Origin of the sequence: Natronosalvus rutilus, from assembly GCF_024204665.1 — an archaeon.
In the GTDB taxonomy this organism is placed as follows: Archaea; Halobacteriota; Halobacteria; order Halobacteriales; family Natrialbaceae; genus Natronosalvus; species Natronosalvus rutilus.
This window is the reverse complement of the sequence record NZ_CP100355.1, coordinates 501,701-729,103: the sequence shown is the minus strand read 5'-3', so window position 1 is coordinate 729,103 and position 227,403 is coordinate 501,701. Positions and strand designations below refer to the sequence as shown.

Sequence of the window (227,403 nt, the reverse complement as noted above, 5' to 3'; positions counted from 1 at the left end):
GGTTGCCCGGTATTTCCCTCTTCTGGGAGTGAGAAGGCGTAGCACACCCTTCCGAGAGCAATCGGGCGAACGACCACGGGAAACCGCCTCAAGCGGCCGGTCGAAGCGTTCAACGCGCTCGAGCCCCACCCACCAGCATGAACGGACTCGAGACCCCGCTCCCCGCGAACGCGACGTTGCTCCTGATTGACGTCCAGCGAGGCTTCGACGACCCCGTCTGGGGCGAGCGCAACAATCCCGATGCCGAGGCGCGAATCGCTGACCTCCTGGCGGCCTGGCGCGAGACCGGGCGGCCGGTCGTCCACGCGAAACACTGCTCGACCGAGGCGGGCTCACCGCTGCGACCGGATCGGCCGGGAAACGCGTTCAAGACTATCGGGGAACCCGAGGGGGGAGAGCCCGTTCTCGAGAAGCGAGTCAACGGCGCGTTCGTCGACACGGACCTCGAGGAACGCCTGCGTGAACGGGACGTGGAGACGGTCGTCCTCTGTGGCTTCACCACCGACCACTGCGTGTCGACGACGACCCGAATGGCCGAGAACCGCGGATTCGATCCGATCGTCGTCGCAGACGCCACGGCGACGTTCGATCGCGAGAGCCACGACGGCACGACCTACGACGCCGAGACGAGTCACCGACTCGCGCTCGCCCACCTCAATCGAGAGTTCGCGACGATCGCGGAGACGGGGGCGGTGGTGGACGCGACTCGAGCGTGATCAGGGCGGTACACTCACGATATGCCTTCCATAGTCTTAAATATATATTTTATAGTTATAGGACCGCCGCGGCCGCCACCACCATCTTTCAAGCCCGCACGCGCCGTAGTGCCGCTATGCGACTGTTCGTCAGCGTCGACCTCCCGGAATCGCTCGCCGACGCCGTCGCCGCAGTCCAGGAACCGCTCGCTGACGCCGCCGGAATCCGAATGACCGACCCGACGCAGGCACACGTCACGCTCGTCTTCCTCGGCGACGTCGATCCCGACCGCGTACCCGATCTCGAGCGAGAACTCGAGGCCGCCGTCGACGACGCCAGAGTCGACCCGTTCGAGGCTCGCTTCGCCGGTCTAGGCGTTTTCCCGAGTCTCGAGTACATCCGCGTGATCTGGCTCGGCGTCGAGGACGGGCACGAGGAACTGACGCGCCTCCAAGCGGCGGTCGAGGATCGGATGACAGCGATGGGGTTCGAAGCCGACGACCACGAGTTCACGCCTCACGTCACCGTCGCGCGAATGGACCACGCCGGCGGCAAAGAGCGCGTCCAGTCGGTCGTCCGCGAGCGCTCGCCGACCGTCGGTACGACCACGGTCGAGGAGATTCGACTCACCGAGAGCCGGCTCACCGACGACGGGCCCGTCTACGAGACGCGCGAGCGCTTCCCGCTCGAGTAACCAGTTCGCCGCGATTTCCGCTCGAATAGCCAGTTCGCCGCGGCTTTCGCTCGAGCCGGATTCGACATTCTGTGTGCCATCAGCGAACCACCTGTTCTCTCCGCTCACTATCCGTCGTTCGTGACAGTCCGACGCCCGCGTCAGTATCGCTCGAGCGACCGTCATCAGAAATAGACTTTTTTGTGATACGTACGCGAATATCTCGGTACGAGTAGAGTCATCGAACAACCAGTAGAGATTCTGTAACTCGAGTTATCGACGAAATACAGCGAGAAGAGTAATACCACGTTCTGTTGTAACAGAACAGGTATGATCGAGGGGACAGAGACGGTCGACGTCGGTCGCGGCCTGACTGTCGTGAACGCAAATACATCCGTGAGCGCGACCGCCACCGCAGTGGTCAGAGCGGGCACCGGTCGACCGACACCATGACCGAAGCCGACGGATCCCGCGATTCCGGAGATGATGGGTCGGCAGTCGGTACGACAGCCGGAACGGCGGACGACGCGACGAGTGACGCCACGGACAACGCGTTCGTCGACGGCATCACGACCCGACGAGAGGTGCTGGCCGCCCTCGGCGGCGCGGCCGTCTTCTCTTCGACCACCGAGACGACGACCACGTCGGTCACCGAAGGTCCGGTCCACCTCCGCGTCTACCCGGGCGCCCTCCCGACGACCGGCTGGGCCCGCTACGGCTGGCAGGGCGTCTCGAGCGGCTGGCCGCCGCCGTACGAGGACGCCCTCGAGGCCATCAGGGACGCGTTCGACCAGGTGACGGCGTACGCCGCGGACCAGGGACGGCTCCAGGACGTCGAGGTGATCGTCGAACGTGGCGGCCAGGTCGACCTCTCGCTCGCGTCCGGGTCCTCCCCGCGTGACGCCGTCGCGCCGACCCAGCAGGGCGTCCTCGATGCCTTCAGCGAGGTGCTCGAGCAGCGAGGGGCCGTCACGGGGCGGTGTAGCCACCTCCTGTGCTGGTGGGGTCCGGTTCACTACGCAATCGGGTACGGCGGCACCCGGCAGCCGAATCGCCACGTCGATGCAGTCGAGGACGAGGATGCACAGGTCATCGCCAACCTTGGCGCTACGGAGACGTGGGACTCACGCGACGTGACGAAGAACATCGCCATCCACGAAGCCTTTCATACCTTTCTCACCGGCGACGTCGTCGAGACGGTGATCGACAGCCGGTGTGAACACGACCTCGGGACCGCCGTCCGCGTCGACGAGGACACCCTCGAGGTGTCGCCGATGGCGACCGCCTACGCCGGCCCGGACGAGGTCGGCGGCGGGACGCGATTCCACGGCACGGCCTGTTACGATCACGACTCGTTCTACCGCCACGACGGCTACGACGGGGTCGAGAATTGGCGGTACACGACGAGCGTCAGCGAGGCGACACTCGAGGCCGTCACGACCTACGTCGAGCGCTACCTGCTCGAGGAAGGGTGACTTTAGGCGTGTCGCCCGGGTGCGCCTCGACGTACCGTCACACGCGACCGTCCACCGACGCAACACCTTTGAGCGGACGGACCCTACGAACGTTCGAATGGAGCGCGACCTGACCCGCCGACAGTTGCTGGCCGGCCTCGCCGGCGGCGGCGCCGTCCTCGGCGGCGGCCGAGCGGTCGACAACGTCCTCCTGGGGTACGATCGATTCACGGGAACGAACCTCGTTCGGCAGGACCTCGACCCCCTCGTGTCCGCGGAACTCCGTCCGTCGGGGACCGACGTCGCGACCGTCGACGGCTACCGGATCGAACACCGCGACGGTCGGTTTTCGCTCGTCGGTGGCGATGGCAGGGACGACGCCAGCGACGGCGACGACAGCAGTGGCGACGGTAGTGATGACGAAGCGGACGAGGGCAGAGGCGACGACGTCCTCGCCACCGTTTCCTCCACCGACGACCCGACTGCCGCGGCCGACGTCGACCGTGAGTACGACCTCGAGGACGGCCCCCTCGAGCAACTCGTCGCCGACATCGGTGCGCTCGAGTCCGGCGACGTCAGGTTCGTCTACGACAGCTATCCCGCGTTCTTCGAATTCGTTCGCGAGCACGAATCCCGACCCTACACCGTCGCCGCCCTGCGTGGGTACCGGACGGCCGACCCGGACCGCATCGAAGCCTTCAGCGGCGCAGACCCAGCGGATCCCGAAGCCGTCGCGGAGGGGCTCGTCGACGGCTTTCGCGAGTACTCGAGCTACGACATTCCGCGCTACGTCGCGGGGTCGGTCGAGGACAACGTCATCCTCGGCGCGTACGACCTCCGCCAGCACTTCGAATCCGACACCGACTACGAAGCCATCGTCGCCGGGGAGAACACCGGGCTCTTCTGTTACGAACTCACCCGCCGCTCGGTCGACGCCCTCCAGGCCGTCCACCCGCTCGAGCAGACGGTTCCCGTCGTCGGTGGCTACGTCAAGGACACGCGACACAAGCACGTATACACGATTCTCACGAGCGTCGTCGACGTCGACGGCGAGACGGTGATTCCCGTCACTTTCCTCGATTACACCCACTCGACGGCGTACGACGACCTGCGGGTTCGCTGGGTGATGGGCGAGGGGCTCGATGCCTACGACCGGCGCCACCGCGCGACGAGCATCGACTGGTATCAGTTCGCATAGCGAGACGGCGGAGCGCTCACCCGGTCCGCCGACGGCCAGATGGACAAGATTTTAAGCCAGCGTCGGTTACCTGCGTCCACTATGGGCAAAAAATCGAAGGGCAAGAAGAAGCGGCTTGCCAAACTCGAGAACCAGAACAGCCGCGTCCCCGCGTGGGTCATGCTCAAGACCGACATGGACGTGCAGCGAAACCCCAAGCGACGCAACTGGCGTCGAAACGACACTGACGAGTAACCATGAGTGCAAGTGATTTCGACGAACGCGTCGTCACCGTCCCGCTGCGTGACGTGAAGAAAGGACCCAACCACGAGGCCGCCAACTACGCGATGTCGGTCGTCCGCGAACACCTGGCGAAGCACTTCGCCGTCGACGAGGACGCCATCCGCCTCGACCCCTCGATCAACGAGGAGGTCTGGGCCAACGGCCGCGCGAACCCGCCACGGAAACTCCGCGTTCGCGCCGCCCGGTTCGAAGACGCCGGCGAGGCGATCGTCGAGGCCGAGGTCGCCGAGTAACTTGCTTCGCGCCGCGTTCGGCGGGTCGTCGTACATCGGCGTCTTCGCCCGTGCGACCGACTCGCACCTGTTCGTCCGCCCCGACGCCGACGACGACCTCGTCGCGGACCTCGCCGAGGAACTCGAGGTCGAGGCCGTCCAGACGACCGTCGGCGGCTCCTCGACCGTCGGTGCGCTAGCGATGGGTAACGAGAACGGACTGCTCGTCAGTTCGCGCGTCCTCGAGTACGAGCGTGAACGCCTCGAGGAGACCCTCGACGTGCCCGTTACCGAGTTGCCCGGACAGATCAACGCCGCCGGAAACGTCGTCCTCGCAAACGACTACGGCGCGTACGTCCACCCCGACCTCCCCCGGGAGGCCGTCCAGGTCGTCGGGGACGCCCTCGAGGTGCCCGTCGAACGCGGCGACCTCGCCGGCGTTCGAACGGTCGGGACCGCAGCCGTGGCGACGAACGACGGCGTCCTCTGTCATCCCAAGGTGACCGACGGGGAGTTAGACGCCCTCGAGGACGCCCTCGACGTCCGCGCGGACGTGGGGACGATTAACTACGGCGCGCCGCTGGTTGGCTCGGGCCTGTTAGCCAACGCCCAGGGATATGTCGTCGGCAGAGATACGACGGGGCCGGAACTGGGTCGGATCGAGGACGCGCTCGGGTACATCGACTGAAGGTGTTTCTTGCCCGCGCTGGCCGGTCGGCCAGCGAGTTCTTCTGTACACGCGTGAGCGCTGGCGACCTCGAGCGGCGGCCACGCGTCACTGCTTTCATCACCTCCTCTCGGCGCTCGAACTTCTCACTACCTCCGAAGTTCGAACTCCTCACTACTCCCGACGCTCGAACCGATGGCGAACGACCTCACTCTCGTCGTCCCACTCGAAGTTCTCGTGAGCGCGCTCGAGTAGGTCGCGGTACGCCTCGAGGTCCTCGACACCCTCCTTTCTGGCGTCCGCGTCCGTCAGGTCCCCGAGTGTTCGCTCCGTGACGTCGACGACCTCGAACGTCGCGTCGTCGACGACGAACGTATCGCCCACTTCGGCGTAGGCTCGTCCGCGGTGAATCTGGGTGATTTCGCCGTCGGAGGCCTGCGATTGCATTCGAGGCGAGGGGAGCAGGGTATCCGGCTCGAGTTCGGTCATACCCGTCGGTTCGGTCCGCGTGGAAAAAACGCTTGAGTCTACGGAATGTGGTTCCGAGCGTGCCTGCCATCTCGGAGTCCGGTTTCACCGATCCAAATTGGTCAGGTCGGTAGGGAAGGGAACATTCTTCCGACTGCCTGACGGACCAATAGCCATGCGAACAATCGAAAGCCGCGAGGCGACACACGCGCGAACCGACGACGCAACCGAGGTGTCCTGCTGATGGGCGCCAGCCAGCAGCAACTCCAGGAACTCTCCCAGCAGCTCCAGGAGATCGAAGAGCAGATTCAGGTCCTCCGGAGCGAGGTCGAGCAGGTCCGCGACGAACAGGACGCCGTCGACGAGGCGACTGACGCGATCGAACAGCTCGAGACCGGCTCGACGGTCCAGGTTCCCCTGGGCGGCGGCGCCTACGTTCGGGCGACGATCGACGACATCGACGAGATCATCGTCGAACTCGGTGCCGACTACGCCATCGAACGGGACCAAGAGGGCGCTGCCGAGACGCTCGAGCACAAGAAGGACCGCCTCGGCGACCGGATCGACGATCTCGAGGAGGAGATCACCGATCTCGAGAGCGAGAGCGGCCAGCTCGAACAGCAGGCCCAGCAGCTCCAGCAGCAGGCGATGCAACAGCAGATGCAGCAGATGCAGGGTCAGGGCCAGGGTCCGGGATCGGATCAGGGTCTCGACGAGTAACGTAGGCGACGCCCATGTTCGACAACCTGAAGGAGAAACTCGGCAGTTTCCGCAAGGACGCCGAAGAAGCCGCGGAAGCGAACGTCGAAGACGTCGACGAGGACGAACTCGAGGACGGCGACCTCGAGGAGCCGGTTGACGCGCCCGAGTCGGATCTCGAGGAACCGGACGCCGAGGACGAACCAGCAGCGACGGCGGCAGCTACTGCGACCGACTCGCGCTCAGGTGTCGAGTCCGACTTCGAGGACAAAACGGCCGCTGATTCGGGTACCGAATCCGAACGCGAAGTCACGGAGACAACCGACGTTAGCGCCGACCCTCGAGACGACGCCACCGTTGCAGAGACCGACGCCGCCCCCGTCGAAGACGGAGCGTTCGAGGAGGACGCTACGACCGACGAGGGGGTCGTCGGGAGCGGTTTGCTGGGCGAAGACGGAGACGGAGACGGAGACGAAGCCGAAGACGAGGAGGACCTCGAGGTCGAAGCTGACGCTGAAGCCGAAACCGACGCAGACGACAGCGGCGGCATCGGCTTCGGCCGCAAGGCCAAGTCACTCGTCCGCGGCAAGTTCGTCATCGAAGAAGACGACCTCGAGGGACCGCTTCAGGAACTCGAACTGGCCCTGCTCTCGAGCGACGTCGAGATGGGCGTCGTCGACGAGATTGTCGACAACATCCGCGAGGAACTCGTCGGCGAGACGCGCACGTTCACCACTTCGACGGGCGCGGTCGTCGAGGAGGCCCTGAAGGACGCCATCTACGACGTGATCAGCGTCGGCCAGTTCGACTTCGACGAGCGGATCGCCATCGAGGACAAGCCGGTCGTCATCGTCTTCACGGGCGTCAACGGCGTCGGCAAGACGACCTCCATCGCGAAACTGGACCGCTACTTCGAAGAACGCGGCTACTCGACGGTGATGGCCAACGGCGACACCTACCGCGCCGGCGCGAACGAACAGATCGCCGAGCACGCCAGAGCCCGGGACACCAAGCTCATCGCCCACGACCAGGGCGGCGACCCCGCGGCCGTGCTCTACGACGCCGTCGAGTACGCCGAGGCTAACGACGTCGACGTCGTCCTCGGCGACACTGCCGGGCGCCTTCACACCAACGAGGGGCTGATGGACCAGCTTGAGAAGATCGGGCGCGTCGTCGGCCCCGACATGACCCTGTTCGTCGATGAGGCCGTCGCCGGCCAGGACGCCGTCAACCGCGCTCGAGAATTCAACGCGGCCGCCGAAATCGACGGTACAATCCTCACGAAAGCCGACGCCGACTCGAACGGCGGGGCGGCCATTTCGGTGGCTCACGTCACCGGCAAGCCGATCCTCTTCCTGGGCGTCGGCCAGGGCTACGAGGACCTCGAGCGATTCGACCCCGACGAGATGGTCGAGCGGTTGCTCGAGGAGTAGTTGCTGGCGTTCTCACTTCTCACAGCGGACGACGGTTTTCGAGGGCGTCGAGCAAATCAGCGATCCTCATCCACGCCGTTAGACGCGACGCCGAGCGTCGCGGTCATCCGCACGGCCTCCTCGACGCTGACGTCGACGTCGGAGACGGCTTCGTCGGGAACGTGGACGATGAACCCGTTCGTCATCGGATTCGGACCGAGCGGGATCATGACCGTCTGCATGTCCCCTGCATCCGCGCTCTCCTCGATCGCCGTCGGAGTGTCGGCGGTCAGAAAGCCGAGAACGTGCGCGCCCCGGTGGGGGAATTCGACGAGTTTGACGTCCTCGAACTGGTCGACCTCGTCGTCGACCAGGACGTTGCTCGCCTGGCGAACGCTCGTGTAGACCGTTCCCACGCCCGGAATCGTCTCGAATGTGCGATGGAACCGCCGAGAGAGGTACGTCCCGGGGGTGTACTCCGCGGCGAGCCCGACGAGGAGGAAGAAGACGAGCAAGGCGAGGATCGTCAGCGCTTGCATGACCGCCGTCGACGGCTCGTCGTCCCAGAGGTAGTCGACGCCGGCAATCGCCGGCGAGAGGAGGCCGAGGAGGAACCTGAGGACGACGACGAGGACGATGAGCGTGACGATGATCGGGATCGTGATCACGACCCCGTTGACGAACCACCGCCTCAGCCGCGACGACAGCGCGTTCATACGTCCGGTATACGATACGAATCCCTGAAATTCGTTCGGCCTGCAGTGATCACGAACCTGGTCGTATCGACGCGTCGGTTTCTATCGGTCACGATCATTGCAGCGCTCGAGGACGGCCAGTGATACGGTCACACCGGTGCTCGAGGAAGAACGGCGACCGACGACTGAAACCAGCGAGGGACAGACCTTTCGGTCGCCCGGCCGTCAATGGAGACATGACGAAGACGCCGCCACCGCGACTCGTCTACGACGACGACTGTGGCTTCTGTACCTGGTGTGCCGAGTACGCCGACGCTCGTGGCGCGTTCGAACTCGTCGGCTTCGAGGAACTCTCGCCGGATCAACTCGCCCGGCTACCCGACGACTACGAAACCTGCGCCCACCTCCTTACCCAGGACCGGGTCTACTCCTGCGGCGAAGCCCTCGAGGAGGCCGTGGCCCGTCTCGAGACGCCCGATCGGTTCGTGGCTCGAGCGTTCAGGAGACTCCCCGGACATGGCCGGCTGCGAGAGTGGGGGTACCGCGCGGTCGCGGACAACCGGGTCCTGTTCGGCAAGGTCGCGAGCCGGGATCCACCGGCGAGACAGCAGTGACAGCAGCCGTCACCTCATACGAACGAGATTGAGCCTCGCTATAACATCTATACCATTTCCGAACAACGAGTCTCGAAAGTCTCGAGTGGTCGAATTGCTCGAGGAATAAGAGAGTCAGGCTGACCACTTTCAGCCGGCTATACGACCATTTATACCCCATGCCGACCCTAGACGATTTCAATGGCGCAAGCGGGCAACTCTGAACTCGTCGACGCGTTCGAGCAGTTCTTCCGTAACTACTACGACAACGAGATCAAGCAGCTCGCCCAGCGTTACCCCAACGAACAGCGCTCGCTGTCGGTCGACTGGCAGGACCTCTACCGATTCGACCCGGACCTGGCCGACGACTTCCTGAACCAGCCAGAACAGCTCCAGCGCTACGCCGAGGAAGCCCTCCGTCTCTACGACCTGCCGATCGACGTCAGCCTCGGACAGGCCCACGTCCGCATTCACACCCTCCCGGACACCGAGTCCCCCGAGATCCGCGAGATTCGCGCCCGTCACATGAACACCCTCGTCCAGGTGCGCGGCATCGTCCGGAAGGCCACCGACGTCCGTCCGAAGATCGAGGAGGCCGCCTTCGAGTGCCAGCTCTGTGGCACCCTCTCGCGGATCCCCCAGTCAACCGGTGACTTCCAGGAACCCCACGAGTGCCAGGGCTGTGAGCGTCAGGGGCCCTTCCGCGTGAACTTCGACCAGTCCGAGTTCGTCGATTCCCAGAAACTCCGCATCCAGGAGAGTCCCGAGGGACTGCGCGGCGGCGAGACGCCCCAGGCCATCGACGTCAACATCGAGGACGACATCACCGGCGAAGTCACCCCCGGCGACCACGTGTCGGCGGTGGGCGTCCTGCGCCTCGAGCAACAGGGCAACCAGCAGGAGAAGTCGCCCATCTTCGACTTCTACATGGAGGGGATGTCCGTCCAGGTCGACGAAGAGCAGTTCGAGGACATGGACATCACCGACGAGGACAAGAAACAGATCTACGAGATTTCCCAGCGCGAGGACGTCTACGAGGACATGGTCGGCTCCATCGCGCCCGCCATCTACGGCTACGAAGAAGAGAAGCTCGCGATGATGCTCCAGCTGTTCTCGGGCGTGACGAAGCAGTTGCCCGACGGCTCGAGGATTCGCGGAGACCTGCACATGCTGCTCATCGGAGATCCCGGTACAGGAAAATCTCAGATGCTCGGATATATTCAAAATATTGCACCCCGTTCGGTCTACACCTCGGGCAAGGGGTCGTCCTCGGCAGGGCTTACCGCAGCTGCGGTTCGCGACGACTTCGGCGACGGCCAACAGTGGACCCTCGAGGCTGGCGCCCTCGTGCTCGCCGACCAAGGAATTGCGGCGGTCGACGAACTCGACAAGATGCGCCCGGAAGATCGCAGCGCCATGCACGAAGCCCTCGAGCAACAGCGGATCTCGGTCTCGAAGGCGGGTATCAATGCCACCCTCAAGTCCCGGTGTTCGCTGCTCGGCGCGGCCAACCCCAAGTACGGTCGCTTCGACCACTACGAACCTATCAGCGAGCAGATCGACCTCGAGCCGGCGCTCATCTCGCGGTTCGACCTGATCTTCACCGTCACGGACCAGCCCGACGAGGAGAAAGACCGCAATCTGGCAGAACACATCCTGACGACGAACTACGCCGGCGAGTTGACGACCCAGCAACGGGAGATGCCCCAGCTCGACGTCTCCACCGAGGAGATCGAGTCGATGACCGAGGAGGTCGACCCGGTGATCGACGCTGACCTGTTGCGCAAGTACATCGCGTACTCCAAGCAGAACTGCCACCCGCGGATGACTCAGGAGGCCCGGGAAGCCATCCGGGACTTCTACGTCGACCTCCGCTCGAAGGGGACCGACGAGGACGCCGCGGTGCCGGTGACGGCCCGAAAGCTCGAGGGCCTGGTCCGGTTATCGGAGGCCAGCGCGCGGATTCGCCTCTCCGATACGGTCGAGGAAGAAGACGCCACGCGCGTGATCGAGATCGTTCGCTCGTGTCTCCAGGACATCGGCGTCGATCCCGAAACCGGCGAGTTTGACGCGGACATCGTCGAGGCGGGGACCTCGAAGTCCCAGCGCGACCGGATCAAAAACATCAAGCAGCTCATCAGCGACGTCGAGGAAGAGTACGACGAGGGCGCACCGATCGACGTCGTCCTCGAGCGGGCGAACGAGATCGGCATGGACCAGTCGAAAGCCGAGCACGAGATCGAGAAGCTCAAGCAGAAGGGCGAGGTCTACGAGCCGAGTACGAACAACTTGCGGACGACGTAGGCGTCGCTCGCGCTCGGCGTCGTCACAATGCGAACCTGATCGCTCCGAGTCCTCACTCCACCTGGTCGACCAGTTCGACCGCCGATCGGATCGTGACCGGCGAGACGTCGGCGACGGTGGCGGCCTTCTGGGTGATGGCCTCACAGCCGAGCACGAGCGAGGCGTGATACAGACAGCCGGCGGCGACGCCGCCTGGATTGCGGCCACCGATCAGACCCCGTTCGAGGAGAGCGTCGACGCGTTCCTGGGCGTACCGCTCGACGTCGGCGCCGAGATCGGTCCTGGTCGTCGTAGGATCGCCACTCCGGTCCGGGATCGATCGCGTGCTCTCGACAGACGAGTCCACACTGGCTACAGATCTGTTCCGTTGCCGTCGATCGGATGGTCCCCTCGCACTCGGGACACCGGTCCTGATGTGCACCTTGTTCCACCATACATTCGTTGGGCCGTTGATAGTATTTAAATTATCCTATTGGTGTTGATCTTCAATTTTATCGATTGCTTTCTAAAATACAGTTGAACACGATAGCGAAATGCCACTGTGTCAGGCTCGAGTTGGGTCCGGTTCGGGCTGGGTAACGAACTCGAGAACCTCGTCGTCGGTTACCTCGAGGCCCTGTCGTCGGAAGAATGAGGCGACGTTGTGGCAGTCGCGTTCGAGAAAGCCCCGACTGTTGGGGTGGTGGACGGTGACGGCTTGCCCGAGGTCGATGACGATGAGCTGGTTCTCGTGGACGATGACGTTGTACTCGCTCAGGTCGCCGTGGATCAGGCCGGCCGAGTAGAGTCGACGCATGTACTCCCGAATCACCTCGTAGGCCGTCTGCGGGTTCTCGACGTGAACCTCGCCGAGGCGCTTCGCTCGACCGTCCGCGTCGTTCCCGAGATACTCCATCACGAGGACGTTTCGTTCGGCCGCGATTGGCTCCGGGACCCGAACGCCCGCGGCACGGGCGCGTTCGAGGTTGGCCAGCTCCTTGCGGACCCAGGCGAGGACGACGTCCTTCTTCTTGCCGCCAAGTCCCTCGAACCGGGGGTCGCCCTCGAGGTAATCGCGCATCTGGCGGAAATTCGAGGCGTTGATCCGGTAGATCTTCACGGCGACCTCCCGGTCGTCGCCGAGGGCGTGGTAGACGTTGGCCTCCTTGCCGGTCGAGATGGGGCCGCCGAAAGCCTCGACGTGGCCGTCCTGGACGAGTTTGTACAGCGCGGCGAAGGTGGCGTCATCGAACACCGACTGTTCTACCTTGAACTGGTCGGCGTCCTTGATGCGTTCCTCGAACTGTTCGAACTCGCGGTCGCGCTTGCGGGCGATGCGGTCGGCTTCCGTGTCGGTGACGTCGATCTCCTCCCACTCGTCACCGGGGGTGTCCGCTTCCTCGAGGTCGACCAGTTCAAACGCGGCTGTCATCTATGGTGACGTAGGGGGCGAAACGGGTAAAGGGTAGGCATGAGCAACTGGTCGGATTCGACGGCGGGGCGATCGGGGACGAAAGTAAACGATATCTGTAGCCATTGTACACGAAAAACTTTTAATATTCCTGGTGGACCACCACTGTAGGGTCTGTTACCATGTCTCGAGACGTCTTCGACGAACGCGAGTACGAGCGTCGGGTCGAGCGAGCGAAGACACGGTTGCGCGAGGAGGAACTCGACGCGATCGTCGTCACCGATCCGGCCAACATGAACTATCTTACCGGCTACGACGGCTGGTCGTTTTACGTCCACCAGGCCGTCGTCGTCACGGTCGACCGCGACGAACCGGTCTGGGTCGGTCGCGAGATGGACGCTAACGGTGCCCGGGCGACGACCACCCTCTCCCAGGAGAGCATCCGGGCGTACAGCGACGACCACGTCCACTCACCGTACGACCTCCACCCGATGGACTACGTCGCGGGCGTCCTCGAGGACCTCGAGGTCGCTGACGGCCGAATCGGCCTCGAGATGGACGCATCCTACTTCACCGCGAAGTCCTACACGCGACTCCAGGAAAACCTCCCGGAAGCCGAATTCGAGGACGCAACGCTCCTGGTCGGCTGGGTCCGGGTCAAGAAATCAGAGCAGGAACTCGAGTACATGCGCGAGGCCGCTCGCATCTCGGAGAACGCGATGCAGGCGGGCCTCGACGCGATCGCGGAAGGCGTCCCCGAGTACGAGGCGGCGGCCGCGATTTACGACGCGCTGATCACCGGCACCGACGATTACGGCGGCGACTACCCAGCGATCGTCCCGTTGATGCCCTCGGGCGACCACACCGGAACCCCACACCTCACGTGGACCGACCGCCCGTTCGAGGACGGTGACCCCGTCATCATCGAACTGTCGGGGTGTCGCCACCGATACCACTCGCCGCTGGCCCGGACGACGTTCGTTGGCGACCCGCCCGCGGAACTCGAGCGAACTGCGGACATCGTGGTCGAGGGCATCGAGGCAGCCCTCGACGCCGTCGAGCCGGGAGTTACCTGCGAGGCCGTCGAGAAGGCCTGGCGCGACACGATCGCCCAGTACGGCCTCGAAAAGGAGGACCGAATCGGCTACTCGATGGGGCTCGGCTACCCGCCGGACTGGGGAGAACACACCGCGAGCATTCGCCCAGGCGACGAGACCGTCCTCGAGGAGGACATGACGTTCCACATGATCCCCGGCATCTGGACGGAGGAAATTGGGATGGAGATCAGTGAGACGTTCCACGTGACGGGAACTGGCGCGGAGACGTTAGCCGACTTCCCACGGCGACTGTTTACCGCCTGATTGCACTCCGACCCGTTGCACATTCGAGCCGCGAACGTCGCTCTCGAGACGACGGTGAGGACTCGTACCCGAACGAGGAACGGCCAATAGGGATCGCGACAGAGAAGGCACCTCACGGACTCTGGCCGTGAGTCTCCCGTGGCTATCGGCTGATCAGTCTCTCGACGTTCCGGAACGGATCGACGTCACTGACGTTCGCTTCGTCTCCGTATTCGGACGTTTCGTTGCTCGGCAGACGCCATCACCCCCACGAAGGGAAATTCGATCGGAGTCGGTGGTCAGCGCTGCTCGAGACCGATGTACGAACCGAGCTGTCTGACGACCTCGTCGACGAGCTTCTCATCGAGCGTCCCCGAGAAAGGTGGTGCGACCGTCCCGATTGTGGAGTTCGACGGCGGTCGGCCACCAGTGGCCGCTCGAGCGAGGGTCTGATCCGCTCGCGGCCAGAAAATCGAAGACCGACGACTGACCTCACGATCGCTCCGCGAGCGCCGCCGCAACCGCCTCGATCGGGTGGGGCGGATCCGAACACCCGTCGTAATCCGATAGCTGCGTTCGACAGGACGCACCCGGCGCGACGACCACCTCCCCGTCGCTCGCGTCGACCTGGTCGAACAGGATGTCGCCGATGGCCCGGCTGAGCGAGTAGTGTTCGGCCTCGTAGCCGAAGGAGCCGGCCATCCCGCAACAGCCCGAGTCCAGCATGTCGACCTCGTAGCCGACTGTCTCGAGGACGGCCGCGGCGTGGCCGTCCTTCTTCGTCGCCTTCTGGTGGCAGTGGCCGTGGTAGGTCAGACGACGGCCGGCCCCGTCGGCCGGCAGTTCGCTAGCCAGGTCGGATCGATCGAGGTACTCACAGACGCCGTAGGCGTTCCTCACGAGTCGTTCCACGTCGGGACCCGACAGCAGGTCCAGGTAATCCGACTGGAGCATGACCGCGTCGGAGGGTTCGACCAGGACGACCTCCCACCCGTCCTCGAGGAACGGCGTCAGCGCGTCGACGTTGGTCCGGGCGCGTTCGCGGGACAGGTCGAGGAAGCCCTTCGAGTGGGCCGGGCGTCCGGTCGAGGTCACGCCGTCGGGAAGTCGGACGTGAACGCCGGCCGTCTCGAGGACCTGGACGGCTGCCTTGCCCGCCCGCGGATGGTTGTAGTTCGTGTACGTATCCGGGAAGAGGAGCACCTTCCGGTCCGCCGCCTCGAGCGAGACCCGGGGGCCGCGCGCGGCGAACCAGTCCTCGAAGCTCCGGCTCGCGAACGTCGGAAGGTCGCGCTCGCGAGCGATTCCGATCGTTTTCTCGGCGACCGTCCCCGATCCCGGTAGCGACGCTGCCCAGTTAGACAGCGGCGCGAGCGCGGAGCCGACGGCGTTGAGCCGGTCGACGTTCGCGAAGAGGCGGTCCCGGAGGGACGCCCCGTTTCGCTGGTGGGCGGCGTGTTCCACCTCGGCTTTGAGCTTCGCCATATCCACCTCGCTCGGGCAGTCGCGCGCACAGCCCTTGCAGCCGATACAGAGGTCCACGATTTCGGCCAGGAACTCCTCGTCGACCGCGTCGGCGTCGAGTTCGCCGCTTATCGCCCCCCGGAGCGCGTTCGCCCGGCCGCGGGTGCTGAGGCTCTCTTCCTCGGCCGCGCGGTACGTCGGGCACATCACGCCGCCGGTCGTCTCCTGGCCGCTCCGACAGCCGGCACAGCCGTGACAGAGGTCGACCATCCCCTGGAAGCCGTTCTCGTTGTCCCAGTTCAGGGCCGGCTCGAGCCCCGGGTCGAACGCGTAGTCGGGGTCGAACCGGAGGTGCTCGGTCATATCGTGGTCGCCACAGACGTTCCCGGGGTTGAGCAGCCAGTCGGGGTCGAAGGCCGTCTTCAGGTCGCGAAAGAGGTCCCACACGTCGTCGCCGTAGAGCTTGTGATTCCACTGCGTGCGGGCGCGGCCGTCCCCGTGCTCGCCCGACACCGAGCCGCCGTACTCGACGACGAGGTCGGTGACGTCGTCCGCGAGCGACTCGAACGCCTCGAGTCCGGCCGGGCTCTTGGTATCGACCAGCGGCCGCATATGCATACAGCCCGGCCCCGCGTGGGCGTAGAAACTGGCGAACGTATCGTACTCCTCGAGGACGTCCTGAAAGTCCGCGACGTAGGCCGCCAGGTTCTCGGTCGGGACGGCCGTGTCCTCGATGAACGAGATGTGCTTCGCGTCGGAAGTTCGCGAGAGGAGGATCGGGGCCGCGCTCTTGCGGAGCTTCCAGAGTTCGGCGATGCCTTGCGGATCGTGGGCCTCGAGGGCGTCGAAGGCCCGGATGGGGTCGTGTTCCAGGTTGGCCGCGGTGTCCTCGTCTTCCGAATCCGCTTCATCGGCCCCCGGATCCGGGACGTCCGCGTCCGGCAGCCGGTCGGCCAGCAGGTCCGCGACCTGCTCGCGGCCGTGGCCGTCGGTCTTGGCGTAGAACTCGACGAGTAAGGCGGTCTCGGTGCCCGCGGGGAGTCGTTCGGCGACGGCCGCGAACTCCTCGGTTCGTTCGGCGAGGTCGATCAGCACGTCGTCGATCGCCTCGATTGCCGCCGGATCGTGGTTGCGGACGATCGTATCGACGTCGGCCATCGCCTCGAGCAGGTCGTGGTAGGTCAACAGCGCCACGGACGTGGTCTCGGGCACGGGCTCGAGCGAGACCGTCGCTTCCGTTACGACGCCGAGCGTCCCCTCGCTGCCGGCGAACACCCGGGCGAGGTTGACCGTCGCGTCGGGGTCGGGTTCGCCGTCGAGTTCGAGCGGGCCGTCGCCACGCTCGTCGAACGCGTCAGGCCGTCCGTAGGCCTCCGCGACCAGGCGGTCCAGGTTGTACCCCGAGACGTTGCGCTTCAGTTGCGGGAAGGCCTCGCCGATAGCGCCTGCCTCCTCGTCGATCACGCGGCCCAACGCCTCGTAGATGCGCTCGAGGAGGTCGCCGTCCGGATCGGCCGTACTTCGGAGGTCGGCGACCGTCACCTCACCGAAGTGCTCGACGGAGCCGTCGGCGAGGACGACCTCGCACGCCTCGACGTAGGCGTCGGTCTTGCCGTACTGCAGCGAGTGGGCGCCCGTCGAGTTGTTCCCGATGGCGCCGCCGACCGTGCTGCGGTTGCCGGCGGCGGGGTCGGGCGCGAACTTCAGGTCGTAGGGCTCGAGGGCCGCGTTCAGGTCGGCGAGAACGGCCCCCGCCTGGACGGTCGCCCGTCGTTCGTCGGGGTCGATCGTGCCGACTGCGTCCATGTGCGCCGTGAAGTCGAGGACGACGGCCTCGTTGACCGCCTGGCCGGCGAGGCTCGTGCCGGCGCCGCGCGGCAAGACGGGGATGTCGTTGTCGGCGCAGTAGCCGACGACGCTCGAAACGTCCGCCGTCGACCGCGGCAGAACCACGCCAACGGGCGTCCGTTCGTACGCGCTCGCGTCGGTCGCGTACAGTTGGCGGGTGTACTCGTCGAATCGCACCTCGCCGTCGATTCGGGCGTCCAGATCTGAGACCAGAGCCGGTCGATCGATGGTCCCGCCGACGTAGTCGTAATTCGCCCGGGAATCCGCCGCGGGGTCGGCTCCCCGGTCCGCGGACGAATCGGACCGGTTCGGGTCCGGCGCTTCTATCGAGTCCGGCTCCCCCGTCCGGTCGGCCCGATCGGTCGTGGAGGCGGTGTCGTCGGTGGCCATCGCTCGGTCACCCCGACGTCGGCTCGAGGACGGCGTTCTCGAGGGCGTCGCCCGCCTCCAGCGCGCGGACGTTGTGCGCGACGATGTCGGCCAGCCGGTCCCAGTGTTTCGGTGTATGGCCGCCCGTGTGAGGCGTGATGAGGCAGTTCTCGAGGTCCCACAGCGGATGGTCGCCGGGCAGTGGCTCGGGGTCGGTGACGTCGAGGGCGGCCCCCCGGATGCCGTTGAACTGCAGCGCCGAAACGAGCGCGTCGGTGTCGACGAGCCCCCCTCGAGCGGCGTTGACGACGACGGCGTTCGGTGGGAGCGTCGCCAGTTCCGCTTCGCCGACGAGGCCGTGGGTCGTGTCGTTGAGCGGGCACGCCAGGACGACGTAGTCGCTGCGCGAGAACGCCTCGTGCACGTCGTCCACCTCGAAACCGAGGACCTCGTCGGTCGGGCCGTCCTTCGACGGCGTGTACCGGATACCGATCGTCTCGACGTCGAACCCCTCGAGCCGTGTGACGATCTGCTGACCGATCGAGCCGAGGCCGACGACCGTCACAGTGCTGTCGGTGAACTCGTGTGACTGGAAGTGACGCCACTCGCCATTTTGCTTGCGGCGCCACCCCTCGTGGAGGTTTCGCGCGAAGACGAGCATGTTAGCGATGGACTGCTCCGCGATGCCGGGTGCGTGGATGCCGCCAGCGTTGGTCACGGCGACGCCGTGGTCGGCCAGCGCGTCCATCGGGACGTGGTCGGTCCCGGCGAACGTACACGCGAACAACTCGAGGCGCTCGGCGTGCTCGAGCATGGCCTCCTCGATCGTGATTCCGGTCACCACTCGCGCCTGCGAAACGAGTTCGCGCTCGGCCGCCGGCGTACGAGCGAGTTCGACGGTGCGTTCGGGGAGGCGCTCGCGAAGCGTCTCGGCGTACGATTCCATCGACAGGCCTTCCGTCCCCTCCCGGAGAACGATGACGTCTGGGTTCGTGCTCATGTGAAGATTCCTCCGTCACAGCGACGGCCCACCGTCCCTGAAACGTTCGTACGCTACGGTTGTCACCAGTTCCCTTATCCTTTTTGTGTACCCGTCGTTAACACTGATTGTGTATAATTAAGTGCGTGGGTCGCGTCAGCGTCTCGCATGAGCGAGCCGATACGGGACCGACTCGTCCCCCTCCGTCGCAGTTTTCACCGGCATCCAGAACCGGCCTGGCGCGAGTTCCGGACGACCGCCTGCGTCGTCGAGGAACTCGAATCCCTCGACGTCGACGAACTCGCCGTCGGAGCAGACGCGTACGATCCCGCCGACCGAATGGCCGTCCCCGACGACGAGGAACTGAAGCCCTGGCTCGAAGGGGCGCGTGAAGCCGGTGTTCGCGAGGACCTCCTCGAGCGAATGACGGGGGGCACCACCGGTGCCGTCGCGGTCCTCGATCGAGGCGACGGGCCGACCATCGGGCTTCGAGTCGACATCGACGGCCTGTTCATCGAGGAATCGACCGACGCGGATCACGAACCGGCCACCGAGGGCTTTCGGTCGGCGGTCGACGGCACGATGCACGCCTGCGGCCACGACGCCCACATGACCTGGGGGCTGGCCACGCTCGAGGCAATCGTAGAGAGCGACTTCGCCGGGCGACTGGTCGTCTTCTTCCAGCCAGCCGAGGAGACCGGCGGCGGCGGGTGTCCGATGGCGAAGAGCGAGTTCGCGGCGGATCTCGACTACCTGCTGGCGATCCACGTCGGGCTCGACCACCCGACGGGAGAGGTCGTCGCGGGCATCGAGAAACCCCTGGCGATGTGCCACGTCGACGCGACGATCGAGGGGACCTCCGCACACGCGGGAAAGGCGCCCAACGAGGGGGATAACGCCTTACACGCCATGGCCACGGCGATCGAGAACGCCTACGGCATCCCCCGCCACAGCGACGGAATGACCCGCGTGAACGTCGGTCGTGCGGAGGCGGGAACCGCGAGCAACGTCATCGCCGAACGGGCCCACATCGTCGCTGAAGCCCGCGGCGAGACCACGGCGCTGATGGAGTACGTGAAGGAGCGACTCGAGCGAACGATAAAGTCGGCGGCGACGCTTCACGGCTGTCGAGCGGACGTCGACATCGTCAGCGAGTCGCCGCGGGCCGACAGCGACCCCGAACTACAGGCGCTCGTGAGCGAGGTCGCAGCCGACGTGGCGGGCGTCGAGCACGTGCTCCCCTCGGCTGACTTCGGCGCGAGCGAGGACGCGACCTTCCTGATGGAACGCGTCCAGGAGGAAGGGGGACTCGCGTCGTACCTCATCGTCGGCACCGATCATCCGACGAGCCACCACACGCCGACGTTCGACGTCGACGAGCGGAGTCTCGCACACGGCGTCGACGTGCTCGTCGAGACGATTCGCGAACTCGAGCGACGACACCCGGTGTCTCGTCGCGACGAAAACGGGGCATGAGCGACAGCCGCGTTACCCTCGAGGACGTCGAAGCAGCCCAGGAGCGTATCAACGACGTCGTCCACCGCACACCGCTGGATACGTCGCGCACCTTCGCCGAGATGAGCGGCGCGGCGTCGGTCGGGCTCAAACTCGAGAACGCCCAGCGAACGGGCTCGTTCAAGATTCGCGGAGCGTACAACGAGATGACCCAGCTCTCCGGCGCGGAGCGAGAAGCGGGGGTCGTCTCCTCGAGTGCGGGAAATCACGCCCAGGGCGTGGCTCTAGCCGGCCAGTTGCTCGGCATCGAGACGACCATCGTCGTCCCCGAGGTGACCCCCGCGGCGAAGATCGAGGCCACGCGCGGCTACGGAGCCGAGGTGGTCGTCGAGGGCGACATCTACGAGCGATCGTACGAGTACGCTCTCGAGCGAGCAGACGAGACCGGCGAGACGTTCGTCCACCCCTTCGACGACGAGGAGATTGTCGCCGGCCAGGGAACGATCGGCCTCGAGTTGCTCGAGCAGTACCCCGAGATCGACACCGTCCTCGTCGCCATCGGCGGCGGCGGGCTGATTTCGGGTATCGCGACGGTGCTGAAGGCCCACGATCCAGTGACCCGCGTGATCGGGGTTCAACCGGAGGGAGCCGCTCACGCGAAACCCTCGCTCGAGGCGGGCGAAATTCGGGAACTCGAGACCATCGACACCGTCGCGGAGGGGATCGCCGACACCCGGATGCTGGAGACCACCTTCGCGATCGCCCGCGAGGTCGTCGACGACGTGGTCAGCGTCACCGACCGAGAGATCGCCACCGCGGTGGCGTTGCTGGCTGAACGCGCAAAGACCGTTGTCGAGAGCGCGGGCGCGACGCCGCTGGCGGCTGCCATTTCCGAGGAAACGGCAGTGGACCTCGAGGGAGCACACGTCGGCGTGATCGTCTCCGGGGGCAACGTCGGCCTCACCGAACACGCCGAACTGACGCGGACCGGCCTCCACGAACTCGGACGCTACGTCGAGGCGCGACTGGCCGTCGACGGGTGGCCCTCGACCGTTGGTGACGTCGCGGAGACCGTCGAGACCGAGGGCGCCGAACTGGACGTCCTCGAGCGCACACGACGCGGTTCCGTCGACGAGCCGAATCGGGTTCCGGTGACCGTGGGCCTCGAGGGCAGCGGACGGGAGCACCTCGAGGGCGTGCTCGACTCGCTAGACGGCCTCGAGGGTGTGTCGGTACTCGAGCGCTCGCTCGAGTAACTCGCTCGAATAGCTCCCTGGAGCCACTGTTGGCGCGCTGAACCGCGACTCTGTCGCGGTTCGAATGGCGCGAGGGATGAGTGAGCGAGCGAAGCGAGTGAGCGAATCGGCTGGGGAGGGTGTGGAAATTAGTGTCCACGATCGAGGAGTGGTGACGGCACGATACGGCCGTCGTGACGGAGCAGTGCGTCCTCACACTGGCAACTAGGGATTCCACGTCCTCCCCGGCCGATTCGTTCGCTCCGTACAGTCGCTCACCACGTCCCATCGCGTGCCATCGCACGTGGACGGTCCGACCAGTATGTGCAGCAGCCCGAATACCGAGTCTCGAGTCGCAGAGTCAGGAATTAGATTCAGAGACTGATTACGCCACTTTCGCGTTCGGTCCGACCGCCTCGATCGCCTCGAGGAAGATGCCGATTCCCAGTTCGATCTCACGCTCGCTCGAGTCGAGCGGCGGGAGCAGCCGGATCGTCTTCTTGCCACAGCCGAGGGTCAGGAGGCCGCGCTCGAGGGCGGCCTCGACCACGGCGGTCCGGCGATCGGGGGTGTCGAACTCCACGGCCAGCATCAGCCCCTTGCCGCGGACGTCCTCGACGTACTCCGGGGCGTCGTCGCGCAGGAGTTCTTTCGCCTGCTCGCCGCGCTCGCGGGCGTTCGCGAGCAGGTCGTGCTCCTGGATGGCCTCGAGCGTGAACGCGCCCATCATCGAGCCGAGCAGGTCGCCGCCGCCGAAGGTCGAGCCAAGCCGGTTCTTCTCGTCGGGGAAGAGCTCCGAGCGCGAGATCGTCGCACCCACGCGAAGCCCCTTCGCGCTCGCGATGACGTCGGGTTCGATCGGGTAGTGATCCGAGGCCCAGATCTCGCCGGTGCGGCCGACGCCGGCCTGGATCTCGTCGACGACCAGCGGGATGTCGTACTCGTCGGTGACGTCCGCGACCTCCTGCATGAACGCCTCGCTGGGGAAGCGGTAACCGCCGACGCCCTGGATGGGCTCGAGCGCGAGGAAGGCGATTTCGTCGGGGTCGATGTGGCCGCCTTCGGGCGCGAGCAGGCGGCGCAACTGCGAGTCGCTGCCAGCGAAGAATCCGCAGTCACAACTGTCGGCGTCACAGCCGCGGTCGGCACAGAACGGTACCGTCTCGATTCCGCTGATCTGGGGGTAGTGACGCGTGTAGACCTCCTTGGACTTTGTGATCGAGAGGGTCCCCAGGGTCCGGCCGTGAAAGCTGCCGGCGAAGGCGACGCCGTACTTTGCCGGGGCGCGGTGATCGTTCGTGATCTTCATCGCGTTCTCCATCGCCTCCGCGCCGGAGTTCGAGAGGAACACCGTGTCCATCCCGTACTGGCTCGAGATGTCGACCAACTTCTCCATGAGGTGACTCGAGCCCGGCACTGCCGACTCCTCGGGGGTCGGTCCGGCGCCGAAGTACAGGTCCTGGCCGGCGATCTTCATCGGCTCGACGAGGTCGAACGCCTCGAGTTTGTCGAGGATCTTCTCGTTGTTGTAGCCGAGGGGCGCAGCACCGATGTGGCAGGTGAAATCGAGCAGGACGTTCCCGTCGACGTCCGTGACGAACGGGCCGTCGGCCTCGCGCGTGATGTCCCAGACGAAGTCGTGGGAGTACTCGCTGGGCGCGGAGTACGCCTGATGGAAGTCGACCCACCGCTGGGCGTTCGGGCCCGGAAGCGCGTCCGCGTCGGGTTCCGTGGTGTCCCTATCCATACACAGATTATGTGTACCTCGTACATTAAAACTTGTTATAGGATGGCAGGGAACGGGTCGATGACTGCGACCGTCGATATAGTGTGGGAGAAAATCGACACGGGAGCCGAACGAGATGGCAGCCAGCGGGGTAGGGAGAGGCTGGCAGCTCAGTCGTCGTCGGATTCGACGGGCCCTCCGGGACCGGTCGGCGGTGAATCAGTTTCCGTTTTCCTGCTCGAGCCGATAAGAACGGTCTCGTCCTGCAGTAACACGCGGCCGTGCTTCGACGCGAAGTCCTTAATCAGCGAGAGCATCGCGGCGAAACAGACGAACGCGAACGGTGCCCCGGTGATGATGACTGCGTTCTGAAGCGCGCCCGTCCCGTCGCTGCCGCCGATGATCATGAGGATTGCGGCGGTCAGACCAAGGACGACGCCCCAGAAAATCCGATTGATCGTCGAGGGTCTCGCTTTCCCGCCGGTCGTCATCATCGAGACGGCGAGCGTCGATGAGTCCGCCGAGGTGATGAAGAACGTCGTCACCAGGATCATGAAGGCGATCATGAACACGGTCCCCAGGGGGAACGCCTCGAAGAGGATGAAGCCCGAGATCTCCGGCGTGTTGTTGGCAATCACGTTGCTGAAGTCTGCCGTTCCAGTGTGGTGGTATCGCAGCGCGGTACCGCCGACGAACGTGAACCACGGGATAGTCGCGGCCGAGGTCGCGCCGATCCCGGTAAAGGCGACTTCGCGGACGGTACGGCCTTTAGAGATACGGGCGATGAACAGTCCCGCGAACGGCGACCACGAGAGTGCCCACGCCCAGTAGAAGACGGTCCAGGAGTTCATCCAGCCCGTCCCGTCCTCGGAGCCGGTGCCGGTGTAGAGACTCATTGACGTGAAGTCGGCGATCATGCCGCCCATTGCCTGCGAACCGAGCAGGAGCAAGAACAGCGTCGGCCCCAGAATGAACGTCGCGAGCATGAGTACGACGAACAGGATCATGTTGAAGTTCGACAGCCGGCGGATCCCTCTGTCGACCCCGAGTACCATCGAGATGGTGAACAGGAGCGTCATCGTGGTCACCACGAGGAGGATGCCGACGTTCCCCAGATCGATTCCCCACTGGTAATCGAGGCCGGCGATGAACTGGCTCCCGATGAAGCCGAGCGACGTCGCCACGCCACCGATCGTAGCGAAGACGGCGAGAATGTCGACGACCTTCGCGGCCGGGCCGTCGAGATTCTCCTTCCCGAGAATCGGCGTCAACGCCGACGAGACCCGCAACGGGACGTCCTCGTAGTTGTACGCGAAGTAACCGATCGCGAGCCCCATGATCGTGAATACGGCCAACTGGGGCAGCGCCCAGTGGAATAGCGTCTGCTGGATCGCGATCGGTATCGCCTCGGCCGTCCCCCCTTCGACGCCGAACAGCGGCGATGGGTTGTCGTAGTAAAATAGCGCTTCGGTCGGCCCCCAGAACACGACCCCCGCGGCGAACCCGGCGGAGTACAACATCGCGAAGAACGACAGGAAGCTGTACTCCGGATCCTCGTCCCCCATCTTGATCTTGCCCCACGGCCCGACGATCAGGAACAAGAGGAAGAGGACGATCAGGAACACGATTACCAACAGTGCCCAGTTCAGGTACTCGACCACCCAGCTGTAAACGTCGTTGATCGTTTTTGTGACGGCACTCTGGTTGATGAAGAACGCCGCGATCACGCCGACGGTCAACAGCGCCCCGAAGGCGAAGACGACTGGATCGATTTCCTCGAAGAACGTCTCGACCGCCCCCTTCTCGGCGTCACTCATCCCGACTCACCCCCCCCCCCCCCCCCGAACCGAGCGACAGCTCACTGATTGACTGAGCCTCCACCCACATTTTGCCATGCTTCGTGTTGGCATACCGCTACCATTTACGTCGTAAACAATAAGTGTTTCTCACTCTCGTAAACTATCTACAGATTGCGTTTATTTGACGGTCGCTCGAGCGGCCCTCGACTCGAGGATGTTTTCGCCACGGGTCTCTCAGAAATGTTGCTCAGATCATGAATTGCCTATTCACAGATAGCAGCGCTCTGAGAAACAATGAACCGAATACGCGACTGTTCGTCGATTGGGTGTGGGTAGAGTGGGATCTGGACTAGCCAGCGGCCGCTGTCGGCCGTCAGTTCGCCAATTCGTCAATTCGCCAGTTCGTCAGTTCGTCAGTTCCTCGAGCGTCCGCTCTCGAGCCTCGGCACTCTCGGCCACTCGCTCGGCGAACTCGTCGACGCGATCTTTGATCTCCTCGCGGGCCGTCTCAGGCGAGAATCCTTCGGACATCGTCAACAGCCGAACGAACGCGCGAAGTTCCTCGTCGGTGAGTTGAGCGAACTCCTCGTTCTCGAGTTTCTCGATCACCGCGTCGACGTCGATCTGCCCGACTGGCTCGACGTTGAACTCGACGTTGACCATTCGGTAGTTCGATCCGGCCAATCGCTGTTCGGCCTTGCCGACGCCCTCCGAGAGCATGTCCTTGAACGGCGTGTGATAGCCCATCGTTCCCAGATGCAGAAAGGCGAGCACGTCGGTGATTCCCTGGGTGTAGGCGTCGCGGTCCTCGGCGTCGGGATCGAACACCGTCTCGCGGTCGCGTTCTTCCATGTAGGCAAAGAGTATACTGAAGTCGAGAATCGCGTTCCGCACCCGGCGCCGGATCCGATTGCGCTTCTGTTTCTTCGAGTGATCGGTGTAGTCGGTCTTCCGGCCGAGCAGGAAGTCGCGATCGGAGGGGGTGAGAATGCCCCGCGGCCGATCCGAGTCCGCTGCCGTCTGGAGGGACGCCGGCACGTCGTCCTGGCTCATAACCAATACACAGGGAGCCCGGGGATTAATCCTTCTGATCGAACGAACATGACGAGACGAGAAGACGTCCAGGTGGGCGCGGTTCTGGCCGTATCTGGCCGCACCAGGCCCTACTTGGCCGTACTACGGCCGTTGACTCGAACACGCCCGAATCGCATTCGACAGGACCGCCACGCCAATCTCGAGGCTCTCGTCGTCGACGTCGAACGTCGGCGTGTGGTGGTTCGTCGGGTGGTCCGTCCCAACGAGGACGTACGACGCCAGACCGCCGCCGGCCTGGACGCGCTCCATCAGGTAGGTGACGTCTTCGCTGACGCCGAAGTCGGTCGTCTCGGTCACCTGGTGAACCCCCTGGACGTTCCGCGCGACCGAGCCGACGAGTTCGCGCAGTGCAGGGTCGCTGTCCGCCCGGGGCGACTCGCTGATGACTCGCGGGGTTACGTCGCAGTCGTGCATCTCCGCGGCTGCGTAGCAGACGCGCTCGAGTTCCGTTCGCATGTACTCCATCAGCCCCGTAGTCTCGCCGCGGACCTCCGCCTCGATCGTGATCTCCTCGGCGATGACGTTGCTCGCGGTGCCACCCTTGATTCGGCCGACGTTCACGCGGGTCATCCCGTCGCTGTGGCGAGGGATGCCGTAGGCGTTCTGAATCGCCGTCGCCGCCGCCTGCATCGCATTGCCGCCCTCGTTTGGCGCCTTCCCGGCGTGGGCGCTCGCCCCCTCGAACGTGGCCGTCAGGTGGGCCATGGCCAGGGGTTTCTCGATGCCCGCGACGATTTCCCCTGTCGGGTGGTCGAGGCCAATGTGGAGCGCGAACAGGTACTCGAGGTCGTCGGCGTACCCGCCCTCAGCCATCGCCTTCCCGCCGCCCGAGATTTCCTCGGCCGGCTGGAAGAACACCTTCAGCGTCCCCGAAAAGTCGCTGTTCCGTACCGCGTCGATCGTCCCCAGGGCGATCGCGATGTGGGCGTCGTGGCCGCAGGCGTGCATGTAGCCCTCGTGTTCCGATTGGAACCCCTCGGCAGTCGGCCGGTGGTCGTCGTCGCTCGACTCCGCCATCGAGATGCCGTCGAGGTCAACCCGCAGCCCGACCGTCGGCCCTGGCCCCTGCTCGAGCACCGCGACGACCCCCGTGTAACCCCCCTCCATCCGATCGAGGAGGTCGGATCGGACGCCAGCCCCACGGGCCTGCTCGAGCCAGGGCTCGAGCTCGGCGGCCGACGGGACGGCCATCCGTTTGTCGGGTGCGAGCGCCTCTCGTCCGATTGCGATGTCGTCGACGTCGAGGGACTCGAGTTCCTCGACGACGCGGGCGGTCGTCCGGAACTCGCGCCAGCCGGGTTCCGGATGCCGGTGAAACGCCCGACGGAGGTCGGCCACGCTCGTGTGTGCGTCGTAGGGCATACCTGGTGCTGATAGGACTGGCGGATATTTAACTATGGGTAACAGGTGACACCCTGTTTCTGTGTCGAGGCGGCGGTGAACCGATCGACCGGACCGCACCTCTACGAAGTCGCGGACCGACCCCGACCATCGTCCCCCCGTGAGGACGCAAACTGATCCGACTGCCCGACTGCCCAACTACCCCAGAAACGCGATCGCGTCCATCTCGATTCGAACGTCGTCGGGTAATCTCGAGACCTCGACGCAAACGCGTGCTGGCGGTTCTTCGCCGAACCGTGCGCCGTAGGCCTCGTTGACCCGGTCGTAGTCCTCGAGGTCGGTGAGGTAGACGGTCACCTTGACGACGTCGGCGAGACCGTCGCCGCCGGCTGCCTCGACCACGGCAGCGACGTTCTCGAGGACGCGCTCGGTCTGGGCTTCGACGTCGCCGTTCACGACCTCGCCGGTATCCGGATCGACCGGGCCGTAGCCGGAGACGTAGCACGTGTCGCCGGCGAGAACCCCCTGTGAGTAGGGATTGTCGTTGCTCGGTGCGCCGTCGGTCTCGAGTGGGGTGGTGTCGGACATCGTTTCGTTCGAGCGGCGGCTCAGGCCGTCCGTTTCGCCTCCTCAGTCACGTGTTCGATCGCCTCCACGACGACGTCGAGGGCCGTCTCGGCCAGGTCGCGGGTGAGGACGAGCGGTGGGAGCAACCGAAGGACGTTCCCGTGGCGACCGGCCGTCCAGACGAGGACCCCGCGTTCGAAACAGTAGGTCTGGATCGCGTCGACGAGATCGCCGTCCGGCGTCCCGTCCGAGTCGACGAACTCGGCGCCGATGAACAGTCCCTTCCCGCGGACGTCGGCCAGACGGTCCGTTTCCTCGGCCGCCTCCAGGAGTCGACCCTGGATGTACTCACCGAGGTCTCGAGCGTGGGTCAGGAGATCGTGTTCCTGAATGTACTCGATGGCGCGGGTCCCGGCGCGCATTCCCACGACGTGGCCGCGGTAGGTGCCGGCGTGGTCGCCCGATCCCCAGGTGTCGAGGTCCTCGTGGTAGATGGTTGCCGACAGCGGGAATCCCACCCCGCCGAGGGCCTTCGCGGAGGTCATCGCGTCTGGGGTAACGCCCTCCCAGTCGCAGGCCCACCACTGACCGGTACGGCCGAGCCCGCTCTGAATCTCGTCGAAGACGAGCACGACGCCGTTGTCGTCGGCAATATCGCGTACCCCCTGCAGGAACCCAGCCGGCGGCGTGACGATGCCGCCCTCGCCCTGGATCGGCTCGACGATGATCCCGGCCGGGTTGGCCAATCCCCCGTAGGGATCCTCGACGATCGCCTGCACCTCCTCGAGCGCGTGATCGACCGCCTCGTCGGGCGTCTTGTCCTGGCGAAACGGATGGGGATATGGCGCGTGAACGACGTCTGCGAGCAGGGGCGTGTAGTGGCCCTTGAACTTCTTGTTCGAGGTGACGCTCATCGCCCCCGTCGTCGCGCCGTGGTACGCCCCACGGAAGGCGATAAGGCCGTCGCCGCCGGTGTTGTACTTCGAGAGTTTGATCGACGCCTCGATAGCGTCGCTCCCCGTCGGACCGCCGAAGACGACCTTGTTCTGGCCCTGTAGGCCGTCCGGGGCGATCTCGTCGAGCTTTTCGATCAGCTCGAGTCGCGCCTCAGTCGGAAAGTCGACGGTGTGGACGAACTTGTCGGCCTGCTCGTGGACAGCCTCGAGGACGTAGGGATTGGCGTGGCCGACGTTGAGCACGCCGATCCCCGCGAAGAGATCGATGTACGTGTTGCCGTCGGCGTCGCGGACCGTCGCCCCCTTGCCCTCCTCGAACGCGATCGGAATGTCGTTCGGGTACGCAACCGCACTGCTGTCGATTTCTCGCTGTTTCTCGAGCAGCGACCGGGTTTTCGGCCCGGGAACGGAATCAACGTCCGGTGCGTCGTCGAAGTGAAGGTCGGCGATCGGCGGTCCTGCCGTCATACGTGACTCGTTGTGAAACAGCTACTAATAATTTGTCCACAATATCTATTCAAGTCGTACACAATTACTGAATAGGTTACGAGCACCACGTTCGTCGCGCCGTCGCTGGCGTCCGCCAGCGTGTCGACGATGGCTTCGGCGTCGAGCGCTCGAGTTCGGTATCACTCTCTACCCGGTTGACAGCGGTACACTCCCGTCGAGCCGGTCGAAACGGCCAAACGATGGATGATCGCACTGAAACGGCCGACCCTCGACAACCGGAGCCGTCTCGAGACCGGGCGATACTTGACGAATCGGCTGTTATTTCGAGTATGCAACTTCGCCGTCCTCGTCGGCCGCCCCAGTTCCGGGTAGCCGACTCCGCCCAGCAACTCGTCGGCGGATTCCTGCTGGCGGGGCCGTTCGTCGTCACCGAGGAGGTGTGGGTCCTCGCGTCGAATATGCATTTCTGGCAAGCGCTCGCGACAGTCGGTCTCGTCTTCGCAATCGGGTACGCGGCACTGTACGCCGCCGATTCGAGTCGCGATCCCGACCTGGAGAAGGAAGTCGGCGGCATCCCGTTGCGATTCATCTCCCTCATGCTCGTCTCGTTCGGCTCGGTCACCATCCTGGCGTTGCTCTTCGACGCACCCGATACGTTTATCGAGGAAGCCGAAACCACGACCAGGGTTGCAGCAATTACTGCGAAGGCGATCAGCGTCGGATCGATCTTCAGCGTCGTCGGGGCGGCGACGGCCGACAGCGTCTTTGCGAAGTGACAGGGTCCGTGATCCACAAACCTACGTTTTAATCGGAACGGGACGAACGCTCGAGTAATGTCCACACCGACGACGGAGAATCCCTACCTTCGGGATCCGCCGGTCGAGTTCGATCCGGTCCAGGACCTCGAGCTCGAGGCGGCCGAAGAACAGGTCGAGCGCCTACGCGAGGCCATCCGCGAACACGACCGTCGGTACTACGCCGAGAACGACCCGATCATCGCCGACCGGACCTACGACGCGCTGTTCGCTCGTTTGCAGGAACTCGAGGACGCCTTCGACCTCGCTCATCCCGACAGCCCCACCCGAGCGGTGGGGGGCGAACCGCTCGAGGCCTTCGAGACGGTCGAACACGTCGCACCGATGCTCTCGATCGACGCCAGCGGCGAGGCCGACGACGTCCGGGAGTTCGACGAGCGTGTGCGCCGAGAGCTTCGCGATGCGGGCTACGATGGCGACAGTGACGACGGAGACGGCAACGGCGAGGTCGCCTACGTCTGTGAACCCAAGTTCGACGGCGTCTCCATGGAGTTCGTCTACGAGGACGGCTCGCTCGAGCGGGCGGTAACCCGCGGCGACGGCCACGAGGGAGACGACGTGACGCGAAACGCCCGAACGATCGGCTCCGTCCCCCAGCGATTGCACGACGATCCGCCGGAATCCTTCGCCGTCCGCGGGGAAGTGTACATGCCCAAAGACGCCTTCCAGGCACACAACCGCGAGCGCATCGAGCGCGGCGAGGATCCCTTCGCCAATCCCCGGAACGCGACCGCAGGAACGATTCGCCAGCTCGATCCCGCTGTCGTCGCCGAACGCCCCCTCGAGGTGTTCTACTTCGACGTGCTCGCAGCGAGCGACCTCGCGGACAGTCACCGCGAGGAACTCGAGGACTTCCCCCGATATGGGCTCCGGACTAACGACCGCGTCGAAATCGTCTCGGATATCGAGGCAGCCATCGACTACCGCGACCGCCTGCTCGAGGCCCGCGACGACCTCCCCTACGAGATCGACGGCGTCGTGATCAAGGTCGACTACCGCGAGGCCCGCGAGGAACTCGGGCAGACGGCCCGCCACGACCGCTGGGCCTACGCCTACAAGTTCCCCGCCCGCGCGGAGGTGACGCCCATCGTCGACGTCGCCGTCCAGGTTGGGCGAACCGGGCGGGTGACTCCGGTCGCGCTGCTCGAGCCGGTCGACGTCGGCGGCGTCACGGTCTCGCGGGCAAGCCTGCACAACCCCGAGGAGATCGCCGCGAAGAACGTCAACGTCGGCGACACCGTCCGAGTCCAGCGCGCCGGCGACGTCATCCCCTACGTCGAGGAGGTCGTCGAGAAGGGGAGCGAGGGCCACTACGAACTGCCCGACGTCTGCCCCGTCTGTGGGAGCACGATCGAACGCAATGGGCCACTGGCGTTCTGTACGGGCGGACTGGCCTGCGACGCCCAGCGTCGGCGCTCGATCGAGTACTACGCGAGCGACGACGGCCTGGACCTCGAGGGCCTCGGCGAGAAGACGGTCCGACAGCTGGTCGATGCGGGGTTGCTCGAGAGCGTTGCGGACCTCTACAAGCTACCGCAAAAGCGAGACGCACTCCGTGACCTCGAGGGCTGGGGTGAGACGAGCGTCGAGAACCTGGTAGCCGAAATCGAGGCGAGCCGTGAGCCTCCGCTGGCGGAGTTCCTCTCGGCACTCGGCATCCCCCACGTGGGGCCGACGACCGCCCGCGAGCTTGCCCGCGAGTTCGGCTCCTTCGAGGCCTTCCGAGAGGTTGCCGAGGACGACCCCGCGAAACTCGAGGGCGTCGACGACGTGGGCGAAACCGTCGCCGAGACGATCCACGAGTTCTTCGCGAGCGAGGCGAACGCGGCCGTCGTCGATGCCGTGCTCGAGCACGTCTCCCCGCAAGAAGGCGATCTCGAAGACGGTGGCGACGAACTCGCGGGCCTGACGTTCGTCTTTACGGGGAGTCTTGAGGGAATGACCCGCGGGGACGCCCAGGAACTCGTCGAAGCCCACGGTGCGAACGCGACGGGGAGCGTCTCCGGCAACACCGACTACCTCGTCACTGGCGAGAATCCAGGGGCGACGAAGCTCGCAGACGCCGAGGAGGAGGGCGTGGACGTGCTCGAGGAGGACGCGTTTCGGGCGGTGCTCGAGGAACGGGGTATCGAAGCCTGATCCGACCGGGGACTCGCGGTGAGGATTCGAGAGGTGGAAAGGCAAAGACGGTCGACGAATGCCGAGTGACGCGCTACAGATCGATCTTTTCGAACCGGGCGTACCCGATCGCGAGCGGGACCGCGATCCAGAGCGCGAGGATCACGAACGCGAACCAGTGCTGGAGGTAGAACGGTTGAGAGGCAGCTTCGACCGCCCCTGGGTTGCCGTTCATCGCCTGGTTAAGACCACCGGCGACGATCGAGTTGCTCGGGATGTCGTGCTGGATCGAGAGCAGCGCCATTAGCGAGTCCAGAAAGACGGCGAACAGATCGAAGCGCTGGATGAAGAGCAACAGATCTCCCGAGAACAACTCGAGTCGGCCGTTGACGTACCCGAACAGGCCTTGCCAGAAGTACAGCAGGAAGAACGCGCCGACGCCACCGATGGTGGCACGGGTCTCGGTGCTGGTAAACGCCGACACGCTGAGGCCGATGGCGACGAAGACGACGCCGAAGCAGACCGTCACGAACACGAGCGCGACGTACTCGAACAGCGGCAACTCGCCGGTCTGGGCGAACATGATGATCGCCGCGGGGACGAACCCGGCGAGAATCGCAACCGTCAGCAGGCCAGCGCGACCGATGAACTTGCCGACGACGACTTCCTGTCGGGTGTGGGGCAGCGAGAGGAGAATGCGGATGCTTCCGAGTTCCCGCTCGCGGACGATCGATTTGATGCTCACCACGAGGCCGGTCAGCGGTACGAGGAAAACGATTGCGAGGACCACGGAGAGTCCGAGCAACCCGAACAGTGCGACGCCCGAATCACCCGACTGTCCCTGGAACCCGCGGGTGGCGACGTAAGTGAATCCGCCCATCGAGAGCAAGAACAGTGCCATCAGCGCCCACAGCAGGCGCGAGCGGATGCCGTCCCGGAAATCCTTCCGGACGATGGCGGTGACGCTCATGCCGTCACCCCCGTGTACCGCTGGAAGACGTCCTCGAGCGACGCCTCCGCCGTCGAGAAGTCCTCCACGACGATACCGGCGTCCTCGAGCGCGCCGAGCACCGCCGTCTTCGAGCCCGTCGTCTCGACGGCGACGACCGCCCCGTCCGACCCGGACTCGAGGACCTCGGCGCGTTCGACCCCCTCGAGCGCGCGGACGGCCTCGAGGGCGGGTTCGGTGATCCGGTCGGTCTCGATTCGCAACTGGCTGGCCGTCGAGACAGAGTCTCGTAGTCCCTCGACGCTGTCGACGGCGACCATCTCGCCGTTTCGGATGATTCCGACGCGGTCACAGACCGCCTCGACCTGCTCTAAGATGTGACTCGAGAAGAAGATGGTCGTCCCGCGGTCGTTCTCCTCGCGGATGAGCTGGCGCATTTCGCGGGCGCCGTTGGGGTCGAGGCCGGTGGAGGGCTCGTCGAGGATCAGCATGTCCGGGTCACCGACGAGGGCCATCGCGAACAGAAGCCGCTGGGACATCCCCTTCGAGTAGCCGCCGGCCTTACGGTCGCCTTCCTCCGGCGAGAGGCCAACTCGTTCGAACAACATGTCCGGCTCCTCGGTCGCGTCCTTGGACTCGATGGCGAACTCGAGGTGCTGACGACCGGTGAGGCGGTCGTAGGTTGTGAACCCCTCGGGGAGGACGCCGAGGCGCTGTCTGATCGCCTTGCTGTCCTCCTGGGCGTCCATCCCGAGTACGGAGACGGTGCCATCGGTTGGGCGGATGAAGTCAAGGAGGAGGTTGATCGTCGTCGACTTGCCGGCCCCGTTCGGTCCCAGGAAACCGAAGATTTCGCCGTCTTCGACGGTCAGAGAGAGGTCGTTCAGGGCGGTGACGTCACCGAATCGCTTCGTGACGTTCGTGACCTCGATTGCGTTCATACGGCCCGCTACTGAATCCAGAGATAAATACCCACCGATAGTATAGGATTTTCAACAGAACGATGCGAACCGTCTCGACGAAAGCGACCATTACGGAACATGGGCCCGAGACACAGCCCTTATGCACTCGTCGCCTGTACTCGCATCCGATGTACGTTATCGGAACCGTCGGACTCCCGGGAAGCGGCAAGGGCGAGGCCGCGACGGTCGCCCGCGAGCGAGGAATCCCGGTCGTCACGATGGGCGACGTGGTTCGACAGGAGACCACCGACAGGGAACTCGACCCCAGCAAGGACCACGGGACGGTCGCTCAGGCGCTTCGGGAGGAAAACGGCCCCGCCGCCATCGCCGAACGGTCGCTCCCGATGCTCGAGGACCGCCTCGAGGACCACGAGGGCGTCCTCGTCGACGGCATTCGGTCCGGCACCGAGGTCGACGTCTTCGAGGAGCGCTTCGGCGAGGACTTCACGCTCGTGAGCATCGAGGCCCCCTTCGACCTCCGTCGCGAACGCGTCGTCGACCGCGGCCGAGACGCCGACGAGGACGACGGCGGCGAGGGGCTCGAGACCCGGGACGAGCGCGAACGCGGCTTCGGGATGGACGACGCGATGGCACGCGCGGACGTCGTCGTCGAGAACACCGAGAGCCTCGAGGCGTTTCGGTCGCAGGTCAGCGAGGTGCTCGAGGCGGCCGAGGGGACTGACGACGAGGCCGTCGAAGAATCCCGAGGTGTCGAACCTGTGGGAGAGGTCGAAGATGCTGAAGACGTCGAAGATACCGAACCAACCCTCGAATCCGAACCCTGATATGACGACACTCTACCGCGTCGACGTCGAAATCACTGCCCCCGTCAACGACACGGAGGTCACGAGCCGGGTCGAAGACGCCATCAGGAACCTGTTTCCGAACGCCGAGCCCGACGAACGGTTCGGCGAGGTGACGGCGACGGTCCACTCCATGGAGCACTTCTCGAAACAACTACACCGCCAGGAGATTCTGGATACGGCCCGTGGCGAGTTCTTCTCGAGCCGCGAGGGCGACACGTTTCACTTCGCGCTGAAGAAGCAGGCGGCGTTCGAGGGACGCGTGAACTTCTCGGTTGGCGAGCCCGACGAACTCGGCGAGATCGCCGTTCGCGTCCGCGTCGAGGAACCATCGCTCGAGGCCTACGTCGATCACGTCGCCCCGCGAACCGAGGACGGGCGGCCGGTCGACTCGTCGTAGTCGGTTTCGTTATACGCGGAGCAGGCGCAATACCACGCCGTTCACGGCGTGGATACGCGCCGTCACTGGGGAATCCCTCCACACACTTCAACAGACTCGAGGTTTTAACGTGGACATTCAAGTGGGCAGGCCGCATACTGGTGAAACAGGAATCAGGCTGGGAACGGAGCGATTCCCGCTTAGTCCGACGATGGCGGCCTGCCCGCCCCAAGCAACCAAGCAATAATCGGAACCAGTCACTGACCGGCGTATCCTCACAGGGTACGACTGGAGTTGACTGCTGTACGCAGACGCAACGTAACTCCGAGTCCGTCGACGCTGGCCCAACCCTCGCCGGGCAAAAACAACCACGAGGGTCGAACGCAGTGGAGGATAGGAGTACCGGGGGCTTGGCACTCCCAGCAGTCCCACCCGCCACAGTCCGTGAACCCCACACGGATTCTCACCGTGTCGGGGTTCGGTGGAACTGCAAACCTGAAATCTCCAACGCTCAGGATTCCTCCGCGTTTACGTGGAGGAGGATGTCAATCGCGAATCGTCGTTCGTACCGGTGTCCACGACTCGCCGTAGTTCGTTCCGACGTTCGCAAGTCGTCGTAGTCGGTCTCGGCGTTCGCTTTCCTTACGTCCCACACGCTTCCGCTAGCTCGAGTTGTTCTTCCGCGTCGGCCTCGCGTTCTTCGGCCGTGCTTCGGTCCCCGTCGTCGGCCGCTTTCGCCGCCTCGTTGAACGCGATCGCCGCCTGCTCGAGGTGGCCGACCTGACACAGCGCCGTCTCGAAGTACGCCACCAGCCCCTCGGGAGCGTCCGCGTGACCGTCCTCGAGCGACGCTGCGGCATCTGCGTAAATCGTCGCCGCGTCGTCGAAAGCCGTACACGCCTCGTCGAACGCTTCTTCGTCGGCCAGGTTACCGCCCTCCTCGAGGGCCTCATGGCCGTCGACGAGAGACACGAGCGACGTCGAGAGGACGACCAGGGAGTCGACGACCGACGCGAGCGTCCGGACGCCGTCCTCGACGGCCTCGAGGTCCGTGATTTCGAGGTCGGCGAGTTGGTCGGCATCGAGGGATTCGACGCCCTCGAGTGCGGGTTCAAGGGTTTCCTGTGCGGGGGCGAAGGTGTCGACCAGCGACTCGGCGACCGAACGGGCCGTCAGGAGGTCCTCGTCGACGATGGCGTCGTTGACCCGGTCGACCTCCTCCTCGAGACCGTCGTCGGTGACGACGGCCGTCACCTCGATGGCGGGGCCGAGGACGGCCGCGTAGGCGTTCAGTTCCTCGATGTCGGCGTGCTGTGCTTCGGTCGGGTCGTCGTCTTCGGCCGCCTCGAGCGATTCGAGGGCTTCGTCGAGAAACGCCTGGGGCTCCTCGGGGTCGTAGTCGGCCGATTCGGGGTCCTCGAGGGAGTCGCGGGATTCTCGAAGCGAGGCGCCGGCGCGGTTCAGTCGCCCGGCAGCCAGTCGAATCTCGCGGTCGGCTTCGTCGCGGCCGGCGCTGCCGTCGGTCGTGGAGTCGTCGGTGCTGCCGGTGCCGTCGTCGCCGTCGTCCGTCACCCCGTCACCGTTCCCGGCCGTCCGATCGGCGTCGCTCCTGGATGTCGCCTGGAGGTCGTCGAGACAGCCGGCCAGACCGCCCACGGCGAGGCCGGCGGCGAGCGTCTCGAGATAGCGACGTCTGTTCATGTATTCGTTAGTGACGCTCACGACGTTTGAACGTACTGGCCGCAGAGGGTGTCGTTACCAGGGGGCACAGAGAGTGTCAGTACCAGAGGTCACAACGGGTCGCGTCAACGGAACACAGCAGGTCGCGTCAACGAGGGGCACCCTGAACCCGCTCGAGGACCGCATCGCGCAACTCGAGTGGGCTGTCGACAACCGCGTCGGCAGGCGAGTAATCGACGTCGTCGTGAGCCTCGATTTCGTAGGCGATGCAGGTCGTCCCCGCACGGGCTGCCGCGCGGATTCCGTGCTCGGAGTCCTCGAGGACGACGCACTCCCCGGGTTCGACGCCGAGTTCGGCCGCAGCGTACTCGAAGACGTCAGGTTCCGGCTTGCCCGGCCCGTCGATTTCTTCGGCGCTGACGACCGCGTCGAACCGATCCGCGAGGTCGAAGCGCTTCAGGACGATGTCGATCCAGTCGTGGGGCGACGAGGAGACGATGGCTCGCGGGACGCCCCGCTCCTCGAGTTCGTCGAGCAGATCGTGAGTACCCTCGAGGAGGGCGACGCGGTCGCGGTAGAGGGTTTCGGCGGCGGTTTCGAACAGGTCCAGGAACTCCTCGCGGGAGACCGCAGTCTCGTACTCCGCATCGAGGTAGTCGTAGATCTCGCGGTAGTTCATCCCGGTGATTTCGGCGACAGCGACGTCCTGGTCGGGGACGACCTGCGGGAGAAGTTCTTCGCGCTCGAGGGTGACCCAGTAGTCCTCGGAGTCGACGAGGACCCCGTCCATGTCGAAGAGTACGGCGCGCATGTGACCCGACGGTTTCGGGCGATGGCGCATAGGCGTTCGGCTGGCAGCCGGGGGCCGGGGCCGGCGCGGAGGTGGCAGGTCACTCCTGGCCGTCGTAGACGCCCTCTCGCTCGAGTTCGCCCCGCTTTCCGAGCACTGACGGCGTGCGACAGATTCCCGGCGCACCCGTCACCTGCGGGATTGTACAGTTGTTGCAATTTTCACAGAGGACGCGCGTCTCCGGGGCAGGTTTGCGGTCGGTCGCTCCCGGGGACGGAGACGGAGACTCGAGCAAACGCGCTCCCAGTCGCGGTTCGGCGTAGAAGGGACGGGCCATGCCGACTGCGTCGCAGGCAGGTGTCTCGTTCATGACCGACTCAACGTCGGTTTCGCCAGCCGCACCCAGTAACCGATCCATCTGCCCACGCTCTCGAATCCCGCCCTCTGCGAGCACCGGAATCGACACCTGCTCGCGGACGCGACGACAGAAGTCCTCGTTCCAGGCCGGTTCGAAGTCGTAGACCAGCGACTCGAGTCGATTGCCCAGCGCGACGAGACGTCGGCGCCGCGACCCGCCGAAGGCCTCATCGTACCCCTCGCGAAGCGCCTCGTTCCCCCAGGCCCGATCCGGATACCGCCCGCGGACGATGCTCATGTCCCAGGCCACGGAGGTCTGGACCGGAACGACGCCGTCGTACCCGATCCGCTCGAGGCGACGCGCGATCTCGACGCCGTCCTGGAGGGAGAGCTTCCGGCGGACGACCGGCCAGGGTGGTGCCGGTGTCTCGGCGGGGACTTTGGTGATCAGCGGGACGTCACCAGCCCGGTCGCGGATCTCGTCGTGGACGACCTGCAGGAAGGCGAGTCGGTTCTCGGGCGAGCCACCGAACTCGTCGTCCCGGCGGTTGTAAAACGGCGAGAGGAACTGCTGGACGATGCCCATGTTCGCCCCCGAGAGGTGGACGCCGTCGTATCCGGCGTCGACGCAATACGCCGCCGAACGGCCGAAGTCGGCGGCCAGTTCGTACACCTCCTCGGTCGTCAGGACGTGCGGGTCGTAAGCCAGAAAGCCGGCCCGGCCGAGCGCGCGAAGCGGTGACGGGAGGGGCGAGACGGCGAGTTGCTCGAGGTCCGGGTGCTCGCGCCGGTAGCCGGCGTGCCAGGTCTCCATGCTCCGGAGGCCCCCGTGCTCGAGTTGCACGAAGATCCGGCTCCCGTGGTCGTGGATCCGGTCGGTGAGCCGCGAGAGATGGGACACGAACTCGGGGTCGTGGACGCGGGTCATCCCCGGAGCAGCACAGCCGCCCTCGCCGCGGATGATCGTCGCCCCCTGGCAGAGCAATCCGACGCCGGATTCGGCAGCCGGTTCGAGGTCATCGATCAGTGCGTCGACGGCGTTGGGTCCGTTCCCCGCGCACTCGAGGACCGGTGCTCGGTAGAGGCGGTTCGGAATCTCGACGCCGCCGATCTCGATCGGATCCTCGAGGCGTGCCATGGTTTTCGTTCGGGGGCGTGGACAAAGAGCGTGGCGACGGGCTCGAACGCTTGCTATAGAAAGTATAGTAATATTCAGGAGCGGAAGGGGTGGGATTCGAACGCCACGAGGCCAGACGGCCGCCGCGGGTCAGAGACGCCGCGGTGCTCTTCCGCTGAGCGACCCTTCCGTACACCGTTCGACGACAGTGGTCCGAATTGTAATCGGGAACCTAACTCCGTCGTAAGCCGAACGTTCCCGTACGCCTCGAGGAGTCTTCACCGCCGTCTCGAGACCACCCCCGGTCACTGCCATCGCTTCGAGCCCATACCAGTCGCTGCCGTCGCTTCGAGCACCCCAATCGCCGCCGACGTCCCTCGTTCCAGGACGCGCGAGACTCCGCAGCCTTTAGGACCACGCCCGCCGGTGACTCGAGTGGTGAATCCCGACCGGATCTTCGAGGCGTTCCCCGCGCCGAGCTACCGGGGCAACCAGGAGCAGGCCCTCCGCGACATTCGCGACGCCTTCGAGGCGGGCAACGATGTCGTCCTCGTCCGTGCGCCGACGGGTAGTGGCAAGTCCCTGCTGGCCCGTGCGGTCGCCGGCTGTGCCCGTACTGTCGACGAGGCCGAACCAGTGGAGGCGACCGGCGCCTACTACACGACCCCGCAGGTCTCCCAGCTCGACGACGTGGCCGGCGACGAGCTGCTTCAGGACCTGAACATCATTCGCGGAAAATCGAACTACACCTGCATCCTCCCCGGCGAACTCGACACGCCGGTCAACCAGGCCCCCTGCGTTCGCGAGCGGGGGTACGACTGCTCGGTCCAGCACCGTTGTCCGTACTTTTCCGACCGAGCCATCGCCTCCAACCGCTCCATCGCGGCGATGACGCTCGCGTACTTCATGCAGACCGCGGGCAGCGAGGTGTTCCGCAAGCGCGACGTCGTCGTGATCGACGAGGCCCACGGCCTCTCCGAGTGGGCTGAGATGTACGCGACGATCCAGCTCGGCCCCCGGACGGTCCCGTTCTGGGACGACCTCCGCGTTCCGGAGGTCGACTCCGTCGAGGGGGCGGTCCGCTACGCGGAGGCGCTCGCTCGACGATGTACCAGCCGCAAGGACGAGTTGCTCGGCCAAGAGTCGCTGTCACCAGGCGAGGTCAGAGAACGGGACCGCCTCCAGGAACTCATCGGCGAACTCGACTTCTTCGTCGAGGACTACCGCGACCGGCAGAGTCCGACGACGTGGCTGGTCGACCAGGACGAGGCGGCGGACTCGAGTCGCGATGGAAGGTCGGCCTCGAGCAGCGGGGACGAAACCGAGAACCCGAACGGCGGCCCCCTCACCATCAAACCGATGGACCCGGAGCGTTACCTCCGGTACACCGTCTGGGACCGGGGCAACAAGTTCGCGCTCCTCTCGGCCACGATTCTCAACAAGGATGCCTTCTGCCGACACGTCGGCCTTGAGCCCTCCCGCGTCGCTCTCGTCGACGTTGGCCACACCTTCCCCGTCGAGAACCGCCCGCTCTACGACGTCACCCAGGGGAAGATGACCTACGAACACCGCGAGGAGACTCTGCCGAAGATCGCCCGTACCATCGTCCGCATCATGCAGGCCCACCCCGACGAGAAGGGGCTGATCCACGCCCACTCCTACGCGATCCAAGAGCAACTCGAGTCGCTCCTTACCGATTTCGGCGTCGGCGACCGCGTTCGAGCCCACTCCAGGGATGACCGGGACGCCGACCTCGAGTCCTGGAAGGCGTCCTCCGAACCGGACGTCTTCCTCTCGGTGAAGATGGAGGAAGCCCTCGACCTGAAGGGCGACCTCTGTCGCTGGCAGGTGCTCTGCAAGGCACCCTTCCTCAACACGAGCGACTCGCGAGTGGCTCACCGACTCGAGGAAGGGCAGTGGGCGTGGTACTACCGGGCGGCGCTCCGGACCGTGATCCAGGCCTGTGGCCGGGTGATCCGCGCCCCTGACGACCATGGAGCGACCTACGTCGCGGACTCGAGCCTGCTCGACTTATTCGAGCGCGCCCGGACGGACATGCCCGACTGGTTCGAAGAACAGGTTGACCGCCTCTCGGAGCCCACGTTGCCCGAGTTCGAGCCGCGAGCGGCGCTCGAGGCGACGAACGGGGGCGGGGGCGGCGGGTACTCGAGAACATCCTCGCACAGTGTGTCGAGTTCCGGGCCGAAAGAGGGGGCAGACTCAGGCGGGAGCCCGAACGAGAGCGATGCTCGAGGCCGATCACAGTCACGGTCGCGATCACGACGCGGCCGACGCTCCTCGAAACGAAGCCCGCTCGCGGACGTCTGGGATACCGACGGCTAAGTTAGAAGATAAATGTCGCGCCCCAGGCGACCATCGACGAAATCATCAACAGGGCGAACAGCGCCGCGATGATCTGGTTCAGGTTCATACCGAGATGGTTCGAACCCAGGTCGTATCAACTTCACGACCGAGCGTCATCAGGTTCACTCCACGCGAGCGTCCACGACCACGTGCTCGACCCCCGCACTGTGCGTCTTCACCCGCCGCTTCTCGAGCACCTCAAGGGTCCGCTCTGCGCGTTCGGCCGCGGCCTCGAGCCGACCGATCGGTCGCGCCCACAGCTCTGGCTTGGGCGTCGCCTCGTGGTAGTGGACGACGCCACCTGGCTCAAGGGCCTCGAGGGCCGCCGGCAGGAACGAGACAGCCTCGTCGACGCGACTCCCGTGTCCCGCCTCGTCTTTGCCGTCGGCGACACCGTAGTAGCCCATGACGACTCGGTCCGCGCGAAGGTCGGCGGCCAGGTCGCGACAGTCGCTGTGGTAGGCGTCGACCCGACTCGAGACGTCGTTGGCCATCGCGTTCTCGAGCAGGTAGCGAAACGCCGTCGGATTCAATTCGGTGGCCGTCATCCGCGCTCCCGCTCGTGCCATCGGGAGCGTGAAGTAGCCGATGCCGGCGAACATGTCGAACACGCGCTCGTCCGGGTCGACGACCTCGGCCATCCGCCGGCGCTCGGCCTGGTTCCCCGGCGAGAACATGACGCGGGCGGGATCGAGTCCGTACCGCGTCCCGTCCTCGACGTGGACCGTCTCGGTGTCGCTCGAGCCCGCGAGCAGTCGCGTTCGGGGTTCGCGGTAGGTGCCACCGTTGCCCTCGCCCTCGTTCGAGATTCCCTCGTCGGCGAGCACGCTGTCAGCCTCGCCGTGGAGCGCGAGTAAGGCCTCCCCGAGTTCGGTCTCGTCGGGGCAGTCGTCGGGAACGCGAACGAGGATCACCGAACCAATAACGGCCCAGGAGCCGGGCGCCATCTCGAGGTCGGCGTCGCTCCATCCCCGTTCGCGGAGGTGATCGGCCAGGTCACGGGTGCGGTAGGCGGGGTCGATTTGACGAACGACCTCCAGGACGGCCGTTTCTGTGGGTGGTTCGAGCACCGGCAGCGCCACCGTCTCGGAGCCGTACTCTCGCACTCGGCGGTCGTCGTCGTAGACGCCCTCGGCCCGCAAGGATTCGATCGCCGTCTCCGAGCGCGGTTTCTCGACGACGACCGCGAGTGGGTCGTCTCGAGGCCCGAGCGCGGTTGAATCCGATACTATAGAATTCGTCGTATTGTCAGTACTCGAGTTTAACTCGTCGTCCAAGTTCGAGGCGTCGTCTCGAGGCCGACCCTCGCCTCGAGACCGGTCGTCCTCCCCAGAGCCCTCACTCATCGTTCTCCGGTAGAATGTGCAAGCCAGCGCGGCTCTTCAGCGCCGGCACTTCCTCTGCATCGGCGTCGACGTACTCGGGTCGGGAAATCGTCTTCGCCTGGTAGGTTTCGGGGTCGAGCACCTGAATTGAGCGCTCGTCCTCGACCGTGACGACGGTCGCCTCGACGGCGTCCTCGCGCTCCCCGAGTTTGCGGGCCTCGGGGGAGTTCCCCTCCTCGTAACTCGCCTCGTAGCGCTCGCCTGTCCGCAACCGGATCCCTTTGAGGTTGCCGTGGGCGCTGCTGACCAGGACGGGCCCCTCGTCGTCGTCCGCGAGGTCGATCACGTCGCCGGGGACGTACGGCGGGAGACGGACCGCGAACGTCACGCGGTAGACGCCGTTACCGTCCTCGTCCTCGGTCACCAGGGTTTCGGCGTCGTTGACGGTACCGCCGAACTCCTCGACCATCTTGTTCGCGATCTTCTTGCCGATCTTGTTGGTCGAAACCCGCATGTTGAGGCCGTCGTCGGTCTCCGTGGTCTCGGTGATGAAGGCGTTCCGGTCCCCGGTCGCCTCCATGTCCGCGACGATGTTCTCGGCGATTTCTCTCGCCCGCTCGAGTTCCTCCGTCGTGGGCGACCGGCCCTCGGCCCGGATCTGGACGATGCTGGCGTAGTAGTCCCCGGCGATGCGACCACACCGGGTACAGGTCTGGCGAGCGATTTTTACCGGAATCATCACCTGCTCTTCGACGGGCGTTCCACGAACCGTCCCGGTGAAGTAACAGTGCATCCGGATCGTGTTCGGCCCGACCTCCTCGGGTTCGACCTGCCAGGCGACGTCCTCGACGTCGACGTGAACGGCCAGGGCCTCGCTCACCTCCTCGATGGCGACGTCGGTGTAATCCTGTGCACCGACGTCGACCCAGCGGCGGCCCCGATGAACGGCCCCACACTGGGCGCAGACGCGCACGTCGATCCGGTCGGGCGCGTCGATGAATTCGAAGTCGTCGAAGTAACAGCTGTCACAGAGGTCGACGTCGGTCCCCGGTCGCAGGGGGTCCGTCGCGTCGCCTTCGCTCCGCTCCGGCACCGGATCGCCACAGCGGGGACAGAACGCACGCGAATCGGTCATGTCCCGTGGTTGGGGATTGGGGGAGTTAAGCGACGCGTTCGTCACCGACGCCGGTCCGTTTCCAGCGAGGTATCTCCACCGGAAATAGAGGGGTTCGACGGGCCGTTCGGTCACAGCGTGTGGGAACTCCACCCGAAACCAGGGGGTTGCGAATCGTGTTATCAAGGCACACTGAATTCGTCTCCAGTGAGTGCGCGTTTCGAGCGATACGTCGGATCTCCCCAACTGGTGTCGGTCTCGATCGTGGTGTTATCGATCGTCAAACATATAGAACGACCTATTTCACGCTCGTCTGACGTTTCCAGTGGAACGCAAAGAACGCTCGTCTGACGTTTCCGGTGGAACGCAAAGAACGCTCGTCTGACCCGTGGCGTACGCTCGAGCGTCGACACCGGTGGTCGTCCCCTCGTGTTCGACTTTCCAGGGGAAATAGAGGGGTTTTGGGAACGCTCATTCGGTACTTCGACGTACACGCTTGAGCACTCACAACTCAATTGAAAGGTGGTGTATTGGGGTGGCAGACCGTATCGAGGGAACGATACCGTTGGCGGTCTGCGTCGTCGCTGGAGGTCGATAGGGGTCGCACACGAGGCGTGACTCGAGGACGAGCGAGCACGGAGCGTCCGGTCGGGCCACCCGCTCGAGGCACGTTCGCGGCGGATTTATCCGCCCTCGGTCCGTTGTTCGCGTATGGACTGGAAACCGGACTGGGGATTGCGGTTTCGGATGTTCCTCACGATGTTCCTGCTGTTTGCCCTGTACATCGTCTTCGCCGGCGTGATCACTGCCTATATGGGTGGTGGGATCGCCATTTTCGCCCTGCTCTTCGGCGGGATGTCGCTGGTGCAGTACTACTTCAGCGACACCCTCACTCTCAAGACGATGGGTGCGAAGACGGTCTCCGCCGAGGAGTACCCACAGCTTCACAGCGCCGTCGAGCGCCTCTCCCAGCAGGCCGACCTCCCGAAGCCGAAAGTCGCCGTCATCGACTCGAAGGTGCCGAACGCGTTCGCGACGGGGCGAAACCAGAAGAACGCCGCCGTCGCCGTCACCACGGGACTGATGCGAACGCTCGACCAGGACGAACTCGACGGCGTTCTCGCCCACGAACTCGCCCACGTCAAGAATCGGGACATGATGGTGATGACTATCGCCTCGTTCCTCTCGACCATCGCGTTCATGATCGTCCGCTGGGGCGCCTTCTTCGGCGGTGGCCACGGTCGCGGTCGCGGCGGCGGTGGCGGCGTGATCGTCGCCATCGTCGTCTCGCTGGTCGTCTGGATCGTGAGTTACCTGCTGATTCGGGCGCTCTCGCGGTACCGCGAGTTCGCCGCCGACCGGGGTGCTGCGACGATCACCGGCAAGCCCTCTGCGCTCGCCTCCGCGTTGCTGAAGATTTCGGGCGAGATCGACAAGGTTCCCGACAGAGACATGCGCGAAGAGGCCGAAATGAACGCCTTCTTCATCATTCCGCTGAAGTCCGGCGTCGTCGGGAGACTGTTCTCGACGCACCCCTCGACCGAGCGGCGGGTCGAGAGCTTGCGCCAGCTCGAGCACGAGATGGAGACGGTGTAGGATCCGCTGCGCCGAAGTCGACGTGACGTCGACGACCGCTCGAGCGAGAAAACGCGAGCTTTCAAACCCTGGCCGTCCAACGAAGGGTATGGGACTGCTCGACGGACTGCGATCCGTGCTCGGCATCCGCGCCGAATCGGACGCCAGCCGGGACGCCAACCCCGAGGACCTCTTCGGGATGAGCACCGCGTATCTGACGATGGAAGCCGACCTCGGCTACGACTCCGCCGACGCGGGCGCGCTCTGTTTCGCCGGCGTCGACTCGAGCAGCTTTCGTGACGCCGTCGAGAACGTCGAAGCCATCCTCGAGGCCGGCAGCGAAGACACCGGCACCGACTTTCGCGTCACCGAGGACGACCACGGCTACCACTGGGTCGTCCTCGAGGACTCCGACCCCGAGGACCTGATCACCAGCCTCCACTTCGCGGCGGACACGTTCATCGAGGAAGGCTACGGCTCGCGGCTGCTCGCGGCCGTCTTCGGCTACCGGAACGACAGTGGGCCGGCCTACTGGATCTACTCCTTCCGGCGCGGTGCGTACTACCCCTTCGCGCCACGGGCCGGCCGCGAGCGCGATTCGGGAACCGAGTTCAAACTCGAATCAGTGCTGGATGGCGAACTCGAGATCGAACCCGACAAGGAGTACTGGTATCCCCTGTGGCCGAGCACGAGCGGGCGTCACCCCTGGGAGTAGCGCACTCGCCGGGTGCCCATGCGATCAGCGACTCGAGACTCGAGACTCGGGCCGAGAACGGGGCGGGACCTTTTTCTCGTCTCGGCGGGACGTGGCGGTCGATGGCAATGGACCTCGAGTCGATCCCGGGCGTCGGCGCGAAGACCGCCCGTGCACTGGACGAACTCGACGACCCCGAGCAGGCCCTCGAGAACGGCGACGTGGCCGCACTCGCCAGAGCGCCCGGCGTCACCGTCGGCCGGGCCGCTCGCATCGCCCGCGGGGCGATCCGACGCGAACACGACGACCCCGGCGGCTTCCTCGCGACCGACCGCGCACGCGAGATCTACCGACAGGTGCTCTCCCTGTGTCAGGACCGGACGGTGACCGACTACGCGGCCCACCGCCTCGAGACGCTGTACCCCAGCCCCAGGCGCTCGCGCATCGAGGAGGTGCAGGACTTCTCTCGTCGGGCGATCGAACGCGATCCCCACCCCGACGTGCTCGAAGCCTTCGAGGGCGTCGAACCGCTCGAGCGGCCCGGCGACGTTCGCGTCCGGGACCGCTGTCTGGCGACGACCGACGCCGAGCGCTACGCCGAAGCCCGCGAGGCGATTCCCGAGATTTCCGTCGAAATCGTCGAGGACGCCCAGGGGCTGGCCGAACTGGCGAGAGGCTATTCGACGGTGGTCGCGATCGACGAGTCCTTCGCCGGCGTCGAGGTCGAGGGCGACGTGCAAGTTCGCCCGGACGCGCTCGCAGATCCCGCCGACGTGGTTCCGGAGCGCCCGCTCGCGTTCTTCGCCCGCAACCGAGAGCGACTGCGGGCAGCAGTCGCGGTTCATCGTGCGGTCGGCCGTGGTGGTGACACCGATTCGCAACTGAACGCGACGGTCGACCTCGACGCCCTCGAGCACGGCCTCGAGCGCCTCGACGACGACGGCACCGTCGCCGGCGACCCCGAACTCGATCGGCTGACGGTCGCCGTCGACGACCTCGACGCGGTCGCGGGCGTCGCCGAGAGCGTCGCCAACGACCGACTCCGCGAGGCGATCGAGGAACGGGACGTGACCATCGAGGGCGCCGACCTACTCTCACTCGTCGAGCGCGGCGCCGGCGTCGACTCGCTGCTCTCCCGGGAACTCGCCGACGAATTCGCCGCGGCGGTCGAGGCCGCCCGCAAGCACCTGATCGACGCCCTCGACCTGGACGTCGGCGAGGCCGAACTCGCCCGCCATGTCTTCGACGACGAACCGACCTTCCCCGTCGAGCGCGACGAGAACGCCACGGCACGCCTGCGCGAGGAACTCACCGTCGCCCGGGACCGGCGGGCGGCCCAGCTCAAACGCGACCTGGCGGCCGACCTCGCCGCCCAGCGCGAGGGCGCCCACGACCTGGTTCGCTCGGCGCTCGAGCTCGACGTCGAACTCGCCGTCGCCCGCTTCGCCCGCGACTTCGAGTGCACGATGCCCGAGTTCGTCTGGGACGGCGACGACGGCGACGAAGAAACCGGGTTCGCCATCGAGGGCGGCCGCTCGCCAGTCCTCGAGGAGCCACTCGAGGAAATCGAACCCGTCGACTACGCGGTGTCAGGCACCACCCTGCTCTCGGGAGTCAACAGCGGCGGGAAGACCTCGACGCTTGACCTGGTCGCGAGCGTCGTCGTGCTTGCACACATGGGTTTGCCCGTTCCCGCCAAAGAGGTCCGGCTACGTCGCTTCGACGACGTACACTACCACGCCAAGACCCAAGGGACCCTGGACGCCGGGGCGTTCGAGTCCACCGTCCGGGAGTTCGCGGACCTCGCCACCGGCGGCGAGGGATCGCTCGTTCTCGTCGACGAACTCGAGAGCATCACCGAACCCGGGGCGAGCGCGAAGATTATCGCCGGCATCCTCGAGGCACTCGCGGAGAACGGTGCGACGGCCGTGTTCGTCTCCCACCTGGCCGGCGAAATCCGGGAGATGGCCGCCATCGACGTGGCTGTCGACGGCATCGAGGCCGTCGGCCTGGTCGACGGCGAACTCGAGGTCAACCGATCGCCGGTTAAGGATCACCTCGCTCGCTCGACCCCCGAGTTGATCGTCGAGAAGCTTGCCCAGGAGGGGAACGCCGCCTTCTACGACCGGTTGCTCGAGAAGTTCGAGTGAACGCGGTCAGGGGCGACTACGAGGTCGGGTCATTCGCGGGGCTCGCTCGCGGCTGAAGTCGCTGTCTCGGGTACGGCGGCCACTCGCATCCCCCGGTAGCCCGCGACGGCGACGAGCACGCTGGCGAGGGCGGCGACGTAGAGGCCCGGTTCTGGCGAGACGGTAACGTAGTGGGCGGGGTAGTCGACGGCGAAGACGTTCTCGAGGGAGGTGTAGATCACGCCTAACGAGAGGAGCGTCAGGACGCCCACGGCCGCAGTCAGCTTGGCTTCGAATGCGTTCCACTCACGCAGGGTCACCAGTCCGAGGGCGACGAAGCCGGCAACCGGGACAGCGTAGCCCATGCCGGTGAATCCGTTCGTTGTCGTCGCCGTGTCGAACACGTTGATACTGGCCCAGGGGGAGGAACGCGCTGACGACGAGGAATGCACCGCCGAGGGCGGTCAGACGCTCGTTTCCGTCCGCAGGTACGTCGATCATCGATCCGTTCTGGCCCCGGCTTCGTATATAAAGACGTGGACGCTGTGCCGGTGATTGAGTACCAATATCCCGTTTCGACGGTCTCGAGCGGTGAGAACCCGGCTTCACGCCGAAAACGACCGCAAACAACTAAGTAGCTTCGAGGGCGTGGTGAAAGTGATGACTGGCGACCCCGAGGAGGGGATGTTGTCGTGGGACGAATCCGTGTTCAGGAACGAGCACGTCTTCGAGATCGATTACGTCCCCGAGACGTTCCGCCACCGCGATTCGCAGATGCAGAGTCTCACGTACGCGCTGCGACCCGCGGTCCGGGGCTCGCGCCCGCTGAACGTGATGGTCCGCGGACCGCCGGGAACGGGGAAAACGACGGCAATTCAGAAGCTGTACGACGAGATCGGCGCCCAGACCCGGGACGTCCAGACGATCCGGGTCAACTGCCAGGTCAACTCGACGCGATACTCCGTCTTCTCGCGGCTGTTCGAGGGCTGCTTCGACTACGAACCCCCATCGTCGGGCATCTCCTTCAAGAAGCTCTTCGGCCAGATTGCCGAGAAACTCGTCGAGGACGACCGCGTGCTCGTCGTCGCGCTCGACGACGTCAACTACCTCTTCTACGAGAACGAGGCGTCGGATACGCTCTACTCGTTGCTGCGCGCCCACGAGGAACACCCGGGAGCGAAAATCGGCGTCATCGTCGTCTCCTCGGACCCGGCGCTCGAAGTGATCGACGCCCTCGACACCCGCGTGCAGAGCGTCTTCCGGCCCGAGGACGTCTACTTCCCGGTGTACGACCAGCCGGAAATCGTCGACATCCTCCACGAGCGCGTCACGCGCGGCTTCCACGACGGCGTCGTCGCCACGGACGTCCTGGAGCGGGTCGGCTCGCTCACGGCCAAGAGCGGCGACCTCCGGGTGGGAATCGACCTCCTCAGGCGGGCCGGACTCAACGCCGAGATGCGTGCGAGTCGAACTGTCGAACTTGAGGACGTCGAGAAGGCCTACGAGACGTCGAAGTACATCAACCTCTCCCGGAGCCTCAACAGCCTGAGCGAGAACGAGCGGGCGCTCCTCGAGGTGCTCGTCGACCACGACGGCGCACAGGCCGGCGAGGTATACGAGCGGTTCAGCGAGGAGACCGACCTCGGCTACACCCGCTATTCGGAAATCGTCAACAAGCTCGACCAGCTCGGCCTGATCGACGCCGAGTACGCCGAGATCGACGGCCGCGGGCGCTCGCGGTCGCTGACGCTCTCGTACGAACCCGAGGCGATTCGGGAGCGACTCGAGTGAGTTACCGGTCGCCGATTCGTCCACCCGCCGCCAGCGTGTGCCACCCACCACCACGTCCACCCGAACGGTGAGCCACCCGCTCGGTGCCGATCGATCGTCAAACGCCGAGAGCGACGCCTCGGCGTCAGTTCGTCCGTCCGCGCTGGTCTTCGAGGGGCTCGAGGTCGGCCCTCGCCGGCTTCGACGCAGGCTCTTGCTCGGCGAGCGCTGGCGATCCGACGGCCGGCGACGATTCGTCGGCTTCACCGCCCGCTCGAACGGCGCTGAGTTGCTCGTTGGCAGCCGAACGGACGAAGTTCCAGCCGTCCTGGACGAACGGAACGGGGTCGTCCGCGACGGCGTAGTCGAACCGGGGCTCTCGAACCATCGACGTGGCGACGTCGCTGACGGCGGACAGAAACGAGGGGCGTTCGACCAGCGGGTAGTCCTCGGCCAGGATGCTGTGGAGGTGACAGAGTTCGCCCCGGAGCAGGTGGCCGCCGATGCCGACCTCGTAGTCGGGCTGGTTGATCGGTTCGCCGCGTGCGAGCTGCCAGTAGTAGTAGGGGAAGTCGGCCCCCGCACGGACGGAGAACGGGAGCGACGACCAGAACCGCGGGTTGATCTCCATCAGTTCGAACGACCCCGTCTCGGGATTGCGCAGGAACTCGACCATCGCCAGGCCGTGCCACTCAAGTTCGTCCAGTAGCGCGAGGCCGGCGGCCTCGAGTTCGGGGATGTCGGTCGACTCGCGGTAGGCACTCGGCCCGCCGCTGTACTTGTAGCCCCGTTTCTGGCAGTGCTGGAAGGTGGCGACCGCCTCCCCCTCGTCGTACAGCGCGAAGAAGCCGTACTCCCGGGAGTCGGGGACGTACTCCTGGACGATGGGGACGTGGCCCCACTCGTTGAGCGACGATTCGACGGCGGGCGGGGTGCCGGGTTCGTGGTAGACGGTCGAGCCGATGTCGCTGAGCCCGGCGTCGTGACCGAGGTACTCGGGGGCGGCGACAGTGTAGCGAGGCTTGATGATCGTCTCGCGCGACCAGTCGTCCCACTCGTCGAGCAGGGTCGTCTCGGGCGTCTCGACGCCAGCGCGGTCGGCAGCCGCGAAGAGTTCGACCCGGTCTTGCACCTGTCGCAGGGTCTCGAAGTCCGGCCATGGCGTCGCGACGTGCTCGGCGAAGGCGTCTCTGTTCGCCGCGAGCATGTAGATATCCTCCTCGCGGACGGGGATGATCGTCTCGACGCCGGGTCGCGCCGCGAGCGAGAGGAGGACGTCCCCGTAGGCCTCGAGGTCCGACCGCGGATTGGGGAGCGTGACGAATCGATCGCAGTACCTCGAGACGGAGCCGGGCGTCGTTCGGTCCTCGGAGCCGACGACGGTGTAGATCCCGCGCGGACCGAGCGACCGCAGGCAGGCGACGGTGCTGGGGGCCGTGATACCGGGGACGATGACGCGTTCCCGCGCCCCGCGTGGATGGTCGTGCGCAGCCGATTGCATACGCGTTGGAGGGGGCCACGAGGGTATTGTTATGGGTCCGTTACCCTCGTATGGCTGCCCTACCGTTTCAAAAACCGATTCTCGAGGATCGATTCTCGAGAGGGCTCACGCCTGCTCGAGGCTCTGGCGATAGCTCTCGGCGTGTTCGATGGCGTCCTTGAGTCGGTCCGCCGTCTCGGCGTCGGACTCGCGTCGTGCCTGCCTGAGCGCGTTGAGGTGCTCGTCGAAGACGGCGTGGTCGGCCTCGCTCTCGCTGGCGGCGATTTCGGCGAAGGCGGCCGCCGTGTCTCGAATAACGTCCCGCACGTCGTCGCCGGCGGTCTCGGTCGCCAGCTCGAGGTCGGCTCGAGCCTGCTGTAAGTCGGCGTCTTCGCTGGAATTGGACATACGTTCTCGACGACGACCGGCGTCAAAGACGTGGGGGCGGCATATGCGCGGCCTCGGGGACTGCTGGCCGCGTGGATTTGTGCTTCGTGTAATGGTAGGTCGTGACTATGCTCGCAACAAGACCGTGTCAGCGTTCACGTTTCCGCCCGCGCTAGCTGTTAAGAATTACAAATAGTATATAATTAGAATTGTAGTTGATATTATGAGATTTGATTCTCTACAACGGCTCGTAATTTTCCTCGTTCTGTACGGCGGACTTCTCACCGTCCACTGGTCGGGAACGGCGGAGGCTATCGGCCATGCGTTGATACACGCCTCCGCGGTACTGATGGTGTCTGCGACGCTCGCGGAGACTGCGAAAGCCGGACGCTGAGCCAGGACGCACAAATTCAGACACGAAAGCGCGGCTCTTACGTGCCTCGCCCACTAGATACTGCTACGATGAGCGACACTCGAGGCCCCCTCCAGCCGGATCGACCCGAGGCCGCGAAACCGTTCGCGGTCGACGCCCCGTTCGAACCCGCGGGCGACCAGCCCGAGGCGATCGAGCAGCTGGCGGCGGGCTTCGCCGACGGCATGGACCGCCAGACGCTGCTCGGCGTGACGGGGTCGGGCAAGACCAACACCGTCTCGTGGGTGATGGAAGAGGTCCAGGAGCCGACGCTGGTCATCGCCCACAACAAGACCCTGGCCGCCCAGCTCTACGAGGAGTTCCGGAACCTGTTCCCCGACAACGCCGTCGAGTACTTCGTCTCCTACTACGACTACTACCAGCCCGAGGCCTACGTCGAGCAGACCGACACCTACATCGACAAGGACGCCTCGATCAACGACGAGATCGACCGCCTTCGTCACTCGGCGACCCGGTCCCTGCTCACGCGAGACGACGTAATCGTCGTCGCCTCGGTCTCGGCTATCTACGGACTCGGTGACCCGCGAAACTACGTCGAGATGGCAATGCGCCTCGAGACGGGCGAGGAGATTGGTCGCGACGACCTCCTCAAGCGCCTGGTCGACCTGAACTACGAGCGCAACGACGTCGACTTCTCCCAGGGGACGTTCCGGGTTCGCGGGGACACCATCGAGATCTTCCCGATGTACGGCCGCTACGCCGTCCGCGTCGAGTTCTGGGGCGACGAGATCGACCGCATGCTGAAGGTCGACCCGCTCGAGGGCGAGGTCAAGAGCACCGAACCCGCCGTCCTCGTCCACCCTGCCGAGCATTACTCGATGCCCGAGACGCGCCTCGAGCAGGCCGTCGAGGAGATTCGGGACGACCTCGATTCGCGAATCTCGTACTTCGAGCGCAAGGGCGATCTACTCGCCGCCCAGCGCATCGAGGAACGCACCACGTTCGACCTCGAGATGATGGAGGAGACCGGCTACTGTTCGGGCATCGAGAACTACTCGGTGTACCTCGACGACCGCGACCCCGGTGATACGCCCTACACCCTGCTGGATTACTTCCCGGACGACTTCCTCACCGTGGTCGACGAGTCCCACGTCACTCTGCCCCAGGTTCGGGGCCAGTACGCCGGCGACAAGTCCCGGAAGGACTCGCTGGTCGAGAACGGCTTTCGACTCCCGACCGCCTACGACAACCGTCCGCTGACATTCGAGGAGTTCGAGGAGCGAACCGACAAAACGCTGTACGTCTCCGCGACGCCGGGCGACTACGAGCGCGAGGAGAGCGACCAGATCGTCGAACAGATCGTTCGCCCCACCCACCTCGTCGACCCCGAGGTCGAGGTCGCCCCCGCGACCGGCCAGGTCGACGACCTCATGGACCGCATCGACGCACGTATTGACCGCGACGAGCGCACCCTCGTGACGACGCTGACCAAACGGATGGCCGAGGACCTGACCGAGTACCTCGAGGAGGCCGGCGTCGATGTCGCCTATATGCACGACGAGACGGACACCCTCGAGCGCCACGAGATCGTGCGCTCCCTCCGCCTCGGAGAGATCGACGTCCTCGTCGGCATCAACCTCCTGCGAGAGGGGCTGGACATTCCCGAGGTCTCCCTCGTGGCGATCCTAGACGCCGACCAGGAGGGATTCCTCCGCTCGGAGACCACGCTCGTCCAGACGATGGGGCGGGCGGCCCGGAACGTCAACGGCGAGGTCGTGCTGTACGCTGACGAGGTCTCGAACGCGATGGAGTCGGCCATTGAGGAGACGCGGCGCCGCCGCGAGATTCAACGCGAGTTCAACGAGGAACACGGCCACGAACCGATGACCATCGAGAAAGAAGTTGGGGAGACGAACCTCCCGGGGAGCAAGACCGACACCTCGAGCGTCGCCGGTACGGACCTCGAGGACGAGGAGGACGCCGCCCGATACGTCGCCGAACTCGAGGACCGGATGCAGGAGGCAGCGAGCAATCTCGAGTTCGAACTCGCGGCGGATATCCGGGACCGGTTGCGAGAAGTGCGCGAGGAATTCGAACTCGAGGGGAAGGACGAGGGGGTCGCCCCGCCGGCCGAGGAGTTTTAGCAATCTAGTCCCGGCTGCCGCTCACTCGATGACGTCGAACTCCTCGTATCCACACTCACAGCCCGTTCGCCGGCCAATCGGCTGGATCGTCCCGTCGGGCCACAACTGGGCGGCGTAGACGTTCGAACAGGATCGGCAGGCGGCAGCGACCTTTCGTTTTCCGTTGTCTTCGACGTTGCTTTCGTTATCGACTCCATCCGGCCGCGGCCCGGCCCGCGAGGAGGGATCGACGTTCGTCTTCGCCCGTGGCGGCTTGGCCATAGTATTCCCCATCACAGGAATGAAGAAAGCCAGACTGCTTTGAGTTAGAAGCCACTTATATAGCCGAGGATAGAATCATGACCGTTCGAGGCCTTCGGCTCGCTCCGAAGAGACGGTGAGCGTATTTCTGGTGAGGTTGTTCGTCGCCCGGCGGAGCCGCTGTGAGACGGCGTTGGTCGAGATGTCGAGAGCATCCGCCAGTTCGGCGATCTGCGTCTCGCGCGGAACCGCGAAGTAGCCCATCTCGAGTGCGATGACCATCGCCTCCCGTTGCTGGGGCGTCAGGTCGTACTCGCGCTCCTTCGGATCCGTTGACTCGTAGAGCCGCTGGAGTTCGAAGGAGTAACCCTGTTCGTCGAAATAGTGCTGGAACGACTCGAGTCGCCCCTGGCCGACGAACTGGAGTTTGAGATACCAGGTTCCGTTCGTCGCTGCTGCCTCCTGGACAATGCCGTGTTGGTCGACGACCTGGTCGATCAGTTCCTGGACGCGTTCGGTCCAGTGGACGTTGAAGTAGCCGACGTTACCGGTACGATCGATCGTCTTCAGTTTTGTAACCGAAGAATCGGCCTGTATCGCCGCTTCCGCCGCGTCGAGGTCGTCCGCGGTCACCCACAGGAACGGCATGACCCACTCGCGGCTGTGGGTGGCGAGGCGTTCGACCTCGAGTGTGAGGTCCGGGACCGTCTCGAGTGCCTCCTCGAGGGCGAACGCCTCGGCTGGGAGCGTGAACTCGGTTACGATGCTCATGCGGCGACTGATGGGTCCGACCCGTATAAGGAGTCGCCAGGAATCCGCCACTGACCCGTCGAGACCGCCGGATCGGCGGCCTCATTCTCCTGACCCGACACTCGAGCGCGTCTCACTCGAACCCGCTCACCAGCGTCGCGAGCCACTGGGCCGGATCGGCGCGGCGACGGACCTCGACTCGCTCGATCCACTTCACCCACTGGAAGCCGCGGCGACCGGGCGCCACGAGTCGCATCGGCGCTCCGTGCCCGTGGCTCAGCGGTTCGTCGCCGACGTGCGTCGCGAGCAGCGCCGCTCGCGCCTCCTCGATCGGGAGTGACCACCGGTAGCCGGTCACCGAGACGAACCGGACGTATCGGGCGTCTGCCCGGGCAGCAGCCGTCTCGAGCAGGTCGCCGACGCGAACGCCACCCCAGTGCTGGACGGTGTACCAGCCGCTCGTGCAGTCGAGGAGTACTTCTTCGGAACTGTCCGGGGCCAGCTCGTCGACACCGTACTCGAGGGGCGTTTCGACCTCACCCTGAACGGATAGCGTCCACTCAGCGAGGTCGATCGGGTCTGGATCGTCCGCGACCCACGAGGTGACCGGGAAGCTCGCGTTCCCGTCGCCGCGTCGCGGCTGTGAGCCAGTGAACCGCCGATCGGCGCCGCGGGTCTCGAGGAGTCGGTTGGTGGTCTCCTGGACTCGGTAGGCGGCAGCTCCACCGAGAAGCAGCGCCCCGTAAGCGAGCGTCGTCCGCCGACGGTCGAAGTCGCCCCGCTGCGGGAGTCGAAACCGGGTCGCGAGGTGCCACGCCATCAGGGGGACGAGCGTGAGGCCGAACCCGACGTGAACGCTCAGCAGGGTCCAGTACGCGATGCGGGCGTCCGCGCCGAATACCCAGACGACGCCCGTGCCAACTGCGCCCGTTGCCGCGACCAGCGTGAGCACCGACAGAACGGTGGAACGACGCCACAGCCGGCGATCGGTCAGTCGGTGGCGAACCCTGGCGAGTTTGAACCCCAGGAAGACGACGAGCGTCAGGCCGAGGATCCGGTGGAGCCAGAAGAACGGCCACCCCTCTGGCCTGCCGACGGTGAACGACGCCAGCCCCGAGACCACCTCGAGTACGACGATGGTGAAGATCGACCAGTCGACGAGGCGCGGCGGTGGCCTGAGGGCGTCGACAGCACTTCGACCGAGAGTCACAGGGCTGCGCTTCATACGCTGTGTTACGGGCTCGCACGGCAAGAAGGGGTACGCCCGATCCGAAATACCGGGTTATCGAAGACGAACGAATCGGAAACGTGCGGCTCGAGCAACCTGAAGTCAGTCGTCGCTGGAGGCTTCCCGGCGCTGGGTGCCGGCGAACGGCTTGGCAGAGATGTTCTTGCGCCCGGCGTCGAGTTCCGAGAGGGCGTACACCAGCCCGACGAGCAGGACCGCCCCGAGGGGCACCAGGACGAACGGCGAGAGGCCGAACAGACCGTACGTCAGGTAGACGATCATGGCGACGAAGATCACCGTGACCGCGTAGTATAGCTGGGTTCGGACGTGGTCGATGTGGTCGGCACCGGCGAACGTCGATGAGAGGATCGTCGTGTCAGAGATGGGCGAACAGTGGTCGCCGAAGATGGCCCCCGAGAACACGGTTCCGACGGCGAGCGCCAACATTTCCGGAGAACCGTTGCCGACCTCGTAGGCCAGCGGGATGGCGACCGGCGTCACGATCCCCATCGTCCCCCACGAGGTGCCGATCGAGAAGGCGATCACGGCGGTCGTCAGCAACACGACGACCGGCAGCAGCGTCGGCGTGATGAAGCCGGCGGCGATGTCGGTGACATACTGGCCGGTCTGGAGTTCGCTCGCAACGGTGCCAATCGACCACGCCAGGACGAGAATGCTCACGGCAGTGAGCATGATTCCGAACCCGTCGAGGACGGTCTCCATCGACTCCTCGAGGTCCATCACGCCGTAGTACAGCGACATTGCGACGGCGGTCGCGACCATGGCGAACGAGCCCCAAACGAGCGCGCCCGTGAAGTTCACGTTGTCCACGAGGGTGATGAGCGCGTCGCCGCCCGAGACAGCCTCGGCGGGCGTGACCCCAGCGGCCTGGAAGCCGGTGATCGTCGCCCCGCCCATGACCACAATTACCAGGGCCGCGACCGGCACGACGAACGTTCGCACCAGCGGATCGTCGACGACCGGTTCGCCGAGATCCTCCTTCATGCTCTGGAGTGGCGTGGCGTCCTCGCGTGTCACGTTACCCGTCTCCCTGGCGCGCGTTTCCGCGGTGAGCATCTCCCCGAAGTCGCGACGGGTGAGGACGACGATCAGGACCATCAGGAGCGCCAGTAGACAGTAGACGTTGAAGGGGATCGACCAGAGAAACGTCGCCACGGCCGAGGGCGTTTCGCCATCGATCTGTTCGTATTCGGTCTGGATGAGGCTGATCTGGAACGCGACCCAACTCGAGATGCCGAACGTCGCCACCGGCGCGGCCGTCGAGTCGAGGATGTAGGCCAGTTTCTCGCGAGACATCCGCATCTCGTCAGCGATGTCCTTGACTGCCGAGCCGACGATGGCCGTGTTTGCGTAGTCGTCGAAGAACCACACCAGCCCGAGCAGCCACGCGGCCAGGCCGACCCGCCGGTGGGAGTCGACGCGATCCGTTGCGGCGCGGGCGATGGCGATCGAGCCGCCCATTCGCCAGACCAACGCGATACCGGCACCCAGCAGGAACGTGAACGTGATGATCTCGGCGTGGAACGTGTCGTCCCCGAACGAGGCGACGATCCAGCCGAACGCCTCGATCACGCCGACGAGCGGGACGGCGGCGATATCGAGGGCGCTCTCTGCATTATCCCAGGCGACGATCATGCCTCCGGACCAGACGCCGAGAAACAGCGAGAGCATGGCTCGACGGGTGAGGATGGCGAGCAGAATCGCCAGCAATGGCGGCAGGAGCGACCACGCGCCGAACGGGTGTGGCTGTACCATGTACACACGGACCACGCTAATCGTATTTAAGCGATACGTAATCGTGATCTTCGTGTCACTGACAAACTAACTGCACTGCTCCGTAGAGAAGAACGCTCGAGCGCGCTTACTCGAGCAACAGGAGTTCGGGGTTCTCGAGGTACCTCATGACCTCGTTGGTGAACGCCGCGCCCTCGGCGCCGTCGATGAGGCGGTGGTCGAACGAGAGCGAGAGCGTCATGACCGAGCGGGGTTCAATCGACTCGTTCCCCTCGTCGTCGGTGACGACGCGTGGCTTGCGCTTGATCTCGCCGACGGCGAGGATCCCCGCCTCGGGGTAGTTGAGGATCGGCGTGGCGTACTCACCGCCGATGCCGCCGATGTTCGTGATAGTGAACGTCGAGCCCCGGAGTTCGTCCGGGCTAATGGTGCGCTCGCGGGCCTTCGTCACCAGTTCGTCCGTCTCCGAGGAGAGCTGGAGCATCCCTTTGTGGTCGGCGTCCTCGACGACCGGTACCATCAACCCGGCGTCGGTCGCGGCCGCGACGCCGATGTTGTAGTAGTTGCGGTGGACGATTTCCTGGTTCTCGTCGTCGATCATCGCGTTCATCTCCGGGAACTCCTTGAGCGCCGCGACGACCGCTTTCATGATGAACGGCATGTATGTCAGCCGGATGCCCTGCTCTTCGGCGGTTGGCTTGAGCCGCTCACGGGTTTCGACCAGCTTCGTTACATCGACCTCGTCGTGGTGGGTGACGTGCGGTGCCGTGTACTTCGAGCGCTCCATCGCGTTCGCGATGGTCTTGCGAACGCCCTTGAACGGCTCGCGGGTCTCCCGCGGGCCGGTCTCGCCGGTCGCGACCTCGGCGGCGTCGGCCTCCTGCGCGCGCTGCTGGGCCTCGGCGTACTCCATCACGGCCTCGGGCGTGACGAACGCCTCGCCGTCGCGCTCTTCGGTCGCGGGGACGGCGTTGATATCGACGCCCTGTTCCTCCGCGACGCGGCGAGTGGCGGGAGCGGCCAGCGTGCGGTCGCGGTCGGCCGATTCGACCGGGGAGGCGCTCGAGGCACTCGCCCCAGTTCCCGCTCCCGGCTCAGTCTCGCCGTGGGAACCCGCAGCGGCGTCGACCCCGCCGGTGCCCTCGGTCGGCTCCGCCGGAGCGGTCTCTGCGGCCTCGGCGCCACCGTCACTCGAGCCACCTGCACTCGCGGCCGCCTCGACGTCACCCTCGGTGATCCGGCCACCCGGGCCGCTGCCCTGGACCGTCGAGATGTCGACGCCCTGCTCGCGGGCGAGTTTGCGAACCCGCGGCGGGGCGAAGATGCGGCCCTCGGGGACGTCGACCGATTCGGGGTCGGCCGCTGCGTCCGCGGAGTCGGTCGAACTCGAGTCGGCCGTCTCGGCCTGGTCGGCGTCTGCTTCGGTTTCCGTTTCGGCGCTCGCCTCCTCCGCCGCGTCCGCCTCGCCCTCGACGTTGAACGTGATAATTACGTCGCCGACCGGGACCATTTCACCCTCCTCGGCACGAAGTTCCGCGACCGTGCCGTTGTACGGCGAGGGAACCTCGACCAGCGCTTTGTCGGTCTCGACCTCGGCGACTGGCTGGTCCTCGCTGACCGTATCGCCGGGTTCGACGAGCCACGAGACCAGTTCACCTTCGGCCACGCCCTCGCCGACGTCGGGAAGTTTGAACTCTCGAGCCATGTTAGAACTCCATCGTGTCCCGAATTCCCGTCTCGATACGGGCCGGTTCGGGCAGGTAGTAGTCCTCGAGCGCGTACAGCGGAAACGGCGTGTCGAACCCGCTGATACGCTGAATCGGCGCCTCCTGGTACATCAGGGCCTCCTCCTGGATGGTGGCGGCAATCTCGGCGCCCATGCCGTTCGTCTTCGGCGCCTCGTGGACGACCGCACCGCGGCCGGTCTTCTTGAACGACTCGACGATGGTGTCGATGTCCAGCGGGGAGACCGTGCGGAGGTCGACGACCTCCACGTCGATTTCGCCCTCGAGGTTTTCGGCGGCCTCGAGCGTCGGGCGGGTCATCGCGCCGTAGGTGAAGACAGAGATGTCCGATCCCTCGCGGCGGACGGCCGCCTCGCCGATCGGCACCTCGTAGGACTCGTTTGGCACTTCTTCGCGGAACGCCCGGTAGATGAGTTTCGGCTCGAGGAAGATGACCGGATCGGGTGAGCGAATCGCGCTCGTGAGCAGTCCCTTCGTGTCGTATGGCGTCGACGGGATGACGACCTTGAGACCGGGCTGGTGGACGAACATCGCCTCGCTCGACTCGGAGTGGTGCTCGGGCGCCCGGATCCCGCCGCCGTAGGGCGCGCGAATGACCATCGGGCAGGTGAAGCGACCTCGCGAGCGCGTTCGAAGGCGCGCGGCGTGGGAGACGATCTGGTCGAAGGCGGGGTAGATGAACCCGAGGAACTGCATCTCGGGGACGGGTCGGAGCCCGTAGGCGGCCATCCCGATGGCCGTCCCGACGATGCCCGACTCGGCGAGCGGCGTGTCGATGACGCGGTCCTCGCCGAACTCGTCGTAGAGGCCTTCCGTCGCGCGGAAGACCCCGCCGTTCTTCCCGACGTCCTCGCCCATGACGACGACGTCTTCGTCCCGTTCCATCTCCTGACGCAGTCCGTCGCGGACCGCCTGTACCAGCGTGAGGTTTTCAGATTCTGCTGCCATGTTAGTCCTCCAGTAGCGCGTCGTCTCCGTACTGTTCGCGAATCCGTTCGAACCACTCGCGTTGTTCCGCGAGCCGGCGCGGCATCTCGGCGTAGACCTGCGAGAAGATCTCCTCGGGGTCCGGCCGCTCGACGGCTTCGGCGGCGTCGATCGCGTCCGCGACCGCGTCGGTGACGCGGCCCTCGATGGCGTCAGCACGCTCGTCGTCGAGCATCCCGTGCTCGCGCAGGAAGGTCTCCATGCGCGGGATCGGATCCTTCTGTTTCCAGCGTTCGACCTCCTCGTCGTCGCGGTAGACCGAGGGGTCGTCCGCGGTGGTGTGGGCCCCGAAGCGGTACTGGACCGCCTCGATGAGCGTCGGGCGAAGTTCGCCCTCGCCCGGGTTCTTGGCCTTCTGGACGGCCTCGCGGGTGACCTTGTAGACGGCCAGCGGGTCCATCCCGTCGACCTGGACGCCCTCGAACCCGTAGGCGCTGGCCTTCTGGGCGATGGTGTCGCTCGCGGTCTGACGCTCTCGAGGCACCGAGATGGCCCACTGGTTGTTGTTACAGAAGAAGACGGCCGGCGCGTCGAAGACGCCCGCGAAGTTCAGGCCCTCGTGGAAGTCGCCCTCGCTCGTGGCGCCGTCGCCAAAGTAACAGAGGAACGCCTTCTCTTCGCCTCGCAGTCGGGAGGCCCAGGCGGCCCCGGTGGCGTGGGGAATCTGGGTCGCGATGGGCACGGCAACCGTGAAGATGTTCTGCTCCTCCGGGACGGCGTTGCCCTCCTCGTGGCCCATCCAGTAGAGCAGCGTCTGTTTCAACGAGAGTCCGCGGACGAGCGCCGCCCCATGCTCGCGGTAACTCGGGAAGAGCCAGTCTTCGTCGTCCAGGGCGTGGGCGCTTCCGATCTGGGCGCCCTCCTGGCCCGACAGCGGCGGGTACGTCCCCATGCGACCCTGTCGCTGGAGACTCACCGCCCGCTGGTCGAAGTGGCGGGCGAGTTTCATCTGCTCGTAGAGCTCGAGGAACTCGGATTCGTCGAGATCCGGTACCTCGACGCCCTCGAGGACGCGACCGTCGTCGTCGAGTACCTGTACTCGATCACTGGGGTCGTGCTGTAGCGTGCTCACGGGTATACCCACCTTCGCATACCCTAATGGTCTATCGCTCACGTTAAAGGAGTTTCGTAAATAATTTACTATCAGCACGATTCTTGCCATTGATTACCAAAGTTCGCCGTTGTTTTCGGGTAAGGGCGACCGAGCGTCCAAATAAACCCGAGCATTCGCGAGAATAGTTTGGAGTATCACGGATTATGTCCACGTTACTGGACGGATGTTGGTCACTCGAGCGGGTTCCAGGAGCGAACCGCTCGTGCGGCGGCCCGGTACGATATCGAAACGCGTCTGAAAGATGATGGAATCGCGGGCGAAAGACCGCTCAATTCGACGCGGGGCTCTGACGAGCGCTCGCTCGAGCGTCCTCGACGCTCCTTCCCTCCCGAAGCACTGCATCGACGAACAGTTCGCCGGCCTTGTACGACGAGCGAACCATCGGCCCGCTGGCACAGTACAGGAAGCCGAGTTCCTCCTCGGCGACGCGGCGCCAGGTCTCGTACTTGTCCGGGTGGTCGTAGCGTTTAACCTCGAGGTGACTCAGTGACGGTTGGAGGTACTGACCCAGCGTGACGATGTCGACCCCGCGCTCGCGGAGGTCGGCCAGCGTCTGGTAGACCTCGTGGTCGTACTCGCCGTGGCCGAGCATGATCGACGTCTTCGTGTAGATGTCCGACTCGCGTTCGACCTGCTCGAGCACGCCCAAGCTCTGTTCGTAGCCGGCCCGACGGTCCCGGACGGGGAACTGCAGACGCTCGACTGTCTCGACGTTGTGGGCGATGACGTCCGGCTGGGCGTCGATTATCTTTCGGACGAGGCGTTCCTCGCCCTGAAAGTCGGGGATGAGGACCTCGACGAGGACGCCCGGGTGGCGCTTTTTGATTTCGCGAATCGTCCTGGCAAAGTGACCGGCGCCCTGGTCGGGGAGGTCGTCGCGGTCGACGCTCGTCAGGACGACGTAGTCGAGGCCGATCTCGGCGATGGCCTTCCCCACGTTTTCGGGTTCGTCCGGATCGAGCGGTTCCATGCCGCCCGTTTCGACGTCACAGAAGTTACACCCGCGCGAGCAGCGATGACCCATCAGCATGAACGTCGCCGTGCCGCCGCTGTCCGATTCGCTCGTTCCGTTTCGCCCGCTCCAGCACTCGCCCAGGTTCGGGCAGTTTGCCTCCTCACAGACCGTGTTGAGGTCGTGCTCGCGCAACGTCTCCTTGATACCGGTGAACTCCCGGCCCGACGGCGGCCGCATCTTCAGCCAGTCGGGCTTTCGCGAGCGACTCATACTCTGATCCTGGACGGCGATGGTGAAAAGTCGTGGTGGTTCTGGTCGATATTCGCCCGTCTCTCCCTTGAGACAATACACCAACGTGAATGAACAGTTATATTACGTTCCGTGTGCCAATGTAACAGGTCACTGACGATGCTATCCGCTTCGCGTGAGGAAATTTCGAGCGGCTCCCTCCCGAAAGTCCTCCTCGTACTCGCTGCACCGCTGCTCGTCCAGAACCTCGTTCACGTCGCTAACCAGGTGATCGACGTCTTCTGGCTCGGTCGGATGGACCTTGGCGGCGACGCCATCGCGGCCGTCGGGTTGAACTTCCCGATCATCGCCCTGCTGTTCACCGTCGCCATCGGCATCTCGGTGGGTACGCAGGTCGTCGTCGCCCAGCGCGTCGGCGCCGAGAATCTCGAGGGGGCCCGTCGCGTCGCCGTCACCGGCACCGTCGTCGGTCTGATCGGCGGAACGATCCTTGGCATCGTCGCGTTCGTCTTCGCGCGTGACGTCATGGGGCTGTTCGCGGCCGAGCCCCAGGTCATCGAGGCCGCCGCCGCCTACCTCGCAGTTATTGCGCTCGGCATTCCGCTCGCGACCGCCAGCGACGCCCTCGAGTCGGGCTTCGTCGGCTGGGGCGACGCGCGGGCAGCGCTGTACATCAACGTCGCCACCGTGGTCGTGAACATCGTCCTCGATCCGTTCCTCATCTTCGGCTGGTGGGTGTTCCCAGAACTGGGCGTCGAGGGAGCGGCTTCTGCGACCGCCATCGGGTACGCAGCAGGCTTTTTCTTCGCGGTCGGCCTTGTCGTCTACGGCCGGGACGGCTTCCAGATTGGGCTCCGCGACCTCGGCTTCGACCTCGAGGACGCCCGCGAGATTGTCGACGTCGGCTGGCCGAACGCCGGCCAGTACGTCGCGAGCCAGTCCGTTCGCGTGTTGATGGTCGCCATCGTCGCCGTCGCGGGCGGGTCGGCCGCCGTCGCCGCCTACACCATTGGCGCCCGGGTCGCCTCCATCGCCTTCATCCCCGCCCAGGGCCTCCAGCAGGCCGCCCAGAGCGTCATCGGGCAGAACCTCGGTGCCGAGAATCCAGGACGGGCGACCAGGACGACCTGGGTTGGCGTCGCCATCGCCGCGGGTGCCCTCACCGTCGTCGGCGCCGTCCAGTGGCTCGTTCCCGAGACGCTGACGACGGTCTTCGTACCCGACGCGACGCCCGAGGAGGTCGCCCACACCGTCGCATACCTCGAGATCCTCGCCTACGGCTACTGGGCCATCGGTGCGAACTACCTGCTGATGGCCGGGTTCAACGGCGCCCGCCGAACGCGGACGAGTTTCGTCGCCACGCTCTGTCAGTACTGGACCGTTCGCCTCCCGGTCGCCGCTCTCGGGATTTACGTCCTCGGCATGGACGCGACCGCCGCCTTCTGGGCCGTAACGATCTCGAACGTCGTCGTCGCCGTCGGACTGGGACTGTACTACTGGTACGAGACCGGCTCCGGGATGAACCAGCGTGCGGTCGACGTCGCGGCCTCGAGCACCGATTGACCGGCTTTCATTTTCCAGCGTTTGCTCGATGTTGGTCCCTCGAGTGGGCGCTCAGGCCGTCCAACCGCCCCGACCCCGTTCAACGAGCGACCACCTCACCCCGGCGCTCGTGTTCCATCTCTTCCGCGACCGCCGCCGCGACCGCCTTGCCGAACTCCCGCTCGAGAAACCACAGTGCCAGGTCGATCCCCGACGTGACGCCGCCTGCGGTCAAGATATCGCCGTCGTCGACGACCCGCGCCGAGCGCACGTCCGCGACCGACTCGAGGGCCTCGAGGGCGACCTGATGGGTGACGGCGGGCCGACCGTCCAGGAGACCCGTGTCGGCGAGCACCATCGCGCCCGTACAGATCGACGCGACGACGGTTCCGTTCGCGTGACGATCGGCGACCGCCTCCGGAAGGCGACCCTCGTCGATCACACGACTGACGCCCCCGTCGTCGTTCGTCCAGCCCCCGCCCGGGACGACGAGCACGTCCGGGTCGCCCAGGGCGCCGTTGGGTTCGACGCGAAGGCCGTGACTCGCTCGAACCCGATCGACGGGGTCGAGGGTGACGAGTTTCGTCTCGAGGGACGCACCGGCTCGAGCGCCGTTCTGGAAGACCTCGTAGGGACCGATGGCGTCGAGTTCGTCGAAACCAGGGAAGAGGACGATTTCGACAGTGGTCGTGGATGCGGCGTCGGACATGTGCTCGAGGAGGGTCCTCGAGATGAAGCGTGTTTCGCGTTCGTCGGCGAGGTTGCGGTGTCGGCTCTCGCTCATCACTGGCCGGAGCGTTCGTCGCTGGCCGGAGCATCACCCCGACAAAAATGAGATCGTAGTCGTCTCAAACCTCGTGGATCAGCCCCTGGACGTCGTCTCGAGAGACGGACTTGTTGTGGGTCCGCTCGGCGTGTTGCTGGACGAGGTCGACCATTTCGTCCTCGTTTTCGTCCTGGATGATGAAGTCACAGTCCTCGAACCCCGCGTCTTTGCATTGTACCTCTTTGACCATAGGAATCACTCGCCACGTACGGGCAGCGGTTTCCACACCATCGACCAGTATAACGGTTATCGGACGGTGCGGTGACAGTCACACAGAGTGAAGACTTCGGGACCTTCCGGCAACGTGGCGGTACCGCCGTCCGGGGACGGTACACTGAAACCCCTCGCCCGACTAGGGGCGTCGATAGCGATGGACGTCGAGACGCTTCGCGAGCGAGCCAGCGACCTCCCTCGAGAGCCCGGCGTCTACCAGTTTCGAAACGGCGAGGCAACGCTGTACGTCGGCAAGGCCGTCGACCTCCGCTCGCGGGTACGCTCGTATGCGGACCCGCGGAGCGCCCGCATCAGGCGAATGGTCGACCGCGTCGACGACCTCGAGATCGCCGTCACCGACACCGAGACCCAGGCGCTGTTGCTCGAGGCGAACCTGATCAAGCGCCACCAGCCCCGGTACAACGTCCGGCTGAAGGACGACAAGTCCTACCCGATGGTCCAGCTGACGGCTCACGAGGCGCCGCGGATCGAGATCACCCGCGACCCGGCAGAGGCCGCGACTGTCTTCGGCCCGTTCACGAACAAGGGGCGGCTCGAGACCGTCGTGAAGGCCCTGCGGGAGACCTACGGCCTGCGCGGCTGCTCGGACAACAAGTACGCGGGCCGCGACCGCCCCTGCCTCGACTACGAGATGGGGCTCTGCAGCGCCCCCTGCACCCGCGAGATCGGCCTCGAGAGCTACCGCGAGGACGTGCAGTCGGCCGTCCGCTTCTTCGAGGGCGAGACGGGCGTGCTCACGGACCCCCTCCGGCGGGGGATGGAGACCGCCGCCGAGAGCCAGCAGTTCGAGCGCGCCGCTCACCTCCGGGACCGCCTCGAGACTGTCGAGGCGTTCCACGGGGACGCCGACGACGCCGTCCAGTCGATGGGCGAGAGTCAGGAACACCTCGTGGACGTCGTCGGCGTCGCAATTCGCGGCGAGGACGCGACCGTCGCCCGCCTGCGCTCCGACCGCGGCAAACTCGTCGACCGCGACCGCCACACCCTCGAAGCACCCGCGACCGACGACGAGGCGGAGAGCGCCGTCCCCGCCGTCCTCGCGGCCTTCCTGGTCCAGTACTACGCCGAGCGACAGCTGCCGGACGCGCTGTTGCTCCCCGAGCGCCACGGCGACCCGGAAGTGGCCGCCTGGCTCGAGGCCGAGGGCGTGGCCGTCCGCGTCCCGGGCGCCGGCCGCGAGGCGAAACTCGTCGAACTGGCGCTGAAGAACGCCCGCCAGAACGTCGGCCGACGGGACGAGTGCGGCATGCTCGCCGATGCGCTAGGTCTCGAGCGGGCAAGGCGCCTCGAGGGCTTCGACGTGAGCCACGCCCAGGGCTCGTCGGCGGTCGGCAGCAACGTCGCGTTCGACGACGGGAGCGCCGACAAGTCGGGCTACCGCCGAAAGAAGCTCACCGACGAGAACGACGACTACGCCAATATGCGCCGACTCGTCACCTGGCGCGCCGAGCGAGCCCTCGACGGGCGGGACGACCGGCCCGATCCGGACCTGCTGGTGATCGATGGGGGTCGAGGACAGCTGGAGGCGGCGCTCGAGGCCCTGGATGAGGTGGGCTGGGACGTGCCCGCCATCGGACTGGCAAAAGCCGAGGAGCGCGTCGTCACGCCCGACCGGGAGTACGACTGGCCGCGGGATGCCCCACACCTCCACCTGCTCCAGCGGGTACGCGACGAGGCCCACCGCTTCGCCGTCCAGTACCACCAGACCCTGCGAGACGAGGTCTCGACGGTGCTCGACGACGTCCCGGGAATCGGACCGGAGACGCGAAAGCGGCTGCTGGGGCGGTTCGGAAGCGTCGAGAACGTCCGGGCAGCGAGCCTCGAGGACCTGCAGAGCGTTCCCGGCGTGGGCGAGCGAACGGCGCAGACGGTCAAGGAGCGGCTGTGAGCGGTAGTCACTGTGAACGGTCGGCCAGCGGGCCGATTCCAACCGTCGTCTCGAACCCCCGACCACCTCTTTGGTACTCGATGACGTGGGTCGCGTATGGACACCGACATTCGCCCGGCCACGGCAGACGACCGCGAGTCCATTCGCGAACTCGCCCGCGAAACCTGGTACGACACGTACGTGGAACTCGAGCGCGACGTGATCGACGAGACCGTCGACGCCTGGTACAGCGACGAGGAACTCGAGCGCGCGCTCTCGACGCCCGGTACGACGATGCTAGTCTCCGAAGCGGGTGAAGGTAGAATCGTGGGGGTCGCCCACGGCGTCGTCCAGGAGGACGAGGGCGACGTCCTCCGACTGTACGTCCACCCCGACCACCAGCGCGAAGGTATCGGCACGGCCCTCCACGAGCGACTCCGCGAGAACCTCGAGGACTTCAACATGCGTCGCATGCGAGCGATCGACCTCGCGTCGAACGCCGAAGGGCGGACGTTCTACGAAGATCTGGGGTTCGAGAAAACCGGCGAGGGAACGGTCGACATCGGTGGCGAGTCCCGTCAGGAGGTCGTCTACACGCTCGACCTCGAGTGACAGTCAATTCGGGCGAGAGACAACACTTTGGTACTCGAAAACGTAGCATACGTACCGTGTCAAACGACGACCTCGACGACCTGCTCGACGAACTCGACTCCCACGACGACCTCACCGTCGCCGAACAAGTGCTCACGATCCGCCTCGAGAAGCGCCGGTACGGGAAACCCGTCACGATTCTCGAGGGGTTCGACCTCTCGACGGCGGACCTGAAATCGACCGCCTCCGAACTCAAACAGGCGCTCGGGACGGGTGGCACCGTCGAGGAGGGTCGAATCGAGCTTCAGGGGGATCACCGCAGTCGACTCCCGCCGCTCCTTCGCGAGCGCGGATTCCAGGTCCAGGAGTAGCGCTCACACATTTTTGTCGTCGAGCACGGGTCGCTCGACTGCCGCAACCGACGCGTTCTTTGGGACACCGACTCGAGAATTACACGACACTCGAGCGCGTCGGGTTGCCACGGAGAGAACGGCAGCCAGCCGCCCACAGCCTCGAGGCGAAACTGACGACGAACGACGAAACCGACGACGATGGATCTGCTGAATCGATGGCGCTACCGGGAGACCGTCCTTGCGCTCTGTACGCTCGCCTTCTTCGCGACGATGGTCGCCCGCCTGGTGATCAGCCCGGTCGTCCCCGACGTCACCGACGCCTTCGGCGTCTCGAACTTTGTCGTCGGCATCGCGCTCACCGGTCTCTGGATGACCTACTTCCTCGCGCAGTTCCCCAGCGGCATCCTGGCCGACCGCTTCGGCGAGCGACCCGTCATCCTGGTCGCCGTCGGCGGCACGGCGGTCACGAGCCTCCTCATCGCTGTCTCTCCCGCGTTTCCAATCTTCCTGCTCGCGACGCTCGTGCTCGGCGCCGTCGCGGGCCTCCACTACAGCGTCGCGACGACGCTCTTGACCCGGACCTACGACAACATCGGCTCCGCCATCGGCATCCACAACGGCGGCGGCCCGCTCGCCGGCCTCGTCGCCCCGGCCCTGGCCGCCTGGGTCGCCGTCGTCCTCGGCTGGCGCTACGCCATCGCCCTCGGCGTCGTCGCCGCCGTCCCCATCTACGTCCTGTTCTCCCGCTACGTCGAACCGACCGAGCCGCGCCGCCCCGACCAGCCGATGCGCGACCGGTTCGAACTCGAGCCCCTGCTCGAGGTGCTCTCGCGCCCGCCCATCGCGTTCACCGTCTGCCTCGCGATCCTCTCGGCGTTCGTCTGGCAGGCGCTGTCGTCGTTCCTGCCCACCTTCCTGATCGAACACCGGAATCACTCCCAGACCCTCGCCGGCATCGTCTTCTCGGCGTACTTCGTCGTGCAGGCGATCACCCAGGTCGGCGTCGGCGCCATCTCCGACCGCTACGGCCGCGACCTCGCCGCCGCCGGCTGCATGGTGCTCGGCTCGAGCGGTCTCCTGCTGTTCGTCTTCGGCCCCGGTTTTCCATCGATCGTCCTCGCCGTTCTGCTCGTCGGAACGGGCCTGGGCTGGGGTGCCGCCCTCCTCCCGCGGATCATGGACAACCTCAACGACGAAGAGCGCGGGGCCGGCTTCGGCCTCGTCCGGACAGTCTACGGCGTCGTCGGCTCGCTCGGTTCGGTCGCGACCGGCCTCTTCGCCGACGTCCTCGGCTGGGGCGTCGCCTTCACGATCCTGGCCGGTCTCCTGGTCGTCGTCCTCCTCGCGCTCGTCACGAATCGAGCCCTGGGACTGGGGTACTGACCTGACTGGTCCCTCGAGAGGGGGCTCTCCAGGGCATCTATAAGTTCGGTTTGTTTGCTATAGAAAATATAGTTTTGTCGAGCTACGGAACCGAAGCGACGGAATCAGTGTTCCTCGCTCAGTTCGCGCTCCTTCGTCACCGTCTTGTCGCCTTCCGGCGGAGCGTCCTCGATGTCCGCTGGACGAGACGCACCCGAATCCTCGGTTTTCGCCGTATCGGTCTCGGCGCCCTCGCGTTCGGTGTCGTCCGTCTCCCGCTCGTCCCAGGATGGCCCCTCGCTCGAGGGGAACGCCTCGAGTCGGATCGTCTCGTCGACCGTCTGGACGTCGCTCTCGTGGAGCGGGACGGCGTCCTGGGGGTCGGACGACCAGCCGAGGGCCGCCCTGAGCGAGTCCACGACGCCCGGTTCTGGTTCGACGAACGCGGTGTCGTCCTCGACCGAAACGACGACGCCGACCGCCGCTCCCTCGTCGTTTTCGACCGTCTTGCCGACGTCGTCAGTCGTGAAGGTGGCGCACATACACTGGGCTAGCCCCGCCTCGAGCGAATAGTGTGGTGCCTGCATCGGCTGGCAGGCCCGAGGGTCGTCCGAACGTGGACGCCGTCCCATCGTCGGCGCCGGCGTCAGTACCCCATTGTCGGAGTCGACCCACCACCCGGCACACACGCGGCAATGGCTTTTCGAGGTGGCCGTCGACCGTTCCCTATGGACTGGAATGCCCTTCGCGACGCGTGTAGAAGCCTCGAGCCTGGAAGCGAACTTGTGACGCCGGTCTCCGAGCGCGCGTTCCGGATCGAGGACGCGCTCGAGGATCGACTCGTGATTCAGTTCGTCGACAGCGGCGAGGAGCGCCCGCTCCACCGCGAACAGTTCGACGTGCTGGCCGAGCAACTCGAGGGCGGCCCGATCCCGCTCGCGGAACTCCCGCCCGGCGTCGAGCCGTACGCGAGCGTCCTGAGTCTCTCGGCCGAGCACGTCTCCGACGGCGAGACCCTCGAGCGCGCGCCGGAGGAGGCCGTCGCCGGCGAGAGCCCGCATATCGTCTCGCCCGAGGACGCCCGGACGAGTCTCGAACGGGTACACGACGACGCCACCCTGCTCGCCGATCAGCTCGAGCGCCTCGAGCGCGACGGGCGCGACGAGCCGTCGACGCTCGACACGGAGACCCTGACCGACCTGTACGTCCTGCTCTCGGACGTCCAGCGGGGGTCCGACCGGGTACGGCGAACCGCCGGCGAGACGCTGCTCGAGCGACTCGGCCCCGACCAACAGCTTCACGGTCGCTTCGGGACGGTCCGGCGAACGACCCGCGACCGGCGCCAGCCGAGAGACGAGGACGTCGTCCTGGACGCCCTCGACGAGCACGGCATCCCCCACGAGTGGGTGCTCGGGATCGACTCCGACAAGCTTGACGTCGTCCTGGCGGTCACCGACCTCGAGCCTGACGCCGTCTACAACGTCGAGCAGCAGGTGTACGTCCAGAAGACCGGCGTCGACGAGGGCGAGAAGTACTCCCGGCTGCAGGGGCTAGCCGAGCGCCTCGAGAACGTCGATGCGGAAGCCGCCGGCCAGATCGACGAGTCGCTCTACGACGACCTCAGCGACCTCGAGCAACGGCTCGAGGAGGCGCTCTCGGCGGGGTGATCGGGTGGAGACCGTGTGATCGATCCATTCTGCCCGAGTCGGTGAGTCGACTCCGGTTTCGTGACGGGTACTCTCTACCGCTGCGGTCGGTCCTCGCCCCGGTCCTCCGCTCTCGAAATCGAGAACGAGAACGTCGTTCCCTCGCCGGGCGTCGAGCGAACCCAAATGTCTCCGCCGTGACGATCGACGATCCGCTGACAGAGCGCGAGCCCGATGCCCGCCCCGTCGTGCTCCTCGCGGCTGTGCAGCCGGTTGAAGATCGTGAAGATTCGATCCTGGTCATCGGGAGCGATGCCGATGCCGTTATCTTCGATCGAAATCACCGGCTTCGCCCCCTGCCGATCGGCTTCGATTCGAATCCGGGGCGGATCGTCCCCGCTGTACGTGATCGCGTTGTCCAGGAGGTTCTGGAAGACCTGCTGTAACTGGGTCGCGTCCCCGTCGACCCGTGGCAGGTCGTCCCTCGTAATGTCGGCGCCAGCTTCGTCGATCTGGATTCGAAGGTTATCGAGCGCGTCGTCGAGGATGGCGTCGAGGTCGACCGGTTCGAGCGAACCGCTCTCCGTGTCGACGCGGGAATACGCGAGCAGCCCGTCGATCATCTCCCGCATGCGGTCGGCGCCGTCGACGGCGAACGCGAGGAATTCCTCGCCGTCCTCGTCGAGCTCGTCGTCGTAGCGCTGCTCGAGCAGTCGCAGGTAACTCGAGACCATCCGCAGGGGCTCCTGAAGGTCGTGGGAGGCGGCGTAGGCGAACTGCTCGAGCCGTTCGTTCGACTCCTCGAGGCGCTCGACCGTATCCTCGAGTTTTCGCTCGTACTCCTTGCGCTCCGTGATATCCTGGGCCATCGTCATTCCGGCGAAGACATCGCCCCGTTCGTCGGTGATCGGAACCGCGTGGAGCACCCACTCCCGGTCGGCGTAGGAGAGTTCGACCGACCGCTCCTCCCCCTCGATCGCGGCCCGGAAGGCGGGCTCGAGCGCGCTCCACGTTTCGTCCGACCAGACGTCGCAGGCCCTGTTCTCCTCCAGATCGGCCGGGTCCACCGGAATTCGGTCGAAGCCCTGCCCGGCCGCCAGCGTGTACGTGAGGTCGTCGTCGAAGAGCGTCACCAGCCCGTTCGGAAAGTACTCCGCGAGCGTCCGGTGACGCTGCTCGGACTTCTCGAGCTTACGTTCGCGCTCCCTGTGCTCGGTGACGTCCCGGAAGTAGATCGAAATCCCCGTCTCGGAGGGATAGACGTGTTCCTCGAACCAGGCGTCGTGCGGCTCGAAGTAATCTACCAGCGAGACGGGCTCCTGCGTCGTCATCGCCTCGCGGTACCGGCGCTCGAACTCGGTGTTGACGAGTTCCGGGAACGCGTCCCAGATCACCCGGCCGAGGAGTTCGTCCTCGGCGGCGTCGAGGACCACTTCGGCATTCTCGTTGACGTGGGTGAACTCCCAGTCGTCGTTCAGCGCGATGACGCCGTCGGTGATGCGGCCGTAGATCTCGTCCAGTTCGGCCGTGAGCTCGCGTTGTCGACGCTCGAGCGCGCGTTCGCGCTCTTTGAGGTCGGTGATGTCTTCGCCGGTCGTCACGACACGTTCGATGGCCCCCGCGTCGTCGAAGAGGGGCGCGGCGTTGATCGAGAGCCAGCGACGGTCGCCGCTGGGGAGGTCGACCCGGAGGTGCCGGTCGTACACCGGCTCCCCCGTCTCCAGCGTGATCGCGAACGGATGGTTCGCGGTCGAAATTCGCGCTCCGGTCTCGTCGTAGACCGATCGGTTCGACGGGTCGTACGTGTGCTCCTCGCGCTCTGGAATCTCGAGCATCTCCCTGAGACGATCGTTCATTCGCGTGACCTCGCCGTCCGAGTCGAGCACCTGAATGCCGATCGGACTCGTCTCGAGAATTTGATCGGTCAGGTCCCGTTCAAGCCGGAGTTGTCGGTCGCGGTCCAGGAGCCGCTGTTCTGTGTGGTTCCGGTCGGAGACCTCGCGGACGGTCCCCACGGTCCCTTCGAACGTACCGTCTTCGAGAAGGACGCTCAGTCGAATCTCGCAGTGAATCGTCTCGCCGTCCGCTGTTCTGACGGCGAGGTCGAACGTCCGGTTCAGTCGACCGTCGGCCGAACGGTGCTCCTCGATGGCCCGTCGGACTCGGTCGACGTCGTCGTCCTCGAGGACGAAGGAGACGTGTTCGCCGAGGAGTTCGGCCCGTTCGTAACCGGTCATTTCGACGATGACGTCGTTGACCGCGGTGAAGCGGCCGGCGGGATCGAGCTGGTAGATGCCGTCGCTAACGGCGTTGACGAGCGTGCGGAATCGCTCGAGCGCCACGTCAGCGTCGGAATCGGCCCAGAACCCCCCATCTGTCGCGTCCGCTCGTCGATTCATGACTGCGTGCACAATGCTGGTGGTGATAAACACTCCCCGTCGCTGGCTGCATCGATGGATGGATTCGGCGCGTCCTCGGGGGTCGAGGGAGCCGGCGGATAGGCGGTAGAGCGTTCGCTGCAATCGGTGTCGGAAAAGAAGCGGAGGGAATGTGAACGAAGGTAGCGCCGACGGGGCGAGACCTCTATCGGGTCGATTCGCCGTCCCGCTCGTCGGACCGCTCCTCGTCACCGCTTTCCGTTCGGCGTGTCTCATCGTCGTCGCTTTCCGCTCGGCGTTCCGCCTCGTCGCCGTCGGAGCCCGAACGCCCCGAGCCTTCGAGCCCCTCGCGAACCGCATCCGGTTCGACCGCCGCGTCGGTCCGCTGGCCGACGTCCTCGCCTGGACGAACCTCGGCTTCCGGGTCGCGGTCCGTGAGTTCCGTCGGATCCACCTCGAGTTCCCGGCGCTGGGCTTCTTCGATCTCCTCGAGTTCCTCGAGGTCTGCGGCCGGGTCGACCGACCCGCTCGAGTCGCCCTCTGCGAGCGGATCTGTCTCGTCTGCGGCGTCGATTTCGCCGATGGGGTCCGTGACGTTCGCCGGGTTGCCGGCTGGTTCCCCCCGTCGCTCCTCGTCGCCGTCGATTCGCTCGCCCGCGCCCGCCCCCGGGTCCGGATCGTCCTCCCCGGACGGCGCCGATGGTTCCTCCTGGTCGGTCGTGACCGGTTGCCCCGGCGTGTACTCCTCGTCCGGAGCGGGGGTGTTCTTCCCCGAGACTTCCGACAATGGCAACTCCGAGTCGGCCGGGCTCGCGTCGCTCGTCAGGTCCTCCCCGGGGAACGACGGGGAGAGCAGTACCGCGTCGTCGGTAACCCGGTCGACGACGTCGTCTGCGAGGGGAACGGCGTCCTCCCGGCCGCCCCACCCGAGCGCGGCCCTGGTGGAGGCCGTCATCTCCGGGTCCGGTTCGACGTAGGCCGTTCCGGGGTCGACGGCGGTGACGAGGCCGACCATATCTCCCGAGGCGGTCTCGACCGACTTGCCGACGTCGTCCGCGGTGAATACTGGACTCATACGTGTCGATCTATCACAGCCCGTTCGAAGTGATTCGTGCCTGCATGGTCCTGCCTCAGCCGGTCCTCTCGATTCGTGCTGCAATTGCTCTTCACGAACCGCTCTCAACGCCCTCACGACTGCTCGAGCACTCGGTCGGTGTTGCTCATGGGTTGATCGACACGCTTCGGCGACAAACAGGTGATCGCTGCTCACGCAACCCGCGGACCGAAGTCCTTCAACTCGAGTCGCGTCGGTCTGATTCGATGTCTTCGGGCGCCGGCTCGTATCGCAGGACGGGAGCGGCGTCGGCGCCCTCGGTTTCGCCGACCCGCGAAACGCCGGGAATCTCGAGGAGGAGGGACGAAAGCGCCTCGACTGAGCCGTCGCTCGACTCGTGTTCCGTCGAGTGCCCGTCCTCGATCGCTTCGAGGAGGTCGTCGACCGTTGCCCGTCCGCGCTCGGCGAGCACGACGAACGCCGCCCGAGCAGTCGCTCGCTCCGCTGGCGAGGGTTCGAGGCTCTCGAGGGCGTGTCGGGCGCTCCCGATCGAGTGGCGAACCGAGGGCGGGTCCGGAACGTCTCGCCCGTCGCCGTCTTCCGGACTGTCGATAGCCGGAGTCCCCTCGTAGCGCCACTGTTCACCGAGGTCCTCGTCGCCCGATTGCGTGACGGTCGGCAGGGCCTCGAGGTGATCGCGAACGCACCCGGACCACCACCGCTCGGCCGACTCGTAGCCCACGGGGACCTCGCTGTAGGCCGCGTCGATTACCTCCGCGGCCGTGGCCTCTCCCCAGTACCGGAGGAACGAGAACGCCGCACGGACGGCCGACGCCTCGTCCGGTCGCAAGTCGCGCGACTCGAGTGCCCGTTCGACCTCGTCGGGGGTGTCGATCCGGTAATCACGCCCGTCGACGGGGGTCGCTTCGAGGACGCGCCGGCCGTTGTCGGTGAGCGCGTACCCGTCGTCGCCGCGGTTCACGAGTCCGTTGTCCGCGAGCCGAGAGAGACGTTCCTCGAGGGCGTCCCGGTTCGCCTCGAGCGTCGACGCGAGGCGTTCGATGTCGGACGTGCCGTCCCGGAGCGCCTCGAGGACGGCCCGGTCCCGACCATCGAGCGTGTTCGACGCCATACGGTCGCGTCCACCGCCGAGTATCCTAAGTCGGATGCTGGCCATCGAAAGGCGATCGCGGAGCGCGACGCGGAAGCGGTCGGCCCGTTTATAACGATCCGGTGACGAGACAGGGGTATATGTCTCAGGCGAAGGGCGACCGCCGGGAACGCGAACTCGTCAACCTGCTCGACGAAGCCGGGTTCGCCGTCATGCGAGCGCCCGCCAGCGGCTCCGCGACCGAACGCGAACTGCCCGACGTGCTCGCCGGCGACGGCGAGACGTTCTACGCGATCGAGGCCAAATCGAGCGCCGGCAACCCCATCTACCTCACCGGCGAGGAGGTCGAAGCGCTCATCTACTTCGCGCAGAACTTCGGCGCGAAACCCCGTATCGGCGTCCGGTTCGACCGCGAGGACTGGTACTTCTTCCACCCCGGCGACCTCCACGTCACCGACGGCGGGAACTACCGCGTGAAAAAGGAGACCGCCGTCGCCGAGGGCACCGACTTCGACGAGTTCGTCGGCCGCTCACAGAAGGTCACCCTCGGGGAGGTCGGAGACGCCACTGACCCGGGACCGGATCCCGAAATCATGCGCGTCCTCCAGGCGGTCGAGCAGGGCGTGATGGACGTCGAGGAAGCGGCGACGATGCTCGAGTAAGGCATGGACGGCGACGCTCGAGCCCGGTCTCGAGACGCCGAATCGACGGTGGCAGACTCGATGGAATCCGAGTAGGAGAGAGCGGGTCCCGATCAGGTCGAGCGAGACTACGTGGCGATTTCTATACGTGAAACAATTGATAGTAGGGATGGATCGCTCGATTAGAGTGCGTTCTCGAGCGGTGTCGTGGTCGCCGCGTTCTCTAGTGACTGTCGATCCGGTTCGAGAATTCGACTACGGCTGCTATCAACTTTGCTAGCCGCGGTTCTGGCCCGCCGTTACTGGGTTTCCGGTCGATCGAGGGTCGCCGGATCGACCGGTTCGTAGCCAACTACGGCGTCGAAGTGCTCGAGCGCGAACCGGTCGCCGCTCGTGAGCCCGCGGGCTGCCCGAGTGCCGAACTGTCGGTCGACGAATCGCCGAGCGACGAGTGCGAGGCGGGCGTCGGGCTCGCCGCCGTCGCATCCATCACGCTGGCCCTCGAGCGCACGCTGAGCCTCCCCGAGCAACAGCGCCGCGGTGAAGACGTCGAAGACGTAGTGAGTCAGTTCTTTGGCCTGGAGCTGGGCGTACTCGCCATCCTTCGTCGCCAGCGTGGCGAGGGCGGTTCCGAGGTCCTGAAACTCCCTCTCGATCGCCTCGGCGGAATCAGCGATGAGCGGGTGCGAAACGGCCTCGAGCCGCGCCTCCACGACCTCGAGGAACGGTTCGTGAGCGGCCTCGCGATCGAGCGCGCGGAGCACGTCGAGCGAGAGGACGTTCTCGGTCCCCTCCCAGATGGGGAGCACCTGGGCGTCGCGTAGCAGGCGGTTGGTCACGAAGTCGTTCACGTAACCGTTGCCGCCCTGGATCTCCATCGCGTAGGAGGCGGTGCCGACGGCCATCCGGCCCGTCCGGGCTTTCGCGATGGGGATCAGGAGTCGCATGAGTCGGTAGGCGTGTTCCCCTTCGGTTTCGAGTTCCTCGAGGCGGTCGTCCGGAATTTCGAGGTCCCCACGCGCCGCTCGCTCGGCCCGCTCCCGAATCGAGAACAGCCGCGCGGCCTCCATCGTGAACGCCGTCGCCGCCTCGTGGTCGACGGCCATATCGACCAGGTCCTGGCGCATCAGCGGGTGCTGGTCGATCGGTTTCCCGAAGGCTTCCCGATTCCCCGCCCTGACCTTGCTCTCGAGCAGCGCCCGGCCAATGAGCCCGCACGACGCCGCGGCGTTCGAGAGGCGCTCGAGGTTGAGCATCTCGGCCATCTGCCGGAACCCATTCTCTGGTTCGCCGACGAGAAATGCCTTCGCACCCCGGAACTCGACTTCGCCCGTTGGAACCGCGATGGTTCCCAGTTTGTCCTTCAGGCGGCGATACAGCTGATCGTTTAGCTCCCCCTCGAGTTCGTGTGGAACGAGAAACAGCGAGAGCCCGCTCGTGCCGTCGGGGGCGCCTTCGATTCGGGCGAGCACGAGCGTCCCCTGGGCGTCGACGTTCGAGCAGAACCATTTCTCGCCGGTGAGGCGGTAGCACTCAGCGTCATCGTCCCACTCAGCGCGGGTTTCGGTGGCACCGACGTCGCTGCCGCCCTGCTTCTCCGTAAGGAACATCGCCCCCTCGATCAAGTCGTCGTATGTGCGACTCGTCAGGCCGTCGTAGTAAGACTCGAGGCTTCCGTCGTCGAACTTCTCGAGGACCAGCGCGGCGCCGGCGGTCATCGCGACTGGGCAGTCGAAACCGACGTCGGCGTAACAGAGCAGGTACTGCATCGCGAGGTTGTACGCTAGAGGCATCGGCTCGTCGCGACCAGGCGGGGCCTCGAACGCGTCGGCGACGATTCCCGACTCGTAGACCAGTCGCTCGTTCTCGAGCTGTTCGGGTGGGTAGCGAACCCGGTTCTGAATCTCCCCGTGTTTGTCGTAGGGCTCGAGTTCCGGGCCGTGATCGTCGATCACGTCCGCGTTGTCGGCGACCGTGTGCCCGACGAGGTCGCCGAAGGACTCGAGGCGCGGGCGGGCCCACTCGAGTTCGTCCTCGGTGTAGATGCGGGCGACCTCGCGCTGGAGCGTTCGGTCGAGGGTCCAGTAGTTGACGTGACGGCCCTCCTCGAGGGCGCCGTAATCGATTCGGTCGTCCGTGATCGTCATACTCGACTACTCGGATTCGGATGACGATAAAACGAGGCGGAACCAACGGGTATGGCGTTTCGCCTGGTTGTCGAAGTAGCTGGCGTCCTGACGGAGCGCAGGATGGAGGTCAGACCTTCTCGAGGCGCGTCCGCGGGAAGACGTACACCCGCAGCGACTCGGGAACGGGACCGTTTCGGGCGACCGTGGCGTGGGGGTACACCGCGCCGACGACCGGCACGTCGGGGTCGTAGCGCCTGTTGGTGACGTAGTCGGCGACGGAGGTGTCGGCGGCACTGATGTGGACGGCGTCGGCCCGGAGATCCGAGACGTCGACGACCGTCAGGCGGTCGCCGGTTTCCCGATCGCGGACGCGATCGCCTGGGTAGACGGCGTGCTCGTCGCAGTAGGCCGGACCGTCGGCTTCCGGGCCGTCCTCGTCGACGAACGTCGGGTCGCCACAGTCGAAACAGGGGACAGCGAGCTGGCCCGGCGGTGGCGTCCGTCCCTCGGTGATCTCGATAGCGATTCGGCGAACGTGCTTACAGCGGGCGTCCCGGAAGACGTGGTCGGGACAGGTACACCGGCCGGCCTCGAGGTCGACCAGGTAGGTTGCGCCGCTGCCGGCTTCGACCTCGTAGAGGCCGTCGCCGAGCGAGAGCACGGACATGCGGTCGGTTCGCGCCCGGACCGACCGGTCGTCGAGGTGTCGGCGGGGCGGGAGGGGAAGCGATGCTTTCGGTGACGCGACTGTGTTCATGGATGCGTCGATAGTGGTGGGTGCGGTCGTCGGGCTATTCGACAGTAATAGGGGCTCGAGTAGCCTAAACCCTCGGTCAGCCGATACTGACTGTTCAGGGAAATTCGGTGCGCGGGCCGTCTCGAATCGACGCCGACGCGGAGAGCGTGAGTCGAGCAGAGGGCATGCAAACCAGTACAGAATCCGAGGGGAAAAACGTCGAACGTCCGTCAGGCGTCCACGACGCCGCTCGTCAACTCGCCGAGGGTCGCCTCGAGCGCGTAGTCCGGTGCCTCGAGCGACAGGACGGTCTCCTCGTCGACGTCAGCAAAGCGGACGAGGAGTTCGTAGGAGCCGTCGGCCTCGACCTGCGAGATCTCCTGCTGGGATTCGTCGAGCGTCGAGAGCCAGACGTACTCGCCCTCGTGGTCCGGCGAGGACCGACCGACGATCTCGAAAGTCGGGATGGACTCGGCGCTCTCACCCACGGTCGGATAGCCCGCGTCGGTCCACCCGTTGTACCCCTCGTCGAGCGCGTAGACGTTCTCGAAGCCGTTCGCGAGCAGTTCACTCGCCCGGAGGACGGCCAGCGAGTGCGGACACCCGCAGTAGGTGACGATCCGGGTGTCCTCGCTCCACTCCTTCGTCGGGTCGTCCTCGACGCCGTCGGGCGCCGTGCTCAGGTGCGCCCCTTCGATGTGCGAGGCGCCGTACTGTCCCGCCCCGCGCGTGTCGAGGAACTCCGCCTCGTCGGCCTCGTACCACTCGTAGGCGTCCTCGAGCGGGACCAGGGGGACAGTCTGACCGCCCTGCGATTCCGTGTCGTAGCCCTCGTCGTTCGTCGCGTCTCCGCCAGGCGAGTCCTCGTCCTCGAGGATCGATCCGAGACAGCCCGATAGACCCGATATCGAAGCGATCCCGACCGCACCGAGAACCGTACGTCGTCGCATACGGGTTTTCAGGTCGTGCCACCGTCTAAACCTTCTGGTGCGAACCTCGATCTCGCCGGTAATTTCGATGAGAGAACCCCTTCATTTCGAGTGGAAACCGCTAGCAAGGGCTACGGTCGAGCTCGAGTCGAAGTACGAGAAGTAGACCCACCAGGATTCGAACCTGGGTCGAAGCCCCCAGAAGGCTTCAGGATTGGCCGCTACCCCATGGGTCTGCGAGCGCAGAACGAGATTCGCGCGGCCACTACTTATGGCTGTCGTCTCGGGTTGGGCGGGACGACCATCGCTCGGAAAGTGGCGGTTCCTCGAGCGTCTCCTCACAGCCTCGACAGCGAACGACCGCCGACTCGATGCTGCCGTCGGTATCCGCCCCTCGAGCGAACGCGAGGTCCTCGCCCCCACAGCCTGGGCAGGGGTCGGGGTCAAACGTACTGCCGCAGTTCGGACACTCGAAGGCGACCTCCTTCCCGTCGGTTCGCAGTCGCAGGGGTTCGTCGCCGCAATCCGGACAGGAAGCTGGCACCCGGACGTCCTCGGTTTCCCGTGGTGCGCCGAGTGCAAGTACCACCAGTTCCGCGTCGCCACCGTTTTTGCCGGATTGAAAGGTTCCGCGACCGAATCGCATCGCCTCGTGTTCCGCAACGGTGACCGTGCCTGACAGCGTCTCGAACGTCGCGACGCCCGACAGAACCACGAACACCTCCTCCTGGTCGAGGTGTGCGTGCAAATCCCCTGGAAACTCGCCGTCCGGCGGGATCCGGTACTCGTTGATTGCGAGGTCCGTCGTTCCCAGCACGCTCGAGAGTTCCCGCCGTCGACCACCGTCGGCGAACTCGACGGGATCGAGGGCATCGAGCTCGACGGGTTGCATACGCGAACGTTTCGCCCCAGGACGATAAAATCGGGGTCAGAACGATCGACAGCCGGTGGGAGCGCCCGACCGACATCGATGGTGGCGCCGAACCAGGACGGTCGTGCATACATCGACACCTATTTTCCCTCGAGATGCACACGAACGCGTATGTACGTCGGACGATTCGTCGTCGTCGGCCCGGACGCGGGCGCCTACCGCGTCTCCTCTCGCTCGTTCCCCAATCGCCAGATTACCGCCCGCGAGGACGCGCTCACCGTCGGCCCCACCCCCGACGCGCCCGAGACGGACAACCCCTACGTCGCCTACAACTGCCTGCGCATCGTGGAGACGCCGACCGGCGAAACGGTCGCGTTCGGTAACGGCTCCCACGTCGACCCCATCGCGGAGAAACTCGAGCTGGGCTATCCCGCTCGAGACGCGCTCGCCACGGCGTTGCTCGCGCTCGACTTCGAGAAGGACGACTACGACACGCCCCGCATTGCGGCGACCATCGACGCCGACGGCGAGGCCTTGGTCGCCACCATCCGTCGGGACGCCCTGCTCGTCAAAGCTGTCGAGGATCCGACACTCGTGGCCACCTACGAGAAAGCCACCCCCGAAACGTACGACTTCGAGCCAACGGACGCCCTGGACGCGGCGAGCGAGGCGCTCGAGGCCGAGTTCGAACACGCCGTCTGTGCCGCTGGCGTCGTCCGAACCGACGAGGGGTTCGAGACGGCCATCGACAACAGCGAGAACTGAATAGAACGGTCGCAGTCTGCTCGAGTCCAGGACCGAATACGGAAACGCGAGTCCGGAACTCGAGCGATTCGAGAGCGCCTTACTCGTCCGTGTCGATCAGCGACCCAAACAGTGACGTCGCGTCGTCTGGCACGTCGAAGTCGTGATAGTGCTCACCCTTCTCCTTCGTCAGGATGTTGAGCGCCGCCGCCGCACCGTCGCCCGCCGAGATGACCGCCTGCCACTCCTCGGCACGGCCCATCGCCCCCGTGGCGTAGGCGTTCTCGAGGCTGGTCTCCATCGTGATGTCGACGTCGACGACGTCATCGTCCGTGAAGTCACAGCCCAGGTCCTCCGCGAGGTCGCGGTTGGCACCCGTCGCGAGAACGAGGTACGGAGCCGTCTCCTCGCCGTCTTCGGTCGTGACACGGTAGCCGTCGCCCGTCGACTCGACGCCCGTGACCTCAACGCCCTGCTGGCGGTCGACGCCGAAGTCGTCGACCTGCTCGCGGAGGGTTTCTAGGTATCGGGAGCCGTCCATCGACTGGACGCCGGGGTAGTTGAACAGGTGGGCCTTGTGCATCCACGTCGCGTCCGTGTCGTAGACGGTCGTCTCGAGGCCGTTCTTTCCGGTGAACATGGCCGCGCTCAATCCAGCTGGACCGCCGCCGACGATCAGTACGTCCGTCATAGAACGTGCTACCACAGGGACGCGAATAAGCGTGTGGAAGGCGGCGAGCTGGTCTCGGGATCAGTGCCCGGCAATCGATCGGGTCATAGGTCGGATTCCCGCAACTCGATGTCAGCGATCAGGTCGTAGGGGTGGGCGTCCTTGCGGATGCCGTCGACGATGGCGAACGCCTCCCCGGGCGAGAGGAAGTGTTCCGTTACCACTCGCCCCAGCGGCGTCGGCGAGAAGCCGTCGATGAAGTCGTACTCGAGCAACTTGCCGATGGCGTGAGTCGTCGGCACCTCGCCGAGCATCCGGTCGTTGAGCGCCTTCGCCGCCTTCCCACCGACCGTGATGTTCGCCAGGGTCTCCTCGATGGCGCCGTCCTCGTCGTAATGGGTCATCACCGGCTCCATCTCCCCCTTGAGGAGCTTGAAGGCCACCTCGTCCTCGGTCATCTCCATCGAGTTGTGGTAGCTGCAGTCGGGTTCGACGAGGACGTAGACGGTCCCCTGGTCGTGGTAGTCCGGTCGTCCCGCCCGCCCGAGCATCTGGTGGAACTCCTGGACCGAGAGCCACTCGATGCCCATCGCCAGCGAGTCGAAGATCACCTGCGAGGCCGGGAAGTCGACGCCGGCGGCCAGCGCCGCGGTGGTGACGACCGCCGCGAGGTCCTGGTCGGCGAACATCTTCTCGACGCGCTTTCGCCGCCGGTAATCGAGCCCCGCATGATAGGGCGCCGCGTTGTACTCGAGCTTTCGCGAGATTTCGTGACACCGTCTACGCGAATTGGTAAAGATGATCGTCTGACCCCGATACCCCTTTGAGGACTCGGTGTCGAACTCCCGCCTGACGAGTTTGTTCTCGACGTTGACCTTCTCCTGGCCGTCGGCAAATGTGACGTGGCGCTCGATGGGAACCGGACGCTCCTCGAACTCGATGAGGGTGGCCTCGAGCGCCTGGCCCAGCTGTTCGGCGTTGCCGACGGTCGCCGAGAGGTAGATCCACTGGGCGCCGTCGTAGTTCTCGCGGGCCGCCGCGCGCTTCTCGGTCGTGTACTTTAGCCTCGAGATGAGGCCGTCGAGGCGGTGACCCCGTTCTTCTTCCTTTAGCGTGTGGACCTCGTCGATGACGACGGTGCCGATGTCGCCCATGTCCTTGCCCGTCCGGAGTGCGTGATCGATGCCCTCGTAGGTGCCGACGATGACGTCCGCGTTCGGGTCGAACTGGTTGCCCGAGTCGGCGATTCGGCTCGCGCCGACGCGGATGGAGACGTCCACGAGGTGGCCGTACTCGTCCTGGAAGTCCTCGTACTTCTGGTTGGCCAGCGCGACGAGGGGCACGAGAAAGAGTAGTTTGCCCTTGCCGTTGAGTACGCGGTTGAGCCCCGCGAGCTCCCCCACGAGCGTCTTCCCCGTCGCCGTGGCGCTGACGACCAGTTGGTCGTCCCCATCGAAGAGACCGTTCTCGACCGAGAGGCTCTGGACCGGAAGCAAGGTATCGAACCGGTCCTCGAGCAGATCCTGCAGGCCCGGATGCAGATTGAGGGTATCGACGCCCACCGGATCGACCTCGTCGGTCGTCGCCGAGATGGTGTCGAACTTCGTGAGATCCGGATCCAGTCGCCCCTTCAGCAGATTCGTGATGCGCTGGAGGTCCTGCACCTCGAGCATGAGGTCCTCCAGGCGGTCCTTCGCCGCCCCCGTCACGTTCCCGACGTAGGAGAGTTCACGCTCGAGTTCGCGAGCGGCGCAGTCGGTACAGATCCAGTCCTCGTCGTCCTTGATCGCCGTCTTGGTCGTAATCGGGGAGTATCGACCCGAAGACGCACAGTACCGACAGGTCCGAACGACCTTCGTCTTCTCCTCTAGCTGGTAGCCCGCGAACATATCCTCGAGTTCCCGACGACCCTCTCGGGAGGTCTGTTCGGAGATGCGGATGCGGCCAGCGCGGCGAGCGAGGTCGACGAACTCGTCGGGCTGACGGGGCTCTTCGCTCGAGTTGCGCTTGACGCGAAACTTCGCGGGCCGTGGTCCTGCCGAGGTCTCCGAGACGCCGAGTTTTGCCCGGAACAGCCGCTTTCCGTCCCGGGTGACCACCACGAGGTAGTCGTTCCCGGTCTCGTGACAAAAGAGCGTCTCGACCTCGGGGACCTGTTTTGACACGCCCGTCAGTAACAGCGTAGCGTACTTGAGCGGTTCGGACTCGGTCGATCCCCAGTGCGTCTATACTATAAAAATTATAGATTTAGGTGCGCTTTGCGGTGACCGTTCTGGCAGAGAGCACGATCCTCCACTCGAAGCCGGAACGAGAATCGACTTCAAACGTCGGTGCCGATGCTGAATCGCACCGTCGGCGGCCTCTCGAGGTCACTGTCCATTCGACGACTCCGCGAGATCACTGTCTGTTCGACGACTCCGCGAGATCACTGTCTGTTCGACGAGAACACAAGATCACCGTCCGTTCGACGATCCCTCGTCATCGCTCCCGTTTCCGCGATCTCCGGGGGTCTCGTTCCCGCGGTCTCGAGCCGTTTCATTCCCGCCGTCGGGCCGATCGTCCGTCGGCTGGCCGACCCCCTCACCGGCAATCGACTGTGCCGTCGCTGCGACGTCGGGACCACCACGCTCGCCGGCTCGCTCCCGGAGCGTCCGAATCTCGTCGACGTCGACGCCCTGTGCCGAGAGAACGTCGGTCGGCAACTCACCGGCGGCGGTCGCGCCGATGGCAGCACGTCGCTCGACGCTCCCCATCTCGACGACGACCTTCGCGACTTCCGAGCGATAGTGCCCTTCGCTGATCTCGCCCGCCTCGCGGGATTCGTTGAGTGTTTCGAGTCTCCCCTCGAGTTTCTCGAGGCGCGCTTCGTCTTCTCCGTGGCGTTCGGCGATGATCGCCGCCTTCGCCTCGTCGGACTCGGCGTTCGCCAGTTCGAGACCGAACGCTCGTTCGGAGACCTCGCCGTCGAGTTCGGCGTCCTGGACGCCGACGGCGGCCGAGAGCTGTTCGCCGGGAGCGATCGATTCGTTCTCGGCGTCGGATCCCTCCTGGACGGCGCCGTTCGGGACGACGCTCGCCGCCGCGAGCGGAACCGCTACCGCCACGACGAGGAGGGCGATCGTCAGTGCCATCGATGTGCGTCGATTCATTGGTGGGTATTGTACTGGTTCGATGATATACGTTGGAGTCGATGGCCCCGGGTCAACGACCATCAACGTGATTCAACGCCATTTTCGATCCGGTTCCGTCTATCGATTTCGTCGATTTTGGTGATTCTGACGATCCCGGGTCGCGGGCTCGAGACTGATGACCGAGCGGATCACGGTCCCCCGTCACCTCCAGCATCTCTGTCCCCTCCGTTACCACCGTCACCTCCGGTTTCTGACGAGTCATCATCCCCGGAATTCACATCTCCTGGATCTTCCGCCTCCGGAAGCGAGAGCACGTTTTCCCGACCCAGCCGGAACGACTCGAGTTTACCCTCCTCTCGGAGGCCGGTGACGACTTTGCTGGTTTTCGCGTCGGTCCAGTCGAGTTCCTCGACGACCGACTGCTGTTTCATCCGGCCGCCGCGGGACTCGAGGAGGTGGATGACCTGCTCTTCGTTGCTCAGAAGTTCCATGTCTGGAGTCCCGGCGGCGGGCGACGTCGTTTGACCGGGCGACGATGTTGGCTGGTCAGCCGACGACGACTGATCGGCCGACGACGACTGATCGACCGGCGGTTCAGACGCTGGTCCGCCTCGAGTTCCCGTTTCATCCCCAGAGTCGGCGAGGTGAGCGCCGGTTTCGTCGGACCGATCCGTCGTTTGCGTACCTGGATGGGTGACTGTATCTCCTCCGGCGCCGTCCCGGCCGGCTGGCTGGTCGCGATTTCGATACCACCAGGCCCCACCGGCGGCGAGTGCGACGACGGCGAGCGCAGCGGCGACTACGGTCGTCGTGCTCGGACCGCCACTGGCGGCGAGGACCACTCGAGGCTCTCCGGAGACGAAATCGGTCTCACCGCCGCGCCAGATCACCGCGCGATCGCGTTCGTCGTCCGGGTCGGGTGCGACCGTGGTGCGTTCGTAGCCCTCCGGCCATTCGACGAGCAATCGCGTCCCCTCGTCGAGATAAATTCCCTCGATGGCGTCGCCGACGCTGATCTCGCCGTCTTCGACGGCGGCGAAGCCGTGCCAGTCGAACGTGTACCTGACGACACCGTACTCGCGCGCGAGTGACTGCCGCTGGCTCTCCACATCGAACCCGTCGACGGTCATCTCCCGACCCGTCGCTTCGCTCGCCGTCGCGGCCGTTTCGGTCATCCGGTCGGCGAACGATTGCGTGTAATTGTCGGGGTCGTCGCGGATATCCTGGCGCAGCGATTCGAACGCCGCCTCGCTCTCGTTGTCGTCGAGACGGATCCAGAACTCGAGGGTCCACTCGGCGGTCCCGTTGGACTGAATAGCGACGTCCATCCGGACCTCGTCAGCGTCGATCCGGTCCTGCTGGAACGCGTTCGATTCGGGTTGTGTCGCCCCGGCCGCGGTCACCCCGAATACGCCGGCCGTCGGTCCGACGCCAGAGAAGCAGAGCAAGACCACCAGGACAATTACGCCGACGCGACGGTTCATACGAGTCGATGCTTGCCACATCGCTTAAAATACACGAAAGTGGGAACGAGAGAGGTGGCTGGTAACGGAGTTCGTATCGCAGGTATCGAGTCGAACGACGATTGAAAAGGAGCTGTCAGCCGGTTCGAGTCGATTCGGTTACGTATAGATTTTGTAAAACAGCCGGTCGAAACGGTATCGAACAGCCTCGAAGGGTGGAAGAACGTCTCAGGTTGGACGTGATTCAGGATCCGTTACGTCCACCTCGAGAGTCGATGACTCCGTGGAGTGGGCGAAGGCTCGGTCTTATTCGTCGGTGTCGTTCGACTCCTCGACGTCGTCGTCAGTGTCTTCCGTGTCTTCGCGTCCTTCGGCGTTATCGTCAGTTTCGTCGTCACTATCGTCGCTATCGTCGCGTTCGTCGGCTTCCTTCTCGTCGGCCACCTCTTCATCGTCCGGCGTCACGTCGTTTTCGTCAGTATCGTCAGTTTCGTCGGCTTCCTGCTCGTCGCCTTCGTCGGTGTCGTCGTCGGCCTCGTTACGTTCGTCGCGTTCGCCGGACTCCTGCTCGTCCGTCTCCTCCTCATCGTCCGGCGTCACGTCACGGATCGCCTCGCCGAGCGTCCCCTCGAGGCTGCCGTCCAGGAAGGCCGCAATTCGGTCGTGAATCGCGGAAACGTGATCGGGAACCTGCGCGGGGAGGTCGGCGTTCGGGCCCTGTCGGGTGTCAGCGCCGCGGTCGGCGCCAGAGGCGTTCCCGCGTCGGTCGTCGGTGCGGTCAGCGTTGCGGTCGTCAGCAGCTTCGGCGCGATCGGCCGCATTCTTGGCACGATCATCCGCCGGAACGTCGGAGCTGTTGTCGTCCGCACCCACGGACGTGGGCGCGTTTCCGGGCATTGCGGCGGCGAAGCCGGTCGTTACCACGAGCACTGCCAGCACGGCTGCGATCAGCGTTGTTCGGTTCATGACTGCACTCGGCTCTGGTCGCCAGACCCACTTCAAGCAGTAATTCGGTGGAAGCGGTTTTCCGGGGTTTGACGCCATTTGGTGGACGTTTTCCCCGGTTTGTCCCCATTCAACGCCGCTCGAGCGAGCGTTGCGCGGCCGAGACGTCGAGCGACAAATAGTCCGGTCCCGATGACCCTCGAGCGCGCTCGTGTGTCGTCAGCGGTCGACCGGATGGTGGGGCTGGATGATCGGGCCCTCTTCACCGTAGCCGACAGTCGCAACGACGCCAAAGACCTCCTCGAGCAGGACATCGGTGACCACTTCGGCCGGCGGCCCCCAGTCGTAGACGCTGCCATCTTTGAGCGCCACCAGGTTGTCCGCGTAGCGAGCCGCCTGGCCGATGTCGTGCAGGACGACGCCGACCGTCACGTTGCGTTCGGTCGTTAGCGCGTCGACGACCTCGAGCACACGGAGCTGGTGGTGTAAATCGAGGTAGGTCGTCGGTTCGTCGAGCAAGAGGACGTCGGTCTCCTGGGCTAAGCTCATCGCGATCCAGACCAGTTGCTTCTGGCCGCCGCTGAGGCTCACGACGTCCGCCTCGCGGAGGTGGTCGACCCCTGCCAGGTCGATGGCGCGGTCGACGGCTTCCGCGTCCGCCTCGTCGACTGCGTCGAAGAACCCGCGGTAGGGATAGCGGCCGTGATAGACCAGTTCCTCGACGGTGATGCTCCCCGGCGAGTCGTGCTCCTGAGAAAGGAGGCCGACCTGCCGGGCGAAGGCCTTCTTGCCGAACTCGTCGGTGTCGTCTCCGTCCAGGAGGACGGCTCCCCGGTCGGGTGCCAACTGACGAGCGAGCGACTTCAGGAGCGTCGACTTCCCACTTCCGTTCGGGCCGACCAGCGCTGTCACCTCACCCGCAGGCAGGTCTATCCGTTCGCACTCGACGACCGGTTCGTCGGTGTCGGGGTAGCCGATCTCGAGGTCCGTGCCGACGAGTTCGCTTCCCGTTCGCGCGGGTCGGACAGTGTTCGAGGACGCCTGCGTCGTGTCTGGGACGTTCGAGCCGTTCGAGCCCACAGTACCTGGTTTCGAGTCACCATCATCGGTCGTCGAGATGGAGTCGGGGCTCGATGTTCGTTCGTGACTCGAGTATACGGGTTCATCGGAGGCCGCCGAATCGTCGTCGGTATCCGACTCCGGTGGTTCTGACGGGTCCGACGATTCCGACGATTCCGTCTCCTCTTCTCGAGCGCTCCCGCGGAGGTCTGGCAGGCGTTTCATGGCTAGAGATCACCCAGGTGCTTGCGTCTGCGCATGAGATACAGGAAGTACGGCCCGCCAATCAGGCCGGTCAGGATGCCGACTGGAAGCTGATTCGTGCTGCCGAAGAGGACAGCCATGCCCAGTCGCGCACCGACGTCGGCGGCGACCAGCAACGCCGGACCGACGAACAGACAGCCCACGATCAGGCGCTTGTAATCCGAGCCCACGAGCGTTCGTACGGCGTGAGGGACAATGAGTCCGACGAAACCGACGATGCCCGCCGCGGCGATCGACGATGACGCCGCCACGATTGCAATTCCCGAGAGGCCGAATCGGACGCGTTCGACGGACATTCCGAGTGCACCTGCGGTTCGTTCTCCCAGCAGGAGGACGTTCAACTGTCTCGCGCCCGCCAGCGCGAGGATCGACGTGAGGATCGTCCAGGGGAGGACGAGACGGACCTCGTCCCAGTCCGCGCCAGTGAGAGTCCCGGTCGTCCAGGAGATCGCCGTCTGTACGGTCGCCATGTCCTGGGCGAACAGGAGGAGGGCCGTCTGGAGCGAGTTGAAGACGGTGCCGACGATCACGCCCGCGAGCACGAGTCGAACGGGGTTGGTTCCGCCCTTCCAGGCGATGGCGTAGACGAGGACGAACGCGAGTGCGCCGCCGAGAGCCGCGCTAATCGGGAGCAACGCAGCCATTCCCGAGAAGATCACGAGCGTGAGCAAGATCGCCAGTCCGGCGCCCGAGGAGACCCCGAGAATGTACGGACTCGCGAGTTCGTTTCGGGTCACCGCCTGAAAGATCGCCCCAGAAATCGCGAGGTTCGAGCCGACCAGCACCGCGGCGAGTACCCGCGGCAGGCGACCGCTCCAGACGATCGTCGTGTTTCTCGCCAGGTCGGGGAGTTCGTAGCTCTCGGGCACGAACAGTACGGTTCGCATCAGATCCTCGCCGAGGAGGAACGACAGCAACACTCGCTCGTCGTACCAGACGTCGGCGTCGAGGACGGCGTACCACGCCTCCGTGATTGACATCGAGTACACCCCGAAGCTCACCTGGACGAACAGCGAGACGAGCACGACGACGACGCTCGCGATGGCGACCCCGACAAGTCGAGCGTCTATCCACCCGTAGCTCTCGAGTCGCACGGAAAATCCCTGTGTCGCGCTCGAGTCGTCCATTCAGGACCCGTCGGTGACGATTTCGGCGACTCGTTCGCGATCGAACAGGTCGCCCTCGAACCGGTCGGGGAACAGTTCCAGCGCAGCGCGCTCCATCGTGAACAGGTTGATGATCGGACCCTGGTAGAGCGGACCGCCACGGAAGACGCGCTCGTCCTGGACGGCGGTGAGGTCGCTCGCCATGGGGTGATCCTGCATGAACGCGAGCACGGAGTCTTCGAATTCTTCGGCGGACTTGGCTTCGTGTCCGCGCACGAGGAGCACGTCGGGGTCGACCTCGAGCATCGTCTCGTAGTCGATCTGGCCGCGGTCGTCCGTGCTCAGTCCATCGACGCCGGTTCCCTCCAGGGCGTCCCCGATGCCGAGGTCACGCCACTGTTTCTTGCTCGTCCCCTCACCGAGCCGGTACGGCGAGAACGCTTCGGGCTCCTCGCCGCCCCAGACGAGCAGGGCGTTCGGGCGCTCGGATTCGGGCGGTAGCTCCGCCTGGACGTCCGAGATGAACTCGTCGTGGAGCGACGCGAACGCCTCGTAGCGCTCCTCGCGCTGGAAGATCTGGGCGACGATCTCGAAGGCCTCGTACAGCGAGTAGTACCGGTAGTCGTGCCACGGGTCGGTCTGTCGGAAGATGACGTTCCCCATGAACGGCGCGATTTCCGTCGAAATCTCGTCCACGTCGGACTGCTCGAGGTTGAATGCGCCGTTTTTGACCAGCCAGTTCGGATCCATCAGGTGGAGGTCGGCCTCGAGTTCGTAGAACACCTCTTTGTCGATGCCGCCCTCGCCGATCAGCTGGACGAGGTCGTCCTTCTCGACGGAGACGCCCTCGAGTTCGTCGTAGTACTGGGTGTGATACCGGGGCGCGTTGCCGACCGAGAGGAGGCCGTCGCCGACGCCGAGGGCGACGCCCATGTCCGCGTACCCGGAGAAGTACGTCGCCCACCGCTCGGGTGGCTGGTCGAACTCGAGGGTGCCGACGGGTTCCATCGTGACCGAATAGGAGCCATTTCCTTCGTTTCCATTGCTGTCGCTCGAGTTCTCGCTCTCTGTCCCGTCGTCGGTGCCGTTCCCGTCGTTCGAATCTGGGTCTCCCTCACCCTCCCGATCGGTGCCGCTCACGCACCCTGCGAGGCCGGCGAGTGCCGCCGTTCCAGCCGTCAGAACCGCCCGTCGCGTCCGGTTCGATTTCATACGTTTTAGGCTAGCCTAACAGCGTAAAAGTGCGTTGATTTAGGCCGACCGAAACGAGTCGGTTCGCTTACTCGAGGAGTTCGATCTCGTCGTCGCCGTTGGGAACGGCACAGAGGAACGCACCCGCAGCGTCGGTTTCGTTGCGATACCAGTGGACGGTTCCGGCCGGAATCAGGAGGGAGTCGCCCGCTTCGACGTCGTACTCCTCGTCGCCGATCCCGACGACGTACTCGCCCTCCAGGACGTACTGCTCGTGCTCGACGGCGTTCGTGTGCGGCGGAACCTCGGCGCCGGCCTCGAGGGTGAACCGGCGAATCGCGAAGTTCGGGGCCCCGTGTTCGGCAGCGATGAGGACACCTTTGGCGAGTCCGTCTGCGGCCTCGACGGGTTCGTACTCGACGTCGTCGGTACGGCGAATCGTCGGCTCGAGGTCTGGATTCGGTTCGGCGGATTCCGTGTCGTCCATACCTGTCGTGCGCGCGTGAGCGACAAAACGGTTCGGACTCAGTGAACCGGACCAATTCGGGGAGTGTCTGACCAGGTTGACGAGTATTCTCGTCGATGAAGACATTCGATGACGTAGGTTCTCGTCGATGAGGGCACCATTTCGTGTCGAGCGAGATTCGTCCGGCGCAAGGGTCGTACCTGTGGCTCGAAGACTGCACCTGTGGGCCTCGAGATCGTATCCGAGGCTCGAGCGTGAATCAGGGACTGGTGACTGGGTAGTGTCGAACCGCGAGCCCGAACGTGAACGCGAACGGTAGCGTCGTCACTCGCGGTCGAAAAATATAGTTCAAAAGCGATACCTCAGTGAATTCCCGATTTACAGGCGCTCGACGTTCGTCGCGCGTGGGCCCTTGGGGGCCTGCTCGATGTCGAACTCGATTTCCTGGCCTTCTTCCAGGTCAGGGCCGCCAACGTCTTCCATGTGGAAGAAAACGTCGTCGTCCGCGTCCTCAGTCTCGATGAATCCGTAGCCGCCAGTGTCGTTGAAGAAATCAACGGTTCCTTTCGCCATTGCTTCTAAAGAGAGTCGGGGAAGACGGATAACCGTTCCGATGTAGCCTCCAACCGGAATAGGTGGCTAAAAGAACTCGAGAGTCGCTCTGGAGGCGTCTCGACTCGTATTTACTCCTGGCCCTCGAGTCGCTGGGCGAAAATCGAGATGAAAAAGACCAGCATGAACATGGAGAACCCTGCGACGATTCCGAGGAAGCCGCCCTGGGTGAGGTCTACCGAGCTGATCAGCGAGACGGCGACGAACGCGGCGACGAAGATGGCGATCGTGAGGAACCCGATTGCGTAGTAGAAGTTCGTGTCGTTCTCGAGGAAACCCCACAGCGAGTCCCAGATCGGGGGTTGTGGCATACTCGAACGTTCGAACGCGAGGACGAATAACGTTCGGTCCGCGGTTCACTTCGCCTCGAGACGAAACCTGCCGCGTGATCACATCACTTCCGAGTACGGAATCGTTCGATAGCCGTCGAAATGTGAGTGAAAAGGATCGTCGTCCGCATCGACGGCGGCTATCGTGGTCAGTAGAGCAGACTCGAGACGCTATCGGCGTACGCGTCGGGGAGGTCCATGGCGATGGCCCGCGGGTCGGTTTCGCCGTCAAGGTTGACCAGGTAGGCTCGCCCCGGTTCGGACCCGTAGGTTTCGTGAAAGTCGTAGACGAAGCCGTAGCAGGAGACTGAGGACGGAACCGATTCCGCCATTCGAAGGTAAGAGACCTGTCGGTGGACGTTGTACTCGACGAGCTGGTCGATAATTGCGGTGTCGGCGTCAGATCCGATACCAGTATCGACCAGTTCGCTCTCGAGACCCGACTCGACGACGGGAACGAGCGCCTCGACCCACTTGGTGACCCCGCGCGGGCCCGGGGCTTCTTCATCGCCCGACGCAACCTCGTAGGCAGCCGTGACGGCACCACAGCCGGTGTGACCGACGACGACTACCGCCTCCGTGTTGGTGTAGTGAATCGGGTACAGAACGCTTCCGTCGACGAACCGCTCGCCGTCCTCGACGTCCCAAATCTGGTTTCCGATCGTACTCGGCGTGAAGATGGCTCCAGGACGGTCGATCGACCACATGCCTTCCTGTGAAACCCGCGAATCCGAACAGCACATGGTGACGACGTCGGGGTGTTGTTCGTCTCGAACGGCGTCGAAGTAGCCGTCGGCGAGGGAATCGACGTGTCGTTCGTTCCCTTCGAGGAGATCGAAGAGGACGGTTGCGTGATCGTCTTGAGCGTCCGTTGAGTCGGAGTCGGAGTCGGATGTCATGGGAATCGTCCTGAGTTTCACGTAAACGAACGACGAGAACTGTATAATTGTGTTGGGGATTCCGGTCATGGAGCGATCGGCCGTCGTCGCCTCGAGCGGTTCGTGACGGCTGTCTGTCGCTTCAAGCGGTTAGTGAAGGTCTCGATATTGAACGCAGAGGGCAGGACAAGTCAAGAGACGGAGGGTGAGAGGAGTCAAGGACAGGAGTAGGAGAAGGATTGAAAAGAACGGGGATGTGGTTGACGACGAAGGTTTGGCAGAAAGAACCGGGCGATGTTGGGAGTCCAACGGGATTGGAGATTGGAGACTGGAAGAGAGGTTTGTGAGTGGAAGGCGAGTGGAAGCCTCGTACCATGAGGTACGATAACGCGACCTCTCGGGAGAGGGATTTGGAGGGGACCCCCCACCCCTTCGTTTCAGGTGGAGAGCGAAAAGGAGGGGTGGGGGTGGGAGGGGTTTCTAGGACGGGAAGGTTTAAGATACCTCCCGAGAAATTAGTCCGCAGCACTAGCAAATAACGCATCTTACTAGGTGAGTTGGTTTTTGTTACTAGACTCTACTAGAAACGCCGTCCTAGACGGCTTGAGTTACTAGACCGCTGCTTCTCCCCGAATTCACGACTCTCACGGCTTCTCCTGCCGCCTCGAGCAGAAATCGTCCCCACTCAATCACCGATCCGGCTCTCCCGGCCCACGAAACCCGCCACCGCTTCGACCGTCTCCACCCGAAACGAAGGGGTGGGGGTGTTCTAACCCCGGCAAACCCATCAGAATAATTTACTTTTCTCACCTCCTCGATAACCTCAAACATCTAATATTAACCAGCGTAGGACCGAACACCCCTTCGTTTCAACTCGAGAATCACTGCGCTTTCAGGCACGGTCCAACCACTGACACACCAACCCCCGATCTCGACAGAATCAGACCTCGGTACATCTTTGCCGTCCGCGACCAAAGCGCCGACCATACCATGAACGACGAACGCTCACGCGCGCTGTACGACCGGGCGCTGTCCGTCATGCCCGGCGGCGTCAACTCCGCCGTCCGGGCGGCCATCGAGCCGTATCCCTTTTTCGTTCGAAAGGGGGACGGCGGCCACGTCGTCGACGCCGACGGCAATCGACTCGTCGACTGGGTCATGGGACTCGGGCCCCTGCTCCTCGGGCACGACCTTCCCGAACCCGTCCAGGCAGCGATCCAGCGAGCGGCCAGCGAGGGTCCGATGTACGGTACGCCGACCGAACTCGAGGTCGACCTCGCCGAGTTCGTCGTTCGGCACGTCCCGAGCGTCGAGAAGATCCGGTTCGTCAACTCCGGGACGGAAGCGACCGTCTCGGCCGTCCGCCTCGCCCGTGGAACGACCGGCCGAAACAAGATCGTCATCATGCAGGGTGGCTACCACGGCGCCCAGGAGTCGACGCTGGTCGAGGGCGACGCCGACCATCCCGCTCCCTCCTCAGCCGGGATCCCGCAGGCGTTCGCCGAGCACACCCTTCCCGTCCCGTTCAACGACGAAGCGGCCGTTCGCGAGGTCTTCCAGGAGCACGGCGACGACATCGCTGGGGTCCTCGTCGAACCGATCCTCGCCAACTACGGCATCGTCCACCCCGTCGACGGCTACCTCGAGACCCTTCGCGAACTCACCGACGATCACGACTCGCTACTGATCTTCGACGAGGTCATCACCGGCTTTCGCGTCGGCGGGCTGGGCTGTGCGCAGAGTCACTTCGGCATCACGCCTGACCTCACCACCTTCGGCAAGATCATCGGCGGTGGATTTCCCGTCGGTGCCATCGGTGGCCGCGCCGAGTTGATCGAGGGATTCGCACCTACCGGTGACGTCTTCCAGGCCGGTACCTTCTCCGGCCATCCCGTGACGATGGCCGCTGGACTCGAGACACTCACGTTCGCGGCCGAAAACGACGTCTACGACCACGTCAACGGGCTCGGGGAGATGCTCCGGGCCGGTCTCACCGACGTTCTCGCGGACCAGGCACCGAACTACACCGTCGTCGGAACCGACAGCATGTTCAAAGTAATCTTTACGCGCGAGGGCCCCTCCCGAGACGAACTCGAGGGCCAGTGTGAAGCCGGCTGCCGCCAGGATCCCGAGTGTCCGCGCTACGAATACTGTCCGAAGAACGCGGCCGACGTCAAGCGGGCGGAAACCGAACGCTGGCGGCGGATCTTCTGGGGCGAGATGCGCGAGCAGGGAATCTTCCTCTCCCAGAACCAGTTCGAGAGTCAGTTCGTCAGTTACGGCCACACCGAGGAGGACGTCGAGCGGACGCTCGAGGCGTACAAGCACGCGCTCTGATCGCTCCTCGAGTCGCTGGCTGTTCGTCGTTTTACTGTGTGAACGTGGACGCCAGTCGTTTCACTGTGTGAAAGGTATCCAAAGATTTACGTTTCGAGCCATCGCCTCTTCGAGTGGCCACTGGGGGGTGGCCACCTGGGAATACAGGGTCGCGGCTGGTCGTTCCGATGGCCGGCCCGTGTCTTTTGTGGTGCGTTACAGTGGTGGGTTTCCGAATCATCAGGTGGTGTTCTAGCGAGCCTCGCGTTCCAGTCGAGACGACAGTCCACCGGGCTCGACCGACGAGTCAATTCGACTGCAAACTCGAGTGACGACAATTTATCTCGTCGCTACCGACCGACGATTCGTTTTTCGACTTCAAACGTCGCTGCCGATCCTTTATATACGATGCCGCGGCCAGATCAGTCCGTCAACCCTATGCACGACCGACGATGAGTACGGAGGAGATGACGGACTGGCGCCCAGTGTTCGGCCACGACGAACCCTACGACGAGCAAGTCGACGGGATCGAGACGGCCATCGAAACTGCTACCGAGGGCGGGTACACGGTCATCGAAGGAGCCTGTGGGACCGGCAAGACGATGATCGCGCTCACTGCGGGCATCGATCTCGTTCGTGACCCCGACAGCCAGTACGAACGGGTGTTCGTCCTCACGAGCGTCAAACAGCAACTGCGCCAGTTCGAGACGGACCTCGAGACGATCAACGAGAACCTGCCCACCGACTGGAACCCGATTTCGGGACTCACGCTCGTCGGCAAGGCCGACGTCTGCCCGTACAACCGTGAAAACGCAGGCGGAATCAGCGACGACAACGTCTACGACCGATGCGAAACCCTTCGCGATCGCACGCGCGATCTCACTGGTGAGGGTGGCTCGACGACGGCCGGTGCGCTCGCTGCCCAGGCCCGAAGCCAGCAGATTGGGCTGGCCGATAGTGGAGTCCGGAGCGGGGGACGTTCCAGTGGAACCGAAGGGGGTGTCGGTGGCGATAACGGTAACACAGGAACGGGCGGATCGACCATTAGCCGCGCCGGTGCGCGCTATCTCGAGACGGCCGGCGAACCGACGCCGTACCCACCGGAGATGCCGGAGTACAATACCGGCGGCCCCGCCGGAAGCGAGGTCGAGTACTGTCCGTTCTACGCCCAGTATCTTGAGGACCTGCCGGAGGAGGGAAGCGACGCCGATCCAGTCGAAGCGGCTCCCTTCGACGTGACCGAAACCGGCCTGCTCACACCTGAAGACCTCGTCGCTGGGTCGGTTCGACACGGCACTTGCCCACACTCGGTGATGGGGGCCGTGCTGGGCCACGTGGAGGTCGTCATCGGCAACTACTACCACGCTTTCGACCCGACGACGACCGCCGCGTTCACCGGCGCTCTGCTCGACGAGTCGACGTTCGTCGTCTGTGACGAAGCTCACATGCTCGAGCCCCGAGTTCGCGATCTAGTGAGCGACAGGGTCGCAGACACCACGCTTCGCGACGCCGAAACGGAACTCTCGCGGGTGCTCCAGCCAGTCCGATTCGACCAGGAGGGTCGCCAGGCCCAGGGTGGCTCGAAGACTGCCGACGCAGACCTCGTTCGCGCCGAACTGAACGACACTGACGTCTCGGTCGAGGGACTCGAGCGCACCCTCGAATTCGTCCAGGACCTCCGTGGGGAACTCGACCGTCGAGTTCGCGCCCACCTGGAGCGGACAAATCGGGCCTGGCAGACCGATCTGACGTCGCTCGAGGACGACGAAATCCCGCTTCGCGATCCGACGATGCCGGCCGAGGACGAAATTTCCGAGTGGGCAGCCGAGGCGGGGTACAGCGACGCGACCTGGGTGCGAGCCGAGTCGGTCGGGGCGGTCGCCGAGCGGATTCTCAATGAGGCCGAGGACGAGGAGAAGACCCGGGCTTCGCCCGCCGTCGGCCGCTTGCTCGGGGAGTGGTACCGTCGCGATCACACGACGAACTTCCGAGAGATCGAACTCGAGCGAACCTGGGATGAGATGGAGCCGGCCGACTCCTGGCGGCGAGCGTACACGGCTCGACTCGCCCTGCACAGCTGCGTTCCCAGCGACGCCATCGGTTCGCGACTGTCAGCGTTCGGCGGCGGCATTTTGATGAGCGCGACCCTCGAGCCGATGGGCGCCTTCCGGGAGGTCACGGGTCTCGAGTACCTCGCGCGCGAGGAAGGGCGTCCGGTCGTCGAACGGCAGTACGGCTTGCACTTCCCTGAGGCCAATCGCGAGAGCTTCGCGGTTTCGGTGCCGAAGTTCACCTACGACAACCGGGGGCCGCCTAGCGAGGAGACGTCGACGCGAACCGCGTACGCGGACGCGCTGGCGCAGGTCGCCCGACTTCCGGGGAACGTCCTCGTCGGAATGCCGAGCTACGGCGAGGCCGAGTGGGCCGCGTCGGTCCTCGAGGCGCATCCGGGAGTCGACAAGCCCGTCTTGCTCGACGCCTCGAGCAGCGACGACGCCACGGAATCCCTGAAAGATGAGTTCTTTGCGGGCGGGGGGAAGGTACTCGTCACGAGCCTTCGCGGGACCCTGACGGAGGGCGTCGACTACAGCGGGGACCGCCTCGCGGCGGCGGTCATCTGCGGTGTTCCGATCGTCAACACGGCGAGTCCGCGGACGAAGGCGATTCGGCGGGCCTACGACGACGCGTTCGGCGACGGGTTCACCTACGCGCTGACGGTCCCGGCGGTTCGGAAGGCCAGACAGGCGATTGGTCGGGTAATCCGATCGCCCGAGGACGTCGGCGTCCGCATCCTTCTCGACGAACGGTACGCTCGCGACAGCTGGGATTCGGTCCGTCAGTTCCTTCCGGACGACGACGAGTTTCAGCCGGTCAGTCCCGACATGCTCGAGTTCGGCCTCGAGCGATTTCGCGAGCGACTCGACTCGAGCCGGTAAGGCATCACCATCTTCGCAGCAAGATGTACCCCGACTTCTCGCCGAGACACCCTGACCTCCCGCCCCGACGCCCCGACTTCTCGTCGAGACGCCTCAAACTTCTCGCTGCAGGAAATTCCGGCAACGCCCGCTTCAACGCCCGCTCGCGGCGTTCTCAGTAGCCGAACTCCTCCTCCCAGGCACCGCGCCACGCTGGGAGGTCGTCCCGGCGGGTTTCGTACGAAAACGTCACGACGGACGGCGGGTCCTCGGCGTGGTCGGCGTAGACGCCGAACTCCTCGGGAAACTCGAGTTCGGCGATGGGGTGCACCGGGTACTGCCCGAGGCGTGGAGCGAGTCCGGCCTGAATCTCCGGTGAGAGCGCGAACTCGAGGAACGTGTAGGCCAGGTCGACGTTGATCGCGTTTTCGAAGATGGCCATCTGGAGGGGTTCGGCGTAGGCCTCCCCGTCGAGGTATGTGACCTGGTACTGATCGGGGTCGCCGCCGATGTCGGTCGCTTCGTCGGCCGATTCATCGTCCGGGTCGTCCGCGTTCGAGTCGTCCCCCGAGTCGTCGTCTGCGCTCGAGTCCTCGCCGTTGGAACCGCCGCCGTCCGCATCCGACCCGTCGTCTGCACCCGATTCGTTGGCGTCGTCGTCCGTGCCCGAATCGGTGGCACCCTGGCCGTCAGCCCCGGTTTCGTCGGTCGCATTGTCCGGGCCGTCAGTTTCGTTTTGCTCGCTCCCCCGTGTTTCGTCGGTATCTGACGTCACTGCCCGGTCGATCGCCGCGAGCGCATCCGCCGCGTAGGCGACGGTCATCGGTCGAGTGCGCTCGGCGTACGCCAGTAACGTCTCGACCCAGGTGTCGTAGACGTCGAGTCCGTTGTCCTCGAGTTCGGCCCAGAGGGCCAGTGTGTCGTCGGGACCGACGGACTCGAACAGCCAGTCGAGGAAGGCGCCGCCCCGACCGCGGGACGGCGTCGGGGTGAGCAGCGAGTCGGCGTAGGCCGGTTCGCCGAGTTCCTCGAGTTGGGTGGGTGGGTCGATACGGGTCTCGTCGACCATCAGGCAGGAGTACTGCGTGCTGACCGGGACGATTCGCCCGTCGGGATCCTCGATGTCGAGGCCGTCGAGGACACCGTCGAGCGTCTCGATTCGATCCCGGTTGAGTTCGCGAAACAGGCCGCCCTCCTCGAGGTTGTGGTCGACGGTCGCGAGGTCAGCGGCCGAGAGGCCGACGTAGGCGTCGACGTCCGGGAGAAATCCGCGCTGCTCGCGTTCGACGTAGTGACCGATGCCCGATTCGGGAATAACCCAGTTGACTTCGACGTTGTCAAACGTCTCCTCGAACTGGGTTTTGAGCCAGGCTGAGGCGGGATTCTCGCCGTGGGCGAACGCGTCCGTCGTCGCGACTCGAAGGACGCCTTCGTCCTTGGGTTCGTCGGGTTCGTCGTCGCCGTCTGGCTCCTGTGGCTCTGGTTCCGATTCGCGGGTGGCACAACCCGCGAGCGTCGTCAGGGCGAGCGTCGTGGATCCGGTTGCGACGCGAAGGTACGACCGTCGATCCAGTCCCATCGTGCGAGATATCGTCGCGCTGGTGCATAAGTCCGATGTCAACGCGTTCAAAGGTTGTTGCTCGAGATTGCGTCTCTTCTCGGTCCCCTGATATCGTGTCGTTTCTCGACACTTCGAGACTGCGTCGCTCCTTGAACTTTCGAGACTGCATTGTTTCTCGATTCCCTGGAAACACATCACATCTCGAGGATCGACTCTCACACTCTCCACGAGTGTCGGATCTACGATACCTCTCTCGAGGGTACGGTGTTTTTCCAACTCGGCGTCATACGTTCGCGTATGGTCCGCTCGTCGACGCCAGTTCACGCGGTCATCGGAGCGATCGTCGGGGTCGTTCTCTCGTTTCTCCCGTTTTCGACCGTCCTGGGCGGTGCAGCGTCCGGATTCCTCGAGGGCCGCGACGCTCGTAGGGGGACCGTTTCGGGTGCGCTCGCGGGGGCGATCATGACCGTGCCGATCGCCGGCGTACTCTTCCTGTTCCTTGGACTGTTCGGCTTCGGTGCAGCCCTTAGTGGATTCCCCGTGGAGGGGTTCGCTCTCGTGCTGTTCTTCGTCCTCGCGTTCGGCGTCGCCACCTGTCTCTACACCATTGGCGGCGCGGCCGTCGGAGGCTTCGTTGGATCGATGCTCGCTGCCGAATACCCGGACGAACGGCGTCGGCTCCAGCGATCACTCGGGCTCACGCCGACGAGCAGCGCGGACGACACTTCTCGCGGACCGGATCGTCGAGAACTCGATTCAGGATACGATTCAGAACGCAATTCAGAATACGAATCGGAACGTCGACGAGCGGATCTCGAACCCGAATCGGAACGCCGACAAACGGATCTCGAACCCGAATCGGAACGCCGACAAACGGATCTAGAGCCAGAATCGAATCGGCGACACGAGCGAGACCGCCGATAGTTCCGACCCAATCGACCGCGACCGACGCTCACTCGTATCGAAGTGCGTCGATCGGATCCGTCCTCGCGGCACGCCAGGCCGGATACAACCCGGACACGACGCCGACCAGGATGCCGGCAACGATGGCGAGGGCGACGTACTCGAGTGGGTACACCAGCGGGATGTCAATGTACCTGGCGCCGATGGCTGCGACGGCCAGTCCGAGGGCGGTTCCCAGAACCGCTCCGATGACGCCGAGGATCACGGCCTCGGTGAGGAACAGTCCGAGGACGTCTCGGTTCTGCGCGCCGACGGCTTTCATGATCCCGATTTCGCGGGTTCGCTCGGTCACGCTGACCAGCATGATGTTCGCGATACCGATCGAACCGACGACGAGCGAGATGGCGGCGATGCCGACGATGAAACTCTGAAGGATGTCCAGGATGTCCTCGAGTTGCTGGAGCAACTGGGTGCTGGTCTGGAGGGTGACGGCGACGTCCTCGCCGAGGAACTCGCTCGCGTCGGACTCATCGCTCTCGAAGTACGCAGTGGCGGCGTCTCGAGCGGCGTCGACGTCGTCCTCGTCGGCGCTGGGAGCCTCGACGATGATGGCGAGGTAGCGGACGTCGGTTTCCGAACTGGTCTCGTCGTTTTCAGATTCGCTATCGTCGTTCCCCTCACCCGAGTCACCACCCCCGCCCGCAGGACCGACCGCCTGCTCGAGGTAGAACGGATCCGTCGGGACGTACATTCGTGGCGCCGCGTCGAACCCCTCGAACGGGCTCAGCCCCTCCGAGGTGTCGGTGATCCCGACGACGGTAACCGTCTCGGTTCCGCCGGTGGCGATCCGGACCTCGAGTTCGTCGCCAACGCTGACGTTCTCCTCGAACTGCTCGGCGGCTGCGGGGTTGATGACGGCCTCGCGCTCGCCCATCTCGAACTGGCGTCCCTCGCGCAGGGAGGACTCGCGAACGTAGGACGGGCCAGCGGCGATCAGACCGTTGCTCTGTAACCGGGTCTCACCCGCGTGGGTTACCGACTGGGCGTCGATGGTGGCATAGCCGTAAGCGGCGTCGACGGCCTCGAGTTCCTCGACGGCCTCGAGGTCGTCCTGGCTGAAGACGAACTGGGCGCCAGCGAGCGGTCCGCCCTCGGTGTCCGGGTCGGCCGCCCAGCCGTAGAGGTTCCGCTGGTCGTCGGGGCTGATGTCGCCGATGATGCCGGCTTGCAGGCTGGCACCGAGGGCGACGAAGGCGATGACGGCGGCGACGCCGATGATCACTCCAAGTGTCGTCAGCGCCGACCGAAGTCGGTGACCGCGAATCGACCGCCAGGAGAGCCGGAGCGACTCGAGTGGGTTCATCAGCGCTCCTCCTCGCTCGTGGTGGGGTCGTCTTGGCTCGCGGTGGGGTCATGATCACTCACGGTGGGATCGTTATCGTCCGAAGACACACCATTAATCGAGGTTCGACCAGCAGTTCCTTCGTCCACCATTTCGCTCCGAACCCCCTCGCTAGACCCCTTCGTTTCCACTCGAGAATCGCCACCGGAGGACGCCTTCTCACTCCCACCTTCAAGCGACTCGATTCGTTCGACGTTCCCGTCCAGCAGGTGGACGATGCGATCGGCGCGTTCGGCGACGTGGCGCTCGTGCGTGACGACGATGAGCGTCGTCCCGGCGTCGTGGAACTCCTCGAAGAGGTCGAGCACGTCCGCCTCCGTTTTGGTGTCCAGGTTGCCGGAGGGTTCGTCGGCGAGCACGATCGCCGGATCGTTCACCAGCGCGCGGGCGAGGGCGACCCGCTGGCGCTGGCCGCCCGATAACTCGTTCGGGAGGTGATCGAGTCGGTCGCCGAGTCCGACGCGCTCGAGCAGGTTTCGCGCACGGTCGTGGCGCTCCGTCCGGCCGACACTGCGAAACAACTGGGGGAGGGCCACGTTCTCGAGGGCGTTCAACCGCGGCATCAGGTTGAACGTCTGGAAGACGAATCCGACCCTAGTTCCCCGCAGGCGGGTGCGCTCGCGTTCCGAGAGCGTCGAAATGTCTTCCCCGTCGACGGCGACGGTGCCCGACGTCGGGGTGTCGAGACAGCCGACGAGGTTCATCAGCGTCGACTTCCCCGATCCGCTCGGGCCCATGATGGCCGTGTAGGACCCGCGCGGGATCGACAGCGTGACGCCGTCGAGGGCGTGTACCGGTTCGCCGACGCGGTACGTCTTTCGCACGTCGGTCATCGTCACCGCGTCGTCGCTCGGTCCCATCGTCCCTCTACAAGGCTCGCTCGAGCCAAAAACTTTGGCGGGGTGGGGTCGACTCGCCGCGATCGCCGACCGAGTTGGTCTCGACTCGTCTCGATCAGCCGACCGAGGGTCGACCTCGAGGGCTACGTTTTTCCCGCCGCCGCCCGCTCGTGACGGTATGAGCGCGAAATCGTCGGGCGGTGCCGACGCCCACAAGCGCCGTGCGGGGGAACGAGCAGCCGAGGAGGTCGAGGACGGGATGGTCGTCGGCCTCGGCACCGGGTCGACGACCGCCTACGCCATCGAGGCACTCGGCCGTGCAGTCGCGGACGGCCTCGAGATACGAGGGATTGCGACCTCCTTCCAGTCCAGGCGACTGGCCCTCGACGTCGGTATCCCGCTGACCGACCTCGACGCCGTTGACGGGATCGATCTGGCCATCGACGGAGCTGATCAGGTCGTCGACGACCCCGACTCCCCTGCCCACAGGGCGCTGATCAAGGGTGGCGGCGCGGCCCACGCCCGCGAAAAGCTCGTCGCCGCCGCGGCCGACCGGTTCGTCGTCGTCGCGGATTCCTCGAAACTCGTCCCTGTGCTCGAGGCGCCGGTTCCAGTCGAAGTGCTCCCCGCGGCACACACCGTCGTCGCGGACCGCATTGAAGACCTGGGCGGCGATCCGACCCTCCGCATGGCGACGCACAAGGACGGCCCCGTGGTCACGGACAACGGGAACCTCGTTCTCGACTGCGCATTCGGTTCGATCGACGACCCGGCCGCCCTCGCCCGCGACCTTTCGTCGATTCCCGCCGTCCTCGAGCACGGCCTGTTCGTCGATTTCGCGGACACGACGTACGTCGGAACCGACGACGGACTCGAGGTTCGGTCGTACTAGCTCGAAGCCGGGTACGTCGAGACGCGTGTTTTGCGTTTTACGTCCTGTTTATCGCGTCCCACCTATCGTCGACGGGAAAGACGCTACTCCAGGCGAGTATTCTCCTCCGATCGCGAGTCCTCGGCGGGTGCCGACACGCGACCGGCGACGGTGCCGAGGACGACGTAGCAGAGACCGATCGCTCGAGTCAACGGAACCACCCACGGTTTCAACTCGAGATCGTCCGGGTTCCGGTAGGCGAGTTCGAGCGCCGTTCGAACGAACCGCTTCGGGGCCAGGAGGGCTGGTACGCCGAGGACGGCGAGAACCGGCCCGATGGACGGCGCGCTTTCTCGTTCACGGAGGGCGAGCCACGCGAACAGCACGCCCTCGAGTCGGGCCATCGGCATGGTCCACGTGCGCAACTCGCCGGCGTTCGGATTCTCGAACGCCTGTCGTTCTCCCCACGCGATGATCCGGTCGGGGAACAGGGTTTCGACGACGCTGAACCCGAGGACGATTGCTCGCCACATGGAGTTGCCTTCGCCGGACAGCCACAAAAACCCTGGAACGGTCGGACGCCTTTCCGTGGAGTCGTCGAGATTCCGCCCCGTCTCGTCGTCGATCGAGTGGGTCGCGAACGGCTCGGAGCGGCCCTGAACGATTCCGACACCACGCGACCGGCCCACAGTTGGGCCACGTCACAACTGGTTCAGCGACGGTGGCGATTGTGTGGTACCCGGCGATAGCATCGGGTAGGCGACCGACCGTCGCGAATGGACACCTTTTCAATACCGCCGGCGAACGACACAGCAGAGACGAAGCGATGCCCGAGACATCCGACCGCAAAGACGACCACATCCGCATTATCGAAGAAGAAGACGTCGAGACCTCGGGGACCGGGTTCGAGGATATCGAACTCGTTCACGAGGCACTGCCGGAGATCCACCGGGACGAAATCGATACGAGCGTGGACCTCTTCGGCCACGAACTCGCGGCCCCCATCGTCATCGAGAGCATGACCGGCGGCCACCCCAACACCACGAAGATCAACCGATCGCTCGCCGCCGCGGCCCAGGAGACGGGCGTCGCGATGGGCGTCGGCAGCCAGCGCGCCGGGATCGAACTCGACGATCCGGACCTCCTCGAGTCCTACACCGTGGTCAGGGAGGCCGGCCCCGACGCCTTCCTCTACGGCAACGTCGGCGTCGCCCAGTTGCTCGAGTACGACGTGAGCGACGTCGAGCGCGCCGTGGAGATGATCGATGCGGACGCGATGGCGATCCACCTCAACTTCCTCCAGGAGGCGGTCCAGCCCGAGGGCGACGTCGACGCGCGCGGCTGTCTCGAGGCCATCGAAACGGTCGCAAGCGAACTCTCGGTGCCGGTGATCGTCAAGGAGACGGGCAATGGCATCGCCCGAGGCACCGCCGAGCGACTGACGGCGGCGGGCGTCGACGCCATCGACGTCGCCGGAAAGGGCGGGACGACGTGGTCGGGCATCGAGTCCTACCGGGCTGCCGCCGTCGGCGCGACCCGCCAGGAACACGTCGGGCGACGCTTCCGGGCCTGGGGCGTCCCGACCGCGGTGAGCACGCTCGAGGCCGCGAGCGTCCACGATACCGTGATCGCCAGCGGGGGCGTTCGCTCGGGTCTGGACGTGGCGAAGGCCATCGCCCTCGGTGCGCAGGCTGGCGGTCTCGCCAAGCCGTTCCTCTCGCCAGCCGGGCAGGGAACCGAGGCGGTCGTCGACCTCCTCGAGACCCTCCGCGTCGAACTCGAGACGGCGATGTTCGTCACGGGGTCGGAATCGGTGGCGGATCTCCAGCGGGCCGAGTACGTCGTGCTCGGGCGAACGAAGGAGTACCTCGAGGGTCAAGGGCGCGGGCACTGAGGTCTTCGGACCGGCAACGACGCTGAGGTCCCCTGGCCGGAATGACGCCGGCGGCCCGCTTCGGTCCGTTTCGACCCGCTTCGGTCCGTTTTGGCCTGATCCGGCCATCGAGGGCCCGACGAGTTACTTTCGACGATAATCCCCCAGATCCATCGACCAGTCGTACTCGTCGTACTGGAGCGTCGGCGTCACGCCGGGCGGAATCACGTCGTAGCGCTCGAGGAACGACCGAATCCCGCTCGAGCCACCGAAATCGCCGCGGTACCAGAGGAAGACGCGCGGCACGCGGGCGACGCGCTCTCGTGGCTGGTAGCTCACGTTCTCCTCGAGGAACCAGTCGGTCGCGGTCTCGAGTTCTGTCTCGACGTCTGACGGGCTATAGACGGCCACCGGGGGACAGCTTTCGGTGCCGCAGTTCAGCGCGAAGTGGATCCTGGGATCGACCGACTCGAGTCGAAACCGGCGCTCGAAGGCCGTCGGGAACGGTCGCGGCAGGTATCCCATCCCCCAGGGATGGCTCGACCCACGAAGGAGTCCGTGCTGAATGTCGTTGAGACTCAGCCAGACGCCGGCGATCGGAACGCGATCCCTGGCGAAGAACTTCCAACGGTCGAGCACACCACCCTCGAGCAACGAGGGGTCGTCCTCGAGGAGGATCTGTACGTAGGCATTGTAGCAGTTGAGCCAGAAGGCGAGTTTCTCCGCGCGGCCGCCGATCGCTCGGTCGAGTCGCGCTCGCTCGAGCGTGGCGAGATGGTCGCGGAGAGCGCCCCGCTCCCCGTCCGTCTTGACCGTGTAGAGGAGGTCGGCCGAGAGCGAGAGCGGGTCGAGCTGGGTCGACATACGTGATTCTCTCGTGAACCACGGCCTTGAACCCGTGTGACGAGCGACGAGACAGTCGAGACGTACGAACCGTTTACGCCGGTCAATCCCGTGTTTCCCCGATTTCCCAGCAGTAATCGGATCTTCATGCAGGCACCTTCGGCGGCGTCCAGGCCGTCGCTCTCGACCGTACACCGCCGTCGGCCTGTACCTGCCGCCACCGCTTTTAACCCCCTCCCCGTTGAGTTCGAGGTGTGAACCGATCGAGAGGGACGTTGCTCGTTCTCATCACCGTCCTCCTGCTGTTGTCGGCACAACTCGTCCTCCCGTACATCCAGTACGTGCTGGCCGCCGTCCTCCTCGCGTTCGTGCTGACGCCGGCCCAGCGTCGCCTGGAGCAACGAACCTCGCCCACTATCGCTGCGTTTTCGCTCGTCTTGCTGGCACTGCTCCTCGCCATCGTCCCCGTCGTGATCGTCGTGGCGTACGTCTTTCGCGACGCCCGTGCCCTCGTCGAAGGCGCCGACGCCGATTCGCTTCCGCTCGAGCCCTTCCAGTCGGTCGCCCAGCGATTTGGGGTCGACCTCGAGTCGACGGCCATGGAGTGGGCCCGTACCGCGGGACAGACGCTCCTGGAACGGAGTCCGGAACTACTGGCGGGGCTCACACACACGGCTATCGGCATCGGCGTGGCGCTCTTCTTGCTCTACTACCTCCTCCGGGACGGCGACTCCCTGCTCCGGTGGCTTCGGGAGGTGACGCCGCTTCCGGACGCCGTCCAGACCGACCTCTTCGACTCACTCGAGAACGTGACGTGGGCGGTGCTGGCCGGTCACGTCCTCATCGCGCTGGTTCAGGGCGGACTGGCGGGAATCGGCCTGTTCGTCGTCGGCATCCCGAACTCGCTGTTCTGGACGGTCATCATGATCGTCCTCTCGCTGATTCCGATCGTCGGTTCGTTCCTGGTCTGGGGCCCCGCTGTGGTCTACCTGCTCCTGATCAACCAGCCGGCGTTCGCGATTGGGCTGGCGATCTACAGTACCATCATCGTCGGTCTTTCGGACGACTACATGCGACCGATCGTCGTCGACCGCTACGCCGAACTCAACCCGGCCGTGATCATTATCGGCGTCCTCGGCGGCGTCACTGCCTTTGGGTTCATGGGGCTGTTCTACGGCCCCATCGTCCTCGGTGCGCTCGTCGCCACGCTCGAGATCTTCAGCGACGATTACGGGTCGCTCTAGCGTCGAGTCGAAAGTGGAGTTGGCCGACTGTGAACTCGAGTAATGGCCACCTTCGGCACGCTTTTCGGGGTTCGACTCCCACCAGCGGGTATGACAGCCGTCACGCTCGGCCCCGAAGGGACCTATTCGCATCGCGCGACGCGAGCGCTCGACGACGACGTGGTCTTCCGCCAGTCGGTTACCGACATCGTCGCCGCCGTCGCCGCCGGCGAGTTCGACCGCGGGGTAATTCCCATCGAGAACAGCATCGAGGGGAGCGTCACCGAGAGCCAGGACGCCCTCGCGGAGTACGACGTCGCCGTCGTCCGCGAAATCGTCACGCCGATCCGCCACGCCCTGCTCGCACAGGGACCGAACTTCGACACCATCGCCAGCCACTCCCAGGCGCTCGCCCAGTGTCGTTCCTACCTCGAGTCCGAGTACCCCGACGCAACCCTCGAGGCCGTCTCGAGCACGGCCCAGGGCGTCGAGTACGCTCGCGAGAACCCCTCCGTCGCGGGCATCGCTCACCCCGCCACGGCGGGCGACGACCTCGAAGTCCTCGCCGCTGACATCCAGGACCAGACGTCGAACGCGACGCGGTTCTTCGCGCTCGCACCCGCCTCCGAGCGTTCGGAGGCCGGCGGGAAGACCTCGCTCGTCGTCTATCCGAACGCGAACTACCCCGGACTGCTCCTCGAACTCCTCGAGCCGTTCGCCGACCGCGACATCAACCTGAGCCGGGTCGAGTCCCGCCCAAGCGGGGAGCGACTCGGCGATTACGTCTTCCACATGGACGTCGACGCTGGCCTCTACGAGGAGCGCACCCAGGAGGCTCTCGACGACCTGGAGGCCCTCGCCGAGAGGGGGTGGGTTCGCCGCCTGGGGTCGTACGACCTCGAGCACGTCGTCGACTGAGTGTATGCGAGACCCGCTCGGACCTACCAGTTCTGTCGTCCTCGCCGGGGCACAATTTATCCTCCTCGAGCGCTTATCGACTCGCATGCGACGCAATCCGTTCGACGACCTCGAGGAGATGCTCGACCGAGTCAGCAAGCAGTTCGAAACGGGCGTCGGCGGTAACGGCCTCTCGTTTCCGGGTTCGGTCGCCGTCGACGTGGCCGACCACCGCGACGAATACGTCGTGACGGCCGACCTCCCTGGCTTCGAGACCGAGGACATCGAGTTGACTCTCGTCGAGGGGACGCTCCGGCTCGAGGCCGAACAGGAGACCGACCGCACCGACGAGCACGACCGATACCTCCGCCGGGAGCGATCACGTCAGTCGGTCAGTCGACGGCTCCACCTCCCCGAACCGGTCGACGAGGAGTCGATAACGGCCAACTACAACAACGGCGTCCTCACCGTGACGCTGCCGAAACTCGAGCAGAGCGACGACTCGAAGCGAATCGACATCGACTAGCGAACTCGAGGCGTTCTCGAAGCGTTTTCATCCAAAAATACGTTCTCGAGCCGTCGGCCTCTCTCGAGCGGGGTGCTGGCGATTCGCGAGTACCGACGGAGGAATATTGACGTGGCGAGGATCGACACGGGCGTATCGACCGCAAATCCAGAGAGGATCCGGCGACCGGGGTCCGGCCACCGATTCAGACGAGGACTGCATCAAACGCCTCCAGCCGTTCGATCCGGAAGGCCGCTTCGCTCGTACGAATGGCGAACACTCGAGGGCGTTTACCGTGTTCCTCCTGGTAGGGCCGATACGCGAGATCGCGAACGTCGCTCAGAAGGGTCTGAAAGGCGGATCCACCGGTCTGGGTGCACGCTTCGGCCCCGTCGTTGTGGATCGCGAAGCGGACGAGTTGCTTCGATTCCTCGGTGAGGAACTCGTACGCGACGGTAGCGGTACCGTACCTCGACTCGGTGTCCGTTCTCGAGAGTTCTAGCGCTCCCCACGCCCACTCGTCTTCACAGCGGCCACGCTCTCGAAGCCACTCGGGCGGATCCTCAACCGTCGCCGGCTCGTTCTCGGCCTCGTCGGCACTCGAGAGGCAGCCGGGTCCGAGCGAGAGACAGGCGAGAATTCCGCCGAGAACGAGCCGGCGTTGCATGGACGTCTGTTTTCTCGGTACTCGAGAAAAACGTTCGGATCAAACGACACGTTTGGTCGGGTCGAACGACGCGCTTGGCCGGGTTGGGTGACACTCGAGCGGACGACGCGTTTCGACGAGGGGACGGGAAATCGCTCCGGACGGCTCAGATCGGCACGCCGAACGCGCCGACGCCGAGACCCAGAATCGCGTTGAGCACAAACAGAATCACCAGCGCCGACAGCCAGGCGATCACGCCGATGGCTGCGGCGGTCACCCAGCCGCCGGGGTAGCGCCAGTTGATCACGCCGATCCAGACGATCAGGGCGATGATTGGCCCCAGGAGCGGGATCCACGAGGTGAGCGCCCAACCGATGGCGCCGACGATGGCCGTCACGATTGCGTGCTCGTAACTGTGAGCGTCGACGACGACGCCCGCGGCGAGGTAGATCGCCAGGCCGCCGACCAGCAGTGCGACGATGAACGCAACCAGTGCGCCGATGAGTGGTGCCATTGTGGTCCGTGATTCCATCGGCGAACGTATATAAATCCGCGACGGTTGCATCGGGTTTTGCTCGTTCCATCTTGTTCCCGTCTTCCTGTCGCCGTATAGCGGTTTCATTCTCGAGAACGGTCCCACTTCGTCCCCTCGAGCTGGTTCGAACCCGAACCGGAACGAAACAGTCAATTTGAGCACCCGTCTCGAGACGAGCAGGATTCGTCCGTTTGCCCGCCAATGGAAAGGTATAGAACCTCGCCTCCGCCACACGTATATAAGCAAATGAGCGACTCGGGATACGACCACGCGACGGTCGAACGACGCTGGCAGGAGGCGTGGGACGACGCGAACGTGTACCGAACGCCCGACGACGTCCAGGATCCGACGTACGTCCTGGGGATGTACCCGTACCCCTCGGGCAAACTGCACATGGGTCACGTTCGAAACTACACGATCACCGACGCCTACGCCCGCTACCGACGGATGCGCGGCGACGACGTGCTCCACCCGATGGGGTGGGACGCCTTCGGCCTCCCCGCCGAGAACGCGGCCAAGGAACGCGACACCAACCCGCGCGACTGGACGTTCGACTGCATCGACACCATGCGCGGGCAGATGGAATCGATGGGATTCGGCTACGACTGGGACCGCGAGATCACCACCTGCACCCCCGAGTACTACCGCTGGAACCAGTGGCTATTCACCCGCTTCCACGAGGAAGGACTGGTCGAGCGCCGCGACGCCGAGGTCAACTGGTGCCCCCACTGCGAGACCGTCCTGGCCGACGAGCAGGTCGAGGGCGAGGCCGAACTCTGCTGGCGGTGTGACACCCCCGTCGAGACCCGCGAACTCGAGCAGTGGTTCCTCCGAATTACGGAGTACGCCGACGAGTTGCTCGAGGCCATCGACGACCTCGAGGGGTGGCCGAACTCGGTCCGCCAGATGCAGCGCAACTGGATCGGTCGCCAGCACGGGACCGAACTCGATTTCGAAATCGAAGGCCACGAGGACGTCCGGGCGTTCACGACCCGCGTCGACACGCTCTTCGGCGCGACCTTCTTCGCGCTCGCTCCGGACCACCCGATCAGCCAGGAACTGGCCGAGGAGGACGAGGAGGTCCGCCACTTCGTCGAACACGAGGCCGACCCCGAGGGCGACGAACCGAACGGCGTCGCTACCGATCTGTCCGCGACGAATCCCGCCACGGACGAGGAAATTCCGGTCTACGTCGCCGACTTCGTCCTCTCGGACGTCGGGACCGGTGCGCTGATGGCCGTCCCAGGCCACGACGAGCGCGACCACGCGTTCGCGACGAAGATGGGCGAAGACATCGTCCCCGTCGTCGCTCCCGAACCGGAGAACTGGGACGGCGAGACGGTCCCCGACGCGCCGGACGTCCAGGAGGCGGCTTACACCGACGACGGCGTTCTCGTCAATTCTGGAACCTACTCCGGCCTCGACAGCGAGACGGCTCGCGAACGCTTGACGGCGGACATCGAGAGCGCCGAGCACGCCACCCAGTACCAGCTCAGAGACTGGGGCATCTCGAGGCAGCGCTACTGGGGGACGCCGATTCCGGTCGTTCACTGCGAGGAGTGCGGTCCCGTGATGGTTCCCGAGGAGGACCTACCCGTCGAGTTGCCGGAGTTCATCAACACCACCGGGAACCCGCTGGACGCCGCCGAGGAGTGGAAGGAGACGACCTGTCCGGACTGCAGCGGTTCCGCACGACGCGAAACCGACACGATGGACACCTTCGTCGACTCCTCGTGGTACTTCCTGCGGTACGTCTCGCCCGACCTCGGGGACGCTCCCTTCGACCTGGAGCGGGCCAATGACTGGATGCCGGTCGACCAGTACGTCGGCGGCATCGAGCACGCCGTGATGCACCTGCTCTACTCGCGGTTCTTCACGAAGGTCCTCTCCGACCACGAGGGCCTTGAGCACCGCGAGCCGTTCACGAACCTGCTCGCCCAGGGGATGGTCCAGCTCGAGGGTGAGAAGATGTCCAAGTCGAAGGGGAACGTGGTCTCGCCCCAGCGAATCGTCGAGGAGTACGGCGCCGACACCGCCCGGCTGTTCATGATGCAGGCCGCCCAGCCCGAGCGCGATTTCGACTGGAGCGAGGAGGGCGTCCGGTCGACCTACGCGTTCCTCACGCGATTGCGGGGGATGGTCGAGGACTACGTCGCGGACGCGCCCGCGGGCGCAGACGACGCCGTCGCGAGCTACGTCGCGAGCGAAATCGACGCGACGCTCGCCATCGCCACCGAGAAGTACGACGACCTGACGTTCAACCGCGCGCTTCGCGAGACCCAGGACCTGGTCCGAACGCTCCGCCAGTACGCCGACTACGCCGAACCCCACGCCGAGACCTACGAGCGCGGGCTGTCGGCCGTCGTTCGGCTACTGGCGCCGGTCGCCCCACACCTCGCGGAGGATCTCTACGACCAACTCGAGGGCGATGGCTTCGCCGTCGAGGCCGACTGGCCGACCGCGACGGTCGACCGCGATCACGTCCAGAAGCGCCGCAAACTCGTCGAGAACACCCGCGAGGACGTCCGCCAGATTATCGACGTGGCCGGCATCGACGACCCGCAGGAGATCGACGTCGTCGTCGCCCCCGACTGGAAGTACGACGCCCTCGAGATCGCCATCCAGAGCGACGCGGACAACCTGATCGGCGAACTCATGCAGGAATCGCACATTCGCGAGCAGGGTGACGCCGCGGCCAGTTACGGGCAGGACCTGCAAATAGAACGGGAGGCGCTCTCGACGACGCTCGACCCGGACGAGGAGCACGCGACCCTCGAGTCGGCTGCCTGGCTGATCGAACGGGAGTTCGACGCGCCAGTCAGTGTGGTTCGGGCCGAAGACGCCGACGATTCGGTGCTCTCGAACGCGGAGCCGGGCCGACCAGCGATCGAGATCGAGGAGTAGCACTCGAGGTTCTGAACTACTGGAATTGATAACAGGTACGGCCTGTCACCACGCCAGTACTTTATCGTTCTCGCGAGTAGGATCGAGCATGAGACGACGGCTCGACGACGACTTCGACGCCCAGCGAACTCGAATCCGACCACCGAACGCGACCTCCTCCCGGGCCATCGACGGGCCGGTTATCGAGGGATCGGTGTGAATCGGGACGCTCGAGGGGCGGATTCTCGAGACACTACTTTGGAGGCGAGTGACGGTTACGAGCCACAGGCACTCGAGGCCCGATGGCGCAAGCGCTGGGCGGGGTCGGGTCGGTACGAGGCCGACCCCGACGGCCGTGACCCTGAGGACGCGACGTTCGTGACCGTCCCCTACCCGTATCCGAACGGCGGCATGCACATCGGGCACGCGCGCACGTACACCGTCCCCGACGTGTACGCCCGTTATCGTCGTCAGCGGGGCGACAACGTGCTGTTTCCCATCGCGTGGCACGTCACCGGCACGCCGATCGTCGGGGCCGTCGAGCGCCTGAAGCGCGGCGACGCCCACCAGCTCGACAGCCTGCAGAACGCCTTCGGGGTGCCCGAGTCCGACCTCCGGGAGCTCGAGACGCCGATGGGGTTCGCCCGGTACTTCGTCGAGAACCACTACGAGGCGGGAATGCGCCGCCTCGGGCTGTCGATCGACTGGCGCCGCGAGTTCACCACCGAAGACGAGCGCTACTCGAAGTTCATCGCCTGGCAGTACGAGACCTTGCTCGAGCGCGGCCTCCTCGAGAAAGGGCTGCACCCGGTGAACTACTGTACGAACGAGGAACAGCCGGTCACGACCCACGACATCTACGAGGGCGAGGACGCTGAGTTCCAGGAGTACTCGCTGATCACGTTCCGCGCCACGAGTGACGACTCGAGCGGAGCGGGCGACGAGGACCGTGAACCGAAACCGGAGAGCGAACGTACTGTTTACCCGATGGCGACCTTGCGCCCCGAGACCGTCCGCGGGGTCACGAACGCCTTCGTCGACCCCGACGCGACCTACGCTCGCGCGACCGTGGACGGTGAGGAGTGGGTCGTCTCCTTCGAGGCGACCGAGAAACTCGCATTGCAGGCCCGCGAGGTCGAGGTGCTCGAGACCGTTTTGGGAGCCGAGATCGCCGGAACCCGCATCCGGAATCCCGTCACCGACGAGGAGATCGTCGTCCTCCCGGCCGATTTCGTCGACACCGACAGCGCCACCGGCGTCGTCATGTCTGTCCCCGCCCACTCGCCCGACGACTGGGTCGCGCTCGAGACGGCGAAAGCCCGCACCGACGACCTGATCGAGTACGGAATCGACCCCGAAGAGGTTCGGGTCATCGAACCGCGGGCCGTCCTGACCGTCGAGGGCTACGGCGAGTTCCCCGCCGCGGACGCTGTCGCCGAGTACGGCATCGAGTCCACGAGTGACCCCGCCCTCGAGACGGCGACCGAGGAGCTGTACACCCGCGAGTTCCACCGGGGCGAACTGAACGAGGAATACGAGGAGTTCGCCGGTGCGGTAATCGAGGACGTCCGCGACGACATCCGGGATCACTATCGAGAGCAGGGCGTCGCCGACGCGATGTACGACTTCGCCGAGACGGTCGTCTGTCGCTGCGGAGGACGCGTCGAGGTCGCCGAACAGGACACCTGGTTCCTGCGGTACAACGACGCGGCCTGGCGCGAGAAAGCCCACCGGGCCGTCGCGAACCTGGACGCGATCCCCGAGAACACCCGTGAGCAGTACGACCACACGATCGAGTGGCTCGAGGAGTGGCCCTGCATCCGTAACTACGGACTCGGGACGAGACTGCCGTGGGACGATGCGTTCGTCATCGAACCGCTGTCGGACTCGACCATCTACACAGCCTACTACACCATCGCCCACCGAATCCGAGACGTCCCAGTCGAGGACCTGACGAGGGAGTTCTTCGACGCGCTCTTGCTGGGTCCGGAGTCCGTCGACGAGCCGGACGAGCACGCCCTGGAACTTCGCGAGGAGTTCGAGTACTGGTATCCGGTCGACTATCGGTGCTCGGGCAACGACCTGATCTCGAATCACCTGGCGTTCTTCCTCTCCCACCACGCCGAACTGTTCGAGCAGGCGAAGTGGCCCCGGGGAATCACCGTCATGGGCATGGGCCTGCTCGAGGGCGAGTCGATGAGTTCCTCGCGAGGGCACGTCGTCCTCCCTGGAGAAGCCATCGACCGCTACGGGGCCGACACCGTACGCTTCTTCCTGCTCAACAGCGCCGAACCGTGGCAGGACTACGACTGGCGGGCCGAGGCCGTCGCCGCGACGCGCGACCAACTCGAGCGCTTCTGGAACCGTGCCATGGACCTAATCGACGGACCCGCGGGCGAACGGGACCTTGAGCGGATCGACCGCTGGCTCCTCGCCCACCTCCAGGAGACGGTTCGTGAGGTCACCGACGCGATGGACCGCTTCGAGACCCGGAAAGCCAGCCAGAGTGCCTTCTACCGCTTCGAGGAGCACCTGAAGTGGTACCGCCGCCGAACGGACCTCGACCGCGCGGGCGCGCGGTGGACCCTGCGCACCGCCCTCGAGACGCGACTGCGCCTGCTCGCACCCGTCATCCCGTTCGCGTCGAACGAACTCCACGAGCGACTGACGGGCGAACCAGCCGAAGACGTGCCCTGGCCCGAGCCGGTACCCGCGCTCGAGGACTCGAGCGTGATCGCCGAGGAACGGCTGGTAAAGGCGCTGCTCGAGGACGTTCGCGACATCGTCGACGTGACCGACACCGATCCCGAGACGATCCGCGTCTACGTCGCGGCCGACTGGAAGCGCGAGGTGTTCGACACTGTCGTGGAAACCGGCCCGGACCAGGGAGCCGTGATGGGCCAGGTTATGCAAAATCCTGCCCATCGGGAGCGAGGAGACGCCGTCAACGACCTCGTGGCTGACCTCATCTCGTTCGTCCGCGAACGCGATGACGCTGCACTCGAGACGCTCGCCGGGATCGACGAGCGGCCCGTCTACGAGGCGTCAGCGGATTTCTTCGAGAGCGAGTTCGACGCCGACGTCGTAATCGACGCCGAGGACGGCGATCCGATCGATCCCGCCGGTAAAGCGAGCCAGGCCCGACCGCTCCGCCCGGCGATCTACCTCGAGTAGGCCGTTCTACGGGCGACCGGTTCACATTGTCGATCCGAATTCACCCGCTCGAGGCCGCGACCCAGCGCACTCGTTCCCGATTCGGACTCTACGCACTCGTTCCCAATTCGGTCTCTCGATCAAATTCGTATCGTACTTCGATACGTTCACCGAAACTAGTTGATTCCTGAGCGATTTATCCCCGCAGGTACCGTAGGGACACGTATGATTAACGCCGCCGTGACCGACCCCTCGCCGCCGACGAAAGCGCTCCGACCCGTCCCGCTCCGGTTGCCCGATCGACCGTTCCTCGAACGAGAGGCCGCTTCCCCACATCGCCTATGACCGAACAGCGAATCCTTCACCCCAACTCGACGACTGCTGAGACGGAACCAACGTCCTTCCCGTGGCTGCCACACCCCTTCTCGATGGTGTGGCGCGACGGAGCCTTCCTCCACTGGCCCGTCGACCCGGATCGCCTCCGACCACACGTTCCCGATCGGTTCGACCTCGAGACCTTCGAGGATCGGGCCTGGCTCTCAATCGTCCCGTTCGTCCTCGCTCGAGCGGGGGTTCGAGACACGCCGAGCGCGATGCGTGTCACGCGCCCCGAACTCAACCTCCGGACGTACGTTCGCTACCGGGACGTCTCCGGACTGTACTTCTTTAGCATCGACATCGACGGGCCGTGGCTGGCCTTCCTTGCTCGCAGGGGTCTCGACGTCCCCTGCTTCGACGCCCGCCAGCACGTCGACGGCATCGATGGCCAGGTCGCGTTCTCGAGCGAGCGCGACGACGCGAGCGGAGCTCCCGCACGATTCGACGCGGAGTACCGACCGATCGCGCCTCCGACTCGAGCGCAGCCCGATTCGCTCACCCACTGGCTCGCCGAACGCCGACGGGTGCTCGTCCCCCGAGGCGACCGAACGCTCGTCGCCGAGATCGCGCACGAACCCTGGTCGCTCGCCCCGGCGGAGGTGACGATTCGCGAGAACGACCTGTTCGATGCGGCGGACGTGCCGACGCCCGCGGGCGACCCGCTCGCTCACTACTGCGAGCGACTGGAGATAGCGGGGTCGATTCCGCGGTTTCTCTGATCGCTCGCGGCGCGCAGTTTCTGCCGCTCGAGGTGGTTCTGGGTGTTAGGGCTGGGTTGTGGGATCTGAACTCTGGATTCTGAGACCACGACAAACCGAAGATGAAATACTGCGCCATCCTGATTGTACCGTCATGGTCGAGGTCCGTTTCAAAGACGTGCTGGCGGCCCGCGAGCGCTTCGACGACGAGTCGGTCGTTCGCGAGACGCCGCTCGAGTCCAACCGATCACTGAGCGGAATGGCCGACGCGACGGTGTTTCTGAAGATGGAACACCTCCAGCGAACTGGCTCGTTCAAGACGCGAGGCGCCTACAACAAGCTCGTCCAGGTGGCCGAGGAGGGAACCATCGACCGCGTCGTCGCCGCCAGCGCGGGCAACCACGCCCAGGGGGTGGCCCTGGCCGCGACCAAGACGGGCCTCGAGTCGACCATCGTCATGCCGAAGAATGCCCCGCAGGCGAAGGTCAACGCGACCCGAAGCTACGGCGGCGACGTCGAACTCCACGGCAACGACTTTCAGGCGGCGATGGCCCACGCGAAGACGCTCACCGAAGCCGAGAACGTCGGCTTCGTCCACGCCTACGACGACCCCGACATCGTCGCCGGACAGGGGACGCTGGGACTCGAGATCCACGAGGCGCTCCCCGAGGTCGATACCGTCATCGTCCCGATCGGCGGCGGCGGCATGATCGGCGGCATCGCTACCGCGCTCGCCGGCCTCGACCCCGGAATCCGCGTCGTCGGCGTGCAGGCGGATTCCGCCGCGACGGTCCCCGAGAGCCTCGACAAGGGCTTCCCACAGGGGATCGACGATCCGACCACCATCGCCGACGGGATCGCAACGGGCGGCATCTCGGAACTCACCTTCGAGATCATCCGCGAGCACGTCGACGAAGTCGTCACCGTCACTGACGACCAGATCGCCCAGAGCACGCTCGTGCTCCTCGAACGAGCCAAACAGCTCGTCGAAGGGGCCGGCGCGGCGTCGGTCGCGGCCCTGCTCTCTCCGGACCTCGACGTCAGCGGCGAGACCGTCGTCCCGGTGCTCGGTGGCGGCAACATCGACATCTCCATGCTCCAGACGGTCCTCGAGCATGCGCTGACCGACCGCGACCAGCTGTTGCGACTGCGGGTTCGCATCGCCGACCAGCCCGGAAAGATGGAGGAAGTCTCGGGCGTGATCTCGGACCTTGGGGCGAACATCCGGACGGTCCGCCACGACCGGGCCATCGGCGACCTCCGGGTCGGGGAGGCCTACCTCGTCTTCCAGGTCGTCACCAGCGGCCGTGAGCATGCCAGGGAGGTTCTCGACGCGATCGAATCGCGCGGGTACGACGCCACTCGCGTGGACTGACGCTGCCTCGCTCGAGACCTCGCACACCCCGTCGGTCGGCGCAATACCTGCCCGTTTTTATATCTCGATTGGATTTGCTCTAGCATAATGGTCGTCGGAGACATCGCGACTGGAACGGACGTACTCGTCATCGGTGCGGGCCCAGCAGGCTACGTGGCCGCGATTCGGGCCGGCCAACTCGACCTCGACGTCACGCTCGTCGAGAAGGAGGCCTACGGGGGAACCTGCCTCAACCACGGCTGTATCCCCTCGAAGGCGCTCATCACCGCTAGCGACTTGGCCCACGAGGCTGGCAACGCCGAGGAGATGGGCATCCACGCCGACCCAGCCATCGACCTGGAGGGAATGGTCTCCTGGAAGGACGGCGTTGTCGATCAACTGACAAGCGGCGTCGAGAAGCTCTGTAAGGCCAACGGGGTCAACCTCATGGAGGGCGTCGCCCACTTCGACGGCGAGAACACGGTCCGCGTCTCCCACGGCGGCGAGGGGCAGGGCAGCGAATCCATCGACTTCGAACACGCGATCGTCGCCACCGGTTCTCGCCCGATCGAGATCCCGAACTTCTCCTACGACGACGAGCCCGTACTCAACTCGCGGCAGGCGCTCGCGCTCGATTCGGTCCCCGACTCCCTGATTGTCGTCGGCGCCGGCTACATCGGGATGGAACTCGCGACCGTCTTCGCGAAACTCGGCACCGACGTGACGGTCGTCGAGATGCTCGACGAAGCGCTCAACGGCTTCGACCCCGACCTCGCTCGCCCGGTCAAAAAGCGCGCGAAAGACCTCGGGATCGACTTCCACTTCGGCTACGGGGCCTCCCGCTGGAGCGAGCACGGCAACGGCATTCGCGTCGAGGCCACCTCCGAAGACGGCGAAGACACGCTCGAGATCGACGCCGAGAAGGTGCTCGTGGCCGTCGGCCGCGCCCCCGTCTCCGACACGCTCGAACTCGAGGCCGCCGGCATCGAAACCGACGAACGGGGCTTCATCCCGACCGACGACCGCGGCCGGACGAACGTCGAGCACATCTTCGCCGTCGGCGATGTCGCCGGCGAACCGATGCTCGCCCACGCCGGCAGCAAGGAGGGCCAGGTCGCCGCCGAGGTCATCGCCGGCGAACCCTCGGCGCTCGACTACCAGGCGATGCCCGCGGCCGTCTTCACCGACCCCGAAATCGGTACCGTCGGCATGACCGAGATGGAGGCCGAGGAGATGGGCTTCGAGACGGTCGCCGGGAAGTTCCCGTTCCAGGCCAGCGGCCGTGCGCTCACCACGGGCCACACCGACGGCTTCGTCAAGATCGTCGCCGACGAGGACGCTGGGTTCGTCCTGGGCGCTCAGATCGTCGGCCCCGAGGCCTCCGAACTGATCGCCGAACTCGGCCTCGCCATCGAACTCGGGGCCACCCTCGAGGACATCGCGGCCACGATTCACACCCACCCGACGCTCTCGGAGGCCGTGATGGAAGCCGCCGAGAACGCGCTCGGACACGCGATTCACACGCTGAATCGGTAACGGACTGACAGGCCGACGGACCGCCAGAATTCGTTTTCCCTCCTCTATACGTACACACTCGAGCGCTGCCTCGTTCAATCGCCGGCCCCAGACTCGATGACCTCAAGCGCCCCCTTCATCCCTCGATGGCGATGGGGGGTGCAGTAGTAGGTGTAGACACCTGACTCGTCGAACGTGAACGAGAACGTCTCCCCCTCGCCGTACTGCTCGCCGCTGTCGAACGTACCGTCGGTATCGACCACGTCGTGTCGACCGCCCGCACCCGTCCACTCCCAGGTGACCGTTGAGCCGGCCTCGATCCGAACCGCCCGCGGGGCGTATCCCATCCCCTCGCGACCGGTGCCGACCGCGACGACCAGCTTTTCCTCGCTGGCTCCCGTCCAGTCGACTGTCCCCGGATGATCGATCCCCTGGAGATGTCCACCGAGCTCGGGTTCGTCGTCCTCGGCGACGAACGATTCGCCGTCATAGTAGTCACCGTCGTCACCGCGTCCGAAGAGACACCCCGCTAGCCCCGCTGTCGCTGCGATTCCAACTCCCTCGAGAACCCGCCGCCTGGTCGCTCGCTCGCGCATGTATCTAGCCGTTCGGCTTCGTGGCCATAGCTCTCTCGCTCTCCCTCGCACCGTTGCAACGTATCCAACGTCTTCTTACGCGTGCACGCACGACCGTACACGTACGCGGGTACCACTCGATCCGACCCCACCTGCCAGGGAGGGATGACCGATCGACCTCCGCCCGCGGGACACCACTCGACGAGCAGCCGCGCCGTTCGACGGACTTGGCCCCGAACCAGGGGATACATTTATTACTATTTTGACGTTCCTTGAGAACCCGTGATCGGTGGAAAACCGTGACATGGTAGCGGGTTCCCACGGAGCTATCGGTTCGACGGCCTTATATACTAACCCTCTCCTCGAATAGAATGCAAACGACGTGGCCCACGCCGCCACGTCCCCTCTGGCCGTTTCCCGGCACGGAGGTTGGCACTGCATTCCACCCTTACACCGGGCGTCGAACCGATCCGACGACCTTAAGTGTGTAAGCCAATTCGGATTGGACGCAACCGTGGTCGGCCTCGCCGGCCACACCGATCCAACGGCCTTATATACTTAGGGGCGTTCAGATTGGAACGCGAACGCCTCGCTGGATGCGACTTCCGGCCGGGCCGCGATCCGATGCCCTTAAGTGTGTAAGGCGATTCGGATTGGATGTGAACGAGGTCGGCTTCGCCGGCTTCGATCCGATCCGACGCCCTTAAGTAAACGAGGGCATTCGGATGCAAACGCAAAGAACGCGTGATCGATGGGGCGTTCAACTCGCTCCATCATCTCGGACTCGGTTCGAAGGGGTTATGTACCCCGGACGACCTACAAAGTAGTCCGAAGGAAATGAGGATCTCACCCCTGCGGTCCGCCGTACAGATGGGATCTGATGTTAGCCTTGGTAGTTCGGTGACGCTCGATCGGTTAATCGAGGCTGGTCACCGAACGGACCCATTTAGTGTGAGTGTGTACCTACATTCACCGCCAACTCCTCCAGCTCTGCTGGAGGGATAGCATTCCGGTTGATCCTGCCGGAGGTCATTGCTATTGGAGTCCGATTTAGCCATGCTAGTCGCACGAGTTCAGACTCGTGGCAGATAGCTCAGTAACACGTGGCCAAACTACCCTGTTGAGGGCGATAACCTCGGGAAACTGAGGCTAATAGCCCATACGGCTCGATGCCTGGAACTGGCTCGAGCTCGAAATGCTCAGGCGCGACAGGATGTGGCTGCGGCCGATTAGGTAGACGGTGGGGTAACGGCCCACCGTGCCGATAATCGGTACGGGTTGTGAGAGCAAGAGCCCGGAGACGGAATCTGAGACAAGATTCCGGGCCCTACGGGGCGCAGCAGGCGCGAAACCTTTACACTGCACGACAGTGCGATAAGGGGACTCCAAGTGCGAGGGCATATAGTCCTCGCTTTTGTGTACCGTAAGGTGGTACACGAATAAGGGCTGGGCAAGACCGGTGCCAGCCGCCGCGGTAATACCGGCAGCCCAAGTGATGACCGCTATTATTGGGCCTAAAGCGTCCGTAGCTGGCCGTACAAGTCCGTCGGGAAATCTACTCGCCTAACGAGTAGACGTCCGGCGGAAACTGTTCGGCTAGGGACCGGAAGACCTGAGGGGTACGTCTGGGGTAGGAGTGAAATCCCGTAATCCTGGACGGACCACCGGTGGCGAAAGCGCCTCAGGAAGACGGATCCGACAGTGAGGGACGAAAGCTCGGGTCACGAACCGGATTAGATACCCGGGTAGTCCGAGCCGTAAACGATGTCTGCTAGGTGTGACGCTGGCTACGAGCCAGCGTTGTGCCGTAGGGAAGCCGTGAAGCAGACCGCCTGGGAAGTACGTCCGCAAGGATGAAACTTAAAGGAATTGGCGGGGGAGCACTACAACCGGAGGAGCCTGCGGTTTAATTGGACTCAACGCCGGACATCTCACCAGCACCGACAGTATGCTGTGAAGCTCAGTGTGATGAGCTTAGTGGAGCTACTGAGAGGAGGTGCATGGCCGCCGTCAGCTCGTACCGTGAGGCGTCCTGTTAAGTCAGGCAACGAGCGAGACCCGCACTCCTAATTGCCAGCAACACCCTTGTGGTGGTTGGGTACATTAGGAGGACTGCCAGTGCCAAACTGGAGGAAGGAACGGGCAACGGTAGGTCAGTATGCCCCGAATGTGCTGGGCTACACGCGGGCTACAATGGTCGAGACAGTGGGATGCTACGCCGAAAGGCGACGCTAATCTCCTAAACTCGATCGTAGTTCGGATTGAGGGTTGAAACTCACCCTCATGAAGCTGGATTCGGTAGTAATCGCGCCTCAGAAGGGCGCGGTGAATACGTCCCTGCTCCTTGCACACACCGCCCGTCAAAGCACCCGAGTGAGGTCCGGATGAGGCCGCCGTAACGGCGGTCGAATCTGGGCTTCGCAAGGGGGCTTAAGTCGTAACAAGGTAGCCGTAGGGGAATCTGCGGCTGGATCACCTCCACAGACCGGGACTGGGGCGATGCCCCAGCCCACATGCGGTCCGTTCACCGACCGCTCGATCGGCCGAGCGAGCACCTTTGAACTACCAAGGCTAACGTTGTGCCCCCGAGAGGGGGTGGGCCCATAGCTCAGTGGTAGAGTGCCTCCTTTGCAAGGAGGATGCCCAGGGTTCGAATCCCTGTGGGTCCATCTCTCGGGTGACGATTGCTGTACTCTTTGAGTACGGCGTCTGATCCCGAATGAACCGATGCACCACCCCGCGCAAGCGTGGGTGGGAAGGGTCGATGCCACCAGCCGTCTACTGGTGGCAGATGAAGACCGTATGTACGTGTAGTCCAGGCGTCCACTGGACCCGTTCCCGGGTCACAACCGCTGCATTCTGTGCAGCACCGATCCGAAAGAACGTGGCTACTGTGCCAACTGGTGGATCGCTCGGCTCGAGAGCCGACGACGGACGTGCCAAGCTGCGATAAGCCCAAGGGACCCGCACGGAGGGGAAGAACTTGGGATCTCCGAATAGGAATCCTCTTGCAATTGCTTAGCGCAATGGGGAACGTCGAGAATTGAAACATCTTAGTATCGACAGGAAAAGAAAGCAAACCGCGATGTCGTTAGTAACGGCGAGTGAACCCGACACAGTCCAAACCGAAGCCCTCACGGGCAATGTGGTGTTCGGACTGACTCTCAGCACTCGACCATCGACGAGAAATCCCTTGGAATAGGGTACGAAACAGGGTGACAGTCCCGTACCGTCGATCACTAAAGTGTGCGTCAGCTCCAGAGTAGCGGGGGTTGGAAATCCCTCGTGAAAACCGCGGGCATTGACCGCGAAGACTAAACACTCCTCGAGACCGATAGCGAACAAGTAGCGTGAGCGAACGCTGAAAAGCACCCCAAAAAGGGAGGTGCAATAGGGCGTGAACTCAGTTGGCGATAGAGCGACGGGGCATACAAGGTCCCTCTCACAATGAACCAGGTGCGAACCTGTAGTAAGCCGGGAGGGAAGCCGGTGTTCCGTCGTACGTTTTGAAAAACGAACCAGAGAGTGTGCCTGTCTGACGAGTCTAACCCGAGTATCGGGGAAGGCAGAGGGAAACCGATATGACCGCAGTCTTACGACCAGGGTCACCGTGTTCAAGCGCGGGGAGTCAGGCGGGCACGACCCGAAACCGGATGATCTAGGCATGGGCAGGGTGAAGCGTGGCGAAAGCCACGTGGAGGCCCGCTAGCGTTGGTGTCCTACAATACCCTCGCGTGACCTATGTCTAGGGGTGAAAGGCCCATCGAATCCGGAAACAGCTGGTTCCAACCGAAACATGTCGAAGCATGACCTCCGCTGAGGTAGTTCGTGGGGTAGAGCGACGGATTGGGGGACCGGACTCCGAGAGGAGTTCGCCCCCCTGTCCAACTCCGAACCTACGAACGCCGTCGACGCGGGGAGTCCGGTGCGCGGGGTAAGCCTGTGTACCGTGAGGGAGACAACCCAGAGCTGGGTTAAGGTCCCCAAGTATGGACTAAGTGCGATCGAAGGTGGTCGCAAGCCCTAGACAGCCGGGAGGTGAGCTTAGAAGCAGCTACCCTCTAAGAAAAGCGTAACAGCTTACCGGCCGAGGTTTGCGGCGCCGAAAATGATCGGGGCTCAAGTTCATCACCGAGACCTAGCGACGTGCCTCACCGCACGATTCCGTAGGTTGGCGTACTGTTCGGGTGGAAGCACGGCCGAGAGGTCGTGTGGACCGTGCAGTAACGAAAATTCTGGTCATAGTAGCAGCGTTAGTCGGGTGAGAACCCCGACGGCCGAACGAGTAAGGGTTCCTCAGCAATGCTAATCAGCTGAGGGTTAGCCGGTCCTAAGTCAGCCCGCAATTCGAAGCTGACAAAAGGGAAATAGGTTAATATTCCTATGCCAGTGTGCACTCAAAGCCGACGCTTTGGGGCCGCCTCTCCCGGGCTTTCGCCCGGGTGAACAGTCCAAGACCGTGGAAGCCGTAATGGCACGAAGCGGTCGAATGGCTGGATAACGCAAGAGAGGTCAACCCAGAGCCCGTGAAAAGGCAAGCACACTGTCCGTACCGAGATCCGACACAGGTACTCGTGGCGGCGAAAGCCAAGGTCTGTCGGGAGCAACCGACGTTAGGGAATTCGGCAAGTTAGTCCCGTACGTTCGCAATAAGGGATGCCTGCCACGGAAAGTGGCAGGTCGCAGTGACTCGGGCGCTCCAACTGTCTAGTAACAACATAGGTGACCGCAAATCCGTAAGGACTCGTACGGTCACTGAATCCTGCCCAGTGCAGGTATCTGAACACCCCGTACAAGGGGACGAAGGACCTGTTAACGGCGGGGGTAACTATGACCCTCTTAAGGTAGCGTAGTACCTTGCCGCTTTAGTAGCGGCTTGCATGAATGGATCAATGAGAGCGCCACTGTCCCAACGTTGGGCCCGGTGAACTGTACATTCCAGTGCGGAGTCTGGAGACCCCCAAGGGGAAGCGAAGACCCTATAGAGCTTTACTGCAGGCTGTCACTGAGACGTGGTCGCCATTGTGCAGCATAGGTAGGAGCCGTTACACAGGTACCCGCGCTAGCGGGCCACCGAGGCATCACTGAAATACTACCCGATGGTGACTGCGACTCTCACTCCTGGCGGAGGACACTGGTAGCCGGGCAGTTTGACTGGGGCGGTACGCGCTTGAAAAGATATCGAGCGCGCCCCAAGGTTTCCTCACTCGGGTCGGAGACCCGAGAAAGAGCGCAAGAGCATACGGAAGCCTGACAGTGTCCGGCACAACAACGGACGCTGACGCGAAAGCGTGGTCTAGCGAACCAATTAGCCCGCCCAATGCGGGCAATTGCTGACAGAAAAGCTACCTTAGGGATAACAGAGTCGTCACCCGCAAGAGCACATATCGACCGGGTGGCTTGCTACCTCGATGTCGGTTCCCTCCATCCTGCCTGTGCAGAAGCAGGCAAGGGTGAGGTTGTTCGCCTATTAAAGGAGGTCGTGAGCTGGGTTTAGACCGTCGTGAGACAGGTCGGCTGCTATCTATTGGGGGTGTTACGGTATCTGACGGGAACGTTCGTATAGTACGAGAGGAACTCCGAATGGGTGCCACTCGTGTACCGGCTGTCCGAGAGGGCACGTGCCGGGCAGCGACGCACCACGGGGTAAGAGCTGAACGCATCTAAGCTCGAAACCCACCTGAAAAAGAGATACCACCGAGATCACTCGTAGAAGACGAGTTCAATAGACTCGGGGTGTACGCACCGAGGCAACGAGGTGTTGAGCCCGCGAGCACTAACAGATCGAGCCACCATTCATTTCGCATGGATCAACCCGTAAGAACGGGTCCAGGCGCTAATTGGACTACACGTACATAACGGTCACAGCGACCAGAGAACCCTAGACACCGTACACCGACCCTGGTATCGTCGCGGTTCGACTCCGCGAGTCGGCATTACGGCGGCCAGAGCGGCGGGGCACCACCCGTACCCATCCCGAACACGGCAGTTAAGCCCGCCCGCGTTTCGGCCAGTACTGGCGTGGGAGACCCGCTGGGAACCCCGGCTCGCCGCCGACCCACTCATACACTATTCAACCCTCACGAGCGACTGCGCTCGTGGGGGTTTTCGTCTTTACAGCGGGCAAATCGTACCGCTACGCTTAAACGAACGCGGTGGCTACATCCGAGCGCGCCAAGGTGGCAGAGTTCGGCCGAACGCAGTTGCCTGCAGAGCAACCCATCGCCGGTTCAAATCCGGCCCTTGGCTCTTTCACGTTTCGTACATTGATCCGGTCCCTTTAGGCCGTGTCATCTCCTCCCTTCGAGCGCGTTGGTTTCGATTCCCGGAGTCACTCCTTCAAATCCTCGAGTGCCAGTCAATTGCGGTCGATCTCGACCAGGTTCGGCTCGAGTGAATGCGATCCCTGACTCCGATCTTTCGAGAACTTAGTAACCGTTATACGACGCGCGGACAACGCCTCATACATGCAATTACGCGCAGGGATCGTCTACGCCGTCCTGTTTATGGTGGTCGCTGCGGGCGCGTACGCCGTTATCGCGACCGCGGAATCACCGCAGGTGACGATCGACGAAGCCGATGCGGACTACCAACTCGAGCAGGGTGACGAGATAACGATCGAGAATCGGACGTACAACGTGTCCGAGCTGGACGGGGCTGCCGGAACTGGGACGTTGGAATACGTCAACGATTCCGTTCCAACTGACGTGGCGTGGTCCGGTGCGAGCGCTGCAAATGGTGACGCCTGGGACGATGGCGATACGGTTCAGTTCGAGGAGGAGGGAACGGAGTATTCCGTCTACATTTACGCGCCGCCGGGAGAGGGTGATGGAAACGAGAGCGCCGATGGTGGTGATGGAAACGAGAGCGCCGATGGTGGTGATGGAAACGAGAGCGAGGCCCAACCGGAGACGTTCTTGCTGATCGAATCGGTCGATTCCGAGGAGTACACGTTCCTCGAGCGCCCCGACGGCGTCTACGTGATCGTCGAGGAGGACGGCCAGGAGGTCGTTCGACACGTCACGGAGGTCGACGACATCGAGACCCGGGAGTACGCTGTCGGAGACGAGGTGACGTTTTATAACTCCGAGATGGAAGAGCAGGTTGACGGTGAGGTGACGGCGCTTGCGACCGACGAGGTGACCGTCGAGTACACCGGTGAGGAAGTCTCGGAGGTATCGCTTACTCACAACGAGGATGTGATGATCCAACAGACGCCCTACGGCGTGCACTTCCCGAGCGAAGACGTCGTTTACCTGACCGAGGACGTCGAGAGTTTCCAGGCCCAGCATCAGGCGGTCGACGAGCACAACGAGCGGATCCACGGGTTCTGGTGGGTGATCGGGCTATCAGTGATCGCGATCGTGTTGCTGGCCGGGTTGGCGTTCATGCCGTTGCGGGGCTGAGGGCTCGAGCTTCTAGACGATCGCGGTTCGTGTACCGTTTCGTCAGCGTGGTTGGCATCGGGGTGTTTTCGGTTTTGGTTTTTGGTGTCTGTACTCTTCGGCCGTTCTCGAGTGGCAACTGCGGCTCGTTCGGTGCGGTTCGATGCGGTTCAGTGTGGTCCGGTGCGGTTCGACACTCGAGGAACCGTCGTATCGACGAGGTGGACTGATCTGAACTCGCTGCTCACGAACGTGTTCACGACAGGAAAGCGAGACGGGCGCGACTGTGAACCACGCCCAGAAATGCTCGCTTCGGTGTGGCTTTCTGGTCTCCTTCAGATCGCTATATGACCGTGTTACTCCTCGCGGTTCTGCTTGGAGCAAGGGGCCGGGCGCAATTGGAAGACACGGTCGCTTCCTCGCTCACTTCGTTCGCGAGACTGCGCTCTCCCTGCGTTCAAATCGCAGAGCCGTTTTGCCACTCGCGAATGTGCTCGTGACAAAAGCGGGCCGGGCGCGATTTGAACACGCGACCGTCTGGTTAAAAGCCAGACGCTCTGCCGAACTGAGCTACCGGCCCTGTACTCTCCTCTTTCGGGGACGCGTGGTTAAACGTTTCTTTCTCCCACGGTATTATATCGGGGTCCGACGTGGTCTCGCACATGAATTTCAGCATCTGGGACGACGACCTTCGGGAGTTCGTCGACACGTGCTGTTCGTTCGAGACGACTGCAGGAAACGAGAAGCCGGCCCAGGTGTGGCTGCGCGAGGAACTCGAGGCGGCGGGCTTTCGAACCTATACCTGGGAGGCTGACCCGGTCGTCCTGGCCGAGCATCCGTCGTTCCCGGACGACCCCGACGACATCGAAACGGCGGATCGGCCGAGCGTCGCCGGAGTCCTCGAGTTCGGAGATCCTGACGCGGGGCCGACGCTGGTGTTGAACGGTCACGTCGACGTCGTTCCCACGGGGTCGGGGTGGGAAGGTGATCCGTTCGAGCCCCGGTGGCGCGATGGTCGCCTGACGGCCAGGGGTGCGGCGGACATGAAGTCTGGGCTGGGGGTGTGCGTGTTTGCGGCGCGTCACCTCGCGGAGGGCGCTACGAATAATGGCCACGGCCCCGACCTGAACGGCCGAATCGTCGTCGAGAGCGTTGTCGGCGAGGAGGAAGGCGGGATCGGTGCGGCCGCGGCGGCCCTCGAGAACCCCTATCCGTTCGAGCGGGACGCGATGATCGTCGCGGAACCGACCGAGTTACGTCCGGTGACGGCGGTCGAGGGAAGCCTGATGATCCGGATCGGTCTCGAGGGCCGGTCGGCCCACGCGGCGACGCGGTGGCGGGGGGCGTCGGTGTTGCCGGCGTTCGAGCGCGTTCGCGAGGAGTGCGAGGCGTTCGAACGGGAACGAAGCGAGGCCGTCTCCCATCCGTTGTACGACGAGTTCCCGATTCCGTGGCCGATCTGTATCGGGCGAGTCGAGGCGGGACGGTGGGCGTCCTCGGTCCCGGACGAACTGACGGCGGAGGTTCGGGTCGGCGTCGCCCCCGGGGAGACGGTGACGGACGTCGAACACGCGCTCCGAAGCCGCCTCGAGTCGCTGTCGGACGATCCGTCCTGGCCGGCGGGGGTCAGCGGGCCAACGATCGAGCGGTTCTCGGTGCAGTTTGAACCGGCTGAAATCGCGGCGGACGAACCGGTAGTTTCGGCGCTCCAGGACGCGATGGCGGCGCGAGGGTTCGACGCCGAGGCGATCGAACCGTGCGGGGCGACCTACGGCGCCGACAATCGACACTACATCGAGGCGGGGATTCCGACAATCCTGTTCGGGCCGGGGAGCATCGACCAGGCACACTTCCCAGAGGAGACGATCGAGTGGAACGAGGTGCTCGAGGCGGGGGCGATCATTGCGAAGGCGGCGCGGGCGTACCTGTCGCAGTGAGGAATTGTGACGCTTTCCCGATGCTACTCGAGCGCGTTCTCGAGGGCGTCCGCGACGATCGTTCCCGGATCGACGCCCTCGAGTGAGGCTCGTCGCCGGAGGTCGCGGTAGGCCGACGCCGGGAGGGTGAGTTCGAGGCGACCGAGGGTAACGTCGCAGTCGTCGAGCGCGCGTTCGATCGAGGCCCCATCGTTGACCTGACTGGCGACCTGGCGGACGTCGCGGACGGTGAGGTCGCCGTCGAGGACGGCCCAGGCGAGCAAGAGCCGGTCCTCGCCGCCGACGCGGGCGATGTGTTTGGCGGCGGAGGGGGCGATTTCGCCGAGGGCGACCTGTCGACGAACCGACCGGGGGAGATCGTGGACGCGGGCCCACTTGCGGATGAACGAGACTGTGACCGTCTCATCGTCCTCGAGGTGGGCGCTCGCTTGCTCGGCGGCGGTTTTGTACGATCCCTCGCCGCGGACGAGGGCGGCACAGGCCGCGGCGCCACGGAGCATGTAGAGGTGGTCCTCGTCGACGGACCCGGTGGCGAACTGGGCAACGGTTTCGGCCGCGAGTGCGAGACTGTCCGGATCGTCGGGGTCGAACTGGACGGCCCGACGAGCGTGGGTCCCCGTGATCGATTCGTCGCCCCGGATGACCGGTGCGCCGACCGGTGATTTTCGATCCGTCGGGATCGGAGGCTCGTTCCCGGGGTCGCCGTCTCGAGCGCGGCGGTCTCCGGTGTGGTCGTCGGTCATGTACCGCTGATAGGGGCGACGTGCCTAAAAAGCGTTCCAGACGGCCCGCTGTGGTTCGACGAGGGGTGCATCCGGGGCCTCCTCGCTACTCTTTGCGTCGCTCGGCGAGGTGCTCCCAGATTTCCGTACAGCCAGCGCCGACGTCGACGTCCTCGAGGTGGGTCGTCTCGTCCTCATCGTCGCGAGCCGTCTCCGGAGCGGTTTCGTCGCCTTCGTCGCCGGATTCGGCCAGCTGGCGTCCGTCAGGCGTCGCCTTCGTCATCGTGTGGCCCCCGGGTCGTCGGTCGGTACAGACCTCGACGCGCCGGTTTCGACGGGAGGGAGGTGTAACTCCGGAGCCACGTCGGCGGAGACGTGCTGGCGACTCCGGACCTTGCGTTCGGAGGGCTGGCGACGCGATGGGCGGTCGTGTGGCCGTGACGGGTCGTCGGGCATACTCCCCCGTATGTTCGGCCATCGCTTAAGTACGGCTTCGGGTGCAAGCGATACCTCTGCTCCCGTTCTCGGGTAACGATTGCTGGTATCTCTGACGGGCTGAAACGAAAGACGGCGACGCCTGCTGGCGATCTCCGCCCAAATAGCCGTCACGACAACGGCGAAGCATTGCACGTGCCGATGGACGAAGGTGGGTTCCACCCGAAGCGAGGGCATGGCAATCTCGTTGCGTACCCTCGACGACGGGGCGTGGATCAGCGTCAACGACTCCCGAACGGTCGGCGCGAGCGACGTCTGGACCCTCGCTCGCGGTCGATTCTGTCGGTGCGAACCGGCGTACGTCCTCTTCGAGGGGTTCACGGACGTCGGCGTCGACGGCACCAGCGTAGTTGCGGGGGCGGTCGGCCGGTGTCTCGAATGCGGTCGTCACGACTCCCTCGAGCGCCTGCCGGTCGGCCGGATCGTCGACGGCGAGTTCGAACGGTACGAGGCGTCGGCCGTCCAGGCGACGCTCGAACCGGTGTCCGGCAGAGCGGTCGAACCCGGGCGGCAAATACCGCCGGAAGGGGCGAGAGGCGGGGAGAACTGACGCCACGGCCGGGGCCTTGTAGGTGGTCCGCGTAGCCCGGTGCAGATGCCAAGCGACGTCGAGAACTGGAAAGACGAACTGTACGGGACCGATATCAGGGAGGCGATCGAGGAGTTCGCTGCGTCGGGATGGGAGTCGATACCCGAGGACGAACACGACGCCTGGTTCGAGCGCTTCAAGTGGTACGGACTGTACCACCAGCGCGCCGGCCAGGAATCCTATTTCATGCTCCGGGTCGGTCCGCCGAGCGGAGTCCTCCAGCCGGGGCAGTTTCGCATCCTGGCCGAACTTGCCAATGAGTACTCGAACGGGCCCGCCGCCAATCCGGAATTCGGCAATGGCTGGCTCGACGTGACGACCCGTCAGGCCGTCCAGCTCCACTGGATCAACCTCGAGGACGTCCCCGCAATCTTCGACCGACTCGAGGACGTCGGTCTCTCGGCGGTGCAGGCCTGCGGCGACTCCTGGCGGAACATCGTGGGCTGTCCGGTCGCCGGGAAGGACGAGCACGAACACGTCGACGCCGGTGCGTTGGCCGACGATCTCCACGATACGTTCAAGCGCAACGAGGCGCACTCGAACCTTCCGCGGAAGTGGAAGGTGGCGGTCACCGGCTGCGACGAGGGCTGTGGGCAGGGCGACATCAACGACCTCGCGTTCGAACCTGCCGAAAAGGAAATCGACGGCGAGACGATGACCGGCTACAACGTCCGCGTCGGCGGCGGTCTCGCCCGCAACGAGCCCCGCTTTGCCCGCGACATCGACGTCTTCGTCACGCCCGAGCAGGCGGTCGACGTCGCCGGCGGCATTTCGGGTCTGTTCCGGGACTACGGCAACCGCGAGAACCGCTACGCCGCCCGGATGAAGTTCCTCGTTGACGAGTGGGGCCCGGAGAAGGTTCGCGACGTCCTCCAGGAGGAGTACGTCGACTTCGACCTCGAGACCGCGGGCGAGGACCTGCGCTCGTCGTACTCCTACAACGCCGGCGAGGCCGCCGGCAAGCACGACCACGTCGGCGTCCACGACCAGCCAGACGGCGATTCGTACGTCGGGTTGAACGTCCTCGTCGGTCGGATCGGCGCCGCCGACGCCCTCGAGCTGGCCGACATCGCCGACGAGTACGGCTCTGGCGAAGTTCGTCTCACCCAGCGCCAGAACATTATCTTCACGGACGTCCCCGACGAGAACCTGGACGACCTGCTCGCCGAGCCGCTGCTCGAGACCTACAGCCCGGACCCGCATCCGTTCCAGCGGGGGTCGATCGCCTGCACCGGGACCGAGTTCTGCTCGCTCTCGATCGTCGAGACGAAGAACCGCCAGGTCCGGTTCTCGCGCTGGCTGGTCGAGAACATCGACCTGCCCGAGGGCGTCGACGACTTCCACATTCACCTCTCGGGGTGTACCGCGTCGTGCGCCCAGCCCCAGATCGCCGACGTCTCCCTGCGCGGGATGAAGACGCGCAAGGACGGCGAGCCGGTCGAGGCGCTCGACATCGGCCTTGGTGGCGGCCTCGGCGAGAATCCGCAGTTCGCTTCCTGGGTTGGCGAGCGGGTTCCCGTCGACGAAGTGCCGGGGACGATCGCGAACCTGCTCGAGAACTTCGCGGCGGTTCGCGAAGGTGAGGAGAGCTTCCGCGAGTTCGTCGCCGCGCGCGACGACGACGAACTGGCCGACCTCATCGAACCCGAGGAGACCGACTACGAGGATCCGTACATGCACAACACCAAGCGAACCTGGTACCCATACGCCGACCAGGACGCCCTGGACGAGAGCCCGGCTCCGGCGACGCCCGACGGGTCGCCGATTCCGTCGGACGACTGAGTCCATGGTCAACCGACTCATGCGCGTCACCGCGCACACGACGCTGGACCTCGCCGACGCGGTCGTGACGGGACACGACTTCGAGGACGAGCGGGACGCGGTGGTAGACGCGACCGCTGCTCGGAGACAGCCCGATCACGTCAAACTGCAACTCGAGCTGGACAACATGTCCGAGACGCACCTGCCAGCGCACATGGAGGAGGTGCGGCTGACGCCCGAGCAGGCGCGGGCGCTGGCGGCCGACCTGGAGAAACATGCCGGGCGCGTCGAGGCGGCTGCGGATTCGGGTTCGAGTTCGGAAGCCGACTCGAGTTCGACCTCGACTGCTGGTTCGAGTTCGGAATCAACCTCCGAGTAACCCGCCTGCCATCGCAGGCTGACGAGGTTTGTCCCTGCTCGGCGGAGTCCGACCTGGTGGTTCCATGACCGAAACGATCCAGGACCTGTTCGAGCACGGCCTCGAGGACATCTACCACGCCGAGCACCAGCTACTCGACGCGCTGGAAGACCTCGAGGAACACACCGAGCGCGAAGAGATTGCGAACGCCTTCGCCGAACACCGCGAGGAGACCCAGACGCACATCGACCGCCTCGAAGAGGTGTTCGACATGTTCGGCGAGCCGCCCGAGAAGGAGGAGTGTGAGGGCATCGAGGGGCTGATCGAGGAGTACGAGGAGTTCCTCGAGACCGACCCCAGCCAGGAGATCCTCGACTACCACAACATGGCGGCCGCCGAGAAGACCGAACACTACGAAATCGCGGCCTACGGCAACCTGATCCCGCTGGCAGCCCAGATGGATATGGGCGACGCGGCCGACCTGCTCGAGGAGAACCTCCGGGAGGAACAGGACGCCCTCGAGGAGTTGAAGACGCTCACCGAGGAGTTCGATATGGAAGCGATCCCGGCCTGAGGTCAAATCGACTGAAACGGCGGATATGCCCGAAATCTCCAATCGACGAACCAGAGTGAACGGTCGCGTACTTATTTTACCCTCACGCCGATACTCCCTCCTGTGACGACACCGACCGAGTCGACGCGGACTCGAGACGGCGTGACGATCCGCCAGGCCGAGCGGGCCGACCTGCTCGCGGTCGTGCAGATCGAGAACACGTCGTTCCCCCAGCCGTGGCCCTACGACGCGTTCACCCAGTTTCTGGGTGAGCTCGGGTTTCTGGTCGCCGAGACCGACGACGGGCGGGTCGCCGGGTACGTCGTTTCGGACGTGACGCCGAACTACGGCCGCGACATCGGCCACATCAAGGACGTCGCCGTCCACCCCGACTGGCGCGGTTCGGGTATCGGCTCGGCGCTGCTGGGTCGGTCGCTCGCCGTCCTCGCGAGCCAGGGCGCGCACTCGGTCAAACTCGAGGTCCGGGAATCGAACGACGGGGCGAAACGCCTCTACGATCGGTTCGGCTTCGATCCGTTACGGCGAGTGCCACGGTACTACGAGGACGGCGAGGATGCCATCGTGATGGTTCGCGAGCTTTCGTGATCCGTTCCACGATACCCGCGACACCCCTCGCGCTCGTGGCGCTCGCGAACCGAGGAAACCTTGCATAGGCACCCACAGCCGCTATTCTCACACTCAGCGGAGCCTCGAGCATGGACTTCACACCGGAGTCGAGTACCTGTGTGCGCTGCGGTCGCCCGGTCTCGATCGATTACCGTCGAACCCACGGTGACGAGAACGGATTCGTGGAAACGTGTCCGCAATGTCGGCGCTCTGGGTGACGCGAAACCTATAATTTGCTAAAATCAGTAGCAGATGGCCGATGGATTACCTGGTCTAATTGGGGACCAGAGTTAAGAATCTCCGTGAATAACCTGATTTAGTGAGTAACCAGGTCGAGCGCGGTACGCGACAGCGAGAACCGGGCCGCGAGGGTGGACTAGGGGCGCTGCATCAGCACTCGGAGTTTCGGGGGCCGGTCGAGCCCCAGGACACCCACGACCACTCGAACGACCATTTTGCACTCATCTACGAGCGCCGTGAAGACCAATTTGCATCTGCAATCCCGTTCATCTGCGAGGGGCTCGAACGTGGCGAACAGTGTCTGTACGTCGCCGACGACAACTCCCGAGAAGAAGTCGTGGAGGCGATGCGGGACCACGGCATCGACGTGAACGCCGCCCTCGAATCGGGTGCGCTCTCCGTCCTCACACCAGCGGACACCTATCGCCGAACCGGCGAGTTCGATCGGACCACCATGCTGGAATTCTGGGAGGAGTCGCTCGAACAGGCGAAAGACGAAGACGGCTATACGGGACTCAGAGCGGCCGCCGAGATGACGTGGGCACTGGAGGGAGACACGGGTCCCGACGAACTGGTCGAGTACGAGGCAGTGCTCAATTCCCTCTACCAGGACGAAGACTACGCCGTCATGTGCCAGTACAACCGAGAGCGGTTCCCGGCGTCAGTTATCCACGACGTTATCAAGACACACCCACATATCGTCTCCGACAGTACCGTCTCACAGAATTTCTACTACACACCACCCGAGAAGTTCTTCGGCTCCGAGAAGATGGAGGCGAAGGTCGATCGCATGATGCAGACGCTGCAAGAGCGGACGGAGGTGAAGACGGCATTAACGGAACGACAAGAATACCTGGAGCGAGTTTTCGAGAGCAGTCACGACGGCATCCTCATCGTCGACCCCGAAGCTGACGAAATCGTCGACGCGAACCGGGCCGCAACCGAGATGCTCGGCTATACGCACGACGAATTGGTGGCCCTCGCTCCCTCCGACGTACACCCCAACGAACTCGACGCGTTCCGGGAATTCGTCGAGGGGGTGTTCGAAGACGGCACCGGGTGGACTGATGAACTTACCTGTCACACCAACGACCGGGGCCAGATTCCGGCAGAGATCTCCGCGTCTCGAATGGAACACAACGGCCGTCCGGTCCTGCTCGCGGTGGTCCGCGACAATAGCGAGCGCAGAAAGTGGGAACGGGCCCAACGGCAATTGTACGAGATAACGTCCGATCCCGATCGGCCGTTCGAGGAGAAGCTCCAGGACTTGCTCGATCTTGGCTGTGAACGCTTCGATATGGAACTCGGCGGGATCGCCGTCGCTGAACCGGACACTGATCACTTCGAGGTGGAGGTCACAAACGGGGAGCACGAATACCTCGTTCCGGGCGAATCGTATCCTCTCTCCGAAACGTACTGCCGCGTGCCTGCGGACGAGGGGGGGACCTGTGCGATTACCGCTCCTGTGAGTGACGAATTCGAAGGCAAACTATGCCACGACAAGTTCGGTGTGCGGACGTACCTCGGAACGTACCTCGAGTTCGAGGACGACAGTAACCGGACGTTCTGGTTTGTCTCGACCGAACCGAGAGCGGAAGCGTTTTCGGAGGCCGAACGGACGTTTCAGCACCTGATGGGGCAGTGGGTGAAATACGAACTCGAGCGCCGCCAGCGCGAGCAGGAACTGCGCGAGCACACAGAGTATCTGAGTGCGCTCATCGAGACCGCGCCCGAGTGCATCAAGACCGTTGCCGCCGACGGCACCCTGCTCCAGATGAACCCCGCCGGGCTCGACATGGTGGAGGCCGACTCGGAATCGGCGGTGATCGGCGAATCTGTCTACGGGCTGATCGCCCCCGAACACCGCGAGACGTTCCGCGAGTTCAACGAGCGGATTTGCCAGGATGAGCGAGGTGTCCTGGAGTTCGACATCATCGGGCTAGACGGCACGCGCCGGCACATGGAAACGCACGCGGCGCCGCTGCATCGCCCCGACGGGACGACGTCCCAGCTTGCGTTGACGCGCGACATTACCGAACAGATCGAGCGCGAACGTGAACTCGAACGAACGCTCGACTTACTCGAGAAAACCGAACGCATCGCGGACGTCGGCGGCTGGGAGATCAACCCGGAAACGAAGGACGTGTTCTGGACCGACCACATCTTCGAGCTTCTGGAAGTGGACGCCGACGAGGAACCGCCGCTGGAGGATGCTCTCGACATGTATCACGAGGACGACCAAGGGATCGTCGAGGATGCCGTCGAGAACGCGCTCGTCTCGGGCGACCCCTTCGACGTGGAGGTACGGATTCGTACGAACAGCGGCGACATACGGTGGCTGCGACTGCAGGGCATCCCGGAGATCGTCGATAACGAGGCCGCCTCGTTCCGCGGAGCGGCCCAGGATATTACTGAGCGCAAACAGCGCGAGCAACGCTTAGAAGAGGTGATCGAGCGACTCGAAGCGTCGAACGAACGGCTCGAGCAGTTCGCCTACGCCGCCTCCCACGACCTGCAGGAGCCACTCCGGATGGTCTCGACCTACCTTCAGCTGCTCGAACGACGGTACGAGAACGCACTCGACGAGGACGGCGAGGAATTCCTCGAGTTTGCGGTGGACGGGGCCAACCGCATGCGTGAGATGATCGACGGGCTGCTCGCCTATTCTCGGGTCGAGACGCAGGGCGATCCGCTGGAACGCATCGACCTCGATGCCGTGTTCGACGACGTGTTGGCGGATCTTCGGATCCAGATCTCGGAGAGCGACGCCGAGATTACCGCCGAGGACCTCCCTCGCGTCAGGGGTGATGCCACCCAGCTCCGCCAGGTATTCCAGAACCTGCTGGAGAACGCGATCACCTACAGTGGCGACGAGAAGCCCCGGATCCACGCCTCAGCCGAACGGGATGGGGCCGAGTGGGTCGTGTCGGTCCGCGACGAAGGTATCGGCATCGATACTGACAATCAAGACTGCATCTTCGAGGTGTTCCAGCGCCTTCACACCCACGGGGAGTACGACGGAACCGGCATCGGACTCGCCCTGTGCGAGCGGATCGTCGAGCGCCACGGCGGGGACATCTGGGTCGAGTCAGCGCCGGACGAGGGATCGACGTTCTCGTTTACGCTGCCAGTAGCGGCTGGCGAGCGACGGGAAGCTACAGGAAAGTGAGCGAGTGACATCCTCCTCACCGTAAACGGCGTCACCTCTCTTCGCGTATGCAGCGCGGAACCAGCCAAAATTAGTCTTCTCTACCAGAGCCAACCAGGACGTTCGATATCGATTCAGGACTCGAGACGATTAGCGGGCGAAACGCGAAACCGACGAGCTACTTGTCGGTCAGCAACCGGCGCAGGATATCGCCGTAGGCCGGTCGCGTGATCAGGACCCCGACGAGCACGCCCAGGATCGTGATGATGGCGAATCCGCGGAGGTCACCCAGGCTGAGCACGGCCAGCGGCGACATGGCGATGATCGTCGTTGCCGCCGCAGCGCCGATGACCCAGAACGCCTTCCGGAACCGGGACTCGAAGACGCGCCTCGAGTTGACGTCACCTTCGTCTAACACCTCGTCGGCGATGATGACCAGGTCGTCCACCCCGGTCCCGACGACGGCGATGAACCCGGCGACGTGTGAGAGGTCGAGTGGCATCCGCAGGAGGGCGGCGACGCCGAGGAGGATGACGACCTCCGAGAGGGCGGTGACGATCATCGGGAGGGCGACGCGTCGGTCGCCGTAGCGCACGTAGACGACGCCGCTGACGGTGAGCACGGCCAGGATTCCGATCAGCAGCGAGTAGTTCTTGAACTGCTCGGCCAGCGCGGGACTGATCATGTACGTCTGGGCCCGGTCGAAGTCGAGGGGCGCGCGCAGTTCGCCGGCGCGGAGGTTGATCGAGAGCGTCTGGGCCTCCTGCTGGCTGGGCGTGATCATCTGGAACTGGCCGCCGTTGGCCCACTCGCCGCGTTCCATGCTCGAGGCGAGTGTCGGGGCGACGCTGTGGGCGTCGATGACTTCCCCGTCGACCACGGTCAAGAGACAGTAGTTCGACCCTCTGGCCTCGGGGTTCCCGTAGTTACAACTGCTAGGATTCTGGGTGAACCCGTTCTCGACCATCGCCTGCTGGTACTCCTCGGCGGGGCCGGGGTTGACCGTGACGGGGACGTAGTCGTATCCTTCCTCACCGTTGTAGGAGGCCGTCCCGATGCTCCCGAAGTCCTGCTGGACGAGCGCCGTCTCGTTTTGCTGGCCGCCCTCGCCATCGGGGTAGTGCATCACGATCTCGACGATTCCGCGGTACTCGAGCAGGGATTGAAGCTCCTCGGTGGTCATCGCGGGTGCCTCGGTCACGATGTAGTAGGTGCCGTCCATCTCGGCCTGGGAGACCTGGCTGCCCGAGAGACCGGCCTCGTTGATCCGCAACTGGATCGTCGTCTGGATGTCGTCGCGGGTCGCCTGGGTGACGCCCTGTTCGACGTCCTCCTCGGCGACGTCGATGCCGGCTTCCTGGAGCGCCGCGGCGAACTCCGCTTCCGAGACGTTCCCGGTGAAGACTTCGACGCTGACCTCGCCGTTCTGGTGGTCCGTCCGGACGAGGGCGTCGCCGGTCTCGAGGTCGAGTTCCTCCGAGACTGTGGCCTGGATCTCCTGGCCGCGTCGATCTAGCTGGGTTCCTTCGGCGTCGACGCTCACCTCCGAGACGTGCATCCCCACGACTGGGGCGCTGATCTTCGTCCCGCCGTCGAGGCCGAGCCCGAACTCGAGGTTGTGCATGCTCGAGTCGGACTCGTTGGTCGGGTACGTCTCCTCACCGCCCATGACGCCACCGGGAAGGAAGAGCGCGACGAGCGCGACGGTGAGGAAGACGACCAGGAGCAGGACGCGCCAGTTCGCCTTGATCGACCCGATGGCGCTCATCGGGCCACCCCCTCGAACTTGTACCACCGAAGCAGGCTGAGGTTCAGCAGGTAGGTGTTCATCAGGTCGGCCGCCAGTCCGACGGTGAGGATCAGGCCGATCGAGAGCAGGAGTTCGACGCCGAGCGCCCACGCGGCGACGGCCATGACCAACATCGCTGCCATCGACGTGACGGTCATGGTGATCCCGGTGCGCATCGCCCGGTGGGTACTCTCGTAGAAGTCACCGCTGCGCCTGAGGATGTGGTTGTTCAGCAGGATGTCCGAGTCGACGGAGTACCCGACGATCAACAGGAGTCCGGCGACGGTCCCGAGCGAGAGCGGAATCCCGAGGACGTTCATGAACGCGAGGGGGATCACGAGGTCGGAAAACGCCGAGATGACGATGGCGATGGAGGGAACGAACGTCCGGAAGAGGACGAACGCGATGACGCTCATCCCGACGAACGCGGCCCCGAGGCCGAGTAGCGCCGTCTGCTGGGCGGCCGCCCCGAAACTCGCCGACGTCTCTGCCGAGAGCTGGACGACCTGGTCGTTGCCGGAGACGGGATCGAGGTTCGACTCTGCCTCCGACTGTACGTCCGCGTCGGTCGGCGCGAATTGGACGAGGTACTGGTTCTCGGTGGCCTGGACCGACTGCACCGACTCGGGCTCCTCGCTGAAGGCGGCCTCGATCTCCGCTTCGGAACTCGTCGTCTCGATCGTCAACTCGGTTCCGCCGGCGAAGTCCATGCCCAGTTCGACCGGCGTGCCGTAGACGACGTAGCCGCCGAGGAGAACGAGCAACGCGAAGGCAAGGACGGCGAGTGGAACCGCCGCCAGCTGGCGGTTGGTGTACCGGGTGTAATCGATCTCCGGTACCGCGAAAGTCCCCATATACCCTGGGTGTTGCCGTCGGTGAAAGTAAGCCTTCTCAATTCCATCACGATATTTCAGGTACTGGATCGGTGAACGAAACGGAACCCGTCATCACGCTCGAGCGCGTAGCCGTCGTATGGAACACTCGAGTGATGCGGTTACAGCGCGCGACGGATCTGTGGGGAGCGACGCGACTGTGGACGCAGATGAACCCGACGCACAGACGGCTGCTCGGCTAGTCCTCTCGTATCCCGAGGACCTCTCGGACTGGGGCCGGTTTCAAGTCGAGAAACCGGCGTTTCGGGCCTTCCTTCGCAAGACTCGTGAGCAGGCCGAACCGGGCGACGTCTGGGAGGAGTTCGTCGGCGTCGGCTGCTGTGGGAACACCCTCGACGTTCCCCTGCGTGTCGAGTCCGTCGAAGGAGGGTCGCGAATCGGGTCGGAAACCGAAATCGACTACGAAGTTCGGGAGGCCTGCGGCCTCGATGGGAGCTGGCGCGTCCAGAGTGCAGGCGGACCACGCCGTTCGTGAGCGGTTTCGCGTCCAGAGCGCGGTGACCAGTCGGGACAGCTAGCGAGCGCCGGGCCGAGGGGACATCTGGCTACCGGACGGCTCACTCACCGCTGTGGGCGTGTAAGCAGTGCGAATAATGGACCCGGCCCGACCGCTACTACCGCTCGCGGCCACTACCGTTCAGTGTTGTTTCTCACGGAAACGTCCCCGTCCCCCCGGACGGTGACGTCGTAGCCCAGGTACTCGAACGAAACCTGGCCGGATTCGCGCGGTCGCCCGCGACTGGTCGGCGCGAAGAGCGCGTTTAGCGCCTCGGGGTCGATCACGTCGTAAAGCGGCGGCTGTAGCTCTATCGGATCCGTTCCTTCTCGGTCGGCGACGAGTTCGACGACGGCCATGACGGGCGAGCTGGAGGAGACTGATCGCGTGGGTGAAGCGGTTTCCATCATCGCTAGGCAGCCGGCGGATACGTATAAACCCCGTCACCAGTTATGGGAGGCCTGGATTTTACCATCGAACGCTGCTTATTCCACAGAAAACGGGTCGAAATTCCGGCGATCCCGTTTCTCACCCCTCTCCCGAGGGGACGTCCTTGCCGAAGTGATCGAACGGCTGGACGTACTCGTCGTCGAGCACGTCCGATCGAACGATCTCGAGGCCGCACTCGCGAATGGCGTTCGCGATGTTCGACACGTCCTTCGTGTCCGTGCCGACGACTCTGATGTGGTAGTTCTCCCGCCCGGCGAGTAGCTTCCGGACGGAGACGACGCCGTGTTTCTCCAGCAAGTCCTCGGTGAGGGGTTCGGACGGATCACTGGCGGTGCAGGTGAAGAGAATCGACAGCTGGTAGCCCGCTCGCTCGTAGTCGATCTTCGGAATGTATCCCCTGATCACGCCCTCGTCCTCGAGTGCTTCGATTCGATTCCGGACGGTGCTCGCGGAGACGCCCACGGCTTCCCCGATCTCCCTGGCTCTGTTGTTCCGGGCGTCCGTCTGTAGTATGTGAAGGATCCCCCGGTCGGTCTCGTCGAGTTCTGACTGTCGTCCATCCATGCTCGGCGATACCGGGAAGATGCGGATGTATCTTGTGTGCGCAGGCGTCTGGTCGTCTTTATCGAATCGATCTCCAATCGCCGTCGATTGACACCCTCGAAGTACCCGTCCGCGTCGAGGCCTCCGTCGGTGCGGCGCACGTTCGATCGACGACCGTCGAATACACACTATGTTATCTATAGCAAGGGTCAGCGACCGTTCCCGACCGACGGGTGTCTCAACCGTCGCGATAGCGTTGAATCCCGAACTGGCCGTACCCCCCGTAGGCGACCTCGAGCGAGCCGATCCACCAGTTCCACCGATCGGCCGGGGTCCCGTGGGGCGCGTCCGCGAGTTCCTCGAGCACCGCCTCGGTGGTCAATTCGGCGCCCACGTCGGCCTCGTACTGGCCGGAGTCTGCGAGGTCGACGGCCTGGCGGACGACGACGCGGGATTCGCCCGCCGTCCCGCCGAAGCGATTCCGGAGGCGAACCTCGAGCGGACCTGGCTCGACGGTCACGGTCACATGAAGTCCGCGATGCCGCTCTGCTTGTTCTTGTCGTTCTCGAAGACGCTCTCGAGGGACTTCTCGAGCACTTCCAGCCGTTGCTTGGTGTAGTCCCGACAGCCGTACTCCTCGGCGACGTCGATGGCCGTCTGCATGTACTTGTTGACCGACCCCTTGTGGACGGTCAGGTTGACGCGGCCGCCACACTCCCGGCAGACCTCGGTCAGGGGCATCCGTCGGAACTTCTCGCCACAGTCGAGACACCGCGTCTCCTGGCGCGAGAAGGCCCGCAGGTTACCGATGAGGTCGGGCAGGAAGTGGTACTCGATGACCCGCTCGGCGACGTCCGTCTCGTCGACGGCCTCGAGTTTGCGCGCCAGCTCGAGCTGGGCGTCCATCTTGTCCATCATCGACCCGAGCGTTTTGTAGGCCGAGAGATCCGGCCCCATGGCGATGTCGGTAGTGTCGTGGGTGTGTCCGAAGCCGGTGTACTCGTGGTCGGTTCCCAGGGTGTCTTCCGCGATTTCGACGATGTCCTCGACATCGCCGGGGTCGGCCTGCTCGAGGGTGGCCTCGTAGAACTCGCGGGGATAGCGGGAGACGACGTCCATGTTGTGAGCCTCGTCGTCGATCTCGGAGGGGTCGATCCTTGAGGACATGACGAGGGGGGCGTCCATGCGCCCGCCCCGTTTGTCTGGCAAGAAACTGATACTAAAGTTCAACAAGCCGTCCATGAGGAGCATGACACAGTCCTCGTCACCGTCGCAATTGCGACGTTTCGCGGCGTGAAAGAACGGATGAGCGTACCCGACAGCCGCGCTCGTGAAACCAATAACTCTTCCGACAGTTGCCGCGGAGGTGTGCGGAGCCATACCAAATACTAGCTCGCCGACGAGTTCCTGACGATCGTCGATCTCGTAGAACGCCTCGAGCCCGTAGTACTGCTCGAGCAGGTCGTCGATGAAATCGGCGGTCTGCATCATGTGCTCGGCCGCGCCGTCCGAGAGGACGATGTCCTGGACCTTGAGTTCGACCAGTTGATCGGCGTGGGTCAGCGGTTCGCCGTGGACGTCCTCCTCGTACCCCAGCGCCTCGAGCTGGCCGACCGTCACGTCGAGTTCGCTGGCCCGGACGGCCGTCACGGGGAGGTCGGTCATGTCGTAGCGGACGGTGCCGTCCTTGAACGTCGAGACGTCGTGTTTCGCCCGAAGGATGCCCTTCTCCATCGGCTCCGGCACCTTGGTCGTCGAGGTGAGCCCCTTCACGCCCTTGAGGATCTCGAAGGCGTTCTCGCGCTCGCCGACGGCCTCGAGGGCGTCCCGGTAGACCTCGTGGACGTCGACCTCGGTGTACTCGACGCAGGTGGCCTCGATTTCACAGCGATCGCACTCGACGCGGCCCGCCTCGTCCGGGTCGACGCGAGACTCACAGGAGGGGCACTCGTAGTCGGGGACGGTCCGCTCGTTACACTCCGGACAGCGGTTCTTGAACGTCTCCTCGCCGCAGGCCTCACAGCGCTTGCGGCCGATCTCGAGTTCGACGACGCCGGGCGTGTCGCTCATCGTCTCGGCGTATTTGCCGGCGTCGGCGACGTTGCGCTGGGCGCCGCCGGCCTCGCCGATGGGAAAGAGGGTGTGGACGGGCGGGCTGAGGTCCCGGCGCTCGGACTTCTCGGGCCGACCCATCCGCGTGCCGATGCGGGTCGGCGCGCGCTCGCGGACCGCGACGGGCGCGACCTCGTTGACCGCCTCGATGGCGTTGTCGCCGTCCTCGTGGACGCCCCACGCGCGAGCGCGCTCGCTCAGGTCCTCGATCGACCAGGTGCGCTCCAGGTCCGCCGTCAGCCCCAGACTGCGAACGAACGGATCCCAGTCGTCGACCTCGATCCGGTCGGGGCGCTGACGGTGTTCGATGACGATGGTTTCGAGCGCCTCGCGGACGGCGTCGGTGTGCTCGAGGACGAGCGTCTCGCCACCTGCGCCCCCATCCTCGACCGTTCCGTCGCTGACGGCCTCGGCCAGTCCGTCGAACGCCACGACCGAGAGGTCGTGCCACTGGTAGGTGTATTTCGGGTGCAGCGGGGCGTCGTACTCGAGCGCCCACTCGAGGACCTGCTCGGCGGGCGGGTCCTCGAGGTCGATTCGGGGGTCGTCCTCGAGCGCCTGGACGTCCGTGCCCGCGGCCTCAAGGTCCTGGACCCACCACTCGACGGCGTAGGCGGCGGGCGCGAGCGCGTGGTTGTTCTCGACGAACTCGCCGTAGTTGACCAGGTACTCGCCGGCGTCCAGGATCTTCTCGATCCCGTTGCGGACCTCGAGGGCCTCCTCGACGTCGTCGATCTGTCGAACGTCGCCGTTGGCCAAGCGGACGGTGGGTCCCTCGATGCTGTCGACGGGAATCACCCCGGCGGCCTTGCCGGGGCGTTCGGTCTTGATCTGGGTGCCCGTCGCGAGGAAGTCGTCCAGGATGTGCATCGAGGCGGGGTGGACGCCCGCGGTCGCGAAGCCGTGGTTGCGCGCGCGGCCGTAGCGCAGGCGGAAGCCGCCCTCGGCGCAGGGGTGAGAGAAGACCGGGCGACCGGCGATCAGGTCCCGGAGGAACTTGGTGGCGGGTTCGACGCGCGGGGGTCCCGGTGGTCGGTCGTCTGCCCCGGAGTCGGGACTCGAGTCGTTGGCGTTCGCCTCCTCGTCTCCCTCGCCTTCTCCGTCTCCGTCGCCTCCATCCCCATCCTCGCCTTCACCCGCCGATGCCTCGTCGTCGTAGTAGGTCCCGTCGATCAGGTCTTGGAGCCACGGCCAGTCGATCTCGTCGAGCTGGGACGTATAGCGCTGGATCTTGGGGGCTTTGAGGGCGATCCCTTCGGCCATCACCAGACACATCCCGCCGCGCGCGGAGTTGGTGTCGACGCGCTCTAAGTCCCGAAAGCCCGAGACCTCCTCGTCGCCCGTGGCCTCCCCGTCGAGCATGATCGGGAGGTGTTTAGCGATGAACTTCGTCTCCTCATCCTTCGGGGAGTACTGCAACCCGGTCTCCTTGTCGTAGAGGCCGACTTCCTCGGCGTAGCGTTCGATCTCCTCCTGGCGAGCCTCGTAGGTCTCGAGGCCGACCAGCGCGCGGGTGTAGTCCGCGACTAGCACCGAGAGGGCCTGTGCCGTCCCGCCCGCCGACCGGATCGGGCCTGCGTAGTAGACGTTGACGAACTCCGTCCCGTCGTCGTTGGTGAGGATCTCGACCTTGTCGATGCCCTCGATGGGCGCGGCGACGACCCCTTCGGTCAGGAGCGCGACGGCCGTCCGGACTGCGCCCTCGACCTTCCCGGCTTTCGTCTCGTAGTCCCCGACGGAACCGTCGGCGAAGTCCTCAGCGAGTGCGAGGGCGGCCTCCTCGCGGGACATCTGGCCCTCGAGTTCGCGCACGCGCTCGGCGACCCCGTCGATCCCGAGGATGTTCTCCACGCGGTCGGCCATGTCCTTCGCGACCGGGATCTCGACCTCCGGTTTCGGATCGTCGCCTCGCTGCTTGGCGGTTTCGGCGACGTCCATGGCTTCCTCGAGCTGGGATTCGAGCGTCTCGAAGTAGCGCTCGTCCTCGGCCCGCATGTTAGAGCCAGAGGTCGAGGTGGGTGGTCTCGTCGTGCTCGCGCTCGAGGGGTTCCTCGAAGGTGCGCATGTACACTTCGCCCGCGAAGACGGCCGCGGCGTTCAGGTGGCCCGCGAGGGCCGTGCCGTCGGGTCGCGAGAGGACGGCATGGGTGTGGGCGAACCGGTCACCCTCCAGCCAGGAGACGTTCCCCACGCAACTGGCCACCTCGAGCGGTTCGTCGAAGGTCACAGGTTCGTACTCGAGCGTATCCTGGTCGTAGAACCACACTTCGGCGTCCTGGACGGCGCCGAGGGCGGTGAACCAGGCGGCGTCGGCGTCGACCTCGGTCGCGAGCGACTCGATCTCGGCCCGCCAGTCGGCGCCGTGGTCGAGGCTGGCGACGTACTCTCCCGTCGGTTCGACTGCGCGATAGTTCATGCCAACACCCTGGACGCGCAGACGGGAAAATCCCATCGGTTGTCAGGCAGCTTCGGGCGGCGGCGGGTCGAGCGTCCGACCGCTCGAGTCGGAAGACGGTTGCGGTCCCGATAGTGTTTAATATGCTCATTCCGTACGGGCGAACGTAATGTCGGAAGTCTGCTCGACGTGCGGGCTGCCTCAGGAACTCTGCGTCTGCGAGGACGTGGCCAAGGGCCAGCAGCAACTCACCATCCGCATTGACGAGCGCAGATACGGTAAAGAGGTAACGGTCATCGAAGGATTCGACCCCAAAGACGTCGATCTCGACAGTCTGTCGTCGGATCTGAAATCGAAGTTCGCCTGTGGCGGTACCGTCGAGGACAGTCACATCGAACTCCAGGGCAACCACCGCGGCCGCATCGAGGACTTCCTCCGCGATCGCGGATTCAACGTCGCCTGACCGTCGATGATCTGACCGGACTTCCGATCCACGGCGGGTCGCGAACCGAACGAAAATAGCGTCTGCGGTGCGGTTTTTCGTTTCGACGAGGGCCTCGAGCAGCGACGCCGCTCTCTCGTTTTTCGTGCGACGCGTCCGAACACGCCTCGAGTCGTACAACTCGAGTAGCAGCGTCGTCTTCGACCGGTACCTCGAGTAACGATGTCGTCTTCAAACCGATCTCTCGAGGATTCGAATACGCCGACAGCAAAACCGGCCACGTGGGGGGTGTGGCCGGATGCTGATACGGCTCTCAGCCCGCTGAAATCCTGACGGTCTGTCCCATGTGGTGCGATGCGGAACCAGACCATTCGTATGTGCATCATTCACAGGGATGATTGTTCGGCCGTCATAGTCAGGGTCGTTACGAGGGGGTGGTCGTCATCCGGGTCTCGCCTCACTCGAGTCGCGTCTGCCAGATCGATTCGGGGCTGGTACAGTGGTTGCCCCCGCAACGACCGGGAGTCGATACCCGATCGTAGAATCAGAACGGTGCACTCGAGTCGGCGTTCCCTCGAGTACTGTGTTCGCGTTCGTTTCGCTCACCTCGCCCATCTCGCTCACTGCCCTCGCTGTCCTCTCCGTCGCCGGCCGCCAACTCGTAGGCCTCGGCCCAGGCCTCGAGTCCCCCGGCCATGCTCTCGACACGGGCGTCCGCGCTCCCCTCGTAGGAGCCGATGAGCCGTGCCGCCTGGACGCTCGCCTGCCCGTGCGGACAGACGGTGACGATCCGGTCGGCGCCGTCGAAGTCCTCGATTTTCGCTGTTAGCTCGTGAAACGGGACGTTCTCGCTGCCGGGAATGTGGCCACGTTTGAAGCTCGCCTGGTCGCGAATGTCGACGATCCGCGCGTCGGCGTCGGACTCGAGCAGTGCCGAGACGTCGTCGGTGGAGATTTCGCCGTCCATCGTGTTGGTCGGGATTGGATCTCGAGCGGGTTAAACGATGCTCTTGGTCCCTAGAGCAACCCGTCCTCGCGGGCCAGCAACAGTGCGCTCAGCGTCGAGTCGTTCGCCGGGTGCTCGCGCGCTCGAGCCAGCGCCTCGCCCTTCGGAATCGCTCGCACATCGAGGAACTCGTTGCCGTCCAGGTCGCGCTCGCCGGGTTCGAGCCCCTCCGCGTAGACTACGCCGCGGTCGTGGCGAAGGACGCCCGTCGCGACGCGATACTCCTGCAAGAGGGCGAGACTCGAGGGGCGAAAGCCGGTCTCCTCCTCGAGTTCGCGCGCGGCCGCGACGGTGTAGGACTCGCCTTCTTCGACGATTCCGGCGGGTAACTCGAGGTGCGTCTCTCGAATCGCGGGGCGGTACTGCTCGACGAACAGGATCGAGTCGTCAGTCGCGGCGACGATCACGACCGCGGAGGGGAGATCGGCCCAGTAGTAGCGCTTCTCGGAGCCATCGGGTTGTTCGACGAGGTCGTAGCCGCCGTCGTACCAGCCGGTTTCGTACTCGGTCTGCGACTCGAGCACGGGCCACGCCGGTGCATCCTCGGTGGTACCCGGGTCGCCGTCGGCACTCCCGTCGTCCGCGTCGTCAGGGTCCATCGACATCGCTAGCTGGTGTGATCTCGAGGCGGTAGTAGGTACCGTTTCGCTCGAGGTAGACCACGTCTGCCTCGGGGTCGGTCGCCGCACGGTTCCACGTCTCGAACTCGGAGAACTCGTCGAACGGCGTGTGGGTGAACGTCGACTCAAAGCCGAATCGCCCCTCCTCGTAGGCTGCCGAGCGTCCGTCCTCGAGCGCGCCCGTCGTGTACGGAAAGCGGTTCTCCGAGAGGTTCTCGGCGGCGATCGTACCCGTGACGTTCTCTTCGGGCGGTTCGCCGTCTTCGAGGTCGACCTCGTCCGCGACGACGTAGTAGACGTCCCCGCCGCCGATCAGTCCGGGGAGGGCGCCGAGGGCAACCAGGAGGACGATCGGCACGAGTACGAAGATCGAGACGAGGAGGAGGGTCCGTCGACGCATTATTCGACCATCGGGACCGACGGAGGATACGCGTTTCGTCCTCGGCTGTGCCCTCGAGCGTGAGGAACCGCTATCCGTCGCAGATTCCCCTCCTGGCCGTCTCCGTCAGCCACTATGGTATATAAATTACCTCGAATTCACTGCATGCGGGCTATGGTCGCGAGTCGCGTAATCCACGTACGATGGACGATGACGCTGTTGACGATGACACTGTAGGCGATCGCGAAGGCGAATCGAAGTCGGAAATCGAGGGGACACAGAAGGTCGCCGCGGTCTGCAGTTCCTGCGGCTCGGCGTACGCGGCAGAGCGGTGGTCGGACGGGACGATCCGTCCCATTGGACGGCGAACCGGCTGTCAGTGCGGCGGGACGTCGTTCGAGGTCGTCGAGGACTCGAGTTCGAACCCGGATCCCTCCTCGTCCTGAATCGACTCGAGCTGACGCCTCGAGCCCGGGATCGGCTACAGGTTTTCACGGTACAGTCGTCCGAACGCCTGGCGCCGGAGCGTCGCGATGGCCGCTTCCTCCTTCTCGTGAAAAGTCGCAGCAACGGCCTCGCCGGTCGGAGCGGCGTGCCAGACCACGTGGTCGACGTGCTCGCTCCCCGCCTCGATCACCTCGCCGTCGTACGCCTCGTGCCAGTCCTCGTACTCCTCGCGGGTGCCGACGCGAACCTCGAGCAGGCTCGCGAACAGGGCGTCTCGTGCCGTCTCCACCACGTCGCTCGAGACGCGGTCAGCATACTCCTCGCGGTCGAAGTCCATGGATTTGGCGACCTCGCGGACGACGGTCTGGGCGGCGGGACCGACCGATTCGTACTGGTCGCTCGCGTCCTCGAGGGTGTCGGGGGCGAAGGTACCGACGGTGTGCATGTCGAGACGGTCGGCGGGAGAACAGTTACGCGTTTTCGTTTCCGCTCTCGTCCTCGAAGCGTGCCTCCGGATCGTCCTCGTCGTCAGCACCGGCGCCCTCCATTCGAGCCGTTAACGCCCTCGCCTCTTCGAGGACGTCCCTGGTTTCGGCGGTCACGTCTCCGCGTCCAGGTTCCTGTGCCTGCTGGGCGATGGCGTCCTCAAGTCTGGGGCCCCTCGAGCCCTCTGACTCTCTCTGGTTTCTCGCGTCCGCCTTCCGCCCCGACTGCACCCTCGGCCCCTCGGGAGCGTCTTCCGAGACCGGCAACTCCACCTCGAGCGCGTGCGGGATGACGGCGTCGGCGAGTTCATCCCGCGTTCTCGAGCCCCAGTCGGGGACGTGCTCCTCGAGCCACTCGAGGTGGGCAGTGCGACCGAGCGACGCGGTGACGGCGAGGTGGTCGGCGAGCTGGCGGCCGTCGGTGACGCCCGTCTCACAGATTGGACAGACGTATCCCATGGGTCGCGCTACGACGCGGGGCCCAAAAAGTCGATTGCTATCGGGCGGGCGTGCGGGCCAGTGCGGAGACCCACCCGTCCAGTTCGGTCACCGTCACCCGTTCGAACCCGGCCGCCTCGAGCAGGTCGCGAACCGCTCTCGGCTGGTAGGGTTCGAAGTAGCGGTTGCTCTCGTCGCGGGCGGCCAGGTCGGGTCGTTTGACGGAGAGGTACAGAACGCCGTCGGCGTCGAGCACCCGCCGGAACTCGTGGAGCGTCGCGGGCGCGTCTGTCCGGGGGACGTGGAGAAACGACGCACACGCCCAGAGACCGTCGACCGCGTCGGTTGCGACCGGAAGCGCCCGCATGTCGCCCCGGAGGAACGACGCCGACGGGACGTCCTTCGTCGCCGCCTGGAGGAACGATTCGGTGAGATCGAGGCCGATGGCGTCGTAGCCGCGGGCCTCGAACGCCGCCGAGTCCACGCCGGGACCGCAGCCGACGTCCAGGACGCGTTTCCCGTCGGCGTTCTCGAGCGCCTCGAGGAACGCCTCGCCGTACTGGGCGAGCACCGACTCAGTGCGGTACTTCTCGACGTAGGCGTCGGCGTCCGATTCGTAAGTCTGCAGGGTTCGAGCGACGTGATCCTCGCTCATATCGGCGTATTTTGGGCGGGAGTACATCAAAATTGCTCGAGGCCCGTCTGTTCGGCGTCGACGAGCACGTCGGCGCAGGTCGACCACGATTCTCGGGCGAACGGCGGCAACGCTCCACATCTCGCGACGTACTCCTCAAGAAACGCCCGCGTGGTTGGATCGGAGGGGTAGCCGCTGCCGACCTCGCCATGCTCGTCGGCGATGGCGGCGACGTGGGCGTCGCGTTCGACTTTGGCGACGATGCTCGCGGCGCCCACGAGCGGGTCGTCGTCGTCGGCGCCGTGGGTCGCTTCGACCGTGGCCTCGAGGGCGCAGGCGTCGGCGACCCGGCGGGCGAAGCGGTCGGCGTCGGTGTCGCAGGCGTCGCAGTGGGCGTGTGGTGGTTCCGACGTTTCGCCGCGCTCGAGGGTGGATGGAGACTCCTCGGCGGCCGCCTCGAGCGCGCTCGCGTGGGCCTCGACGGTCAGACCGTTCATGTCGGTGTCGGGTGCGTCGATTCGCTCGGTGGTAACTTCGGCGATGCCGACCCGAAGCCGGGCGTCTGCGCGGATGGTCTCGGCTAGGGTCTCCCGCCGGTCCGGCGAGAGGCGCTTGGAGTCGGCGACGCCGTCGGGGAGGGCGTCTCGAGTCGGGGCCCAGACCGCAGCGGCGAACATGGACCCGAACACGGGGCCTTTGCCGGCCTCGTCGACACCGAAGGGCATGGTCTGAGGATTTCGGCTGGAGCAGTTAGCTGTTCCGTTCCTCGGTGTGGGGCCGGTCGATGCGGTCGTCTCTATCGACGTCATCTCGAGGGTCGTTCGGCCCGCTCGTCACGTCTTCTGTCCCGTTCGATTTGTCGTCGCCCCTCTCGATCGGTCCGTCGGCGTCGCCCGTCTCCTCGCCCTCGCCGTCCCGGTCTCCACCACCATCATCGCGGTCGCCCTCGATTTCCTCGAGCGGATCGAAGGTCACCATGCCGAGCCCGCTCGTGTACTCGTAGGTGTGCCACTCGCTGATCGCGAGGACGCCCCGGAGTTTGCGCACTCTGAGTCGACGAAAGAGCGTGTCCTCGACGATCGAGTTGTCGAGCGCGAGGTCGATCACGCCGTCGACGGCGTACGCGAGGTTCCGGGGGAAGACCTCTTCGCCGCCCGCGACCGTTCCCCCGGCGATCAGCGGCACGAACCGGCCTTTACAGACCTCGGCGCGGGCGTCCCGGACGAAGTCGTACGCCTGGACGGGCTGGACGAGCGAGGCGAACTCCGCGATGGAGTCGACGACGACCAGCCCCGTCTCGATCATCTCGAGGTCCTCGAGGCCGTTGTCGAGGACGTTCAGCACCTCGTGGGCGTCGCCCGGATCGCGAACGGTGGTCGTCTGCGGTTCGACGACACGCCGCAGGTGGGTATTCCACTCGGTCATCCGGTCGTGAAGGCGCTCGGGGTCGTCCATCCGGGAGGTAAAGCAGTCCAGGACGCGAAGCTGGCCGGACTCGAGGTAGGGAAGGACGTTCCAGTCCATTGTGAGGAAGTTCTCGACGACCGACGTGGGCGGTTCGGTGAACGCCACCACGATCGCCGGCTCGCCGCGCTCGAGCGCGCGCCAGACCAGTTCGGCCTGGATGGCCTCCTCTCGCGTCCCGGAGTTGCCTACCAGGAGGACGAACGAGTTGCGCGGGAGCCCTTGCGGGAGGCTCGCCTCGAGGGCGGCGACGCCCGTGTCGAGGGTCCGGTGTCCGTTCTCCCGTGGAAACCCGTCTTCGTTCTCCCGGAAGGCGTCGCGGCAGGCGCGCGAGCAGAAGACCCGGTTCGGGTCTGATCCCTCCTCATCTGCGGTAACCGCCTCGAGCGGGCACGCGTGTCCACAGAACGTACAGCGGGTCTCGTCCGTCGCCGGCGCGTCGTTCATGCGGTGCGTTTTGCCTCCCTGCCACAAGAAAGTGCACGCGTCGACGGCGTTGGGGCGGCGCACTCGTGGCTCGTCGGATTTATATTCGTGCGTGGCATTAACAAACAGTAATGAACGTACGGGATGCCCTCGAGGCCGACGCCGACGCGATTGCCGCCATCGCCGACGCTCCGACTGACGTGGCCCGAAACCTCGTCCACGACCGGACGGTGCGCGTGGCCGAGGACGGGACCCACGACCCGAACGCCGACGTCCCACCCGCGGACGGCGCGAGCGACGCGGATGCCACGCAGTACGGTAAATCTGATCCCGAGGACCTCCTCGGATTCGTCAGCTTCGACGCCCAGGGCGACACCGTCCACGTTACCCAGATCGACGGCACCGAGGCCGCCTGCGAGCGCCTGCTGGCCGAACCCGTCCGCTTCGCCGAGTGCGAGGGAATGGCCGTCGAGGTACTCGTCCCGGACGGCCACGGGGCAGTCGAGGAGGCCGCCGAGGAACTCGGCTTCGGCGACACCGGGTCGGGCCCCCGGTTCGACGGCGCGCGGACGGTCCGGTATCGCCTCGAGCCGTGAACCTGTCCTCGAGCCGTGCGTCCCTCGAGCGAAGAGTGCTCTCGTCGGTCGCGGTAGCGTCGCTTCCTGGAGCGACTCGAGAGCGCTACGTCCGCCATGTTCGCCGAAGCCCCAATTCGTCGCCCGGTGTACGTTCGGGGCGACTGATCCCCAGAAACCCGCAGATGCATTGAACTATCGGCGCACCCCAGAACGGGGCATGGTACACTACAAGTCGACGATGGTCGAACCGATCGACCTCCCGTCGCGTGGCGACCGCGAGCGCGCCCTCGAGGAGGCGGGCTACAACGTCTTCAACCTCGACGCCGAGGACGTCTTCATCGACCTGCTGACCGACAGCGGGACGGGAACGATGAGCGAGGACCAGTGGGCGGCCCTGCTCCGCGGGGACGAGTCCTACGCCGGGTCGAAGAGCTTTCGACGGCTCGAGGCCGCGGTGGACGACGTCATGGGCTTTCCCCACGTCGTCCCCGCTCACCAGGGGCGCGGGGCCGAGAACGTCCTCTACGGCACCCTGCTCGAGGAGGGTGACGTCGCCCTGAACAACACGCACTTCGACACGACGCGGGCCCACGTCGCCAACCAGGGCGCCGACCCGATCGACTGCCCGGTCGAGGTGGCGACCGACCCCGGGGCCCCGGGCGACTTCAAGGGCGACTTCTCGATCGAGCGCGGCCGCGAGGTCGTCGAGGAGGTGGGCACCGACCGCGTCCCCGTGGTGATCCAGACGATCACGAACAACTCGGCGGCGGGTCAGCCGGTGAGCGTCGAGAACACCCGCCGTGTCGCCGAATTCGCCGACGAGATCGACGCCACGTTCGTCATCGACGCTTGTCGCTTCGCGGAGAACGCCTACTTCGTCACCGAGCGCGAAGCTGAGTACGCCGAAGCGTCGGTCGCCGACGTCGCTCGCGAACAACTGGGGTACGCCGACGCGCTGGTGATGAGCGGCAAGAAAGACGGCCTCTCGAACGTCGGCGGGTTCGTCGCCACCCAGGACGAGGCGCTGGCCGACCGCTGCAAACAGCGGGCGATCCTCTACGAGGGCTTTCCCACTTACGGCGGCATGGCCGGGCGAGACATGGAGGCCCTGGCGGTCGGTCTCCGCGAGGCCGTCGAGGAGGCTTACGTCGCCGACCGCATCGAAGGCATTCGGACGCTCGCGAGCCTACTCGAGGACCGCGACGTCCCCGTCTACACGCCGACCGGGGGCCACGCGGTTTACCTCGACGCCGAGGCCGTCTTCCCGCACCTCGAGTCGAGCGACTTCCCCGGGCAGGTGCTGGTCTGTGAACTCTACCGCGAGGGCGGCGTTCGCGGCGTCGAACTCGGGAGCTTCGCGTTCCCCGGCACCGACCGCCCGGAACTCGTCCGGCTGGCAGTCCCTCGCCGGACCTACCACCGCGAGCACTTCGAGCACGTCGCCGACGCCGCGGCGGCCGTCCTCGAGCGCGCCGACGAGGCGACGGGCCTCGAGATCAAGCGCGAACCCGAGGTGCCCGAACTCCGTCACTTCACGGCCGAACTCGAGCCGAGTTCGAGATAGCTCCTCGATCACGTCCAGTCGCATCCTCTCTCGAGGGACCTGCTGGCCGCTCGAGGCGATCGCTTCTTCCCTCGAAACTCTCGACGACTGCTCGAGGAGAAAGTTCATGCCACTCGAGTAAAACTGCTGTCGTAATGCCAAACGTCCCCACCCGACGCCGTGTCCTCTGACTTGGCGGTGCGAGCCTCGCGGCAGCAACCGCCGGTTGTCTCGACCAGTTGGAATCCGACGATTCGACGCCGAACGACAGCAATAGAGACGGAAACGGTAACAGCAACGACACCGAAGACGGCCCCCTGATCGACCCCGTTGACGACCCTCTCGAGGCGACGTACCCTGACGGCATCGCCCAGTTCCGCGGCTCGCTCGAGAACTGGGGGTATCGTCCGGACGAGACGATCCCCGACGCGGTCGAGCAGGCCTGGCGCCTCCCGGAGGTAAACACCGGCGATCACGGTGCGGCGAAAGCCAGCGCGACGCCGACGCCCGACGGCGGCCTCGTGATGCCGGGCGACACCGGGATCCTCACCGCGCTCACCGCCGACGGCGAGGTGCTGTGGGAGGCCGAGACCACGACGTCGGGCAACGGCATCCACGGCACGGCCGTCGTCACCGAGGACACCGTCTTCATCGGCGCCTACGATGGGACCCTCTACGCGTTCGACCTCGAGACCGGCAACGAACTGTGGGCCAAGAAACTCGGGGGTGCGATCGGCTCGAGTCCGGTCTTCGACGGCGAGCGCGTCTTCGTGGCCGTCGAGTACCCCGATCCGGAGGGCAGCATGTTTGCCCTCGACCCCGACACGGGCGAGGTCCTGTGGGAGGACGCCGAAAGCCGACCGACCGATCACCCCCACTCGACGCCCGCGATCGATCCCGACGCCGGACGGCTGGTCGTCGGCGCCAACGACGGCGTGCTCTACGGCTGGTCGTATCCGGACCTCGAACTCGAGTGGACGTTCGAGACCGACCCTGACAACGACACCGACGGCGAGATCAAGGGACCGATCGCCACCTGCGACGGCGGGGCCTACTTCGGCTCGTGGGACCAGCGCATCTACCGGGTCGACCTCGAGGACGGCACCGAGGACTGGTCGGTCGAGACGGGCGGGCTCTCGATGACGGGCCCGGGGATCGACCCGAGCCTCGGCGTCGTCTTCGCGGGGAGCCACGACGGCAACCTCTACGCGCTCGACGCCGCCACCGGCGAGGAGCACTGGCGCTTCGGAACTGACCGCGCGCTTACCGGGTGTCCGACGGTGTGTGCCGACCGGGTGGTCTTCGGCTCGAAGGATCAGACGTTGTACGCCGTCGAGAAGCAGACTGGCGAGGCGGTCTGGCGCGTCGACCACGACGGCGTCGTCACGAGCACGCCGCTGGTCGCCGACGGAGCTATCTACTACGCCGAGCGGGCGCCCGCTCCGGAGGACGGCGAGACCGACGGGGCCGCCTACAAGCTCGTCGAAGCCTAAAAACGGTGGTACGCTTTTTGATCCTTTCTCGAGGCGATTTTACTTTTCTACGAGTCTACGAGCGAACGAAGCCCGTCGCTCGAGCCCGCAGCGAGGGTTCGGGTTCCGGCTCCGACTCGCGGCCGAATCGTTTCTTCGCCATCGACGCGAAGTCGTCGCCGCTCCCGTCGCCCTCGAGCGCCTGGAGGAGCACGTCGGGGACGGACTCGCGCAGTTCCTGTTGTTTCTGCTCTCTGAGGCTGCCGTACTTTCGCAGCGCAATCCCGACACCGAGGAATAGGGCGGCGTCGAGCAGTTCGCGTTTGAAGCGCCGCTTGTCGTTGCGGACCGCCAGCGCTTTCAGCAGCGAGATGGCGCCGATCCCGAGGTAGAGCATCGAGCTCCGCTTCGGATTGCCGGTGAGGAGTTGTCTGGGGTTCATGCCGGGGCCACCTACCACACTCGCCGGTATAAAATGTGAGCATGATCGCTATCACTGACAGGCGGGCGTGTCAGCCGTCACACTCGCGGGCTGAGCACGAAGCCACGATGAATCCGACATCGGTCATCTGGGGGGAAGAACCGTGGGCTATCCTCTATCGAATGATCGAATCGGTACCGACCGAGAACGGTGCTTCGACGCACTCCAAGTTAGAAATCTATAATAATCACTAAAATTTAAATTCTGTCGATTGGTCCAGATAAATCGTCGACACCTCCTGGCAGGATGCCTGTCACTTGTTCCGATTGCTGGTTGTCTCGATCGCGGATCGTCCACGACGATAGATATCGTCGAGAACGAATTCGACGGGAACGTTGACGTCGATACGGAGGGGATCGAGACCTCCGAGGCGTCCGATGGTGGCGAGCGTATCAGGGCCCTGGTCACGATTACGAATATTTCCGACGCGGTTTGCATTGTACAGGTTGGCGGTGCGTTTTACGCGGATGACGATCGGCTATTGGCGGAGGACCCACCAATTCGCTCCGGACGAGAACTCGACCCAGGCGACGCGCACTCGTTCACGCCCACGATGGAGGGGAACGCGGACGACCTGGCTCGCGTCGAACTACGAATTGTCGAGCGAGAGGATGGCATCCCGCCGAATTGACCGTCACGGCGTTCGTGATTTACCGGGGGGTTTACATTCTGGCCTCGTTCAGCCGTCAGTCCGCGTCTCTACGTACCGTTTTACCCCGCGATATCGACCCTCCGCGATCGACTCGATCTCGAACCCGAGCGACTCGTAAAATGGCCGCACGTCGGCGTCGAAGTTCGCCGTTAGCGCGCCCGCTCGCTCGAGCGCCTCCTCGAGCAGGTCGGTTCCGATGCCGCGACCACGGTGGCGCCGGTGGACGGCGATCGCGACGACGTGTGCCCCCTTCGTTTCGCCTCGAACCGGCGGCTCGAAGACGACCGCGCCGAGGACCCGTCGCGTCTCGCCAGTACCCACCGATCGCGATTCCGTCGCGACCAGGACGTCACCGTCGTCGATCCGGGACTCGACGTCACCGACCTCGAGCAACGCGCCGTCGACGAGTCGACGGACCGCCAGGGCGTCGTCTGGTGTCGCCCGTCGAACGCGGCGATCGGTCACGGAGGGCCCTCCGACTCGCTATCCGTTCGGACGGTGACTGATCGCTCGTACACGGCGCGGGCTACGTTCCCTGGAACGAAAACGGCCCGGCTTTCATCGACGGGCGGTCAGGATGCAGAACGTGTCTCGAGTAAACTACCCCGCCTACTCGCTCGCTCCCGCCTTGCGGCGGTCGGTCACTCCTTGAGGGCGGGGCGTTATCGCAACGACATTGTACCCCGACCCCATGCATGGACGCGGCCCGGCTTCCTCTTACCGTCCACGGGTGGGCGGCGGGTCGGAGTTGATGCTGCGACTCGCCTACCGGACCCCGTCCGTGGGTTGTCCCGCCGATTTAATTCCCGGTGTTCTCACGCTCTATCCTCAATCGAGGAACGGGAGTCGAACCCATTTGCGGTCGTCGTTCCCGAGTAGAGGGTGCGACGGTGTGGCCGCCGCACCACGGGTGCCAGTTTACTCGTGGCACCTACCGACCCCGACTTGTGCGAGGACGGCAGCATCTCGTACAACGGGTACAGAGGGGCTAAATCTTACGATTTCACCCAACTTCGCCACGCGCTCCTCCCCTCCCTACTCGCTTCGCTCGTTGAGGAAGGGGGACTCCGTGTTACCGCTTAGCTGAACGTCAGGAAGCCAGAACAGTCTTGCTCGCGCGGGAGAGAAGGAGACGTGTGACACGCCGGTTCGTCGCTGCCCTCCTGGTCGTAATCGTCCTCGGAAGCGTTCCCGCGAGCGTCGGTGCGGGTGAATTCGTCGCCAGCTCAGCACCCGTTTCGCCGTCTCCGTCGCTCGAGACCCGCGACGCGAACGCGGTCGGTACGGGACTCGAGGCGACAGATAGCGGGTCGGATGCCGTTTCATTGAGGTCGCTCACAGTGGGCACGACGACGACCGTCGGCTCGAGTGCGAACGCAACCGCCAGCTCGCGTATGAGTGCCGAACCCGACCTGATTCGCGAATCCGTCGTCCTCCACCAGCGACCCGACCGCCCCGGCGAGTTCGAGGCGGTCGTCACCTACGACGTGCCGGAGCCGGTGACCCAGCTCATGGTGACGCCCGGATCCGAGGCGACCGTCCTCGAGACGAGCGAGTTCGAGGAGACCGACGACGGCGCCTATCGGTGGGCCGAGAGCGACCACGAGGGGCGTTCCCCGCAACTCACGCTTAGGCTCCCGGCGAATCGGACGGAGGTCGGACGCCACGGCCACGACGGGAGCGGCTACACGTTTGCCGAAACGGGCGAGTGGGGCATCGTCGCGACGCCGCAACTCCAGTTAGCCTGGCGGGAACGCTCGTCGGTCGACGTCCACCGCGAGGTCGCCGTCGACGGCGAGGGGGTCGCCGGGAAACACGTCGCGTTCTTCGGGGCCAACGAGGTCCACGAGACGACCGCCGGAAGCGAGACCATCCGCCTCGTCGTGCCCGAGGCCGCCGACCTCGAGGAATCGCCCGACGACGTGCTCGAGGCGCTCGCTCACGCCAGCGAGCGACTCGGCGTCGGAAACAGCCACAGCGAGGTGATGATCGTCGCCGCCCCCACGGGCTCGGTCGAGTGGGGCGCCCACGGCATCCAGTACGGCGAGCGGGACGCCTGGGTGCGCGACGACGCCCGTCTCGACGTGGCGGGCAGCGTCTGGCTTCACGAGTACGTCCACACCCGCCAGGGGTTCGCCCGCTCGAACCTGGACCGGGCCAGTGGCTGGCTCGTCGAGGCCCAGGCGGAGTACTACGCCAGTCTGCTCACCTACGAACGCGGCGACCTCGACTACCTGACGTTCCGACGCTCGCTCGGCGAGGGCCGAGACTCGCCCTACGCCGAGGGTGTCCTCACGGAGCCCGGCACCTGGCAGGACCCGCTCACCGACTACGTCAAGGGCCCGCTGGTCTACGGGGCGATCGACCGCCAGCTACGCCTCGAGAGCGACGGCGAGTCGACCATGGAGGACGTCTTCCGGGCACAGAATCAGAATGAGACGGCCACGTTCGAGGACTGGCTCGCGGACCTCGAGCACCGCGGCGGGAGCGACGTTCGCGAGTTCGCCGAAACCTACGCGGGGACGGCGTCGGCCCCCGACACCTGGAACCGGTTCGAGCACGCCGACGCGTTCGACCAGCCGACGCCGGTGATGACGTACGGACTCGCCGACGGCGAGGAGGTCGAGATTGAGGGCCTTCGCGAGACGACCACCGACGGCATTCCCCGGACGCTCGTCGTAGGCGAGACGGTCACGTTCCCAGTCGCGGTCGACAACCGTGGCGATCGGGAGGGGCCCTACCGGGCGACTGTCCTGGTTGACGACGCTATCGCGTCCGAGGCGACCGGCCGCCTCGAGCCCGGCAAGGTGACCGTCGAACGTCTGTCGTGGACGCCCGAGACGGCCGGCCGATACGCGCTCCACGTCGGCGACGACCCGTTCATCGTGGACGTCGTCGACCCCGCCGATCTCACGGCGACGGCCCTCGAGGCCAGCCCCGACCGGGTCGAACGCGGAGAGTTGATCACGGTGACGGCGACGGTCGAGAACGAGCAGTCTCGAGTCGGGCGGACGACCGTCGAGATTCGCACCGTCGACGGCGTGGTCGCCGAGGAGACCGTCACCCTCGGTCCAGGCGAGTCGACGACCGTCGAGACGACGCTGTCGTTCGAGGACCGCGGGCGTCACGAGATCGGGGCTGGCGACCAGCGGGTGACGGTGACCGTCGAGTCCGGGATCGAGTCGCGGGTTTCGGAGGGGGCGGAGTCCGTGCCGGGATTCGGCGTCGGCGCGGCGATCGTCGCCGTCGCCCTGGGGCTCGTTCTCGGGCGGCGTTCTCGGTAGCATGGCCTCGATTCACCCTAACCCTCAGGTCGGCATCCACAGCGCGTAGAGGATCGCCAGCAGGCCCGTCACCTGGCTCGACTGTGAGGCGACGACGACGGCGGATTCGGGGATTCCCGGAATCGCGGCGTACAGGACGAAGAGACAGAACGGCACAGCGAGCACGAGGACGAACCCGAGCGCGAGAAACAGCATCGGTCGACTGTCGTTGCGTCGGTAGCCGCGGTAGGCCTGGTAGGCGATGAACACGCCGATGAGCACGCTCACGATCTGCGTCACCTGCTGGAACGTGATCACCCAGTCCGGCGGCATCGACGGATCCCACAACTGGAGCGGCTGGAACGCCATCTCACATCCCCTCGATCAGCCGCGTGAACCGGTCTGCGGGGTCCTCGCGGCGGTCGACCCGCAACTCGAGGTGTCCGTCGCGCAGTTCGACCGTGAGTCGTTCGAAGTTGGTCGCGTACATGGTTCGGTGGTGGCCGCGTTCGGGGTCCGGTTTCGTCCGCTCGACGAGCAGGTCGCACTCGCGAAGGTCCTCTAGCCGACGGTAGATCGTGGGTTCGGAGACCCCACACCGTTCACTCAGGGTTCTCGCCGACAGTGGTTCCTGGCTTGTCTCGGTGAGGATGGTCCGTGCCGTCGGGTCTTCGAGCACGGTGGCGAGTCGCTCGATGTCAGCCTCAGCGTCGGCGTCCGCATCCTCACTCACGGTGGCCTCATTTCGACCCCACACTCGTATAGAACTTCCCACGACTACAGGGTCTGAAGCCGTGCTCGAGCCGTTATACTGGTCCCGGCCGTCTCGAGAGACGCCATGGTCACGACTACCCCTGGCCGACCGGATGGCTCGAACCTCGAACGCGCGCGACCGCTCTCACTCGGTGGTCTCGTAATCGTTCTCGCGAGCGTCGCGTTGAGCGCCGTCTCGTACGGACGCCTCTCGGACACCGTCCGAATTCGGTGGACGATCGGCACCTACTACGGACCCGAACACGCACCGACGCTGGCCGTCCTGGTCGCGTTTCCCGTGTCACTGATCGGACTGTACGCCGGCGCCCAGTGGCTCCGAACCTGGCTGGTGCGCCGGGGAGCGATCGACGAGTTTCGACTCGTCTACGACGCCTGCGTACTGGCGACCCTCAGCGTGATCGTCGCGTGCCAGTTCGTTCTCGTCGTCCTGAACCTTTAGCTCGAGCGCTCGCCGACACGCGTCAAAGCACGACGAGTGCAACCCCGAGCGACACCACGCTTGCGATCATCACCGCGGCGACCACGACGAGCGCGGGGGCGATACCGGCTCGTCTGAGGTCCGCCACTCGAATCTCCGTCCCGAGGCCGACGAACGCGAGCAGAAACAGCCAGTCCACCGCGTTCGCGAGCGACTCCTGCTGGGCCGGCGAGAAGACGCCCGCGCTCGAGAGCGCGACGAGCGCGAGAAAGCCCAGCACGAACTTCGGGACGTTCGACCACAGCAGCCGCAGGGACGTCGATTCGCCGGAGCCCCGGCGAGCGTAGTAGCTCGCGTAGCCGACCGCGACGACGCCGATGAGGGCGTTGCGGGCGAGTTTCGTCATCGTCGCCCACTGCCCGGCGGTCTCCGAGTGGGCGAACCCGACGGCGACCACCGGACCGGTCGAGAGCATGCTGACGCCGGCCCAGACGCCGAAGACCTGTCCGGAGAGTTCGAGCACGGAGCCGACGATCGGGTAGACGACGAGCGTGATCGCGTCGACCAGCAACACGGTGCCCGCCGCGTAGGCGATCTGGGTCTCCCGGGCACGGATTCCGCCGCCGACGGCGACGACGGCGGAGACCCCACAGATTCCGGCACCAGCGGCGAGCAACGATCCGAAGTGCTCCGGGAGTCCGCCGACGGTTCGAGCGATCGCCTCAACGGTGAGGAGGGTGAGCGTCACCGTCGCGACCAGCAACAAGAGGACCGTCGCCCCGGTCTCGAGGATCGACTCGAGCGTCACCGACGCGCCGAGCAACACGATCCCTGCGGCGAGCCAAATCTTGTGCGTCCCCAGTCCTGGGCGAAGTCGATTAGGAACGCCGACCCCGTTCGCCAGCACGACTCCGAGGGCGATCGCCAGGAGCAACTCGTTCGGTCCCGCGAGCGTCGAGAGGCCGCGAGCGAGTACCGCCCCGAGACAGAGTACGAGCAGGCCGGGCAGTGTTCTGGTGACGGCCGTTACCATACGATATCTACGCCGAAACCGCCGACGAGGGCGACGATCGCCAGACCGATGAACACTCCCTGCCAGTCGGTATCGAGTTCGGTCCACCGATCGACCGTTCCCTCGAGCACGCTGCCGACTTGCTCGCCGTTCATGATGGTAGCTGATTTATCCGGGGCCGTATAGCTACTGGTTCCCGTCGTAGATTGCGGCAATTGTTGCCGTTCTCGCTCGACGACGTCGGATCCACATCGGGAAGAATATGCACACGAACCTGAGCACCAGTTTCTCGTCACTGTCTCGAATGCATACCTGTGGGCGCAATTATTGCAGAATAAACCGTTTTACAACCACGTTTTGGACGCTTACCCACTCGGAAACACGCTGGATTTATCAGGCAGGATAGCCCAGTTTGTGATGCTATGGGACAGACGCTCACCGAGAAAATTCTCGACGACCACCTCGTCGAGGGCGAACTCGAGACCGGCGAGGAGATCGGGATCGAGATCGACCAGGTGCTGACACAGGACACGACCGGCACGATGGTCTGGCTCCAGTTCGAGGCGATGGGACTGGACGAAGTCCAGACCGAACTGGCCGCCCAGTACTGTGACCACCAGACCTACCAGTTCGACTTCAAAAACACCGACGACCACCGATTCCTGCGCTCTGCGGCCGGCACCTACGGGGCCCACTTCTCTCGCCCCGGCAACGGCATCTGCCACAACGTCCACCGCGAGAACTTCGCCGCACCCGGCAAGACCCTGCTCGGCTCAGACAGCCACACTCCGACGCCGGGTGGCCTGGGCGAACTCGCTATCGGCGCCGGCGGGATCGACATCACCGTCGCGATGGGCGGCGCCCCTTACTACATCGAGATGCCCGAGGTCGTGAACGTCCGCCTCGAGGGCGAACTCCCCGAGTGGGCCACCGCGAAAGACGTCATCCTCGAGATGCTCCGCCGACTCACGGTCAAAGGCGGCGTCGGCAAGATCCTCGAGTACACCGGTCCGGGCGCCGAGAGCCTCAGCGCCCCCGAGCGGATGACCATCACCAACATGGGGACGGAACTCGGCGCGACGAGTTCGATCTTTGCGACCGACGAGCAGACCCAAGACTACCTCGAACGGGTGGGCCGCGGCGAGGAGTACGTCGAACTCCAGCCCGACGACGACGCCGAGTACGACGACGAGATCGTCGTTGACCTCTCGGATCTCGAACCGCTGATCGCCGAACCGTCGATGCCCGACAAGGTCGTGCCCGTCAGCGAGGTCGCGGGAACGGACGTCGATCAGGTCATCGTCGGCTCCTGTACCAACGGTGCCTTCGAGGACGTCCTCCCCGCGGCGAAGATGCTCGAGGGCCGCGAGGTGAACAAGACGACCGAGATGATCGTCGCCCCCGGCTCGAAGCAGGCCTCCGAACTACTGGCCCGCCAGGGCTGGGTTGCCGAGATGATGGCCGCCGGCGTCAACTTCTCCGAAGCCACGTGTGGTGCCTGTATCGGCATCGGCCACGTGCCCGCTTCCGACTCCGTGAGCCTGCGGACGTTCAACCGCAACTTCGAGGGCCGCTCGGGCATCGAAGACGACAACGTCTACCTCTGTTCCCCGGAGGTCGCCGCCGCCGCGGCGCTCAAAGGCGAAATCGTCGACCCGCGCGACTTGGCCGAGGAACTCGGCGACCTCGAGGACCCCGGCTTCGAACTCGCCGACGAGTACGACGCCTCGAAAGCCGACCTCATCAGCCCTGACGAGGCCGTCGACGACGAACTCATCAAGGGCCCCAATATCGGCGACGTCCCCCTCAAGGACCCCCTCGAGGCCGAACTCGAGGGGCCGGCCCTGCTGAAGATGGAGGACAACATCACAACCGACCACATCATCCCCGCGACTCAGGACATCCTGATGTACCGGTCGAACGTCCCCAAACTCTCCGAGTTTACGCTCAGCCGGGTGGACGACACCTTCGCCCAGCGTGCCCTCGAGTCCGACGGCGGCTTCCTCGTCGCCGGCGAGAACTACGGCCAGGGCTCCTCGCGCGAACACGCAGCCCTGTGCCCGATGTACCTGGGCGTCGACGGCGTGCTGGCCCAGAGCTTCGCCCGGATCCACCGCGCGAACCTCTTCAACTTCGGCCTGCTCCCGCTGACCATCGACGAGGAGACCTACGACGCCATCGACCAGGGCGACGACATCGAAATCGTCGACGACGTCGAGGAAGCCGTCTCGAGCGGCGCCGAGGAGTTCACCGTCCGCGTCAACGGCGAGGAGGAGTTCACCGCCACGCTGGACGCCTCCGAGCGCGAGCGCGACATCCTCGCCGCCGGCGGCAAACTCGCCTGGACGAAGGCCCAGGCCGAAGGCGGCTCCGGGGCAGCGCCCGCCGACGACTGAGTCTGGTATCGAGATTCGGGTATTTTCCGGCCTGTGTTGTGTTTTTCGGCTGACGTCGTGAGTGGGCGGAATACCGGCCCAGATGGATTTCGAAGTCCCTGCCCTGACATTCGACAACCATTGCTCTGTGATTCCCCCAATTAAGGGACGCCTGAGAAAACCACTACTGTAGCTCTTCGACGAGACCAGTGACAGCTTCATCGACGAGATCCTGCCTCAGACGCCCCTGCCAGAATTTGACGTCTCTTTTGTCGATTGATTGATCACCCCACGGTACAATCCGGCTGTCGTCTGGAGTCCCACCACGAAGCCACCCATCCTCTGGAATCTCGATGAGTCCCTCCAGCCACGATTTCGACGTCAACGTGAGCACGATATGCTGTTCGCCGTGGAACGGCCGTCCGTGATGGTTCGAGAGAACGAGCCAGGGTCGAGCTTTTTCCCCACCTTTGAACGGGTCGTTGCCGTAGACGACGTCTCCTCGTTCGAAGATCGGGGTGGGTTCGTCGTCGGTCACTGCTCGTTCTCCACACTCGGGTGTGGCTCGTCGGGGGCGTGTTCGCGCCAGGCCTGCTCGTCCTCCTCACCAAGTTGCTCGTTGAAAAGTGCTGTCGCCCGTTCGTAGCCACTGTATCCATCGAGGCGGTCGGTGTCGTCCGTCACTGCCCAGTACGTCGCCTTGTGTTCGACGAGACTGCGGTCTTTCAGCCGCGAGAGGGCCGTGCTAACCGCGCCTTCGTCGGCACCAACTCGAGCGGCTATTTCGCGAGCCTTGAACGCGCGGTCGTCGTGGAAAGCGAGGAATCCGAGTACCAGATCCGGAACTGAGGGCTCGTCCAGTTCGTCCTCGCTCGAGTTTTCGAAGGTCTTGCGATCGATCGACATCGATGAACGAGAGTACCGTGCGCATCGTTATGAGTGTTCGGAGCGAAAACACTGAAAGTACTGAAAACACTGCATGTGTCGAGAATGGGATTTCAGCCATGTGATACGTCTCTCTGGCGCGGAATGGTCCGAGAACCGAATGTAGCGACACGACAAGTCGCAGTTGTGGCCAACTGACGACCGACTGCTGCCGTTCACGCTTTCACTCGCTGCTACCAGTGTGCTCGAGACGACTCACACGCTGGATCTCGCTTCGTCCTGTCGGCGTTCGAGTCCGCGCCAGTAGCCACCCTTCGACTCGAGCTACTCGTCTTCCCATCCCTCCGCTCGCTCGCGCCACCGTCGCTGTTGCTCGCGCTCGGTGACGTGCCCCTGGCCGTCGGCGAGTTCGTCCCGGACGCTCGCCTCAAAGTCGGTGAGTTCTCGCAGGAACCCGTCGGAGAACTCCTCGATCAACTCGTAGGTCCACCGGTCGCCGATCGAGCCGGCGGGCAGGTACTCATCCCTGAGGTCGTTCGCCCAGGTCTCGTGGCCCGCCTCTCGGAGGCGGTCCTCGGCGTCGGCGATCTGATCCATCGCGTGGCCGACCTCGTGGTGACACTCGAGCAGGGCACCGTAGCCCCGGTGGAGGTGTTCGACGGCGAGCTGGAGGTCGTGGAGGGCGTCCTTCTCGGCGTCGCTCAACTCGAGGTCGGTCGCCTTCGCGTCGTCCGCGTTCTCGTCGTCGGGGTCCATACGCGCTCGACATCGGACGGCCGGAAAAATGTTTTTGGGGCGCCAGAGCGTCGTCACTGGGTTGGCTGTTGGGCTCCCCTCGTCGCTGCTACTCATCGTGGTCGCTGGCCAGGGTGTCGTGGTTGGTCGGCGGCTTCCCTGGGCGTGTAGTGACGCCGCCAGTGGTCTCTATCCTGAATCGGATGGGTGGTGTCGTCGTTGAGTTCGACGGCTTGGTGCAAACCACCCCTGCCATTTGCGCCGCTGGGTTCGCAATCGCTGTCGGCATCGGTACGATTGCCGCCATCATCGTGGCTGACGTCTCAACCGGCCCCCGTGCTCGCGAGGCTGGACTAATCACGCTTCAATAACTCATAATTGGGAAATCGTCCGGAAGAGTCGTTACGATCCCTGACTCGAGGCCAATTATGAATATCGTCGAGAGGTGCGTACGTGGAAAGTGCTCCTTCAAGAACGTGGCCTCACATCCCAATCTCTGAGTAGGGGCCGTTCGAGGCTGTTCGTGCGTATCTGCATGTCTCAAGATGGGTGCTTAGAGTGAATGGTGTGCGAAGTCCGTCTCGTGGCCGGTGCTCGCTGCGTAGAGCCAAGCCTCGAGCAGCCATACAGGTATAACCGCCACGAGGCCTCCTCTAGTCTGCGTTTTCTCTCTCAAAAGCCGTCTCGACTTTCTCGGTTATTGCAGTACTGGCTCCACTCTCAAAATCGATAGCAGAGAACCGATTATGAACTTTCAGACTGTCCACCGGGAGCCCACCCGTTCGACTCGAGTGGGTGACTGAGACTCCTACAGAGAAGGCTCGAGACCACCGAATTCGATTTCGGGATTTCAATTCGAGTCCCTCTTCGTCCCGCTTCACTTTCGAGTAGCTACCAACCCGGAAACCGCCATACGGAAACCGATTATGAACATTTTAGCGCGCGATTTTACCGCTTTTCTCGAACGCTCCCCATTCATCTTTTTCCTCTAATGACGCCATCCAACGGCTGACCGCTCTCTCGAGCCCTCGTCGACTGTTCAAACGCGTATTCCTAGTCCCGCTTCCAACTCACGTCCCCACCGTTCTTCCGGATACCGAGTCTGGTTATGAAAGGTTACCGGGCGCTCGAGCTGTGGTCGTCTACCAGCGTCGCGAACTCGCCCGTAAACGCCTCGAGGTCGTCCCAGTCGGTGTACTCGTGATCCCGGCTGGTGTCGGTTGCTAGCCTCTCCTTGCCAGCGATGCGGCGCACGATGAAGCGCGTGAGCAGTCCGTACTCGCGGTACTTCAGCGCGCCAGCGACGACGTGGGTTCGCGTCGGCGACCACCCGGTCTCCTGGAGGACGTCCTCGACGTACGCCTCGGTGGTCCGGCCAGCGTCCTCGCTGTCGGTCGCCGCCGTCAGGCTCACCGAGACGAACGCCGAGGGGACGCGCTCGAGTGCGTCCAGGTTCTCGCGGACGAACGACACGGCGTCTGGCTGGTGGGTGCCCATGTGGACCGACGCGGCGACGACGACTCCGTCGTAGCGCGACAGCGAGAGTTCGGGCGGTGGGTGTTTCGTGCTGATCACGAGCGGGTCGTGGCCGGCGTCGGCGAGCACGTCGCCGATCCGGTCGGCGATGACGGCCGTCTGCCCCTCGCTCGAGCCGTAGGCGACGAGGACGCGACCCATCAGGGCTCACCGTTTTGTTTCGTGGGACTCGAGGCTCGGCGTGCGTGAATTGGCAAATGAGGGGGTCGTGTACGCGTGGTCATCTGGAAAGCCACCACACCGATCCCTATCAAGCACTAGCGGAACTCACGAAATGATCGGTTGGTCCCCTGATGGTCCTGATCTCCAGTCCGTTTTTGCTGGCACGAACGCAACTGTACCTGACTACTAGTCACTTAAACGCATATTGTATTAATTCGATAAATAAGGTCGAATGCCACAAAATATAATCTGGGCCTGGCCCATACAGCCGTTTAAACGGCAAATGGTGACCTGTTTGGTCTAAATGATTTTATAGTAGGAGTCCCATATCTGGTAGTGACATGTTTTCCAGGACTGGTGGACGTGATGGGTCTGGAGAGTCGTGCGATACAACCGTACCGGTCGATCGGCGTACCGTCCTTCGATCGGGGGCAGTCGTCGGTGGGATGGCCCTCGCCGGGTGTATCGGCGGGAACGGCGGAAGCGACGCCGAGTACCAGATGACCATTATCTCGAGTCCGGCGGGCTTCGACGACCAGGCGTTCAACGACAACGCGCTCGAAGGGCTGGAGGAGGCAGCCGACGAGTGGGACATTAGCGTCAATACGATCGAAGAGACCAACCAGGGCGAGTACGGCCAGCGCCAGGCCGACGCCGCCGAATCCGAGCCGGATCTGATCGTCTTGGTCGCCGACCAGCACACCGAGCCGCTCCAGGAGAACGCCCAGGAGTACCCCGACGTGAACTGGATGCTCATCAACAACGTCGTCGAGGCGGAGAACGTCTCGGGGTGGATCGAGATGAACAACGAAATGTCGTTCCTCGCCGGTGTCGGTGCCGGGACACTGACCCAGGAGGAGATCGAACACGAGGGGAGTTCGACCAATCCCGACGAGAGCGTCGTCGGCTTCGTCGGTGGCGAGGAAATCCCGCTGATCGAGGCGTTCCAAGTCTCGTACGAACAGGGCGTCCACTGGGTCGACGACAGTATCGAGGTACTCACCGGTTACGGCGGCAGCTTCAACGACCCCTCGGGGGTCAACGACCAGGCCGTCTCGCAGATCGAGAGCGGGGCCGATATCGTCTGGCACGCGGCCTCGGCCGCCGGTGAAGGGGCGTTCCAGGCCGCCGAGGAGAACGGCCGATTCGCGCTTGGCGTCGACAGCGATCAGTCGGTCGCGTTCGACAGCTACCAGGACGTGATCCTCGGCTCGGCCATCAAGGCGCTCAACGAGGCCACCTACACGGTCGCAGAAGCCGTCGTCAACGACAACTGGGAGAGCGTGCAGGGCGAACAGAACCTCTCGACCGAAGGTGGACAGATCGACTGGGTGACCGGACAGGCGTTCGAAGACAGTCTACCCGACTCCCTCAATCAGAACATCGAGGACGCAAAGCAGGCCATCATCGACGGCGAAATCGACTTCGAATGCGGGCCGACTGGATGCTAGACGGGACGACCGTGCAGTCGGTGTTTCCGTTCTCACCGCTTTGACCACTTTATGACTTCGCACAACTCACCACCGGCCGTCCGACTCGAGGGGATCACGAAACGGTTCGGCGACGTCGTCGCCAACGAGCGCGTCGACTTCACGCTGGAGGCCGGCTCGATTCACGCCCTCCTCGGCGAAAACGGCTCCGGGAAGACGACGCTCATGAGCGTGCTCTACGGGCTCTACGATCAGGACGAGGGAACGATCGCTATCGACGGCGAGGAACGGACGATCGACACACCTCGCGACGCCATGGACGCGGGGATCGGCATGATCCACCAGCACTTCCAGCTCGTCGAGCCGATGACCGTCCTCCAGAACATCATTCTCGGCCACGAGCCCGTCGAGAACGGATTCGTCGACGAGGAGGCCGCACGAGAGTCAATCGAAGCTATCAGCGACCGCTACGGGTTCGAGGTCGCCGACCACCTCGACACCCCGATCCAGGACCTCGACCTCGGGACGAGACAGCGCGTCGAAATCGTCAAGAGCCTCTACCGGGGCGCGGACGTCCTCATCCTCGACGAGCCGACGGCCGTCCTCACGCCACAGGAAGTCGACGGGCTGATGGCCGTCATGGAGGACCTCAGAGCGGACGGTCGCTCGCTCATCTTCATCTCGCACAAGCTCGACGAAGTCATGGCGATCGCCGACGACATAACCGTTCTCCGCGACGGAAAGGCGGTCGGCACCGTTCCCGCGTCGGACACCTCCGAGCAGGAACTGGCCCAGATGATGGTCGGTCGCGAGGTGTCGTTCGATCGCGAGCCTCGCGAGACCGAACCGGGCTCGCCGCTCCTCGAGGTCGAGGGAATCCGGGTCACGGGCGACCGCGGCCTCGAGAAAGTCTCCGGAGTCGACCTCCAGGTCCGGGAGGGCGAGATCCTCGGGATCGCTGGCGTGCAGGGAAACGGCCAGACCGAACTCGTCGAAGCGCTCACCGGACTCCGGACGCCCGATTCGGGAGCGATCCGATTCGACGGCAACGACGTCACCACGCGGTCGCGACGCGACCGCATCGAGGCGGGCATCGCCTACATTCCCGAGGACCGCCACGCCGAGGGGCTGGTGATGGACTACGACTTGGTCCAGAACGGCCTGCTCGGGAACCAGACTATCGAGCCGTTCGCGAAAAACGGGTTCATCGACTGGGCGCACGTCCGTGATCACACCGAGGAGATCATCGCGGAGTTCGACGTCCAACCGCCCGACGCCGACACCAGAGCGGCGTCGCTGTCCGGCGGAAACCAGCAGAAGTTCATCGTCGGCCGAGAGGTCGGCCACGACCCGTCGCTGTTGATCGCCTCGCATCCGACTCGTGGCGTCGACATCGGGTCGATCGAGTTTATCCACAACCGGTTGATCGAACTCCGGGACGAGGGACTGGCGATCGTTCTCGTCTCGTCGAAGCTCGAGGAGATCCAGAAGCTCTCGGACCGAACTGCGGTCATGTACGAAGGGTCGTTCATCGACACCGTCGACCCGACCGCGGTCACCGAGGAAGAACTCGGCCTCCTGATGGCGGGCCAGCGCCTCACCGACCAGAACGAGCTATCGGAGCCAGACAGCGAGGTCCAGCCATGAGCTCGGCCGACCAGAGCGGCACTCGGTCGCTGGCGGATCGCGTCGCCGGTCGACTCCTCCAGGCGACAGTCCTGGAACGTCTCGGGATCGCCCTCGCGTCGGTCACGACGGCGATTCTCATCGGCCTGGTGATCGTAGCCGCCGCCGGGTACAGTCCGATACTCTTTCTGAACAACCTGATCGTCGGCGCGCTCGGCAGCGAGCGCATCCTGGCGCGGACGTTGCGGCTCTCGACGTTCTTCATCCTGACCGGCGTCGCCGTGGCGATTGCGTTCAGAGCCGGCGTGTTCAACATCGGCGTACAGGGACAGTTCGTCGTCGGCGGCCTGTTCTGCACCGTGTCGATCCTCTGGACGGCCCCGTTCTTGCCGACCGGAACCGTCGGTGGAATCGGGCTGATGCTCATTGGGACGGTCGCCGCCGCCGTCGGTGGCGGCCTCTACGGTGCGCTTCCCGGCGTGTTGAAGGCGTACGCCGACGCGAACGAGATTATCACGACGATCATGCTGAACTTCATCGCGATCGGCGTCGTCAGCTGGCTACTCACGAACCCGCTCCGTGCGGAGGGATCGACGAACGTCCAAACCGAGCGACTCCCGGATTACGTCGGACTCCCACCAATCCTCTTCGGCGATTCGTCGTTCTCGATAATCGGCCTCCTGCTGACGCTCGCGGTCGTCGCGGTCGTCGCCATCGCGATGACGCGGACGGGGATCGGGTACGACATGGTGACCAGCGGCTACCAGGCCGGGGCGGCGGTGTACTCCGGCGTCGATGCGAAGCGGACGATCGTCGCGACGATGACGTTCTCCGGGGCCGTGGCCGGACTCGCCAGCGCGGTCTACGTCATCATGTTCCAGGGACGGTTCATCGAACCGGCCAGCATCCACACCTACGGCTACGACGCGATTGCCGTCAGCCTGCTCGCCGCGAACAACCCGCTCGGGGTCCTGCCGGCCGGACTACTGTTCGGCGGGCTCAACTCCTCGAGTTCGTACATCCAGACGTACAGCGACGTGCCCGTCCAGCTGATCGACGGTATCGTCGGCATCGTCATCGTCTTCGTGGCCGCGCCGGAGCTGTTCCGAATGGCTGCCAAACGAGCCGGTCTCGGTGGTGAGGACCGATGAGCGGCCTCGAGTACGCTCGCCACCGCGGCGTCCGACTCGTCGGCCTCGTGCTCGTCGTGCTGGCAGCCCTCGGGATCGTCGGGGTCGTCGTCTTCGACGTTCCCCTCGCCGAGGTACTGGCTGACGGCCTCGAAACCCTCGCCAGCATCGTGACGCCGGGCTACGTCGCCCGATCGATGGAGATGGCCGCCCCCATCACGCTCGCCGCGATCGGCGGGCTGTACGCGGAGAAAAGCGGTGTGTTCAACATCGGCCTCGAGGGGTTCATGATCTTCGGTGCCTTCTTCGCCGCCGCCGCGACGTATCTCGTCGGCGCCGGCGGGGCTGTCCACGCCTGGGCCGGGATCGGCATTTCGGTCCTGCTCACGATGGGGTTGGCCGTCCTCTTCGCCGTATTGCTGATCCGGTACAAGGCGGACCAGATCGTGGCCGGGCTTGGGGTCTGGTTCATCGGCCTCGGTCTCGTCCCGTTCACGGCGGCCGTCATCTGGGGGAGCAGAAACAGTCCGCGCCTCCCTGGCGTCGGGAGGCTGACGGTCCCGGGACTCAGCGAGATTCCCTTCTTCGGCCGGGTCGTCTTCGATCAGTCGCCGCTGGTCTGGCTCACCGTCCTCGTCGCGGTCGGGGCGTGGATCTTCCTTTACCGCACGCAGTACGGCTACTGGATCCAGGCAGCCGGCGAGAATCCGGAGGCGCTCGACACCGCCGGTATCGACGTCAATCGCGTTCGCTACGCGACGGTGATCTTCTCCGGTGGGCTGGCCGGCCTCGGCGGTGCGGTGCTTCTCGCACACAGTTCGTCGTTCGTCGGGACCGGGCAAACGATGGTCGACGGTCGCGGCTGGCTCGGCATCGTCGCCTACCTGTTCGGCAACTACAACCCGCTCGGAGCGGCCGCCGCAGCCCTCCTCTTCGGCGGCGTCGACATGTTGCAAGGCCAGTTCCAGACGCTCAACATCGAGGCCTCCTCGAAACTGCTGGGGCTGCTTCCGTACGTCGTTGTCATCGTGGTCCTCACGGGGTGGGGGAAGACGCAGGTCCCCTCGTCCGTCGGCGAGCCCTACGAGTCCGAGGAGTGATCGCGAGACGACGGCTGACGAGCAGCCTCCGCGAACCTGCTACTCGAGGACTACGCGCTCGCCCAGCTCGGGAGCGGACGCGTCGAAGCCATCGGTCCGGAGTTCCTCGGCGAACCAGTCACAGCGGTCCCCGTGGTTCACGAGCACCCGCGAATCGCGGTAGGACTCGAGGAACGACTCGAGACCCGCCCGGTCGGCGTGGGCCGAGAAGTCGTACTGCTCGACCTGGGCGCTGACGGGCATCACTCGGCCGTCGATTTCGGCGCTCCCGGTCTCGAGGAGGTCCCGGCCGGGGGTCCCCTCGACCTGGTAGCCCGTCATGGCGATCTTGTTCGCCGGGTGGCCCCGGATCGCGGGGACGTAGGTCATCGCGGGGCCGCCGTGGAGCATCCCGCTGGTCGTCACGATGACGGTGTTCTGGTCGGCGATGCGTTTTCGCTGGCCGTCCCTACCGTCGACGAACCGAGAGTTGCCCTTCGCACGACGCAGTTCGTCGGGGTCTCGAAGGAAGTCACGATTTCGCGGGCGCAAGAACAGGTCCGCGACGTGGGTGCCCATCCCATCGACGTAACACTCGAGGTCGTGTTCGGCGCAGATGCACATCACTTCCTGGGTGCGGCCGATGCCGAAGGCGGGGACGACGACTGTGCCACCTTCCCAGATCGTCGCTTTGAGACTGTCGACGAACGCGCGCTCGATCTCCGCCCGCGGGGGACGGGTCGTGTCGGCGTACGTGCTCTCACAGATCACGACGTCGGCATCGGGGCGGGCCGTCGTCCCCGCCAGGAGGTGCTGGTCTTCGGTGTGGAAGTCGCCGGTGTAGAGCAGGCGGGTGTCGCCGTCGTCTATCAGGACGTGGGCGCTTCCGGGGACGTGGCCCGCGTCGAAGAACGTCACCTCGTAGCCAGCGGCCTCGAAGGGTTCGCCGTAACCGTGAGTCTCCGACACCTGAGTCAGGCGGGCGAGTTCGGCCTCGGTGAACGGACAGTCGTAGCTCCCGCCGTGGAGTTTCAGCGTATCTCGAGCCAGCACCATCGCGAGGTCGTAAGTAGGCTGGGTCCAGTGGATCGTCGGGCGAGCGTCGCCCGACAGCAGGGCAGGCAGGGTCCCGACGTGATCGAGGTGACCGTGAGAGACGACGACGGCGTCCGGGTCGGGTTCCCGAAGCGGGAACGAGGGCGGGTTCCCCGAGTCCATTCCGAAATCGAGTAGCAGAGAATCGTCCACCAGGAGGGCGCTCCGGCCGATCTCGCGGGCCCCACCGAGAAACTCGAGGTGCATCTCTATACCCTGTCTGGGGACTCGAGCGATTTGGCTCCGGCGATCCGATTGGGGTACGTCCCAAGCTGGTAATCACGGGCACAACTCGAGGCCTCCCACGGTGAAGTTGATTCGGTCTGCTTCGGAAAGATCGTTATCGGGCCCGCCAACTAACGACGGTCGCGGTCAGTCACGCTGGCCATCGATCGCTCCGAACCCATCTCCACGACCCAGTTCGCCCGCGAGCCAGCGAAGCGGTCGCTCGAGCCGACCCAGCGCGGTCTCGTCGAGGTGATCGGCGAGGCGGCCGTGGGCGGCTGTCGCTTCCTCGAGCCGTGGGAGGAGTGCTGTCCGAAGACGGGGGTCGTCGGGGAGCGAACCAGTGATCGCTTCGCCCTGGAGACCACGAAGCATCGCCTGCCGGACCGTCTTCCGGTGGTCTCGAGCGAGGCGTTCGGACGGGCTCGCGGTCTCGTCGAGCGATCCGCCCGAGACGGCGTCGAGGAGGGTTCCGAGTTGGCGCCCGTACGCTCGAAGCGGGTCGGCCGCGTCGGGTCGGTCGCCGACGATGGCGCCCAGGACGCAGCCGCAGCCAGCAAGGACGGCCAGTGGGCCTGCTTCGACGGTCGGTTCGGGCGCTGGTTCTGATGCCGGCTTTGATTCCGATTCCAATTTCGACGCCGATTCCAGAACCCCGTCGCCCGCTCTCCCGCCACGATCGATCGCCACAGGCAACTCGCTCGAGGCAGCGGTAAACGCACGGACGCTCGCGAGCGCTCGTTCGGCGTCGAGTGGGGCCTCCCCGACCGCCCCGTGGGCGCGAGCGAACAGGTAATCGCTCGCCAGCAGGGCCGTCTCGCGGTCGTCGACTTCGTCCACCAGCGTCGCGCGTCGCAGTCGAACGTACCCCTCGAGTGCGATCAACGCGGTGGCCAGGGGCTCGAGCGCTGGCGCCTCGGCCGCGACGCTCGAGTCGGCGTCGACGGTCGTCGCGACGGTTCGACAGAGGGCGACCGGAAGCGAATTGTCCGGACGCGGACAGGCCTGCAGTGAGAGCGCCCGGACGGACGGGGTGAGGCCCGTCGATTGCACGGGTTCGGCACCGTTGCCGTCGCCGTCACCGTCGACGAAGGGATTCGACCTGGTCATCTCAATCACCGGCGGGCGCCGACGCGACGTCCTCGGTCACGACGTTGTCGGTCCAGGTCCCGCGCAGGAACCAGACGGCGGTGACGATGGCCGACAGGACGTACGAGAGGGCGATGGCGTACCAGACGCCGTAGATGCCCAGGCCAAAGTGGAGGACGGCGACTGCCGAGATCGGGATGCGGTACACCCAGAGTTCCTGGATCGAGAGGAACATTGCTGCACGCGTGCTGCCGCTTCCCCGGAGGCCACCCAGCAGCACCTGGAAGACGCCCATGAAGATGTACGATGGGCCCGCGATCAGGATGAACGCGGCGCCGTAGGTGACGACCTGCTCGCTCCCCTCGCCCTGGATGAAGACGGCCGTGATCGGTTCGGCCAGCGGATAGGCGATCCCGACGACGAGGACGAAGATTCCGACGACGACGACGGAACTCAGCTTGACGGCCTTCCAGGCTCGGCCCACTTGCTCGGCGCCGAGGTTCTGCCCGACGACGGCTTCCGTCCCGCGGGCTAGCCCGAGCGCCGGCAAGAAGAGCAGCGAGGAGAGCCGATTGGCGATCCCGTAGGCGGCGACCGCGTCGGTTCCGGCGATGGCCACCAGCGCCGTCAGCAGGGCGATCCCTGACGATCGAAAGCCCTGCTCGGTCGCGATGGGCCCGCCTATCTCGAGGATCTTCTTCACTGTCGGCAGTTCGAGGCGCAGATCCGCGAGGGTGGGCTCAAGGCCGACCCGACCCGAAAAGAGCAGGTAGAGGCCGACGAGGGCGGAAACACCGCGGGAGAAGACCGTCGCCACCGCGGCACCCTCGACGCCGAAGCCGGTGAAGCCGGTCATCGCGTAGAGCGTCGACTCGAGACCGGTCGCACCGATCCAGGCGAAGAGCGGGTTGTCGACGAAGCCCAGGATGAGGATCGGGTCCAGGACGACGTTCATCGTCACGCTGAGCGCCATCAGGTACATCGGCGTTCGGGTGTCACCCCAGCCCCGCGAGAGGGCGTCGAAGATGAAGAACCAGAACATGAAGCCGACGCTGACGAAGATGATCCGGGTGTAGTTGACCGCGTAGGTGTAGGCGGCGGTGCCCGGTTCGGCGCCCACCAGCTGGATCAGCCAGGGCGAGAGCGCGAAGCCAAGCGCGCCGAAGACGAAGCCGACGACGGTCACGAACGAGAGCGTCTGGCCGGCGACGTGGTGGGATTTCCGGAAGTCCTTCGCGCCCTTGTACTGGGAGACGAGGACCGTCCCGGCGGCGGTGAGGCCGCCCCCGATGCTCACCATCAGGAAGACGATAGCCCAGGAATACGAGAGCGCGGCGACGGCGTCGCTCCCGAGGCGACCGACCCAGAAGGTGTCCGCGAGGTTGTAACCCACCTGCAGGAGTTGGGAGAAGACGATGGGGGCCGACAGCACGAGGAGGGGCTTGAACAGGTCGCCGTCCGTCACGTTGACCGATCGGTCGCGTTTTCGACTCATTCGGGGTCATCACCGGCCGCCGCGTCCACGGCCTCGAGCGAGACGGCCCCTCGCTCGGGGAAGGATTCGCCCTCGACGAGCAGGTCTGCGACGACGACGTTGGCGACGCCCGACCGCACCTCCTCGAGGTAGGCGTCCCGGCCCATCGTCAGCTGTCGGATGCGCGCGCCATCGAGGGCGGCGATCAGTACCGTTGCCGTCTCCGCAGGGTCGTGGTCGCGAAAGACGCCGGCCTCGAGGCCGTCCCGGAGGATATCCTCGAACGCGGCCCGGAGCGCGTCGTCGCTGCGCCGGAGGTGTGCCTGGAATCGCTCGTCGTAGGGGGCCTGGGCGCGCAACTCGAGCATCGCCGTGTGAAAGGATGCGCGCTCGTCGTCGTCGGGGTCGTAGAGGAACCAGTCGACGAGTGCGGCCAGACGCTCGACCGGCGATACCTCCTGGCTGGCCGCTAGTCGCTCGTCGAAGTGCTCGAGCAGAAAGTCGAAAAATGCCGAGATAATGTCGTCTTTGGAGTCGTAGTGATAGAACAGCAGGGACTTGCTCTTGTCCGTCTGGTCGGCGATGGCCTGTGTGGTGAGCTCCGTGTAGCCGTGTTCGCACAGGGCCTCGTAGGTCGCCGTCATAATTTCGTCGCGGGCGCTCTCGTCGGTCACTAACTAACCGGTTAGTCAGCGAGCTACAAGGGGGTTTCGGTTCGAAACGATCTGGATTCGTCGAACTCTCAATTCGTCGCCGCGTTCGCCCTGACGCCGCGCTACTGGTCCTCGAGCCCCTTCGCGATGTCCTGCAGGCTCGTAGACGGTGGTTCGTGGGCGTCGTAGACGGCGGTCTCGCCGGGAGCGCGCACGCCGTAGAGGAAGTCGGGTTCGACGACGTCGAGCAGAACTGACCCGCCGCGGCGAGCGCCGTGGTCGTCGATCCAGTCGAGCAAGGCGTCGACGCCGTCGCGCGGATCTCGCGCCTGATCCGGCGTCTCGTAGAGGCCGGGGACGACCAGTTCGCCGCCGGTCAGGCCGCGATCGACCCGGCCGAAGCGTTCGGTTCCGTCGAGGACGAACCGGACGACCTGGCCCGCCTCGTCCGGAAAGTGTCCCGACTCGTCGCCGGGGATCTCGATGCGAACGCCGGTGGCGGTCTCCGCCAGCGTCGCTCGAACCGTCTCGACGCTCGGGTTGTCACTCGAAATTCGGTCGGTCATAGAAGCGCGGGGGGATTACTCGTCGTCTCCGTCCTCGTCGGACTCGAGGCCCAGCAGGCTCTCGACGCTCTCGGAGCCGCGCTCGGCGATCGTCGCGTTGATCTGGGCGGTCTCGTCGGACATCTCGCGTCCACGAGCGGTGATTCGACGGCGCTCGCCGTCGCGCTCGGGCTTGTAACCCGTCTGGCGCTCGCTCATCAGGACCTCCTGGAGCCGGGAGCCCGCGACCGTCTCGTTGTGCGGGCGGCCCGCGTTGTCCGAGCCACCGGTAATCTCGAGCGTGTAGCCGTCGAGACCGACGGCGCTCCCGTCGACTTCTTGGCCGATCTCTTTGCCGATGAATCGGTTCGCGTCCTGACCCTCCGCCTCGAGCTGGTGGGCGAGCCCCGATTCGGGGTCGCCAACGACGACAGTGAAACTTGCCATGGGCGGGCAAAAACGGTCTGCGGTGAAAAATACGTCGATCGACCGTTTCTCGGGACCGGAGCGTATCGTCGGCGAGCCGTGACGGTAGGCGTTGTAGTTTTATGCCCGTACTCGTGGGAGCCTCGCTCATGGGAGAAACACCGGCCAGAGAGGGCGACGAAGAAGCCGTCGAGGAGGTCCACGAGGTTCAGTTCGGCCAGGCCGTCTACGGCGAAGACGGGGAGAAACTCGGAACCGTCCGCGGATTCGACCTCGGCGGTTTCTTCGTCACGACCCGGGAAGGCGTCGAGGCGATGAGCGTCGAACACGCCCGCTCGGGCCACGAGTTCGGCGAAGCCGAGTTGATGTGGCGCTGTACCGAGTGCGGCGAGATGGGAGCGATCGACGAGGGCCTTCCCGACACTTGTCCGAACTGCGGCACCAAGAAGGAGAACCTCATGTACTGGACGGAGGACTGACGTCTGGAGGCGGAAGGCGGAGGTCTGACAGGCGGACAGAGAATTGAGGCCGCCTGTCGCTCGAGCCATTCCTTCAGGTCACATCCCCACTCCGAACTCCAGCCACTGCTCCGTACTCAATTCAACACTCCAGACTCGAGCCACTGCTCCGACTCGAGGCTGACCTCCAGCAGGTGACCCAGAACCGTTCCGACCGAGCGGCGCTCGCGGCTAATCCCACTCGAGGCTGCCACCGCTGCGGTACTCGGTCACCTGCGTCTCGAAGAAGTTCTTCTCCTTGTTCAGATCGACCTGCTCGGAGAGCCACGGGAACGGATTCTCGACCCCGTACTGGGCCGGCAAGCCGAGTTGTTCGAGGCGGCGATCGGCGACGCGTTCGACGTACGTTGCGAACTGGTTAGGCCCCATACCCAGTATTTCGTCGGGACAGGCCTCATATGCGTAGACGCGCTCTAACTCGACGGCCCGGGTGATCAGGTCGATCACCTCCTCGCCGAAATCGTCGGTCCAGGCGCCGGGGTGTTCCTGGCGAAGCTGAGTGATCAGGTCGACGCCGAAGCCGACGTGGAGCGATTCGTCCCGCATGATGTACTCGAACTGCTGGCCGACGCCGACCAGCTTTTGTTGGCGCTTGAGCCCGAGCATCATGGCGAAGCCGGCGTAGAAGAAGATGCCCTCCATAATGACGTAGAAGCCGATGAGGTCCCGGAGAAATTCTCGCAGGTCGCCGTCGGTGTCGATGGTAAACGTCGGTCGATCGATGGCTCGGGTCAGGTCGACGACGAAGGCGTCTTTCTCCTCGATCGCGGGAATCCGGTCGTACATCCCGTAGAGGTATTCGGGATCGAACCCCAGCGAGTCACAGCAGTAGATGAACGTGTCCGTGTGAATCGCTTCCTCGTAGGCCTGGCGCAAGAGGTACTGTCGGCACTCGGGGGCGGTCACGTACTCGTACAGCGCGAGGACGATGTTGTTCGCCGTGAGCGACTCCGCCGTCGAGAAGAAGCCGAGGTTCCACTCGACGAGCTGTCGTTCGGCCGGGGAGAGGGCGTCGCCGTTCCACTGGGTGACGTCGTCCTGCATCGGAATCTCGGCGGGAACCCAGTTGTTGTCGACGCCGGCTTCGTAGTACGCTCGCGCCCAGTCGTACTCGATGGGGAGGATCTTGTTCGGGTCGTGTTCGCTGTCGGTGTTGATGAGTGTCATTGGCGGTGAATACGGGTTACTGGCAGGCCTCGCAGGTCGGATCGTCGAGGGAGGGGAGGTCATCTCTCGAGCCTTTGTCGGCGTCGCCGGGGTCCGATTCGCTCCCGCCGCCCCCTCGTTCGCCACGGTGCTGGGTCTTTCCGTACTCGGCCATATCGAGGGTCGACTTCTCGATTTGGGAGGCCCCGAGGGTACGCAGGTAGTACGTCGTTTTCAGCCCCAGTTCCCAGGCCGTCTTGTAGACGTCGTCGAGCAACGTGCCGTCGGTCGACGGGAAAAAGACGTTGTGAGAAATCGACTGGTCGATCCACGTCTGTCGGTGGGCCGTGAGTCGAAGCTGGTGGCGCGGGTCGATCTCGAACGCGCCCCGGTACAGCGCTTTGAGTTCGTCGGGAACCGCGTCGATTTCCTGGACGGATCCATCGTGGTACTTGAGCCGATCGACCAGGTCGTCGTCCCAGCACCCCTGCTCCCGCAGGTCCTCGACCAGGTGTTCGTTGACGATCGTAAAGTCACCCGACATGTTCGACTTCACGTATAGGTTCGAGTACAGCGGTTCGATCGAGGGCGTCGTCCCGTTGATTGTCGAGATGGTCGCCGTTGGCGCGACCGCCATCGTGTTCGAGTTTCGCATGCCGTGTTTGGCAACGTGCTCGCGGACGGTCTCCCACTCGAGGGTCTCCTCGCGATCAGTTGGAATCGCCCGGCCGCGTTCGGCCTCGAGGCGATCCACGGTATCCTGTGGCAGGAGGCCGCGGTCCCACTTCGACCCCTCGTAGGACGGATACGTTCCTCGCTCGGCGGCGAGTCTCGAGGAGTTTTGTATAGCGTGATACGATACAAACTCCTGCCAGCGGTTCGCTTTCTCGACGGCGTCCTCGCTGCCTATCGGGACCTCGAGGTCCATCAGCGCGTCGTGAAAGCCCATCGTGCCCAGGCCAACTGGGCGATGACGGCGGTTCGAGCGCTCGGCCGCATCGGTCGGGTAGAAACACAGGTCGACGACGTTGTCGAGCATCCGCATCGCGGTTTCGATCGTCGAGGCGAGGTGTTCACGATCGAGTTCACCGTCTGCGACGTGAGTCGCAAAGTTGACGCTCCCGAGGTTGCACACGGCGTGTTCGTCGGCGCTCGTGTTCAGCGTGATCTCCGTACAGAGGTTCGAGGAGTGGACGGTCCCGACGTGGTCCTGCGGCGAGCGGACGTTGCACGGATCCTTGAACGTCAGCCACGGATGGCCGGTTTCGAACACGCGGGTGAGCAACTGTCGCCAGAGTGACTCGGCGTCGACGCGCTCGTACTGGCGGAGTTCGCCCGCATCGGCCAAGCGCTCGTACTCTCGATATTGCTCCTCAAACGCCGTGCCCGAGCACTCGTGCAGGCCGGCCACCTCGTCGGGACTGAACAGGGTCCACTCGCCGCCGTCCTCGACGCGCTTAACGAAGAGGTCCGGGATCCATGCGGCCGTGTTCATGTCCGGGGTTCGCCGTCGCTCGTCGCCGGTGTTGCGCTTGAGGTCGATAAACGCGGGGAAGTCGAGGTGCCAGCACGCCAGGTAGGCACAGGCCGCCCCCCGACGTTTCCCGGAGCGGTTGATCGCCGCCGTCACGTCGTTGCTGATCCGGAGAAAGGGGACGACGCCGGTCGACTCGACACCGGTCGACTTGATCAACGCGCCCTCGGCCCGAACGTTCGTCCAGTCGTTGCCTAGGCCGCCGCTCCACTTCGAGAGCTGTGCGTGGTGTTTGTAGGCATCGAAGATGTCCTCGAGATCGTCCGGAACGGTCGTCAGGTAACACGAGGAGAGCTGTGGATGGGCTGTCCCGCTGTGAAAGAGCGTCGGCGTCGACGGCGTGAACTCGAGTTTCGAGAGCACCTCGTAGAACTCTATCGCCCGCTTCTGCGGGTCGTCCTCCTCGAGGGCGAGGCCCATCGCTACTCGCATCCAGAACGCCTGTGGCAACTCCAGTGGCTCATCTTCCTGTTCGATTCGAAGGACGTACCGCTGGACGAGCGTCTCCATCGCCATGTACTCGAGATCCCCATCCCGGTCGATGTCGAGCGCCTCGGCGAGTGCCTCGAGGTCGAATCGCTCGAGCAGTCGGTCGTCGAGACGGCCCGCGTCGACCGCCCGCTCGAGGTTGGTCACGAACGTCGCCCGATAGGCCCGGTCGAATTCGTCCCCGGAGACGTCCGCGCCGAGGACGGTTCGGTAGTATCGGTGTCGGGCGACCGTTCCGGCGATACGATCGAACGCGGGATCGCGCTCGATTCGGGCCGTAAGCGCCTGGATGACGGCCTCGTATTGTTCGTCGACCGTCGCTTCCTCGTAGAGGGAGCGACCGATCACGTCGAGAAGCGATTCGTCCGCGAGCAGCGACGGCCCGTCGGCCGGCTGTGCGCGTTCGAGGATCGACCGGACGTCTGGAATCGATGTCGGCGTGTGATAGCTCATGGGTGAGTTCGTCGTTCGTTGTGAGACGACGGCGCCCGAAACCGGCAGCGTTGCCACTGTCGACGGTGGTGCGTCGCTCCTCCAGGCCCGCGTCGTCTCCGTAGTACCGGTATCCGACCGGGACTCACATAAACGCTTCCCAATAAAATTGCAGTAGTGAAAGTTTAGTTGTTTACCTACTCGCTCGACCTTTGCCGTCGGTGGGTTCCTCGAATTCGTGCGCGAGTTCTCGGCGCCTGGAGCGACGCGCCTCGAGCGCCCGGTCGCGAAGGTCGGTTTCGGTCGTCGTCGGACAGCGAAGTGCCAGCACGGCCGTCGGCGTCTCCGACTCGTCGAGCGCGATGAAGGTGAAAAACGAGGTCGCCGTTTCGCTCGTTTCGCCGTGTTGGGGGCGCTCGGCACGGACATCGACTCGGACGTCCATGCTGGTTACCCCCGTGTCGAATACGTAGCCGGTCACGGTCACAATGTCGCCGAGTTCGATCGGCGCGATGAAGTCGACGTGGTCCATCGCGGCCGTGACAACCTGCCGTCGAGCGAACCGTCTGCCGGCGATTGCCCCACAGATGTCCATCCAGTGGTGGAGCCTCGACGCTGACAATGATCGTCCGCACTCGAATGCCCCCATATATCGGTACGCAATCCCTCGAGACGAGAAACCGGCGTTCACGCCGAATCTCAGTCACGCCGCCGGTAGTAGGAGAGAAACTGGACCCCACAGTTACGGCAATTGACCCAGACTTTTCCCCCCGCGTTTGCCTCGCCGTTCACGACCTCGCTATTCTTCGGTACGATCGCAAACGCTGTTTCGTTGCACTCCGGGCACGATACTGACTTTCCGGTGGGGGTGTCGCTCACGGTTTCACCTGTTGCCGAACCTATGTGTGCTTTTCTCCCTCGTGTATAAGTAGGTGTTGGGAATTTTCTAACCCGGCCAACGTACCCTCCCTTCGAAACGACTATCAGAAAAGCGTCCAGGCTTCGCTCGTCTCGACGGACGGCACTCTCTGGTTCGATCAGCGGTCGTCTGCCAGCTCCAGTCCGCGCACGTACTCGAAGGGACGCGTGTATTCGGCCCGGATGAGGTTCTCGTCGTTGATCTCGAGGTCGAGGTCGTCGAGCTGCTCGGCGACGTGAGTGATGTCCGCATCCTCGGCGCCGACCGCCTTGATGTGGAGGTTCTCCTGGCCCGTCATCAGTTCGGTCACCTCGACGACCTGTGGGAGTGCCAGTGCCTCTTTGGCCACGGCGGACCGCTCGCTGATTCGGGTCGTACAGGTGAAGTGAAAGGAGAGCCGAAGCTCGGTCGACTGGTAATCGATAGCCGTCGTGTAGCCGGTGATGATCCCCTCCTCCTCTAATCGAGCCATCCGATTGTGGATAGTGTTGTCGGAGACCCCAATCTCCTCGGCCAGACTGGTCGCCTTATATCGCGCGTTTTCCTGTAACAGGTCGAGCAACTGTCTGTCCGTTTCGTCGAGCGGGCACGACGCCATACTCGGCATCTCCTCTCCTTGTCAAAATTTTTTCCGATTTTTTGTTCTTTAGTCATATTTACTTAGATATCTCCCATTTCCTAGAGTTCTATGAGAAATATCCACCTTAACTGCATACTTCTTAAGTGTGACTCGAGCCCGATGAGAAAATCGATCATCGACGGCGTCTCAGTTCGAGAGTCAACCCAGCGCCGATCAGCGGACCTCCTCTCGGCCCATCCCTGCCGACGGTAACCGCCGGCACGCCGGTAAAACTGAAGCGCTGCCCGGCGAACCGACTCGCTCCCGTCGACTGCGGAGTACCGCCGTGAGGCCGGAGGGGAACCGTTTTACCCCTCCCTCGAGCCATCTCCGCTATGGACATCGTCGTCTTCGGCGCTGGCAGTCTGGGCAGCCTCGTCGGTGGACTGCTCGCGCGCGCCCACGACGTCACGCTCGTCGCTCGAGAGCCACACGCGAGCGTCGTCGCCGAGGACGGCCTCCAGATTTCGGGCTCCCTCGAGGAGACCACTCATCCGGCCACGAGAGTCGACGGCGCCGACCTCGAGGCCGACCTCGCTGTCGTCACGGTCAAATCCTATGCCACCGAGAACGCCGCCCGAGCCCTCGCGACGGGCACGTTCGAGGCCGCACTCTCGCTGCAAAACGGCATGGGAAACGAGGAGATCCTCGCCGAGCACCTGTCGTGTCCGGTCCTCGCGGGGACGGCAACATACGGAGCGATCCTCGAGGAACCCGGCATCGTCACCTGCACCGGTCTCGGGGAACTCGTCCTCGGCGCTCGAGACGGCGGCCCGTCGTCGGTTGCCGACCGCGTTGGCGAGGCCTTCTCGCGCGCGGGACTCGAGACGACCGTTTCGTCGTCGATGCCACACCGGTTGTGGGAGAAACTGGCCGTCAACGCCGCGATCAACCCCGTGACGGCCCTCGCCGACGCACCGAACGGGGCCGTCCTCGAGGAGCCCCTCCGCGACCTGTCGCGAGCCGCGGCGCGCGAGACGGCTCGACTCGCCCGCGCGAATGAGGTCTCGCTCGCCAACCGGGAGGCGCTCGCGGCGCTCGAGTCGGTTGCAACGGTGACGACGGCGAACGCGTCGTCGATGCGCCAGGACGTTCGCGCCGGAAAACGGACGGAAATCGACGCGATAAACGGCTACGTCTGTGACCGGGCCGCCCGGTGCGGCTTCGAGGCCCCGACGAATGGGACGCTCGCGACGCTTGTGCGGGTGTGGGAACGGGAAAACGTCGGCGCGAGGTAGCGAACTGTCGAGCTAGAACGGGGCCTGCGGCCCTTCGTCGTCCTCGCCGTCGTCGACGGTCTCGCCGGGGAACGAGGGACTCATTCCGCCGCCACCGCCTCCCACGCCCGTACCGGCGTGGACCTTCGTGACCTCGGGGATCTCCTTGACCATTCGGCTCTTGATCGCCTGAATCGTCATCGGGGAGATGCCACAGCCGCTGCAGGCGCCGCCGAGTTGGATGTACACCTCGCCGGTCTCGCGGTCGATCTCCTGGATGGCCGCGCTCCCGCCGTGCATCTGGATCTGTGGGAAGTTCCGTCGCAGGAAGTTCGCCACGCGCTCTTCGAGGTCGTCGCCTTCCTGGGTCTCCGTGCTCATACTCACTCGTTGGGCGTCGCCCTCCCTAAACCTTCCGTCGTCAATGTTCGGCTGACGTTTGCTCCGGTCCGGTTTTATACGCCGAAGACGCGCTCGAGTTCCGTCTCGATGGCCTCAACGTGGGCCTCGAGCACCGTCTCGAACCGCTCTCGGTCGACGACCACGCCGGTAATCCGGTCGTAGGGTTCGTCGGGGAGTTCGATCCAGAAGCCGTCCTCTTCGTCGTAAAAGGGCTCGCTCTCGTTGAGTACCTGCTGGTCGATCGCGTGGACGAGCGAGGAGTCGTAGCGCTCGTTGATGCGGCTGAACGCGTTCTTGTAGGCCTGCTGGAGTTCGGGGAAGTAGTGGACGTACTTGTCCTCGAACTTCGCCGGGTCGAACTCGGTCATACCCGAGGAGTTGGGACTCGAGGGTATAGTACTCGTTGAATCGCTTCGTCCATGCCCTTCGTATGGAGACGGCGCTGGCGTTGGCCGTTTTGCCTGTCGGTTTCGAGCTGGTAGCGGCCGGGTGAGAACTGCTGCGATAGAACGAACCGTTCCCGACGAGTCTTCGCCCGGACCGACTCTCAAAAAACACGATACGGCATGGGGATCCTATTAAGGGTGGTTACTTACGCAAGCCCAATCCATTCATAAGGCAGCGGCCTCCCATCGGCTGTATGTCACTGGACCACCACCCCATTCCGCACGAAGCGTTGCCGCCAGGATGGGGGCCGGCCACCGTCAGCGACGGCCGGTTCGTCTACCGCCGCCACGAGCCGTTCCTCGAGGTTCTCGCCGAGCAGACCGACGGAGACCAGGCGAACCCACGGCTCGGCCTCGGTCGGTGCTGGAAACTCCAGCTTCGCCACCAGATCGGTGAACTCGAGGTCACCGAGTCGATCGGTCACGTCTCGACGAAACGCGCGGCGCTCGACGGCTTACTCGAGTGCCTGCACCGAATCCACGACACCGTCGAGACGCCTGACGATCCGATCGCCGTCCAGGCGGCACTCGACGAGATCGATCTCGGCGACACTGTGCCGGGCCCGAAGTGAGTCGAGGCGGTTCTCTCTTTCTTCGAGACGAGAACCTCGACGTTTCCAGGGCTATCATTTGTTTCTTCCCTCGTACAGCCGAGCGAACGTCGTCAGCGGGAACTGCGTCTCGAGTCGACTCGGCGGCCGACCCCGCCCACTCGTCTCGCCGGGATCACTGTCGACACGCCGGAGGATCCCGCAGTCGGCGAGTTCGTAGAGAATTCGTTCGATCGTCGACGCCCGGAGATCGACCGATGGGCGCCCGGCGAGGGCCTCGGCGACGCTGGTAACTGACCGATTTCCACCGGCCGGAACGGCCGTCAACTCGTAGAGGAGCGTCTGGCGTTCGTCGGTGAGGGAGAACACGCGACCGAGGGACGTACATGAGTCGGGAATGGAATCGATCGCCGCGTTGAGGTGGTCGCTCGAGATGACGGTCCGTCCCTCCTCGTGTGCGACCATCGCGGCTTCGAGGACGGCCGTGAGCGCGTCGTGTGCGTCGCCGTCCGCCCACACCGCAACCGCATCGAGTTGTTCGTGAGAGATCGATCCGGACGAGAGCCCGGCGTCGACTCGGCTGGTGAGTACGTCGACGAGCGCGTGAGACCGGTACGCGGGGACCTCGACGCTCCGATCGAAGACGACGTCGAGCGCCTCGGGAACGCGGCGTCCGACGCCGATCCAGGCCGCCTCCGGCGCTGCCGTCGCGAGCCAGGATTCGACGTCGTCCGTCTCGGGCGACAGCGAATCCCCGACGTGATCGGTGACGACGACCGTCGGCGGGCCCTCTTCGAGGTGGTCTCGGATTCGCGTTCGTAACGTCTCCGTACTGACTCCGTTCGAGGGGACGGACCGCTCGTCGACGAGGGTCCCCAGCAGACACCGGTAGAACGCCCACTCGCTCGAGAGACCGCGCAAGTCGACGCAGGTGATCAGCGGGAGGGCCACGTCCTGCGTCCTCGTTGCGGTGTAGAGCGCCTCGCTATCGTGTCCGCCCGCTCGTCGAAGCTGTTTCACGACGCGCGAAACGACGGCGGACTTCCCGGCGCCTTTCGGCCCCCAGACGTAGACCGTCGGCGGAAGCACCCCCGAGAACACGGGATCGATGGCGTCGAGGAGGTGTTCGACAACCGGCCCGCGTCCCTGGATCTGGACGTTTCCGGGGCAGGTGGTCGGGTCCAGTGCCGACTGGTCGTGAACGACGCTTCTGGCCGATTCCGTTCGTATCCGTCGAGTAATTCGATCGTTGATCGTCGTCATCGGATATCCGATAGTCGCCTCGAGTGAATGTTCGGCCGAAACTCGACTACTGGGGCGCGACGTTGCTCGCAGCCGTCTTCGAGCCGTCGGAGTGATATCGTGCGGCGCCCGTCTCGGCATCGAAGAGGTGGATCCGATCCGAATCGACGCCGAATGTGACGGTGTCGCCCGGGTTCAGGGCCGAGCGGGCGGCAATCTGGAATTTCAACAACTCGCCCTCGACGTGACCGTGCAGGAGCATCGAGTCGCCGAGCGGTTCGGTCACGGACACCGTCGTTCGGACGTAGCTGTCGTCGGTTCCGGTGTCTTCTTCCATGTCTTCCGGCCGGATCCCGAGACGCAGGTCCTCGCCCACGAGCGCCTCGAGGTCGCCGGTATCGGGCAACTGGATCTTGACGTCGCCCGAGGTAGAGGTGGCCACGTAGTGGTCGCCCTCGTCGGTCACCGTGACCGGAAGCGTGTTCATCGCCGGACTGCCGATGAACTCGGCAACGAACTGGTTCGCTGGGTAATCGTACAGCACCTGCGGCTCGGCAATCTGCTGGATTTGCCCTTCGTTCATCACGGCGACGCGGTCGCCGAGCGTCATCGCCTCGGTCTGGTCGTGGGTGACGTACAGCGTCGTCGTCTCGAGTTCGTCGTGGAGCTGGCTCAGCTCCGCGCGCATCTGGATCCGGAGCTTGGCGTCGAGGTTCGACAGCGGCTCGTCCATCAGCAGGTAGTCCGGATCGCGAACCAGCGTTCGGCCGATGGCGACGCGCTGGCGCTCCCCGCCGGAGAGGGCCTTTGGCTTGCGCTCGAGCAAGTCCTCGATGTCGAGGATCGCCGCCGCCTCGGTGACGCGCTGTTCGATCTCCTCGTCGGTGTAGTCGCCGGCGGACTTCATGCCGAAGGTCATGTTCCGCTTGGCGGTCATGTGCGGGTAGAGCGCGTAGTTCTGGAACACCATCGCCACGTTTCGCTCCTTTGGCGCGAGATCCGTCAGATCGCGGCCGTTCGCCGTGATCGCCCCCTCGGTGACGGTCTCGAGGCCCGACAGCAGTCGAAGCGTGGTCGACTTCCCGCAGCCCGAGGGGCCGACGAGGACGAGGAACTCGCCGTCGTTGATAGTGAGGTCGATCGAGTCGACTGCCGTTACGTCGTCGAATCGTTTGGTGACGTCGTTGAGCGTTATCGCTGTCATGGTTACTTCTGTTGGACCCCAAAGGTCTCGAGGAGCGGCTTTCTGAACAGGAGCAGTGCGAGTAGCGGCGGGACGAGCGTAATGATGGCGCCGGCCATGACGATGGCCCACTGCAGTTCGCCGGCCTGAATATCCCCGCGAAGGAGGGTGATTCCGACCTGGGTGACCTGCTGGCTCTGGGAGTTGATGATGACCAGCGGCCAGAGGTACTGGTTCCACGCGTAGATGAACATGATGACGGAGACGCCTGCGAGCATCCCCTTCGACATCGGGATCAACACGTACGCGAGGAACTTCAGGGGGCCGATGCCGTCGAGTTTGGCCTGCTCGACGATCGACTCGGGGATCGAGTAGAAGTGCTGTCGGAGCAGGAAGACCGTTGTCGCGCTCGCGAGGTACGGAATCGTCAGCGCGAGCATGCTGTCGTACCAGCCCAGGTCCGTCACGATATTGAAAAGCGGAACGAACCGGACCGGGACCGGCAACATGAGCGTAAAGAGAATCAGCATGAACATCAGGTTCTTGAATCGGAACCGGTAGTAGACGATAGCGAGTGCCGCCAGCAGGGAGATGGCGAGTTTCCCGACGACGATGATAATCGACATCACGAAGGAGTTGACCATGTAGATGCCAAAGTTGTAGTCGACCATCACCGTCCGATAGTTCTCGACCAGGTGACTGCCGGGTAAGAGGTCGCTGAAACTGCTGACGATCCCGACACTCTGGGTGCTGACGATCGCCGCGATCAGGATCGGGAACGCCATCACGAAGACCGACACGCCGAGGATGAGGTGAACGATCGCGCTCTCGAGCGTCAGCCCGTCGACTACCGATTCGAACCGCGATTGTGTCGTCGATTGTGTTTTCGTACTCACGTGTTGTCACCCGTAGTGTGCGTAGCGGTCGGAGAAGCGAAGCTGTGCATACATCAGGATCCCGACGATCAGGAACAGGATCACCGACTGTGCAGAAGCCAGTCCGTGGTTGTTGAACTCGAATGCGTTCCGGTACAGGTCGTAGATCATGATGTTCGTCGCCCCGCTGGGCCCACCCTGGGTGAGGACGTCGATGAACGCGAACGTACTGAAGAACGCGTAGATCGTGTTCATCACGGCCAGGAAGATGAGCGTCGGGGAGATCAGCGGCATGTAGACTCGTACCAGCCGCGTGGTCTTTCCGACGCCGTCGAGGTCCGCTACTTCACCGAGGGCATCGGGGACGTTGTTCAGCGCGGCGATCATGAAGATCACGTTGTAGCCGATCTGCTTCCAGATGACGGCGACCGTGACGATGACGAACGCCTGTCGACCGCTCGTGAACCAGTCGACGTTGATGCCGGTGACCGCCTCGATCGGCGTCGTCAACACCCCCAGACTGGGGTGGATGATGTAAAAGAAGACGATTCCGGCGACCGCCGGCGGGAGCGCGTAGGGCCAGATGGCCGCGATCAGGTACGACGACTGGCCGACGCTCACCTCGTAGATCAGATACGAGATGACGAGCGAGATCGTCATGACGCCGACGATGACGATCGCCGAGAACAGGACCGTAATGCCGATGCTACTGTGGTACTCGCTCGAGGTGAGCAGGTACTGGTAGTTGCCCAGCCCCGTCCAGACCCGGACCGATCCGAACCGGAGCGTCTCGAACAAACTCAGGTGTGCGGCCCGAATTGCCGGGTAATACAGGAAGACGAGGGAGACGACCAGCGTCGGGAGCAACAACAGATACGCCCCCCACGAACGATTGTATATTTCTCGTGTCATGGTGAAAACGGAAGCCGGTCGCGTCCCTTACTGGCCCGAAACGCGGTCGTAGCGCTCGAGTTCCTCCTCGACGTCCGATTTCATGCTCGCGAGGCCGTCCTCGACGCTCACGTCACCGGCGAAAATCTCTTGTGAGCGCTCCTGGACTCGCAACTGAACCTCGCGTGCAGGCCCGACGAGCATCCGGAGCGTCGCGGGCGTCGTCTCGGATTCGAGCAGTTGGTCGAACGCCGTCGCATAGTGGGTGTTGTCCTCGAACCAGCCGTCGTCCTCGAGCTGGCTGATTGCCTCCTGGCGAATTGGGTAGTAGCCGCTGCCCTTGTGCCACTCGATCTGGTTCTCGATGGAACTCAATTCCTCGAGCAAGCCGGCGACTTCTTCCTCGCGCTCGTCGCTCATCTGGTTGCTCACCCACAGTGACGCCCCGCCGATGACCACGCCGGTGCGGTCCTCGGTGGGCGACGGGTGGTAGCCCGTCCCGAGTTCGAACGTGTCGACGTCTTCCTCGTCGATCTCTTCGTTGTCCTCGACGTCGCCCTGAGCGCCCGAAAGGGTCGCCTCGACGGCGGCCGTCGAGTCGAGTTTCATCGCGGCCTCACCGGTCAGGAACGCGCTTCGAGCCTCGCCCCAGGCCTCGATGCCGGAGTTGAGGAACAGGTCGTCCTCGTACATTCCCTGCCACCACGACCAGAGGTCGCGAGCGAAGTCGGTGTCCGTGTGGATGGTCGTCGGCGAGCCTGCGTGGCCGTTTTCATTGTCGAGGAGGAGTTCGTCCGCCAGCGAGTAGAATGTCTCGACGAACCAGACGTGGTTGGGCCACGTGATCCCGTAGTTCGCGGCGCCGGAGTCGACGATCGCTTCGGAGTACTCGCGAACGTCCTCGAGCGTTTCGGGCGGCTGTTCGGGATCGAGACCGGCCTCTTCGAACGCGTCCTTGTTGTAGTAGAGAATCGCGTTCGAGTTGTTGAACGGCATCGAATTCAGCTGGCCGTCGACGACGAAGAAGTCCTGCACTGCACTGACGAGGTCGTCGGTCGGAAAGTCGTCACCGAGCAGCTCCGACACCGGCTGGGTCGCCTCGGTGTCGAGCACCTGCTGGTTGTGCAGGCTGTCGATCATGACGACGTCCGGCATTTCGTCGGCCTCGATGGAGCTGAACAGGCTGTTCAGCGTCTCCTCGTAGCTTCCCTGGTACTCCGCCTGACCGTCGGCACCCTCGTACCCCTCGACCATGTCGTTGAGCAGGTCGCCCGAACCGCCGCCCATCGCGTGCCAGAACGTGAGCTGTTCGTTGCCCTCGCTCTCGTCTCCACCCGTCAGCCCGCTGAGACACCCTGCGAGGCCGAGTGCACCTGCCGCCGCCGTTCCCGCAAGTACGGATCGCCGTGACTTCTCGTTACTCATAAACAACAATTATGATTAACTCTATTTATAGATTTGCATGATTGTCATATTCACCTTCTTTTGTGGCCAGGAAACCACTACCGAGGTCTATTATTTACCGCCGTCCAACCGATGGTCGTAACTACTGCTACTGTTCTTTATATATCTCTCTGGATGAGACGGATACGCACTGGTCGGGAATCGTCACTCGAAAACTGTCTCAATCTCACCGAGCGATTCGAGCACGTATCCCGGTTCGATCGACGACCGCTCGAGGTCTTCGTGGTCAGTCACGCCGGAGAGGACGAGCACCGGCGTCATTCCGGCCCGCTGTCCCATCACTACGTCCGTCTCGAGGCGATCCCCCACGACGAGACACCGCTCAGGATCGACGCCGAGGCGGTCGGCGGCGACCGCAACGGCGATTCTGGAGGGTTTACCGAGGACGCGATCGAGTTCACGACCGGTGAGCCCTTCGATCGCGCCGATCATCGCGGCAGCGTCCGGGATCTCCCCGCCTTCGACGGGGCAGGTGCGGTCGGGGTTGGTCGCGTAGAACGCGGGATCGTTCTCGAACGCGACGAGAGCGTCCCGCAAATCGTCGTAGGAGAAAGCCCGGTCCATCGACGCGAGGACGACCGTGGCCTCAGCGGGATCGGCTGTGACGGGAACTCCCGCGGCTTCGAGCTCGGCGACGAGGGGATCTTCGCCGACGACGAACGTCGGTTCGTCCGGGTGCGTCTCGGCCAGGAAGTCGCCAGCGATCGCCGCCGAATTGATCACGTCCTCGCGAACGACGTCGATGCCGAACGATCGCAACCGCTCGACGTAGACGGTCCGTCGTTTGATTGGGTTGTTCGTCAAGAAGACAGTCGACACGCCCGCCGCTCGCAGTCGTTCGACCGCAGCCACGGCTCCCTCGAGGGCGCTATCGCCGCGGTACATCGTTCCGTCGAGGTCAATGATCGCTCCCTCGTACCTCGTCTTCATCGTGGTCGCCTTGCGGGCCGGCGAACCCCGTTCTGTTGCCAGTAATTCATTACGAGTACTCCTCTTGCACGAGTAATAATATGTATCTTGTCCGTATCTATGTCTGTCTATATAGGTGACTGTAGACGGACGGAACGAATTCCGCTGGTGCCGGTTCTACGCTTAGCGGCCCGAGTCGTGTCTACGCGGACGAAAACGGCCGGTGCCAGTACTCTCCTGCTCACGCACGTTAGTAAGCTACCACGGCCTGAAGGGCATGGCATTCAGTGTGGACTTCCGTTCTAACCCGTCAACGGGGTAGACGAATACTCGCCGTTCACGTTCATCATCCCGCTGTTCAAGCGCACGCCTACGGGTGCACCTCCACGACCAGACTTTTGCTGATTGCGGAGATACTTCAGACCGATATTCTTCGCCGCGTTGTAATCCGCGTAAACTTCATACCCACACTTCAGACACTCGAACTCGTCCTGACCGTTGTTGTGTGGACGAGTATCCTCGTGGGTGAATCCACATGTCGAGCAACGCTGGCTTGTGTACGCCGGATTAATTTGCTCCACAACAAGCCCCTCGGATTCGGCTTTGTACGTGATGTACTCGAACAAACGGTGGAACGCCCACTTGTGAACCGCTTTTGCGTGCGGCAAGCGTTCACGGATGCCTTTCAATTGTTCGAACACGATATGTGTACAATCGTTTTCGAGGGCTTCCTCGATGAGTTCGTTCGAGATGGTGTGAAGCATCTGCTCAAAGCGTCGAGTCTGCTTTCGGCCGACTCGCTGGACGTTTTCGTGTGCCCAGCGCGTGCCAGTCTGTTGGAGGTTGCCTCGACGCTTTTCGTATTCACGGTGCCAGTGGTTGAGTTCGCCACCGCTCCAAAATGTGCCTGTTGAGGTGGTTGCGATGTTTGTGATGCCGAGGTCGACACCAAGGACGGAGACGTGCTTGGTGTCACCTTTGTCGGCTTCATCGTTCTCCACGACGGGCTTTGTCCGCACATGGAGGTAGAAACAGTCCTCAACCTCATCGTAGTGGAGCGTGGCCCCTTTCACATCGTAGTCATCGTTGAACAGGTACGCCGCGTGTGACGTCTCCCGCTGTTCGTCGGGAAGGACGAACTCTGCAGTCACTCGCTCATCTATCGTGGCGAGTGTGGCGTGGTCGTCGTTGACGGTGACGGTTCGCGCGTCGTAGCTGGCGAACCGTGACGTGAACTTGGGTTTGGAGGCTTTCTTGCCTTCCTTCCAGCGTTCGATGACTCCTTTGACGGCTTCTGCGGCACGGTTTCGTGCGGCTTGCACGAGGTTGGCCGGGAGCGGTGAGTCGTCTCTTACGTCGTAGTACGTTTGATCGTGGAGTTTTTGTTTGCTGGTGATTTTCCAGTCTGGTTTCCACGCTACGTCTACGACGTAGTTGGCGGTGTTGAGGAAGTGGTCGATGGTCTGGTGGAGGAGGTCAGCGGCACTCTCGTCCACGTCGAGTTTGACGGGGACGGTTCGAGTGGCTGAGTCTTCCACCATTTGTACTTCATATGTACACTCCTGTATTTTTACTAGTTTGGGTTAGCGTTGGAAGAGTCGGCCTGCTATCGAGTGTGATTTGAGGAATGGGTTATCGGCTTCCTCCCGCGCCTAAAGACGCGGGTTTCCGCCTCGCATTCATTATGAGTCTCGGCGACGAATGATCGATCGATGGCTCCCTACCCGCGACGGGCCGTCCTCGGCAAACTGGCGGCAGGGTGCAGTGTCGGACTCGTCGCCGGGAACGTTTCGCTGACCCGCCCAGCGCCACGACGCGGTGACCACCAGCCGCGTCTCATCGCCCACCGCGGCTGCACCGACGAGGCTCCCGAGAACACGCTCCCCGCAGTCAGGCGGGCTGGTCGAACCGTCGACGCGGTCGAGGTCGACGTCCGTCGGGCCGGGTCGGGCGAACTCGTCGCGATCCACGACGCGACGGTCGATCACGTTACCGGTGCCAGCGGTGCCGTCGACGCCCTCCCTCTGGAGGAATTACAGTCATTATCGGTCGGTGGGACCGATGCGTCGATTCCGACCCTCGAGTCGCTGTTCGAAGCGGTCCCCGACTCGACCGCCTTCGTGTTCGAACTCAAGACGTCGGGACTGGTCGACGACGTACTCTCGCTCGCCGACGACCACCCCCACGAGGTATTGCTATCCTCCTTCGATTCCTCCATCGTCGCCGCCGCGACCGACGCGGGAGCGGACACCGCTCTGGTCGTCAGGGAGACCCTGCTCGGCAGGGGATTTCGCGGCGTCGCCGCGAGCGACGTCCCTCTCTATCCGCGCCAGCCCGTCGAGGATTTTCTCGAGACGGCGCTGTCCCTCGAGTGTCGGGCAATTCACCCGCGCCTCGAACTCTGTCTCGAGACTGACCTGGTCGCACGCGCACACGAGAACGGATTACTCGTCGAACCGTGGACGATCACCACTGCCGATCAGGCGACTGACCTCGCCGCGGTCGGCGTTGACGGGCTCATCACCGACCGGTGTACGGCGCTCTTCTGAGCGTTCCCGACGGATCGCCGTTTTCCCCTGACGCCACGATTTCTGTATACCGTTATTTGATTTATGGTCGCTCGAGAGGGGCGTGAGAGCTGAATAGAACTGCCGGTGGTTGTATCGGTGACCGACTCTGTCCGCTCTTCGTCCCTCGGGGGTCGCCATGGACGTTCCCTGAATACGTCACCCATCCCTCTTCCGTCGAGATATCGCACGCTTTCTTCGGCCTCGCTCGAGGAACGCCGCGAAATCGACCAGTCCGCGTGCAGCAGATCGCGACTGCACGTCCGCCTTCGATATCGTCGCTACGGGGCTCGTCTCGTAGTCGCCGACGAATGGTGTCCGTACGAGTCATCGATTCGAACACAGCGGTTCGCTCGAGCGTCCGCCGGTTTATCGACCGATTTCAACGAGGGATCGAAACGGAACAGTCCGCCCTGGACACCGTCTCCTCGCGCGTGGCACACCAACTGGCCTTCGAGTCCACGACCTCGTCCATTCTGAGGGGCTGATATGCGGCCTCGATGTGTATCGCTGTTGCGCTGGAGTACTTTGACTTCTCGCTCGTCGATCGGCCCTTCCTCGGCTACGTGGGGCCAGAATCGTTCAGTGTCTCGCCCCTTTCCTCGATCTCGAGGCGGCGTTGGGTGCGTCCTCGAGGCGCCATCACTGTCGACCGCTTTCGCGTCCTCGAGTGGGTCCCCTCTGACGGTGTAATTCGAATTTGAGCCATCAGCTCCCGATAAAACCCAATTGTCGGCCGCCCGGGCACTTTTACGAAGGATCTGCCTCGAGCGCCGATTGATGTCATATACTGCATGGTGATATATGGAATTGGTCGAACGTGGGCAGTCGGTTCACTGGAGCGACACCGAACCGCCGGACGTCGGTGTTCTCACCTCGCTGGAGTAGAAGGCTTATAACGCGCAACCGGCTATCTCTCATCGAGAGCTGCTCTCCTCGTATGTCCGCTCACATCCCCTTCGCCATCGACTTTCACGTCCACTCGGAGACTTCCTACGACGGACACGAGCCCGTCGAGCTCATCCTCGAGCACGCGGCAGACATCGGTCTCGACGGCGTCGTCATCACCGACCACGACGAAATCGAGGCGTCCCTCGAAGCGGCCGAACTCGCCTCACGCTACGGGCTCGTCGGAATCCCCGGCGTCGAGGTGTCGACGGCCCATGGCCACCTCCTCGCGATCGGCGTCGAGGAACGCCCCGAACCGGGCCGGCCGTTCCAGACGACCGTCGAACGGGTTCGCGAACTCGGCGGCCTCGCCATCGTCCCGCACCCGTTTCAGCGAAGTCGCCACGGGGTTCGACGGCGCCACATCCTCGACGTGGACGCCGTCGAGGTGTACAACTCGATGCTCTTTACGGGCTACCAGAACCGTCGAGCACGGCGGTTCGCTCGACGACGCGAGTACCCGAAGGTCGGCGGCAGCGACGCCCACTACCTCCCGAACGTCGGCCGCGCGTACACCGAGGTGATCGTGACGAGTACCGACCAGGACGTCACCAGGGCGACCATCGACGGTGACCACCTCGTCGACGCCATCCTCGAGGGTCGAACGCGCATCCAGGGGAAACGGACGCCGATCCGAAAGAGCACCGTCCAGTACGCGAAGGGCGCAGTGCGGAAATCGTCGTACGTGATCACGAAGCGAACGCCGCTGATACCGACGGTGCCGGCGTCGATGGATCGCTCACAGTAGCTGTCGGGGTGGAACTCGCGTCAGTTCTCAGCTGTCAGTTACCAGCTATCAGCCATCAGTTATCGCCGAGTTGCTCGCCGACGATGGCGTCGGCGTGCTCGACGAACTCGTCTTTTTTCTCTGCGGGTACCGTCGCCCCGGCCGCGACGTCGTGTCCACCGCCGTCCCCGCCGACTGCCCGGGACGCCTCGCCCATCACGACCGAGAGGTCGAGCCCCTTTCTGACGAGGCTGTGAGTCCCGCGGGCGGATACTTTGACCTCCTCGTCGTTCTTGTTCGCAAACGCAAGGATGGGCATGGAGCGACTGATGCCGGCGTTGCCGACGGCCATCCCGGCGACGATGCCGACGATGGTCTCACGGATGCGGTCGCCCGCGTCGAACCACTGGACGTGGTCCTCTCTGGTGACGCCCTCCCTGGTTACGAGGTCGATGCCGTTCGAGAGGTTGCGGCGGTGTTCCCTGAGCAGTTGGCGAGCGCGCTCGAGGGCCTCGTCTCGATCACCGAGACAGACGCCGAGGCCAACGTCGGCGCGCTCGTAGCGGGCCGTCGCGTTGAGCAGGGTCGAGAACTCGCTGGCGTCGCGGAGCTCGGTGCCGACGGGCTCAGTCGCGAGGACGTAACTCGTCCCCACGAGGTCGTCGATCTTGTGCGCCGGGACGCCGCTGGTGACGGCTTTCTTGACGAGTGCGCTCGCGACGGTCTGTTTCTCCTCGCTCGTGAGAGTTGCCCAGCAGCGCCACTCGCCGTCGCGTTTCAACTCGAGGCCGAGGCCGTCTAGGAAGCGGAGCGCGCCGTTGCCGTCGTTCGAAATTCCCGGAATGTCGACGTCGCTCGCGTACTCGAGCAGTTTCGGGAGGGGCCGGGTCTGTTTCCCGTAGAGGGCGAGGTCGGTCGCGGTCTCGAGGACGCCGGCCTCGACGCCCTCGGCGACGATCTTCGCGTTGGCGCCGTGGAGCTCGCCGCCGGAGGCCTGCATGTCGCCGACGGCGCCGACGACGGCCAGCGCGGCGAGGTCGCGGTTGTCGGCTCGAGCGGTGGCCGCGCCCCCGTCGGTCGCAGTCGGCTCTCCTGCTGTCTCGACCGTTCCCGCCGTTCCGGATTCCTCGCCGGCTTCCGCGAGCGCCCGTGCAAGGACGTAACTCGCGCCGGCACCCGAGAGTTCGGAGGCGCCGTTGATGCCGAACAGGAGGGGGTTGAGGTGGTAGGTGGTGTCGGCCTCGGCGGGCTGGTGGTGGTCGGCGATGACTGGCGTGAAGTCGCCGGCGTCCTCGTGGTCGGCGATGATGTCGAGCTGACCGCTCCCGAAGTCGGTGAACAGCACGGTGTCGTAGTCGGTGGCGGCGATGGCTTCGATTGCCTCGGCGTCGAGCTGTTTCTCGAAGACGGTCTCGAAGGGCAGCCCCGCTCGTTCGAGGGCGCTCGCGGCGACCGCGGCGCTCGTCAGTCCGTCGGCGTCGATGTGGGAGGCGAGGAGCACGCGGTCGCACTCGAGCAGGTGCTCGGCGCAGGCGGTGGCGCGTTCCTCGAGGGCGGGGATCGGGCCTGCCATCGTATCGGTTGGTGGTTGGGTCGGCTTCCGGGATAAACCTGCGGGTGGCCCACTCCTGAAGCCGAGCTCGGTGATGAGCCGCCTCGAGCCTCCCGACGCGAGAGTCTCAACGGTTATCACCCGTCCGTCCCTGGTCGCGAACGATGGTACTCTGGCGCGACCTGCTTCGATGGAGCGCGTTCGTCGCGATTGCCGGGGTGACCCTACTCGTGCCCGCGTTGCTCCTCGAGTTCGGGTACACGCACGGCCGGTTCGCCCTCCTCGCAGCGCTCGTCCTCTCGGGATGGGTCGGCGGGTATGGCGTCTACACCGGGCGGACCAGGCCGGCGTACCTGGGCGCGCTCGGCCTGGTGATCTTCTCGATCTGGGATGACGTGATCCAGCTCGCGGCGCTCCCGGCCGCGGTGCTGGTCGTGCTCGGTGCACTCGCGTCGCGGCCCGCGAGCGAGCCGGCAGGCGACAGCGACAGTGACTGACGACTGACGGCAGGCATCCGGGTCGCTTCGATACCCTTTACCACCTTCGTTCCGAAACTTCGTCCCATGAGTTCCGTTCCCACACGCTCGGAGATCGAGGAGGAGTATACCTGGGATCTCGAGAGCATCTACGCCACCGACGACGACTGGGAGGACGCCTACGAGGCGGCGACGGACCAGGTCGAGGACCTGGCCGCCTACGAGGGGCAGACGGTCGACGACGCCACCACGCTGCTCGAGGTCCTCGAGTTGCGCGACCGGCTCATGCGCGAGATCTCGATGATCGCTGCCTACGCCCGAATGCGGAGCGACGAGGACACGACGAATCAGGAGTACCAGGCCCTGAGCGCACGGGCGCAGTCGCTGGCTGCCGGCGCCCAGTCTGCGGCCTCGTTCATCGAGCCGGAACTGCAGGAACTGAGCCGGGAGGACTTCGAAGCCATGGTCGAGGACGAACCCGACCTCGAGAACTACGCCCACTACGTCGACGACGTGTTGCGGATGAAACCGCACACGCGTTCGGCCGAGGTGGAGGCGCTGCTGGCGGACCTGAGCGAAGTCACCGGCGCACCTGGGGAAGTCTACAGCATGCTCTCGAACGCGGACATGGGCTTTCCGACGGTCGAGGATTCGGACGGCGAACCCGTCGAGATCACCCAGAGCAACTTCGTCAACCTGCTCAAGCGACCCGATCGCGACTTCCGACAACGCGTCTACGAGGCCTACTTCGACGAGTGGGAGTCGGTCCGCAACACCGTCGCCGCTTCCTACAAGAACAGCGTGAAAGCCGACGTCAAACTCGCCCGGGCCCGCAACTACGAAACCGCCCGCGAGGCCGCCCTCGACGGTCCCAACGTCCCCGTCGAGGTGTACGACACGCTCGTCGACAGCGTCCACGACAACCTCGAGCACCTCCACCGTCACGCCGAACTCAAGCGCGAGGCGCTCGGCGTCGACGAACTCCGAATGTGGGACGTCTACATGCCGCTGACCGGTGAGGAAGGGCCGGACGTCGAGTACGACGACGCCGCCCAGTACGTCGTCGACGCTGTTGCCCCCCTGGGCGAGGAGTACCAGTCCCGCGTCGCCGAAGGGCTGGAGTCCCGGTGGGTCGACGTCTACGAGAACGAGGGCAAGCGCACGGGCGCGTACTCCGGGGGCACCTACGACACCCAGCCGTTCATCCTGATGAACTACCAGAACGACGTCGCCTCGATGTACACGCTGGCTCACGAACTCGGCCACTCGATGCACTCCGAACTGACGAAGGAAGAACAGCCGTACATCTACTCGGGCTACGAGATCTTCACCGCCGAGGTCGCGAGCACGGTCAACGAGGCCCTGTTGACCCACCACCTGCTCGAGACCGTCGAGGACCCCGAGTTCCGCAAGGCCATCCTCAACGAGTTCTTAGAACGGGTGCGCTCGACGCTGTACCGCCAGACGCTCTTCGCCGAGTTCGAACACGAGGCGCACAGGCTCGAGGAGGCGGGCGAACCGCTGACGGCCGACCGCCTCGACGAACTGTACGGCGACCTCAAGGCCCAGTACTACGAACCCGCCGAGATGGACGACCGAATTCCCCGTGAATGGATGCGCATCCCGCACTTCTACCGCGCGTTCTACGTCTACCAGTACTCAACGGGCATCTCCGCGGCGCTCGCCATCGCCGACGACATCGTTGAGAACGGTGCCGACGCAGCCGAGGACTACCTCGCGTTCCTCCGTCGGGGTTCCCGCGAGTACCCCCTCGAGTTGCTCGAAATCGCCGGCGTCGACATGCGCTCGTCGGAACCGATCGACCGGGCGCTGTCGACCTACGGCGATCGACTCGAGGAACTGGACGACCTGCTCGAGTGAGGGCGTTCGGGTAGCGACTCCGATTTTGCCGACCGACCCGGCTCATCTGAACCCAATCCAATCACCAGCGACGGACCTGTTTTCGCGGCCGAACGTGTGCATCGGTTTACAGCTCCTTCTGCATGTGCAACACGTCGAACGGCGCCCCCTCGAGTTCCCGAACCCGCACGTCGCGGTAGCCGCGTCGGCGGTAGATTTCGGGGAGAAACGGGTGGCCGGCGAACGTCCGCAATCGCATGCGGCCGTGGTCTTCCCGCCGGGCGAGCGCCTCGACGTGATCGATCAGCACGCTGGCGATGCCCCGACCTCGAGCGCGGGGCGGCACGGCCAAGCGACCGAATTCGGGGGCGTCGGGGTCGTACTTCCCTTCGTCACGGTAACGAATAGCGCCGACGAGTTTGCCGCCGGTCGGACGGTCGTCAGCCCTGCCGTCGGGGTCCGCTCTACTGGCGACCGCGACGAATATGCGTCCCTCCCGGATCCAGTCCTCGAGAGCCGCGCGGTCGGCGTGCGCCGCTCGCGAGGGAAATCCGAGGTCGACGTTGGTCGTGTAAGCGTCCCGGTAGAGGCGCGCCAGCGTCGGGGCGTCAGCGAGCGTCGCCGGGCGGATGGACGCGGAGGTCACACGTCGTGATGGTCGGCTGAGCGAAATGAACGTATCGACTTCTCGACTACTCGCGCACGAGCAGCGACTCCCCGGTCATCTCCGGGGGCTGCGTGAGACCGATGCACTCGAGCATGGTGGGGGCGAGATCGGCGAGTGTCCCACCCTCGCGAATCCGAATCCGGACGTCGCCGGCGCTCGAGGCTCCGTCGGGCGCCACGTAGAAGAACGGCACGTCGTTGTAGGTGTGGGCCGTGTGCGGCTCCTCCTCGGTTCCCATGTCGTCGGCGTTGCCGTGGTCGGCGGTGACGAAGACGTGTGCGCCGTGGGCCTCGAGTGTCTCGAGCAACCGACCCAGCTGGGTGTCGACGGCCTCGACGGCCTCGACGGCTGCTCGGTAGTCGCCGGTGTGACCGACCATGTCCGGGTTGGCGTAGTTGAGCACCAGGACGTCCGGATCCCGGCTCTCGATGGTTTCGATGGCCGCGTCGGTCACCTCGGGCGCGCTCATCTCCGGCTGGAGGTCGTAGGTGGGGACGTCCGGGCTCTCGACGATCTTCCGGACCTCGCCGTCGAACTCGACCTCGCGGCCCCCATTGAGGAAGTAGGTGACGTGAGCGTACTTCTCGGATTCGGCGATCCGGAGCTGGGTCTTGCCGGCGTCGGCGAGCACTTCGCCCAGGACTTTCGAGGGCTGGGTCGGTGGGAACGCCACCGGGAGGTCGAACGTCTTGTCGTACTGGGTCAGCATGACGACCTCGACATCGGGCGGGTGCGTCTCGAACTCCCACTCCGGGCGGATATCCGCGAGCATCCGGGTCAACTGGCGGGCGCGGTCGGATCGGAAGTTGAACCAGACCACCGAATCGCCGTCCTCGAGCGCTGGCTGCCCCGCGATGACTGTCGGCTCGATGAACTCGTCGGTCTGGCCGCGCTCGTAGGAGTCGGTGACGGCCTCGACGGCCGAGGGCGCCTCGAAGGCGGCGTCCCGGTCGACGATGGAGTCGTAGGCTCGCCTCGTCCGCTCCCAGTTCTGGTCTCGATCCATCGCGTAGTACCGCCCGGAGGCCGTGGCCACGTCGCCCGTCCCCGCCTCGTCGATCACGGCCTCGAGTTCCGCGAGGTAGCCCTCACCGCCGTGGGGAGAGGTGTCTCGCCCGTCGGTGATGGCGTGGGTGACCGCCTCGATGTCGCGGTCGGCGGCCATCCCGATCAGCGCGTGGAGGTGTTCGTGGTCGGCGTGGACGCCGCCGTCGCTGACGAGGCCGAGGAAGTGGACTCGCCCGTCGTTCTCGAGGGCGTGGTCGAAGGCGGCGTCGATCGCCGCGTTGTTCCGAAAACTGCCGTCGCCGACGGCGTCAGTGATGCGGGTGTACTCCTGTAACACGACCCTGCCGGCGCCGATGTTGAGGTGACCGACCTCGCTGTTGCCCATCTGACCGTCCGGGAGGCCGACGCGTCGGCCGGCGACCTCGAGGCTTCCGGCGAGTCCGGTACGTTGCAATCGGTCGACGACGGGCGTGTGTGCCGCCTCGACCGCGTTGCGGCCGCCGTCGTCGCGTCCGAGGCCCCACCCGTCGAGGATAATGAGTGCCGCGTCCATGCTCGAGGAGTACCGGCCCGGCCGTATTTAGCTGTCGTCTGGTGGAAATCGTTGCCGATCGATCGCTCGGTCGTCGCGGCGTCTATGCAATACTATCGATATTATAGTGTCGGATTTTCTCGAGCACCGCTTCCCCAAAAGACGGGCTTTCCAGGGTGCTACGCCGATTCGCCGAACGTCAGCTCGTCGCTCTCGAGGACCTCTCCGAACAGCCAGTCCGCGTGCTCGAGGGCATACTCGTGGTGGTCGTCCTCGAGCGCGCCGATACAGTCCGAAACCATGAGCGGGCGGTAGTCCCGGAGCCCTGCGCTCCCGCCGGTGTGGAGGACGCAGACGTTCGCAAGGGTACCACAGATGACCAGGTCCTTGATGCCCCGCGCAGAGAGCCAGCCGTCGAGCTGGGTCTCGTGGAAGGCGTCGTAGGTGTGTTTCTCGACGATCAGGTCCTCGTCTCGCACGTCGAGTTCGTCGACCAGTTCGGCCTCCCACGACCCCTCGAGGACGTGTTCGCCCCACCGGTCGAACTCGTCGTAGTAGTGATTGTTGTCGAATTGCTCGGGGGGATGGACGTCACGCGTGTAGACGATTCGACTCCCCACCTCTCGAGCTCGAGAGACGAGGTCCGCAATAGGGGCGATCACCGACTCGCTGCCCGGCGCGTACAGCGCCCCGTCGGGGTGACAGAAGCCGTTTTGCATGTCGACGACGACCACTGCCGTGGTGTCTGGCTCGAGGTGCATAGTCGAAAATACCCACTCTCGAGCCATAAATCCACGCGCGACGGGTCGGCCCAGACGTGGTTCGCACTCGAAACTCGAGCCATCGACTGCAACGAAGACACACGCTTTTTTCGACGGTCGTTGACCCCGACCCATGGGCGCCGAGCGAGCGATCGACGAGACGAAGACTCAGAGCGACCTCGTTCACGAACGACTCCGCGAGTCGCCGGCGCAGCGCTGGATCCTGCTCGACGGGAATCGCTACGTGCTGACGGCCCTCTGTGCCGGACTGGTATTCACCATCTGCTTGGCGATCGGCGCCGCCGGCTGGATTCCGGTCACGAATCCCGACACGGCGACGACGCTTGTCGGCGCGATCGTCGGTGGCACGCTGCCGTTCATCACCATCGTCCTCGCGATCAACCAGCTCGTCCTCTCTCAGGAACTGGGGTGGACCGGTGACCTGCAGCAGCGCTACGAGGCGATGACCGACTTCCGACGAACGGTCGAAGACGCGACCGAGACGCCGGTCAGCCCGGCCGCGCCTGCCGAATTCCTCCGGCTCATCGTCGACGCCGTCGTGGCGGAGGTGGGCGAGGTTGAGTCGGCCGCGACGGACGCCGACGGAGCCGTTGCCGCGAGCCTCGAGACGTTCGCCGGGGCCGTCACGACGGAGGGCGAGACCGTCTCGAAGACGCTCGAGACCGCGGAGTTCGGGACGTTCGACGCGCTCTCGGCGGTCCTGGGTCACTTCAACGGGGCGCACCTCCACGCCGCCCGGACGATTCGAGCCCGGTACGCCGACGAACTTTCGATAGAGGCCCTCGAGGGACTCGACTCGCTGATCGAACTGCTCGGCTACCTCGCCGTCGCCCGGCAGTCGTTCAAGACGCTGTACATGCAACACGAACTCGCTCACCTCTCGAAACTCCTGCTGTACGTGGGTTTTCCGACGTTGCTCGGCGGCGGCCTGTTCATGATGACGTACCCGTCGATCATCGCGAGCCTCGAGAGCACGCTCGCGCTCGTCGTCGTCGTGAGCGTCGCGGTCACGCTCGCCTTCCTGCCGTTCGTCGTCCTGCTGGTGTACACCTTCAGAATTGCGACGATCGCCAGCAAGACCGCGGACTTCGGCCCCTTCGTCCCCCGGGTGGACGTCCAGGTCGACGAGTGAGTGGGCCTCGAGGCGGCCAGTAATATAGACGACCGATAGACGCGAGCAAGCTCGAGACTGGCAAGTGGACGGCTCTCAGTGGTCGCTCCCGAACCCGACCGTCTCCGCATCGGCGAGACATCGCTCGGTCGCCGCCTCGAGGTCCGCCTCGCGGACGACCTCGCCGTCGCGAATTACCGGCTCGAGCAGCGCGTCGCCGTCCTCGGGAGCCGGCTGGTCGGCCAACCGGACCTCGTGACCGCCGTCGGCGGTGCGGTAGACCTGTTTATCGCCCGAGAGCTTCCCGCGCTTGGAGGTCATCTCGCCCTCGATTTCGACGATATCGAGCGCGAAGTCGACGCTGTCGGCGCCCGTAATGTAGCTCCCAATTCCGAAGCCGTCGGCGACGTCTCGAAGCTCTCGGATCGTCTCGGGGGTTAGCCCGCCGCTGCAGAAGATGTCCACGTCCTCGCGGCCGCGGGCGTCGAGTTCCCAGCGAATCTCGCGGGTGATGTGGCGGAAGTCGCCGCGCCTCGAGCCTGTCGTATCCAGGCGAACCCCGTCGAGGCGGTCGCCGAGCGTCTCGGCGGCGAGCAGGGTCTCGGCGCTCTCGTCCCAGAAGGTGTCGACCAGGGCGACTCGAGGTACGTCCTCGGGGACGGCCTCGTCGAAGGCCGTCCAGGCCGCGTCCTGCTCGCCTTCGCCGAAGATGAGCATTAGCGCGTGGGGCATCGTCCCGCCGGCCTCGCGCTCGAGAACGTCGCCCGCGGCGACGTGGGAGAAGCCGTCGAGTCCGGCGAGCAGGGCCGAGCGCTCGACTGTGGCGGCGATGGCGGGGTGGACGTGACGCGCGCCAAAGGAGAGGACCTGAGAGTCGGGCGCGGCCAGACGGGCCTCGAGCGCCGCCGTCGCGAAGCCGCTAGGCTGGGAGAGAAAACCCAGGAGGGAGGTTTCGAGCTCGGCGAACTCGAGGTACGGTCCCTCGATGCGCATGACCGGCCCGCCGTCGAACAGCGTGCCCTCGGGGAGGGCGTCGATATCGACTGCGCGGCCCGAAAAGAGCGTCGCGACGTCGTGAACGCCGGCGAAGACCTCGAATTCGCCGGTGGGGAACTGGTCGGCGGTGACCTCTGCGACGACGCGGGGATTTCGACCCGCGTGCTCGAGGGTCGCCCGGGTACGCTCGAAGTAGGCGTCGGTGGCCCGTCCCTCGAGGATGGCCTCGTCGGAGACGATTCCGAACGGATTCGACATACCCTCGCTTTCCGGCGCGAGGCGTTAAAGTTCCCGTCTCGCGTCGGGGTGGGTGGCGGGCCACGACCTCTGTAGCTGCTATAGGTGCAACCGAAGTTTGAGCTTGAGATGCCCTTTTCTCCCATCGTACTCTGGTTTCCCTCGTGAAACGTCGACCGTACCTCGCGACTCTCGGATCGAGCTTCGTCGGTGGCTGCCTCTCGAGCGTCCCTGGCGTCGGTGACGACGCGACCAACGTGACCAGTTCGGAACTGGCACCACCGACGAACTGGTCCGACCAGGTGATCGCCGAGGAATCGTTCAACCGGTCAGCGACGCCGATTTTCGCCGACGGCGAGGATCGCAACGGGCGCATCGAGAGCAATCCGGGTGGCACGATCACGGACCACCTCTTCTTCGACGACGACGGGACCGATCGATACGGCGTTCGCGGACGCATCGAGTTCGACCGTCCCGGTAGTTACATCGAAACGGTACGGGCGACGCTCGACCAGGACGACGGTGAGCGCGTCGTCGAGAGTCAGCTGTTCGTCGAACGGAGTCGGGAAACGTACCTCTTCGAAATCGTCACGACGGAGGGGAGCGCGGACGCTGTCGATCGATACACGCTCGAGGAACCGGAGGGCGGAACGTCGGGCCCGGGCCCGACGGTCGAAGATGGGTCGACGCTCGTCGAGAAGGGGTGGGGCCAGCTGGGGACGGCCGACGGTGAACCGGTCTACGGGGCCGCGATCACGCTGCAGAACGCGACGCAGGTGAAAACCGGCGAGGCCGGAGTCGTCGTCGAGGCGTTGCTCGAGGACGAGACCGTCGCCTGCAACGATTCGGCCAGCGCCGAACTCGAGCCAGGGGAGACGCACACGTTCTACGTTCCGTACCTGCGGTTCGATCCGGGTGCCGTGGTCGAGACGGCGGTTCGACACTGGTTGCTCGAGTAGCGACTCCGGAGCCGTGGCCGTGGCTCGAGGATTGGAAACTGGGTGAGAGGAGTAAGCCCCCTTCTGTTCGACCCGGCATTCGGCTGAGCGTCCGCGCCGCCCGCCTAAAGCGGTCCTGTCGGGCTACCTGCGACGCGGACTTGCACCGGTGAGGATTCGCCGTTCCATCGGTCCTCGGCCGTCCGTGCGGCGGTAACCGCCGCACCGTGGCCGCAAGGCGGCCACGCGCTCTCTGCGGGTTAACTCCCCGTCCTCGCGGTTGGGTTCGCACGCATCATCGATCGGGCCGAGACGTGTCGTTGCTGTTCCAGAGCCAGCGGTCTCCCGCTCCGGACTTGCGTCCGGTCACCCGCCCGACGGGTGGGGGGACTTTCCTCGCGGGCGCGAGCGCCCGAAAAACGAGCACTCGCGTGTGGTGGCCGACCCGTTTCCGGACCGGCCATCGCGGCAGCCAGGCTCTCTCTCCCATCGGTTCTAGGGTCGGTCGTCGGTTAAGTGTCTCGCTTATACGCATTCGCGTTCAGTGACTTCCCCATCGTTTCCACTCGAGGCTCTCACCATACTCGAGCCCCGCTCGCAAACCACCGCGATTAAGAGCATCCACTGTCCACAGCGGGTATGCGCAAAAGTCTCGGTCCGCTCGGAATCCTCGGCGTGATCCTCGCGATTGCCGGCATCGCCCTGATCGCCACCCAGAATTACCTGATCGCTGGCGGCCTCGCCCTCATGCTCATCGGAGTCGCCCTCGTCGTCAAGTCGCTGGTGACGGGCGTGCTCCAGTCATTCGGGATGGTATAGGGCTCGAGACAGACGCGCGAATCCGATTAGACCTCGCTGTCGCCCGCCCGGTGCTCGCTGATCAGCCGATCGACCATCTCCGCCTTCCGGTCGCGCTCGCGCTCGAGCGCCCGGTCGTGCCAGTCCTCGATGACCGCCTCGACGTCCGATTCGCGGGCGACGGCCAGTTCGTCTACCTCCTGCATCGCTACGTCGTCGCCGGGGCCGACTGGAATCTCGCGGTCGAAGAGGATGGCATCGGCGATCTCCGAGAGGTTGCCGTTCTTCAAAACGACTCGCGGTTCGAAACTCGCCAGGAGCTCCGCGGTCGAGCGTCCCGCACCGCTGGCGTCGCGCACGTAGACCACGTCGCCGGGCGCGATGCCGTAGGCCTCCTCGGCTGTCCGGATCGCTCCTTTCGTGAACTTCTCGATTACCTTTACGGGCACGAGGCCGGCCTTCTTCTCGGAGACGTCCGCGAAGTTCGAGTGATCGAGCTTCCAGAGCGTCTTCATCCGCTCGACTTTCTCCTCGAGGGCCTCGACCTCCTCGCGGGCCTCGTCGCGCTCGCTCTCGAGGCGGTCGGCCTTGCGCTCGAGGCGGCTCACCTCGCGTTCCTTGCGGATCTGGCGGCGTTCCTCTCGACGGGTAACGGCGAGTTCGGCCTCGAGGTCCTCGATCTGCTCGTCCCGATCCTCGATTCGCCCCTCGAGCGTCTCGACATGGCCCTCGAGGCGCTCGACCTGTCGCTCGAGGTCGCGAATCCGGCGTTCCTCGGCCGTCAGCTCTCGCGGCTGGTGCTCGCGCTCTTCCTCGTCGCTCTCTTCGTCCTCGGTCAGGTCCTCGAGGACGGTCTCGACGGTCTCGCCGCCGGCGACGACCCGGGCGACCACCTCCCCGCGGTCGATTCCGGCGGGGAGTTTCCGGGCGATGCGCTCGAACTGGTCCTCGTGGGCGTCGACGGCGTAGAGGGCGGCGGCCATCGCGTCGCGCTGGTGGTCGTCGTCGTACGGTTCGTCCGCGGTGCGGTGTTGTTTCTCGTCGACCGGCAGGTCTCGCTGGGGCGTCCAGGCTGCGGCGTCGAAGCTCCGGCGGATCTTCTCGACGGTTTCTGGCATCGGCGTCACGTCCGCGGCGACGATCACCGGCCGGCCGCGCTCGACGATCCACTCGATCACGTCGGCCATGGTGTTTGTTCGCGAACTCCAGACGTCGAGCACCTCGCCCTGGAGCCCGACGATGGCGACCGCGGTGGTCGTTCCGGGGTCGACGCCGACGACGACGTGATCGCGACGCTTCGCGAGCGGGCGAAACTCGATGCCGTCGCGTCGCTCCCGTTCGATCTCGACGCGCACGTCGCCCGAGCGCTCGTTCGACACCGGAATGTTCTGGGGAGGGGCGTCGACGGTGAACACCGCGTTGGCGAACCCGCCGTAGGCTTCCCGGACCTCACGTTCGAACGCGAGGCCGGCGTCCTCGAGGGCGCTCTCCACTTCCCGGGCGCGGCGCTTGACGGAGCCGTGGATCCGGCGCGTGTAGCGGTCGGCGCTCCAGCCGCCCTTGCCGGTCGAGCGACCCCTGGAGACTTTGACCTCCGTGGTGTCGGTAAATGCCGACACCTCGTAGCCGACGCTGTGGGCCGCCAGGCGGGCTGCGGCCTCGGCTTCCTTCATGGGCTCTTTGCCGTAGGGGACGCCGTGGCGCTTCGCGACGCGAGAGAGCGATTCGGGTCGTTCGTCGCCGGTCACCTGCACCAGTTTTGTCCCCGCGGGAAGCGAGCCGAGAAAGTGGATCAACTGGTCCTTGTCCGCGGCCAGTTCGTACATGTTGTCGGTCGCGACGATAGCTGGCTCGACGTCGGCGATCAGGCGGCGCAGTTTCCGGTGGGAGACGACGTCTCGCTCGAGGCCGTCCTCGTCGCCGCCGTAGACGACGAGTGCGTAGGAGGGCGCGTCGCCGCGAACGTCACCGCTCTGAACGTCGACGCCGAAGACGACCGCGTCGAGTGCGTTCGTTCGCGTGCTCACGGCCACCTGTAGGGGGGAACAGAGTATAAATCCGGCGCGGTCTCGAGACTCACGGCTCGAGAACTGGGAACTGAGAACTGACTATCGAGGTCCGAGTACCGAGTCTCGAGTGCCGAAAACTGAGAACCGCAGAACGGCTCAGGACTGCTCGGCGTCGATGCTGCAGACGAAGTGACGACTCCGGTTGCGCGCGATGTAGGCGTACACGCGGTTGCCGACCATCCTGACCGGTGGGAGCGCCATCAGGAGGACGATCGGGGCGAAGACCCGGAACTGCTTGAACAGCTGGCGGAACGCCTCGTAGCCGCCGTAGGCCTCGCCGTCCCGGAACAGGTACATCTCCTTGTCGAGGTCGACGCCCTCGCGGTTGACGAGTTCCGGCGGCGCGTCCGACTGCGATCGGAACCGCACGGAGTCGTTGACGTCGAGGTACTTGAAGAGGTAGAGGCTCCGGGCGCAGAAGTAACAGCGCTCGTCGTAGACCAGCGTGACGCGGTCTTCCGCGTCCGCGGCGAGCCACCGGTAGGCGACGTCCCAGGCGGCGAACAGCGAGAGGACGAGGATCATGTCGATGAAGTACAGGCCCAGCGTCGCGACGACTGAGAGGTGGAAGCCGATCAGACCGAGTGCCGACAGCGTGATCGGCAGGCCCAGTAATACGGCGACGATGAGCGACGCCTGGACCAGGCCGGTGCCGAGGAACCCGAGCCAGGCCAGCGCGTCGTACTCGAGGATGGGCTGGGCGAGTGGCCGCGTCATACCGGTCATCTCCTGGCTGCGCAGGATGTCGCGCTGGAGTTCAGCGCCGGAGAGCCAGATGTCGATCGGGCCGTTCATGAACTTCCCCCAGGCCGAGCCGAGGTAGAGGAAGCCGACGGCGAGCAGCCCCCACTTCAGGGCGCGCGCCCGATGAGTTTCGTCACTTCCCTCTTTCAGGAACGCGTTCAGCTGGTCGATGGACTTCTCTTTCGTTTCGATCACGGTGTCGGCCGACAGCACGTCGTCCTCGCAGAACAGCGCGAACAGGAGGATCATGTACGCACAGGCGAACAGCGACTCGATGGTTCCCGCGAGGTAGATGGTCGACTTGACCGCCAGCATGTGCATCATCAGGAGGCTGGCGAGTCCGCCGGACCACCGGGTCTTGTAGCCGACGATGAACAGGACGAGCAACCCTGCGAGGACCCACCGCAGGTACGGCAGCAGGGTGAAGAAGACGTCCTGGTGGAGGTAGGCGATCGGCGGGTTGAAGTGGCGGGGCCACTCCCCGTAGAAGTTCCAGTCGAGCGAGACCATTCGCCAAAGCGCCCACGATCCGAGAAGGACGCGAACGACGGCGAGGTTGATCGGCGTGGAACGGGTCTCGTCGCCGAAGTAGTTGACGAACGCGCTCATGCGGATTCATCCTCGAGTGCGGTCTCGTTTTCGGTAACGGTCTCGTTGGCGACGTCGATCGTCACGAGGTGCGTTTCCTCGTTGCGCTCGACTGCGTCGCTATCCTCGTTGACGACTATGGTTCGCTCGTAGATGCTGATCGACTCGAACTCCTCGTAGTTCTCGAGTTGCTCGGCGGTCCATTGCTGGTCGTCGACGTAGCGCGGCGGCTCCAGCGCCGTATAGATCGGGGGCCCACCCGATTCGACTGTCTCCCGATACCTGTTCACGTTCTCGATGTAGAATCTACCCATCTCCATGCGTTCCTCGTCGTCGTACTGGTAGGCCATATTCTGGCCCACAGACGACGTCCGCGAACCGGTCATCGGCGGCGTAGCACGATCGTCGAGCTCGAGTTCGTTCCCCGCCGAGTCGACGATTCGGATCTCGTAGTACGTCATCTCCTCGCTGTTAGGCTGGGAGAACTTGTGCATCTCGACGACGGGCATCACGGTCATTCCGACGACCGTCACCGCCAGCAACAGTGCGAAAAAACACGCCAGCCAGGCCTTCCTGACGAAGCGGCGGTTGGCGAGCGCCAGAGCGGCGATCGTCCCCACGAAGAACAGGATGTACACCACCGGAAAGATGATGTCGGTGAATGGTTCGATGTACTGTAACACTACTTGCTCACCATACCGGTCGGTCGACAATGTGTTATATAGCAATTACGAACGTAAAGTCGATGAACCGTGTCTAAATTCGACTACCGTCCCGTTAAGGTAATGTAGATTTTTAGACATTTTCGGTTTATGCGCTTGTTAGTAGCCGAACGCTTCCCGCCACCGGCTGGACGAACCGCTCTCGCTCGTCGCCTTGTATGTTCGACTCGTCGTTTTTCGAGCACCGCCTCACTCGTCCGGATACGGAATCTCGAGGCAGTCTCCGTCGTCGGGGATTGAAACGGCCTCCGGATCGCCGTCGAACGCTTCCCGGGCCTCTGCGAGGTGAGACGTCGGTCGGCCGGCGTACCGCGAGGAGAGGTGGACCAGTGCGAGCCGTTTCGTCCCGGCCTGGCTGGCGACCCGGCCGGCCTGGCGCGCCGTCGAGTGAGCGGTGTGGTCGGCGCGCTCGGCCCGGTCGTCGGCGAACGTCGCGTCGTGAATCAGCAGGTCGGGGTCGTCGGCGACTTCGAGGGTTGCCTCCGTGGGGCGCGTGTCGCCGGTGTAGACGAGCGACCGGCCAGGACGCGGTTCGCCGACCACCTGTTCGGGTCGGACGACGGTGCCGTCCTCGAGTTCGACCGGCTCGCCCTCGTGGAGTCTGGAAAAGGCGGGCCCGACGGGGACACCGAGTTCCTCGGCTCGCTCGCGGTCGAAGCGGCCCTTCCGGTCGTCCTCGATTAGCGCGTAGCCGACCGATCGAGTGTCGTGGTCGGTGTCGAACGTTCGCACCTCGTAGTCGTCGCCGCGGTAGGCGACGCTTCCGCCGTCGACCTCGTTGATTCGGACCGGAAACGAGGGTCGGTTGCCGAGCAGCGAGACGAGCGACCGAAGGTGACGGCGCGTCCCGTGCGGGCAGTGAATCGTCAGCGGGTCCTCGCGGTCGTTGAACGCCATCGTCTGGAGGAGGCCCGGAATCCCGAGGACGTGGTCGCCGTGGGTGTGCGTGACGAACAGGTGCGAGACCGAGAATCCGGTTCCGAAGCGCATCATCTGGCGCTGGGTCCCCTCGCCGGCGTCGAACAGGAACTGCTCGCCCTCGCGGGCGACGAAGAGGCTGCTCGGGTTCCGACTGGTCGTCGGAATCGCCCCACTCGTCCCCAGGAACGTCACGCACAGTGTCATTGGTCCGTGATCCGTCCGCTGGGGCTAAACCCGCTTCGAATCCGAATCCGACCGTCGACGCGCCCGACCTCGAGAGCGAGGTAATGGGTTCGACGTCACTGACCGACCCGGTATTTGACGACTACACCGTCAATTCGATGGGAACGAACCGGTCATTTTACCGTGTGTGTCTCGTATGACAATGTACCCGAAGCTCCGATGAGTTCGAACCTCTCCCTCGGAACGGCCAAACTTCTGCTCGCGCTACTGGTCGCTATCGCCGTCGTCCTCGCCGCTGGACTCGCCGTCGGCCAGGCGCCGGCGTTGTTCGGCGTCGAAGAGGAACCCGAGGCATCGATCACGTTCTCCGATCAGACGACCAACGGCTCGAGCGTCGAGGTCGAGTCGGTCACGCTCTCCGACGGGGGATTCATCGTCATCACGAACAGCGCTGACGAGACGGTCGCGGTCTCCGACCGCCTCGATTCCGGCCCACATGAGAACGTCACGATCGAACAGGCCGAGGAAGACGACGGCGACCTCGTCGGGCAACTCACGGCGACGGTTCACCAGGACACGGCGAACGAAGGGACCTACATGTTCGAGGAGAGCGACGGCGAGGAGGACCGGCCATACACCGAGGACGGCTACCCGGTCAGCGATTCCGCGAGCGTCACCCTGAACGAAAGCGAGGGCGACGCCCCGACCGACTCGTTCCAGGTGGAGTCGGTCTCGCTGCCGACGACGGCGACGACCAACGAAACCGTGACCGTAGAGGGTGAGATTCGCAACCCGCGGGACGTCGAAAATCGCCAGCGCGTCGAGATTCGCGTCGACGGCGAGGTGCTCGAGCGAAAGATCGTCTCCCTCGAAGCCGAGGAAACCACCACCGTGAGCTTCGAACTCGAGACGGCGTCGCTCGAGCCCGGCGACCGGACGGTCGGCATCTACACGACCGACCACGGTCAACTCGACACGCTCACCATCCAGTACGACACGCCCCCCGACCTCGAAATCCTCGAGGCGAACGACTCGACGGCGACCATCAACGTCACGCTCCCCGAAGACGGGTTCCTGACCGTCGAAAACGAGTCCCAGGCCGTTCGCGGGATCGGCGAGAACCTCTCGGCCGGGACCCACGAGAACGTCACCCTCGAGTTCGACGCCGAGGGCGACGAAACCCTGTTCGTCGTGCTCTACTCGGGCGAACCGGACGAGTACGACGAGGAAGAGGGATTCCCGAACGCCGATCCGATCATGATCGATGGCGATCGCGTTCAGGCGGCGCTTCCGTCGGACGACGACCGGGTCCGGGAGAACGACTCCTGACCGACCGATTCTTACCCTGGCCGTCCCTAAACGCGGGCAATGGACGCACCGCTGTGGACGGAAACGTACGCGCCGACCCTCGAGGAGTTGCCTCAGGACGACGCCCGCGCGTACCTCGAGCGTGCCGTCGAGGAGCCGATTAACCTCATTCTGCAGGGCCCACCCGGAAGCGGGAAGACGGCGGCGGCGAAGGCGCTCGCGGCGGCGGCGCACAGTGACCCGGACAACGACCTGATCATCATCAACGTTGCGGACTTCTTCGGACGAACGAAGACCGAGATCAAGAACGACCCCCGGTTCGCACACTTTCTGACCGGCCGCTCGTCGATGTCGAAACGCGACATGATCAACCACGTGCTCAAGGAATCGGCGAGCTACGCCCCCGTCTCGGGAACGTACAAGACCGTCCTCCTGGACAACGCCGAGGCCGTTCGCGAGGACTTCCAGCAGGCACTGCGCCGGATCATGGAACAGCACCACCGGACGACCCAGTTCGTCCTCGCCACGCGCCAGCCGACGAAGCTCATCCCACCGATCCGATCGCGGTGTTTCCCGGTCTCGATGCGCGCCCCCTCGAGCGAGGAGACGGTCGCCGTCTTAGAACGGATCGTCGAGGCCGAAGATGTCGACTACGACCAGGACGGGCTCGAGTTCGTCGCGGGCTACGCCGACGGCAACCTCCGGCGGGCGATCCTGGCGGCCCAGACGACCGTCGAAACCGAGGGCGAACTCACGATGTCGACGGCCTACGAGACGATCGGGACCGTCGGTTACGGCGACGAGGTCGAATCCATGCTCGACGACGCCGAGGCGGGTGCGTTCACCGACGCCCGGTCGACGCTCGACGAGTTGCTCGTCGACGAGGGACTCGACGGTGGCGAGGTCCTCGAGGAAATCTTGACCGTCGCCAGAAAGCGCTATCAGGGCGAGTCGCTCGCGCGGATGCACCGCCTCGCGGCGGACGTCGAGTTCGAGATGACCGAGGGGGCGAGCGATCGCATTCACGTCGGCCACTTGCTCGCGGAACTGGGGCGGAACGCCTGATACCTGGGTTACGGGCGGCTACTGAACGGTTGCGATTCCTGATATTTCTCGATGTAGAGCCCTCGAGCGCCGTCTCTCGAGTCGGTCACGTAACTCGCTTCGAAAGCGATCGAACTCCTGCGAAAACAGACGACCGAGTACGATCGGATTCCGGGTCCGCAGTCACCGGGCGTTAGCCGTCGGTCTGGGTGTCGTTGGTCGTCTCGTTGTCGTCGCCGCCTCCGTCGCTATCGCCTGATTCCTGGAGCGTGGCGATGAGCATCTCGTCGTCGCCGGATATCTCGATGGTGGTCTGGGCGCCCTCGTAGCCGTCCGCGGTCACGGTGACCTCGTACTCGCCGTCCTCGAGCTCGAACTCCGCGACGCCGTTTCCGTCGGTCGATTGCTCCTCGTTGTAGCCGAAGATCACTCCTTCACCTTCGACCTGGACGGTAGCGCCTTCGATCGCGTTGCCGTCGTCGTCCTCGACGATGATGCTGAGGGTCGACGTGTCGCCATCGCCACCGTCGCTTCCGTCGTCAGTTTCGTTGTTATCGCTGCCATCGCTGCCGTCGTCAGTTTCGTTGTTATCGCCGCCATCGCTGCCGTCGTCGGTGTCGTTGTTATCGCCACCATCGCTGCCGTCGTCGCTACCACCGTCGTCGCTTCCGTCACTACCGTCACCGCTGCCGCTGCCGTCGTCGTCGCTTCCGTCACTGCCATCACTACTACCGTCAGTTCCATCGCTACCGTCACTAGTATTGTCGTCGCCGTCACCGCTGTCAGACCCATCGCTGCCGTCACCACTGTCGCTATCGTTCCCGCCTTCGGTCTGCTCGCCGCCATCGCCATCACTATCGCCGCTCGAGTCGTCACCCCCGTCGGAATCCCCATCCTCGGAGGGTTGCTGGAATTCGCCGTCGTCACCCGAAGAGCCCGAATCCCACGGTGCGAGTCCGCCAACTGGACCGTCCGGCCCGATGAGGCTTGACCCGCCTGCGGCGAGTACCAGCCCGGCGACGAGGAAGGCGACACCGATGAAGACGAGTAACAGCTGTACGCCGGTGTGGATCGATCGCGTCTCGTTCGTCTGTTGGTCGTAATTTCCCATGGTTCTTACCTCTGGTGTGTCGGTCGATCGTGACTCGAGTGCGAACTCGAAACGGCTGTGTCCATACTTCCCGTATCGGCCGTCAGCCTTTCATTATACGGCTACTAAGCCGATCGCGACTCGAGCCGTACAATCGCTGTGAGCGGTACTCGTCGACGGTTCCTTGCTGTGGGTTCGATGACAGAGTGGCAGTGGTGCTGAGTGGGACGTCGAGTAGGTGGAGAGAAAGAGCCGAGAGAGACTACTCGACCGTGACGCTCTTCGCGAGGTTTCGAGGCTTGTCGATCGGTCGGCCGAGCTGGTTCGCCGCGTGGTACGACACCAGCTGGAGCTGTACCGTCGCCAGCAGCCCCGCCCAGACGGGGTGGGTCTCCGGAATCTCGAGCTGGGCGTCGGCGACGTCGGTCAGCGGGTTCTCCTCGGGGCCGACGGCGACAATCGGTGCGCCGCGACTCTGGGCCTCGATCGCATTCGTCTTCGTTTTCTCGTCGTTCGCCCCCGTACAGGTGGCGAAGATCGGCGTCTCGTCGGTCACGAGCGCGAGCGGTCCGTGTTTGAGCTCGCCCGAGGCGAACCCTTCCGCGTGCTCGTAGGTAATTTCCTTGAACTTCAGGGCGCCCTCGAGCGACACCGGGTGACCCAGGTCGTTCCCGATGAAGAAGTACGACGGGCTGTCGACGTACGCCGCCGCCAGTCGCTTTGCGTCGGTCGACTCGAGGAGCGTTTCGACTTGGCCCGGAAGCCGCTCGAGGTCCTCAAGGAGGTCGGCCTGATCCTCCCGGGGCGTGGCCGACGGCACGTCAGCGGCGAGTCGCTGGCCGAGCAGGGTCAGTGTGACCGCCTGCGAGGAGAACGTCTTCGTCGCGGCGACGCCGACTTCCGGCCCTGCCCGGATGTACAGCGCGTCGTCGGCAGTTCGGGCCGCCGTCGACCCGACGACGTTGGTGACCGCAAGCGTTCGCGCCCCCTGTTCGTCGGCGCTGCGGAGCGCCTCGAGCGTGTCGGCCGTCTCGCCGCTCTGGGTGACGGCGACCGTCAGTGTTCGCTCACAGACGGGCCCCGCAGTCGAGTCGTACTCGCTCGCGCGGACGACTTCCGTCCGGATCCCGGCCTCGCGGAGCTGCTGGGTGCCGTACATCGCCGCGTGGTAGGAGGTTCCGCAGGCGACGAACTGGACGTACTCGACCTCGGAGAACGTCCCGGTGGAGAGGTCTTCTAAGACAACCTCGCCGTCGTCGACTCGCCCCTCGATGGTGTTGGCGAGCGAGGTCGGCTGGTTGTAGATTTCCTTGAGCATGTAGTGGTCGTATTCGCCCTTGCCGGCGTCTTCGGGGTCCCACTCGACGGTATCGACCGAGCGCTCGATGGGGGTTCCCTCGAGATCGGTGATCCGATAGTTGTCGGGGTCAAGCACGACGACGTCGCCGTCCTCGAGATAGATTACCTCGTCGGTGTGATCGAGGAACGCAGGGACGTCGCTCGCGAGGTACCACTCGTCGGCGTCGAGTCCGAGGACGAGCGGGGACCCCTTCCGGGCGGCGTACACGGCTTCTTCGCCGTCGACGATGGCGGCGATCGCGTAGCTCCCCTCGAGCGTCGAGACGGCGCGACGAACGGCCGTCTCTGTGTCGGGGGCTTCGGCCCGATACTCGTCGATCAGGTGGGGGATGACCTCGGTGTCGGTGTCGCTCTCGAACTCGTGGCCCATCGCCTGGAGTTCGTCCCTGAGTTCGTCGTAGTTCTCGATGACGCCGTTGTGAACGACGGCGACGTCACCGGCGGTGTCCGTGTGGGGGTGGGCGTTCGCGTCCGTCGGCGGCCCGTGGGTACTCCAGCGGGTGTGGCCGATCCCGATGTTCCCACTCGGTTTCGTCTGGAGGCGAGACTTGAGGTCGGCGACCTCTCCCGAGCACTTGTGGACTTTCACGCCGGAGCCGTTCTGTACGGCGATTCCAGCGGAGTCGTAGCCGCGGTACTCGAGGTTCTCGAGCGACGAGAGGAGAGTCTCGGTCGCGTCGTCGCGACCGACTCGCGCGATGATTCCACACATTAGCCGCTCACCTCTGGAGCCGACGCGACAGCCGGCAGTGCCGTGACGGACGAACGAGACGACCGACCAGCGGTCGATCGGACCACTGCATCGGTTTCCGTGGTCGTGCTCGTCGAGACAGCGGTGCGTAGATGGCGGCTAGTTCGTATCATGGATGTGTGGGTACCCGTGATCCTCCGCCAGCTGGCGGGTGGGCATCTACTCGTTCACCAGACGGAATGACGGTATTACTATACCTCAGATAAGACGCATCCTGGCCCCTCATATTTCCCTGTTAAAACCGTTTCACAGGATGCGAATGTACGTTCTACTGACCGGTGGTGCCGGTATAAATGGGGTAGACCCGCTCAAACCGACGATCTCGTTCGGGGCGCGGCTCCCCCGACGAGTCGTCAGACGGGTGGCTGACGGCCGATATTCCTTCGAACATTCATTATATCGCCGAGATATCGAGAGTACCACCGATAATTTGTGTCGGAATTCCGGACCGGTTCTCGTCGTCTCGCAATCTGGTCGTCCAGTGTACTGACGGACGCGTACGTCGAGATCGGTCGGGTCTCGAGCGCGTTCTCGAGGTCGTCGGCGCAGGTCGACGTACGGTACACCTGTGGAGCCACTTCGGGTTTCCTCGCCCCCTCTCGTGAGAACGAGAAAATACGAGACGTTTCCGTCGCTCGAGCGACGACTGCAGACGGGCCCAGGTGTGCCGGAGCTCTCTCCGGTGATCATGGTGAGCTACGCCAGTATCGGACGTAGTCAGGACGAAGCATCGAAAGAACTGGAGCCGATACTGGCGGTCGCTCCGGCGATTCGTTCGACGCGTACCGAGAAAAACGCTGGACCGGAGCACTCAGTCGTGGTGTGTACTGTAGTGAGTGCGATTGCGGTGGTAGTGTTGGTGGTGGTGCGATTGCAATCGACAAAACGGCGACCGATACGCCGCACAGACGCGCTGTCTGTTATTCTTGTTGTGCCTCCGGAACCAGCGTGATGTGATTCTCGCGACCGATCGAGATCTTCTCTATCACTCCCTCGTCGTGCATATCCGAGAGAATGCGACTTACCTTCGACTTCGACCATCCCGTTTCCGACGCGATCTGGTGTTGACGGAGCGTTCCGTCGTTCTGCATGAGCAGTTTGATCACTTCTCCCTCGTCGCTCAGGAGCAACGAAGGAGTGGAAGCCGAGACGGCGTGGTGGTACTCGTGCCCGGTGCTGTGCTGGTCGTCCGTCGGTTCGTCGCCCGCCGGGTCCGAGAGTGAACCCCCCAGGGTGACGCTGATCTCTCGAGCGGACAGGACGTACGCGAGACGAATACCGACGAGACCACCGACGAGCAGCGAGAGCACGGTCACCAGAACCATATCCCAGTCCGATGCGGGCCGGTTCGTGAACCAGTTCACGAACGCGACCGCGGGTGCCCCGTTACCGATCGTCGCCACCCCCGCCGACAGCCCAATTCCGTGCGTGCGGTAGTCGCAGTCACGGGACGGCGATGGACGACTGACGACGTCGGGACGAGACGCACACACCGACTCGGAGCGTGCGGTCGAACCATGGTCGGTGGCGCTGTCGTCTGTCGACCGCACGTTCGCAGGCGCTGGCTGTGGAGTCGAATCGGTCGACTCCCCAGTGTCGGCCCGGGAACGCACGACCCCGGACGGGGCAACATCGATCTGAGAGGTGGGTGCCGTCATATCTTCGGTCCTTCGGAGCTGGTTGGTGATCGGTTTCGGTATCGGTGATCGTGATCTCGTGATCGGCTGATCACGCACGGCCGAGCCGACCGATCGAAACGACGATCGGGGACGACCGTACGTCCACTAATACGAGACACCCTTTTCATTATAAAGCGCTACAGGCCCGCTTAACGGCAGGCTAAGCCCTCGAGGCGCTTTTGTGGCCCAATTTCGGCTGATACCCCGGTGACTGGCCGGTACTGGCCCTGAGAACGACCGTCTCCGCCGCTGCAACAGTTTTATCAGCGGTATAGTAAACGGAGGGAGGCTGGAAAGGGGGAACAGCGCGTCCCGTTCCCGGGATCGCCAAATGAACGACCTTCCGATCGGTCGGACCCGGTCGGCCGGCACACGAAGAAGACGGTGATGTACCCATGAATCCACCACTCAGCAATACGGAATCGCGAAGCGAGAATCGATCGAACGTGCCCGTCGTCACGGACTACTCCCGGCGCGGCCAGGAGGGAACGCTCGAGGAGCCGGCGATCGAACGCGCACGTGAGGCGACGATCTGCGTCGTCGGGCTGGGCTACGTTGGACTGCCACTCGCCGTCCGGTTCGCCGAGGCCAACTTCGACGTCGTCGGGTTCGACGTCGACGAATCGAAGGTCGAAACCCTCCAGAACGGCGTCGACACGACCGGCGACCTCACCGACGAGGCCGTCGCGGAGAGCGGCGTTTCCTACACGACCGAGGCCAGCCAGATCGCCGACGCCGACTACGTCATCATCGCGGTTCCGACGCCGGTCGACTGCGACAACCGCCCGAACTTCGACTTCGTCGAGGCCGCCGCGAGCACCGTCGGCTCGAAGATGACTGCGGGGACGACGGTGATCCTCGAGTCGACCGTCTACCCGGGTGCGACTCGCGAAGTCATGATTCCCGCACTCGAGGAGGCTTCCGAGATGACCGCCGGCGAGGAGTTCTTCGTCGGCTACTCGCCCGAACGAGCGACCCCGGGAGACGAGGAACACGGCCTGGCGGACGTCGTCAAGGTCGTCAGCGGCCAGACCGAGCAGGTGCTCGAGGACGTCGCGGCCCTCTACGAGTCGGTCGTCGATGCCGGCGTCCACCGTGCGCCCACGATCGAGGTCGCCGAGGCAAGCAAGGTCGTCGAAAACACCCAGCGGGACCTCAACATCGCCTTCGTCAACGAGCTGTCGATGGCCCTCGAGCGACTCGACGTCGACACGCGAGAAGTCCTCGAGGCCGCCGGAACGAAGTGGAACTTCCACGACTACCGGCCGGGGCTCGTCGGTGGACACTGCATCCCGGTCGACCCGTATTTCCTGGCCTATCAGGCCGAGCAGGCGGGATTCACGCCGAAACTCATCCAGACGGGTCGTGCGGTCAACGAGCGGGTACCACAGCACGTCGCCGACCTGACGATCAAGGCGCTCAACGAGTGCCAGAAGACCCTCTGTGAGAGCCGCGTCCTGGTTCTTGGCCTCTCGTACAAGGCCGGCGTGGGCGACATCCGGAGTTCGAAAATCGCGAACGTCGTCGAGAAACTCAAGGAGTACGACATCGACATCGAGGGATTCGATCCGTTCGCGGACGCCGACGCCATCCACGACGAGTTCGGGATCGACGTCCAGACCGAACTCGACTTCACCGACTTCGACGCGATCCTCCTCGGCACACCGCACGAGGAGTTCGTCGAGATGGACCTTGAGGAGGCCGCCGACAGTCTCAACGAGCAACCGGCACTGATCGACGTGACCGCGGCGCTCGACGAGAACGCCGTCGCTGACGCTGGCTTCGTCTATCGGAGGGTATAATGTACCGAGGACATTCAATCGGCGTCGTCGTACCAGCGTACAACGAGGAAACGCACGTCGGCGGCGTCCTCGAGACGATGCCCGATTTCGTCGACCGGATCTACGCCGTCGACGACCGCTCGACCGACGACACCTGGAAGATCATCCAGGAGTACGCGGCCCGCTCGAGACAGTCGGCCGACGAGCGTCGCGTCGATCCGGCCGCCGACGAGCGGCTCGAACCGCACGCCCTGATCTCCGATGGCGGGGCGATCGGAGGGACGGAGATCGTCGCAATCCATCACGAGGAAAACCAGGGCGCCGGCGGGGCGCTCAGGACCGGATACGTTCGCGCGCGCGACGACGGAATGGACGTCGTCGTCACGATGGACGCGGACGGCCAGATGGATCCCGACCAGTTGCCGAAGCTGCTCGATCCGATCGTCGAGGGCGAGGCCGACTACGCGAAGGGCAACCGGCTCGCCGACCGGGAGAGTCGACGGGAGATGCCGCCGTTTCGCCTGTTCGGCAACTGGGTGTTGACGCAGTTGACGAAGATCGCCAGCGGGTACTGGTCCCTCCAGGACCCGCAGAACGGGTACACGGCGATCACCAACGAGGCGCTGTCGGCGGTCGACATCGAGTCGCTGCCGGACGATCACGAGTACACCAACGATCTGCTCGTCAGGCTCAACATCGCGGGAATGCGCGTCGCCGACGTCTCGATGCCAGCGAAGTACGCCGACGAGGAGAGCACCATCGACTACAAGCGATTCATCCCGATCACGTCGGTGACGCTGCTCCGTGGCTTCCTCCAGCGAATGCGAGTGCGCCTCGCCGACGATCGCAGCGATCCGACCGCGCTCGGGTACCTGATCGGCGTCGCGTCGCTGGCCGGGGCTGTCGCG

Annotated in this window: 202 protein-coding genes, 5 tRNA genes, 3 rRNA genes, 1 other RNA gene and 1 pseudogene (1 of these 212 running past the window's edge); 88 read left to right on the top strand and 124 right to left on the bottom strand. The window is 64.7% G+C overall.

The features are described 5' to 3' along the window. Positions 1–137 precede the first annotated feature (137 nt). The 8 genes from NGM29_RS03550 to NGM29_RS03520 all read left to right on the top strand — a co-directional run bounded on the left by NGM29_RS03550 (position 138) and on the right by NGM29_RS03520 (position 5,203). Entirely contained in the window at positions 138–716 is a 579-nt protein-coding gene (locus tag NGM29_RS03550) for a cysteine hydrolase family protein (protein WP_254159014.1), read from the top strand. A gap of 116 nt (positions 717–832) precedes the next feature. Further along, entirely contained in the window at positions 833–1,390 is a 558-nt protein-coding gene (gene thpR / locus NGM29_RS03545) for an RNA 2',3'-cyclic phosphodiesterase (protein ID WP_254159012.1), read from the top strand. Positions 1,391–1,699: 309 nt separating this feature from the next. Continuing rightward, positions 1,700–1,822, top strand: coding sequence for a hypothetical protein (locus tag NGM29_RS21125; protein WP_256548181.1), 123 nt, complete (start codon positions 1,700–1,702; stop codon positions 1,820–1,822). Beyond that, a complete protein-coding gene (locus NGM29_RS03540) occupies positions 1,819–2,844 on the top strand; it encodes a hypothetical protein (RefSeq protein WP_254159010.1) in 1,026 nt (341 codons plus the stop codon). Before NGM29_RS21125 ends, NGM29_RS03540 begins: the two co-directional genes overlap by 4 nt. 97 nt (positions 2,845–2,941) lie before the next feature. Further along, on the top strand, positions 2,942–4,021 hold the full coding sequence (locus NGM29_RS03535) for a hypothetical protein (protein ID WP_254159008.1): 1,080 nt from the start codon (positions 2,942–2,944) through the stop codon (positions 4,019–4,021). An 81-nt stretch (positions 4,022–4,102) separates the two neighbouring features. Beyond that, positions 4,103–4,255 carry a 50S ribosomal protein L39e gene (locus NGM29_RS03530; RefSeq protein WP_253431754.1) on the top strand — a complete coding sequence of 51 codons (153 nt, stop codon included), beginning with the start codon at positions 4,103–4,105 and terminating at the stop codon, positions 4,253–4,255. 2 nt (positions 4,256–4,257) lie between these two features. Beyond that, a complete protein-coding gene (locus tag NGM29_RS03525) occupies positions 4,258–4,536 on the top strand; it encodes a 50S ribosomal protein L31e (protein ID WP_254159007.1) in 279 nt (92 codons plus the stop codon). Position 4,537: 1 nt separating this feature from the next. Continuing rightward, positions 4,538–5,203 (top strand): translation initiation factor IF-6, encoded by a 666-nt coding sequence (locus NGM29_RS03520; RefSeq protein ID WP_254159006.1) that lies wholly within the window; start codon positions 4,538–4,540, stop codon positions 5,201–5,203. A 153-nt stretch (positions 5,204–5,356) separates the two neighbouring features. Here NGM29_RS03520 and NGM29_RS03515 read toward each other — a convergent pair whose 3' ends face one another. Further along, on the bottom strand, positions 5,357–5,671 hold the full coding sequence (locus NGM29_RS03515) for an ASCH domain-containing protein (RefSeq protein ID WP_254159005.1): 315 nt from the start codon (positions 5,669–5,671) through the stop codon (positions 5,357–5,359). A gap of 222 nt (positions 5,672–5,893) precedes the next feature. Here NGM29_RS03515 and pfdA point away from each other — a divergent pair, with 222 nt between their 5' ends. Further along, complete coding sequence (gene pfdA, locus NGM29_RS03510) at positions 5,894–6,370, top strand: prefoldin subunit alpha (RefSeq protein ID WP_254159004.1); 477 nt, start codon at positions 5,894–5,896, stop codon at positions 6,368–6,370. A 14-nt stretch (positions 6,371–6,384) separates the two neighbouring features. Continuing rightward, complete coding sequence (ftsY, locus tag NGM29_RS03505; protein WP_254159003.1) at positions 6,385–7,782, top strand: signal recognition particle-docking protein FtsY; 1,398 nt, start codon at positions 6,385–6,387, stop codon at positions 7,780–7,782. Positions 7,783–7,838: 56 nt separating this feature from the next. Here the strand turns inward: ftsY and NGM29_RS03500 are convergent, their stop codons facing one another. Further along, on the bottom strand, positions 7,839–8,477 hold the full coding sequence (locus NGM29_RS03500) for a DUF502 domain-containing protein (protein WP_254159002.1): 639 nt from the start codon (positions 8,475–8,477) through the stop codon (positions 7,839–7,841). Between the two features lie 215 nt (positions 8,478–8,692). Between NGM29_RS03500 and NGM29_RS03495 the strand changes: the two genes are divergently transcribed. Together NGM29_RS03495 and NGM29_RS03490 are read left to right on the top strand one after the other, a co-directional pair. Beyond that, positions 8,693–9,070: a thiol-disulfide oxidoreductase DCC family protein gene (locus NGM29_RS03495; protein ID WP_254159001.1), complete on the top strand. Its 378-nt coding sequence runs from the start codon at positions 8,693–8,695 to the stop codon at positions 9,068–9,070. 180 nt (positions 9,071–9,250) lie between these two features. Then, positions 9,251–11,353, top strand: a complete 2,103-nt coding sequence (locus NGM29_RS03490; protein WP_254158999.1) for a minichromosome maintenance protein MCM — start codon at positions 9,251–9,253, stop codon at positions 11,351–11,353. 52 nt (positions 11,354–11,405) lie between these two features. Here the strand turns inward: NGM29_RS03490 and NGM29_RS03485 are convergent, their stop codons facing one another. The 3 genes and pseudogenes from NGM29_RS03485 to rio1 form a co-directional block, all read right to left on the bottom strand. Continuing rightward, positions 11,406–11,699 carry a transcription initiation factor IIB family protein gene (locus NGM29_RS03485; protein ID WP_254158997.1) on the bottom strand — a complete coding sequence of 98 codons (294 nt, stop codon included), beginning with the start codon at positions 11,697–11,699 and terminating at the stop codon, positions 11,406–11,408. Position 11,700: 1 nt separating this feature from the next. Further along, positions 11,701–11,787 (bottom strand): annotated as a pseudogene (locus tag NGM29_RS03480) (hypothetical protein); the annotation flags it as partial. Between the two features lie 110 nt (positions 11,788–11,897). Beyond that, positions 11,898–12,764, bottom strand: a complete 867-nt coding sequence (gene rio1 / locus NGM29_RS03475) for a serine/threonine-protein kinase Rio1 (RefSeq protein ID WP_254158995.1) — start codon at positions 12,762–12,764, stop codon at positions 11,898–11,900. 161 nt (positions 12,765–12,925) lie between these two features. Between rio1 and NGM29_RS03470 the strand changes: the two genes are divergently transcribed. After that, positions 12,926–14,104, top strand: coding sequence for a M24 family metallopeptidase (locus tag NGM29_RS03470; protein WP_254158994.1), 1,179 nt, complete (start codon positions 12,926–12,928; stop codon positions 14,102–14,104). A gap of 471 nt (positions 14,105–14,575) precedes the next feature. Here NGM29_RS03470 and NGM29_RS03465 read toward each other — a convergent pair whose 3' ends face one another. Further along, a complete protein-coding gene (locus NGM29_RS03465) occupies positions 14,576–17,785 on the bottom strand; it encodes an FAD-binding and (Fe-S)-binding domain-containing protein (protein ID WP_254158993.1) in 3,210 nt (1,069 codons plus the stop codon). A 7-nt stretch (positions 17,786–17,792) separates the two neighbouring features. Next, a complete protein-coding gene (locus NGM29_RS03460; protein ID WP_254158992.1) occupies positions 17,793–18,764 on the bottom strand; it encodes an NAD(P)-dependent oxidoreductase in 972 nt (323 codons plus the stop codon). Between the two features lie 147 nt (positions 18,765–18,911). Here NGM29_RS03460 and NGM29_RS03455 point away from each other — a divergent pair, with 147 nt between their 5' ends. Continuing rightward, positions 18,912–20,219, top strand: a complete 1,308-nt coding sequence (locus tag NGM29_RS03455) for an amidohydrolase (protein ID WP_254158991.1) — start codon at positions 18,912–18,914, stop codon at positions 20,217–20,219. Continuing rightward, positions 20,216–21,454 (top strand): threonine ammonia-lyase, encoded by a 1,239-nt coding sequence (ilvA, locus tag NGM29_RS03450; RefSeq protein ID WP_254158990.1) that lies wholly within the window; start codon positions 20,216–20,218, stop codon positions 21,452–21,454. Before NGM29_RS03455 ends, ilvA (NGM29_RS03450) begins: the two co-directional genes overlap by 4 nt. 364 nt (positions 21,455–21,818) lie before the next feature. On the opposite strand, the gene NGM29_RS03445 is transcribed toward ilvA (NGM29_RS03450), so the two are convergent. From NGM29_RS03445 to NGM29_RS03420, 6 genes are all read right to left on the bottom strand, one after another. Continuing rightward, complete coding sequence (locus NGM29_RS03445) at positions 21,819–23,180, bottom strand: aminotransferase class III-fold pyridoxal phosphate-dependent enzyme (protein ID WP_254158989.1); 1,362 nt, start codon at positions 23,178–23,180, stop codon at positions 21,819–21,821. Positions 23,181–23,329: 149 nt separating this feature from the next. After that, positions 23,330–24,976: a BCCT family transporter gene (locus NGM29_RS03440; protein WP_254158987.1), complete on the bottom strand. Its 1,647-nt coding sequence runs from the start codon at positions 24,974–24,976 to the stop codon at positions 23,330–23,332. A gap of 387 nt (positions 24,977–25,363) precedes the next feature. Beyond that, the gene (locus tag NGM29_RS03435) at positions 25,364–26,011 is read right to left on the bottom strand and encodes a DUF8102 family protein (RefSeq protein WP_254158985.1); all 648 of its coding nucleotides are present in this window, start codon (positions 26,009–26,011) and stop codon (positions 25,364–25,366) included. 123 nt (positions 26,012–26,134) lie between these two features. Beyond that, a complete protein-coding gene (locus NGM29_RS03430; protein WP_254158983.1) occupies positions 26,135–27,415 on the bottom strand; it encodes an amidohydrolase in 1,281 nt (426 codons plus the stop codon). A 177-nt stretch (positions 27,416–27,592) separates the two neighbouring features. Next, complete coding sequence (locus tag NGM29_RS03425; protein WP_254158981.1) at positions 27,593–27,982, bottom strand: Rid family detoxifying hydrolase; 390 nt, start codon at positions 27,980–27,982, stop codon at positions 27,593–27,595. Between the two features lie 20 nt (positions 27,983–28,002). Continuing rightward, positions 28,003–29,385, bottom strand: a complete 1,383-nt coding sequence (locus tag NGM29_RS03420) for an aspartate aminotransferase family protein (protein WP_254158980.1) — start codon at positions 29,383–29,385, stop codon at positions 28,003–28,005. A gap of 311 nt (positions 29,386–29,696) precedes the next feature. On the opposite strand from NGM29_RS03420, the gene NGM29_RS03415 reads away from it, so the two are divergent. Both NGM29_RS03415 and ligA read left to right on the top strand, forming a co-directional pair. Beyond that, on the top strand, positions 29,697–30,143 hold the full coding sequence (locus NGM29_RS03415; RefSeq protein ID WP_254158979.1) for a DUF2391 family protein: 447 nt from the start codon (positions 29,697–29,699) through the stop codon (positions 30,141–30,143). A gap of 57 nt (positions 30,144–30,200) precedes the next feature. Continuing rightward, positions 30,201–32,321, top strand: a complete 2,121-nt coding sequence (ligA, locus tag NGM29_RS03410) for an NAD-dependent DNA ligase LigA (RefSeq protein WP_254158978.1) — start codon at positions 30,201–30,203, stop codon at positions 32,319–32,321. Positions 32,322–32,394: 73 nt separating this feature from the next. On the opposite strand, the gene NGM29_RS03405 is transcribed toward ligA, so the two are convergent. Beyond that, positions 32,395–33,270, bottom strand: coding sequence for an ABC transporter permease subunit (locus NGM29_RS03405; RefSeq protein ID WP_254158977.1), 876 nt, complete (start codon positions 33,268–33,270; stop codon positions 32,395–32,397). Then, positions 33,267–34,190, bottom strand: a complete 924-nt coding sequence (locus NGM29_RS03400) for an ABC transporter ATP-binding protein (RefSeq protein WP_254158976.1) — start codon at positions 34,188–34,190, stop codon at positions 33,267–33,269. Before NGM29_RS03400 ends, NGM29_RS03405 begins: the two co-directional genes overlap by 4 nt. Positions 34,191–34,339: 149 nt before the next feature. Here NGM29_RS03400 and NGM29_RS03395 point away from each other — a divergent pair, with 149 nt between their 5' ends. Both NGM29_RS03395 and NGM29_RS03390 read left to right on the top strand, forming a co-directional pair. Beyond that, on the top strand, positions 34,340–34,996 hold the full coding sequence (locus NGM29_RS03395; protein WP_254158975.1) for an AAA family ATPase: 657 nt from the start codon (positions 34,340–34,342) through the stop codon (positions 34,994–34,996). A gap of 1 nt (position 34,997) precedes the next feature. Then, on the top strand, positions 34,998–35,414 hold the full coding sequence (locus tag NGM29_RS03390) for an RNA-binding domain-containing protein (protein WP_254158974.1): 417 nt from the start codon (positions 34,998–35,000) through the stop codon (positions 35,412–35,414). Between the two features lie 621 nt (positions 35,415–36,035). Here the strand turns inward: NGM29_RS03390 and NGM29_RS03385 are convergent. From NGM29_RS03385 to NGM29_RS03370, 4 genes are all read right to left on the bottom strand, one after another. Next, positions 36,036–37,094 (bottom strand): hypothetical protein, encoded by a 1,059-nt coding sequence (locus NGM29_RS03385; RefSeq protein ID WP_254158973.1) that lies wholly within the window; start codon positions 37,092–37,094, stop codon positions 36,036–36,038. Positions 37,095–37,221: 127 nt separating this feature from the next. Beyond that, positions 37,222–37,884 carry an HAD family hydrolase gene (locus NGM29_RS03380; RefSeq protein ID WP_254158971.1) on the bottom strand — a complete coding sequence of 221 codons (663 nt, stop codon included), beginning with the start codon at positions 37,882–37,884 and terminating at the stop codon, positions 37,222–37,224. A 79-nt stretch (positions 37,885–37,963) separates the two neighbouring features. Continuing rightward, positions 37,964–39,358, bottom strand: coding sequence for an oxidoreductase (locus NGM29_RS03375; RefSeq protein ID WP_254158970.1), 1,395 nt, complete (start codon positions 39,356–39,358; stop codon positions 37,964–37,966). Between the two features lie 81 nt (positions 39,359–39,439). Beyond that, positions 39,440–39,527 (bottom strand) — tRNA-OTHER (locus tag NGM29_RS03370). A gap of 248 nt (positions 39,528–39,775) precedes the next feature. Between NGM29_RS03370 and NGM29_RS03365 the strand changes: the two genes are divergently transcribed. Next, the gene (locus tag NGM29_RS03365) at positions 39,776–41,680 is read left to right on the top strand and encodes a helicase C-terminal domain-containing protein (protein WP_254158969.1); all 1,905 of its coding nucleotides are present in this window, start codon (positions 39,776–39,778) and stop codon (positions 41,678–41,680) included. Positions 41,681–41,823: 143 nt separating this feature from the next. On the opposite strand, the gene NGM29_RS03360 is transcribed toward NGM29_RS03365, so the two are convergent. Together NGM29_RS03360 and NGM29_RS03355 are read right to left on the bottom strand one after the other, a co-directional pair. Then, positions 41,824–43,047, bottom strand: coding sequence for a class I SAM-dependent methyltransferase (locus NGM29_RS03360; RefSeq protein ID WP_254158968.1), 1,224 nt, complete (start codon positions 43,045–43,047; stop codon positions 41,824–41,826). Beyond that, positions 43,040–44,161, bottom strand: a complete 1,122-nt coding sequence (locus NGM29_RS03355; protein ID WP_254158967.1) for a 60S ribosomal export protein NMD3 — start codon at positions 44,159–44,161, stop codon at positions 43,040–43,042. The genes NGM29_RS03360 and NGM29_RS03355 overlap by 8 nt, the downstream gene beginning before the upstream one ends. Before the next feature lie 690 nt (positions 44,162–44,851). On the opposite strand from NGM29_RS03355, the gene htpX reads away from it, so the two are divergent. From htpX to NGM29_RS03340, 3 genes are all read left to right on the top strand, one after another. Further along, positions 44,852–45,736, top strand: a complete 885-nt coding sequence (htpX, locus tag NGM29_RS03350; RefSeq protein ID WP_254158966.1) for a zinc metalloprotease HtpX — start codon at positions 44,852–44,854, stop codon at positions 45,734–45,736. Positions 45,737–45,824: 88 nt separating this feature from the next. Then, positions 45,825–46,430 carry a PspA-associated protein PspAB gene (gene pspAB, locus NGM29_RS03345; RefSeq protein WP_254158965.1) on the top strand — a complete coding sequence of 202 codons (606 nt, stop codon included), beginning with the start codon at positions 45,825–45,827 and terminating at the stop codon, positions 46,428–46,430. A 107-nt stretch (positions 46,431–46,537) separates the two neighbouring features. Then, the gene (locus tag NGM29_RS03340; RefSeq protein WP_254160392.1) at positions 46,538–48,559 is read left to right on the top strand and encodes a MutS-related protein; all 2,022 of its coding nucleotides are present in this window, start codon (positions 46,538–46,540) and stop codon (positions 48,557–48,559) included. A gap of 29 nt (positions 48,560–48,588) precedes the next feature. Here the strand turns inward: NGM29_RS03340 and NGM29_RS03335 are convergent, their stop codons facing one another. After that, entirely contained in the window at positions 48,589–48,942 is a 354-nt protein-coding gene (locus NGM29_RS03335) for a hypothetical protein (RefSeq protein ID WP_254158964.1), read from the bottom strand. Positions 48,943–49,198: 256 nt separating this feature from the next. Here NGM29_RS03335 and NGM29_RS03330 point away from each other — a divergent pair, with 256 nt between their 5' ends. Beyond that, positions 49,199–50,329 (top strand): ORC1-type DNA replication protein, encoded by a 1,131-nt coding sequence (locus NGM29_RS03330; protein ID WP_254158962.1) that lies wholly within the window; start codon positions 49,199–49,201, stop codon positions 50,327–50,329. Positions 50,330–50,453: 124 nt separating this feature from the next. Here NGM29_RS03330 and NGM29_RS03325 read toward each other — a convergent pair whose 3' ends face one another. Beyond that, positions 50,454–51,809 carry a carboxylate--amine ligase gene (locus NGM29_RS03325; protein WP_254158961.1) on the bottom strand — a complete coding sequence of 452 codons (1,356 nt, stop codon included), beginning with the start codon at positions 51,807–51,809 and terminating at the stop codon, positions 50,454–50,456. 105 nt (positions 51,810–51,914) lie between these two features. After that, a complete protein-coding gene (locus NGM29_RS03320; protein WP_254158960.1) occupies positions 51,915–52,196 on the bottom strand; it encodes a DUF7553 family protein in 282 nt (93 codons plus the stop codon). A gap of 441 nt (positions 52,197–52,637) precedes the next feature. Here NGM29_RS03320 and uvrB point away from each other — a divergent pair, with 441 nt between their 5' ends. Continuing rightward, positions 52,638–54,692, top strand: a complete 2,055-nt coding sequence (gene uvrB, locus NGM29_RS03315) for an excinuclease ABC subunit UvrB (RefSeq protein ID WP_254158959.1) — start codon at positions 52,638–52,640, stop codon at positions 54,690–54,692. Positions 54,693–54,713: 21 nt separating this feature from the next. On the opposite strand, the gene NGM29_RS03310 is transcribed toward uvrB, so the two are convergent. From NGM29_RS03310 to lipA, 8 genes are all read right to left on the bottom strand, one after another. Next, the gene (locus NGM29_RS03310) at positions 54,714–54,953 is read right to left on the bottom strand and encodes a hypothetical protein (RefSeq protein WP_254158958.1); all 240 of its coding nucleotides are present in this window, start codon (positions 54,951–54,953) and stop codon (positions 54,714–54,716) included. A 75-nt stretch (positions 54,954–55,028) separates the two neighbouring features. After that, positions 55,029–55,703, bottom strand: a complete 675-nt coding sequence (locus NGM29_RS03305) for a helix-turn-helix domain-containing protein (RefSeq protein ID WP_254158957.1) — start codon at positions 55,701–55,703, stop codon at positions 55,029–55,031. 112 nt (positions 55,704–55,815) lie between these two features. Beyond that, positions 55,816–56,907, bottom strand: coding sequence for a molybdopterin-dependent oxidoreductase (locus NGM29_RS03300; protein WP_254158956.1), 1,092 nt, complete (start codon positions 56,905–56,907; stop codon positions 55,816–55,818). Positions 56,908–57,012: 105 nt separating this feature from the next. Beyond that, positions 57,013–58,686 carry a Na+/H+ antiporter NhaC family protein gene (locus tag NGM29_RS03295; RefSeq protein WP_254158955.1) on the bottom strand — a complete coding sequence of 558 codons (1,674 nt, stop codon included), beginning with the start codon at positions 58,684–58,686 and terminating at the stop codon, positions 57,013–57,015. A gap of 106 nt (positions 58,687–58,792) precedes the next feature. Beyond that, positions 58,793–60,370, bottom strand: coding sequence for a dihydrolipoamide acetyltransferase family protein (locus tag NGM29_RS03290; RefSeq protein ID WP_254158953.1), 1,578 nt, complete (start codon positions 60,368–60,370; stop codon positions 58,793–58,795). A 1-nt stretch (position 60,371) separates the two neighbouring features. Further along, complete coding sequence (locus tag NGM29_RS03285) at positions 60,372–61,358, bottom strand: alpha-ketoacid dehydrogenase subunit beta (RefSeq protein WP_254158951.1); 987 nt, start codon at positions 61,356–61,358, stop codon at positions 60,372–60,374. Between the two features lies 1 nt (position 61,359). Then, positions 61,360–62,469, bottom strand: coding sequence for a pyruvate dehydrogenase (acetyl-transferring) E1 component subunit alpha (gene pdhA / locus NGM29_RS03280; protein ID WP_254158949.1), 1,110 nt, complete (start codon positions 62,467–62,469; stop codon positions 61,360–61,362). 310 nt (positions 62,470–62,779) lie between these two features. Beyond that, positions 62,780–63,757 (bottom strand): lipoyl synthase, encoded by a 978-nt coding sequence (gene lipA, locus NGM29_RS03275; RefSeq protein WP_343233691.1) that lies wholly within the window; start codon positions 63,755–63,757, stop codon positions 62,780–62,782. A gap of 117 nt (positions 63,758–63,874) precedes the next feature. On the opposite strand from lipA, the gene NGM29_RS03270 reads away from it, so the two are divergent. Beyond that, on the top strand, positions 63,875–65,278 hold the full coding sequence (locus tag NGM29_RS03270) for an MATE family efflux transporter (RefSeq protein WP_254158944.1): 1,404 nt from the start codon (positions 63,875–63,877) through the stop codon (positions 65,276–65,278). A 79-nt stretch (positions 65,279–65,357) separates the two neighbouring features. Here NGM29_RS03270 and NGM29_RS03265 read toward each other — a convergent pair whose 3' ends face one another. Continuing rightward, positions 65,358–65,966, bottom strand: a complete 609-nt coding sequence (locus NGM29_RS03265) for a DJ-1/PfpI family protein (RefSeq protein ID WP_254160390.1) — start codon at positions 65,964–65,966, stop codon at positions 65,358–65,360. Positions 65,967–66,105: 139 nt separating this feature from the next. Beyond that, positions 66,106–66,273, bottom strand: a complete 168-nt coding sequence (locus tag NGM29_RS03260) for a DUF1059 domain-containing protein (RefSeq protein ID WP_254158942.1) — start codon at positions 66,271–66,273, stop codon at positions 66,106–66,108. Between the two features lie 180 nt (positions 66,274–66,453). On the opposite strand from NGM29_RS03260, the gene NGM29_RS03255 reads away from it, so the two are divergent. From NGM29_RS03255 to NGM29_RS03240, 4 genes are all read left to right on the top strand, one after another. Beyond that, positions 66,454–68,205 (top strand): excinuclease ABC subunit C, encoded by a 1,752-nt coding sequence (locus NGM29_RS03255; protein WP_254158941.1) that lies wholly within the window; start codon positions 66,454–66,456, stop codon positions 68,203–68,205. 96 nt (positions 68,206–68,301) lie between these two features. Then, the gene (locus tag NGM29_RS03250; protein WP_254158940.1) at positions 68,302–68,796 is read left to right on the top strand and encodes a GNAT family N-acetyltransferase; all 495 of its coding nucleotides are present in this window, start codon (positions 68,302–68,304) and stop codon (positions 68,794–68,796) included. A 56-nt stretch (positions 68,797–68,852) separates the two neighbouring features. Continuing rightward, positions 68,853–69,146 carry an SUI1 family translation initiation factor gene (locus NGM29_RS03245; RefSeq protein ID WP_254158939.1) on the top strand — a complete coding sequence of 98 codons (294 nt, stop codon included), beginning with the start codon at positions 68,853–68,855 and terminating at the stop codon, positions 69,144–69,146. Positions 69,147–69,326: 180 nt separating this feature from the next. After that, on the top strand, positions 69,327–70,511 hold the full coding sequence (locus tag NGM29_RS03240) for an MFS transporter (protein ID WP_254158938.1): 1,185 nt from the start codon (positions 69,327–69,329) through the stop codon (positions 70,509–70,511). Between the two features lie 104 nt (positions 70,512–70,615). On the opposite strand, the gene NGM29_RS03235 is transcribed toward NGM29_RS03240, so the two are convergent. Next, entirely contained in the window at positions 70,616–71,077 is a 462-nt protein-coding gene (locus NGM29_RS03235) for a hypothetical protein (RefSeq protein ID WP_254158937.1), read from the bottom strand. Between the two features lie 141 nt (positions 71,078–71,218). On the opposite strand from NGM29_RS03235, the gene NGM29_RS03230 reads away from it, so the two are divergent. Next, the gene (locus NGM29_RS03230) at positions 71,219–72,157 is read left to right on the top strand and encodes a DUF7983 family protein (RefSeq protein ID WP_254158936.1); all 939 of its coding nucleotides are present in this window, start codon (positions 71,219–71,221) and stop codon (positions 72,155–72,157) included. A gap of 74 nt (positions 72,158–72,231) precedes the next feature. Here NGM29_RS03230 and NGM29_RS03225 read toward each other — a convergent pair whose 3' ends face one another. From NGM29_RS03225 to NGM29_RS03215, 3 genes are all read right to left on the bottom strand, one after another. After that, positions 72,232–74,535: a PAS domain-containing sensor histidine kinase gene (locus tag NGM29_RS03225; RefSeq protein ID WP_254158935.1), complete on the bottom strand. Its 2,304-nt coding sequence runs from the start codon at positions 74,533–74,535 to the stop codon at positions 72,232–72,234. Positions 74,536–74,719: 184 nt separating this feature from the next. Beyond that, positions 74,720–75,589 (bottom strand): hypothetical protein, encoded by an 870-nt coding sequence (locus NGM29_RS03220; protein WP_254158934.1) that lies wholly within the window; start codon positions 75,587–75,589, stop codon positions 74,720–74,722. A 217-nt stretch (positions 75,590–75,806) separates the two neighbouring features. Beyond that, positions 75,807–76,700, bottom strand: coding sequence for a hypothetical protein (locus NGM29_RS03215; RefSeq protein ID WP_254158933.1), 894 nt, complete (start codon positions 76,698–76,700; stop codon positions 75,807–75,809). Positions 76,701–76,819: 119 nt separating this feature from the next. Here NGM29_RS03215 and hjc point away from each other — a divergent pair, with 119 nt between their 5' ends. Beyond that, a complete protein-coding gene (gene hjc / locus NGM29_RS03210) occupies positions 76,820–77,341 on the top strand; it encodes a Holliday junction resolvase Hjc (RefSeq protein WP_254158932.1) in 522 nt (173 codons plus the stop codon). Between the two features lie 278 nt (positions 77,342–77,619). On the opposite strand, the gene NGM29_RS03205 is transcribed toward hjc, so the two are convergent. The 5 genes from NGM29_RS03205 to NGM29_RS03185 form a co-directional block, all read right to left on the bottom strand. After that, positions 77,620–79,467: an acyl-CoA dehydrogenase family protein gene (locus NGM29_RS03205; protein ID WP_254158931.1), complete on the bottom strand. Its 1,848-nt coding sequence runs from the start codon at positions 79,465–79,467 to the stop codon at positions 77,620–77,622. A gap of 109 nt (positions 79,468–79,576) precedes the next feature. After that, positions 79,577–80,206 (bottom strand): SWIM zinc finger family protein, encoded by a 630-nt coding sequence (locus NGM29_RS03200; RefSeq protein ID WP_254158929.1) that lies wholly within the window; start codon positions 80,204–80,206, stop codon positions 79,577–79,579. Positions 80,207–80,415: 209 nt separating this feature from the next. Continuing rightward, positions 80,416–81,135, bottom strand: coding sequence for a rhodanese-like domain-containing protein (locus NGM29_RS03195; RefSeq protein WP_254158928.1), 720 nt, complete (start codon positions 81,133–81,135; stop codon positions 80,416–80,418). A gap of 142 nt (positions 81,136–81,277) precedes the next feature. After that, positions 81,278–81,350: transfer RNA gene (locus tag NGM29_RS03190), tRNA-Gln, on the bottom strand. Between the two features lie 29 nt (positions 81,351–81,379). After that, positions 81,380–82,006, bottom strand: a complete 627-nt coding sequence (locus NGM29_RS03185; RefSeq protein WP_254158926.1) for a cupin domain-containing protein — start codon at positions 82,004–82,006, stop codon at positions 81,380–81,382. Positions 82,007–82,156: 150 nt separating this feature from the next. Here NGM29_RS03185 and NGM29_RS03180 point away from each other — a divergent pair, with 150 nt between their 5' ends. Beyond that, entirely contained in the window at positions 82,157–82,750 is a 594-nt protein-coding gene (locus NGM29_RS03180) for an IMP cyclohydrolase (RefSeq protein ID WP_254158924.1), read from the top strand. A gap of 79 nt (positions 82,751–82,829) precedes the next feature. On the opposite strand, the gene NGM29_RS03175 is transcribed toward NGM29_RS03180, so the two are convergent. The 12 genes from NGM29_RS03175 to NGM29_RS03120 form a co-directional block, all read right to left on the bottom strand. Then, the gene (locus NGM29_RS03175; protein WP_254158923.1) at positions 82,830–83,420 is read right to left on the bottom strand and encodes an NAD(P)/FAD-dependent oxidoreductase; all 591 of its coding nucleotides are present in this window, start codon (positions 83,418–83,420) and stop codon (positions 82,830–82,832) included. Between the two features lie 83 nt (positions 83,421–83,503). Beyond that, positions 83,504–85,564, bottom strand: a complete 2,061-nt coding sequence (locus NGM29_RS03170; protein ID WP_254158922.1) for a DEAD/DEAH box helicase — start codon at positions 85,562–85,564, stop codon at positions 83,504–83,506. Between the two features lie 288 nt (positions 85,565–85,852). Further along, positions 85,853–86,548, bottom strand: coding sequence for a hypothetical protein (locus tag NGM29_RS03165; RefSeq protein WP_254158921.1), 696 nt, complete (start codon positions 86,546–86,548; stop codon positions 85,853–85,855). A gap of 170 nt (positions 86,549–86,718) precedes the next feature. Continuing rightward, positions 86,719–88,014 (bottom strand): DUF7345 domain-containing protein, encoded by a 1,296-nt coding sequence (locus NGM29_RS03160; protein WP_254158920.1) that lies wholly within the window; start codon positions 88,012–88,014, stop codon positions 86,719–86,721. Positions 88,015–88,299: 285 nt separating this feature from the next. Beyond that, the gene (locus tag NGM29_RS03155; protein ID WP_254158919.1) at positions 88,300–88,959 is read right to left on the bottom strand and encodes a hypothetical protein; all 660 of its coding nucleotides are present in this window, start codon (positions 88,957–88,959) and stop codon (positions 88,300–88,302) included. Positions 88,960–89,157: 198 nt separating this feature from the next. Further along, complete coding sequence (locus NGM29_RS03150; RefSeq protein WP_311136836.1) at positions 89,158–90,222, bottom strand: ABC transporter ATP-binding protein; 1,065 nt, start codon at positions 90,220–90,222, stop codon at positions 89,158–89,160. A gap of 2 nt (positions 90,223–90,224) precedes the next feature. Continuing rightward, positions 90,225–91,388, bottom strand: a complete 1,164-nt coding sequence (locus NGM29_RS03145) for a FecCD family ABC transporter permease (RefSeq protein WP_254158917.1) — start codon at positions 91,386–91,388, stop codon at positions 90,225–90,227. Next, positions 91,389–92,579: an ABC transporter substrate-binding protein gene (locus NGM29_RS03140; RefSeq protein ID WP_254158915.1), complete on the bottom strand. Its 1,191-nt coding sequence runs from the start codon at positions 92,577–92,579 to the stop codon at positions 91,389–91,391. A 67-nt stretch (positions 92,580–92,646) separates the two neighbouring features. After that, positions 92,647–93,045, bottom strand: coding sequence for a cupin domain-containing protein (locus NGM29_RS03135; RefSeq protein WP_254158912.1), 399 nt, complete (start codon positions 93,043–93,045; stop codon positions 92,647–92,649). A gap of 357 nt (positions 93,046–93,402) precedes the next feature. Beyond that, on the bottom strand, positions 93,403–93,597 hold the full coding sequence (locus NGM29_RS03130; RefSeq protein WP_252701219.1) for a cold-shock protein: 195 nt from the start codon (positions 93,595–93,597) through the stop codon (positions 93,403–93,405). A gap of 110 nt (positions 93,598–93,707) precedes the next feature. Next, positions 93,708–93,947 carry a hypothetical protein gene (locus NGM29_RS03125; protein WP_254158910.1) on the bottom strand — a complete coding sequence of 80 codons (240 nt, stop codon included), beginning with the start codon at positions 93,945–93,947 and terminating at the stop codon, positions 93,708–93,710. A 167-nt stretch (positions 93,948–94,114) separates the two neighbouring features. Then, the gene (locus NGM29_RS03120) at positions 94,115–94,864 is read right to left on the bottom strand and encodes a carbonic anhydrase (protein ID WP_254158908.1); all 750 of its coding nucleotides are present in this window, start codon (positions 94,862–94,864) and stop codon (positions 94,115–94,117) included. 969 nt (positions 94,865–95,833) lie between these two features. Here NGM29_RS03120 and hemL point away from each other — a divergent pair. Both hemL and NGM29_RS03110 read left to right on the top strand, forming a co-directional pair. Next, positions 95,834–97,180, top strand: a complete 1,347-nt coding sequence (gene hemL / locus NGM29_RS03115) for a glutamate-1-semialdehyde 2,1-aminomutase (protein ID WP_254158906.1) — start codon at positions 95,834–95,836, stop codon at positions 97,178–97,180. 446 nt (positions 97,181–97,626) lie between these two features. Beyond that, positions 97,627–100,095: an ATP-dependent DNA helicase gene (locus NGM29_RS03110; RefSeq protein WP_254160386.1), complete on the top strand. Its 2,469-nt coding sequence runs from the start codon at positions 97,627–97,629 to the stop codon at positions 100,093–100,095. A 154-nt stretch (positions 100,096–100,249) separates the two neighbouring features. On the opposite strand, the gene NGM29_RS03105 is transcribed toward NGM29_RS03110, so the two are convergent. Beyond that, on the bottom strand, positions 100,250–101,653 hold the full coding sequence (locus NGM29_RS03105) for an ABC transporter substrate-binding protein (RefSeq protein WP_254158904.1): 1,404 nt from the start codon (positions 101,651–101,653) through the stop codon (positions 100,250–100,252). A gap of 279 nt (positions 101,654–101,932) precedes the next feature. On the opposite strand from NGM29_RS03105, the gene NGM29_RS03100 reads away from it, so the two are divergent. Next, positions 101,933–102,559, top strand: coding sequence for a DUF5518 domain-containing protein (locus NGM29_RS03100; protein ID WP_254158902.1), 627 nt, complete (start codon positions 101,933–101,935; stop codon positions 102,557–102,559). Between the two features lie 28 nt (positions 102,560–102,587). Here the strand turns inward: NGM29_RS03100 and NGM29_RS03095 are convergent, their stop codons facing one another. Next, positions 102,588–103,901 (bottom strand): ABC transporter permease, encoded by a 1,314-nt coding sequence (locus NGM29_RS03095; RefSeq protein ID WP_254158900.1) that lies wholly within the window; start codon positions 103,899–103,901, stop codon positions 102,588–102,590. Then, on the bottom strand, positions 103,901–104,800 hold the full coding sequence (locus NGM29_RS03090; RefSeq protein ID WP_254158898.1) for an ABC transporter ATP-binding protein: 900 nt from the start codon (positions 104,798–104,800) through the stop codon (positions 103,901–103,903). Before NGM29_RS03090 ends, NGM29_RS03095 begins: the two co-directional genes overlap by 1 nt. A gap of 157 nt (positions 104,801–104,957) precedes the next feature. On the opposite strand from NGM29_RS03090, the gene rpiA reads away from it, so the two are divergent. Then, positions 104,958–105,671 carry a ribose-5-phosphate isomerase RpiA gene (gene rpiA / locus NGM29_RS03085; RefSeq protein ID WP_254158896.1) on the top strand — a complete coding sequence of 238 codons (714 nt, stop codon included), beginning with the start codon at positions 104,958–104,960 and terminating at the stop codon, positions 105,669–105,671. Between the two features lie 83 nt (positions 105,672–105,754). Here the strand turns inward: rpiA and NGM29_RS03080 are convergent, their stop codons facing one another. Next, positions 105,755–106,183: a hypothetical protein gene (locus NGM29_RS03080; RefSeq protein ID WP_254158894.1), complete on the bottom strand. Its 429-nt coding sequence runs from the start codon at positions 106,181–106,183 to the stop codon at positions 105,755–105,757. Between the two features lie 293 nt (positions 106,184–106,476). On the opposite strand from NGM29_RS03080, the gene fni reads away from it, so the two are divergent. Then, positions 106,477–107,544 carry a type 2 isopentenyl-diphosphate Delta-isomerase gene (gene fni, locus NGM29_RS03075; protein WP_254158892.1) on the top strand — a complete coding sequence of 356 codons (1,068 nt, stop codon included), beginning with the start codon at positions 106,477–106,479 and terminating at the stop codon, positions 107,542–107,544. A 123-nt stretch (positions 107,545–107,667) separates the two neighbouring features. Here the strand turns inward: fni and NGM29_RS03070 are convergent, their stop codons facing one another. Then, entirely contained in the window at positions 107,668–108,387 is a 720-nt protein-coding gene (locus NGM29_RS03070) for a DUF547 domain-containing protein (protein WP_254158890.1), read from the bottom strand. A gap of 233 nt (positions 108,388–108,620) precedes the next feature. Here NGM29_RS03070 and NGM29_RS03065 point away from each other — a divergent pair, with 233 nt between their 5' ends. The 3 genes from NGM29_RS03065 (at position 108,621) to NGM29_RS03055 (ending at position 111,012) form a co-directional block, all read left to right on the top strand. After that, positions 108,621–109,610 carry an AI-2E family transporter gene (locus NGM29_RS03065; RefSeq protein WP_254158888.1) on the top strand — a complete coding sequence of 330 codons (990 nt, stop codon included), beginning with the start codon at positions 108,621–108,623 and terminating at the stop codon, positions 109,608–109,610. 90 nt (positions 109,611–109,700) lie between these two features. Further along, positions 109,701–110,507, top strand: a complete 807-nt coding sequence (gene pheA, locus NGM29_RS03060; protein ID WP_254158886.1) for a prephenate dehydratase — start codon at positions 109,701–109,703, stop codon at positions 110,505–110,507. A gap of 85 nt (positions 110,508–110,592) precedes the next feature. Next, a complete protein-coding gene (locus NGM29_RS03055; RefSeq protein ID WP_254158884.1) occupies positions 110,593–111,012 on the top strand; it encodes an Hsp20/alpha crystallin family protein in 420 nt (139 codons plus the stop codon). 184 nt (positions 111,013–111,196) lie between these two features. On the opposite strand, the gene NGM29_RS03050 is transcribed toward NGM29_RS03055, so the two are convergent. Together NGM29_RS03050 and NGM29_RS03045 are read right to left on the bottom strand one after the other, a co-directional pair. Next, on the bottom strand, positions 111,197–111,658 hold the full coding sequence (locus NGM29_RS03050; RefSeq protein WP_254158882.1) for a hypothetical protein: 462 nt from the start codon (positions 111,656–111,658) through the stop codon (positions 111,197–111,199). A 145-nt stretch (positions 111,659–111,803) separates the two neighbouring features. Continuing rightward, positions 111,804–112,151, bottom strand: a complete 348-nt coding sequence (locus NGM29_RS03045) for a hypothetical protein (RefSeq protein WP_254158880.1) — start codon at positions 112,149–112,151, stop codon at positions 111,804–111,806. A 267-nt stretch (positions 112,152–112,418) separates the two neighbouring features. On the opposite strand from NGM29_RS03045, the gene leuS (NGM29_RS03040) reads away from it, so the two are divergent. The 5 genes from leuS (NGM29_RS03040) to lpdA all read left to right on the top strand — a co-directional run bounded on the left by leuS (NGM29_RS03040) (position 112,419) and on the right by lpdA (position 122,174). Next, positions 112,419–115,076 (top strand): leucine--tRNA ligase, encoded by a 2,658-nt coding sequence (leuS, locus tag NGM29_RS03040; protein ID WP_254158878.1) that lies wholly within the window; start codon positions 112,419–112,421, stop codon positions 115,074–115,076. Between the two features lie 237 nt (positions 115,077–115,313). Beyond that, a complete protein-coding gene (leuS, locus tag NGM29_RS03035) occupies positions 115,314–118,229 on the top strand; it encodes a leucine--tRNA ligase (protein ID WP_254158876.1) in 2,916 nt (971 codons plus the stop codon). 407 nt (positions 118,230–118,636) lie between these two features. Next, entirely contained in the window at positions 118,637–119,305 is a 669-nt protein-coding gene (locus NGM29_RS03030; RefSeq protein WP_254158874.1) for a YqjF family protein, read from the top strand. 133 nt (positions 119,306–119,438) lie between these two features. Beyond that, positions 119,439–120,659 (top strand): threonine ammonia-lyase, encoded by a 1,221-nt coding sequence (ilvA, locus tag NGM29_RS03025; protein ID WP_254158872.1) that lies wholly within the window; start codon positions 119,439–119,441, stop codon positions 120,657–120,659. 87 nt (positions 120,660–120,746) lie between these two features. Next, the gene (gene lpdA / locus NGM29_RS03020) at positions 120,747–122,174 is read left to right on the top strand and encodes a dihydrolipoyl dehydrogenase (protein ID WP_254158870.1); all 1,428 of its coding nucleotides are present in this window, start codon (positions 120,747–120,749) and stop codon (positions 122,172–122,174) included. 74 nt (positions 122,175–122,248) lie between these two features. On the opposite strand, the gene NGM29_RS03015 is transcribed toward lpdA, so the two are convergent. Then, positions 122,249–122,749, bottom strand: a complete 501-nt coding sequence (locus tag NGM29_RS03015; RefSeq protein WP_254158868.1) for a halocyanin domain-containing protein — start codon at positions 122,747–122,749, stop codon at positions 122,249–122,251. Between the two features lie 985 nt (positions 122,750–123,734). On the opposite strand from NGM29_RS03015, the gene NGM29_RS03010 reads away from it, so the two are divergent. From NGM29_RS03010 to NGM29_RS02985, 6 genes are all read left to right on the top strand, one after another. After that, positions 123,735–125,209: ribosomal RNA gene (locus tag NGM29_RS03010) — 16S ribosomal RNA — on the top strand. Between the two features lie 116 nt (positions 125,210–125,325). Beyond that, positions 125,326–125,397: transfer RNA gene (locus NGM29_RS03005), tRNA-Ala, on the top strand. A gap of 210 nt (positions 125,398–125,607) precedes the next feature. After that, a 23S ribosomal RNA gene (locus NGM29_RS03000) occupies positions 125,608–128,526 on the top strand. A 139-nt stretch (positions 128,527–128,665) separates the two neighbouring features. Next, a 5S ribosomal RNA gene (gene rrf / locus NGM29_RS02995) occupies positions 128,666–128,787 on the top strand. Together the 16S, 23S and 5S rRNA genes with 2 tRNA genes alongside form the textbook arrangement of a ribosomal RNA operon. A gap of 114 nt (positions 128,788–128,901) precedes the next feature. After that, positions 128,902–128,977, top strand: a tRNA-Cys gene (locus NGM29_RS02990). Between the two features lie 218 nt (positions 128,978–129,195). Further along, positions 129,196–130,134 (top strand): hypothetical protein, encoded by a 939-nt coding sequence (locus NGM29_RS02985; RefSeq protein ID WP_254158866.1) that lies wholly within the window; start codon positions 129,196–129,198, stop codon positions 130,132–130,134. 485 nt (positions 130,135–130,619) lie between these two features. Here the strand turns inward: NGM29_RS02985 and NGM29_RS02980 are convergent. Then, positions 130,620–130,693: transfer RNA gene (locus tag NGM29_RS02980), tRNA-Lys, on the bottom strand. Positions 130,694–130,775: 82 nt separating this feature from the next. On the opposite strand from NGM29_RS02980, the gene NGM29_RS02975 reads away from it, so the two are divergent. Continuing rightward, the gene (locus NGM29_RS02975; protein ID WP_254158865.1) at positions 130,776–132,050 is read left to right on the top strand and encodes a M20/M25/M40 family metallo-hydrolase; all 1,275 of its coding nucleotides are present in this window, start codon (positions 130,776–130,778) and stop codon (positions 132,048–132,050) included. Between the two features lie 23 nt (positions 132,051–132,073). Here the strand turns inward: NGM29_RS02975 and NGM29_RS02970 are convergent, their stop codons facing one another. From NGM29_RS02970 to NGM29_RS02960, 3 genes are all read right to left on the bottom strand, one after another. After that, the gene (locus NGM29_RS02970; RefSeq protein WP_254158863.1) at positions 132,074–132,793 is read right to left on the bottom strand and encodes a DUF7119 family protein; all 720 of its coding nucleotides are present in this window, start codon (positions 132,791–132,793) and stop codon (positions 132,074–132,076) included. 85 nt (positions 132,794–132,878) lie between these two features. Further along, complete coding sequence (locus tag NGM29_RS02965; RefSeq protein ID WP_254160675.1) at positions 132,879–133,055, bottom strand: hypothetical protein; 177 nt, start codon at positions 133,053–133,055, stop codon at positions 132,879–132,881. Beyond that, entirely contained in the window at positions 133,052–133,228 is a 177-nt protein-coding gene (locus tag NGM29_RS02960) for a hypothetical protein (protein WP_254158861.1), read from the bottom strand. Before NGM29_RS02960 ends, NGM29_RS02965 begins: the two co-directional genes overlap by 4 nt. A gap of 214 nt (positions 133,229–133,442) precedes the next feature. Here NGM29_RS02960 and NGM29_RS02955 point away from each other — a divergent pair, with 214 nt between their 5' ends. The 7 genes from NGM29_RS02955 to NGM29_RS02930 all read left to right on the top strand — a co-directional run bounded on the left by NGM29_RS02955 (position 133,443) and on the right by NGM29_RS02930 (position 140,564). Next, the gene (locus tag NGM29_RS02955) at positions 133,443–133,817 is read left to right on the top strand and encodes a DUF8134 family protein (protein ID WP_254158859.1); all 375 of its coding nucleotides are present in this window, start codon (positions 133,443–133,445) and stop codon (positions 133,815–133,817) included. Positions 133,818–133,862: 45 nt separating this feature from the next. Continuing rightward, the gene (locus NGM29_RS02950) at positions 133,863–135,638 is read left to right on the top strand and encodes a nitrite/sulfite reductase (RefSeq protein ID WP_254158857.1); all 1,776 of its coding nucleotides are present in this window, start codon (positions 133,863–133,865) and stop codon (positions 135,636–135,638) included. Positions 135,639–135,642: 4 nt separating this feature from the next. Next, positions 135,643–135,996 carry a DUF6360 family protein gene (locus NGM29_RS02945; RefSeq protein WP_254158855.1) on the top strand — a complete coding sequence of 118 codons (354 nt, stop codon included), beginning with the start codon at positions 135,643–135,645 and terminating at the stop codon, positions 135,994–135,996. Positions 135,997–136,060: 64 nt separating this feature from the next. Beyond that, entirely contained in the window at positions 136,061–136,549 is a 489-nt protein-coding gene (locus NGM29_RS02940; protein WP_254158853.1) for a DUF892 family protein, read from the top strand. A 102-nt stretch (positions 136,550–136,651) separates the two neighbouring features. After that, positions 136,652–137,134 (top strand): ribosomal protein S18-alanine N-acetyltransferase, encoded by a 483-nt coding sequence (gene rimI / locus NGM29_RS02935; RefSeq protein WP_254158851.1) that lies wholly within the window; start codon positions 136,652–136,654, stop codon positions 137,132–137,134. Between the two features lie 110 nt (positions 137,135–137,244). Beyond that, positions 137,245–137,373 (top strand): DUF7563 family protein, encoded by a 129-nt coding sequence (locus tag NGM29_RS21400; RefSeq protein ID WP_425499210.1) that lies wholly within the window; start codon positions 137,245–137,247, stop codon positions 137,371–137,373. A gap of 101 nt (positions 137,374–137,474) precedes the next feature. Beyond that, on the top strand, positions 137,475–140,564 hold the full coding sequence (locus NGM29_RS02930; RefSeq protein ID WP_254158849.1) for an MEDS domain-containing protein: 3,090 nt from the start codon (positions 137,475–137,477) through the stop codon (positions 140,562–140,564). Positions 140,565–140,721: 157 nt separating this feature from the next. Here NGM29_RS02930 and NGM29_RS02925 read toward each other — a convergent pair whose 3' ends face one another. Both NGM29_RS02925 and secF read right to left on the bottom strand, forming a co-directional pair. Next, positions 140,722–142,311, bottom strand: coding sequence for a preprotein translocase subunit SecD (locus NGM29_RS02925; RefSeq protein ID WP_254158847.1), 1,590 nt, complete (start codon positions 142,309–142,311; stop codon positions 140,722–140,724). Further along, a complete protein-coding gene (gene secF, locus NGM29_RS02920) occupies positions 142,308–143,186 on the bottom strand; it encodes a protein translocase subunit SecF (RefSeq protein WP_254158845.1) in 879 nt (292 codons plus the stop codon). The genes NGM29_RS02925 and secF overlap by 4 nt, the downstream gene beginning before the upstream one ends. Positions 143,187–143,304: 118 nt before the next feature. Here secF and NGM29_RS02915 point away from each other — a divergent pair, with 118 nt between their 5' ends. After that, a complete protein-coding gene (locus tag NGM29_RS02915) occupies positions 143,305–143,700 on the top strand; it encodes a DUF7968 family protein (RefSeq protein ID WP_254158843.1) in 396 nt (131 codons plus the stop codon). A 155-nt stretch (positions 143,701–143,855) separates the two neighbouring features. On the opposite strand, the gene ddfA is transcribed toward NGM29_RS02915, so the two are convergent. The 5 genes from ddfA to NGM29_RS02890 all read right to left on the bottom strand — a co-directional run bounded on the left by ddfA (position 143,856) and on the right by NGM29_RS02890 (position 149,242). Then, entirely contained in the window at positions 143,856–144,128 is a 273-nt protein-coding gene (gene ddfA, locus NGM29_RS02910; RefSeq protein WP_254158841.1) for a DdfA family disk-determining factor, read from the bottom strand. A 121-nt stretch (positions 144,129–144,249) separates the two neighbouring features. Next, complete coding sequence (locus NGM29_RS02905) at positions 144,250–144,735, bottom strand: Lrp/AsnC family transcriptional regulator (RefSeq protein WP_254158839.1); 486 nt, start codon at positions 144,733–144,735, stop codon at positions 144,250–144,252. 217 nt (positions 144,736–144,952) lie between these two features. Beyond that, positions 144,953–145,234, bottom strand: coding sequence for a WNWW family protein (locus tag NGM29_RS02900; protein ID WP_254158837.1), 282 nt, complete (start codon positions 145,232–145,234; stop codon positions 144,953–144,955). Positions 145,235–145,236: 2 nt separating this feature from the next. Continuing rightward, on the bottom strand, positions 145,237–148,821 hold the full coding sequence (locus NGM29_RS02895) for a DNA polymerase II large subunit (RefSeq protein ID WP_254158835.1): 3,585 nt from the start codon (positions 148,819–148,821) through the stop codon (positions 145,237–145,239). Between the two features lies 1 nt (position 148,822). Then, entirely contained in the window at positions 148,823–149,242 is a 420-nt protein-coding gene (locus tag NGM29_RS02890; protein ID WP_254158833.1) for a PPC domain-containing DNA-binding protein, read from the bottom strand. Positions 149,243–149,390: 148 nt separating this feature from the next. Here NGM29_RS02890 and yciH point away from each other — a divergent pair, with 148 nt between their 5' ends. After that, complete coding sequence (gene yciH, locus NGM29_RS02885) at positions 149,391–149,684, top strand: stress response translation initiation inhibitor YciH (protein ID WP_253431440.1); 294 nt, start codon at positions 149,391–149,393, stop codon at positions 149,682–149,684. Positions 149,685–150,207: 523 nt separating this feature from the next. Here the strand turns inward: yciH and NGM29_RS02880 are convergent. From NGM29_RS02880 to NGM29_RS02870, 3 genes are read right to left on the bottom strand one after another with little or no spacing between them, the layout of a single operon-like run. Continuing rightward, a complete protein-coding gene (locus tag NGM29_RS02880) occupies positions 150,208–150,630 on the bottom strand; it encodes a rhodanese-like domain-containing protein (RefSeq protein ID WP_254158831.1) in 423 nt (140 codons plus the stop codon). A 50-nt stretch (positions 150,631–150,680) separates the two neighbouring features. After that, positions 150,681–151,268, bottom strand: a complete 588-nt coding sequence (locus NGM29_RS02875; protein ID WP_254160384.1) for an NUDIX hydrolase — start codon at positions 151,266–151,268, stop codon at positions 150,681–150,683. Further along, a complete protein-coding gene (locus tag NGM29_RS02870; RefSeq protein ID WP_254158829.1) occupies positions 151,258–151,689 on the bottom strand; it encodes a hypothetical protein in 432 nt (143 codons plus the stop codon). Before NGM29_RS02870 ends, NGM29_RS02875 begins: the two co-directional genes overlap by 11 nt. Before the next feature lie 182 nt (positions 151,690–151,871). Between NGM29_RS02870 and NGM29_RS02865 the strand changes: the two genes are divergently transcribed. After that, on the top strand, positions 151,872–152,114 hold the full coding sequence (locus tag NGM29_RS02865) for a hypothetical protein (protein WP_254158827.1): 243 nt from the start codon (positions 151,872–151,874) through the stop codon (positions 152,112–152,114). A gap of 35 nt (positions 152,115–152,149) precedes the next feature. Here the strand turns inward: NGM29_RS02865 and NGM29_RS02860 are convergent, their stop codons facing one another. Genes NGM29_RS02860 through NGM29_RS02840 form a run of 5 tightly spaced genes read right to left on the bottom strand, consistent with a single transcriptional unit; the run spans position 152,150 to position 155,583 of the window. Further along, positions 152,150–152,560: a DUF5809 family protein gene (locus NGM29_RS02860; RefSeq protein WP_254158825.1), complete on the bottom strand. Its 411-nt coding sequence runs from the start codon at positions 152,558–152,560 to the stop codon at positions 152,150–152,152. Positions 152,561–152,585: 25 nt separating this feature from the next. Beyond that, on the bottom strand, positions 152,586–153,059 hold the full coding sequence (locus NGM29_RS02855; RefSeq protein ID WP_254158823.1) for a DUF5810 domain-containing protein: 474 nt from the start codon (positions 153,057–153,059) through the stop codon (positions 152,586–152,588). Positions 153,060–153,096: 37 nt separating this feature from the next. Continuing rightward, positions 153,097–153,693 (bottom strand): class I SAM-dependent methyltransferase, encoded by a 597-nt coding sequence (locus NGM29_RS02850; protein WP_254158821.1) that lies wholly within the window; start codon positions 153,691–153,693, stop codon positions 153,097–153,099. Between the two features lie 26 nt (positions 153,694–153,719). Next, positions 153,720–154,397, bottom strand: a complete 678-nt coding sequence (gene rnhB / locus NGM29_RS02845; protein WP_254158819.1) for a ribonuclease HII — start codon at positions 154,395–154,397, stop codon at positions 153,720–153,722. 25 nt (positions 154,398–154,422) lie between these two features. Then, entirely contained in the window at positions 154,423–155,583 is a 1,161-nt protein-coding gene (locus NGM29_RS02840; RefSeq protein WP_254158817.1) for an ATPase domain-containing protein, read from the bottom strand. Between the two features lie 110 nt (positions 155,584–155,693). On the opposite strand from NGM29_RS02840, the gene NGM29_RS02835 reads away from it, so the two are divergent. The 3 genes from NGM29_RS02835 (at position 155,694) to NGM29_RS02825 (ending at position 159,176) form a co-directional block, all read left to right on the top strand. Continuing rightward, positions 155,694–156,158 carry a hypothetical protein gene (locus NGM29_RS02835; RefSeq protein WP_254158815.1) on the top strand — a complete coding sequence of 155 codons (465 nt, stop codon included), beginning with the start codon at positions 155,694–155,696 and terminating at the stop codon, positions 156,156–156,158. Positions 156,159–156,357: 199 nt separating this feature from the next. Continuing rightward, entirely contained in the window at positions 156,358–157,704 is a 1,347-nt protein-coding gene (locus NGM29_RS02830) for a tryptophanase (protein WP_254158813.1), read from the top strand. A gap of 218 nt (positions 157,705–157,922) precedes the next feature. Next, positions 157,923–159,176 carry an outer membrane protein assembly factor BamB family protein gene (locus tag NGM29_RS02825; RefSeq protein ID WP_254158811.1) on the top strand — a complete coding sequence of 418 codons (1,254 nt, stop codon included), beginning with the start codon at positions 157,923–157,925 and terminating at the stop codon, positions 159,174–159,176. Positions 159,177–159,231: 55 nt separating this feature from the next. Here NGM29_RS02825 and NGM29_RS02820 read toward each other — a convergent pair whose 3' ends face one another. After that, positions 159,232–159,597: a hypothetical protein gene (locus NGM29_RS02820; RefSeq protein WP_254158809.1), complete on the bottom strand. Its 366-nt coding sequence runs from the start codon at positions 159,595–159,597 to the stop codon at positions 159,232–159,234. A 250-nt stretch (positions 159,598–159,847) separates the two neighbouring features. Here NGM29_RS02820 and NGM29_RS02815 point away from each other — a divergent pair, with 250 nt between their 5' ends. Next, on the top strand, positions 159,848–160,267 hold the full coding sequence (locus tag NGM29_RS02815) for a hypothetical protein (protein WP_254158807.1): 420 nt from the start codon (positions 159,848–159,850) through the stop codon (positions 160,265–160,267). A gap of 48 nt (positions 160,268–160,315) precedes the next feature. Here the strand turns inward: NGM29_RS02815 and NGM29_RS02810 are convergent, their stop codons facing one another. Further along, complete coding sequence (locus tag NGM29_RS02810; RefSeq protein WP_254158805.1) at positions 160,316–160,753, bottom strand: GNAT family N-acetyltransferase; 438 nt, start codon at positions 160,751–160,753, stop codon at positions 160,316–160,318. Positions 160,754–161,424: 671 nt separating this feature from the next. Here NGM29_RS02810 and NGM29_RS02805 point away from each other — a divergent pair. Further along, positions 161,425–163,572, top strand: coding sequence for a CARDB domain-containing protein (locus tag NGM29_RS02805; protein WP_254158803.1), 2,148 nt, complete (start codon positions 161,425–161,427; stop codon positions 163,570–163,572). Between the two features lie 24 nt (positions 163,573–163,596). Here the strand turns inward: NGM29_RS02805 and NGM29_RS02800 are convergent, their stop codons facing one another. Together NGM29_RS02800 and NGM29_RS02795 are read right to left on the bottom strand one after the other, a co-directional pair. After that, the gene (locus tag NGM29_RS02800; protein WP_254158801.1) at positions 163,597–163,920 is read right to left on the bottom strand and encodes a DUF7521 family protein; all 324 of its coding nucleotides are present in this window, start codon (positions 163,918–163,920) and stop codon (positions 163,597–163,599) included. Position 163,921: 1 nt separating this feature from the next. Further along, entirely contained in the window at positions 163,922–164,284 is a 363-nt protein-coding gene (locus NGM29_RS02795) for a winged helix-turn-helix domain-containing protein (RefSeq protein ID WP_254158799.1), read from the bottom strand. 105 nt (positions 164,285–164,389) lie between these two features. Between NGM29_RS02795 and NGM29_RS02790 the strand changes: the two genes are divergently transcribed. After that, complete coding sequence (locus tag NGM29_RS02790; RefSeq protein ID WP_254158797.1) at positions 164,390–164,764, top strand: hypothetical protein; 375 nt, start codon at positions 164,390–164,392, stop codon at positions 164,762–164,764. A gap of 22 nt (positions 164,765–164,786) precedes the next feature. On the opposite strand, the gene NGM29_RS02785 is transcribed toward NGM29_RS02790, so the two are convergent. Both NGM29_RS02785 and NGM29_RS02780 read right to left on the bottom strand, forming a co-directional pair. Next, entirely contained in the window at positions 164,787–165,776 is a 990-nt protein-coding gene (locus NGM29_RS02785; protein WP_254158795.1) for a YeiH family protein, read from the bottom strand. Next, the gene (locus NGM29_RS02780) at positions 165,770–165,910 is read right to left on the bottom strand and encodes a hypothetical protein (RefSeq protein ID WP_254158793.1); all 141 of its coding nucleotides are present in this window, start codon (positions 165,908–165,910) and stop codon (positions 165,770–165,772) included. The genes NGM29_RS02785 and NGM29_RS02780 overlap by 7 nt, the downstream gene beginning before the upstream one ends. Positions 165,911–166,177: 267 nt before the next feature. Between NGM29_RS02780 and NGM29_RS02775 the strand changes: the two genes are divergently transcribed. Next, positions 166,178–168,151, top strand: coding sequence for an aconitate hydratase (locus tag NGM29_RS02775; RefSeq protein WP_254158791.1), 1,974 nt, complete (start codon positions 166,178–166,180; stop codon positions 168,149–168,151). Positions 168,152–168,314: 163 nt separating this feature from the next. Here NGM29_RS02775 and NGM29_RS02770 read toward each other — a convergent pair whose 3' ends face one another. The 4 genes from NGM29_RS02770 to NGM29_RS02755 form a co-directional block, all read right to left on the bottom strand. Then, positions 168,315–168,668: a type II toxin-antitoxin system PemK/MazF family toxin gene (locus NGM29_RS02770; RefSeq protein ID WP_254158789.1), complete on the bottom strand. Its 354-nt coding sequence runs from the start codon at positions 168,666–168,668 to the stop codon at positions 168,315–168,317. Then, positions 168,665–169,036 carry a MarR family transcriptional regulator gene (locus tag NGM29_RS02765; protein ID WP_254158787.1) on the bottom strand — a complete coding sequence of 124 codons (372 nt, stop codon included), beginning with the start codon at positions 169,034–169,036 and terminating at the stop codon, positions 168,665–168,667. Before NGM29_RS02765 ends, NGM29_RS02770 begins: the two co-directional genes overlap by 4 nt. 303 nt (positions 169,037–169,339) lie before the next feature. Further along, positions 169,340–169,771, bottom strand: coding sequence for a hypothetical protein (locus tag NGM29_RS02760; RefSeq protein WP_254158785.1), 432 nt, complete (start codon positions 169,769–169,771; stop codon positions 169,340–169,342). Between the two features lie 1,095 nt (positions 169,772–170,866). Then, complete coding sequence (locus NGM29_RS02755) at positions 170,867–171,427, bottom strand: flavodoxin domain-containing protein (protein WP_254158783.1); 561 nt, start codon at positions 171,425–171,427, stop codon at positions 170,867–170,869. Between the two features lie 362 nt (positions 171,428–171,789). On the opposite strand from NGM29_RS02755, the gene NGM29_RS02750 reads away from it, so the two are divergent. Genes NGM29_RS02750 through NGM29_RS02735 form a run of 4 tightly spaced genes read left to right on the top strand, consistent with a single transcriptional unit; the run spans position 171,790 to position 176,734 of the window. Further along, entirely contained in the window at positions 171,790–172,899 is a 1,110-nt protein-coding gene (locus NGM29_RS02750; protein ID WP_254158781.1) for a BMP family lipoprotein, read from the top strand. A 51-nt stretch (positions 172,900–172,950) separates the two neighbouring features. After that, on the top strand, positions 172,951–174,525 hold the full coding sequence (locus NGM29_RS02745) for an ABC transporter ATP-binding protein (protein ID WP_254158779.1): 1,575 nt from the start codon (positions 172,951–172,953) through the stop codon (positions 174,523–174,525). Next, positions 174,522–175,655, top strand: coding sequence for an ABC transporter permease (locus tag NGM29_RS02740; protein WP_254158777.1), 1,134 nt, complete (start codon positions 174,522–174,524; stop codon positions 175,653–175,655). The genes NGM29_RS02745 and NGM29_RS02740 overlap by 4 nt, the downstream gene beginning before the upstream one ends. Next, positions 175,652–176,734, top strand: a complete 1,083-nt coding sequence (locus NGM29_RS02735; RefSeq protein WP_254158775.1) for an ABC transporter permease — start codon at positions 175,652–175,654, stop codon at positions 176,732–176,734. Before NGM29_RS02740 ends, NGM29_RS02735 begins: the two co-directional genes overlap by 4 nt. Positions 176,735–176,773: 39 nt before the next feature. On the opposite strand, the gene NGM29_RS02730 is transcribed toward NGM29_RS02735, so the two are convergent. The 6 genes from NGM29_RS02730 to NGM29_RS02705 all read right to left on the bottom strand — a co-directional run bounded on the left by NGM29_RS02730 (position 176,774) and on the right by NGM29_RS02705 (position 182,241). Then, the gene (locus tag NGM29_RS02730) at positions 176,774–178,015 is read right to left on the bottom strand and encodes an MBL fold metallo-hydrolase (RefSeq protein WP_254158773.1); all 1,242 of its coding nucleotides are present in this window, start codon (positions 178,013–178,015) and stop codon (positions 176,774–176,776) included. Between the two features lie 165 nt (positions 178,016–178,180). Then, positions 178,181–179,143 (bottom strand): polyprenyl synthetase family protein, encoded by a 963-nt coding sequence (locus NGM29_RS02725; protein ID WP_254158771.1) that lies wholly within the window; start codon positions 179,141–179,143, stop codon positions 178,181–178,183. Between the two features lies 1 nt (position 179,144). After that, the gene (locus NGM29_RS02720) at positions 179,145–180,617 is read right to left on the bottom strand and encodes an MATE family efflux transporter (RefSeq protein WP_254158770.1); all 1,473 of its coding nucleotides are present in this window, start codon (positions 180,615–180,617) and stop codon (positions 179,145–179,147) included. Beyond that, positions 180,614–181,270: a TetR/AcrR family transcriptional regulator gene (locus NGM29_RS02715; protein ID WP_254158768.1), complete on the bottom strand. Its 657-nt coding sequence runs from the start codon at positions 181,268–181,270 to the stop codon at positions 180,614–180,616. Before NGM29_RS02715 ends, NGM29_RS02720 begins: the two co-directional genes overlap by 4 nt. Positions 181,271–181,371: 101 nt before the next feature. Further along, entirely contained in the window at positions 181,372–181,815 is a 444-nt protein-coding gene (locus NGM29_RS02710) for a DUF7112 family protein (protein ID WP_254158766.1), read from the bottom strand. Between the two features lie 15 nt (positions 181,816–181,830). Next, a complete protein-coding gene (locus NGM29_RS02705; protein ID WP_254158764.1) occupies positions 181,831–182,241 on the bottom strand; it encodes a 30S ribosomal protein S6e in 411 nt (136 codons plus the stop codon). Positions 182,242–182,369: 128 nt separating this feature from the next. On the opposite strand from NGM29_RS02705, the gene NGM29_RS02700 reads away from it, so the two are divergent. Beyond that, entirely contained in the window at positions 182,370–182,699 is a 330-nt protein-coding gene (locus NGM29_RS02700) for a TFIIB-type zinc ribbon-containing protein (RefSeq protein ID WP_254158763.1), read from the top strand. A gap of 210 nt (positions 182,700–182,909) precedes the next feature. Here NGM29_RS02700 and NGM29_RS02695 read toward each other — a convergent pair whose 3' ends face one another. The 4 genes from NGM29_RS02695 to NGM29_RS02680 form a co-directional block, all read right to left on the bottom strand. After that, the gene (locus NGM29_RS02695; RefSeq protein ID WP_254158761.1) at positions 182,910–183,905 is read right to left on the bottom strand and encodes a ribonucleotide-diphosphate reductase subunit beta; all 996 of its coding nucleotides are present in this window, start codon (positions 183,903–183,905) and stop codon (positions 182,910–182,912) included. 16 nt (positions 183,906–183,921) lie between these two features. Further along, the gene (locus NGM29_RS02690; protein WP_254158759.1) at positions 183,922–186,360 is read right to left on the bottom strand and encodes a ribonucleoside-diphosphate reductase subunit alpha; all 2,439 of its coding nucleotides are present in this window, start codon (positions 186,358–186,360) and stop codon (positions 183,922–183,924) included. A 172-nt stretch (positions 186,361–186,532) separates the two neighbouring features. Continuing rightward, positions 186,533–186,988: an acyl-CoA thioesterase gene (locus NGM29_RS02685; RefSeq protein WP_425499208.1), complete on the bottom strand. Its 456-nt coding sequence runs from the start codon at positions 186,986–186,988 to the stop codon at positions 186,533–186,535. A 388-nt stretch (positions 186,989–187,376) separates the two neighbouring features. Further along, entirely contained in the window at positions 187,377–187,856 is a 480-nt protein-coding gene (locus NGM29_RS02680) for an Lrp/AsnC family transcriptional regulator (RefSeq protein WP_254158755.1), read from the bottom strand. 356 nt (positions 187,857–188,212) lie between these two features. Here NGM29_RS02680 and NGM29_RS02675 point away from each other — a divergent pair, with 356 nt between their 5' ends. Next, positions 188,213–189,115, top strand: a complete 903-nt coding sequence (locus NGM29_RS02675; protein ID WP_254158753.1) for a ketopantoate reductase family protein — start codon at positions 188,213–188,215, stop codon at positions 189,113–189,115. Between the two features lie 12 nt (positions 189,116–189,127). Here NGM29_RS02675 and NGM29_RS02670 read toward each other — a convergent pair whose 3' ends face one another. Next, entirely contained in the window at positions 189,128–189,475 is a 348-nt protein-coding gene (locus NGM29_RS02670; protein WP_254158751.1) for a NifU family protein, read from the bottom strand. A 74-nt stretch (positions 189,476–189,549) separates the two neighbouring features. Continuing rightward, the gene (locus NGM29_RS02665) at positions 189,550–189,864 is read right to left on the bottom strand and encodes a DUF5783 family protein (protein ID WP_254158749.1); all 315 of its coding nucleotides are present in this window, start codon (positions 189,862–189,864) and stop codon (positions 189,550–189,552) included. Between the two features lie 272 nt (positions 189,865–190,136). On the opposite strand from NGM29_RS02665, the gene NGM29_RS02660 reads away from it, so the two are divergent. Next, on the top strand, positions 190,137–190,514 hold the full coding sequence (locus tag NGM29_RS02660) for a hypothetical protein (protein WP_254158748.1): 378 nt from the start codon (positions 190,137–190,139) through the stop codon (positions 190,512–190,514). Positions 190,515–190,568: 54 nt separating this feature from the next. Here the strand turns inward: NGM29_RS02660 and NGM29_RS02655 are convergent, their stop codons facing one another. The 7 genes from NGM29_RS02655 to NGM29_RS02625 all read right to left on the bottom strand — a co-directional run bounded on the left by NGM29_RS02655 (position 190,569) and on the right by NGM29_RS02625 (position 198,598). Then, entirely contained in the window at positions 190,569–191,756 is a 1,188-nt protein-coding gene (locus tag NGM29_RS02655) for a Cdc6/Cdc18 family protein (protein WP_254158746.1), read from the bottom strand. A gap of 46 nt (positions 191,757–191,802) precedes the next feature. Next, complete coding sequence (locus NGM29_RS02650) at positions 191,803–192,939, bottom strand: ABC transporter ATP-binding protein (protein WP_254158744.1); 1,137 nt, start codon at positions 192,937–192,939, stop codon at positions 191,803–191,805. A gap of 2 nt (positions 192,940–192,941) precedes the next feature. Then, complete coding sequence (locus NGM29_RS02645; protein ID WP_254158742.1) at positions 192,942–193,814, bottom strand: carbohydrate ABC transporter permease; 873 nt, start codon at positions 193,812–193,814, stop codon at positions 192,942–192,944. A 6-nt stretch (positions 193,815–193,820) separates the two neighbouring features. After that, the gene (locus tag NGM29_RS02640; RefSeq protein WP_254158740.1) at positions 193,821–194,705 is read right to left on the bottom strand and encodes a carbohydrate ABC transporter permease; all 885 of its coding nucleotides are present in this window, start codon (positions 194,703–194,705) and stop codon (positions 193,821–193,823) included. 27 nt (positions 194,706–194,732) lie between these two features. After that, positions 194,733–195,971, bottom strand: coding sequence for an ABC transporter substrate-binding protein (locus NGM29_RS02635; RefSeq protein WP_425499247.1), 1,239 nt, complete (start codon positions 195,969–195,971; stop codon positions 194,733–194,735). Positions 195,972–196,292: 321 nt separating this feature from the next. After that, positions 196,293–197,078, bottom strand: a complete 786-nt coding sequence (locus tag NGM29_RS02630; RefSeq protein WP_254158736.1) for an HAD-IIA family hydrolase — start codon at positions 197,076–197,078, stop codon at positions 196,293–196,295. Between the two features lie 281 nt (positions 197,079–197,359). Beyond that, positions 197,360–198,598, bottom strand: coding sequence for an RNA-guided endonuclease InsQ/TnpB family protein (locus NGM29_RS02625; RefSeq protein ID WP_254158734.1), 1,239 nt, complete (start codon positions 198,596–198,598; stop codon positions 197,360–197,362). Between the two features lie 171 nt (positions 198,599–198,769). On the opposite strand from NGM29_RS02625, the gene NGM29_RS02620 reads away from it, so the two are divergent. Both NGM29_RS02620 and NGM29_RS02615 read left to right on the top strand, forming a co-directional pair. Continuing rightward, entirely contained in the window at positions 198,770–199,606 is an 837-nt protein-coding gene (locus NGM29_RS02620) for a glycerophosphodiester phosphodiesterase (RefSeq protein ID WP_254158732.1), read from the top strand. 958 nt (positions 199,607–200,564) lie between these two features. Next, positions 200,565–201,320 (top strand): CehA/McbA family metallohydrolase, encoded by a 756-nt coding sequence (locus NGM29_RS02615; protein ID WP_254158730.1) that lies wholly within the window; start codon positions 200,565–200,567, stop codon positions 201,318–201,320. Between the two features lie 55 nt (positions 201,321–201,375). On the opposite strand, the gene recJ is transcribed toward NGM29_RS02615, so the two are convergent. Continuing rightward, positions 201,376–202,872 carry a RecJ family nuclease gene (recJ, locus tag NGM29_RS02610; protein WP_254158728.1) on the bottom strand — a complete coding sequence of 499 codons (1,497 nt, stop codon included), beginning with the start codon at positions 202,870–202,872 and terminating at the stop codon, positions 201,376–201,378. 143 nt (positions 202,873–203,015) lie between these two features. Between recJ and NGM29_RS02605 the strand changes: the two genes are divergently transcribed. After that, positions 203,016–203,348 carry a hypothetical protein gene (locus tag NGM29_RS02605; RefSeq protein WP_254158726.1) on the top strand — a complete coding sequence of 111 codons (333 nt, stop codon included), beginning with the start codon at positions 203,016–203,018 and terminating at the stop codon, positions 203,346–203,348. Positions 203,349–203,414: 66 nt separating this feature from the next. Then, the gene (gene pepF / locus NGM29_RS02600) at positions 203,415–205,208 is read left to right on the top strand and encodes an oligoendopeptidase F (RefSeq protein ID WP_254158724.1); all 1,794 of its coding nucleotides are present in this window, start codon (positions 203,415–203,417) and stop codon (positions 205,206–205,208) included. 106 nt (positions 205,209–205,314) lie between these two features. Here the strand turns inward: pepF and NGM29_RS02595 are convergent, their stop codons facing one another. The 3 genes from NGM29_RS02595 to NGM29_RS02585 all read right to left on the bottom strand — a co-directional run bounded on the left by NGM29_RS02595 (position 205,315) and on the right by NGM29_RS02585 (position 208,155). Next, positions 205,315–205,833, bottom strand: coding sequence for a GNAT family N-acetyltransferase (locus NGM29_RS02595; RefSeq protein WP_254158722.1), 519 nt, complete (start codon positions 205,831–205,833; stop codon positions 205,315–205,317). Positions 205,834–205,879: 46 nt separating this feature from the next. Then, complete coding sequence (gene gpmI, locus NGM29_RS02590) at positions 205,880–207,415, bottom strand: 2,3-bisphosphoglycerate-independent phosphoglycerate mutase (protein WP_254158720.1); 1,536 nt, start codon at positions 207,413–207,415, stop codon at positions 205,880–205,882. 158 nt (positions 207,416–207,573) lie between these two features. Continuing rightward, positions 207,574–208,155, bottom strand: coding sequence for a cysteine hydrolase family protein (locus NGM29_RS02585; protein ID WP_254158718.1), 582 nt, complete (start codon positions 208,153–208,155; stop codon positions 207,574–207,576). 133 nt (positions 208,156–208,288) lie between these two features. On the opposite strand from NGM29_RS02585, the gene NGM29_RS02580 reads away from it, so the two are divergent. Further along, positions 208,289–209,308, top strand: coding sequence for a DUF7972 family membrane protein (locus NGM29_RS02580; RefSeq protein ID WP_254158716.1), 1,020 nt, complete (start codon positions 208,289–208,291; stop codon positions 209,306–209,308). 75 nt (positions 209,309–209,383) lie between these two features. Here NGM29_RS02580 and NGM29_RS02575 read toward each other — a convergent pair whose 3' ends face one another. Beyond that, positions 209,384–210,541, bottom strand: a complete 1,158-nt coding sequence (locus NGM29_RS02575) for a nicotinate phosphoribosyltransferase (RefSeq protein WP_254158714.1) — start codon at positions 210,539–210,541, stop codon at positions 209,384–209,386. Positions 210,542–210,684: 143 nt separating this feature from the next. Between NGM29_RS02575 and NGM29_RS02570 the strand changes: the two genes are divergently transcribed. Then, positions 210,685–211,479 carry a hypothetical protein gene (locus NGM29_RS02570; RefSeq protein WP_254158712.1) on the top strand — a complete coding sequence of 265 codons (795 nt, stop codon included), beginning with the start codon at positions 210,685–210,687 and terminating at the stop codon, positions 211,477–211,479. 40 nt (positions 211,480–211,519) lie between these two features. On the opposite strand, the gene rnpB is transcribed toward NGM29_RS02570, so the two are convergent. Beyond that, positions 211,520–211,946, bottom strand: an RNA gene (gene rnpB, locus NGM29_RS02565) — RNase P RNA component. Positions 211,947–212,097: 151 nt separating this feature from the next. Between rnpB and NGM29_RS02560 the strand changes: the two genes are divergently transcribed. Further along, a complete protein-coding gene (locus NGM29_RS02560) occupies positions 212,098–212,277 on the top strand; it encodes a DUF7470 family protein (RefSeq protein ID WP_254158710.1) in 180 nt (59 codons plus the stop codon). 26 nt (positions 212,278–212,303) lie between these two features. Here the strand turns inward: NGM29_RS02560 and NGM29_RS02555 are convergent, their stop codons facing one another. The 4 genes from NGM29_RS02555 to rnz all read right to left on the bottom strand — a co-directional run bounded on the left by NGM29_RS02555 (position 212,304) and on the right by rnz (position 217,504). Further along, positions 212,304–214,283, bottom strand: a complete 1,980-nt coding sequence (locus tag NGM29_RS02555; RefSeq protein WP_254158707.1) for a DUF460 domain-containing protein — start codon at positions 214,281–214,283, stop codon at positions 212,304–212,306. Positions 214,284–214,421: 138 nt separating this feature from the next. Beyond that, on the bottom strand, positions 214,422–215,678 hold the full coding sequence (locus NGM29_RS02550; RefSeq protein ID WP_254158705.1) for a thiol-disulfide oxidoreductase DCC family protein: 1,257 nt from the start codon (positions 215,676–215,678) through the stop codon (positions 214,422–214,424). Then, positions 215,675–216,340 carry a glycosyltransferase family protein gene (locus NGM29_RS02545; RefSeq protein ID WP_254158703.1) on the bottom strand — a complete coding sequence of 222 codons (666 nt, stop codon included), beginning with the start codon at positions 216,338–216,340 and terminating at the stop codon, positions 215,675–215,677. Before NGM29_RS02545 ends, NGM29_RS02550 begins: the two co-directional genes overlap by 4 nt. Before the next feature lie 228 nt (positions 216,341–216,568). Then, positions 216,569–217,504 carry a ribonuclease Z gene (gene rnz / locus NGM29_RS02540; protein ID WP_254158701.1) on the bottom strand — a complete coding sequence of 312 codons (936 nt, stop codon included), beginning with the start codon at positions 217,502–217,504 and terminating at the stop codon, positions 216,569–216,571. A 198-nt stretch (positions 217,505–217,702) separates the two neighbouring features. Between rnz and NGM29_RS02535 the strand changes: the two genes are divergently transcribed. Together NGM29_RS02535 and NGM29_RS02530 are read left to right on the top strand one after the other, a co-directional pair. Next, entirely contained in the window at positions 217,703–218,812 is a 1,110-nt protein-coding gene (locus tag NGM29_RS02535) for a DUF7282 domain-containing protein (protein WP_254158699.1), read from the top strand. Between the two features lie 39 nt (positions 218,813–218,851). Further along, on the top strand, positions 218,852–219,856 hold the full coding sequence (locus tag NGM29_RS02530; RefSeq protein ID WP_254158697.1) for an AAA family ATPase: 1,005 nt from the start codon (positions 218,852–218,854) through the stop codon (positions 219,854–219,856). Positions 219,857–220,028: 172 nt separating this feature from the next. On the opposite strand, the gene NGM29_RS02525 is transcribed toward NGM29_RS02530, so the two are convergent. The 3 genes from NGM29_RS02525 to NGM29_RS02515 form a co-directional block, all read right to left on the bottom strand. Beyond that, positions 220,029–220,946 (bottom strand): carboxypeptidase regulatory-like domain-containing protein, encoded by a 918-nt coding sequence (locus NGM29_RS02525; protein WP_254158695.1) that lies wholly within the window; start codon positions 220,944–220,946, stop codon positions 220,029–220,031. A 241-nt stretch (positions 220,947–221,187) separates the two neighbouring features. Beyond that, a complete protein-coding gene (glmS, locus tag NGM29_RS02520; RefSeq protein WP_254158693.1) occupies positions 221,188–222,996 on the bottom strand; it encodes a glutamine--fructose-6-phosphate transaminase (isomerizing) in 1,809 nt (602 codons plus the stop codon). Between the two features lie 959 nt (positions 222,997–223,955). After that, a complete protein-coding gene (locus NGM29_RS02515) occupies positions 223,956–224,585 on the bottom strand; it encodes a helix-turn-helix transcriptional regulator (RefSeq protein WP_254158691.1) in 630 nt (209 codons plus the stop codon). 524 nt (positions 224,586–225,109) lie between these two features. Here NGM29_RS02515 and NGM29_RS02510 point away from each other — a divergent pair. Both NGM29_RS02510 and NGM29_RS02505 read left to right on the top strand, forming a co-directional pair. After that, complete coding sequence (locus NGM29_RS02510) at positions 225,110–226,516, top strand: nucleotide sugar dehydrogenase (RefSeq protein WP_254158689.1); 1,407 nt, start codon at positions 225,110–225,112, stop codon at positions 226,514–226,516. Continuing rightward, positions 226,516–227,403: the 5' portion of a glycosyltransferase family 2 protein gene (locus tag NGM29_RS02505; RefSeq protein WP_254158687.1), read on the top strand. It continues 156 nt past the right edge of the window; 888 of the gene's 1,044 nt are visible here — the first part of the coding sequence; the start codon lies at positions 226,516–226,518; its stop codon lies beyond the right edge, outside the window. Before NGM29_RS02510 ends, NGM29_RS02505 begins: the two co-directional genes overlap by 1 nt.

What these genes read in the sequence shown, in the direction of transcription:
- NGM29_RS03050 (WP_254158882.1), bottom strand. Translation starts at nt 111,658, where the DNA reads ATGCAACGCCGGCTCGTTCTCGGCGGAATTCTCGCCTGTCTCTCGCTC.
- ilvA (WP_254158990.1), top strand. Translation starts at nt 20,216, where the DNA reads ATGAGCGACAGCCGCGTTACCCTCGAGGACGTCGAAGCAGCCCAGGAG.
- NGM29_RS03230 (WP_254158936.1), top strand. Translation starts at nt 71,219, where the DNA reads ATGGACTGGAATGCCCTTCGCGACGCGTGTAGAAGCCTCGAGCCTGGA.
- NGM29_RS03500 (WP_254159002.1), bottom strand. Translation starts at nt 8,477, where the DNA reads ATGAACGCGCTGTCGTCGCGGCTGAGGCGGTGGTTCGTCAACGGGGTC.
- NGM29_RS02710 (WP_254158766.1), bottom strand. Translation starts at nt 181,815, where the DNA reads ATGACCGACCGAATTTCGAGTGACAACCCGAGCGTCGAGACGGTTCGA.
- NGM29_RS03435 (WP_254158985.1), bottom strand. Translation starts at nt 26,011, where the DNA reads ATGAGCCAGGACGACGTGCCGGCGTCCCTCCAGACGGCAGCGGACTCG.
- NGM29_RS02700 (WP_254158763.1), top strand. Translation starts at nt 182,370, where the DNA reads ATGGGAGAAACACCGGCCAGAGAGGGCGACGAAGAAGCCGTCGAGGAG.
- NGM29_RS03255 (WP_254158941.1), top strand. Translation starts at nt 66,454, where the DNA reads ATGGACGTCGAGACGCTTCGCGAGCGAGCCAGCGACCTCCCTCGAGAG.
- NGM29_RS02890 (WP_254158833.1), bottom strand. Translation starts at nt 149,242, where the DNA reads ATGAACTATCGCGCAGTCGAACCGACGGGAGAGTACGTCGCCAGCCTC.
- NGM29_RS02585 (WP_254158718.1), bottom strand. Translation starts at nt 208,155, where the DNA reads ATGCACCTCGAGCCAGACACCACGGCAGTGGTCGTCGTCGACATGCAA.
- NGM29_RS03265 (WP_254160390.1), bottom strand. Translation starts at nt 65,966, where the DNA reads ATGTCCGACGCCGCATCCACGACCACTGTCGAAATCGTCCTCTTCCCT.
- NGM29_RS02525 (WP_254158695.1), bottom strand. Translation starts at nt 220,946, where the DNA reads ATGGGAAATTACGACCAACAGACGAACGAGACGCGATCGATCCACACC.
- NGM29_RS03195 (WP_254158928.1), bottom strand. Translation starts at nt 81,135, where the DNA reads ATGCGACGACGTACGGTTCTCGGTGCGGTCGGGATCGCTTCGATATCG.
- NGM29_RS02915 (WP_254158843.1), top strand. Translation starts at nt 143,305, where the DNA reads ATGGAACACTCGAGTGATGCGGTTACAGCGCGCGACGGATCTGTGGGG.
- NGM29_RS03430 (WP_254158983.1), bottom strand. Translation starts at nt 27,415, where the DNA reads ATGCCCTACGACGCACACACGAGCGTGGCCGACCTCCGTCGGGCGTTT.
- NGM29_RS03270 (WP_254158944.1), top strand. Translation starts at nt 63,875, where the DNA reads ATGCTATCCGCTTCGCGTGAGGAAATTTCGAGCGGCTCCCTCCCGAAA.
- NGM29_RS02790 (WP_254158797.1), top strand. Translation starts at nt 164,390, where the DNA reads ATGGTCACGACTACCCCTGGCCGACCGGATGGCTCGAACCTCGAACGC.
- NGM29_RS03390 (WP_254158974.1), top strand. Translation starts at nt 34,998, where the DNA reads ATGACGACACTCTACCGCGTCGACGTCGAAATCACTGCCCCCGTCAAC.
- NGM29_RS02875 (WP_254160384.1), bottom strand. Translation starts at nt 151,268, where the DNA reads ATGGACCCTGACGACGCGGACGACGGGAGTGCCGACGGCGACCCGGGT.
- NGM29_RS02785 (WP_254158795.1), bottom strand. Translation starts at nt 165,776, where the DNA reads ATGGTAACGGCCGTCACCAGAACACTGCCCGGCCTGCTCGTACTCTGT.
- NGM29_RS03285 (WP_254158951.1), bottom strand. Translation starts at nt 61,358, where the DNA reads ATGGCAGCAGAATCTGAAAACCTCACGCTGGTACAGGCGGTCCGCGAC.
- NGM29_RS02675 (WP_254158753.1), top strand. Translation starts at nt 188,213, where the DNA reads ATGGACATCGTCGTCTTCGGCGCTGGCAGTCTGGGCAGCCTCGTCGGT.
- NGM29_RS03465 (WP_254158993.1), bottom strand. Translation starts at nt 17,785, where the DNA reads ATGGCCACCGACGACACCGCCTCCACGACCGATCGGGCCGACCGGACG.
- NGM29_RS02755 (WP_254158783.1), bottom strand. Translation starts at nt 171,427, where the DNA reads ATGGGTCGCGTCCTCGTCGCCTACGGCTCGAGCGAGGGGCAGACGGCC.
- NGM29_RS03440 (WP_254158987.1), bottom strand. Translation starts at nt 24,976, where the DNA reads ATGAGTGACGCCGAGAAGGGGGCGGTCGAGACGTTCTTCGAGGAAATC.
- pfdA (WP_254159004.1), top strand. Translation starts at nt 5,894, where the DNA reads ATGGGCGCCAGCCAGCAGCAACTCCAGGAACTCTCCCAGCAGCTCCAG.
- glmS (WP_254158693.1), bottom strand. Translation starts at nt 222,996, where the DNA reads ATGTGTGGAATCATCGCGCGAGTCGGTCGCGACGACGCGACCGAGACT.
- NGM29_RS02705 (WP_254158764.1), bottom strand. Translation starts at nt 182,241, where the DNA reads ATGGCAAGTTTCACTGTCGTCGTTGGCGACCCCGAATCGGGGCTCGCC.
- NGM29_RS03095 (WP_254158900.1), bottom strand. Translation starts at nt 103,901, where the DNA reads ATGAACCCACTCGAGTCGCTCCGGCTCTCCTGGCGGTCGATTCGCGGT.
- NGM29_RS03330 (WP_254158962.1), top strand. Translation starts at nt 49,199, where the DNA reads ATGACTGGCGACCCCGAGGAGGGGATGTTGTCGTGGGACGAATCCGTG.
- NGM29_RS03470 (WP_254158994.1), top strand. Translation starts at nt 12,926, where the DNA reads ATGTCTCGAGACGTCTTCGACGAACGCGAGTACGAGCGTCGGGTCGAG.
- NGM29_RS02965 (WP_254160675.1), bottom strand. Translation starts at nt 133,055, where the DNA reads ATGACGAAGGCGACGCCTGACGGACGCCAGCTGGCCGAATCCGGCGAC.
- NGM29_RS02955 (WP_254158859.1), top strand. Translation starts at nt 133,443, where the DNA reads ATGGCAATCTCGTTGCGTACCCTCGACGACGGGGCGTGGATCAGCGTC.
- NGM29_RS02730 (WP_254158773.1), bottom strand. Translation starts at nt 178,015, where the DNA reads ATGCACCTCGAGTTTCTCGGTGGGGCCCGCGAGATCGGCCGGAGCGCC.
- secF (WP_254158845.1), bottom strand. Translation starts at nt 143,186, where the DNA reads ATGGGGACTTTCGCGGTACCGGAGATCGATTACACCCGGTACACCAAC.
- NGM29_RS02640 (WP_254158740.1), bottom strand. Translation starts at nt 194,705, where the DNA reads ATGACACGAGAAATATACAATCGTTCGTGGGGGGCGTATCTGTTGTTG.
- NGM29_RS03250 (WP_254158940.1), top strand. Translation starts at nt 68,302, where the DNA reads ATGGACACCGACATTCGCCCGGCCACGGCAGACGACCGCGAGTCCATT.
- NGM29_RS02560 (WP_254158710.1), top strand. Translation starts at nt 212,098, where the DNA reads ATGCGCAAAAGTCTCGGTCCGCTCGGAATCCTCGGCGTGATCCTCGCG.
- NGM29_RS03360 (WP_254158968.1), bottom strand. Translation starts at nt 43,047, where the DNA reads ATGAGTGAGGGCTCTGGGGAGGACGACCGGTCTCGAGGCGAGGGTCGG.
- NGM29_RS03160 (WP_254158920.1), bottom strand. Translation starts at nt 88,014, where the DNA reads ATGAACCGTCGCGTCGGCGTAATTGTCCTGGTGGTCTTGCTCTGCTTC.
- uvrB (WP_254158959.1), top strand. Translation starts at nt 52,638, where the DNA reads ATGAGCGACACTCGAGGCCCCCTCCAGCCGGATCGACCCGAGGCCGCG.
- NGM29_RS03535 (WP_254159008.1), top strand. Translation starts at nt 2,942, where the DNA reads ATGGAGCGCGACCTGACCCGCCGACAGTTGCTGGCCGGCCTCGCCGGC.
- NGM29_RS02970 (WP_254158863.1), bottom strand. Translation starts at nt 132,793, where the DNA reads ATGACCGACGACCACACCGGAGACCGCCGCGCTCGAGACGGCGACCCC.
- NGM29_RS02780 (WP_254158793.1), bottom strand. Translation starts at nt 165,910, where the DNA reads ATGAACGGCGAGCAAGTCGGCAGCGTGCTCGAGGGAACGGTCGATCGG.
- NGM29_RS03340 (WP_254160392.1), top strand. Translation starts at nt 46,538, where the DNA reads ATGGACCTCGAGTCGATCCCGGGCGTCGGCGCGAAGACCGCCCGTGCA.
- NGM29_RS02850 (WP_254158821.1), bottom strand. Translation starts at nt 153,693, where the DNA reads ATGAGCGAGGATCACGTCGCTCGAACCCTGCAGACTTACGAATCGGAC.
- hemL (WP_254158906.1), top strand. Translation starts at nt 95,834, where the DNA reads ATGAACGACGAACGCTCACGCGCGCTGTACGACCGGGCGCTGTCCGTC.
- NGM29_RS02655 (WP_254158746.1), bottom strand. Translation starts at nt 191,756, where the DNA reads ATGACGACGATCAACGATCGAATTACTCGACGGATACGAACGGAATCG.
- ddfA (WP_254158841.1), bottom strand. Translation starts at nt 144,128, where the DNA reads ATGGAAACCGCTTCACCCACGCGATCAGTCTCCTCCAGCTCGCCCGTC.
- NGM29_RS02985 (WP_254158866.1), top strand. Translation starts at nt 129,196, where the DNA reads ATGCAATTACGCGCAGGGATCGTCTACGCCGTCCTGTTTATGGTGGTC.
- NGM29_RS03325 (WP_254158961.1), bottom strand. Translation starts at nt 51,809, where the DNA reads ATGCAATCGGCTGCGCACGACCATCCACGCGGGGCGCGGGAACGCGTC.
- NGM29_RS21400 (WP_425499210.1), top strand. Translation starts at nt 137,245, where the DNA reads ATGGACTTCACACCGGAGTCGAGTACCTGTGTGCGCTGCGGTCGCCCG.
- NGM29_RS02535 (WP_254158699.1), top strand. Translation starts at nt 217,703, where the DNA reads ATGAGTTCGAACCTCTCCCTCGGAACGGCCAAACTTCTGCTCGCGCTA.
- NGM29_RS03110 (WP_254160386.1), top strand. Translation starts at nt 97,627, where the DNA reads ATGACGGACTGGCGCCCAGTGTTCGGCCACGACGAACCCTACGACGAG.
- htpX (WP_254158966.1), top strand. Translation starts at nt 44,852, where the DNA reads ATGGACTGGAAACCGGACTGGGGATTGCGGTTTCGGATGTTCCTCACG.
- NGM29_RS02650 (WP_254158744.1), bottom strand. Translation starts at nt 192,939, where the DNA reads ATGACAGCGATAACGCTCAACGACGTCACCAAACGATTCGACGACGTA.
- NGM29_RS03145 (WP_254158917.1), bottom strand. Translation starts at nt 91,388, where the DNA reads ATGGACGACTCGAGCGCGACACAGGGATTTTCCGTGCGACTCGAGAGC.
- NGM29_RS02620 (WP_254158732.1), top strand. Translation starts at nt 198,770, where the DNA reads ATGGCTCCCTACCCGCGACGGGCCGTCCTCGGCAAACTGGCGGCAGGG.
- NGM29_RS03105 (WP_254158904.1), bottom strand. Translation starts at nt 101,653, where the DNA reads ATGGGACTGGATCGACGGTCGTACCTTCGCGTCGCAACCGGATCCACG.
- NGM29_RS02895 (WP_254158835.1), bottom strand. Translation starts at nt 148,821, where the DNA reads ATGCGGGCCGAGGACGAGCGCTACTTCGAGACGCTCGAATCCCAGCTC.
- NGM29_RS03305 (WP_254158957.1), bottom strand. Translation starts at nt 55,703, where the DNA reads ATGAGCATCGTAACCGAGTTCACGCTCCCAGCCGAGGCGTTCGCCCTC.
- rnz (WP_254158701.1), bottom strand. Translation starts at nt 217,504, where the DNA reads ATGACACTGTGCGTGACGTTCCTGGGGACGAGTGGGGCGATTCCGACG.
- NGM29_RS02615 (WP_254158730.1), top strand. Translation starts at nt 200,565, where the DNA reads ATGTCCGCTCACATCCCCTTCGCCATCGACTTTCACGTCCACTCGGAG.
- rio1 (WP_254158995.1), bottom strand. Translation starts at nt 12,764, where the DNA reads ATGACAGCCGCGTTTGAACTGGTCGACCTCGAGGAAGCGGACACCCCC.
- NGM29_RS03135 (WP_254158912.1), bottom strand. Translation starts at nt 93,045, where the DNA reads ATGGACGACACGGAATCCGCCGAACCGAATCCAGACCTCGAGCCGACG.
- ilvA (WP_254158872.1), top strand. Translation starts at nt 119,439, where the DNA reads ATGGTCGAGGTCCGTTTCAAAGACGTGCTGGCGGCCCGCGAGCGCTTC.
- NGM29_RS03425 (WP_254158981.1), bottom strand. Translation starts at nt 27,982, where the DNA reads ATGTCCGACACCACCCCACTCGAGACCGACGGCGCACCGAGCAACGAC.
- rpiA (WP_254158896.1), top strand. Translation starts at nt 104,958, where the DNA reads ATGAGCGCGAAATCGTCGGGCGGTGCCGACGCCCACAAGCGCCGTGCG.
- NGM29_RS03220 (WP_254158934.1), bottom strand. Translation starts at nt 75,589, where the DNA reads ATGAGTCCAGTATTCACCGCGGACGACGTCGGCAAGTCGGTCGAGACC.
- NGM29_RS03015 (WP_254158868.1), bottom strand. Translation starts at nt 122,749, where the DNA reads ATGCGCGAGCGAGCGACCAGGCGGCGGGTTCTCGAGGGAGTTGGAATC.
- NGM29_RS03235 (WP_254158937.1), bottom strand. Translation starts at nt 71,077, where the DNA reads ATGCAGGCACCACACTATTCGCTCGAGGCGGGGCTAGCCCAGTGTATG.
- NGM29_RS03125 (WP_254158910.1), bottom strand. Translation starts at nt 93,947, where the DNA reads ATGCCACAACCCCCGATCTGGGACTCGCTGTGGGGTTTCCTCGAGAAC.
- NGM29_RS02760 (WP_254158785.1), bottom strand. Translation starts at nt 169,771, where the DNA reads ATGGACCCCGACGACGAGAACGCGGACGACGCGAAGGCGACCGACCTC.
- pspAB (WP_254158965.1), top strand. Translation starts at nt 45,825, where the DNA reads ATGGGACTGCTCGACGGACTGCGATCCGTGCTCGGCATCCGCGCCGAA.
- NGM29_RS02605 (WP_254158726.1), top strand. Translation starts at nt 203,016, where the DNA reads ATGGTACTCTGGCGCGACCTGCTTCGATGGAGCGCGTTCGTCGCGATT.
- NGM29_RS03130 (WP_252701219.1), bottom strand. Translation starts at nt 93,597, where the DNA reads ATGGCGAAAGGAACCGTTGATTTCTTCAACGACACTGGCGGCTACGGA.
- gpmI (WP_254158720.1), bottom strand. Translation starts at nt 207,415, where the DNA reads ATGGACGCGGCACTCATTATCCTCGACGGGTGGGGCCTCGGACGCGAC.
- NGM29_RS02860 (WP_254158825.1), bottom strand. Translation starts at nt 152,560, where the DNA reads ATGCACACCGTCGGTACCTTCGCCCCCGACACCCTCGAGGACGCGAGC.
- NGM29_RS02840 (WP_254158817.1), bottom strand. Translation starts at nt 155,583, where the DNA reads ATGAACGACGCGCCGGCGACGGACGAGACCCGCTGTACGTTCTGTGGA.
- NGM29_RS03180 (WP_254158924.1), top strand. Translation starts at nt 82,157, where the DNA reads ATGTACGTCGGACGATTCGTCGTCGTCGGCCCGGACGCGGGCGCCTAC.
- NGM29_RS03540 (WP_254159010.1), top strand. Translation starts at nt 1,819, where the DNA reads ATGACCGAAGCCGACGGATCCCGCGATTCCGGAGATGATGGGTCGGCA.
- NGM29_RS03055 (WP_254158884.1), top strand. Translation starts at nt 110,593, where the DNA reads ATGCGACGCAATCCGTTCGACGACCTCGAGGAGATGCTCGACCGAGTC.
- ligA (WP_254158978.1), top strand. Translation starts at nt 30,201, where the DNA reads ATGTCCACACCGACGACGGAGAATCCCTACCTTCGGGATCCGCCGGTC.
- pheA (WP_254158886.1), top strand. Translation starts at nt 109,701, where the DNA reads ATGACAGCCGTCACGCTCGGCCCCGAAGGGACCTATTCGCATCGCGCG.
- leuS (WP_254158878.1), top strand. Translation starts at nt 112,419, where the DNA reads ATGAGCGACTCGGGATACGACCACGCGACGGTCGAACGACGCTGGCAG.
- NGM29_RS03155 (WP_254158919.1), bottom strand. Translation starts at nt 88,959, where the DNA reads ATGAACCGAACAACGCTGATCGCAGCCGTGCTGGCAGTGCTCGTGGTA.
- NGM29_RS03495 (WP_254159001.1), top strand. Translation starts at nt 8,693, where the DNA reads ATGACGAAGACGCCGCCACCGCGACTCGTCTACGACGACGACTGTGGC.
- NGM29_RS02530 (WP_254158697.1), top strand. Translation starts at nt 218,852, where the DNA reads ATGGACGCACCGCTGTGGACGGAAACGTACGCGCCGACCCTCGAGGAG.
- yciH (WP_253431440.1), top strand. Translation starts at nt 149,391, where the DNA reads ATGTCGGAAGTCTGCTCGACGTGCGGGCTGCCTCAGGAACTCTGCGTC.
- NGM29_RS02680 (WP_254158755.1), bottom strand. Translation starts at nt 187,856, where the DNA reads ATGGCGTCGTGCCCGCTCGACGAAACGGACAGACAGTTGCTCGACCTG.
- NGM29_RS03405 (WP_254158977.1), bottom strand. Translation starts at nt 33,270, where the DNA reads ATGAGCGTCACCGCCATCGTCCGGAAGGATTTCCGGGACGGCATCCGC.
- NGM29_RS03225 (WP_254158935.1), bottom strand. Translation starts at nt 74,535, where the DNA reads ATGAATCGACGAGCGGACGCGACAGATGGGGGGTTCTGGGCCGATTCC.
- NGM29_RS02685 (WP_425499208.1), bottom strand. Translation starts at nt 186,988, where the DNA reads ATGGGGGCATTCGAGTGCGGACGATCATTGTCAGCGTCGAGGCTCCAC.
- NGM29_RS03300 (WP_254158956.1), bottom strand. Translation starts at nt 56,907, where the DNA reads ATGAAGCGCAGCCCTGTGACTCTCGGTCGAAGTGCTGTCGACGCCCTC.
- NGM29_RS03445 (WP_254158989.1), bottom strand. Translation starts at nt 23,180, where the DNA reads ATGGATAGGGACACCACGGAACCCGACGCGGACGCGCTTCCGGGCCCG.
- recJ (WP_254158728.1), bottom strand. Translation starts at nt 202,872, where the DNA reads ATGGCAGGCCCGATCCCCGCCCTCGAGGAACGCGCCACCGCCTGCGCC.
- NGM29_RS03045 (WP_254158880.1), bottom strand. Translation starts at nt 112,151, where the DNA reads ATGGCACCACTCATCGGCGCACTGGTTGCGTTCATCGTCGCACTGCTG.
- NGM29_RS02750 (WP_254158781.1), top strand. Translation starts at nt 171,790, where the DNA reads ATGTTTTCCAGGACTGGTGGACGTGATGGGTCTGGAGAGTCGTGCGAT.
- NGM29_RS02870 (WP_254158829.1), bottom strand. Translation starts at nt 151,689, where the DNA reads ATGCGTCGACGGACCCTCCTCCTCGTCTCGATCTTCGTACTCGTGCCG.
- NGM29_RS03290 (WP_254158953.1), bottom strand. Translation starts at nt 60,370, where the DNA reads ATGGCTCGAGAGTTCAAACTTCCCGACGTCGGCGAGGGCGTGGCCGAA.
- NGM29_RS03310 (WP_254158958.1), bottom strand. Translation starts at nt 54,953, where the DNA reads ATGGCCAAGCCGCCACGGGCGAAGACGAACGTCGATCCCTCCTCGCGG.
- NGM29_RS02720 (WP_254158770.1), bottom strand. Translation starts at nt 180,617, where the DNA reads ATGAGTCGAAAACGCGACCGATCGGTCAACGTGACGGACGGCGACCTG.
- NGM29_RS03295 (WP_254158955.1), bottom strand. Translation starts at nt 58,686, where the DNA reads ATGGTACAGCCACACCCGTTCGGCGCGTGGTCGCTCCTGCCGCCATTG.
- NGM29_RS03120 (WP_254158908.1), bottom strand. Translation starts at nt 94,864, where the DNA reads ATGACATCCGACTCCGACTCCGACTCAACGGACGCTCAAGACGATCAC.
- NGM29_RS03070 (WP_254158890.1), bottom strand. Translation starts at nt 108,387, where the DNA reads ATGTCGACCCAGCTCGACCCGCTCTCGCTCTCGGCCGACCTCCTCTAC.
- NGM29_RS02695 (WP_254158761.1), bottom strand. Translation starts at nt 183,905, where the DNA reads ATGACACTCATCAACACCGACAGCGAACACGACCCGAACAAGATCCTC.
- NGM29_RS03455 (WP_254158991.1), top strand. Translation starts at nt 18,912, where the DNA reads ATGAGCGAGCCGATACGGGACCGACTCGTCCCCCTCCGTCGCAGTTTT.
- NGM29_RS02855 (WP_254158823.1), bottom strand. Translation starts at nt 153,059, where the DNA reads ATGGGATACGTCTGTCCAATCTGTGAGACGGGCGTCACCGACGGCCGC.
- NGM29_RS02880 (WP_254158831.1), bottom strand. Translation starts at nt 150,630, where the DNA reads ATGGACGGCGAAATCTCCACCGACGACGTCTCGGCACTGCTCGAGTCC.
- NGM29_RS03150 (WP_311136836.1), bottom strand. Translation starts at nt 90,222, where the DNA reads ATGAAACGCCTGCCAGACCTCCGCGGGAGCGCTCGAGAAGAGGAGACG.
- NGM29_RS02830 (WP_254158813.1), top strand. Translation starts at nt 156,358, where the DNA reads ATGGTACACTACAAGTCGACGATGGTCGAACCGATCGACCTCCCGTCG.
- NGM29_RS03200 (WP_254158929.1), bottom strand. Translation starts at nt 80,206, where the DNA reads ATGAACACAGTCGCGTCACCGAAAGCATCGCTTCCCCTCCCGCCCCGC.
- NGM29_RS03260 (WP_254158942.1), bottom strand. Translation starts at nt 66,273, where the DNA reads ATGGTCAAAGAGGTACAATGCAAAGACGCGGGGTTCGAGGACTGTGAC.
- NGM29_RS02865 (WP_254158827.1), top strand. Translation starts at nt 151,872, where the DNA reads ATGGACGATGACGCTGTTGACGATGACACTGTAGGCGATCGCGAAGGC.
- NGM29_RS03100 (WP_254158902.1), top strand. Translation starts at nt 101,933, where the DNA reads ATGGTCCGCTCGTCGACGCCAGTTCACGCGGTCATCGGAGCGATCGTC.
- NGM29_RS03215 (WP_254158933.1), bottom strand. Translation starts at nt 76,700, where the DNA reads ATGGCGTCGAACACGCTCGATGGTCGGGACCGGGCCGTCCTCGAGGCG.
- hjc (WP_254158932.1), top strand. Translation starts at nt 76,820, where the DNA reads ATGTCTCAGGCGAAGGGCGACCGCCGGGAACGCGAACTCGTCAACCTG.
- NGM29_RS21125 (WP_256548181.1), top strand. Translation starts at nt 1,700, where the DNA reads ATGATCGAGGGGACAGAGACGGTCGACGTCGGTCGCGGCCTGACTGTC.
- NGM29_RS03460 (WP_254158992.1), bottom strand. Translation starts at nt 18,764, where the DNA reads ATGAGCACGAACCCAGACGTCATCGTTCTCCGGGAGGGGACGGAAGGC.
- NGM29_RS02905 (WP_254158839.1), bottom strand. Translation starts at nt 144,735, where the DNA reads ATGGATGGACGACAGTCAGAACTCGACGAGACCGACCGGGGGATCCTT.
- NGM29_RS03400 (WP_254158976.1), bottom strand. Translation starts at nt 34,190, where the DNA reads ATGAACGCAATCGAGGTCACGAACGTCACGAAGCGATTCGGTGACGTC.
- NGM29_RS03090 (WP_254158898.1), bottom strand. Translation starts at nt 104,800, where the DNA reads ATGGGACCGAGCGACGACGCGGTGACGATGACCGACGTGCGAAAGACG.
- NGM29_RS02630 (WP_254158736.1), bottom strand. Translation starts at nt 197,078, where the DNA reads ATGAAGACGAGGTACGAGGGAGCGATCATTGACCTCGACGGAACGATG.
- NGM29_RS03375 (WP_254158970.1), bottom strand. Translation starts at nt 39,358, where the DNA reads ATGGCACGCCTCGAGGATCCGATCGAGATCGGCGGCGTCGAGATTCCG.
- NGM29_RS03165 (WP_254158921.1), bottom strand. Translation starts at nt 86,548, where the DNA reads ATGAATCGACGCACATCGATGGCACTGACGATCGCCCTCCTCGTCGTG.
- NGM29_RS02740 (WP_254158777.1), top strand. Translation starts at nt 174,522, where the DNA reads ATGAGCTCGGCCGACCAGAGCGGCACTCGGTCGCTGGCGGATCGCGTC.
- NGM29_RS03415 (WP_254158979.1), top strand. Translation starts at nt 29,697, where the DNA reads ATGCAACTTCGCCGTCCTCGTCGGCCGCCCCAGTTCCGGGTAGCCGAC.
- NGM29_RS03550 (WP_254159014.1), top strand. Translation starts at nt 138, where the DNA reads ATGAACGGACTCGAGACCCCGCTCCCCGCGAACGCGACGTTGCTCCTG.
- NGM29_RS03525 (WP_254159007.1), top strand. Translation starts at nt 4,258, where the DNA reads ATGAGTGCAAGTGATTTCGACGAACGCGTCGTCACCGTCCCGCTGCGT.
- NGM29_RS02725 (WP_254158771.1), bottom strand. Translation starts at nt 179,143, where the DNA reads ATGACCAGGTCGAATCCCTTCGTCGACGGTGACGGCGACGGCAACGGT.
- NGM29_RS02960 (WP_254158861.1), bottom strand. Translation starts at nt 133,228, where the DNA reads ATGCCCGACGACCCGTCACGGCCACACGACCGCCCATCGCGTCGCCAG.
- NGM29_RS03185 (WP_254158926.1), bottom strand. Translation starts at nt 82,006, where the DNA reads ATGCAACCCGTCGAGCTCGATGCCCTCGATCCCGTCGAGTTCGCCGAC.
- NGM29_RS02745 (WP_254158779.1), top strand. Translation starts at nt 172,951, where the DNA reads ATGACTTCGCACAACTCACCACCGGCCGTCCGACTCGAGGGGATCACG.
- NGM29_RS03515 (WP_254159005.1), bottom strand. Translation starts at nt 5,671, where the DNA reads ATGACCGAACTCGAGCCGGATACCCTGCTCCCCTCGCCTCGAATGCAA.
- NGM29_RS02635 (WP_425499247.1), bottom strand. Translation starts at nt 195,971, where the DNA reads ATGGGCGGCGGTTCGGGCGACCTGCTCAACGACATGGTCGAGGGGTAC.
- NGM29_RS03240 (WP_254158938.1), top strand. Translation starts at nt 69,327, where the DNA reads ATGGATCTGCTGAATCGATGGCGCTACCGGGAGACCGTCCTTGCGCTC.
- NGM29_RS03175 (WP_254158923.1), bottom strand. Translation starts at nt 83,420, where the DNA reads ATGACGGACGTACTGATCGTCGGCGGCGGTCCAGCTGGATTGAGCGCG.
- NGM29_RS03080 (WP_254158894.1), bottom strand. Translation starts at nt 106,183, where the DNA reads ATGTGGCGAGCAATCGTCCTCGGGTTCAGCGTCGTCGAAACCCTGTTC.
- NGM29_RS02945 (WP_254158855.1), top strand. Translation starts at nt 135,643, where the DNA reads ATGGTCAACCGACTCATGCGCGTCACCGCGCACACGACGCTGGACCTC.
- NGM29_RS02660 (WP_254158748.1), top strand. Translation starts at nt 190,137, where the DNA reads ATGTCACTGGACCACCACCCCATTCCGCACGAAGCGTTGCCGCCAGGA.
- NGM29_RS02765 (WP_254158787.1), bottom strand. Translation starts at nt 169,036, where the DNA reads ATGTCGATCGATCGCAAGACCTTCGAAAACTCGAGCGAGGACGAACTG.
- NGM29_RS03490 (WP_254158999.1), top strand. Translation starts at nt 9,251, where the DNA reads ATGGCGCAAGCGGGCAACTCTGAACTCGTCGACGCGTTCGAGCAGTTC.
- NGM29_RS03385 (WP_254158973.1), bottom strand. Translation starts at nt 37,094, where the DNA reads ATGAACAGACGTCGCTATCTCGAGACGCTCGCCGCCGGCCTCGCCGTG.
- NGM29_RS03320 (WP_254158960.1), bottom strand. Translation starts at nt 52,196, where the DNA reads ATGTCCAATTCCAGCGAAGACGCCGACTTACAGCAGGCTCGAGCCGAC.
- NGM29_RS02510 (WP_254158689.1), top strand. Translation starts at nt 225,110, where the DNA reads ATGAATCCACCACTCAGCAATACGGAATCGCGAAGCGAGAATCGATCG.
- NGM29_RS02950 (WP_254158857.1), top strand. Translation starts at nt 133,863, where the DNA reads ATGCCAAGCGACGTCGAGAACTGGAAAGACGAACTGTACGGGACCGAT.
- NGM29_RS02835 (WP_254158815.1), top strand. Translation starts at nt 155,694, where the DNA reads ATGAACGTACGGGATGCCCTCGAGGCCGACGCCGACGCGATTGCCGCC.
- NGM29_RS02550 (WP_254158705.1), bottom strand. Translation starts at nt 215,678, where the DNA reads ATGAGCGCGTTCGTCAACTACTTCGGCGACGAGACCCGTTCCACGCCG.
- thpR (WP_254159012.1), top strand. Translation starts at nt 833, where the DNA reads ATGCGACTGTTCGTCAGCGTCGACCTCCCGGAATCGCTCGCCGACGCC.
- NGM29_RS02690 (WP_254158759.1), bottom strand. Translation starts at nt 186,360, where the DNA reads ATGAGCTATCACACGCCGACATCGATTCCAGACGTCCGGTCGATCCTC.
- NGM29_RS02625 (WP_254158734.1), bottom strand. Translation starts at nt 198,598, where the DNA reads ATGGTGGAAGACTCAGCCACTCGAACCGTCCCCGTCAAACTCGACGTG.
- NGM29_RS02775 (WP_254158791.1), top strand. Translation starts at nt 166,178, where the DNA reads ATGGGACAGACGCTCACCGAGAAAATTCTCGACGACCACCTCGTCGAG.
- NGM29_RS02580 (WP_254158716.1), top strand. Translation starts at nt 208,289, where the DNA reads ATGGGCGCCGAGCGAGCGATCGACGAGACGAAGACTCAGAGCGACCTC.
- NGM29_RS03380 (WP_254158971.1), bottom strand. Translation starts at nt 37,884, where the DNA reads ATGCGCGCCGTACTCTTCGACATGGACGGGGTCCTCGTCGACTCCGAG.
- NGM29_RS02735 (WP_254158775.1), top strand. Translation starts at nt 175,652, where the DNA reads ATGAGCGGCCTCGAGTACGCTCGCCACCGCGGCGTCCGACTCGTCGGC.
- NGM29_RS03030 (WP_254158874.1), top strand. Translation starts at nt 118,637, where the DNA reads ATGGTGTGGCGCGACGGAGCCTTCCTCCACTGGCCCGTCGACCCGGAT.
- lpdA (WP_254158870.1), top strand. Translation starts at nt 120,747, where the DNA reads ATGGTCGTCGGAGACATCGCGACTGGAACGGACGTACTCGTCATCGGT.
- NGM29_RS02820 (WP_254158809.1), bottom strand. Translation starts at nt 159,597, where the DNA reads ATGAACCCCAGACAACTCCTCACCGGCAATCCGAAGCGGAGCTCGATG.
- NGM29_RS02975 (WP_254158865.1), top strand. Translation starts at nt 130,776, where the DNA reads ATGAATTTCAGCATCTGGGACGACGACCTTCGGGAGTTCGTCGACACG.
- NGM29_RS02670 (WP_254158751.1), bottom strand. Translation starts at nt 189,475, where the DNA reads ATGAGCACGGAGACCCAGGAAGGCGACGACCTCGAAGAGCGCGTGGCG.
- NGM29_RS03355 (WP_254158967.1), bottom strand. Translation starts at nt 44,161, where the DNA reads ATGACCGATTCGCGTGCGTTCTGTCCCCGCTGTGGCGATCCGGTGCCG.
- pepF (WP_254158724.1), top strand. Translation starts at nt 203,415, where the DNA reads ATGAGTTCCGTTCCCACACGCTCGGAGATCGAGGAGGAGTATACCTGG.
- NGM29_RS02925 (WP_254158847.1), bottom strand. Translation starts at nt 142,311, where the DNA reads ATGAGCGCCATCGGGTCGATCAAGGCGAACTGGCGCGTCCTGCTCCTG.
- NGM29_RS02575 (WP_254158714.1), bottom strand. Translation starts at nt 210,541, where the DNA reads ATGTCGAATCCGTTCGGAATCGTCTCCGACGAGGCCATCCTCGAGGGA.
- ftsY (WP_254159003.1), top strand. Translation starts at nt 6,385, where the DNA reads ATGTTCGACAACCTGAAGGAGAAACTCGGCAGTTTCCGCAAGGACGCC.
- NGM29_RS03530 (WP_253431754.1), top strand. Translation starts at nt 4,103, where the DNA reads ATGGGCAAAAAATCGAAGGGCAAGAAGAAGCGGCTTGCCAAACTCGAG.
- NGM29_RS02665 (WP_254158749.1), bottom strand. Translation starts at nt 189,864, where the DNA reads ATGACCGAGTTCGACCCGGCGAAGTTCGAGGACAAGTACGTCCACTAC.
- NGM29_RS03395 (WP_254158975.1), top strand. Translation starts at nt 34,340, where the DNA reads ATGTACGTTATCGGAACCGTCGGACTCCCGGGAAGCGGCAAGGGCGAG.
- NGM29_RS03420 (WP_254158980.1), bottom strand. Translation starts at nt 29,385, where the DNA reads ATGACGGCAGGACCGCCGATCGCCGACCTTCACTTCGACGACGCACCG.
- fni (WP_254158892.1), top strand. Translation starts at nt 106,477, where the DNA reads ATGCCCGAGACATCCGACCGCAAAGACGACCACATCCGCATTATCGAA.
- NGM29_RS02800 (WP_254158801.1), bottom strand. Translation starts at nt 163,920, where the DNA reads ATGGCGTTCCAGCCGCTCCAGTTGTGGGATCCGTCGATGCCGCCGGAC.
- NGM29_RS03140 (WP_254158915.1), bottom strand. Translation starts at nt 92,579, where the DNA reads ATGAAATCGAACCGGACGCGACGGGCGGTTCTGACGGCTGGAACGGCG.
- NGM29_RS02940 (WP_254158853.1), top strand. Translation starts at nt 136,061, where the DNA reads ATGACCGAAACGATCCAGGACCTGTTCGAGCACGGCCTCGAGGACATC.
- NGM29_RS03205 (WP_254158931.1), bottom strand. Translation starts at nt 79,467, where the DNA reads ATGACGATCACGGACGACCGAATCGATTACGGCGCCCTCGAGGAGGGC.
- rnhB (WP_254158819.1), bottom strand. Translation starts at nt 154,397, where the DNA reads ATGCCCTTCGGTGTCGACGAGGCCGGCAAAGGCCCCGTGTTCGGGTCC.